Annotated in this window: 217 protein-coding genes, 8 tRNA genes, 3 rRNA genes, 1 other RNA gene and 8 pseudogenes (2 of these 237 only partly in view); 156 read left to right on the top strand and 81 right to left on the bottom strand. The window is 30.4% G+C overall.

Going from position 1 to position 230,686, the window contains the following annotated elements; genetic code table 11:
• The 3 genes from EL235_RS07615 to EL235_RS07605 form a co-directional block, all read right to left on the bottom strand.
• Positions 1 to 1,315 carry the 5' portion of a ShlB/FhaC/HecB family hemolysin secretion/activation protein gene (locus EL235_RS07615; protein WP_126341167.1) on the bottom strand. It extends 596 nt beyond the left edge of the window, so the window shows 1,315 of its 1,911 coding nt (coding positions 1-1,315); the start codon lies at positions 1,313 to 1,315; its stop codon lies off the left edge, out of view.
• A 146-nt stretch (positions 1,316 to 1,461) separates the two neighbouring features.
• A complete protein-coding gene (locus tag EL235_RS07610) occupies positions 1,462 to 6,015 on the bottom strand; it encodes a two-partner secretion domain-containing protein (RefSeq protein WP_126341166.1) in 4,554 nt (1,517 codons plus the stop codon).
• 31 nt (positions 6,016 to 6,046) lie between these two features.
• Positions 6,047 to 8,371, bottom strand: a complete 2,325-nt coding sequence (locus EL235_RS07605) for a hypothetical protein (protein WP_126340750.1) — start codon at positions 8,369 to 8,371, stop codon at positions 6,047 to 6,049.
• A gap of 543 nt (positions 8,372 to 8,914) precedes the next feature.
• Here EL235_RS07605 and EL235_RS07600 point away from each other — a divergent pair.
• Together EL235_RS07600 and EL235_RS07595 are read left to right on the top strand one after the other, a co-directional pair.
• Positions 8,915 to 10,543: a multidrug ABC transporter permease/ATP-binding protein gene (locus EL235_RS07600; protein ID WP_039627230.1), complete on the top strand. Its 1,629-nt coding sequence runs from the start codon at positions 8,915 to 8,917 to the stop codon at positions 10,541 to 10,543.
• A 9-nt stretch (positions 10,544 to 10,552) separates the two neighbouring features.
• Positions 10,553 to 11,026: a GlcG/HbpS family heme-binding protein gene (locus tag EL235_RS07595; RefSeq protein WP_126341165.1), complete on the top strand. Its 474-nt coding sequence runs from the start codon at positions 10,553 to 10,555 to the stop codon at positions 11,024 to 11,026.
• A 24-nt stretch (positions 11,027 to 11,050) separates the two neighbouring features.
• Here the strand turns inward: EL235_RS07595 and cgb are convergent, their stop codons facing one another.
• Positions 11,051 to 11,479 (bottom strand): single-domain globin Cgb, encoded by a 429-nt coding sequence (gene cgb, locus EL235_RS07590; protein WP_039619438.1) that lies wholly within the window; start codon positions 11,477 to 11,479, stop codon positions 11,051 to 11,053.
• Between the two features lie 190 nt (positions 11,480 to 11,669).
• On the opposite strand from cgb, the gene EL235_RS07585 reads away from it, so the two are divergent.
• The 4 genes from EL235_RS07585 (at position 11,670) to EL235_RS07570 (ending at position 16,562) form a co-directional block, all read left to right on the top strand.
• Positions 11,670 to 12,674, top strand: coding sequence for a Fe(3+) ABC transporter substrate-binding protein (locus EL235_RS07585; protein WP_039627228.1), 1,005 nt, complete (start codon positions 11,670 to 11,672; stop codon positions 12,672 to 12,674).
• 17 nt (positions 12,675 to 12,691) lie between these two features.
• A complete protein-coding gene (locus tag EL235_RS07580; protein WP_126341164.1) occupies positions 12,692 to 14,275 on the top strand; it encodes an ABC transporter permease in 1,584 nt (527 codons plus the stop codon).
• Positions 14,275 to 15,255 carry an ABC transporter ATP-binding protein gene (locus EL235_RS07575; RefSeq protein ID WP_052243314.1) on the top strand — a complete coding sequence of 327 codons (981 nt, stop codon included), beginning with the start codon at positions 14,275 to 14,277 and terminating at the stop codon, positions 15,253 to 15,255. Before EL235_RS07580 ends, EL235_RS07575 begins: the two co-directional genes overlap by 1 nt.
• Positions 15,256 to 15,338: 83 nt before the next feature.
• Positions 15,339 to 16,562, top strand: coding sequence for an HD domain-containing protein (locus EL235_RS07570; protein WP_126341163.1), 1,224 nt, complete (start codon positions 15,339 to 15,341; stop codon positions 16,560 to 16,562).
• A 3-nt stretch (positions 16,563 to 16,565) separates the two neighbouring features.
• Here EL235_RS07570 and ffs read toward each other — a convergent pair.
• An RNA gene (gene ffs / locus EL235_RS07565) (signal recognition particle sRNA small type) lies at positions 16,566 to 16,663 on the bottom strand.
• A gap of 52 nt (positions 16,664 to 16,715) precedes the next feature.
• Here ffs and EL235_RS07560 point away from each other — a divergent pair.
• Positions 16,716 to 17,180, top strand: coding sequence for a hypothetical protein (locus EL235_RS07560; RefSeq protein WP_052243313.1), 465 nt, complete (start codon positions 16,716 to 16,718; stop codon positions 17,178 to 17,180).
• On the opposite strand, the gene EL235_RS07555 is transcribed toward EL235_RS07560, so the two are convergent.
• From EL235_RS07555 to EL235_RS07540, 4 genes are read right to left on the bottom strand one after another with little or no spacing between them, the layout of a single operon-like run.
• Entirely contained in the window at positions 17,177 to 18,802 is a 1,626-nt protein-coding gene (locus EL235_RS07555) for a flagellar hook protein FlgE (RefSeq protein ID WP_039627225.1), read from the bottom strand. The two genes, EL235_RS07560 and EL235_RS07555, sit on opposite strands and share 4 nt — an antisense overlap.
• Positions 18,803 to 18,806: 4 nt before the next feature.
• Positions 18,807 to 19,820, bottom strand: coding sequence for a flagellar hook capping FlgD N-terminal domain-containing protein (locus tag EL235_RS08155; RefSeq protein ID WP_164717501.1), 1,014 nt, complete (start codon positions 19,818 to 19,820; stop codon positions 18,807 to 18,809).
• A gap of 50 nt (positions 19,821 to 19,870) precedes the next feature.
• A complete protein-coding gene (fliK, locus tag EL235_RS07545; RefSeq protein WP_126341162.1) occupies positions 19,871 to 21,577 on the bottom strand; it encodes a flagellar hook-length control protein FliK in 1,707 nt (568 codons plus the stop codon).
• 3 nt (positions 21,578 to 21,580) lie between these two features.
• Positions 21,581 to 21,919, bottom strand: a complete 339-nt coding sequence (locus tag EL235_RS07540; protein ID WP_039619431.1) for a hypothetical protein — start codon at positions 21,917 to 21,919, stop codon at positions 21,581 to 21,583.
• Between the two features lie 127 nt (positions 21,920 to 22,046).
• Here EL235_RS07540 and typA point away from each other — a divergent pair, with 127 nt between their 5' ends.
• The gene (gene typA / locus EL235_RS07535) at positions 22,047 to 23,855 is read left to right on the top strand and encodes a translational GTPase TypA (protein WP_039627222.1); all 1,809 of its coding nucleotides are present in this window, start codon (positions 22,047 to 22,049) and stop codon (positions 23,853 to 23,855) included.
• Positions 23,855 to 24,487: a poly(A) polymerase gene (locus tag EL235_RS07530; RefSeq protein ID WP_126341161.1), complete on the top strand. Its 633-nt coding sequence runs from the start codon at positions 23,855 to 23,857 to the stop codon at positions 24,485 to 24,487. Before typA ends, EL235_RS07530 begins: the two co-directional genes overlap by 1 nt.
• A gap of 11 nt (positions 24,488 to 24,498) precedes the next feature.
• Here the strand turns inward: EL235_RS07530 and EL235_RS07525 are convergent, their stop codons facing one another.
• Positions 24,499 to 25,239, bottom strand: a complete 741-nt coding sequence (locus EL235_RS07525) for a carbonic anhydrase family protein (RefSeq protein ID WP_126341160.1) — start codon at positions 25,237 to 25,239, stop codon at positions 24,499 to 24,501.
• A 258-nt stretch (positions 25,240 to 25,497) separates the two neighbouring features.
• On the opposite strand from EL235_RS07525, the gene EL235_RS07900 reads away from it, so the two are divergent.
• Positions 25,498 to 25,644, top strand: coding sequence for a hypothetical protein (locus EL235_RS07900; protein ID WP_164717500.1), 147 nt, complete (start codon positions 25,498 to 25,500; stop codon positions 25,642 to 25,644).
• Positions 25,645 to 25,737: 93 nt separating this feature from the next.
• Here the strand turns inward: EL235_RS07900 and EL235_RS07520 are convergent, their stop codons facing one another.
• The 9 genes from EL235_RS07520 to EL235_RS07480 all read right to left on the bottom strand — a co-directional run bounded on the left by EL235_RS07520 (position 25,738) and on the right by EL235_RS07480 (position 32,039).
• Positions 25,738 to 26,370, bottom strand: a complete 633-nt coding sequence (locus tag EL235_RS07520) for a protein-L-isoaspartate(D-aspartate) O-methyltransferase (RefSeq protein WP_039627559.1) — start codon at positions 26,368 to 26,370, stop codon at positions 25,738 to 25,740.
• An 86-nt stretch (positions 26,371 to 26,456) separates the two neighbouring features.
• The gene (dsbI, locus tag EL235_RS07515) at positions 26,457 to 27,974 is read right to left on the bottom strand and encodes a disulfide bond formation protein DsbI (RefSeq protein ID WP_126341159.1); all 1,518 of its coding nucleotides are present in this window, start codon (positions 27,972 to 27,974) and stop codon (positions 26,457 to 26,459) included.
• 9 nt (positions 27,975 to 27,983) lie between these two features.
• Positions 27,984 to 28,151, bottom strand: coding sequence for a disulfide bond formation protein Dba (dba, locus tag EL235_RS07510; RefSeq protein WP_039627218.1), 168 nt, complete (start codon positions 28,149 to 28,151; stop codon positions 27,984 to 27,986).
• Between the two features lie 125 nt (positions 28,152 to 28,276).
• On the bottom strand, positions 28,277 to 29,299 hold the full coding sequence (locus EL235_RS07505; RefSeq protein ID WP_039627217.1) for an aerobic ribonucleoside-diphosphate reductase Ia, B2 protein subunit NrdB: 1,023 nt from the start codon (positions 29,297 to 29,299) through the stop codon (positions 28,277 to 28,279).
• A complete protein-coding gene (locus tag EL235_RS07500; RefSeq protein ID WP_039627216.1) occupies positions 29,296 to 29,712 on the bottom strand; it encodes an RDD family protein in 417 nt (138 codons plus the stop codon). Before EL235_RS07500 ends, EL235_RS07505 begins: the two co-directional genes overlap by 4 nt.
• On the bottom strand, positions 29,712 to 30,320 hold the full coding sequence (pyrE, locus tag EL235_RS07495; RefSeq protein ID WP_039627215.1) for an orotate phosphoribosyltransferase: 609 nt from the start codon (positions 30,318 to 30,320) through the stop codon (positions 29,712 to 29,714). Before pyrE ends, EL235_RS07500 begins: the two co-directional genes overlap by 1 nt.
• Positions 30,321 to 30,322: 2 nt before the next feature.
• On the bottom strand, positions 30,323 to 30,880 hold the full coding sequence (gene frr / locus EL235_RS07490) for a ribosome recycling factor (protein ID WP_039627214.1): 558 nt from the start codon (positions 30,878 to 30,880) through the stop codon (positions 30,323 to 30,325).
• Between the two features lie 11 nt (positions 30,881 to 30,891).
• The gene (gene secG / locus EL235_RS07485; RefSeq protein ID WP_039627213.1) at positions 30,892 to 31,236 is read right to left on the bottom strand and encodes a preprotein translocase subunit SecG; all 345 of its coding nucleotides are present in this window, start codon (positions 31,234 to 31,236) and stop codon (positions 30,892 to 30,894) included.
• Positions 31,237 to 31,337: 101 nt separating this feature from the next.
• On the bottom strand, positions 31,338 to 32,039 hold the full coding sequence (locus tag EL235_RS07480) for a Bax inhibitor-1/YccA family protein (RefSeq protein ID WP_066006381.1): 702 nt from the start codon (positions 32,037 to 32,039) through the stop codon (positions 31,338 to 31,340).
• Between the two features lie 146 nt (positions 32,040 to 32,185).
• Between EL235_RS07480 and EL235_RS07475 the strand changes: the two genes are divergently transcribed.
• Together EL235_RS07475 and EL235_RS07470 are read left to right on the top strand one after the other, a co-directional pair.
• The gene (locus EL235_RS07475) at positions 32,186 to 32,827 is read left to right on the top strand and encodes a carbonic anhydrase beta (protein WP_039627211.1); all 642 of its coding nucleotides are present in this window, start codon (positions 32,186 to 32,188) and stop codon (positions 32,825 to 32,827) included.
• Positions 32,820 to 34,691 carry a mechanosensitive ion channel family protein gene (locus EL235_RS07470; protein ID WP_039627210.1) on the top strand — a complete coding sequence of 624 codons (1,872 nt, stop codon included), beginning with the start codon at positions 32,820 to 32,822 and terminating at the stop codon, positions 34,689 to 34,691. Before EL235_RS07475 ends, EL235_RS07470 begins: the two co-directional genes overlap by 8 nt.
• Here the strand turns inward: EL235_RS07470 and EL235_RS07465 are convergent.
• Complete coding sequence (locus tag EL235_RS07465; protein WP_039627209.1) at positions 34,688 to 35,002, bottom strand: hypothetical protein; 315 nt, start codon at positions 35,000 to 35,002, stop codon at positions 34,688 to 34,690. The two genes, EL235_RS07470 and EL235_RS07465, sit on opposite strands and share 4 nt — an antisense overlap.
• A 40-nt stretch (positions 35,003 to 35,042) precedes the next feature.
• Positions 35,043 to 35,405, bottom strand: a complete 363-nt coding sequence (locus tag EL235_RS07460) for a hypothetical protein (RefSeq protein WP_039627208.1) — start codon at positions 35,403 to 35,405, stop codon at positions 35,043 to 35,045.
• Between the two features lie 98 nt (positions 35,406 to 35,503).
• Between EL235_RS07460 and EL235_RS07455 the strand changes: the two genes are divergently transcribed.
• The 3 genes and pseudogenes from EL235_RS07455 to EL235_RS08150 form a co-directional block, all read left to right on the top strand.
• Complete coding sequence (locus EL235_RS07455; RefSeq protein ID WP_126341158.1) at positions 35,504 to 40,789, top strand: alpha-2-macroglobulin family protein; 5,286 nt, start codon at positions 35,504 to 35,506, stop codon at positions 40,787 to 40,789.
• Positions 40,786 to 42,990, top strand: coding sequence for a penicillin-binding protein 1C (gene pbpC / locus EL235_RS07450; protein WP_126341157.1), 2,205 nt, complete (start codon positions 40,786 to 40,788; stop codon positions 42,988 to 42,990). Before EL235_RS07455 ends, pbpC begins: the two co-directional genes overlap by 4 nt.
• A 1,890-nt stretch (positions 42,991 to 44,880) precedes the next feature.
• Positions 44,881 to 45,261 (top strand): annotated as a pseudogene (locus EL235_RS08150) (methyl-accepting chemotaxis protein); the annotation flags it as partial.
• Positions 45,262 to 45,285: 24 nt separating this feature from the next.
• Here EL235_RS08150 and EL235_RS07440 read toward each other — a convergent pair.
• Entirely contained in the window at positions 45,286 to 46,269 is a 984-nt protein-coding gene (locus EL235_RS07440; protein WP_039627202.1) for an MnmA/TRMU family protein, read from the bottom strand.
• Between the two features lie 65 nt (positions 46,270 to 46,334).
• Complete coding sequence (gene dnaG, locus EL235_RS07435; RefSeq protein WP_126341156.1) at positions 46,335 to 48,122, bottom strand: DNA primase; 1,788 nt, start codon at positions 48,120 to 48,122, stop codon at positions 46,335 to 46,337.
• A gap of 74 nt (positions 48,123 to 48,196) precedes the next feature.
• Between dnaG and EL235_RS07430 the strand changes: the two genes are divergently transcribed.
• Genes EL235_RS07430 through EL235_RS07405 form a run of 6 tightly spaced genes read left to right on the top strand, consistent with a single transcriptional unit; the run spans position 48,197 to position 53,099 of the window.
• Entirely contained in the window at positions 48,197 to 49,159 is a 963-nt protein-coding gene (locus EL235_RS07430; protein WP_039627198.1) for a hypothetical protein, read from the top strand.
• Entirely contained in the window at positions 49,156 to 49,596 is a 441-nt protein-coding gene (gene rnhA, locus EL235_RS07425; protein WP_039627196.1) for a ribonuclease HI, read from the top strand. The genes EL235_RS07430 and rnhA overlap by 4 nt, the downstream gene beginning before the upstream one ends.
• Positions 49,589 to 50,257 (top strand): ribonuclease III, encoded by a 669-nt coding sequence (gene rnc / locus EL235_RS07420; protein WP_039619409.1) that lies wholly within the window; start codon positions 49,589 to 49,591, stop codon positions 50,255 to 50,257. The genes rnhA and rnc overlap by 8 nt, the downstream gene beginning before the upstream one ends.
• Entirely contained in the window at positions 50,254 to 51,342 is a 1,089-nt protein-coding gene (aroC, locus tag EL235_RS07415; protein WP_126341155.1) for a chorismate synthase, read from the top strand. Before rnc ends, aroC begins: the two co-directional genes overlap by 4 nt.
• Positions 51,343 to 51,395: 53 nt before the next feature.
• Entirely contained in the window at positions 51,396 to 52,439 is a 1,044-nt protein-coding gene (locus EL235_RS07410; RefSeq protein WP_126341154.1) for a Cj0069 family protein, read from the top strand.
• Between the two features lie 33 nt (positions 52,440 to 52,472).
• Positions 52,473 to 53,099: a trimeric intracellular cation channel family protein gene (locus EL235_RS07405; RefSeq protein WP_039627190.1), complete on the top strand. Its 627-nt coding sequence runs from the start codon at positions 52,473 to 52,475 to the stop codon at positions 53,097 to 53,099.
• A gap of 455 nt (positions 53,100 to 53,554) precedes the next feature.
• Here EL235_RS07405 and EL235_RS07395 read toward each other — a convergent pair.
• From EL235_RS07395 to folE, 10 genes are all read right to left on the bottom strand, one after another.
• Positions 53,555 to 53,629, bottom strand: a tRNA-Glu gene (locus EL235_RS07395).
• Between the two features lie 64 nt (positions 53,630 to 53,693).
• Positions 53,694 to 54,863: a Na+/H+ antiporter NhaA gene (gene nhaA / locus EL235_RS07390; RefSeq protein WP_414973605.1), complete on the bottom strand. Its 1,170-nt coding sequence runs from the start codon at positions 54,861 to 54,863 to the stop codon at positions 53,694 to 53,696.
• Positions 54,838 to 56,007, bottom strand: a complete 1,170-nt coding sequence (gene nhaA, locus EL235_RS07385; protein WP_039627188.1) for a Na+/H+ antiporter NhaA — start codon at positions 56,005 to 56,007, stop codon at positions 54,838 to 54,840. The genes nhaA (EL235_RS07390) and nhaA (EL235_RS07385) overlap by 26 nt, the downstream gene beginning before the upstream one ends.
• Before the next feature lie 84 nt (positions 56,008 to 56,091).
• On the bottom strand, positions 56,092 to 57,063 hold the full coding sequence (locus EL235_RS07380; protein WP_039627186.1) for a Fe-S cluster assembly scaffold protein IscU: 972 nt from the start codon (positions 57,061 to 57,063) through the stop codon (positions 56,092 to 56,094).
• 10 nt (positions 57,064 to 57,073) lie between these two features.
• On the bottom strand, positions 57,074 to 58,252 hold the full coding sequence (locus EL235_RS07375; protein ID WP_126341153.1) for a NifS family cysteine desulfurase: 1,179 nt from the start codon (positions 58,250 to 58,252) through the stop codon (positions 57,074 to 57,076).
• Between the two features lie 127 nt (positions 58,253 to 58,379).
• Complete coding sequence (locus EL235_RS07370) at positions 58,380 to 59,525, bottom strand: Cj0814-related protein (protein WP_126341203.1); 1,146 nt, start codon at positions 59,523 to 59,525, stop codon at positions 58,380 to 58,382.
• 77 nt (positions 59,526 to 59,602) lie between these two features.
• Complete coding sequence (locus EL235_RS07365) at positions 59,603 to 59,782, bottom strand: putative motility protein (protein ID WP_039619394.1); 180 nt, start codon at positions 59,780 to 59,782, stop codon at positions 59,603 to 59,605.
• 54 nt (positions 59,783 to 59,836) lie between these two features.
• On the bottom strand, positions 59,837 to 60,325 hold the full coding sequence (locus EL235_RS07360) for a hypothetical protein (protein WP_126341152.1): 489 nt from the start codon (positions 60,323 to 60,325) through the stop codon (positions 59,837 to 59,839).
• Between the two features lie 53 nt (positions 60,326 to 60,378).
• Positions 60,379 to 61,689: a flagellar protein export ATPase FliI gene (fliI, locus tag EL235_RS07355; protein ID WP_126341151.1), complete on the bottom strand. Its 1,311-nt coding sequence runs from the start codon at positions 61,687 to 61,689 to the stop codon at positions 60,379 to 60,381.
• Entirely contained in the window at positions 61,689 to 62,261 is a 573-nt protein-coding gene (gene folE / locus EL235_RS07350) for a GTP cyclohydrolase I FolE (protein ID WP_126341150.1), read from the bottom strand. The genes fliI and folE overlap by 1 nt, the downstream gene beginning before the upstream one ends.
• Before the next feature lie 109 nt (positions 62,262 to 62,370).
• Here folE and tig point away from each other — a divergent pair, with 109 nt between their 5' ends.
• The 43 genes and pseudogenes from tig (at position 62,371) to EL235_RS07135 (ending at position 106,959) form a co-directional block, all read left to right on the top strand.
• A complete protein-coding gene (tig, locus tag EL235_RS07345; protein ID WP_126341149.1) occupies positions 62,371 to 63,690 on the top strand; it encodes a trigger factor in 1,320 nt (439 codons plus the stop codon).
• Entirely contained in the window at positions 63,690 to 64,280 is a 591-nt protein-coding gene (clpP, locus tag EL235_RS07340) for an ATP-dependent Clp endopeptidase proteolytic subunit ClpP (RefSeq protein ID WP_126341148.1), read from the top strand. The genes tig and clpP overlap by 1 nt, the downstream gene beginning before the upstream one ends.
• Before the next feature lie 14 nt (positions 64,281 to 64,294).
• Positions 64,295 to 65,335, top strand: coding sequence for a GGDEF domain-containing protein (locus EL235_RS07335; protein ID WP_126341147.1), 1,041 nt, complete (start codon positions 64,295 to 64,297; stop codon positions 65,333 to 65,335).
• The gene (gene def / locus EL235_RS07330; RefSeq protein ID WP_126341146.1) at positions 65,332 to 65,856 is read left to right on the top strand and encodes a peptide deformylase; all 525 of its coding nucleotides are present in this window, start codon (positions 65,332 to 65,334) and stop codon (positions 65,854 to 65,856) included. The genes EL235_RS07335 and def overlap by 4 nt, the downstream gene beginning before the upstream one ends.
• The gene (locus EL235_RS07325) at positions 65,853 to 67,361 is read left to right on the top strand and encodes a YifB family Mg chelatase-like AAA ATPase (protein WP_126341145.1); all 1,509 of its coding nucleotides are present in this window, start codon (positions 65,853 to 65,855) and stop codon (positions 67,359 to 67,361) included. The genes def and EL235_RS07325 overlap by 4 nt, the downstream gene beginning before the upstream one ends.
• Positions 67,362 to 67,369: 8 nt before the next feature.
• Entirely contained in the window at positions 67,370 to 68,059 is a 690-nt protein-coding gene (locus EL235_RS07320; protein WP_039627173.1) for an NYN domain-containing protein, read from the top strand.
• A gap of 2 nt (positions 68,060 to 68,061) precedes the next feature.
• The gene (locus EL235_RS07315; protein WP_126341144.1) at positions 68,062 to 69,402 is read left to right on the top strand and encodes a DNA recombination protein RmuC; all 1,341 of its coding nucleotides are present in this window, start codon (positions 68,062 to 68,064) and stop codon (positions 69,400 to 69,402) included.
• Positions 69,386 to 70,732 (top strand): NAD(P)H-hydrate dehydratase, encoded by a 1,347-nt coding sequence (locus EL235_RS07310; RefSeq protein ID WP_126341143.1) that lies wholly within the window; start codon positions 69,386 to 69,388, stop codon positions 70,730 to 70,732. The genes EL235_RS07315 and EL235_RS07310 overlap by 17 nt, the downstream gene beginning before the upstream one ends.
• Complete coding sequence (purN, locus tag EL235_RS07305) at positions 70,723 to 71,295, top strand: phosphoribosylglycinamide formyltransferase (RefSeq protein WP_039627168.1); 573 nt, start codon at positions 70,723 to 70,725, stop codon at positions 71,293 to 71,295. Before EL235_RS07310 ends, purN begins: the two co-directional genes overlap by 10 nt.
• Positions 71,296 to 71,336: 41 nt before the next feature.
• Positions 71,337 to 72,059, top strand: a complete 723-nt coding sequence (locus EL235_RS07300) for a TerC family protein (protein WP_126341142.1) — start codon at positions 71,337 to 71,339, stop codon at positions 72,057 to 72,059.
• 85 nt (positions 72,060 to 72,144) lie between these two features.
• Positions 72,145 to 72,222 (top strand) — tRNA-Pro (locus tag EL235_RS07295).
• Between the two features lie 12 nt (positions 72,223 to 72,234).
• Positions 72,235 to 72,311: transfer RNA gene (locus tag EL235_RS07290), tRNA-His, on the top strand.
• A 3-nt stretch (positions 72,312 to 72,314) separates the two neighbouring features.
• Positions 72,315 to 72,391 (top strand) — tRNA-Arg (locus EL235_RS07285).
• Positions 72,392 to 72,418: 27 nt separating this feature from the next.
• A tRNA-Arg gene (locus EL235_RS07280) sits at positions 72,419 to 72,495 on the top strand.
• A gap of 5 nt (positions 72,496 to 72,500) precedes the next feature.
• Positions 72,501 to 72,585 (top strand) — tRNA-Leu (locus tag EL235_RS07275).
• Positions 72,586 to 72,679: 94 nt separating this feature from the next.
• Entirely contained in the window at positions 72,680 to 73,546 is an 867-nt protein-coding gene (locus EL235_RS07270; RefSeq protein WP_114640699.1) for a hypothetical protein, read from the top strand.
• Positions 73,547 to 73,967: 421 nt separating this feature from the next.
• Positions 73,968 to 75,481: ribosomal RNA gene (locus EL235_RS07265) — 16S ribosomal RNA — on the top strand.
• 95 nt (positions 75,482 to 75,576) lie between these two features.
• Positions 75,577 to 75,652 (top strand) — tRNA-Ala (locus EL235_RS07260).
• An 8-nt stretch (positions 75,653 to 75,660) separates the two neighbouring features.
• Positions 75,661 to 75,737, top strand: a tRNA-Ile gene (locus tag EL235_RS07255).
• Positions 75,738 to 76,190: 453 nt separating this feature from the next.
• A 23S ribosomal RNA gene (locus EL235_RS07250) occupies positions 76,191 to 79,098 on the top strand.
• A 248-nt stretch (positions 79,099 to 79,346) separates the two neighbouring features.
• Positions 79,347 to 79,463 (top strand): 5S ribosomal RNA (gene rrf / locus EL235_RS07245).
• Together the 16S, 23S and 5S rRNA genes with 2 tRNA genes alongside form the textbook arrangement of a ribosomal RNA operon.
• 1,164 nt (positions 79,464 to 80,627) lie before the next feature.
• Positions 80,628 to 84,380: pseudogene (locus EL235_RS07240) on the top strand (type IIG restriction enzyme/methyltransferase).
• A complete protein-coding gene (locus tag EL235_RS07235) occupies positions 84,380 to 86,332 on the top strand; it encodes a hypothetical protein (protein ID WP_126341141.1) in 1,953 nt (650 codons plus the stop codon). Before EL235_RS07240 ends, EL235_RS07235 begins: the two are co-directional and overlap by 1 nt.
• 38 nt (positions 86,333 to 86,370) lie before the next feature.
• Complete coding sequence (locus tag EL235_RS07230) at positions 86,371 to 87,906, top strand: ABC transporter substrate-binding protein (RefSeq protein WP_126341140.1); 1,536 nt, start codon at positions 86,371 to 86,373, stop codon at positions 87,904 to 87,906.
• An 11-nt stretch (positions 87,907 to 87,917) separates the two neighbouring features.
• Positions 87,918 to 88,856 carry an ABC transporter permease gene (locus EL235_RS07225; protein ID WP_039619694.1) on the top strand — a complete coding sequence of 313 codons (939 nt, stop codon included), beginning with the start codon at positions 87,918 to 87,920 and terminating at the stop codon, positions 88,854 to 88,856.
• The gene (locus EL235_RS07220) at positions 88,849 to 89,625 is read left to right on the top strand and encodes an ABC transporter permease (protein ID WP_039642390.1); all 777 of its coding nucleotides are present in this window, start codon (positions 88,849 to 88,851) and stop codon (positions 89,623 to 89,625) included. The genes EL235_RS07225 and EL235_RS07220 overlap by 8 nt, the downstream gene beginning before the upstream one ends.
• The gene (locus tag EL235_RS07215) at positions 89,622 to 90,395 is read left to right on the top strand and encodes an ATP-binding cassette domain-containing protein (protein WP_126341139.1); all 774 of its coding nucleotides are present in this window, start codon (positions 89,622 to 89,624) and stop codon (positions 90,393 to 90,395) included. Before EL235_RS07220 ends, EL235_RS07215 begins: the two co-directional genes overlap by 4 nt.
• On the top strand, positions 90,379 to 91,050 hold the full coding sequence (locus EL235_RS07210; protein WP_126341138.1) for an ATP-binding cassette domain-containing protein: 672 nt from the start codon (positions 90,379 to 90,381) through the stop codon (positions 91,048 to 91,050). Before EL235_RS07215 ends, EL235_RS07210 begins: the two co-directional genes overlap by 17 nt.
• Before the next feature lie 116 nt (positions 91,051 to 91,166).
• A complete protein-coding gene (locus tag EL235_RS07205) occupies positions 91,167 to 91,586 on the top strand; it encodes an NAD(P)H-quinone oxidoreductase subunit 3 (protein WP_039627152.1) in 420 nt (139 codons plus the stop codon).
• The gene (locus EL235_RS07200; protein ID WP_039619352.1) at positions 91,565 to 92,062 is read left to right on the top strand and encodes a NuoB/complex I 20 kDa subunit family protein; all 498 of its coding nucleotides are present in this window, start codon (positions 91,565 to 91,567) and stop codon (positions 92,060 to 92,062) included. The genes EL235_RS07205 and EL235_RS07200 overlap by 22 nt, the downstream gene beginning before the upstream one ends.
• A complete protein-coding gene (locus EL235_RS07195; protein ID WP_126341137.1) occupies positions 92,062 to 92,853 on the top strand; it encodes an NADH-quinone oxidoreductase subunit C in 792 nt (263 codons plus the stop codon). Before EL235_RS07200 ends, EL235_RS07195 begins: the two co-directional genes overlap by 1 nt.
• A 1-nt stretch (position 92,854) precedes the next feature.
• Positions 92,855 to 94,081 (top strand): NADH dehydrogenase (quinone) subunit D, encoded by a 1,227-nt coding sequence (gene nuoD / locus EL235_RS07190; protein WP_126341136.1) that lies wholly within the window; start codon positions 92,855 to 92,857, stop codon positions 94,079 to 94,081.
• Positions 94,078 to 94,305 carry an NADH-ubiquinone oxidoreductase subunit E family protein gene (locus EL235_RS07185; protein ID WP_039642382.1) on the top strand — a complete coding sequence of 76 codons (228 nt, stop codon included), beginning with the start codon at positions 94,078 to 94,080 and terminating at the stop codon, positions 94,303 to 94,305. Before nuoD ends, EL235_RS07185 begins: the two co-directional genes overlap by 4 nt.
• Complete coding sequence (locus EL235_RS07180) at positions 94,302 to 95,018, top strand: hypothetical protein (RefSeq protein WP_126341135.1); 717 nt, start codon at positions 94,302 to 94,304, stop codon at positions 95,016 to 95,018. Before EL235_RS07185 ends, EL235_RS07180 begins: the two co-directional genes overlap by 4 nt.
• Positions 95,015 to 97,468: an NADH-quinone oxidoreductase subunit G gene (locus EL235_RS07175; RefSeq protein ID WP_126341134.1), complete on the top strand. Its 2,454-nt coding sequence runs from the start codon at positions 95,015 to 95,017 to the stop codon at positions 97,466 to 97,468. The genes EL235_RS07180 and EL235_RS07175 overlap by 4 nt, the downstream gene beginning before the upstream one ends.
• Positions 97,465 to 98,463 (top strand): NADH-quinone oxidoreductase subunit NuoH, encoded by a 999-nt coding sequence (nuoH, locus tag EL235_RS07170; protein WP_039619340.1) that lies wholly within the window; start codon positions 97,465 to 97,467, stop codon positions 98,461 to 98,463. Before EL235_RS07175 ends, nuoH begins: the two co-directional genes overlap by 4 nt.
• Before the next feature lie 8 nt (positions 98,464 to 98,471).
• Entirely contained in the window at positions 98,472 to 99,104 is a 633-nt protein-coding gene (gene nuoI, locus EL235_RS07165; protein ID WP_039627143.1) for an NADH-quinone oxidoreductase subunit NuoI, read from the top strand.
• Complete coding sequence (locus EL235_RS07160) at positions 99,097 to 99,603, top strand: NADH-quinone oxidoreductase subunit J (protein ID WP_039627142.1); 507 nt, start codon at positions 99,097 to 99,099, stop codon at positions 99,601 to 99,603. Before nuoI ends, EL235_RS07160 begins: the two co-directional genes overlap by 8 nt.
• Positions 99,603 to 99,899 (top strand): NADH-quinone oxidoreductase subunit NuoK, encoded by a 297-nt coding sequence (gene nuoK, locus EL235_RS07155; protein WP_039627552.1) that lies wholly within the window; start codon positions 99,603 to 99,605, stop codon positions 99,897 to 99,899. Before EL235_RS07160 ends, nuoK begins: the two co-directional genes overlap by 1 nt.
• A 1-nt stretch (position 99,900) precedes the next feature.
• On the top strand, positions 99,901 to 101,703 hold the full coding sequence (gene nuoL, locus EL235_RS07150) for an NADH-quinone oxidoreductase subunit L (protein WP_126341133.1): 1,803 nt from the start codon (positions 99,901 to 99,903) through the stop codon (positions 101,701 to 101,703).
• 1 nt (position 101,704) lies between these two features.
• Positions 101,705 to 103,174, top strand: coding sequence for a complex I subunit 4 family protein (locus tag EL235_RS07145; RefSeq protein ID WP_126341132.1), 1,470 nt, complete (start codon positions 101,705 to 101,707; stop codon positions 103,172 to 103,174).
• Positions 103,174 to 104,571, top strand: coding sequence for an NADH-quinone oxidoreductase subunit N (locus tag EL235_RS07140; protein WP_126341131.1), 1,398 nt, complete (start codon positions 103,174 to 103,176; stop codon positions 104,569 to 104,571). The genes EL235_RS07145 and EL235_RS07140 overlap by 1 nt, the downstream gene beginning before the upstream one ends.
• A 24-nt stretch (positions 104,572 to 104,595) precedes the next feature.
• Entirely contained in the window at positions 104,596 to 106,959 is a 2,364-nt protein-coding gene (locus EL235_RS07135; protein WP_126341130.1) for a tetratricopeptide repeat protein, read from the top strand.
• Here the strand turns inward: EL235_RS07135 and miaA are convergent.
• Complete coding sequence (miaA, locus tag EL235_RS07130; RefSeq protein ID WP_126341129.1) at positions 106,950 to 107,825, bottom strand: tRNA (adenosine(37)-N6)-dimethylallyltransferase MiaA; 876 nt, start codon at positions 107,823 to 107,825, stop codon at positions 106,950 to 106,952. The genes EL235_RS07135 and miaA overlap by 10 nt on opposite strands.
• Before the next feature lie 69 nt (positions 107,826 to 107,894).
• On the opposite strand from miaA, the gene mqnP reads away from it, so the two are divergent.
• From mqnP to purF, 22 genes and pseudogenes are all read left to right on the top strand, one after another.
• Entirely contained in the window at positions 107,895 to 108,770 is an 876-nt protein-coding gene (gene mqnP / locus EL235_RS07125; protein ID WP_039627137.1) for a menaquinone biosynthesis prenyltransferase MqnP, read from the top strand.
• Positions 108,761 to 109,264, top strand: coding sequence for a hypothetical protein (locus tag EL235_RS07120; protein ID WP_039627136.1), 504 nt, complete (start codon positions 108,761 to 108,763; stop codon positions 109,262 to 109,264). Before mqnP ends, EL235_RS07120 begins: the two co-directional genes overlap by 10 nt.
• Positions 109,257 to 109,778, top strand: coding sequence for a DUF6115 domain-containing protein (locus EL235_RS07115; protein WP_114640681.1), 522 nt, complete (start codon positions 109,257 to 109,259; stop codon positions 109,776 to 109,778). Before EL235_RS07120 ends, EL235_RS07115 begins: the two co-directional genes overlap by 8 nt.
• Positions 109,779 to 109,787: 9 nt before the next feature.
• On the top strand, positions 109,788 to 110,756 hold the full coding sequence (gene moaA / locus EL235_RS07110; RefSeq protein ID WP_039627132.1) for a GTP 3',8-cyclase MoaA: 969 nt from the start codon (positions 109,788 to 109,790) through the stop codon (positions 110,754 to 110,756).
• Positions 110,756 to 111,505 (top strand): 7-carboxy-7-deazaguanine synthase QueE, encoded by a 750-nt coding sequence (locus tag EL235_RS07105; RefSeq protein ID WP_126341128.1) that lies wholly within the window; start codon positions 110,756 to 110,758, stop codon positions 111,503 to 111,505. Before moaA ends, EL235_RS07105 begins: the two co-directional genes overlap by 1 nt.
• A complete protein-coding gene (locus EL235_RS07100) occupies positions 111,502 to 112,086 on the top strand; it encodes a 6-pyruvoyl trahydropterin synthase family protein (RefSeq protein WP_114640679.1) in 585 nt (194 codons plus the stop codon). Before EL235_RS07105 ends, EL235_RS07100 begins: the two co-directional genes overlap by 4 nt.
• The gene (locus EL235_RS07095) at positions 112,086 to 112,283 is read left to right on the top strand and encodes a hypothetical protein (protein WP_039627127.1); all 198 of its coding nucleotides are present in this window, start codon (positions 112,086 to 112,088) and stop codon (positions 112,281 to 112,283) included. The genes EL235_RS07100 and EL235_RS07095 overlap by 1 nt, the downstream gene beginning before the upstream one ends.
• A 2-nt stretch (positions 112,284 to 112,285) precedes the next feature.
• The gene (locus tag EL235_RS07090; protein WP_039627125.1) at positions 112,286 to 112,696 is read left to right on the top strand and encodes a hypothetical protein; all 411 of its coding nucleotides are present in this window, start codon (positions 112,286 to 112,288) and stop codon (positions 112,694 to 112,696) included.
• The gene (locus EL235_RS07085) at positions 112,696 to 113,358 is read left to right on the top strand and encodes a 16S rRNA (uracil(1498)-N(3))-methyltransferase (protein WP_114640678.1); all 663 of its coding nucleotides are present in this window, start codon (positions 112,696 to 112,698) and stop codon (positions 113,356 to 113,358) included. Before EL235_RS07090 ends, EL235_RS07085 begins: the two co-directional genes overlap by 1 nt.
• 77 nt (positions 113,359 to 113,435) lie before the next feature.
• Positions 113,436 to 113,636, top strand: a complete 201-nt coding sequence (gene rpmE / locus EL235_RS07080; RefSeq protein ID WP_012662118.1) for a 50S ribosomal protein L31 — start codon at positions 113,436 to 113,438, stop codon at positions 113,634 to 113,636.
• Positions 113,636 to 114,454 (top strand): 16S rRNA (cytidine(1402)-2'-O)-methyltransferase, encoded by an 819-nt coding sequence (gene rsmI / locus EL235_RS07075; protein ID WP_039627123.1) that lies wholly within the window; start codon positions 113,636 to 113,638, stop codon positions 114,452 to 114,454. The genes rpmE and rsmI overlap by 1 nt, the downstream gene beginning before the upstream one ends.
• 19 nt (positions 114,455 to 114,473) lie before the next feature.
• Positions 114,474 to 115,154, top strand: coding sequence for a 23S rRNA (guanosine(2251)-2'-O)-methyltransferase RlmB (rlmB, locus tag EL235_RS07070; protein WP_039627121.1), 681 nt, complete (start codon positions 114,474 to 114,476; stop codon positions 115,152 to 115,154).
• A complete protein-coding gene (locus tag EL235_RS07065) occupies positions 115,147 to 116,025 on the top strand; it encodes a hypothetical protein (RefSeq protein WP_126341127.1) in 879 nt (292 codons plus the stop codon). Before rlmB ends, EL235_RS07065 begins: the two co-directional genes overlap by 8 nt.
• Positions 116,019 to 116,825, top strand: coding sequence for a hypothetical protein (locus EL235_RS07060; RefSeq protein WP_114640674.1), 807 nt, complete (start codon positions 116,019 to 116,021; stop codon positions 116,823 to 116,825). Before EL235_RS07065 ends, EL235_RS07060 begins: the two co-directional genes overlap by 7 nt.
• Positions 116,826 to 116,836: 11 nt before the next feature.
• Positions 116,837 to 118,039 (top strand): LL-diaminopimelate aminotransferase, encoded by a 1,203-nt coding sequence (locus tag EL235_RS07055; protein WP_114640673.1) that lies wholly within the window; start codon positions 116,837 to 116,839, stop codon positions 118,037 to 118,039.
• A gap of 1 nt (position 118,040) precedes the next feature.
• On the top strand, positions 118,041 to 119,294 hold the full coding sequence (locus EL235_RS07050) for a homoserine dehydrogenase (protein ID WP_126341126.1): 1,254 nt from the start codon (positions 118,041 to 118,043) through the stop codon (positions 119,292 to 119,294).
• The gene (locus tag EL235_RS07045; protein ID WP_039627115.1) at positions 119,294 to 119,632 is read left to right on the top strand and encodes a YraN family protein; all 339 of its coding nucleotides are present in this window, start codon (positions 119,294 to 119,296) and stop codon (positions 119,630 to 119,632) included. Before EL235_RS07050 ends, EL235_RS07045 begins: the two co-directional genes overlap by 1 nt.
• A gap of 50 nt (positions 119,633 to 119,682) precedes the next feature.
• Positions 119,683 to 119,997, top strand: a complete 315-nt coding sequence (gene trxA, locus EL235_RS07040) for a thioredoxin (protein WP_039619298.1) — start codon at positions 119,683 to 119,685, stop codon at positions 119,995 to 119,997.
• A 119-nt stretch (positions 119,998 to 120,116) separates the two neighbouring features.
• Positions 120,117 to 121,055: a thioredoxin-disulfide reductase gene (gene trxB, locus EL235_RS07035; RefSeq protein WP_126341125.1), complete on the top strand. Its 939-nt coding sequence runs from the start codon at positions 120,117 to 120,119 to the stop codon at positions 121,053 to 121,055.
• A gap of 215 nt (positions 121,056 to 121,270) precedes the next feature.
• Positions 121,271 to 121,388 (top strand): annotated as a pseudogene (locus EL235_RS08170) (PepSY-like domain-containing protein); the annotation flags it as partial.
• 71 nt (positions 121,389 to 121,459) lie between these two features.
• Positions 121,460 to 122,188 (top strand): 4-hydroxy-tetrahydrodipicolinate reductase, encoded by a 729-nt coding sequence (dapB, locus tag EL235_RS07030; protein ID WP_114640671.1) that lies wholly within the window; start codon positions 121,460 to 121,462, stop codon positions 122,186 to 122,188.
• Entirely contained in the window at positions 122,189 to 123,529 is a 1,341-nt protein-coding gene (gene purF / locus EL235_RS07025; protein WP_114640670.1) for an amidophosphoribosyltransferase, read from the top strand.
• 3 nt (positions 123,530 to 123,532) lie between these two features.
• Here the strand turns inward: purF and EL235_RS07020 are convergent, their stop codons facing one another.
• Genes EL235_RS07020 through ilvE form a run of 4 tightly spaced genes read right to left on the bottom strand, consistent with a single transcriptional unit; the run spans position 123,533 to position 126,614 of the window.
• On the bottom strand, positions 123,533 to 124,063 hold the full coding sequence (locus EL235_RS07020; protein WP_114640669.1) for a DUF2393 family protein: 531 nt from the start codon (positions 124,061 to 124,063) through the stop codon (positions 123,533 to 123,535).
• Entirely contained in the window at positions 124,063 to 124,599 is a 537-nt protein-coding gene (locus EL235_RS07015; RefSeq protein ID WP_114640668.1) for a DUF2393 family protein, read from the bottom strand. Before EL235_RS07015 ends, EL235_RS07020 begins: the two co-directional genes overlap by 1 nt.
• 17 nt (positions 124,600 to 124,616) lie before the next feature.
• A complete protein-coding gene (locus EL235_RS07010; RefSeq protein WP_039619283.1) occupies positions 124,617 to 125,687 on the bottom strand; it encodes a prohibitin family protein in 1,071 nt (356 codons plus the stop codon).
• A gap of 12 nt (positions 125,688 to 125,699) precedes the next feature.
• A complete protein-coding gene (gene ilvE / locus EL235_RS07005; RefSeq protein ID WP_012662102.1) occupies positions 125,700 to 126,614 on the bottom strand; it encodes a branched-chain-amino-acid transaminase in 915 nt (304 codons plus the stop codon).
• Between the two features lie 97 nt (positions 126,615 to 126,711).
• On the opposite strand from ilvE, the gene EL235_RS07000 reads away from it, so the two are divergent.
• The 10 genes from EL235_RS07000 (at position 126,712) to EL235_RS06955 (ending at position 136,504) form a co-directional block, all read left to right on the top strand.
• Complete coding sequence (locus EL235_RS07000) at positions 126,712 to 126,918, top strand: tautomerase family protein (RefSeq protein WP_039619281.1); 207 nt, start codon at positions 126,712 to 126,714, stop codon at positions 126,916 to 126,918.
• Entirely contained in the window at positions 126,915 to 127,376 is a 462-nt protein-coding gene (gene bcp, locus EL235_RS06995) for a thioredoxin-dependent thiol peroxidase (RefSeq protein WP_039627106.1), read from the top strand. The genes EL235_RS07000 and bcp overlap by 4 nt, the downstream gene beginning before the upstream one ends.
• Positions 127,370 to 128,443, top strand: coding sequence for an epoxyqueuosine reductase QueH (locus EL235_RS06990; protein WP_126341124.1), 1,074 nt, complete (start codon positions 127,370 to 127,372; stop codon positions 128,441 to 128,443). Before bcp ends, EL235_RS06990 begins: the two co-directional genes overlap by 7 nt.
• 68 nt (positions 128,444 to 128,511) lie before the next feature.
• Entirely contained in the window at positions 128,512 to 128,952 is a 441-nt protein-coding gene (gene fabZ, locus EL235_RS06985) for a 3-hydroxyacyl-ACP dehydratase FabZ (RefSeq protein ID WP_039619275.1), read from the top strand.
• On the top strand, positions 128,952 to 129,743 hold the full coding sequence (gene lpxA / locus EL235_RS06980; protein ID WP_126341202.1) for an acyl-ACP--UDP-N-acetylglucosamine O-acyltransferase: 792 nt from the start codon (positions 128,952 to 128,954) through the stop codon (positions 129,741 to 129,743). Before fabZ ends, lpxA begins: the two co-directional genes overlap by 1 nt.
• Positions 129,736 to 130,965 (top strand): ATP-dependent Clp protease ATP-binding subunit ClpX, encoded by a 1,230-nt coding sequence (gene clpX / locus EL235_RS06975; protein WP_114640665.1) that lies wholly within the window; start codon positions 129,736 to 129,738, stop codon positions 130,963 to 130,965. The genes lpxA and clpX overlap by 8 nt, the downstream gene beginning before the upstream one ends.
• Before the next feature lie 2 nt (positions 130,966 to 130,967).
• Positions 130,968 to 132,005, top strand: a complete 1,038-nt coding sequence (locus EL235_RS06970; protein ID WP_039627100.1) for a rod shape-determining protein — start codon at positions 130,968 to 130,970, stop codon at positions 132,003 to 132,005.
• On the top strand, positions 131,995 to 132,735 hold the full coding sequence (gene mreC, locus EL235_RS06965) for a rod shape-determining protein MreC (protein ID WP_126341123.1): 741 nt from the start codon (positions 131,995 to 131,997) through the stop codon (positions 132,733 to 132,735). The genes EL235_RS06970 and mreC overlap by 11 nt, the downstream gene beginning before the upstream one ends.
• A gap of 86 nt (positions 132,736 to 132,821) precedes the next feature.
• Positions 132,822 to 136,085, top strand: a complete 3,264-nt coding sequence (gene carB, locus EL235_RS06960) for a carbamoyl-phosphate synthase large subunit (RefSeq protein WP_126341122.1) — start codon at positions 132,822 to 132,824, stop codon at positions 136,083 to 136,085.
• A complete protein-coding gene (locus EL235_RS06955) occupies positions 136,082 to 136,504 on the top strand; it encodes a Sua5 YciO YrdC YwlC family protein (RefSeq protein ID WP_126341121.1) in 423 nt (140 codons plus the stop codon). The genes carB and EL235_RS06955 overlap by 4 nt, the downstream gene beginning before the upstream one ends.
• Here the strand turns inward: EL235_RS06955 and EL235_RS06950 are convergent, their stop codons facing one another.
• Positions 136,505 to 137,539, bottom strand: coding sequence for an isoaspartyl peptidase/L-asparaginase family protein (locus EL235_RS06950; protein ID WP_039627090.1), 1,035 nt, complete (start codon positions 137,537 to 137,539; stop codon positions 136,505 to 136,507). It abuts the gene before it with no gap.
• 165 nt (positions 137,540 to 137,704) lie between these two features.
• Here EL235_RS06950 and EL235_RS08145 point away from each other — a divergent pair.
• From EL235_RS08145 to bioD, 5 genes and pseudogenes are all read left to right on the top strand, one after another.
• Positions 137,705 to 138,502, top strand: a pseudogene (locus EL235_RS08145) (cache domain-containing protein); the annotation flags it as partial.
• An 819-nt stretch (positions 138,503 to 139,321) separates the two neighbouring features.
• Positions 139,322 to 139,720: pseudogene (locus EL235_RS08140) on the top strand (methyl-accepting chemotaxis protein); the annotation flags it as partial.
• 62 nt (positions 139,721 to 139,782) lie between these two features.
• The gene (locus tag EL235_RS06940; protein WP_126341119.1) at positions 139,783 to 140,130 is read left to right on the top strand and encodes a DMT family transporter; all 348 of its coding nucleotides are present in this window, start codon (positions 139,783 to 139,785) and stop codon (positions 140,128 to 140,130) included.
• The gene (locus EL235_RS06935; protein WP_039619256.1) at positions 140,130 to 140,444 is read left to right on the top strand and encodes a DMT family transporter; all 315 of its coding nucleotides are present in this window, start codon (positions 140,130 to 140,132) and stop codon (positions 140,442 to 140,444) included. The genes EL235_RS06940 and EL235_RS06935 overlap by 1 nt, the downstream gene beginning before the upstream one ends.
• Before the next feature lie 7 nt (positions 140,445 to 140,451).
• Positions 140,452 to 141,024, top strand: coding sequence for a dethiobiotin synthase (gene bioD, locus EL235_RS06930; RefSeq protein ID WP_126341118.1), 573 nt, complete (start codon positions 140,452 to 140,454; stop codon positions 141,022 to 141,024).
• On the opposite strand, the gene EL235_RS06925 is transcribed toward bioD, so the two are convergent.
• Positions 140,998 to 142,266 (bottom strand): adenosylmethionine--8-amino-7-oxononanoate transaminase, encoded by a 1,269-nt coding sequence (locus EL235_RS06925; protein WP_126341117.1) that lies wholly within the window; start codon positions 142,264 to 142,266, stop codon positions 140,998 to 141,000. The two genes, bioD and EL235_RS06925, sit on opposite strands and share 27 nt — an antisense overlap.
• Before the next feature lie 127 nt (positions 142,267 to 142,393).
• Here EL235_RS06925 and EL235_RS06920 point away from each other — a divergent pair, with 127 nt between their 5' ends.
• From EL235_RS06920 to EL235_RS06905, 4 genes are read left to right on the top strand one after another with little or no spacing between them, the layout of a single operon-like run.
• Complete coding sequence (locus EL235_RS06920) at positions 142,394 to 143,125, top strand: TPR repeat protein, Sel1 subfamily (protein ID WP_043020206.1); 732 nt, start codon at positions 142,394 to 142,396, stop codon at positions 143,123 to 143,125.
• A gap of 8 nt (positions 143,126 to 143,133) precedes the next feature.
• The gene (locus tag EL235_RS06915; protein WP_126341116.1) at positions 143,134 to 144,258 is read left to right on the top strand and encodes an aminotransferase class I/II-fold pyridoxal phosphate-dependent enzyme; all 1,125 of its coding nucleotides are present in this window, start codon (positions 143,134 to 143,136) and stop codon (positions 144,256 to 144,258) included.
• Complete coding sequence (locus tag EL235_RS06910; RefSeq protein WP_126341115.1) at positions 144,255 to 144,881, top strand: pimeloyl-ACP methyl esterase BioG family protein; 627 nt, start codon at positions 144,255 to 144,257, stop codon at positions 144,879 to 144,881. Before EL235_RS06915 ends, EL235_RS06910 begins: the two co-directional genes overlap by 4 nt.
• On the top strand, positions 144,866 to 145,564 hold the full coding sequence (locus EL235_RS06905) for a methyltransferase domain-containing protein (RefSeq protein ID WP_126341114.1): 699 nt from the start codon (positions 144,866 to 144,868) through the stop codon (positions 145,562 to 145,564). The genes EL235_RS06910 and EL235_RS06905 overlap by 16 nt, the downstream gene beginning before the upstream one ends.
• Here EL235_RS06905 and blaOXA read toward each other — a convergent pair.
• From blaOXA to surE, 4 genes are read right to left on the bottom strand one after another with little or no spacing between them, the layout of a single operon-like run.
• A complete protein-coding gene (gene blaOXA / locus EL235_RS06900) occupies positions 145,538 to 146,305 on the bottom strand; it encodes an OXA-493 family class D beta-lactamase (RefSeq protein WP_126341113.1) in 768 nt (255 codons plus the stop codon). The genes EL235_RS06905 and blaOXA overlap by 27 nt on opposite strands.
• Positions 146,302 to 146,751, bottom strand: a complete 450-nt coding sequence (locus tag EL235_RS06895; protein WP_126341112.1) for a GNAT family N-acetyltransferase — start codon at positions 146,749 to 146,751, stop codon at positions 146,302 to 146,304. Before EL235_RS06895 ends, blaOXA begins: the two co-directional genes overlap by 4 nt.
• Positions 146,735 to 147,388 carry a ThiF family adenylyltransferase gene (locus tag EL235_RS06890; RefSeq protein WP_126341111.1) on the bottom strand — a complete coding sequence of 218 codons (654 nt, stop codon included), beginning with the start codon at positions 147,386 to 147,388 and terminating at the stop codon, positions 146,735 to 146,737. The genes EL235_RS06895 and EL235_RS06890 overlap by 17 nt, the downstream gene beginning before the upstream one ends.
• Positions 147,381 to 148,154 (bottom strand): 5'/3'-nucleotidase SurE, encoded by a 774-nt coding sequence (gene surE, locus EL235_RS06885; protein WP_039627068.1) that lies wholly within the window; start codon positions 148,152 to 148,154, stop codon positions 147,381 to 147,383. The genes EL235_RS06890 and surE overlap by 8 nt, the downstream gene beginning before the upstream one ends.
• Positions 148,155 to 148,274: 120 nt before the next feature.
• On the opposite strand from surE, the gene pepE reads away from it, so the two are divergent.
• Together pepE and dcuC are read left to right on the top strand one after the other, a co-directional pair.
• Positions 148,275 to 148,979 carry a dipeptidase PepE gene (gene pepE, locus EL235_RS06880; RefSeq protein WP_126341110.1) on the top strand — a complete coding sequence of 235 codons (705 nt, stop codon included), beginning with the start codon at positions 148,275 to 148,277 and terminating at the stop codon, positions 148,977 to 148,979.
• Between the two features lie 9 nt (positions 148,980 to 148,988).
• Entirely contained in the window at positions 148,989 to 150,281 is a 1,293-nt protein-coding gene (gene dcuC, locus EL235_RS06875; RefSeq protein ID WP_126341109.1) for a C4-dicarboxylate transporter DcuC, read from the top strand.
• Between the two features lie 24 nt (positions 150,282 to 150,305).
• On the opposite strand, the gene pepT is transcribed toward dcuC, so the two are convergent.
• Complete coding sequence (gene pepT / locus EL235_RS06870; protein ID WP_126341108.1) at positions 150,306 to 151,532, bottom strand: peptidase T; 1,227 nt, start codon at positions 151,530 to 151,532, stop codon at positions 150,306 to 150,308.
• A 162-nt stretch (positions 151,533 to 151,694) separates the two neighbouring features.
• Here pepT and EL235_RS06865 point away from each other — a divergent pair, with 162 nt between their 5' ends.
• From EL235_RS06865 to EL235_RS06810, 12 genes are all read left to right on the top strand, one after another.
• Positions 151,695 to 152,495, top strand: coding sequence for a cytolethal distending toxin subunit A/C (locus tag EL235_RS06865; protein ID WP_126341107.1), 801 nt, complete (start codon positions 151,695 to 151,697; stop codon positions 152,493 to 152,495).
• Positions 152,496 to 152,503: 8 nt separating this feature from the next.
• Positions 152,504 to 153,310, top strand: a complete 807-nt coding sequence (locus tag EL235_RS06860; RefSeq protein WP_126341106.1) for a cytolethal distending toxin subunit B family protein — start codon at positions 152,504 to 152,506, stop codon at positions 153,308 to 153,310.
• Between the two features lie 9 nt (positions 153,311 to 153,319).
• Positions 153,320 to 153,895: a cytolethal distending toxin, subunit CdtC gene (locus tag EL235_RS06855; protein ID WP_039627056.1), complete on the top strand. Its 576-nt coding sequence runs from the start codon at positions 153,320 to 153,322 to the stop codon at positions 153,893 to 153,895.
• A 98-nt stretch (positions 153,896 to 153,993) separates the two neighbouring features.
• Positions 153,994 to 154,746, top strand: a complete 753-nt coding sequence (gene peb3 / locus EL235_RS06850; protein ID WP_039627054.1) for an AcfC family glycoprotein adhesin PEB3 — start codon at positions 153,994 to 153,996, stop codon at positions 154,744 to 154,746.
• A gap of 92 nt (positions 154,747 to 154,838) precedes the next feature.
• Complete coding sequence (gene lpxB / locus EL235_RS06845) at positions 154,839 to 155,936, top strand: lipid-A-disaccharide synthase (RefSeq protein WP_114640645.1); 1,098 nt, start codon at positions 154,839 to 154,841, stop codon at positions 155,934 to 155,936.
• A gap of 9 nt (positions 155,937 to 155,945) precedes the next feature.
• Positions 155,946 to 156,431 (top strand): transcription elongation factor GreA, encoded by a 486-nt coding sequence (gene greA, locus EL235_RS06840; protein WP_039619215.1) that lies wholly within the window; start codon positions 155,946 to 155,948, stop codon positions 156,429 to 156,431.
• A 3-nt stretch (positions 156,432 to 156,434) separates the two neighbouring features.
• A complete protein-coding gene (locus EL235_RS06835) occupies positions 156,435 to 157,163 on the top strand; it encodes a UDP-2,3-diacylglucosamine diphosphatase (protein ID WP_126341105.1) in 729 nt (242 codons plus the stop codon).
• A complete protein-coding gene (locus EL235_RS06830) occupies positions 157,163 to 158,116 on the top strand; it encodes a chemotaxis protein (protein WP_039627049.1) in 954 nt (317 codons plus the stop codon). The genes EL235_RS06835 and EL235_RS06830 overlap by 1 nt, the downstream gene beginning before the upstream one ends.
• A gap of 2 nt (positions 158,117 to 158,118) precedes the next feature.
• Positions 158,119 to 160,425, top strand: coding sequence for a hybrid sensor histidine kinase/response regulator (locus EL235_RS06825; protein WP_126341104.1), 2,307 nt, complete (start codon positions 158,119 to 158,121; stop codon positions 160,423 to 160,425).
• A 4-nt stretch (positions 160,426 to 160,429) separates the two neighbouring features.
• Positions 160,430 to 160,948 carry a chemotaxis protein CheW gene (locus tag EL235_RS06820; RefSeq protein WP_039627046.1) on the top strand — a complete coding sequence of 173 codons (519 nt, stop codon included), beginning with the start codon at positions 160,430 to 160,432 and terminating at the stop codon, positions 160,946 to 160,948.
• Positions 160,948 to 161,571: a phosphoserine phosphatase SerB gene (serB, locus tag EL235_RS06815; protein ID WP_126341103.1), complete on the top strand. Its 624-nt coding sequence runs from the start codon at positions 160,948 to 160,950 to the stop codon at positions 161,569 to 161,571. Before EL235_RS06820 ends, serB begins: the two co-directional genes overlap by 1 nt.
• A complete protein-coding gene (locus EL235_RS06810; RefSeq protein ID WP_126341102.1) occupies positions 161,571 to 162,542 on the top strand; it encodes a transaldolase in 972 nt (323 codons plus the stop codon). Before serB ends, EL235_RS06810 begins: the two co-directional genes overlap by 1 nt.
• A gap of 22 nt (positions 162,543 to 162,564) precedes the next feature.
• On the opposite strand, the gene EL235_RS06805 is transcribed toward EL235_RS06810, so the two are convergent.
• The gene (locus EL235_RS06805) at positions 162,565 to 163,047 is read right to left on the bottom strand and encodes a glycine-rich domain-containing protein (RefSeq protein WP_039627043.1); all 483 of its coding nucleotides are present in this window, start codon (positions 163,045 to 163,047) and stop codon (positions 162,565 to 162,567) included.
• A 116-nt stretch (positions 163,048 to 163,163) separates the two neighbouring features.
• Here EL235_RS06805 and EL235_RS06800 point away from each other — a divergent pair, with 116 nt between their 5' ends.
• The 18 genes from EL235_RS06800 (at position 163,164) to uvrA (ending at position 182,597) form a co-directional block, all read left to right on the top strand.
• On the top strand, positions 163,164 to 163,391 hold the full coding sequence (locus EL235_RS06800; RefSeq protein ID WP_039627042.1) for a helix-turn-helix domain-containing protein: 228 nt from the start codon (positions 163,164 to 163,166) through the stop codon (positions 163,389 to 163,391).
• Positions 163,392 to 163,455: 64 nt separating this feature from the next.
• Complete coding sequence (locus EL235_RS06795; RefSeq protein WP_039627041.1) at positions 163,456 to 163,992, top strand: 50S ribosomal protein L25/general stress protein Ctc; 537 nt, start codon at positions 163,456 to 163,458, stop codon at positions 163,990 to 163,992.
• Position 163,993: 1 nt separating this feature from the next.
• Positions 163,994 to 164,533, top strand: coding sequence for an aminoacyl-tRNA hydrolase (gene pth / locus EL235_RS06790; RefSeq protein WP_039627040.1), 540 nt, complete (start codon positions 163,994 to 163,996; stop codon positions 164,531 to 164,533).
• A gap of 3 nt (positions 164,534 to 164,536) precedes the next feature.
• Positions 164,537 to 165,598, top strand: coding sequence for an LptF/LptG family permease (locus EL235_RS06785; protein WP_126341101.1), 1,062 nt, complete (start codon positions 164,537 to 164,539; stop codon positions 165,596 to 165,598).
• Between the two features lie 17 nt (positions 165,599 to 165,615).
• Positions 165,616 to 166,821 (top strand): diaminopimelate decarboxylase, encoded by a 1,206-nt coding sequence (lysA, locus tag EL235_RS06780; protein WP_126341100.1) that lies wholly within the window; start codon positions 165,616 to 165,618, stop codon positions 166,819 to 166,821.
• 1 nt (position 166,822) lies between these two features.
• A complete protein-coding gene (locus EL235_RS06775; protein WP_126341099.1) occupies positions 166,823 to 167,584 on the top strand; it encodes an HAD-IIA family hydrolase in 762 nt (253 codons plus the stop codon).
• Complete coding sequence (pheA, locus tag EL235_RS06770) at positions 167,581 to 168,654, top strand: prephenate dehydratase (RefSeq protein ID WP_126341098.1); 1,074 nt, start codon at positions 167,581 to 167,583, stop codon at positions 168,652 to 168,654. The genes EL235_RS06775 and pheA overlap by 4 nt, the downstream gene beginning before the upstream one ends.
• A complete protein-coding gene (hisC, locus tag EL235_RS06765) occupies positions 168,644 to 169,735 on the top strand; it encodes a histidinol-phosphate transaminase (RefSeq protein ID WP_126341097.1) in 1,092 nt (363 codons plus the stop codon). The genes pheA and hisC overlap by 11 nt, the downstream gene beginning before the upstream one ends.
• Before the next feature lie 14 nt (positions 169,736 to 169,749).
• The gene (gene fliF / locus EL235_RS06760) at positions 169,750 to 171,435 is read left to right on the top strand and encodes a flagellar basal-body MS-ring/collar protein FliF (RefSeq protein ID WP_039627029.1); all 1,686 of its coding nucleotides are present in this window, start codon (positions 169,750 to 169,752) and stop codon (positions 171,433 to 171,435) included.
• Positions 171,435 to 172,463: a flagellar motor switch protein FliG gene (gene fliG, locus EL235_RS06755; RefSeq protein ID WP_039619192.1), complete on the top strand. Its 1,029-nt coding sequence runs from the start codon at positions 171,435 to 171,437 to the stop codon at positions 172,461 to 172,463. The genes fliF and fliG overlap by 1 nt, the downstream gene beginning before the upstream one ends.
• 4 nt (positions 172,464 to 172,467) lie before the next feature.
• A complete protein-coding gene (gene fliH / locus EL235_RS06750; RefSeq protein ID WP_039627027.1) occupies positions 172,468 to 173,286 on the top strand; it encodes a flagellar assembly protein FliH in 819 nt (272 codons plus the stop codon).
• Positions 173,283 to 175,112: a 1-deoxy-D-xylulose-5-phosphate synthase gene (gene dxs / locus EL235_RS06745; protein ID WP_126341096.1), complete on the top strand. Its 1,830-nt coding sequence runs from the start codon at positions 173,283 to 173,285 to the stop codon at positions 175,110 to 175,112. The genes fliH and dxs overlap by 4 nt, the downstream gene beginning before the upstream one ends.
• A gap of 80 nt (positions 175,113 to 175,192) precedes the next feature.
• Positions 175,193 to 175,606: a peroxide-responsive transcriptional repressor PerR gene (perR, locus tag EL235_RS06740; RefSeq protein WP_039619189.1), complete on the top strand. Its 414-nt coding sequence runs from the start codon at positions 175,193 to 175,195 to the stop codon at positions 175,604 to 175,606.
• A gap of 1 nt (position 175,607) precedes the next feature.
• Positions 175,608 to 176,792, top strand: a complete 1,185-nt coding sequence (locus tag EL235_RS06735) for a CYTH domain-containing protein (RefSeq protein ID WP_126341095.1) — start codon at positions 175,608 to 175,610, stop codon at positions 176,790 to 176,792.
• A 7-nt stretch (positions 176,793 to 176,799) separates the two neighbouring features.
• The gene (gene ubiE / locus EL235_RS06730; RefSeq protein ID WP_039627021.1) at positions 176,800 to 177,501 is read left to right on the top strand and encodes a bifunctional demethylmenaquinone methyltransferase/2-methoxy-6-polyprenyl-1,4-benzoquinol methylase UbiE; all 702 of its coding nucleotides are present in this window, start codon (positions 176,800 to 176,802) and stop codon (positions 177,499 to 177,501) included.
• Complete coding sequence (xseA, locus tag EL235_RS06725) at positions 177,498 to 178,661, top strand: exodeoxyribonuclease VII large subunit (RefSeq protein ID WP_126341094.1); 1,164 nt, start codon at positions 177,498 to 177,500, stop codon at positions 178,659 to 178,661. The genes ubiE and xseA overlap by 4 nt, the downstream gene beginning before the upstream one ends.
• A 12-nt stretch (positions 178,662 to 178,673) precedes the next feature.
• Positions 178,674 to 179,750 carry a phosphoserine transaminase gene (serC, locus tag EL235_RS06720; protein ID WP_114640634.1) on the top strand — a complete coding sequence of 359 codons (1,077 nt, stop codon included), beginning with the start codon at positions 178,674 to 178,676 and terminating at the stop codon, positions 179,748 to 179,750.
• Between the two features lie 21 nt (positions 179,751 to 179,771).
• The gene (gene uvrA, locus EL235_RS06715; protein ID WP_126341093.1) at positions 179,772 to 182,597 is read left to right on the top strand and encodes an excinuclease ABC subunit UvrA; all 2,826 of its coding nucleotides are present in this window, start codon (positions 179,772 to 179,774) and stop codon (positions 182,595 to 182,597) included.
• Between the two features lie 478 nt (positions 182,598 to 183,075).
• On the opposite strand, the gene EL235_RS06710 is transcribed toward uvrA, so the two are convergent.
• The 3 genes from EL235_RS06710 to trpB form a co-directional block, all read right to left on the bottom strand.
• Positions 183,076 to 184,665: a disulfide bond formation protein B gene (locus EL235_RS06710; protein WP_039627012.1), complete on the bottom strand. Its 1,590-nt coding sequence runs from the start codon at positions 184,663 to 184,665 to the stop codon at positions 183,076 to 183,078.
• A gap of 11 nt (positions 184,666 to 184,676) precedes the next feature.
• Positions 184,677 to 184,844 (bottom strand): hypothetical protein, encoded by a 168-nt coding sequence (locus tag EL235_RS07895; RefSeq protein WP_158100222.1) that lies wholly within the window; start codon positions 184,842 to 184,844, stop codon positions 184,677 to 184,679.
• 91 nt (positions 184,845 to 184,935) lie between these two features.
• Entirely contained in the window at positions 184,936 to 186,111 is a 1,176-nt protein-coding gene (gene trpB, locus EL235_RS06705; RefSeq protein ID WP_126341092.1) for a tryptophan synthase subunit beta, read from the bottom strand.
• Positions 186,112 to 186,386: 275 nt separating this feature from the next.
• On the opposite strand from trpB, the gene EL235_RS06700 reads away from it, so the two are divergent.
• Positions 186,387 to 186,830, top strand: a complete 444-nt coding sequence (locus EL235_RS06700; protein WP_126341091.1) for a YqaA family protein — start codon at positions 186,387 to 186,389, stop codon at positions 186,828 to 186,830.
• Here EL235_RS06700 and EL235_RS06695 read toward each other — a convergent pair.
• Both EL235_RS06695 and EL235_RS06690 read right to left on the bottom strand, forming a co-directional pair.
• The gene (locus EL235_RS06695) at positions 186,786 to 187,790 is read right to left on the bottom strand and encodes a nucleoside hydrolase (RefSeq protein ID WP_164717510.1); all 1,005 of its coding nucleotides are present in this window, start codon (positions 187,788 to 187,790) and stop codon (positions 186,786 to 186,788) included. The genes EL235_RS06700 and EL235_RS06695 overlap by 45 nt on opposite strands.
• Positions 187,790 to 189,145: an MFS transporter gene (locus tag EL235_RS06690; RefSeq protein ID WP_114640785.1), complete on the bottom strand. Its 1,356-nt coding sequence runs from the start codon at positions 189,143 to 189,145 to the stop codon at positions 187,790 to 187,792. The genes EL235_RS06695 and EL235_RS06690 overlap by 1 nt, the downstream gene beginning before the upstream one ends.
• Before the next feature lie 129 nt (positions 189,146 to 189,274).
• Here EL235_RS06690 and polA point away from each other — a divergent pair, with 129 nt between their 5' ends.
• From polA to motB, 3 genes are read left to right on the top strand one after another with little or no spacing between them, the layout of a single operon-like run.
• Entirely contained in the window at positions 189,275 to 191,914 is a 2,640-nt protein-coding gene (gene polA / locus EL235_RS06685; RefSeq protein WP_126341089.1) for a DNA polymerase I, read from the top strand.
• A gap of 12 nt (positions 191,915 to 191,926) precedes the next feature.
• A complete protein-coding gene (gene motA / locus EL235_RS06680) occupies positions 191,927 to 192,700 on the top strand; it encodes a flagellar motor stator protein MotA (protein ID WP_039619177.1) in 774 nt (257 codons plus the stop codon).
• A 9-nt stretch (positions 192,701 to 192,709) separates the two neighbouring features.
• Positions 192,710 to 193,444 carry a flagellar motor protein MotB gene (motB, locus tag EL235_RS06675; protein ID WP_114640628.1) on the top strand — a complete coding sequence of 245 codons (735 nt, stop codon included), beginning with the start codon at positions 192,710 to 192,712 and terminating at the stop codon, positions 193,442 to 193,444.
• Between the two features lie 17 nt (positions 193,445 to 193,461).
• Here motB and EL235_RS06670 read toward each other — a convergent pair whose 3' ends face one another.
• The 6 genes from EL235_RS06670 to EL235_RS06645 form a co-directional block, all read right to left on the bottom strand.
• Positions 193,462 to 194,445 carry a beta-ketoacyl-ACP synthase III gene (locus EL235_RS06670; protein ID WP_126341088.1) on the bottom strand — a complete coding sequence of 328 codons (984 nt, stop codon included), beginning with the start codon at positions 194,443 to 194,445 and terminating at the stop codon, positions 193,462 to 193,464.
• Positions 194,432 to 195,421, bottom strand: coding sequence for a phosphate acyltransferase PlsX (gene plsX, locus EL235_RS06665; protein ID WP_039626998.1), 990 nt, complete (start codon positions 195,419 to 195,421; stop codon positions 194,432 to 194,434). Before plsX ends, EL235_RS06670 begins: the two co-directional genes overlap by 14 nt.
• 5 nt (positions 195,422 to 195,426) lie before the next feature.
• The gene (rpmF, locus tag EL235_RS06660; RefSeq protein WP_012662034.1) at positions 195,427 to 195,573 is read right to left on the bottom strand and encodes a 50S ribosomal protein L32; all 147 of its coding nucleotides are present in this window, start codon (positions 195,571 to 195,573) and stop codon (positions 195,427 to 195,429) included.
• 14 nt (positions 195,574 to 195,587) lie between these two features.
• Positions 195,588 to 195,941, bottom strand: coding sequence for a DUF177 domain-containing protein (locus tag EL235_RS06655; protein ID WP_039626997.1), 354 nt, complete (start codon positions 195,939 to 195,941; stop codon positions 195,588 to 195,590).
• A complete protein-coding gene (ndk, locus tag EL235_RS06650; protein ID WP_039626994.1) occupies positions 195,941 to 196,354 on the bottom strand; it encodes a nucleoside-diphosphate kinase in 414 nt (137 codons plus the stop codon). The genes EL235_RS06655 and ndk overlap by 1 nt, the downstream gene beginning before the upstream one ends.
• A gap of 141 nt (positions 196,355 to 196,495) precedes the next feature.
• The gene (locus tag EL235_RS06645) at positions 196,496 to 196,780 is read right to left on the bottom strand and encodes a ferredoxin, 4Fe-4S (RefSeq protein ID WP_039619165.1); all 285 of its coding nucleotides are present in this window, start codon (positions 196,778 to 196,780) and stop codon (positions 196,496 to 196,498) included.
• 186 nt (positions 196,781 to 196,966) lie between these two features.
• On the opposite strand from EL235_RS06645, the gene EL235_RS06640 reads away from it, so the two are divergent.
• The 4 genes and pseudogenes from EL235_RS06640 (at position 196,967) to flhB (ending at position 200,899) form a co-directional block, all read left to right on the top strand.
• Complete coding sequence (locus tag EL235_RS06640; protein ID WP_039626992.1) at positions 196,967 to 197,563, top strand: peroxiredoxin; 597 nt, start codon at positions 196,967 to 196,969, stop codon at positions 197,561 to 197,563.
• 199 nt (positions 197,564 to 197,762) lie between these two features.
• A pseudogene (locus EL235_RS08135) lies at positions 197,763 to 198,479 on the top strand (cache domain-containing protein); the annotation flags it as partial.
• Positions 198,480 to 198,506: 27 nt separating this feature from the next.
• Positions 198,507 to 199,745, top strand: a complete 1,239-nt coding sequence (locus tag EL235_RS08130; protein WP_410689846.1) for a methyl-accepting chemotaxis protein — start codon at positions 198,507 to 198,509, stop codon at positions 199,743 to 199,745.
• A gap of 77 nt (positions 199,746 to 199,822) precedes the next feature.
• The gene (gene flhB, locus EL235_RS06630) at positions 199,823 to 200,899 is read left to right on the top strand and encodes a flagellar biosynthesis protein FlhB (protein WP_039626991.1); all 1,077 of its coding nucleotides are present in this window, start codon (positions 199,823 to 199,825) and stop codon (positions 200,897 to 200,899) included.
• On the opposite strand, the gene EL235_RS06625 is transcribed toward flhB, so the two are convergent.
• Positions 200,891 to 201,670 (bottom strand): sulfite exporter TauE/SafE family protein, encoded by a 780-nt coding sequence (locus EL235_RS06625; RefSeq protein WP_126341086.1) that lies wholly within the window; start codon positions 201,668 to 201,670, stop codon positions 200,891 to 200,893. The two genes, flhB and EL235_RS06625, sit on opposite strands and share 9 nt — an antisense overlap.
• 129 nt (positions 201,671 to 201,799) lie before the next feature.
• Here EL235_RS06625 and pseA point away from each other — a divergent pair, with 129 nt between their 5' ends.
• The 3 genes from pseA to EL235_RS06610 are packed head-to-tail and all read left to right on the top strand — an operon-like array spanning position 201,800 to position 204,285.
• Complete coding sequence (pseA, locus tag EL235_RS06620; RefSeq protein WP_126341085.1) at positions 201,800 to 202,933, top strand: pseudaminic acid biosynthesis protein PseA; 1,134 nt, start codon at positions 201,800 to 201,802, stop codon at positions 202,931 to 202,933.
• A complete protein-coding gene (gene hisH, locus EL235_RS06615) occupies positions 202,923 to 203,546 on the top strand; it encodes an imidazole glycerol phosphate synthase subunit HisH (RefSeq protein ID WP_232017388.1) in 624 nt (207 codons plus the stop codon). The genes pseA and hisH overlap by 11 nt, the downstream gene beginning before the upstream one ends.
• 1 nt (position 203,547) lies before the next feature.
• A complete protein-coding gene (locus tag EL235_RS06610) occupies positions 203,548 to 204,285 on the top strand; it encodes a HisA/HisF-related TIM barrel protein (RefSeq protein ID WP_126341084.1) in 738 nt (245 codons plus the stop codon).
• On the opposite strand, the gene pseH is transcribed toward EL235_RS06610, so the two are convergent.
• From pseH to EL235_RS06530, 16 genes and pseudogenes are all read right to left on the bottom strand, one after another.
• Positions 204,253 to 204,717 (bottom strand): UDP-4-amino-4,6-dideoxy-N-acetyl-beta-L-altrosamine N-acetyltransferase, encoded by a 465-nt coding sequence (gene pseH, locus EL235_RS06605; protein ID WP_114640622.1) that lies wholly within the window; start codon positions 204,715 to 204,717, stop codon positions 204,253 to 204,255. The genes EL235_RS06610 and pseH overlap by 33 nt on opposite strands.
• The gene (gene pseG, locus EL235_RS06600; protein ID WP_126341083.1) at positions 204,714 to 205,538 is read right to left on the bottom strand and encodes a UDP-2,4-diacetamido-2,4,6-trideoxy-beta-L-altropyranose hydrolase; all 825 of its coding nucleotides are present in this window, start codon (positions 205,536 to 205,538) and stop codon (positions 204,714 to 204,716) included. Before pseG ends, pseH begins: the two co-directional genes overlap by 4 nt.
• Positions 205,516 to 206,235, bottom strand: coding sequence for a WbqC family protein (locus EL235_RS06595; RefSeq protein WP_197719675.1), 720 nt, complete (start codon positions 206,233 to 206,235; stop codon positions 205,516 to 205,518). Before EL235_RS06595 ends, pseG begins: the two co-directional genes overlap by 23 nt.
• Positions 206,236 to 206,306: 71 nt before the next feature.
• Complete coding sequence (locus EL235_RS06590; RefSeq protein ID WP_126341082.1) at positions 206,307 to 206,981, bottom strand: class I SAM-dependent methyltransferase; 675 nt, start codon at positions 206,979 to 206,981, stop codon at positions 206,307 to 206,309.
• Positions 206,982 to 207,230: 249 nt separating this feature from the next.
• On the bottom strand, positions 207,231 to 207,671 hold the full coding sequence (locus tag EL235_RS07965) for a hypothetical protein (protein WP_232017387.1): 441 nt from the start codon (positions 207,669 to 207,671) through the stop codon (positions 207,231 to 207,233).
• On the bottom strand, positions 207,662 to 208,363 hold the full coding sequence (pseF, locus tag EL235_RS06580; protein ID WP_126341081.1) for a pseudaminic acid cytidylyltransferase: 702 nt from the start codon (positions 208,361 to 208,363) through the stop codon (positions 207,662 to 207,664). The genes EL235_RS07965 and pseF overlap by 10 nt, the downstream gene beginning before the upstream one ends.
• Before the next feature lie 4 nt (positions 208,364 to 208,367).
• Complete coding sequence (locus tag EL235_RS06575; RefSeq protein WP_232017386.1) at positions 208,368 to 209,117, bottom strand: SDR family oxidoreductase; 750 nt, start codon at positions 209,115 to 209,117, stop codon at positions 208,368 to 208,370.
• The gene (locus tag EL235_RS06570) at positions 209,114 to 209,350 is read right to left on the bottom strand and encodes an acyl carrier protein (RefSeq protein ID WP_126341080.1); all 237 of its coding nucleotides are present in this window, start codon (positions 209,348 to 209,350) and stop codon (positions 209,114 to 209,116) included. The genes EL235_RS06575 and EL235_RS06570 overlap by 4 nt, the downstream gene beginning before the upstream one ends.
• Before the next feature lie 11 nt (positions 209,351 to 209,361).
• Positions 209,362 to 210,342 carry a 3-oxoacyl-[acyl-carrier-protein] synthase III C-terminal domain-containing protein gene (locus EL235_RS06565; protein ID WP_126341079.1) on the bottom strand — a complete coding sequence of 327 codons (981 nt, stop codon included), beginning with the start codon at positions 210,340 to 210,342 and terminating at the stop codon, positions 209,362 to 209,364.
• Positions 210,343 to 210,398: 56 nt separating this feature from the next.
• On the bottom strand, positions 210,399 to 211,214 hold the full coding sequence (locus tag EL235_RS06560; protein WP_126341078.1) for an AAC(3) family N-acetyltransferase: 816 nt from the start codon (positions 211,212 to 211,214) through the stop codon (positions 210,399 to 210,401).
• Positions 211,211 to 211,438, bottom strand: a complete 228-nt coding sequence (locus EL235_RS06555) for an acyl carrier protein (RefSeq protein ID WP_126341077.1) — start codon at positions 211,436 to 211,438, stop codon at positions 211,211 to 211,213. Before EL235_RS06555 ends, EL235_RS06560 begins: the two co-directional genes overlap by 4 nt.
• The gene (locus tag EL235_RS06550) at positions 211,428 to 212,357 is read right to left on the bottom strand and encodes a ketoacyl-ACP synthase III (protein WP_126341076.1); all 930 of its coding nucleotides are present in this window, start codon (positions 212,355 to 212,357) and stop codon (positions 211,428 to 211,430) included. Before EL235_RS06550 ends, EL235_RS06555 begins: the two co-directional genes overlap by 11 nt.
• A 10-nt stretch (positions 212,358 to 212,367) precedes the next feature.
• Positions 212,368 to 212,952, bottom strand: a complete 585-nt coding sequence (locus tag EL235_RS06545) for a hypothetical protein (protein ID WP_126341075.1) — start codon at positions 212,950 to 212,952, stop codon at positions 212,368 to 212,370.
• 13 nt (positions 212,953 to 212,965) lie between these two features.
• On the bottom strand, positions 212,966 to 214,273 hold the full coding sequence (locus tag EL235_RS06540; protein WP_197719674.1) for a YeiH family protein: 1,308 nt from the start codon (positions 214,271 to 214,273) through the stop codon (positions 212,966 to 212,968).
• Complete coding sequence (locus EL235_RS06535; protein ID WP_126341073.1) at positions 214,260 to 215,756, bottom strand: amino acid adenylation domain-containing protein; 1,497 nt, start codon at positions 215,754 to 215,756, stop codon at positions 214,260 to 214,262. The genes EL235_RS06540 and EL235_RS06535 overlap by 14 nt, the downstream gene beginning before the upstream one ends.
• 1 nt (position 215,757) lies before the next feature.
• Positions 215,758 to 216,555 (bottom strand): annotated as a pseudogene (locus EL235_RS06530) (AAC(3) family N-acetyltransferase).
• Between the two features lie 71 nt (positions 216,556 to 216,626).
• Between EL235_RS06530 and EL235_RS06525 the strand changes: the two are divergent.
• A complete protein-coding gene (locus EL235_RS06525) occupies positions 216,627 to 217,832 on the top strand; it encodes a DUF2920 family protein (RefSeq protein ID WP_126341072.1) in 1,206 nt (401 codons plus the stop codon).
• Between the two features lie 9 nt (positions 217,833 to 217,841).
• Positions 217,842 to 218,591 (top strand): hypothetical protein, encoded by a 750-nt coding sequence (locus EL235_RS06520; protein ID WP_114640607.1) that lies wholly within the window; start codon positions 217,842 to 217,844, stop codon positions 218,589 to 218,591.
• Here the strand turns inward: EL235_RS06520 and EL235_RS06515 are convergent.
• The 5 genes and pseudogenes from EL235_RS06515 to dcd form a co-directional block, all read right to left on the bottom strand.
• Positions 218,588 to 218,824: an acyl carrier protein gene (locus EL235_RS06515; protein ID WP_114640606.1), complete on the bottom strand. Its 237-nt coding sequence runs from the start codon at positions 218,822 to 218,824 to the stop codon at positions 218,588 to 218,590. The genes EL235_RS06520 and EL235_RS06515 overlap by 4 nt on opposite strands.
• Positions 218,825 to 218,854: 30 nt before the next feature.
• Positions 218,855 to 220,113 (bottom strand): annotated as a pseudogene (locus EL235_RS06510) (DUF4910 domain-containing protein).
• Between the two features lie 4 nt (positions 220,114 to 220,117).
• Entirely contained in the window at positions 220,118 to 221,248 is a 1,131-nt protein-coding gene (pseC, locus tag EL235_RS06505) for a UDP-4-amino-4,6-dideoxy-N-acetyl-beta-L-altrosamine transaminase (protein WP_114640605.1), read from the bottom strand.
• Positions 221,245 to 222,252, bottom strand: coding sequence for a UDP-N-acetylglucosamine 4,6-dehydratase (inverting) (pseB, locus tag EL235_RS06500; protein WP_126341071.1), 1,008 nt, complete (start codon positions 222,250 to 222,252; stop codon positions 221,245 to 221,247). The genes pseC and pseB overlap by 4 nt, the downstream gene beginning before the upstream one ends.
• Positions 222,253 to 222,301: 49 nt before the next feature.
• Complete coding sequence (dcd, locus tag EL235_RS06495) at positions 222,302 to 222,862, bottom strand: dCTP deaminase (protein ID WP_012661997.1); 561 nt, start codon at positions 222,860 to 222,862, stop codon at positions 222,302 to 222,304.
• A gap of 130 nt (positions 222,863 to 222,992) precedes the next feature.
• Between dcd and accB the strand changes: the two genes are divergently transcribed.
• A complete protein-coding gene (gene accB, locus EL235_RS06490; protein ID WP_039626958.1) occupies positions 222,993 to 223,442 on the top strand; it encodes an acetyl-CoA carboxylase biotin carboxyl carrier protein in 450 nt (149 codons plus the stop codon).
• 1 nt (position 223,443) lies between these two features.
• Positions 223,444 to 224,775, top strand: a complete 1,332-nt coding sequence (locus EL235_RS06485; RefSeq protein ID WP_039619123.1) for an acetyl-CoA carboxylase biotin carboxylase subunit — start codon at positions 223,444 to 223,446, stop codon at positions 224,773 to 224,775.
• A 17-nt stretch (positions 224,776 to 224,792) separates the two neighbouring features.
• Here EL235_RS06485 and EL235_RS06480 read toward each other — a convergent pair whose 3' ends face one another.
• Positions 224,793 to 225,620 carry a peptidylprolyl isomerase gene (locus tag EL235_RS06480; RefSeq protein ID WP_114640602.1) on the bottom strand — a complete coding sequence of 276 codons (828 nt, stop codon included), beginning with the start codon at positions 225,618 to 225,620 and terminating at the stop codon, positions 224,793 to 224,795.
• 64 nt (positions 225,621 to 225,684) lie between these two features.
• Between EL235_RS06480 and gltX the strand changes: the two genes are divergently transcribed.
• From gltX to gdhA, 4 genes are all read left to right on the top strand, one after another.
• A complete protein-coding gene (gene gltX / locus EL235_RS06475; protein WP_039626953.1) occupies positions 225,685 to 227,076 on the top strand; it encodes a glutamate--tRNA ligase in 1,392 nt (463 codons plus the stop codon).
• A complete protein-coding gene (locus tag EL235_RS06470; RefSeq protein ID WP_114640601.1) occupies positions 227,076 to 228,311 on the top strand; it encodes a malic enzyme-like NAD(P)-binding protein in 1,236 nt (411 codons plus the stop codon). Before gltX ends, EL235_RS06470 begins: the two co-directional genes overlap by 1 nt.
• Positions 228,312 to 228,558: 247 nt before the next feature.
• On the top strand, positions 228,559 to 229,224 hold the full coding sequence (locus EL235_RS06465) for a 6-amino-6-deoxyfutalosine synthase (RefSeq protein ID WP_039626949.1): 666 nt from the start codon (positions 228,559 to 228,561) through the stop codon (positions 229,222 to 229,224).
• 12 nt (positions 229,225 to 229,236) lie between these two features.
• Positions 229,237 to 230,604 carry an NADP-specific glutamate dehydrogenase gene (gene gdhA, locus EL235_RS06460; protein WP_080750165.1) on the top strand — a complete coding sequence of 456 codons (1,368 nt, stop codon included), beginning with the start codon at positions 229,237 to 229,239 and terminating at the stop codon, positions 230,602 to 230,604.
• Positions 230,605 to 230,626: 22 nt separating this feature from the next.
• On the opposite strand, the gene EL235_RS06455 is transcribed toward gdhA, so the two are convergent.
• Positions 230,627 to 230,686, bottom strand: the 3' end of a protein-coding gene (locus tag EL235_RS06455; protein WP_126341070.1) for a hypothetical protein. Its footprint extends 468 nt past the window's final position; only the last 60 of its 528 coding nucleotides appear in the window; its start codon lies off the right edge, out of view — the gene reads right to left on this strand; its stop codon occupies positions 230,627 to 230,629.

Genomic DNA, 230,686 nt, shown 5'->3' with positions numbered 1-230,686 from the left:
CACTACCTACATTAGAATGTTTATCTATACTATAATCATCAAATATATTTGAAAAAGGTTCATCTTTTAATATCTTATGATAAATACTAGAAGTAAAATATAAAGAGGAATTTGTATTAATCCATACAGGATAAGAAAAATCAACACCAATATTTCTAGAAGTACCACTAAAGCCAACTTCTTTATAATCTCCACCTAAAGAATAAGATCCTTGAGATATGCTTGGAGTAATTTTTAAATTTCCTAAAAAGAAAGTATAACTTGCTCCATAGTTGATTTGTCTTTCATCACTAGATTGTAAGTAAAAATTATAATAATCTCCCATATTAAATATAGAATTAAATCCCATACTAATACCAGCTCTATATTCCCCTGCACTTTTAATACCATAATTATCAGTATATAATAATACATTAGCCTTAGTATCAGGCACTACTTCTATAACTACATCAGTTTCTCCTACATTCTCTCCTGCTTGTAAACCTGCTAGGGTTTGTACTCCATACATTTCATTGACTTTATACACACTATCTTCTATGAGTTTAGTAGAGATGATTTTACCTTTGATTCTTTCATTAAGCTTATTTTCTATAAAATGATCTTTTATAGTAGTTTTATTCTTTATTATATACTTACCTAGTGTTCCTAAGGCTATGTTTATTTGCACACTATCTTCAAATTCTTGTTGGGGTACATAAGCTGTTGCTGCAGGATAGCCATTAACTTGGAAATAATAAGCAATGATATTAGATATATCTTGTAAATCTTGCAAGCTAAATTTTCTAGTGCTAAACTCACTAATAAGTAATTGTAAATCCTCTTCTTTAATACCTAGTTTTTTAAAGCTAGTGTTTTCATTAGTGATAACAAATTTATATTTGGTTATTACTTTTTTAGTGGTAGTGTTAGTTTGATTGCTTGAGTTAGTAGAGTTAGTGTTAGAACTATTATTAGTTTGATTATTTATATTGTTTGTATTATTGCTAGTTGAGTTGGAATTATTAGTTTCATCATTTACACTAGTATTTGCTTTATCATTGTTTGTATTAGTGCTTTGATTATTAGCTTCATCTTCTTGATTTAGTTTTTCTTTTAAAGCTTTCTTTTTTTCTTCAAAGTCTTTTTTAGCTTCTTGGCTTTTTATATAATCATCTTTGGTTTTTAGATTTTCTTTGATAGCTTTGTTTTGAGGGAGGTTTCTATCAGGGGATAATTCTATAACCTTTTCTATATCATTTTTAGCTATGATAATGCTTCCATTATTAGCATAGACTAAAGAGCTAAGTGCTACAACGCAAAGAGAGAGTTTTTTCATAATGGTTTTTCCTTAATTTTTTTATTTTTATTTATTTTTTTCTTAATTTGGCTTTTATATTTGTATTGATTAATCACAATATTGTTTAATGCAAGTATTTATTCATACTATTATTATTGCTAGGATAGTTATATCCTAGCAAAGTTTTATAATCCTCCAACCACACAAGGATTCATAGTTCTATAATTATCGCTTACTATACAGGTTTTACCTTTTTGATTCATAGAAGCTTCTTCTATTTCTTCTTGTTCTTCCTCATCATCTAAACTATCATTACCTATAGAGTTAAAAGTAGAACTTTGTTCAAAGCTTAAAGAAAAATCTGGTTTATTATCTATTGGTGGCTCAATTGGATCAATAGGTTTTTCTGGCTTATCTATTTCACCACTACCATTGTTATTATCTTTGATAGAAGCTAATATAGGATAAGGTATATTTAAAGCTTGCAAATCTCCTTCAACAATAAAATGTCCGTTAGATTTTTCACTTGCTCGTGTTTTTAAATCTTCAAAGCTATTAATTAATTCTTCTATAGTTTTGGTTTCACCTTGTGCTTGAGCTATTAAAGCAAATAATCTATTGCTAATATTTTTAAAAGCTTGATCATTTTTATTTGCTAAACCTTTATTGATTAATTCTACATATTTATTATAAGCTGAGGCTAATTTATTGATTTTTTCATAGTAGTTTTTCTCACTAAATTTCTTATTAGCCTCGTTGATTGAATTTACCTTGTTGTTCAAAGTAGTTTGGATAAAGTGATTTACTTGGTCTTTATTAGCATTAGTTTGATTATAAACTTTAACAACTTTATTTGTGACTTTACTGTTAGTATCTTTAGTATCTTTGTTTGCAAATTTATCATCACTAGCTTCACTTAAGCCATTATCTTGATAAGCTAGTAAAAAGTCTAAGCTTTGAATCATAGAATGAGCTATATCAAGTCTTTCTTTATCATCTGGATATTTATCTTTACTTAAAAGATAATTAGCTAAAAACTCTGCTTTAGAAGTAGGATTGTCTTTATCAATCTTGCTATAAGCTTTTAATAACTCATCTAAGATATTTATATTCACTATATAGAATTTATCTTTTAAATCATTTAAGATAGTATTTAAAGTACTATCATCTAAGATATCTTCTTTATCTAGGGTTGCTTGTTCGTTTTTGATGGTTTCTATGTTAGGGATTAAAGGTTTTGGTTGTTTGGCATTAAAATCTGGTATGTCAGGGGAAGTGATATTTGGATTATCAACTTTAAAATCACTTGTAAAAACTAAACATTTCCTACCAGCACCGCAATCTATTTCCTTTAGGCCATTTAAAGCTGCCAAAGTCGCTGTTTTAAAATCTATATAACCTTGATTATTATCATCATAAGGATGGAGTTGGATTTCATTGCCCCAATATTTTTGATCAGCTGTTGCATTAGTTAAGTCTTTTTTGTGATGATAAATGTGAATCTTAGAAATATCTGGGTTTGTATTATCACTCACACTAATTCGACCTGCAAATTTACCAGCATAGTTTTCATTAAGCTTACTTTCTGATTTAATAATAGAGTTAGGAGTAAAATACATATAAATATTATTAAATTTAGGTTTATCATATTTACCATAATTAATATAACCGGCAAATCCACCCGCATGAGAACCACTATTACCACCATTTTCAATGTCACTTCCATGATATTGAGCATTATTAATAGCGTGAATATTTTTTACATCGTATATAGATATATTCTCAAAAATTCCACCCCTAATATACCCAGCAAACCCACCTGCATATACTTGTTTTGCAAACCATTCATCTTCATTTTCTGGAGTATATGAGCTTTCAATATTTTGAATATGATTTAAAGATATCTTGTTAAATTTTCCACCATTAATATACCCAGCAAACCCACCAGAATAAACCATCCCCTGTGTATATTTATTATTTGCTGTAATGTTTTCTATGTTATTTAGTGTTATAAATGAAAAATCAGAATTGCCGCTATATATTCTTCCAGCAAATCCACCTGCAAATAGTTTAGAACTAATATTTTTTACATCATTTATAGATATATTTTCAAATTTTCCTCCATCCTTTGTAGCTATCTCTCCTGCAAACCCACCACCTGCTTCTTGCCCTGATATGATACTATTAATATCTTCTATTTTAATATTTTTATATATAGCTTTAGGCTTACCACTTAGATGTGATTGTTCAATTTTTCCTGCAAATCCACCAGCATACGCACCATTAATTTCTATTATGTCTTTTATAGAAATTTTATTAAATTCCCCGCTACTTATCCATCCAGCAAACCCACCTGCATATCTATAAAAATCATTAGAATTATTATTAATTTGTGCTCCAATATTCCCTATAGTATTAATTGAAATATTATCAAAATTACCACCACCAATCCATCCAGCAAACCCACCAGAGATTGATGAATATGGTGAATAAAAAAAACTTCCCAAAATTTCATCTATATTAACTATTGAAATATCATTGAATTTACCACCCTTAATATACCCAGCAAACCCTCCAGACATACCTCTGTCTTCCCCGATACCATCATGTTTTATTGAGTTTATATTACCTATAGCTATATTTTTAAAATAAGGATCAACGATATTAGAATTCCATGTTGCTCCTACAATCCCAGCAAACCCTCCACTATAAGAATCTTCTCCTTTGGCGTATATTTCTCCAATTTTACTTATTTTGATATTGTTAAATGAACCTACATTAATAGCCCCAACAAATCCTCCACTGTAAACACTTCTTTCTGAAATACTATTGATTTCTCTTATATCGTTTACAGATATAGCATTATAATTGCCTCCGTCAATCCATCCTGCAAACCCACCTGCAAACCCATCGGTTCTATTAGTATGATTAAATATATTTTCTATTTTTTCGAGTTTATTTATGCTAATATTTTCATAAGAACCATTGCTAGTTCTTCCAGCAAATCCACCAACTGAAGTTTCGAGTCTATATATTTTAGGTGTTTTAAGTTGATTTGCCTTGAGAGTTTTGATATTTTGCAATAATATACCATTGTATATTCCATTTGTAGCATTTCCAGTAAATCCGCCTACACCTATACCATAAGCTGGGCGTTTATTGCCAAAGTTGGTTTTGTAGTTTAATTCAAAATTTCCAGAATTTTTTATATGTATATTTTCGAATAGACCATGTGTGGTTCCAGCAAACCCACCTACACCGTAATTTAACATAGCTCTAGAATCATAATAATTTCCTTCTTCTGGAATTTTAGAATTATCTGTTAAATTTGCCCTTACTGTAATGTTTTGTATATTATCTAAATATATATTTCTAAACATCCCATTAGCATCTCCAGCAAACCCACCTGTACCATAATAAGTCATGTATCCAGAATCTAAAGTTATATCTACATTATTGTTTATATATTTGATGTTTTTAATAGAAATCCCATCTACAGATCCATCTATATACCCAATAAACCCACCTACATAATCATTACTTGCATTTATTCCACCATTTTTATAATCTACATTTATATTTGCAAAATCAGCACCATCTGCTTTACCAAATAATCCTATATAATTTTTAGAATTATTATCTGATAATTTAGTCGTATCTATATTGATATTCTTAAGTGTAAACCCTTGTCCATCGAATGTTTTAGCAAAAGCGCTATTGTCTTTAAACCCTACTATCATATTAGTAAATTCATTAGCTTGTTTTTTACCATCACCATTTAAGTCTATCCAGTAGTTAGCATAGTTTTGACCACTACTTGCTTTAAAATCTATATCATTAGTAAGTTTAAAAGTATCTCCTACTACATTGTTTCTAAAATCATCTTTTTCATTCCACCCTTTAGCAAAGTGCCACCAGTCTAAGTCAGAACCTATGCTAATATATTGATTATATGTTTTATCCATTACACCTTTAGTGGCAAATATAATATCATTATATTTTCTTGTAGGATTATAATAATAACCAGTAGCACTTAAATAAGCAATCCCTTTTTTTGCATCCGTAGTTAGGTTTTTAGAATTTATAGTAGAAATATCTACATAAACTTCGTTACCTTTTAAATCTATACTATCTGCTGTGATTTGATTGAGTTTTATTTTATTATTTTTTTTATCCCAACTAGTATCAGCACTTAACATTACTTTATTCCCTTGCAAAGTAACGTTTTTAGCACTAATATTACCCATATTTACTACATTACCTGCTTTATGTGATTTAAATATAGGGGAAAAAGAAGCACCTTGTGCTTTAAATTCCTCAAAATGTTGTGCTTGTAAAGAAGTAGTCGAAGCCACAAAGCGATTAGCATTGATAGTTCCCGTTTTAGTAATGATTACCCCATTAGGATTAATTAAAAAGACATTATTACCACCTGCATTTAATACACCTTCTATGGTAGATTTATCTGTACCATGAGCAATGTTTAGGTAGTTTTGTTGGCCTTCAAATTTACTATTTCCAAAGTTTACCTTTTCACCATTTGCTATATTAAAACCACCACCCCATTGTATGATAGAGTTTTGTTTATTACCTGCAATGTTCATCTCTTTACCATTAATACTTATACTCCCACTAGTGCCATGAGTAAATTTACCTCCACTAGGTAAAGCCATTAGTGGAGAAAATAACATTGATACCGTTACACCTGAGAGTATGATATGATTTGCTAACTTTTTCATAATTAATCCTTTTTAGTTTTATCTTTGTTGTTTAATTTAAATTCACTACTATGCTTTTTCCGTCTTTACTTACACTTAGAGTGTATTTAGCCTTTTGAACTTTTGCTTTGATGTTTTTATGTAAGCTTTGATTGTTTTTAGTGATAGTTTCTAATAAGCTTTGTAAGTCTTTTTGATTTAGTTGTTTATTGTTTGCATCTACAAAGCCTTTTTCACTTTGCATTAAAATAAAACTTTTATTTTTTATATTATTGTTTGTATATACATTAATAGAACTATCTTTAGAAAGATTAATAGCTTCTTTAGCACTTAAATAAGTTTTAGTATCATCTTTTAAGATAAAGCTATAATGATCAAAGTTATTAATAGTATTTGCTTTTATACTTGTATTTAATACTAAATGATTATTAGTATTATTTTTATGCTCTAGAGCTTTTGATACAAAGCTAGTGTTTTCTTTAGTTTGTAAAAAGCTACCTGCTAATACATCTATATTGGTATTATTAAAAATATTAGTATTACCACTTAGATATAAGGTATTATTATAGCTTTTATCATTTTCACTATATACACCAGAAGCTGCTATGATGATAGTAGAATTATCTTTATACTCATCTATATTTAAATTAGCTATATGAGTATAATTATCATGAGTATTTTTAGCTATACCTGCACTAATTACTATTTCCCCTTCTCTTTTATCAGAAGCTGTTCCTAGGGCTAGATTATCAAAGATAAAAGTATTATTAGCACTTTCAGTATTAGCATTAATAACATAAACATTAGAACTAGCTGCACTTGAATAATCTTTAATATTTAAAGTATTATCTAAAGCACTTTCATTAGCTCTTAAAATGATTTTAGAACCTTTATCTATATTAGAAGCATTAGATAAAGATTGCACCATATTATATTTTATAGTGTTTTTTTCTAAATTATCTGCTTCTATAATAGCAGTGAGATTTCTACCTGATTTTACATTATCTAAAACTATACTATTAGCATTAGCACTACTTGCATAATAATCTTTATCATTTAAACTAACCTTGCTTACTCCATATAAGTATAAAGGCATAGCAATGTTTGAGTTTTTAATATTAATGCTATTGTTATTTGCTTTAGAACTTAGAGTTTGTGCTGCTATGATTTGAATTTTATCTTGATGGTTTTCAACAGTAATGCCTTGGGTTAAATCCCCATTGATATGAATACTATTTCTATTAGCTCCTTTAGTAGCTACCCCACCATAAAGATTAAACTCATTTTTACCTGTAAAATTAGAATTAATCTCAAATGGTTTTTTTAGATTAATGCTAATACTATTATCATTAGCTATACCATTATTAGTAATACCTGCATAAAAGTCTAAAAGAGCTTTTACTTCTACATTAGTATTTAATGCTAATAAGGTTTGTAAGTCTTTTATATCTATAGTGTTTTTATAAGCATTACCTTGTATGATTTTACCCCCATAGATTTCCCCTACTAAGATAGCATTATAAGCTAATGGGGTATTTTTAGTATCTACTCTTAAATCTAGTTTTAAATCATTGATTAATACACTATTATTACTTACTTCATAGCTTTGATTATTATTAACATCCACAAAAGCTCCTCCTAAGTGAGTAGCAGCTGATGTTGAATAAGCTCCACTTGGACCATGTACTAATAAAGAAGCTCCATCTATGATAACTTTATTATTTTTAGCATTAGCATTATAAGTAATGGCTCCTGTTACATGAGTCATTCTCTCATCAAAGATATTATTCCCTAAAGCACTTTGTCTATAAGGGGTAGTATGAAAGTCTATCTTTACGCCTTTATTTAATACAACTGTATTATTATTAGCATTAGCATCCACACCAAAAGCACCTAAGATATAAGGAGCACCATTTAAAGGTAAGGTGTAGGTGTTTTCAACACCCATATTGACATAGGCATCTTTTAAGAAATTTAAAGTATTATTACTTACTTCACCTTTTCTAGCTATGGCTGGAGTGATTAAAAAATTATATTTATTATCCAAACCAGTAGCTTTAGGATTAATCACTTCTTTATCAGTAGGTTTTAGATAATATACTGAAGATAATTCTCCTGCTTTTAATACTAAGGTATTATTATTAGCTTTTGCATTAAAGGTATAAGCAGAAACTAAAAAAGGTATATAGCTAGTTTGATTAATGGTGGTATTGTCTGAATTAGAACTATGAAAACCATTTACTACAAAAATATCTTCTTTAATACTTGGAGTAAGTATGTCTTGTTTAAAGTATAAATCATTCATTTTTACATGAGCTTTATCTTTAGGATTATCATAGATTAAAGTGATATTTGAAAGGTTTTTATTAGTAGCCATTTGACCATAGAAGTTTTTACCACTTAAGAATTTATAAGTATCAAGATTATAATCATAAACATCATTGTTCTCATAATGGTGTTTTTTAATTATATAAGCATTAGAAGTTTTATCATAATTTGCCTGGGTAGCAGCTTCTAAAGAACTTAGTGAAAAAATGGTAAGTAAAGAAAGTTTTAAAAGATTGGAGTTTTTATAGCGTTTTAAAGAGTGTGAGTTAAAACGAAAATTATCGTATCCCCCCCCCCGTGAGGCGTTTTTTAGCTGTGTTTATATACATTGAAAAAGTCCTTTCAAAAAATGATTAATGTGTTTGATTGATTATTGTTTTTTAGTAATGAAATGTTTTTTTTAATTACATTACTAATGTACTAATAATAATTTGGAAATGTTAATACTATATTTATAAATTTAAGCTTAAAGATATTTAAGATAAAAATTGTTTGAAATTTATAAGTATCTTAAAATATAGAAATTGTAAACGAGAAAGCAATTTTAAAAAATTGTTATAATTTTATAATTTATTTTTTAAAAGGTATTATTGTGAATTTTTTATGGATTTTATTTCGAGAAAATAAACTTAAAATTATTCTTTTTTTACTTTTTAGTGTTTTTACAAGTATATTAGGTGTGTTGACTTTAGTTTTTATTAATGAGTTTTTATTGAAAACTAGTCTTGAAAATTCAAATATCATTGTGTATTTTGTACTTTTGTTGCTTGTGTTTTTTGCGAGTTCTTCTTTTGTAGAAATTGCTCTAAGCTCGTTTGGGCAAAGTTTTATTTTTAAAATGCAAAGAAGAGTTGTAAAGCAAATTTTAGATACAAGTGTTTTGAATATTTTAAACACTACTAAAGCAAAGATTTTAGCTTCTTTAAATAATGATGTGCGTAGTATTTCTTTTGGGCTTTTAAGGCTTCCTGAATTTATACAATCAAGTGTTTTGATTGTATGTGTAAGTGCTTATATATCTTATCTTTCTTTGGAAATTTTCTTTTTGTGTTTAGCATGGATAGTGTGTGTTTTTTTGGTGGATAATTTTTTGATGAGTAAGGTGTATTTTTATTTTAAAAATGCTAGAGAAAATGATGATGCTTTGCAAAAAAACTATCAAAATATTTTACAAGGACATAAAGAATTAACCCTAAATCCTTTGAGAGCAAAGCATTATTATGAAAATGAGTTTGAAAAAAATGCCCTAAAAAAGAAAAAAAGCTCTACTATGGGAAATATCTTGCATATTTTATCTAATAATTGGAGCAATAGCGCTATGCTAGCTTTAGTAGGAGTGGAGTTTTATATAGCTTTAAGCTATGAACTTGCTAGTTTGCAAAGTGCTACGACTATAGCTTTAAGTGTGCTTTTTTTAAGAGCACCACTTGGAGCCATGATAGGAAGTTTTCCTACGCTTATGATGGCAAAAATCGCTTTAGATAAAATTTCAAATTTAAATTTAGAAAATTATTCTCATGAGTTTAAACTCAGTCAAAATAACAAAACTTGGCAAAAACTTTCTTTTAAAGATGTATCTTTTGCATACAATGAAAAATTTGCACTAAAACCTGTAAATTTTGAACTTAAAAAAGGTGAATGTGTATTTTTAATAGGTAAAAATGGTAGTGGTAAATCTACTTTTTCTATGATTTTGGCTGGGCTTTTTACAGACTTTGAAGGGGATATTTTTTTAGATGATGAAAAAATAACTTCAGAAAATATTTATGAGTATAGAAGTTTAATTAGTGCGATTTTTAGTGATTTTCATTTGTTTGAGCATGTTTTAGAAGATGAGAAATTTAGCAAAAAGGATTTAGCATACTGGCTTGAAATTTTAGAGCTAAATGAAAAAGTAGAACTTGTGGGAAATGTTTTTAGCACTATAAAGCTTTCGGCTGGACAAAAAAAGCGTCTTGCTATGCTTAATGCTTTGCTTGAAAAAAGGGATATTTTGATCTTAGATGAGTGGGCAGCTGATCAAGATCCTATGTTTAGAAGGTTTTTTTATACCAAGCTTTTGCCGCTTTTAAAGCAAAAAGGTATTACTATATTTGCTATAACTCATGATGATGTGTATTTTGATATGGCCGATAGAATTTTACTCGCACAAAATGGTCAAATACAAGAGTTAAAAGGCGATATAAAAGAACTAGCAAAAAATGCAGTAGAAAAATTTTAAAGGAAAAAAATGAAAAAATTACTCATTTTATGTGTATTTTTAGGAGTAAGTCTAATGGCAAAATCTTTTGAGCTTGTAAAAGAGCCTGTGCTAACTACGCAAATGGTTGAAGGGATTTTGGATCTTGCAAAAAATGAAGCAAGAAAAAATGGCTTTCATGTAAGTATTACTATAGTGGATAAATCTGGTCAAATTTTAGCAGTTTTAAGAGATGATAAAGCGGGTGTGCATACGCTTAATGCTAGTTATAAAAAAGCTTACACGGCTACTTCACAAAAAAGAGAAACAGCGGTCATTTTTAAAGGTGTAAAAGAGGGTAAAATACCTGAAGATATTCGTTATTTGGATGATAAATTTTCCATTATGCCTGGTGGGGTACCGATTTTTATAGATGGAGTTATTGTTGGTGGCATAGGTGTAGGTGGAGCACACTTAGATGAGGATGCAAAAATAGCTAAAGCAGGGATAGCATTTTTACAATAGGCTTTGAAAATTCAAAGCCTATTGTTACTTAGCTTTTGCATAAATTTCTTTTTCAATATCTATATAAAATTGTGCAATAGCTTTGTAAGCTTCTTCCCAAGCTTTTAGCGTAGTTTCATCTGCATTTAGTACTACTTTAATAGCCTTTAAAAGACAAGCGCCGACTATAGGGTAATGTTCTTCTTTGACATTTAATTTTGTATGAGTGATAGCTACTTTATCAACAAAGCTTCTCATATTTTCTAAATTTTCTACATTTTTTGCTGCCATTAAAATAGCCATTGCCAAAGCTTTTGGTTGTTCGCCTGAGGCTTGTTTTTCCATATTAAACATAGGTTTTACTTCAGGATATTCTTCGAACATGATTTTATAAAATTCTTTAGTTAAAACTTCACCATTTTTTTGTAAAACCGGCACGCAATCTTTGATGATTTGAATTTGCTCTTGTGTCATTTTTTCTCCTTTTAAAATGAAAACTTAAAAAAATTATATATAAAAAGGAGAAAAAATATCTTGATTTATGTTAATTTTGTATGATTTTATTTTAAAATGATTATGTATATCAATTTAAGTAAATATAAAGTGAATTATTAATATAATAATCCTTATCAATTTCAAAATTTAAATTAAGGAAATTTATAAAATGAAAGCAAAAGTAGTTTTACTATCTTTACTAGCTGCTATGAGTTTAAGTGCTCAAGAGCTTACGATTTATTCTCATCGTCATTATGATTCTGATAAAGGAATTTTCAAATTATTTCAAGAAAAAACAGGCATTAGTGTAAATGTGGTGCAAGCTAAAGCTAATGAGCTTGCTAAAAGATTAGAGGTTGAGGGTAAAAATTCAAAAGCTGATTTATTTATGACTGCTGATGCGGGAAATTTAGAACAAGTTCGTACAAATAATCTTTTTGTTTCAGTTAGTTCGCCTGAATTAGAAAAACTTTCTCCAAAAGAATTAAGAGGTAAAAACAACGAATGGTATGCTTTTACAACAAGAGCAAGAATCATCATTGCTTCTAAAGATAGAGTTAAAGATGGAGAGATTAAAACTTATGAGGATTTAACTGACCCTAAATTTAAAGGTAAAGTTTTAGTGAGAAGTTCAAATAATGTTTATAATATCTCTTTGTTAAGTGCTATGATTGATACTTTGGGTAAAGAAAAAGCAAAAGAATGGGCGCAAGGCATAGCAAATAATCTTGCACGCACTCCAAAAGGTGGGGACCGTGATCAAATTCGTGCAATTTATGCAAAAGAAGGCGATGTAGCTATATCAAATAGTTATTATCTAGGACATTTAGCAAATTCAAAAAATCCTAAAGATATTGAAGCTGCAAATTCAGTGAAAGTGATTTTTCCAAACCAAGATGGTAGAGGAACACATATCAATGTAAGCGGTATAGGTGTTTTAAAAACTTCTAAAAATAAAGAAGCTGCGGTGAAATTTATCGAGTTTATGCTTTCAAAAGAAGCACAAGAAATTTTAACAAACCAAAATTATGAATATCCGGTAAATAAAGAAGTAAAACCTGCTAAAATTTTACAATCATGGGGTGAGTTTAAAATCGAAAAGCCAAATTTTGAAGCTTACTGGGGTAATGCTAAAGAAGCTTTAATGATTTTTGATGAAGTTCAATGGAAATAATTAAGGAAAAATAAAATTTGAAATTTTTAAGCCTAAGGTGGTCTTTTGCCACCTTTTTTTTCTGTAGTTTAATCATACTGCCTATACTTGCTATCATCTTACATCTTCCTTTTATAGATATTAATACCTTAAAACATTTGAGTAAAAATGTCTTGCCACGATATATTTTTGGTAGTGCTTTTATATTATTTGGGACTTTAGTATTGTGTTTGATTATAGGTTTAGTTAGTGCTTATTTGATAGCTTTTTATAAATTTTTTGGCTCGAAATTTTTTGAATGGTTTTTGATTTTACCTTTGGCAATACCTTCTTATGTGATGGGTTTTGTTTGGATTGATTTGTTTGAATTTCAAGGTTTAATTCCCACGCTTTTAGGTGTTGATAGGCGTATAGATATCATGAATGCTTATGGTGTGATCGTGATTTTATCTTTTGCGCTTTATCCTTATGTGTATTTTTTTGCTAAAAATACCTTTGCTTATGGACTTGGAAATATCATTTTAAGTGCTAAAACACTTAAAGCTTCTAATTTAAAAACATTTTTTAAGGTGATTTTGCCATTTTGCCGTGTGGGTATAGTGGGTGCTTTGCTATTGGTAGCTATGGAAGTTTTGAGTGATTATGGCTTGGTGGCGTATTTTGGCGTAGATACTTTTAGTGCGGGAATTTTTAGAACATGGGGAAGTGGCGGTGATGAAGTCAGTGCTGTGGCTTTGAGTGTGGCTTTGCTTGTGTTTATCGCGCTTTTAATGCTTTTAGAAAAAATTCAAAGAGGTAAAAAAGGTTTTAATCAAAATGTATTTTTACCTACTCCAAAAGATGAGTTAAAAGGCATTAAGGCGTTTTTGGCCTTTTTATGGTGTTTTTTGGTGGCGTTTTTAGCCTTTGTCGTGCCTATTGTATGGCTTGTTTATTGGGCTGGGTTTGATTTTATGCAAAATTTAAGCAATGTCTTAACACCTGCATTTTATAGTCTTAGCGTGGCTTTGGCGAGTTCTTTTGCCATTGTAGGGGTGGCATTTTATTTGTGTTTTGTGGTGCGTTTAAATGATACAAAAGCTTCTAAAATCATCCTTTGGCTTACGACTTTGGGGTATTCTTTACCTGGAGCTGTGGTAGCTGTGGGAATTTTAGTGGTTTTGGGTGTGTTAAATTATATTTTTGATCTTTTATCTTTTGAATATGCCATAGGTGGTGGATTTTTAGTGTTGTTTTTTGGGTATTTTGTAAGATTTTTAGCTTCAGGGATTTTTGCAACTCAATCAGGCTATGAGCGAATTTCTAAAAATATAGACTATGCAAATTTAACCTTAAAATCAAAACCATTTAAAATTTTTGCTCAAATTCATTTTCCTTTGATGAAGCATTACTTAGCTTTGGCTGTGGTGATTATTTGTGTGGATATTTTAAAAGAATTGCCTATTTCGACTATACTTTCACCTTCAGGCTTTCAAACGCTTTCATCACTTGTGTTTGCTTATAGTGAAAATGAGTTAATTTATAATGTTTCTTTGCCATCTTTGATTATAGTGTTATTTGGGATTATCCCTACATTTTTAATGCATTATTTGCAAAATAAAAACAACCAAAAAGGACAATAATGGAAATCTTAAAAATTGACAATCTTTACAAATCTTTTGGAAAAACAGAAGTTTTAAAAGGAATTTCTTTGAGTTTAAGAGAAGGTGAGATTGTCAGCATTTTAGGAGAAAGTGGTTGTGGTAAGAGTTCTTTGCTTGGTTGTATAGCAGGTTTTTTTGAAATCAATGATGGTAGTATTTGTATAGGGGATAAACTAGTTGCTTCTAAGAATGTGTATTTAGCCCCACAAGAGCGTGATGTGGGGGTTTTGTTTCAAGATTATGCTTTGTTTCCGCATTTAAATGTAGAAGAAAATATATGTTTTGGTATAAGCTCTTTAAGTAAAAACGAGCAAAAACAAAGGCTTGATGAAGTTTTAGAAATTTTAAATTTAAACACACTTTTAAAGCGCTATCCAAATGAACTAAGCGGTGGGCAAGCCCAAAGAGTAGCGTTAGCAAGAACCATAGTTGCAAGACCAAAAATCATACTTTTTGATGAGCCTTTTTCAAATTTAAATCATACTTTAAGTGTTAAAATGCGCAAAGAAATCAAAAATATCTTAAAAGAGCACAAGCTTAGTGCTATTTTTGTCACGCATGATAAAGACGATGCTTTTTATTTATCAGATAATATCGCTTTGATTAAGGATGGGAAAATTTTAGACTATGGAAGCGCTAAAGAACTTTTTTATAAGCCTAAAAATATAGATAGTGCTTGCTTTTTAGGTGAGGCATTTTTTATAGATCCAAAGACAATTTTAGATGAGAAATTCAAAGCATATTTGCAAAGTAAAAATGGCATTTTACGCCCTAATGATATACAAATTTCAACTTCACAAACTCCTTTAAAAGCTAGCGTTTTAGAGTGCGTGTTTTATGGGGATTTTTATGAGCTAAATGTGAGTTTGGAAGGACATATTTTTAGTATTTATCATCACAAAGAGCTTAGTAAAAATGAGGCAATTTATCTCAAATTAAGCAATAAAGAAAGTTTTTAATCATTCTAATTCATTTTCAAATATATCTAAAATTTGCTAAAGATTACAAAATAAAGTAAAATCACAGCAAAAAAAGGAAATAAATGATTAGCGTAGAATTAATAGAACATATTTTTAAAGCAGCTTCTATATCAAGATGGAATGATTATCCTAGAATGACAAATTTAGTTGAGCTTGATAAACAAGCGCATAAATTCATCATTGCTTATTTCATTGCTAAAATAGAAAAAGATGTCAATATGCGTTTTATCATAGAAGCGGGTATTTTTGAGTTTTTAAGCAGGGTAGTAGTGACTGATATACGCCCTGATGTGTATCATGAGATAACACGTGCAAAAAACGAGCAAGTAAGTGCTTGGGTGTTAAGTAAAATCGCACCGATGATTCAAGATATTGAAAATGGTGAGTTTTTAAAACGCTATGAGCTTTTTTTACAAGGTAAAGATTATGCAAAAGAAAGGCTTATTTTAAAAGCTGCTTCGTATTTCGCGACAAAGTGGGAGTTTAATATAGTTTATCAAACTAGCTCGTTTTTAAGTGATATTGATGAGATTAAGGCTAAGGTTGAAGAAGAATTAGAAGACTATTATGAACTAATCGGAGCAAGAAAAATCGCTCTTAATCAAAAAATTTCTAAAATAATCGATCTAAGCGGACGTTTGCGTTTTCAAAAAAGATGGGCACAAACTCCAAGGATTCCAGAAACTGCGGTTTTAGGACATATGCTTGTGGTGGCTATTTTGTCTTATTTTTATTCTTTAGAAGTAAAAGCATGCGATGGTAGAATAGAAAGCAATTTTTATTGCGCTTTGTTTCATGATTTACCTGAAAGTTTAACTAGAGATATCATCTCTCCGGTAAAATATGGCATAGATGGTTTAAATGAGATTATCAATGAGTATGAAATGAAGCTTATTAATGAGAAAATTTTACCTTTTATACCACTATCTTTCAGGGAAGAATTTAGTTATATACTTGGTATTAGAGAAGGACAAAATGAAGAAAGTTCCTTTGTAAAAAATGAATTTGAAAATCGTATTTTTAATAATAAACCAAGTGTTTATAGCGGTAGTTTAGATGCGGTTAATGAGGATCGTTTTAAGGCTATTGATGGAAAGGCTTTGAAGTATTGTGATAAACTAGCAGCTTTTATAGAAGCAGCTTTGTCAATTAGCTATGGAGTAAAGTCTAAAGAGCTTGAAAATGGTTTTTTAGGAATGTATGAGTATTTTAAAACAAATCCGACTATTAATGGGGTAAATTTCTTTAGAATTTGTGAGGATATTAAAGGGTATTTTAAACTTTAAAACCTTCTCCCAGATGACTGCGGCACACACTAAGTCTAAGTGCTCTGCTGTGTTCCCACCCTGAAGCGGTGCTTAAAAATAGCATTGCACAGGTCTAAGAGAAGGCAATTGAAATAATATCTTAAAATATCTTAAAAAACATTGAGGTGAAGCATGTTGAGTATATTAGCAAACTTTTTATCTAAATTTAGAGAATTTTTTGTTCCTAGCCATTTGTCTTTGGAATTTAGAGCAAAATCTTTTGCTGCCATTATCGTGGCAAATAAAACCATAAAAGCTGAAATTTGGCAAGTTTTAGCTGATATTGCAAGTGAAGTTTATCCAGATGATAAAAGTAGGCAGGCTATTTTAGTACAAACTTCTAAAGAATATGTAGATAGAGTTTTGAAAAACGAGCTTAGCTTGGATGCTTTACTTAAAAATATCGCCTTGCTTTTAAAGAAAAATCCAAGATATGCAAAAAAGATTAATTTTCATAGGCTTGAGCGTTTAATGGATAAAAATGAGGAAGAAGCTTTAGTACAACTTAGAGTGTATGAATTTTTTGAGCAAGAGATAAAGTATATATTAGAAAACAATCAAAAAAACTTTAATCAACTAGAAAACGCTAATAACTAGCGTTTCATGTTGATTGCTTTTTGTATCATTTGATCAGCTGTTGTAATGCTTTTGCTACTTGAATCATAAGCTTTTTGTAAAGTGATCAAGTTAGTAAAAGCCACCGATAAATCCACATTTGATTGCTCTAGTTTTCCACCTTCAAAAGTAGCTGTACTAAATTTTCCATTAGCATCAAGTAAAAAGGTTGGGTTGCCACTATTACCAGTTTGTCCATAAAGATTTTCTCCTAGCTTTTCTAGACCTTGTTCATTCATAAAGTTAAACAATGCTAGTTTTGCCATAGCTATTTGATCACCGTTGGTAAAAGTGGCTATAATGGTACCATCTGTGTTGATAGAATAATTATTCAAAAACCCTTCGCCTTTACCATCTGTTTGTGTATGCACTGAAGGTTGTTTATTTTTTAAAGCATGAAGTCCATCATAACCTGAATTTGGTATATTTGGATCATAGTAAGAACCAAGATTTATATTAACCCTTGTGCCGTTATTATCTACTGAATTTAGGGTATTAGAAACTAAAGCTCCAGCTTCGTTAAAGGTGATTAAACCTTCAGTGGTTCCACCTATTTTATTGCCATCATTATCATATACTTGAGCAACGGCTTTGTATTCTAAGTCTGTTCCATTTTGTGGTAAAACTCTATCTAATTTAACTCTTACCCAACTAATAGAACCATCAGGATTGATTAATTTTGCAGAAAGTTCTGAGCTATCAGCCACCTCTTTTTCCACACTTAAATGAGATGATTCTAATTTAGCTGTTTCCAAATCTACTTTATCTAGTTTTTGATTATCAATACTAAAAGCTAAATTCTCATCTAGAGTGGCTTGCAATGTTTGACTGGCACCTTTTTCATCAGTAATTTTAAAATATATAGTATCGCCAGGTTTTAAGCCATAAATTTGCTCATCTTTTACACTACCTGAAATTTTTACACTACCATCTTCATTTTTGCTAAATTCAAATTTAGAAGCATCTACATCTACATTTACTGCTTCTGTTTTGGTGCTTGTATCTAAATTTCCGCTCCAGGTGATATTTTGAGTTGGTTGAGGCGGCAAATAAAGATTTTTAGGTACAGAAATAGGTCCTTGAGTATTAACTCCACCTATTTGAAAATTCTCTCCAGGTGTTCCACTCCAAGCTGTTGTAACTTTTTGACCAAGAATTTGACCAAACATATTAGAAACCCTATCGCTTAGCTGAATTTCTTTTAATGATGGATTCATAGTTCCAAGCACATAATTTCCATTTGAATCTACTAAAAAACCATTTGCATCAGGCTTAAAAGCACCATTTCTAGTATAATAAACTCCATTAGCATTGCTTACACCAAAGAACCCTTTTCCAGCAATTGCTACATCAAACTCATTATCGGTAGAAACTATTGGTCCTTGTTCGAAAATATCATTTGTAGCTCCTGCTACACTACCATAACCAGTTTGACCTTTATTGTATGATTGTGTTGTTATGGTGCTATAAAATACATCTTTAAAAGCTACATCAGAGTATTTAAATCCAACCGTATTTACATTGCTTATATTATGAGCTGTATTGTCTATACCATAACTTTGGGATTTTACCCCATTTACTCCATTGTAAAATGCCGTAAACATAATTTTATCCTGTAATCTCTTTAATATCTTCCCATTTAACCCAGCTACCGCCCATACCAACTAAGGCCTCACCTTCTTCAAATTTAACTCCGGTGATAGGATAAGCGCCATAGGTTGAATTAACTGTTTTTCCATCTTCTCCTATATAGCTTGCTTTTACATAGTATTTTCCAGATGGTACAGGGTTTCCGCTATCATCTGTTCTATCCCAAACAATTTGCTTCATGCCAGCGGTCATATCTTTAACTTTCATTGTTCTTACAGGATCGCCGGCTTCATTATAAATTGTAAATGTTACAGGTTCACTATCTGATTTGTAAGCTGAATCAATCTTAGCTGTTTTGATATCAACGCTTGGGGTATGTCCTATGATTTTAAATGTTTGATCTTCTCCAACTACTGCTTTAACAGTTTCTTCTTGACCTTTATCATCGACTAATTTTACATATATAGTTTCACCAGGTCCAGCTATTTCTTTATCCACTTTACCTGTAATATCTATTTTATCCTCGCCATTTTTCTTAAGCTCAAAATCTTCAGTATCAATATCAGTCTTTTTACCTTTTTGCGGTTCTTGCGGTAAATACATATTGATTTGAAACTGTATATCATCATCTGCTACTACAAGATAATTATCTTTAACTGTTGCAAGTTTTCCTACTGCTGCTAATGCACTCATACCAGTACTTGCCGCAATAGAGTTTTGTAATTTACTCATCGCATTTACAAGTTGAGTCATAGTTTTATTGGTGTTATCTTGCATCTCAAGTGCTGAAAGTTGTGCTGTTTGGGTAAGCATTTTTTCAGTATCCATAGGATCGGTTGGATCTTGATGTTGAAGTTCTATTAAAAGAAGCTTTAAAAATGCATCCTTGTCAAGTTCTGCTCCAGGATTATAAACCAATCCATCATCTCCACCATTTTCTCCGGCTCTAGTGTTTCCTTTAGTATTTGGCATATCTTTGGTGTTAAGTGCTGCTAAAGGACCTTGAAGAGTTTGTGTATTTATATTTGACATAAAAATCCTTTTTTATATATTTTTAAAGCTTAAAGCAAAAAATATTCCATTTAAAAATATTTTGCTAAAACCATTTCTAAGCTTGGTTTTTCTTGAATTTCTTTTTCAAAATTCACCTTATCTTCTTTATTGTTATTATTTTTTTGTTTTTGCGGATGATTTTGCTCTTTTCTTTCTTGGTTGTTAAAATTCATTTCTAAATTTGTAAAGCCCATATTTACAAGAGCATTTTTAAACTCAGCTTGATGTTGTATGAAAAGATTTAAAGTGTTTTGGTTAGAATTAAAGCTGATGTTTAGGTTAGATCCTCTTTGAACCAATGTTACTTCTACTTCCCCAAGATTATGTGGATTAAGAGTTATACTAAAGCGTGTTATAGGTGCTTTATAACTTTCTAATTTTTCTTTAAATTCTTGAGCAAAATCATTGAAAGTTTCTTTCATGGGAATATTTTGGTTTTTTACAAAATTATTAGAAACTCTATTCATTTCTTTCACATAAGAATTTAAATTTTCCTCGCTATGATCTTTTTCATCTTTTATAATTTCTTTAGTACTTTTAAAAATATCACTAAAATTATCTATATTTTGAGTGTTTTTTTCTATTTTTAATTGTTTTTCTTGAGAGGCTAATAAATTTTCTAAATTAACTTTTAAATCTTGATTTTGATTTGGTAAATTTTGTATGTTTTTTGTATTCGTGAATTCTGTTTTTAAATCTCTTGAATTTTCTAAAACAGAACTTATTTTTTTACTAAAGCCATCTTCGCTAGTGGTTAATTTTTCATTTTTTAATATTTCTTTAAAATCTATTTTTTCATTGTCTTTAATTTCTTTTTTTAAGTTTGTATTTTGAGTTATATTAATAAGCTCTATATCATTGGCTTTATTATTATGTTTAGTGGTTATGTTTTGTATGTTTTTCGTGTTTTTTGTTTCTTTTTCATTTTGAATTTGAATTTTTTCTACAAATTTCTCTTTAAAATCTATGTTTTGAATATTCTCTTTTGCTTGTACTTGTACTTTTGTATCTTTTTTTGGAAGTTCTATATTTTTTAAAGCAGAAGAAAGCAAAGAAATACCTTCATTTTCTTTGCTTTTTACATTTTTGCTTGTATTTGGTTCTTCTTTTAAAAGTTTAGTAATTTTTTGATTGATTAAATCTTGAAAAACATTAGTATTGTTTTGTTTTTGTTGTTCAATTAAGTCTTTATTATTTAAATTTGAAGTTTTAAAAAAACCTTTTTTTTCAAGATTTGGAAAGGTTTCTTTTAAATCTTTAATTTGCTCAAATTTTATATTTTTGATATTTAACCCCAGCTCTTTTGCAACATTAAAAAGTTCATTAATATTTTTTATATTTTTTAATCTATGTAAGTTTTTTTCAAGAGCTAAAATAACAGTATTATCTTGCACGAGTTTGTTTAATTTTATATCCTTACTATCACTTTGTAAAACTTCTAATAAAGAAAGAATTTGCATAAAATTTGCACCTTCAAAAAGCTTTATAGCATCTTTTTCATCTAGCGAAAGTTTATTATTGGTGTCTTTTAAGTCTTTATCTTTGCTTGAGTTTTCTTTTTGTGGTACTTTAAAATCTTTTGATATGCTTTTATCTTTTTCATTTATTGCTTGTAATAAGGAATTTAAAAATTCCTCTCCATCGCTTTGTGAATTAGTACTTTCTTTGCTAGGATTTTCATTTTGTGGAGCGATGTTTAATAAATTTAAAGCATCGCTTGTTTGGATATTTGACATTAATTAACCTACTAAAAAATTATTTTTTGCTAAATTTGGAAATAAATTTTGCAATTGTGCTGCACAATCAAGTTTTAAATTTTCATGAGAAAGATTAAAGTTTTTAAATATTACTAACAATTCTTCTATATTTTTAGCGTTTAAAACAGCATTTTCATTATGAGCATCATCTAAAATTTCACTTACTTTACTTGAAAGCTTTGCATAGTTTAATTCTTTTTCTTCGTTTGAATTTACAACTTCTAAATAATTTAAAAGTTCCATAAAATGCTTACTATTTAAAACTGAAGTTCCTTGTTTTTCTAAGTTAGCGTTAAAGATTTGAGTATTTAGGTTTGACATATTTTTCTCCTTAAAAATAATTCTTATCCAAGACAAAAGCAACAAGTGTTCCAATTTTCTAATCTTAATTTTTAAGCATTTTTTTTATATAATATTAGATTTTAATTTTAAGACTTTGGAGAAAAACTTGGATAATATTAGAAATATAGCCGTTATAGCTCACGTTGATCATGGTAAAACAACGATGGTAGATGAGCTTTTAAAGCAATCAGGAACTTTTAGTGAGCGTGAGCAAATAGCAGAGCGTGTGATGGATAGTAATGATATAGAAAAAGAAAGAGGTATTACTATACTTTCTAAAAATACTGCTATTAACTATAAAGGCACTAAAATAAACATCATAGACACTCCAGGCCATGCTGATTTTGGTGGTGAAGTTGAGCGTGTATTAAAAATGGTTGATGGGGTTTTGCTTTTAGTTGATGCGCAAGAAGGGGTTATGCCTCAAACTAAATTTGTGGTAAAAAAGGCTTTATCTTTAGGGCTTAAACCTATTGTTGTTATTAATAAAATCGACAAACCAGCTGCTGATCCTGAAAGAGTGATCAATGAAATTTTTGATCTTTTCGTGGCTTTAGAGGCAAATGATGAACAACTTGATTTTGCTGTAGTTTATGCGGCTGCTAAAAATGGTTATGCAAAACTCGCACTTGAAGATGAAAGCACTAATATGGAGCCATTGTTTAAGACTATACTTGAGCGCGTACCTGCTCCAAGCGGTAGTGATGAAAATCCTTTACAGCTTCAAGTTTTTACTCTAGGTTATGATAATTTCGTTGGTAAAATAGGAATTGCAAGAATTTTTAATGGTAGAGTAAAGAAAAATCAAAATGTAATGCTTGCTAAGGCAGATGGTTCTAAAATTAATGGAAGAATTTCAAAACTTATTGGTTTTATGGGTCTAGAAAAAATGGACATTGAAGAAGCAGGAACTGGCGATATTGTAGCAATTGCAGGTTTTGAAGCTTTAGATGTAGGAGATAGTGTTGTAGATCCAAATAATCCTATGCCACTTGATCCTTTACATATAGAGGAGCCAACTTTAAGTATAGTGTTTTCAGTAAATGATGGTCCTTTAGCGGGTACTGAAGGCAAACATGTAACTTCAAATAAAATTGCAGAACGCTTAGAAGCGGAAATGAAAACTAATATTGCTATGAAATATGAAAGTACAGGTGAGGGTAAATTTAAAGTAAGCGGAAGAGGCGAGCTGCAAATAACTATCTTAGCGGAAAATATGCGTAGAGAAGGCTTTGAGTTTTGCATGGGAAGACCTGAAGTTATTGTTAAGATAGAAGATGGTGTTAAAACAGAGCCGTTTGAGCATTTAGTGATTGATGTGCCTGATGATTTTACCGGAGTAGTGATTGAAAAACTAGGCAAAAGAAAAGCCGAAATGAAAACTATGACACCAACTGGAGATGGTCAAACTAGACTTGAGTTTGAAATTCCTGCACGTGGGCTTATAGGATTTAGATCACAATTTTTAACAGATACTAAAGGCGAGGGTGTGATGAACCATAGCTTTTTAGAGTTTCGTCCATTTAGTGGAGCAGTTGAAAAAAGAAATAATGGTGCGTTGATTTCTATGGAGAATGGTGTTGCACTAGGGTATTCTTTATTTAACCTACAAGATAGAGGGGTATTGTTTATCGATCCTCAAACAAAAGTATATACAGGTATGATTATAGGTGAACATTCACGCCCAAATGATTTAGATGTTAATCCTATTAAAGGTAAAAATTTAACTAATGTTAGGGCAAGCGGAAGTGATGATGCGATTAAGCTTGTGCCACCTAGAAAATTAAGCCTTGAAAGAGCATTAGAGTGGATAGAAGAAGATGAGCTTGTAGAGGTTACTCCGCAAAATATTAGAGTTAGAAAAAGATATCTCGATCCTACTCAAAGAAAAAGAATGGAAAAGGCTAAGTCTTAATGGATTTTGAAGCCATAAGGCAAGCTTTAAATAAAAGACTCAAAGCTTTACAAATTTTAGCATTTGCTGAAGCTTTGGTTATATTTTTTCTTGCTTTTCAATTTAGCAAAGATATAATTATGGCTTTGTTTTTTGCTGTTTTAGCAGGAGTTTTGTTTTTTAGAATTTTAGGAAGAAAGCTTATGTGGGGATGCAATGAGCTTGTATTTAAAATGTGTGAGGAATTTTTAAAACAAAACAATGCTAAATTTGATAAACAAGGCTTTAATCAAAAAGATTTTGAAAAAATTGCTTTTGATTTTTCTTTAAAAACTTATCATTCTCAAAATTCTTTTATTTTTGACGATTTTACCCTTTATGATGTGAAATTTAAAGATGACTTTGGGAATTTCTTTTGCGGAATTTTGCTTTATAGTAAGAAGTTAAAAGAAGATATTAATTCAAGTGAAAGTATTTTTGAAAAGGTAAAGGATAAAGAATTTTCTACACAAAGAGTTTTGAAAAAAGATGATTATTTGCTTATAGCAAGTTTGAAAAATCCTTTTTTTGCTGATTTAAAAATATCTTGCGAGTTAAATTTTAAACTTTTTAGAGTTAATTTAGAAAAAATTCAAGCTTTTATAAATGATTAAGCTTAGTTTGCTTAATCATTTTGTTCTAAATTATTAATTTCTTGTATTTTTAAATTCTCATTTTTTCCCATTAAATTTTGTATGGTTTGGATTTGCTCTTTAGAAGCATAGCTTATGTCTTTTAAAACTATCCAAGTGATTTTTTGATCACAAGGCTTGTTGAGTTTATTTTTAAAGATATAAAAGGATTGAGTATTATTTGGTAATAATTCATTGGCGTTTAAACCTTGCACATAAAGTTTATCACCTTCTTTTTTAGGAAAAGCACGAATAATTTTTTTAATAAAAGGATTTTCTTTGCCTTCTTGTAAAAATAACGCAACCACTACTATATCACCTTTTTGACTTACATGACTAAAATGAATTTCTAAAGGATAAGATTTTTTATCAATAGAAATTTTTGATGGAGCGTGAAAGTGAAAATGAGATAAATTATATGCTGTATTATCTAGCACAATATGACTTCCATTGCTTGCAAAATGCATTTTTATGGTATAACCATCATTTATTAGACCAAAAGAATCATTGGTGTAGTTAAATTCAAAAGAGTGATTTTTATTAATAATTTTTTTGGTGTTTATATTGATAAAATTTTGGTTTAAACCACTTTCGCAATAAACCCAATTTTTATCCAAATTTTTCCATTTATCTTTGTCTAAAAAATTTCCATGCGAGGCATTTTGTGGCATTTGTTCATAGGCAAAAAGCATGCTAGTGGCAAATAAGCTAAAAAGTAATGTTTTCAATTTCATAATATTCCTTTTTTAGTATAATTATAAAAAAATGTACCATATAAGAAGCTTATGTTTAAAAATAATTACATTAAAATTAAATATTATGAAGAAATTACAGATGATATCAAGGATAAATTGATTGATATATCAGAGGATAGTGTGAAAAATTCTCATGATTTTTTATCTAATTTTGATAGAGAAAAGATTAAAAATGATCTTTTAAATTCTTAAGTATTTTTTAGTTTAAATTATTTGATTTGCTATGATAAAGACTAAATGATTGGATTTTTAGTATTTGTGGATGATAAAATTGAAATGTTGTTTTTAAGATCAAAATATTTTAATCAAGCTATATGGAGTGCTTTAATATCTAAAACCATAAGTGATTATCATTTGAAATATGTTGAATTAAATAAAAGATAATTATAAGGTGTATAAATTTTATCAGAAAAATAGTTTTATACAAGAGGGTGAATATAAAGATGAATATGGTTTTATTGTTTTAAAAATGAAATTTTAGCTTTCTTTGCCATCTTTGATAGGCACAAAAAAGCATTCATCTAAAACTTCTTTACTAATTTCTCCGTCTTTTTTGGTAAATTTAGTAATAAATTGTTGATTTCCTATGAGTAAAGGAGCTACTAAAATTCCATTATTTTCAAGTTGATCGAATAATACATTTGGAATGTGCTCTGCAAAAGCTGAGAATAAAATTCTATCATAAGGTGCATAATTTTTCCAACCATTTTGCCCATCATCAAATTTTACATGAATATTAGCATAGTTTAGTTTTTTAAATTTTTCTATAGCACTAATTGCAAGTTTTTCAATGCGTTCTATGGTGAAAACTCTTCTAATGAGCTTGCTCAAAATTGCAGCTTGATACCCGCTACCACAGCCTATTTCTAAAACACTGTCGGCATTTTTAAATTCAAGGGCCATGGTCATTTTTGCTACAGTTAAGGGCGAGCTTATCCATTGATTTCCCATTAAAGGAAGTGCATCAAGTCTATAAGCATGCATTTTTAAAGGTGAAAAAATTTCTCTTGGAGTAGAACAAAAAGCTTCGAACAACTCTTCATTAATAAAAGTATTTTTGCGAATTTCTTCTGCCATAGTTTGACACTGTTTTTGTTCAAATATATGAATCAATAAGCACTCCTTAATAAAAGTGTTATTTTATCTTAAAAATTATTTATCTAGCTTAAAGTTCTTAAGGCGTAAACGCCTTAAGATTAATCAAGTGTATAAAGGATATTTGAGCCATCTTGATAAGATAAGATGTGTGTTTTGCCATCTTTGAAGAATAAACTTCTTGCATTGGTGATATTTTCTGGATAAGAAATAGTTTTTACAATTTCTTCTTTATCTAAATCAATTACAGCAATAACATTATGTTTTTTGCTTAATGCATAAATTTTACCATCTTTAAATGCCATTGAAGTTACATAAAGATCACCTAAAGTTTTTCCATCTTTTAAGTCAGCTTTAGGAGTAAATTCAGCTGAAAGAACTCTATCTGCTAAAGAAATTTTAGAGATTACAAAAGTTTTAGCATCTTTATTGTTTGGAACGGTAGCAAGATACATATATTTTCCATCTGTTGTTGTGCTTAAAACATGGTGGAATTTAGCTCTAACCGTATCAATTCTACCACGACCAAGATCTTTACCTTGTCCTTCGAAATTATTTGCACCTCTTACAAAATCAGCATATTGTAAAACTTCATTTGCGTTTGGATTTTGCGCAAATCTTAAGAAAGATTTATTAGAACCCATTAAGATATATTTGTCATTTAAATAAGGAATAATCCCCACGATAGGGTTAATTGTAGCTGAAAAATATGGATCTAATAGAAAATCTGCTTTGGTGCTAAAATTATCATCTAAGAAAAATACTTCCCATTTAGAACTTGCAACATATTCACCATTAATATAATCAAGTGTATTTATAGCTTTAGGAAGATCAATTTTTATTTCCCTTGCGATTTTCAGACTATCATCAATATTTGCAAATGGCGCATTGCTAATATTATTGTCAAATTGAATGCCTAATTTTTCACTTGCAGGCGCAAAAGCAAAATCAGGTTCTTTAACATCACGCTTTCCTAAGAAAGAAACACTTTTCCAGCTTTTGCTCCAGCCTGAATCATCCCAAATAATATATTTTGGATTCAAGCTAAAACGAACAGGATCACCTTGTCCACTATATGGAATAGGACCGGTACTTACGAAAGCTTGGAATACATTTGAAGCCACGATAAATGCAACAATAACCATAGCAGCTAGATTAAATTTGGTTAATTTTCTAAAGCTAGCACCTTCCATCTCTTTTTCAAAAGAACCAAATTTTGGAGCAAAAGCAAAAATAACACCAAGCAGTAAAACTACAGCCCAAAATACCACTTCAGCCCAAAAATAAGTATGCAAACCAAAAATAGGCAAACCAAAACCTTGATCAAGATCACGATGTGCATGACCACTTATATGGTTGAATGATTGCCATAAGCCAAAAGCAGTTGCAATCAAAAGGAAAGCTAAAAATTTACCTTTTATACCATAACGCACGATAAATAAAGCCGCTACACCGATATAAATCATAGATTCTCTTTGACCCCAGCAAGAAGTACAAGGGCTATCACCTAGCATATAACCAAAAATTAAGTTTGCAGTTCCAACAGGCATTAGGATAACTAAAAAACCTGCTAAACACATTAAAAAGTAAAAGAATTTAGTTTTGTTAATATCACACATATTACCACCTTATAGATTCATTAGGCCTAAAATTGCGCCTGATTTGCGACCTAGATAGTCAAATACCATAATAGCCCATGAAATTATAAGTATAGAAAAAGCGAGTTTTTCTTTTTCTGGTTTGATTATCATGAGAACTATGGCGATAAAAATTAACAAAAGTTCTAAAAACTCCATAATTACTCCTTGTAAATAAAATAAAAGTGTGAATTATATGATTTTGGATTTAATAAAATAAAAATATTAAAAAAATATAAAATATATAATTTTGAATGATGTAGAACATTAATGGTTTTGATGATTTAAAAATCATCAAAACTTAAGCTTCCTTTAGAGTAGTTTGTAACCTTGCTTTCAAAAAAGTTACTTTTTTGATCATTAAATTTAGAAAAATCATCTACCCATTTAATAGGATGTTTTGCATTATAGATTTTATCAAGGTTAATAGCAGTAAGTCTTTGATCAACAAGATAGTGAATATATTCTTCTATAATATCATCTGTAAAACCCATGATTTGATTTTGAGTGATATATTTACCCCATTTAATTTCAAGCTCACCTGCTTTTTTAAACATATCATAGATTTTACTTACATTGGTATCATTAAATAAATCAGGTCTTTCCTTGCGCACAGAATTGATCATATTTTGAAATAAAAGTAAGTGAGTAATTTCATCTCTTTGTATAAAACGAATCATTTGAGCTGAACCCAGCATTTTTCCTGCGCGCGCTAAAGCATAAATAGCAGTAAAGCCACTGTAAAAATACACTCCTTCCAAAATTTGATTTGCCACCATTGCAAGTAAAAGCTTATTATCATCTACTTCACCGGCTAGTTCTTCATAAATGCTTGAAATGAAATCATTTTTTTCTCTTAAAGTTTCATCATGCTTTTCCATTTCATAGATTAAATCTGTATTTTCACATATTGCTTCAACCATTACCGCATAAGATTTTGAATGATTTGCTTCTTCATAGGCTTGTCTTGCCAAAACTGCATTGATTTCAGGTGCTGTAATATATGGATTGATATTATCAGCAAGGTTGTTAGTCTGAAAGCTATCCATTGAGATAAGTTGTGACCAAACTAGATCATACATTCTTTTTTCTGCTATGGTTAAATTGCAGCGATAATCTAATGCATCTTTGGTTGTATCTACCTCTTTTGGAAACCATGTATTTGCTTCCATTAAATCCCAAAGTTTTAAAGCCCATGTGTATTTTGCTTTGGTGAAATTTAAAATCCCATGAGGATTACCATTGAATACTTTTCTATCATTTAAAGTTTCATTTGATTTTGGATTATAAATTCTTTTTCTATTCATTTGTCTACCTTTGTTACAATAACACTTTTGCTTAAAATATCATGCAAAGCCAAAGTATCTTTTCTTAAAAAACTTACCAAAAACCCAATTAATAAGCCAAAACTTACGATAAAAATTATATAACGCAAGAGTATTCTAAAAAAATTAAGTTTTTGGCCATTTTTAAGATCGATTAAATATAAATCATAAGCTTTAAGTCCAGGACTTTGAGCTTTTTTTACTAAAAATAAGGCTTGTAAAAGCCCAAAAATCAAAGGACATAAAAAAATTATAAATTGATTATTTAAAAAAGCTTCTTTAGAGCCAAGTGTAAAATAAAATAAATATAAAATAGGCACGTAAAGCAAAAATAGATCAATTAAAAAAGCCTTAAATCTTAAAAAGCGAGTAGCTATTTTTGCTTTAGTTTTCATTAGTTTCCACGACTACCAGGTTTGATAGCTTTGGTGCCCTTTTTACAAAGTGGACAAGCATTTGCTTCATAAATGTCAAATTCAAAATTTCCTAGTGCAAAAAGTGGTAAATTTTCAGGCAATTTTGCATTTTCTTTTCTTGGATTGTTTAAATTTTTTACTGTGCAAAAGCCACGATTTGCCAAAGCTGCAAAGCCTACCACTTCCCCACCTAAACTTTCGATGATTTTCGCACTCTCAAGTGCAGAACCACCTGTTGTAATAATATCTTCACAAACGATAAATTTTTCGCCTTTTTTTACTTCAAAACCGCGTCTAAGGCTCATTACTCCTTCTACACGTTCAGTGAAAATAAAGCGTTTGTTACAAGCTCTAGCAAGCTCATAACCTGCTAAAATTCCACCCAAAGCAGGAGAGCAAATGCTATTAAATTCAATATTAAAACTAGCAATAACTTTTGCAAGCTCCTCGCAAAGCTCACCTGCTAGTTTTGGATTTTCTAAAACTTTAGCACTTTGAAGATAAAACTCAGAGTGTTTTCCTGAGCTAAGTAAGAAATGTCCTTGTAAATATGCCCCACAATCTTTATAAATTTGTTCTAAGTTCATTATTAAACCTTTAAAAGTTCCGCTTCTTTATTTTTAACTAATTCATCTACCTTTGCTGTGTAGCTATCGGTTTGCTTTTGAACTTCATCATAAGCTTTTTTGGCTTCATCTTCTGAAATTGCTTTATCTTTTTCTAGCTTTTTAACCGCATCATTTGCATCTTTTCTAATGTTTCTAATGGCTACTTTAGCCTTTTCTCCCATAGCTTTGGCATTTTTAGCATTTTCTTCTCTTTGTTCTCTTGTCATAGGAGGGAAAAATAATTTCACACTTTCACCATCATTGTTTGGATTTACCCCTATGTTTGCTGCGGCAATAGCACTTTCTATGGCTTTTAGCATAGATTTCTCCCAAGGAGTGATACTAATGGTTGAAGCATCGGTTGCTAAAACTGTTGCCACTTGATTAAGTGGAGTTGCACTACCATAATAATCTACATGAACATGATCAAGTATGTTGATATTTACTTTGCCAGTTCTTATGGTGGTAAAATCTTTTTTTAAAACTTCTAGGCTTTTATCTGATTGTTGTTTTTGCTTAGTATAAATTTCATTTAGCATGGTTTGTCCTTTTATTTGCTAGTATTGTTTTCGCTAACTGGGGCACTTGGTGCAACTGGAATATTAGTCGTGTTTGTTTCAGGCGCTTTTGGCAAAATTTGTTCTGCTTTTTCAGCAAGCGAGTTAGAATTAGCATTATTATACATATAGCTAAGAGCAATTGTATTAGCAATAAGTAAAACACCCATTACAAAAGTAAATTTAGCTAAAAATCCTGCAGGACCCTTTGCTCCAAATAAACTTTCATTGCTTCCACTATAAGCTCCAAGTCCTATACTGGAACTTTTTTGTAATAAAACCGCAATACAAATAATCACAACAATTGCAAATTGTAAAATAATTAAAAGTGTAGTCATGAATTTTCCTTATTGAAAATAAAATGAGTATTTTAACTTAAAAATTTTGATAAAAACTTGAAAGAGGTAAAGAAATTTGCGAGAAATTTTCTCGCAAATTTTTATCTACTATTGAAGCTTCTTAAAATATTAAGAAGAGAAATAAAAAGATTGATAAAATCAAGATAAAGTGCAACTGCACCTTCGATTGGTGTTTCATAGTTTCCTCTAATGATGTTTTGAGTATCATAAAGAATATAAAAAGAGAATAAAATTGCACCAATACCAGAAATAGCTAAACTTAAAAGCGAGCTTTGGAAAAAGATGTTAATTAAAGAAGCTACCACGATAACAATTAAAGCTACAAAAAGCATTTTCCCCATCATAGTAAAGTCTTTTTTTGTATTCATAGCAAATACACTTAAAGCACCGAAAGCTACTGTTGTTAAAGCAAAAGCTTGAGCGATGATACTAGCTCCAGCAGGGAGTGCTAAAACTGAATATAAAAGTGGTGTTAAAGTAAGTCCTGAAACAAAAGTAAAAGCAAAAAGTAAAATTAAATTAAGCGGAGCTTCTCTTTTTTTCCATTGTAATGCAAACAATAAACCAATTTCTACGATAAATAAAATCCAAAAAGTTGCTTGAGATTGTGCAAATAGATGTGCTAAAGCAAAAATTCCTATATAAGCACCCGCTGTTGCAGCTAATAATGAAGCAGCAAAAAGCTGATAGGTTTGTTTTATAAAAATGCTTAAATCACTTCTAGCATAACCTTCAAATTCTTGAGTTTTAGAGTTAGAATAATCTCTATCATAAAGACTCATTAAAATCCTCCAATAATTTTTAAAATTAGAATTTACAAAAAAAAGATAAATAAAAGATTAAAATTGTATAAAAATATAATGAAAAATAAATTTATATAAAAAATAATTTAGTATAATTTTGCAATCAAAACCAAAAAAGGACTTTTTTGAAAGATTTGATCGAGGGTGCTTTAAAATTTATGCAAGAAGATTTTAAAGAACATGCAGAACTTTTTGAGAGTTTGAAAAATAAACAAAATCCCCATACGCTTTTTATAGGTTGTGCTGATTCAAGAGTGATACCAAATTTAATTACCAATACAGGTCCAGGAGAACTTTTTGTTATAAGAAATATAGGTAATATTGTTCCACCTTATAGAATAGGAGATGATTTTTTAGCAACTACTTCGGCTATTGAGTACGCTTTTAATTCTTTGCATATTAAAAATATTATAGTATGCGGACATAGTAATTGCGGGGGGTGTGCAGCTTTGTATGCCAATGAAAATGATTTAAAAAATATGCCAAATGTTAGAAAATGGCTTACCTTGCTTGAACCTATCAAAAATAAAGTTTTAAAAGTTGCAAAAGATGATTTAGCTATGAGATCTTGGATGACTGAGAAGATGAATTTGGTTAATTCTTTGCAAAATTTATTAACTTATCCAGGTATAGAGGATGCTTTAAATAAAAAGGAAATTGAACTTCATGCTTGGTATTATATCATAGAAACAGGTGAAATTTATGAGTATGATTTTAGTTTTGAAAATTTTGTTTTAATACAAGAGAGGATAAAAAAATATGAATAAAATTTTTAAGTTTATTTTAGTGTTTTTGTGTGTTAATATCTTATATGCACAAGAAAAAAATATTTTGGAAGATAAGAATAGTATTTTTGCTTTGGTGCAAGATTATATAGAACTTAATTTGCTTTTGGAAAGTTTCAAAAACAGTGATACAAATAGTACTGAATTTCAAGATAATATAAAAGAAATAGAAAAGCAAAAAACAACAATATTAACAACATTGCCTTTAAAGATGGTTTCTCAAAAAATTGACGATAAGGAAGCTAAAGAATTTTTAAAAACAAAAAATGTTTTACAAAATAGTATTAAAGAGGCTCAAAACAAAAAAAAATATTATGAGTATGTAGATAATAAGATTAAATTTTTAAATTTAACATCTGCAGAATATTTTTATCTTTGTATATTTGAACTAGAAAAAGTTTTTGCAGAAGGAGCACAAAGTCAAGAGATAAAAAATATTATCGATAAAAGCATTGATGCACTTAAGGAAGATTTTGTATTTGATTTTACTTTAGATAAGGAAAAAATTAATAATATTGAACACTTGAGAGCTTTGGAAATAAGCGAAAATAATTTAAGAAATACTATTAAATCTTACAATGAAATCTTAGTATATCTGAGAAATAATGCAAATTTATTAGAAACAAATTTTTTATTTACCGGTTTAGGTTTGCAAAATGCTATTAATTATATCAATGAGCAAACTTCTATTAGTAGTATTAATATTGGAAAAATAGTTATTTCTATTATTGTGGTTGCTTTATTTTATTCTTTAAAATTCTATCTTGCGAGAATTTTATATTTTATTCTAATACGCTTACTTGGGAAAAAATCGGCTAATATAGAAATAAAAACCCATTTTTTAGAGAAACTTCAAGGACCAATCGGATGGTTTTTATTTGTATATGCTTTAGGCATATGTTTTACTATTCTTTACTATCCAGCTCCGGTAGATATAAGAATTAGCAATGTTTTATCTATAATTTATGTCATTTTAACTGCTTGGCTTGTAATTAATATTTTTGATAGTTATGGTATGGTTGTTGTAGCAAAGCTTGCAGAAAAAAGTGGCAAGCGCGAAGTAGTAAATTTAATTATTAAAATTTTATATTTTATAATTATAGTAATAGCTGTTTTGTTTGTTTTGGCGCATTTAGGATTTAATATTTCGGCATTAATTGCATCTTTAGGTATAGGTGGTTTAGCTGTAGCTTTGGCAGCTAAAGATATCATTGCAAATTTCTTTGCTTCAGTGCTTTTGCTTTTTGATAATAGTTTTAACCAAGGAGACTGGGTAGAAATTTCAGGTATAGAGGGAACTATAGTAGAAATTGGACTTAGAAAAACTACTATTAGAACTTTTGATAATTCTTTGGTTTTTTTACCAAATTCAACTATTATGGGAACAAATATTAAAAATTGGAGCAAGAGAAAAGTTGGTCGTCATGTAAAATTATTTGTTGGTGTAACTTATGATGCAAAACCTGAGCAACTCGAACAATGTGTGGAAGATATAAGATATTTATTGGCCACTAGTCCTTTAATAGCACAAGTTGATGATAGTGCGCTAAATCATGGTGGAACACGCGCTAAATATAGACAAAATCTAGTTTCAGTAAATGACTTAGAAGGGTACAAAAATAGTACTTATGTAGCCGTGAGTGGTTTTGGCGCAAGTTCTATTGATATAGAGGTGTATTTTTACACCAAAGCAGTGGATGCTGCAGGTTTTAGGGCAGCTAGACAAAGTATTTTACTTGAACTCATGAAAATTGTTGAGAGAAACAAACTTAGTTTTGCTTTTCCTTCGCAAAGTCTTTATATAGAAAAAATTAATAAAGAAGACAAAGAAGAGTTATTGTCTTAATAAGCTCTTCTTTGATCATCACATTCTATTATTATCTTATCTGCAATAATAATACTCCCATTTTTACTTCCTTTTATTTTTACAAGAGAACCTTTTTTTAAATCTTGAACATTAGCTTGTTTTTTATTGCTTCCAAAAATTCCACAACTATAAATATCAATATGTGTTTGGGGTAATATAGTGATGACTAAGTTATTATCAAAATTTGTTTGGATGCTTATTGTGTGTGCGGTAGTATTTTTTAAAATACCTTGGACTTTATAAGCAAATGTAAAAGTGCTAATACATGCTAGTATAAGAAAAAAACGCATTAAAATAACTCCTTTTTAGGAGTTATTTTACTTAAAAATTTTAATAAGCTCTTTTTTTGCATTCGATTTTGATTTCTTTGGCGGTTATATTTTGAACTTGGTTTGGTGTTTGTGGATTTGGCGTAGTTTGGGCATAGCCATGGAAAACTTCAGCTTCTATAAAAGTTCCTACTTTTAAATCTTTAAAAGTGCCGTATTTATCCATACCAAAAATACCACAATCATCCATATCAATTTCTGTATTTGGTAGAATTTTGATATTCATTTTTTCTCCATAGGTAGTATCGATTAAAATAGTTTTAGCATTGTCATTTACATCTGCTATTACACCATAAATTCCACCTGCATAAGCAAGACTTGAAAGGCTTAAAGCTGTTAATAATGTAGCGATTTTCTTTTTCATTTTATCTCCTTTATTTTTATGCAAGAATTATATAATTTTTTGAGTGAAGCAAGAGTGAATTTAGATATAATTTAAGAAATTCACAAAATGAGGTACATATGAGAGGGTTTTTACATTGTTTTTTTGCTTTTTTACTTGCAAGTTTATTATTTGCTTGTTCTAAAAATGAAGATAAGAGTTCTGCTATAAGAGCTTATGGTTTTGATGAAAATACACAAAGCATTTTTGTGGAGTTTAATACTAATATTATTAATCAAGATATAGGTATTATAAAAGAAAGAGAGATTGTTATTAACAATCAAAATACAAAGGTAAAATACGAGTTTGAAACGCCTACAAGGTTAAATATTTTTGCAAATTTAAAAGCAAATCAAAAGTATGATATTTCTGTGGACTTAAATGATATTTTAGCTAATGAAAAAATACAATTAAAGGTACAAACTCCTTTTGAAAAATTAGACATTAAAGGATATTTTCAAAGTATTTCAAATGATAAAAGTGTGTTAATTTTAAATATTCAAAGTTTTTACACTCTTAATAAAGATGAATTATTAAAAGCTATAAAAATTACCACCCAAGATCAAGAAATTCAAATAGATAAAATTATCATTCAAAGTGATATGGCAAGCGTATATTCTAAACCGCTTAGCATTAAAAACACAAATACAAATGTAAAAGTAGTTTTAGATAAAGAAATTTTGGGTTTAGAAAAAAATGTAGATTTGGAGTATATTTTACTTGCAAAGAGTGAATTTGTTTTTCAAAATTCGAATGTGGTTAATAAAAACATAGAATTGCTTTTTTCTCAAAATATTTCACAAGATCAAAATTTAAAAGAGTTGATTTTTATTAGTCCTGAGGTAGATTTTAAGGCATTAGCATTTGGAAATAAAATCAAACTTATGGGAAATTTTTCTCCAAATAAAACCTATGAAATTCAACTCGCTCAGGGGATTAAAAGCGCTGATGATGTTAGCACAAAAGAAAACTTTAAAACTCAAGTGAGTTTTAAAGATTATGAACCTGCAATAAGTTTTACAAATCAAGGGGTATTTTTATCAAGCAAAGCAAGTAAAAAAATAGCTTTTAAGAGTATGAATATTAAAAAGGTTCGTTTGGAAGTTTATCAAGTATTTTCAAATAACTTAAGTGAATATTTAAGATATAAAAACCTTCAAGGTGCTAAAAATTTAAGTGATTATGATAGTGATATTTTTTCAGAGAGCGATTACACTAGTGAAATAGTGTTAAAAAAAGACTTTGATATAAAAAACACCAAAAATCAATGGCAAGAAAATGAAATAGTATTAGATGGTTTAAAAAATTTAAGCGGTGTATTTATAGTGAAGCTTTATTTTAAAGAAGAAGATGTTGATTATGTTTTTGATGAGGGAATGGAGAGTTGGAAAAAATATAGATTTTTTAATCAAAAAGCAAAAGTAAGTAAGAACTTAATTTTTTCAGATATAGCTTTGATTGCTCAAAATTTAAATAAAAAGCTCTTTGTGGATGTGAGAGATTTTACTACACAAAAGGCTTTAGATGGGGTTAAGGTTGATGTGATTAGCAAAAGTAATCAAGTTTTAGCTTCTAAAATGAGTGATGATAATGGTTTGGCTGTTTTTGATAATATTGATGAATCAAAAGCTTTGTTTATCATTGCTTCAAAAGATAAACAAGCTTCTATTTTGCGCTTAAGTTCACCTTTATTATATGATGGCTTTGATGTTGATGGCTTTGATTTGACTTCTCAAAATAAAGTATTTATTTACACAGAAAGAGGGGTTTATAGACCAGGTGATGATATCCATTTAACTATGGTTGCAAGAAATGATAAAGGAATTGTCAATCATCCTGTATTTTTAAGTTTTTTTGACCCACGCAATAAAAAGCTTTTGGATAAAATTAAACTTGAACCTTTGGGTAATGGAACTTTTTATAAAAAGATTTCACTTAACCAACAAGCTTTAAGTGGAGTGTATTTAGCTAGGGTTGAATTTGCAAATGCTATTTTTGATAAAGAAATTTTAGTGCAAAATATAGTGCCAAATCGTATAAAAGTATCCATGCAAGCTCCAAAAAGTATAAAAGAAAATGAAAAATTAGATTTTAATATTAGTTCAAAATATCTTTTTGGAACACCAGCAAGTAATTTACAATATCAAGTTGATTTGTTTGTGAGCAAAAAAGAATATAAAAATTCAAAATATCCAGAATATATTTTTTCAAATCCTAGTGTTTTAATACAAAAATATCAAGATAATTTAAAAGGTATTTTAAATGAAAATGGCTTTGTAAAGCAAGAATTTATTTTAAAAGATTTTTTAAAAAATACTCCATATAATTTAGAAGCTAGCATAAGGGCTAGAGTTTTTGAAAAAGGTTCAAGGTCGGTTGAAGCACTTGTAAATTCACAAGTAATATTGCATGAGTATTTTGTAGGTATTAAGCGTTTGAAAAATCATTATTTAAGCTCGGGTTCTATTGTCAATTTTGAAGCCATTGTGAGCGATTTAGATAAGAATTTAGTAGCAAATAGGGAAATTAAATACACCATTTATGCAAATGATTATTCTTGGTGGTGGGATTATGATAATTATGATGATTTTTTAAAATCACTCAAAAAGGATAAAAACACACAAATTGTTACTCAAGGAACTATTTTAAGTAAAGATAGACCGGTTAAAATAGAGTTTGATCCAAAAGAATACCATGGTGAAATGTTTATAGAACTTGAAGATGTACAAAGTAAAACAAGCACGGGAGAGTTTTTTTATATTAGTAGTTTTGGTGCGCCAAGTAATGCTGATATAGTGAGTTCTTTAAAGATTAAAAGTGATAAAAAAGAATATAAACCAAATGAAACAGCTTTTATAGAATTTGAAAGTGTTAAAGGTGCAAAAGCCATCGTTACTTTAAATGATAATGCAAAGGTTTTAAAACGCTTTGTGATAGATACGCATGAAGATATTACAAAGGTTGAAATTCCTATTCTTAAAGAATATATGCCAAATGTTTATGTGAGCGTGATTTTACTTCAAGATTATGATCAATATACCAACGATAGAGCCTTAAGACTTTTTGGCGTGGTGCCTTTAAATGTAGTAGATGAGCAAAGTAAAATCGAGCTTGATTTAAAAGTACCGGATAAAATCATGCCAAAACAAGATTTTGAAGTAGAAATTCAAAGTAAAAACAAGCAAAGTTATACTTATACTGTAGCTATTGTAGATGAGGGCTTGCTTGATGTGAATGCTTTTAAAACCCCAGATATTTGGGGGTATTTTTACCAAAAAACACGCTTTAACATGAGTATATATGATACCTATGATAAAATTATTGCTAAAAATATTTCTAATGCTTCTAAGGTATTAACTACAGGTGGTGATGTTTTCTTAGAAAGTAGAGCAAATAAAAGCAAAAATGATGAAAGAGCAAGACGCTTTAAACCGGTTGTATTGTTTCAAGAACCAGTACAAAGTGATGAAAATGGTTATGCAAAATTAAAATTTAATATGCCATCATACTTAGGTTCGGTTAGAGTTATGGTAGTGGCAAATAATTTAGCAGGTTTTGGCAGTGTTTCTAAAGATATCCAAGTTAGCGCACCTGCTGTAATGCTTGAAACTTTGCCAAGGGCCTTAAGACTTGATGATGAGTTTAAGCTTTTGGTGCAAGTATTTAAAGTAGATGATGATGTAAAAAATGCAAAACTTAAACTAAAAACAAAAAATTCACTCATAAATTTTGAAAACGATGAAATTTTAATTAATTTTGACAATGAAAAAACAAAAGATATTTATGTTAATGCAAAAGTAAATTCAAACAAGCTTGGAGTAGAAGAAATAGAGTTAAGTTTAAATGCAAAAGATTACACCTATACTCAAAATACGCAAATTGATATAAAAGCGCTAAATACCGTTACTTATGAGGGTAAATCTTTTAAAATTCCTGCAAATACTTCTATGGAGTTTAAAATCACACAAGATTATATTAATCCAGTAGCGTTTTTAAGTGTAAGCTCTAAGCCTATTTTAAATATAAATCATAGATTAAAATACTTGCAAAATTATCCTTATGGATGTATAGAGCAAAGTACTTCAGCGGTTTTACCACAACTTTTTTTACAAAAACTTGATCAGGGGGCAAATGAGCAAAAAAATATTAACAATATCAATGCATTGCTAAGTAAATACGCAAATTTTCAAACTACTAATGGTGGTTTTGCTTATTGGCAAGGACTTAAAGATTCTGATGCTTGGGGAAGTAATTACGCGGGTATGTTTATGATTTTAGCTAAAGAAAGAGGCTATTATGTGAGCGATGGAATGTTTAAAGCATGGCTTGATTATCAAAAACACTATGTTTTAAAAGCTCAAACAAATAAAGAAATTAAAATAAATTCTTTATATCTTTTAGCCTTAGCCAAAGAGCCAAATTTAAGCATAATGAATGCTATTTATGAAGATAGTGCTTATTTGCAAAGCTTAAACAATGTAAGTCTTTGGCAACTTAGCGCAGCTTATAAATTAGCAGGTTTTGATGAGGTGGCTTTGAATATAGCTAAAAATTTAAGTACAAAGCCTGATGAAAAAGTTAATTACACTCATACTTATGGATCTTTTTTAAGAGATGAGGCTATTATTGCAAATGCGTATAAAATAATCTATGGTAAAGATAATGATGAATTATTAGATGATATTAAAAAAACTTTAGAAAGCCAAGCTTGGCTTAGCACTCAAAGCACAGGTTATGCTTTATATGCTTTAGCAAATAGCTTTAGTGATGAAAGCTCTAAAACTATCAATGCAAGTCTAAAAATTAATGGTGAGAGCAAAAAGCTCAATACAAGTTTTTCTAAATTTGAGTTTAATCAAGGCAGTGCTTTGATAGAAGCTAAAGAAGATACCTATGTGCATTTTGGAGTAGAGGGTATTAAAAAAGGTATTGCCGAGCCTTTTGCACAGCGTATGTATATAGAAAGAAGTTTTTATGATGAAAATGGAAATGAAATAGATGAAAGCACTATAAAGAGCTCCCAAATTTTTTATATGAAATTAAAAATATCAAATAAAAATTATCCAGGTACTTCTAATATAGCTTTAACTCAAATTTTACCAAGTGGATGGGAGATAGTGCATGATCTTTTAAATGATGAAGCTCCTGATTTTGTGAAAAATTCTTATTATGATTTTGTAGATATAAGAGATGATAAGATTATGTATTTCTTTCCTTTATACTCTGATGAATCAAGAGAATTTTTTGTGAAATTAAGCGCTGTTACTCCGGGTGTTTATACTTTGAGTGGAGCTTATGCTGAGGCAATGTATGATAATGCTTATAAAGCTTTAAGTGAAAGTAAAAGAGTCAAAGTAGTGCAGTGAAAATCAAAATAAGCCTTGCAGTATGCTTTTTAAGCCTATGTTTTTACATAGGCTTGATTTATTTTAGTTTTGATAGCAAGGATTTATTTAAAGGCACTTATGGCAAGGTTTTGCTTGATAAAAATAAAGAATTCCTTAGTGTATTTTTAGATGCTAATGAACAATGGCATTTAGAGAGTGAGTTTATACCGCAAAAATTAAAAACTGCAGTTACTTTATATGAAGACAAAAACTTTTATTCTCATCATGGAGTGGATTTTTTAGCGATTATAAGGGCTTTTAAAAATAATCTTTTTTCAAGTAAAAGAAGTGGTGCAAGCACAATTTCTATGCAAACAATCAAACTTCTAGAGCAAAACAAACGCACATATTTTAATAAATTTAATGAAATCATCAAAGCCTTTGCTTTAGAAAGCACTTATGAAAAAGATGAAATTCTAAAGCTTTACTTAAACAATGCTCCTTATGGAGGAAATTTAGTAGGTGTTGCAAGTGCTGGTTTGTTTTATTTTGAAAAAGATTTAAAAGATCTTACTTGGAGTGAAGCAGCTTTGCTTGCTGTACTTCCTAATAATCCAGGTTTAATTAATCTTGAAAAAAACAAAGATAGACTTCTAAAAAAGCGTAATGCCTTGCTTGATAGGCTTTTTGAAAATGGGTATTTTTCTAAAGATATTTTAACTCTTGCAAAGGCTGAAAAACTTCCTAGCTTTAAAGCAAGGAAAAACTTAGCTCCACATTTAGCGCGTAGGCTTTTAGCGGATAAAGAAAAAATCATTTCTAGTATAGATAAAAAAATTCAAATCAAATTTGAAGAAAAAGCTAAAGAGTATTCTTATAAACTACAGCAAAAAGGTATAAAAAATTTAGCTATATTGTTGGCAGATACCAGAACAAATAAAGTTTTAGCTTATGTCGGCTCTAATGATTTTTATGATTTTGTAACTTTTGGTCAAGTTGATGGAGTTATAGCAAAGCGTAGTGTGGGTTCAACTTTAAAACCTTTACTTTTTGCTTTTGCTATAGATGAGGGACTTATGGTGCCTGAGTCTTTAATGCTTGATGTGCCTACATATTTTTCTAATTTTGCTCCACAAAATGCAAATAAAAAGTATCATGGTTTTGTTAGCGCAAAAGAATCTTTGCAAAAATCGCTCAATATTCCCTTTGTGAGTTTACTCTCAGAATATGGCTATGAGAAGTTTTTTTATAAACTCAAAGATATTTTAAATTATAAAGATGAAGATTTTAAAAAATACGGACTTTCTTTGATTTTAGGTACAAAAGAATTTAGCTTAGAAGATATGGTAAAAATTTATTTAGGGCTTGGAAATTATGGAAATTTTAAAGAGCTTTTATATGAAGAAAATGCATTTATTAAAGAAGATAAAAAACTTATAAGTGATGGGGCGAGTTTTTTAACATTGCAAACATTAAAGGACCTAGATAGAGTAGGGATAAAACAGTATGATTTTAATACTATTATTTCTTGGAAAACAGGTACAAGTTATGGTAGAAAAGACGCCTGGGCTATAGGAACTTCTCCAAAATATACCCTAGGGGTATGGGTTGGAAATTTTAATGGTGAAGCAAATGCAAATTTATATGGTGTGAGTATTGCAGGAGAATTGTTTTTTGAATTATTGAGCTTGCTTGATGGGCTTAACTTGGAATTTAAACAACCCAATGATTTAATTTCTATCAAAATAGAAAATCAAACAGGATATAGATATGATTATGAATTTGGTTTTAAAGAGGTGCTTTATCCACAAAGTGCAAATATCTTAAGAAAATCTCCATTTTTAAAAGAAGTTTTTGTGTATGAAAATAAAGAAGTAAATTCTCTAGATGAAAATTTTATTTATGCTAAGAAAAAAACTATTTTAAATTTGCCTTCTAACGCTCAAGCGTTTTTTGCTAAAGAAAAGCAATATTTACAAAGTTCTAGTCAAAATTTAAAAATTATATATCCATTAAATAACCTTAATATTATTTTACCAAAAGACTTAAAAGCTAAGCAAAAATTGCTGATAAAACTTATAAATCCTAAAAAAGAAAAGCTTTTTTGGTATTTAAATCAAGAATTTATTTTTGAAGGTAAAGATGAGGTTTTATTTTTAGACTTAAAAAAAGGTAAATATACTCTTAATATTATTAGTGAGAATGGTGAAAATGATTTTATAAAATTTAATATATTTTAAATATAAATAATAAAAATTATTAGTTAAAAATTCATTCCCCCCCCCTATTTTATAGATATTTGAGCGAAAACAAAAAACTTTATACTATTTGTTTATAAAAATAAATAAAAATAAAACAAAATTTATAATTTTTTAATAAAAAATTTATATAATAATGAAAAATATTTATTAATATAAGGGGTCAAAATGTGGCGTAAGATGAAACTTAGCACAAAAATTATTGTCATTATGGTATTTGCTGTTGTTGTTTCTTTAAGCGGATTGTCTTTACTTATTGTCAAAAAATCTCAAGAAACATTACAAGATCAAACTAGCAAAATATTGCTTACTTCAGTATTTCGTTATACTAATCTAGCAGAATCTGCTATTAAATCTTTTTTTGTTTCTGCAATTGGAACGCAAAAAATTTTTAATACTTTGCTTGAAGAGGGTTCTATATCAGAAAAAAGAATAGAAAATATTCTTGGTGAAACCATTGATGCAAATAATGTTATAGCGTATGGATATTATTATTTAAAAGATGGTAGCCAATATAGAGCTTTAGGAGTTGATGATAAATATTTTACTGACAAGAGTGAATTTATGGTATTGATGAGAGATAATGAGACGCAAAAACCAGGAGGTGTTGCAACAGAGCAAGCAACAAGTGAATTATCATCATTAAGAGGCATAAATTATATTATGCAAGGAAATAAATTATATTTTGGAGACCCAAGATGGTTTAATATTAATGGTAATAAAATTTTTGGCTCAAATATAGCCATACCTTTAATGGATAAAAAAGGTAAAATTTTAGGTGTTTTAGGTATGATTTTTGATATGCAGGTTTTAGCTAATGATTTTAATGATCCTTCTAGAACATTATATGAAGGGGATAGAAGAATATTAATTGCAAACAATGGTATCGTAGCTACACATCCTAATGCTGATTTTGTTACAAAAAATTTATTAAGTGTAAATAAAAACGCTACTAATATAATCGAAGCCTCAAAGACAGTTCAAACCAAAGAAATTGATTACACTGCTGATGATGGTCAAAAATATCATGGAGCAATAAGATCTTTTGAGGTGTGGCCAGGTACAAATATAATATGGTCAATGTTGTCTATTGCACCAGAAAAAGCTGTCTATACTCCTATTGCAGATTTAAGAAATACAATAGTATTTAGTGGTTTAGTGGCTGTAATATTAATTGTTTTAGTCTTAGGTTATAGTATGAAAAGTATAGTATCATCTAGAGTTGAAAGATTGCAAAATCATTTGACAAAATTCTTTAGATATTTAAATCATGAGGTATCTACTGTCGAGGTTTTAACTCCACGATATAATGATGAAATTGGAAAAATGGCCTCAATGGTTAATGAAAATGTTCAGTATATCCATACATGCCTAGAAAAAGATGATATAACTGTTCAAAATATTTTAGAAGTTTCATGTGATATAGAAAAAGGGCATTTTACTCAAAGGATCGAAGCAAATCCAGTTAATCCAAAACTTATAGAATTAAAAGAAGTATTGAATAAAATGCTTGATGATATGCAAAAGAAAATCGGTAAAGATTTAAACGATATAGAAAGAGTTTTTGCAAGTTTTCAAAGTCTTGATTTTTCAGATAAACTTGATAATGCAGAGGGTGAGATAGAAAAATCACTTAATGCAGTAGGTGCGGAAATTAGAAAAATGCTTCAAACTTCACTAAATCAAGGCGAAGTATTGCAACAAAAAGCCGATTCTCTAAAAGAAAGTGTTAATCAGCTTAACGATGGAGCTCAAAAGCAAGCTGATTCTTTACAAGAAAGCGCAGCTGCTGTTGAAGAAATGAGTGCATCTATGAATGCAGTAGCAGCAAGAACAGAAGAAGTTATTAAACAAAGCAGTGATATTAAAGATGTAACCGATGTAATTAGAGATATTGCTGATCAAATTAATCTACTTGCATTAAATGCTGCTATTGAAGCTGCGCGTGCAGGTGAACATGGTAGAGGTTTTGCTGTTGTTGCTGATGAAGTTAGAAATCTAGCAGAAAGAACTCAAAAGTCTTTAGGTGAGATTGAAGCAAATACTAATATCTTGGTTCAATCTATTAATGAAATGGGTGAGAGTATTAAAGAACAAGCTTTAGGAATTTCACAAATTAATCAATCTGTTTCAGTAATAGATGGTTTAACTAAAGAAAATTCACAAATTGCACACGCGACTAATTCTGTTGCAAATGAAGTTGATTTGATGTCTGCTGAGATAGTAGCCGATGTTAGAAAAAAGAAATTTTAAAAATACTACCCTTTAAAGGGTAGTTTAATTTATAAAATATTCTTGAATTTTGTTTTTATTTTCAAAAGCTATACTTTGGAAAATTTTATCTTTAAAACCTATTTTGTATTTTGTATTATTTTGAGTTTTAGCATAAGTTAGTGCTATGCTTAGAGCAAGTTCAAGATCTTGTGGATTGATATTTTCATCCACCAAAGAATAGGCACCTATTAAATCAAAAAGCTTTAATTCTTCATATTTTTGAGTTTTTAATTCTTTTAAAAATTGATTTTCTAGTTCATTTCTACCTACTATCATTTTAGAGCCATTTGGAAGTCTTAAGTGGCGTCCATATTTTAAAAGTTGTGCATCGTTAACTTCTATATTTTTATCAAATTTAATAAAATCTTTGATTTTATTTGAAAAGCTTTCAAGTGTGAGTAAACACCCGCCACCTGGACTTTCAAAATCTTCAAATCCAAATTTGGCAGCTAGTTCAAGTTGTCTTTTTCTACTTCTTCCACTTATGTTTTCTAACTTTTCTCTATCAACCCAACCCTCGCGCTCAGGTTTGGTTAAAGGTAAATTTTTAGCACACATTGGACGCAAGATCAGATCCTCTTCATCAAAGGCTAGTTTTTTAACCTTGGCCATAGCATCATTTCTTTGGCTCATTGGGCGTTGACCAACTACTTCCCCTGTGATGATAAAGCTTGCATTTTCATCTTTTAACATAGAAAGAGCGGTTTTAAACATAAAAGCATGACAATCTATACAAGGGTTAAAATGCTTTCCGTATCCATATTGAGGATTAAATAAAACTTCTTGCAAATACGCATTTCTTACATCTATCATCTCAAAACTAGCTCCTGCCATAGCAGCGCGTTTTGCCATGAGTTCGCTTTTATCACATGTGCCACCAAAGCCTATGTTTATATTTAAAGCTTTTACTTCTATGCCTTGAGAGCTTATGAGTTTTATAGCAAGCATAGAATCAAGCCCGCCACTAAAAAGTGCTAATGCTTTCATTTTTTCCTTTCGAAATTTTTGGCATATTGTAATGAATATTTTTTAATTTTTGTGCAAGTTTTTATTTAAAAAACTTCTTCTTTAAAGTTATAATGAATTGCTTTTTTATCTTTTATATTTTTTTGTAGTCTATTTAAAAATAATTCCAAACTTTCCTCATCATCTAAAAAATGTACGCTTTTTAAAACTTCTATCAAGTGATTAAAAAAAACTTCATCGTTTTGATAGCTTTTTTTAATTTTTTCTAAATTTTGATTGAGTAGGTTGTAAATTTGCTTTTTAAAGGCTTGTTTTAAATTTAAACTTTTTAGTTTATTAAAATATGCAAGGTTGATCTTACAAATAGCATATAAAAATTCTTCTAAATTGCTTAAGTTTTTGATATTTTCAAATTCATAAAGCTCTCTTATGCTAGGATCTTCAAAGTTTTTTTGCTCTAAAATAGCTTTAGCAATATCTTGGTGTAAAAAATATTCTTTTGTGCTTAAAAGTTTAAAAAGCCCTATAGTTTCATTATTTTCATATAAAAATTTCAAAAGCTCTAATTCGCTTATATTATTGATTTTACTTTGTTTTATAGGATTGGTAAAGTTTATGTTTTTTCTTGTATTTTTAGAAAGTTTTATATCATTAATATTTACACCCAAAAGATTTGCTACTAAAGTAGTATAAGAATTCGCTATTAAAGGCTCAAGATTAAAAGTGTATTTTTGCACCTCTTCTAAAGCTTTTTGTTTGCTAAGTACTGAGTTTAAATCACAACCTGCAATCAAACTTCTTATATAAAATTCTCCAAGTTCTATACCTTTTTCTAAAATATTAAAAAGTAATTTTTCTTGATGAGTTGCTATGAGTTCGGCTGGATCTTTTCCGCCTTCTATTAAGACCACTTTTCCATCAATTTTTGCTAAACTTAGCAAATGTGCCGAACGCACAGCAGCATTAAGCCCTGCATTATCATTGTCAAAACACAAAACCACTCTTGCTTCAAATCGTTTGATTAAGGGTATATGGTGCTCTCCTAGGGCAGTTCCTAAAACCGCTACAGCATTTTTAAATCCTGCTTTATGAAAGGCTATAGCATCCATATAACCCTCACAAATTATCATTTCTTTTTGTTTATAAATGGTATCTTTTGCTAAATTAAGTGCGTAAAAAACGCGTGATTTGTCAAAAAGTTTGCTTTGGGGAGAATTAACATATTTTGCCATATTTGTTTCATCTAAAGTTCTACCACCAAAGCCTATGAGTAAATTTTTATGATCATAAATGCTAAAAGTAATGCGGTTAATAAAACTTGCATAGGCACCATTTTCATTTTGTTTTATCGCACCTACCTCTAAAGCCTCTTCTTGGGTGATTTGCTCATTTTGTAAAAGTCTTAGTGTTTCATTAGAACTTGGCGCAAAACCTAGTTCAAAAGTTCTAATATCTTCATCATTTAAACCTCTTTTATAAAGATAAGCTAGGGCTTCTTTGTTTTTGGCTAAATTTTGTTTATAAAAGGCATTAAGGGTAGGTAAGATATGAATGATGGATTTTTTATTGTCTTGTTTTTGTGAGGTGTAAGTAAGCGAAAAATTACTCCACGAAGCAACTTTTTCCACCGCTTCAACAAAGTTTAATTTCTCATAATCCATTACAAATTTAAAAACATTACCCCCAGCCTTGCATGCAAAACAATGATAAAATCCTTTAATAGAATTAATATGCATACTAGGATTTTTATCATCATGAAAAGGACAAACGCAAACATAGCTTGAGCCTTGTTTTTTCACTTCAACATAATGAGCTATGATATCAACAATATCTGTTTTTTGTAAAAGTTGTTCTATACTTGCTTGTTCTATCATCTTTAAACCTTAAAGAAAATTATATAAGCATTTAGCTATAATTGTTATAAATTTGAAAATTAAGTTGCAAGGTTATGGATTTTTTCTTTGTGGAATATCGCGATCCTTTGTTTGGTCTTATTGTTTTAACTGCTTTGGTTTTTATCATTGCTAGTTCGCATTATATATGGCGTATTTTTGCAAGCAAAGATCAAAAAAGCAAACTTGATCGTTTTGTAAAAAAATTTGAAATCAACTCCACACATCAACAAATTTTAAAAAACGCTAATTTGAGCATTGAAAATTTAAATTTTTTAGCTCAAATTTTTACCAAAAGTGGAGAATTTGAAAAAGCCGTGGGAATTTATCTCATAGCTTTGAAAAAAGCAAACGAGGCAAGCCAAAAAGAGTTTATCTTTTTTTCATTGGCACAGGTTTATTTAAAAGCAGGATTTTTAGAGCGTAGCGTAGAAGCTTTATTGAATGCTTTAAAAATAAAAGCACGCAATAAAGAAAGCTTAAAACTTTTAAAAATTGTTTATTTAAAACTTAAAGATTACGATAAGGTTTTAGATGTTTTAGAATGTTTGTTTGAGCTAGGAGAAAATATATATGCAGAAAAAGCTTTGATAAAGGCTTTGAAAATTCAAACAAGCTCCAAAGAACAAGAACAAAAATTAAAAGAAATTTTAGCTTTAAGCAAGGATAATGAGTATATTTTAAGACTTTGTTTTTTGCATTATAAAGATAAACTTACTCAAATGCCTAAATTTGAAAATGTTATTGATTTGCTTAATGAATGCAAATATCCGCTTAATCTTGAAAATGAAAAATATCATGAGTTTTTTTATGCAAAAAATTTAAGCCCAAAGTCTATTCCTATCAAAAATCACAAACTAAAAATTTTAAAAATTTTAAACGATAATGAGTTAAGTGCAAATCTTAGCTTTACTTATGTGTGTAATAATTGTAAAAATCAAAGTCCTTTGTTTTTTTATCATTGTCCATTTTGTTATGAATTTGGAAAATGTGAGATTTATTATGAGGTAAAAGCTTGAAAAATATTGAAATTTATACCGATGGTTCTTGTTTAAATAACCCTGGTTTTGGAGGGTGGGCTTATGTTTTAACTTATAAAAATCACCAAAAAGAACAAAGTGGGGCGTGTGAGAATACAACAAATAACCGTATGGAGTTAATGGCTATCATACAAGCTTTAAAAGCTTTAAAAGAGCCATGTGAGGTAAAATTATACACAGATTCAAATTTAATGGTGCAAAGTATTAATGAGTGGCTTGGGGGTTGGATAAAAAAAGATTTTAAAGGCAAAAAAAATATCGATCTTTGGAAAGAATATTTAAATGTGGCTAAAAATCATAAAGTAACTGCTTTTTGGATTAAAGCACACAATGGCCATGAATTAAATGAGCGTTGTGATGAATTGGCAAGAAATGCAGCCTTAAAGCTCCAGGAAGAAAGGTTAATAAATGCTTAAAAAACTCCAAGAAAGATTAAATTATCATTTTAAAAATGAGCAATTGCTTATTGAAGCCTTGACGCATAAAAGTTATAAAAAGCCTTATAATAATGAAAGATTAGAGTTTTTGGGTGATGCTGTAATGGATTTAGTAGTAGGGGAGTTTTTGTTTTTTAAATTTCAAAAAGACTCAGAAGGAAACCTTTCTAAACTTAGAGCAGCTTTGGTGAATGAAAAATCTTTTGCAACTTTAGCACAAAAACTTGATCTTGGAGCATGTATTTTTATGTCTATTGCAGAAGAAAATAATGATGGACGCAATAAGCCTTCCATACTTTCTGATGCTTTTGAGGCACTAATGGGAGCTTTGTATTTAGAAATAGGTTTTGAAAAAACCAAAAATATAGCATTAAATTTACTTAATGAAGTTTATCCGCATATTGACACACAAAGTTTATTTAAAGACTATAAAACAAGATTACAAGAAATCACGCAAGCAAATATGGCAGGCACACCTGAGTATATTGTCGTAAAGGCTTTTGGACCTGATCATAAAAAGCAATTTGAAATTGCAGTGAAAATTCAAGGCATAGAAGTAGCAAGATCTACAGCAGGTAGTAAAAAAGAAGCCCAGCAACAATGTGCCAAAATCGCACTTGAAAAATTAGGAAAACTATGAATAGTTTTGGAGTAAGATTAAAATTTACAAGCTTTGGCGAATCTCATGGTCAAGCTATAGGTTGTGTGATAGATGGTATGCCAGCAGGAGTAAAGTTTGACTTTGATTTTTTGCAAGAAATGTTAGATAAAAGAAAACCAGGTCAAAATAAATTTAGCACCCCTAGAAAAGAAGAAGATAAAGCTCAAGTTTTAAGTGGAGTTTTTGAGGGCTATACAACAGGAACTCCTATAAGTCTTTTGGTATATAATGAAAACACACGTTCAAAAGACTATGAGAAAGATGTGTTTCGTCCAGCCCATGCTGATTTTACTTATTATCACAAATATGGCATTAGAGATTATAGAGGTGGTGGAAGAGCTAGTGCTAGAGAAAGTGTAGCAAGAGTAGCAGCAGGAGCTGTGGCACAAATGCTTTTAAAAGAATTTGACATAGAGATAATGAGTGGAGTTTTTGGAGTAGGAAGTATTGATAGCAAACTTGGTAACGATGAGTTTGATTTTGACTATGCTAAAAATAGCGAAGTTTATGCTTTAGATAAAAATTTAGAGCAAAACTTTAAAGATGAAATTTTAAAAGCCAAAAAGGCTAAAAATAGTATAGGTGTAAGAGTTTTTACTAGAGTAAAAAATCCTATTATAGGTTTAGGTGAGCCTTTATATGATAAGCTTGATTCTAAACTTGCTCATGCAATTATGGGAGTAAATGCAGTTAAGGCTATAGAAATAGGAAGCGGCATTCAAAGTAGCTATATGTATGGAAGTCAAAATAATGATGAGTTAAAAGATGGGGTGTTTTTAAGTAATCATAGTGGTGGGATATTAGGCGGAATTTCTAATGGAAATTTTATTGATATAAAAACATATTTTAAACCAACCCCTTCTATATTTTTACCTCAGCAAACACAAAACACTCAAGGAGAAAATATCATACATGAGTTAAAAGGAAGGCATGATCCTTGTGTGGGTATAAGAGGTAGTGTTGTTGTAAATGCTATGGTGGCTATATGCATAGCCGATGCTTTACTTTTAAATGCAAGTTCAAATTTGCAAAATTTACAACATATTTATGGAAAAAATAAATAAAAATTTAATACTATTTTGATATGATGATAAAATATCTTTAAAAAGGGAGAAATATGAAAAAAAATATTGTGTTTTTTGAAGTTAGAGGTGGTAGCGATAAAGGTGAGGATGGTCATAGAAAAGATACTATGCCTATGGTTAATGCTTTAAAAGAACAAGGTTGGAATGCTGAGGTTATCTTTTTTGAAGTAGAGAAAAAAGATGAAATTTATGAATATGTAAAAAACAATGCCGATGCTTATGTTTCTAGAATTAATCCGGGAAATTTAAAAGAAGAAAATGAGTATTTTGATATGCTTAGAAAACTTTGTGCAAATGGTGTTATAGGTATGCCTCATCCTGATGCGATGATAGGATATGGTGCTAAAGATGCACTTACTAAGCTTAATAAAACAGCTTTAGTACCTGAAGATACTTATGCGTATTATGATATCAAAACTTTCAAAGAAAGCTTCCCAAAAACTTTAGCAAAAGGCGAGAGGGTTTTAAAACAAAATCGTGGCTCAACAGGTGAGGGAATTTGGCGTGTGAGATTGATAGATGAACTACTAGAAGGAGCTGTGAGTGTGCCATTAAATGCAAAAATCAAATGTACAGAAGCAAAAGATAATCACACAGAAGAGAGAGAGCTTGGTGAGTTTATGGACTTTTGCGAACAATACATTATAGGTGATAATGGCATGCTTGTAGATATGACTTTCTTACCGCGTATTAAAGAAGGTGAAATTAGAATTTTAATGCTTTATCATACTCCAATTTATGTAGTGCATAAAAAACCTGCAGAAGGCGCTGATGCTTTTTCTGCAACACTTTTTTCAGGTGCAAAATATAGATATGATGAACCAAAAGATTGGCAAGAATTGGTAGATTGGTTTTTAGCAACCTTACCTGAAATTCGTTCAAAACTTGGAAATTATGATATCCCTTTGATTTGGACTGCAGATTTTATCTTAGATACAGATGAAAATGGTAAAGATAAATATGTTTTAGGTGAGATCAATTGCTCTTGTGTAGGATTTACTTCTCCTGCTGAATTTGTTGAGCCTATTGCTAAGAAAGTAGCTCAAAATATCATTAATATTGTAAGTAAAAACTAACCCTTGTTTTAAACAAGGGTTTTTTAACTCATTATGCTTTTAACTATACTTTATATTATTGGAATTACTGTTGATGCTATGACAGGTGCCATTGCTGCAGGACGTCATAAGATGGATCTTTTTGGGGTGATATTTATAGCTTTAGTAACAGCTATTGGCGGAGGTTCGATTAGAGATATTTTACTTGATCATCATCCGCTAACTTGGATTAAAACTCCTGAATATGTGATTTTAATTTGTGTTGCAGCCATGATAACAACAAAAATTGCTAAATATGTCATAAAACTCGAAAAGCTTTTTTTGATTTTAGATGCTATAGGTTTGGTTGTTTTTAGTGTTTTAGGTGCGCAAATTGCAATAGAAATGGGTTATGGTTTTATAGTAGCTGTAAGTTCAGCTGTGATTACTGGTGTATTTGGTGGTATATTAAGAGATATATTATGTGCTAGGATACCGCTTGTATTTCAAAAAGAAATTTATGCTGGTGTGGCTATATTAACAGGGGCTTTATATTATATATTGTATATTTTGGGCGTAGATGAGTTATGGGTAATTCTTGCTTCATTAATTGTAGGAACCATAGCAAGACTTTTGGCGATATATTATGGTTTAAGTTTGCCTATATTTTCTTTTAAAGATGGAGAAAACAAAGAAAGTTAAAATTCTATTTTATAAACCCTTAAAGGATAAGCTTCATTATCTATAATATTTTCAATAAATTTTCCACCATATTTTTCATAAAATCCTACAAGCTCTGTTAATAGGTAAAAATTTATTTATACCTTTTGTTTCCTCTGTAATTTTCTTCAACATATAAAGCACATAAATTTGGCTCTAAATCTTTCCTATTGTGAAAATCATTTTATAATCCCAGCTCCAGCTATAATAGTGTTTTTATCTAAAACTAAATACCACTAAGGAATAGTTTGGTTATTAAAACTACTTTCTATACTTTCAAAATAAATTTTTTCACCTATACCCCATTTTTTGGAAAACCATTTAGAAGCTTTTATTGATAGATTTTTTTATCTGATATATTTACTATATACACAAGTGAAATTTCCTTATAGAAGATTAAGATTTTATAATATTTTTGTAATTAGAAGTTAAAAGAGTGGTGACCCATACGAGACTCGAACTCGTGTTACCGCCGTGAAAGGGCGATGTCCTAACCGCTAGACGAATGGGCCATAAATTCATTCTTTTAAATTAAAGAAATAAAATTATACTTTATTTACTTTAAAATTAACTTAATTATTTGATAAATCGTAAATAAAAATATCCGAAAATACCAGAAGCTAACGAAGCTAATAATATTGAAAGATTATCAACAAAATTAAATATATCACTTACTTCATAAGCAAGTGCATCAATAAAAAAACTCATTGTAAAGCCAATGCCAGTTAAAATACAAACTCCATAAAGTTGTTTAAAATTTGCATCTTTTGGTAATTTCGCAAGTTTAAGTTTAATTGCCATATAGGCAAAGCCAAATACACCTAGTTGTTTACCAACAAATAAACCTAAGAAAATCCCTACGCTTACACCACTAAATAGCATATGTGTTTCAATTTTTGAAAGATCAACCCCTGCGTTTGCAAAAGCAAAAAGTGGTAGTATTACAAAAGCTATCCAAAATTTTAAACCATGCTCAATTTCTTCTAATAAGGTATGATTGTTTTTTGTATATACAGGTATAAATAAAGCTGTGATGATACCTGCTAAAGTTGCATGTACTCCACTTTTTAACACACTAAGCCAAAGTAATGCGCCGAGTATATAATAAAATGATTTTCTTTCATTGTCCAAGCGATTAAGTAAAAATAAACCCACAATGCAGCAAAAGGCAACAAAAAAGGCTAAAGTTGAAAGTTCCCCTGTATAAAAAATAGCAATAATTAAAATAGCTCCTACATCATCAAAAATTGCCAAAGATACTAAAAATATTTTTAAAGAACTTGGTATGCGTTGTTTTAGCATTGCAAGTATAACTAGAGCAAATGCAGTATCGGTTGCAGTAGGTATAGCCCAACCTTTTAAAACATAAGCATCGTTAAAATTGATAGCACAAAATATCAAAGCAGGCACAACTATACCACCTATAGCGGCCATTAAGGGTAGGGTAATATTGCTAAGAGTTTTAAATTCCCCTTGAACAAATTCTTTTTTTAATTCAAGTCCTATGGCAAAGAAAAAGATTGCAATAAGGCCATCATTAATCCATAATAAAGAAGGCTTAAAAAGTTCCCATGTCCCAACTTTTAAACCCATTTCCACACTAAGAAATTCCATATAGTGATCTCCATATGGACTGTTTTTTAGTATAAGTGCAAGGATTGTTGCTAATAAAAGCAACAATCCTCCTAAAATTTCAAGTGATATATAGTTTTGAAAATTTTTAATTTTCATATTTTTTTGAACCATAAATAATTTTTAGATATAAATATCCAATTATAGCACTTAACAAAGAAGCAACCAATATGGCAAGTTTATCTGAATATGCGAAAATATCACTATTTTGATAAGCTAAGCCATCAATAAAAAAGCTCATAGTAAAGCCTATACCTGTGAGTATGCAAACTCCATAAAGTTGCTTAAAATTTACATTTTGTGGAAGTTTTGCTAAACCTAATTTAATGCTAATATAGGAAAATAAAAATACGCCTATTTGCTTACCTAAAAATAAACCTAAAATTATGCCTAAACTAACAGATGAAAACATAAAACTTGGATCCATATCTTTTAAATCAACTCCTGCGTTTGCAAAAGCAAAAATAGGCAAGATAAAATAACTTACCCAAGGAGCTAAATCGTGCTCAATCTCTTTTAAAAATGATTTTCCACTTTTTGTTTGAAGTGGTATAAATAAAGCAGTAATCACACCTGCCAAAGTTGCATGCACCCCACTTTTTAACATGCTAATCCAAAATACTATAGCTATAATAATATAAAAAGATTTTTTAGTTACATGGAAATGGTTTAGCAAATAAAGCGCTAAAATGCATACTAAAGCTGCAATCATAGCAAAAACTGAAAGCTCGCTTGTATAGAACAAGGCAATTACAATAATTGCGCCTAAATCATCAAAAATAGCTAAAGAAAGTAGGAATAATTTTAACGAAGTGGGTACTTTTTTGCCTAATAGCATTAAAATTCCCACCGCAAAAGCTACATCAGTAGCAGTTGGTATAGCCCATCCCTGCAAAGCAAATGGATCTTTATAATTAAAAAATGCAAAAATTAAAGCAGGTACTATCATACCACCAAGTGCAGCAAATACAGGTAAGGACATAGCTTTTATATTGTTGAGTTGTCCTCTTGTCACCTCGTATTTTAACTCAAGCCCTATAGCAAAGAAAAAAACAGCAATAAGACCATCGTTAATCCACAAAAGTAAAGGTTTAAAAATTTCTAAACTTCCTGCTTGAAATCCAAAAGGAATATTTAAAAAATTGGTATATTGATCCGTTAAAGAACTATTTTGTAAAATGAGTGCAAGTATGGTAAAAAATATAAGCAAAACACCAGGAAAAGTTTCGCTTTTAACAAAGGTTTGAATTCTTTGCATATAAATAGCCTTTTTAATTTTTTATTAATACGTTATTTTAACATAAAAAGGCTTTAAATTTAAAAGTTTAAGCAGAAAAACTGCTTAAACAGGTATAACGCGTATATTTGGACTAAGTTCTTCTTGTAGAATATTTTCTATAGCATACAAAGTCGCACCGCTTCCACTTGAACAACCACTACATGCTCCAAGATAGCGTATATACACATCTATATTTTTATTTTCATTTTTCTGTATATCAATTACTTCTAAATCACCGCCATCTCCGTGTAGCATAGGACGCACATCACTATCTAAAACAGCTTCCACTGCTTTTAATTGTTTAACCATAGTCATATCATCAAAAGCAATATCGGATTTACTTTGATCTTTTAATCTTTCTCTTTCCATTTCAGCTCTAGTTTCAGCTAAAATATCTACAAGATAATAATCTTTTTTCTCATGTCCACCCGGTTTTATACAAGATTTACAAAAAGCACCTGCTTTGGTAAATTGCGTGATTTCTTCTACTGTGTGTAAATCATTTAGTCTAATTACTTCTTTGATAGTTCCAAGGCTTACTCTGGCACATTCACAAACTATGATTTGATCTTCAAAATCCTCAGGATTAACTCCTTTGTAATGCGCTGCAGCTTGTTTGATAACATCATAAGCCATAACTGAGCAGTGCATTTTTTGCGGTGGAACTGCAGGAGTTTCAGGATTATCTCTCATAGCAAATTCAACATCTAAATTTGTAATTTTTACAGCCTCATCTACGGTTTTACCTATACAAAGATCAACCATAGTATCACTGCTTGCTATTGCAGTGCCACAACCAAAGCTTTTAAATTTCGCATCAATGATTTTATCAGTTTTTTCATCTACTAGCCAATAAAGCCTAACCGCATCACCACAGCTTTCAGCTCCAAAATCTGCAACAATAAGTTTTGCATTTGCTTTTTGTGCATCTTCTTGTGTGAATTCACCCATATGTTGAGGGTTATTCATTCTATCTTGTACTTTTTGAGAATACTCATCCCAAATTGATCCGCCAATTAAATTATTCTTTGCCATTTTTTATCCTTTAAATATTTTCAGGCTTATATGCATAAGTACTTGAGATTGCTCTAAGTCTTTGCGTTGCTTTTTTTATTTGCTCTGCTGCATAATCAATTTCATCCTCTGTGTTAAATCTTGATAAAGAAAGTCTTAGAGCAGTATGAGCTAAATCATTTTCAGCACCAATTGCTTCCATGATAGGATTGCTCTCAAGTGCTTCGCTAGCACAGGCCGAACCAGTGCTTGCTGCTATGCCATTTTTATTTAAATCCCAAAGCATAGCTTCGCCTTCTACACCTTTAATACTTGCTAAGATGGTATTAGGAACCCTTCTTGATCTATCTCCAACTACACTTGTATCAGGCATAGCTAAAATTAAATCTTCTAATTTATCTCTTAATCTTCTAATGTGTGAGTTTTCAAAATCAAGCATAGTATTTGCAATTCTTAAAGCTTCTGCCATTGCTATAATATATGGTACATTTAAAGTTCCACTTCTTCTACCACCCATATGTTCACCACCATGTAAAAGCGGAGTTAATTCTATATCCTTTTTAATATAAAGTCCACCTATACCTTTTGGACCATGGAATTTATGTGCAGAAAATGAAGCAAAATCAACCTCGGTTTTTGCAAAATTAACCTTGATTTTTCCAACAGCTTGAGTTGCATCAGTATGAAATAATGCTCCATATTCATGAGCAATCTGAGCCATTTCTTCTATAGGAAAAATCATGCCAGTTTCATTATTTGCCCACATAATGCTTACTAGGGCAGTTTTATCTGAAATAGCTTCTTTTAAATCTTTTACACTAGAAACACCCTCATGATCAACACCAAGTTCTATAACTTTTACTCCTAAAGATTTTAAAAACATAGCACTAGCTGCTACCGCAGGATGTTCCACGCTAGAAATAATTACTTCATTCCTGTCGCTATTTAAAATTTTATCAAAATATACACCTTTTAATACCCAGTTGATACTCTCTGTGGCACAGGAAGTGATAATGATATCATCTAAATCATTTGCCCCAAGTCCTATATAAAGTTTATCCATTGCTTCTTTAAGTGCAGGATGAGTTGCACTGCCCCATTGATGAAGGCTATTTGGATTACCATAATGTTCTTTTAAAAAAGGTTTCATAAGCTCATAAGCTTCTGGCGCAAGTTGTGTTGTTGCATTATTATCTAAATATACTTTCAAATTATACTCCTTTAATTAGGATAATTTTTATCTTTTTTGTTAATATACACTAAAATATTAAATTTAATATTAAATCAAGTAAGTTTTTAACTTGTGCAAAAATTTTTGTTATTATTTTAGCACAAGTTTAAGCCATAGCATTTAAATAAGAGTGTAAAATTTTATTAATACCTGCTTGTCTTTTGCGATTTTCAAAAAATTGAGTATCTAAAAGTTCTTTTTGAGTGTTGATTTCTTCAAGGTTGATATTAGAATCATTTTGATTAAATTCTTTTTTTAAAGCTTCAAATTCTTTGCTAATTTGCTCGCTATAAAGACTATAAATAGAACTTGAATTAGCAAATTCTTGCATATTGATGCTATGTTGGTAGTTGATGTATTGTTGGAAGAAAACTGAAAGCTTATCTTCTGAAGTGTTATTTTTATCTACTCCATTAATATGTAAGTATAGATCAAAACTCATTTTTTCTTTATTACTTTCGCTTAGATAATCTTGCATGCTTATTTGACCTCTCATGAGTTTTTGAAAATTTACATTAGAAGACATATCTAGCTCAATAGGAGATAAAAAGAAATTAGCTTTTTGATGATTTTGTTCTTTTAAATCATGATAAATGTAATTAAGCAATAATCCACTTTTAGAAACTTCGCCTTGACGGTTTAGATAAGGCTTGATGATAGGGTTACTGGCTGTATTTTCAATGCTTGCATTAAACGCAAAGTCACCTATTTTATTATCAAGCATTAAAGTATTTAAATTTTTATTTGTCTCTTTTGCGTTTTGTAAACTTTTGACATTTTCATAAACTTTTAAAATTTTTCCTTCATAAGTATAGCTATAACCTTGATTTAACTCTGAAATTTGCACTTTGCTTAAAAAATCATTATCATTTTTTTGAAATTCATGATTGATGATTTTTAATGTATTATGATAAGTATTTAAAAGTCTTGGTAAGTCTATTTTGTTATAGTTTAAATTCTCATCAAGCTTTATTAGTTGTTTTGAAATTTCTCTTATACTTTTTATATTAATATCATAATCAAGAGGCAAAGCAGCTGTTTTATTAAGATCTTTTTCAAAAAAACCTTGCTCATTGATTCTAAAACCAAATTCACTTGCATAAGTTACTTTATAATCTAAATTAGAACCTTTTATATCAAGTAAATCACTTTTAACATTGGTATTTTCTTTTTTTTCTTCTGCGTGTCCAGTTTTTGCAAAAGGATAATTTGCAAAATTCTGATACGGATTAACATTAGAATTTACAAACATAACTCTTCTCTTCAAAAATATTGCTTAGCTTTAAAAAAGCAAAAGCTATGCCAAAATTTTTGAATCGAAGAGAAAAATTAAGCGTAAATGTCAAGCAATCCTGAACTAGTGCTAGGAGTAGTAGTTGGAGCAGGGTTTGCATTTACGCCTTCAAGTACTTGCATTACTGCATTTTCATTGGCTTCTATGGTTTTTTTCATCATAGTAGTTGCAATGTTAAGCATTAAACTTGCTTGGTTGTTAGTAACTTCGCCCATAACATACTCCTTTTGTTTGGATTAGTAATATTATCGGCAAAGTTTGGTTAATATTTAAGCTATATTATAAATTTTTGATAAGTAGTGATTGTGAGTATTTTCTTTTGCTTCAAGCATATCGATATAGTTTTTAAACTCATCCATATCTTTAAAAAGACTTTTCATTGTAGTGCTAATTTCACTAGAAAAATTTTGAAGATTACTTTGTGTTTTTAAATATCTTTCTATTTGATAAATTCTAGCGATTTCTCTTTCATATTCATCCTGAGTCATTCTTTTTGCACTAAATTCTGCATTCAAACTTTTTTTATCATTGATAATAAAAGATTTTTTTTGATTGTTGATTTTAAACTCAACGATAAATTCTTCTTTTGAATTAATAATCTTTAAGTATTTTAACTTAGCTTTATCTTCTAGTAAAACAAAGCTTACACACTCTAAAAACATATGTGTAAAGATTTCTCTTTCAAAAATATTTTGACAAATATCAGTATATTTTAAACCTAAGCTTTGTTGATGATCTAAAAATGCTACATTTGACATGATCCATCCTTTTTTCATGACTTTTTATCATAAAAAAGCAAAAATCATTCCAATTATTGCATATCAATCATCTTTAGCATATTAATCGTATCTTCAAATTCAAAACTTTCCTCAGGATTTTGACTAAGAAATTGTTGCATAAAGTCTTTTTTAGCAATAGCTTGATCAAGTTCTTTATCGGTACCTTTTTGATATGCACCAATACGCAATAGCACTTCATTTTCTTTAAGTAAGGAATTTAAACGTTTAAATTTTCTAGCAGCTAGTTTATGTTCATTGCTAATAATATCCCCCATAACCCTTGAGGCTGAATTTTGTATATTTATAGGTGGATAAATTCCAAAGTCAGTGAGTTCACGACTAAGTACTATATGCCCATCTAGGATAGATCTACTTTGATCTGCTATTGGGTCACTCATATCATCTCCATCAACTAACACAGTAAAAAAAGCCGTTATAGTTCCTTTGCCTTCTTCTTTTCCTGCACGCTCCATAAGCTGAGGTAAAAGACTTAAAACGCTTGGTGGATAGCCTTTTGTTGTAGGTGGTTCACCTAAGGCTAGACCTATTTCTCTTTGAGCCATAGCAAAACGTGTTACACTATCCATGATAAATAACACATCTTTGCCTTGTTCTTTAAAATACTCAGCCACGCTCATAGCACAAAATGCTCCGTATTTTCTCATCAAAGCACTATCATCACTTGTTGCAACGATAATCACAGTATCATCAAGTTTACCGCCAAGATTTTTTTGTATAAATTCAGGAATTTCCCTACCACGCTCACCGATTAAAGCTATGACTTTAATGGGAGCTTTGGAATTTTTTACTATCATACCCATAAGGGTTGATTTTCCTACCCCACTTCCTGCAAAAATCCCAAGCTTTTGTCCTACCCCGCAAGTTAAAAGCGCATCTATTGTTTTAACACCTACTGGAAAAACTTCCTCTATCAAACCTCGCTTCATTGCATCAATAGGTGCACGCATAATAGGCATAAATTTACTTGCCTCAATAGGCCCTTTACCATCTTTTGGTCGCATAAAAGGATCAACTACTCTTCCTAAAAGTTTATCACTAACTCCTATTTGCATACCCGCATCATTAATAAAAGCACGATCGCCTATTTTAAAACCTTCCACAAAACCAAAAGGACTCAAATAGCTTAAATTCTCATCTACTTCTACTACCATAGCCATAGCTTCTTTGCTCTCATCTTCACTAGAAACTATTTTAATAATATCACCTATGCTAGTTTTTAAACCATTTATTTCTATACTAGTACTTGAAATTTTAGTAATTTGTCCAAAAACACTAGCAAGATTTTGTGAAGCAATTTTGCTGCGAAGTTTTTCTAAACCCATTAAAATCTAACCTGTTTAGCTGAGTTAATTAAGGTAAAAAATTCTTTTCTTGTTTTTTCACTTTTTAAAAAGCTACCTCTTAATGCTGAAGTGCTAGTGGTAGAATTTGCCTTTTGTACTCCACGCATTTCAACACACATATGTCTTGCTTCAATAACCACCCCAACGCCTTTTGCACCTACATGCTCCATCAAAGCCTCTGCGATTTGCTCTGTGAGTTGTTCTTGAATCTGCAGGCGTCTTGCAAAAACTTCTACAAGGCGTGGAATTTTACTAAGACCTACGACTTTTTTATCTGGTATATACGCAACATGCACGCGCCCAAAAAAAGGCAAAAGATGATGTTCACAAAGACTGTAAAATTCTATATCTCTTACTAAAACCATTTCATTGTTTGAACTTTCAAATAAGGCATCATTTAGTATTTGTTTTGGATCTTGTTTGTAACCGCTACTTAAAAACTCAAAAGCCTTAAAAACTCTAGTAGGAGTTTTTAAAAGCCCTTCTCTTTGTGGATTTTCCCCGATAATTTCTAACATATTTTTTACTGATTGTTCAAAATTTTCTTGCATTTTTTCTCCATCAAAAATTAAAATTTTAACATATTTTTATTTTTATATAAAGTGATAAGGAAAATTTTGGTATATTATCAAAAAATTTTATTTAAAAAGGGAAAATATTATGGAAGTTACAGCAAAACTAATTGATTTTGCAAATGCAAATGCTACTGTGAAAATTGCTCAAGGAGCTATTAAAGCAGAAGTTGAAAAATTAGCTAAAAAAGCGTCTAAAACTATGAAAATGGATGGTTTTAGAGCAGGAAAAGTTCCTGTTGCTGCTATACTTAAAAGATATGAAAAAGAGCTTACAAGAGATGCTGAGCAAGATCTTTTAAGAAATGCTGTAGATGGTGCTTTAAAAGAAGTTAAAAAAGAGGCTAAAGATTTAGTGGGTGAGCCGTATTTTGAAAAATTTGATAGAAAAGATGGTACCATTGAAGCTCAAATGATATTATCTTTTAGACCAGAAGTAAAATTAGATGGATATGAAGAACTAATTCCAACTTATAATACACCAAAAGTAACCCAAAAAGAAATTGATGCAAAAAAAGAAGAATTATTAAAAAGATTTGCCACTCCTGAAGCGATTAAAGAGGCAAGAGCTTTAAAAGAAGGCGATTTTGCTAAATTTGATTTTGAAGGTTTTGTTGATGGTAAAGCTTTTGATGGTGGAAAAGCACAAAATTATGTTTTAGAAATTGGTTCAAAGCAATTCATACCAGGATTTGAAGAAGGTATGGTTGGTTTAAAAGCAGGTGAGGAAAAAGATATTAATGTAACTTTTCCAAAAGAATATGGTGCAGCACATTTAGCAGGAAAAGATGCGGTATTTAAAGTAAAAATTCATGAAATTCAAGAACTTAAATTACCTGAGTTAAATGAAGAGCTTTTAAAAAGCTTGTTGCCTGAAGAAAAAGAACCAAGTGTTGAAAAATTAGATGCAAAATTAAAAGAACAACTAAAAAATGAAAAAATCTTTAAACTTATTAATGATGAGCTTAAAAATCAATTTGCAGAAGCTTTGGTAGCTAAGTTTGATTTTGTTTTACCAAGAAATATAGTAGAACAAGAAACAGATATGCAATTTAGAAGCTCTTTGAGAACTTTAAGCGAAGAAGAATTAAAAGAATTTAAAGATGAGGCTAAATATAAAGAAAAAAGAGAAAGTTTCAAAGAAGATGCGCAAAAAAGCGTAAAATTAACTTTCATTATAGATGAGCTAGCAAAACTTAGAAATGTTACAGTAAGCGATCAAGAATTAATCCAAGCGATTTATTTTGAAGCTTATAGATATGGTTTTAACCCGCAAGAACATTTAGACAATTACAAAAAGCAAGGTGCATTGCCTGCTATTAAAATGTCTTTAATCGAAGAAAAACTTTTTGCTGATATTTTCAAAAAAAATGACAAAAAGAAAACTGAAAAAGAAAGTGAAAAATAATGAGCTCATACATACCTTATGTGGTTGAAAAAACAAGCAGAGGCGAAAGAAGTTATGATATTTATTCAAGGCTTTTAAAAGATAGAATTATCATGCTAAGTGGCGAGATCAATGATGATCTTGCTGCTTCTATTGTAGCTCAGCTTTTATTTTTAGAGGCTGAAGATCCTCAAAAAGATATTTATCTTTACATTAACTCACCAGGTGGGGTTGTAACCAGTGGATTTAGTATTTATGATACGATGAATTATATTAAAGCTGATGTAAGCACTATTTGTATTGGTCAAGCTGCTTCAATGGGTGCATTTTTGCTTAGTTGTGGTACTCCAGGGAAAAGATTTGCTTTGCCAAATTCAAGAATTATGATCCATCAACCACTAGGTGGAGCAAGAGGACAAGCAACTGATATAGAAATTCAAGCAAAAGAAATTCTAAGATTAAAAGCGATTTTAAATAATATTTTGGCTAAAAACACCAAACAAAAACTCTCTAAAATAGAAAAAGACACTGATAGAGACTTTTTTATGAGTGCGCTAGAGGCTAAAGAATATGGCTTAATCGATAAGGTTTTGGAAAAAAGTTTTAAATAAGGAAAAACATAGCAATGTTAGATGATGATTTGTTTGCTGATTTAAATTTAAGTAGTGATCCAACTCCAGCCAAAGAAGCTCCAAAAATTCAAAAAATTAGTGGAGGTGAATTTGAAAAATTTGCAAAGTCTATTTTGACTGAGCTTGTAAAAGACAATGTACCTCCAACGCCAACTAATTACGGAGTTTATTTTCAAAAAATGCTTGAAGAACGTCCGGTAGCTTTTAAGAAAAAAGTTAGTGAGATTATGGAATTTGAGCAAAATGATGATGGTATCAAACGTGCAAATATAGAGCAAGAAATCAAAAAAAGTTTTAGTTCTACTTCGGCATTATTGCAATACATTGCTATGATTTATAGGCATCTTGAAACAGTTAAAGATATGCTAAGAAGACGTAATTCAGAGCTTGCAATTAGCACAGGTAATTTAGCGGTATCTAATGTAATTCATGCGCTCGAAGCAGATCTTTCAAGATTTTCTAGTATTTTAGATAAATACTCAGATGAGATTAAAGAAAATTTTGATGAGGTCAGACAAACTTATAAACATATAGAAGAACAAAGTGATTTTGACTCTAAATTTGGAGTTTATAATAAAAAATACTTTTTAGAAAATTTGGAAAAAAGCATTGAAAGTAATGCAAAATATAATTACCATACTTCCTTGATATTTTTTAGAGTAAAAGAAGAAATTCTTGAACAAACTTATACTCAAAAAGAAAAAAATGCTTTTTTAAAAGGTGTGTGTAGAATTTTTAGTAAAAATGTTTCTTCAAGCGATATAGTAGCTCATTGCGGAAACAATATTTTTGCTATGATGATTTCTCATACAAATTTAGAAAAAGCGCAAGAAATATGCAATAAAATTTTAGAATCTTTAGAAAATTCAAATTTTTTCCTAGCAGATAAAGAAATAGAAGTAGATGTTGAAGTGGCTATAAGTGCTGTTAATCAAGATAGCAAAGGTGAAGAGTTAATAGAAAAATGCATTGAAGCTTTAAAAGATTCAGGAAAAAATTTAGAACCCTTTATAATAGTGGAAAAAGAAAAATGATAAGAAAGATAATTACCTATCCTAATCCAAGATTATTTTTAGAGTCAAAAAAAGTAGAAAATTTTGATAAAGATTTACATATACTTTTAGATGATATGTATGAAACAATGATAGCTAATAAGGGCGTAGGCTTAGCTGCTATTCAAGTTGATGTGCCAATTAGAGCTTTGCTTGTAGATATTGGTGATGAAGAAGGTGAGCAAAAAGAAGATAAACAAACTCTTTTAGAAATTATTAATCCTATTATAACACCTTTAGATGATGAAAAAATTTCTTGTAACGAGGGTTGTTTAAGCATACCAGGTTTTTATGAAGATGTAATGCGTTATAAAAATATACAACTTGATTATCAAGATAGATTTGGCAAGCCACAAACTTTACAAGCGCATGATTTTTTAGCAGTGGCTATTCAACATGAAGTTGATCATCTTGATGGGCATTTATTTATAGAAAAACTTTCTTTTTTAAAACGCCAAAAATTTGACAAAGACTTTAAGAAAAAATCCAAAAAGAACAAATGAAAAAACTAAAATGTGCAAGTTTTTCTACAGAGCTTGATATTATCGATGTAGAATCAACTTTCACAAGAGGTTTGCCAGGTTTTAGTATAGTAGGCCTTGCGAATTCTACTATCAAAGAAAGCACAGAAAGAGTTAAAGCGACTTTACTAAGTCAAAATTTTAATTTCCCAGCACAAAAAATCACTATCAATCTTAGTCCATCAGATATCCCTAAAAATGGCTCTCATTTTGATTTGGCTATTGCGATTTTGATTTTATTTCAAAAAGAAAATTTAGATGACTTTTTTGTTTTTGGAGAACTTGGTTTAGATGGAAGTATAAAAAGTACTGCTAGTTTATTTTCTATCTTACTTTTTTTAAGTGCAAAAGTACAAAATGCCAAAGTAGTAGTACCAAAAACCATAGCGCAAAAAGCTTCGATGATACCTAATTTAACAATTTATGCTTTGGAAAATTTAGCTCAAGCTATGGACTTTTTTAAAGAAAAAAATTATGAGAATTATCATATAAATAATGCTCACCCTTTATTCGAAAATGCCATAGAAATTAATAACCAAAAATATATAAAAAATACCATTTACCCTTATGATTTTAAAGAAGTTAAGGGTCAGGAAAATGCTAAATTTGCTTGTATAATAGCAGCTTTGGGTATGCATAATATTTTATTTGAAGGTAGTCCAGGTAGTGGTAAAAGTATGTGCGCTAAAAGACTTCCTTTTATCATGCCACCGCAAAGTTTGAAAGAAATTTTAGCTCAAAATGCTTATAAGTCATTAAATTCTTTAGACGATGATTTCAGTGCTAGTAGGGTTTTTAGAAGTCCTCATCATACAAGTACTAGGGCTAGTATTTTTGGCGGAGGAACCAAAAATGCCAAGATAGGAGAAATAGCACTTGCAAATGGAGGAGTTTTGTTTTTTGATGAGTTTCCTCATTTTTCAAAACAAATCATAGAAAGTTTAAGAGAGCCGCTAGAGGATTTTAAAATTCTTATTTCAAGAGTTAATACCAAAGTGATTTATGAGACTAAATTTTTATTTGCTTGTGCGCAAAATCCTTGCCCTTGTGGAAATTTATTTTCTAAAAGTCTTGTATGTCGTTGTCAAGAGATGGAAATTAAAAAATATAAAAATAAAATTTCATCTCCTATTTTAGATAGGATTGATCTTTATGTAGCTATGGATGAGATTTCACATGAAGATAAAACAAGCTTAAGCTCTGAACAGATGAGTGAAATGGTTTTTAAAGGATTTTTATTTCAAAAGCAAAGAAAGCAAGAAGAATTTAATGCTAAATTAAATGATGAACAACTGAAGCAATTTTGTGTTTTAGATTCTACTGCGAACGAAATTTTACAAAAGGCTATAAATTCGTATAATCTTTCTCAAAGAGGGGTGAATAAAACCATAAAAGTAGCAAGAACCATTGCAGATTTAGAACAAAGTGAGTTGATCTTAAAAACTCATATTTTAAAAGCATTAAGTTTTAGAATGAGAACTACATAGGAGTAAAAATGGATAACAAAAGTGTGGCGATCTTTATTGATGCAGAAAATATTCCTTCAAAATATGCAAAATCAATTTTTGACATCGCTTCTGATTATGGAGAAATTGTTATAAAACGAATTTATGGAGATTGGACACAAAAAAATATACAAAATTGGAAAGAACAAATCGCACAATATTCTATCATCGCTATGCAACAATTTAATTTTATAGCTAATAAAAACTCAAGTGATATGTACTTAATCACTGAGATTATGAGTTTTTTTTATGAAAAAGATATTGATATTTTTGTCATTGTTTCAAGCGATAGTGATTATACTAGTTTAATCCAAAGGCTTAAAGAAGGCAAAAAGCAAGTTATAGGTATGGGTTTAAAACAAGCTGTAAAATCTTATGTGAATTCTTTTAGTGAATTTTTTTATTTAGATCAAGATGAATCTAAAGAAAAAGTATTAAGTACCAAAGAGTATATCAAAGATTTAATCAATATCACAGAAGCCTTGATAGAAGAAAAAGGTCGTGCTGAATATGCTCAAATTCGCACTAATATGAATAGAAAACACGCAAATTTTATCCCTCAAAATTTTGGTTTTAAAAATTTTAGAGCTTTAGTAAAAGAGTTTTTACCACAAATGAAACAATTTAAAGAAGGTAATGAAAAAAATATTTATTTTCTTATTGAAAAAACAAAGGCTTAATAATGGAAAATATCTTGATAGCCTTTTTAGTTGTTGTAATTTTAGCTTTTATATGGTATGTGTTTAAAAGCCAAAAAGAAAAAGCAAAATTGGAGTTTTTAAACCAAAGCAATATAGCCTTACAAAATCAACTTGCTAATTTAGAGCTTGAAAAAACTACACTTATGGAAAAAAATTCCAAACTTTTAGATGAAAAAATATTATATTTATCTAAAAATGAGGCATTAGAAGCAAAATTAGCTCAAAAAGAACAAACTCAGCAAGAACTTTTAAATATACATTTAAAAGAGCGTGCGAATTTAAAAGAAGAATACACTCAAACCTTAATAAAACTAGAAGAAAAATATAAGCAAGGTTTAGCAGAATTAAAACAAGAATTAGAACAAAATTTACAAAAACAAAATGCTAATATTTTAAGCCAAAACAAACTTATGCTCAATGAAGATACAAAAAAAATCTTAGAAGAAATTTTCTTGCCTGTGAAAAAAAGTGTTAAAGAATACAGTGAAAAACTTAGCCAAAATGAAGTTAGCATTAAAACACAAATCGATCATATGTTTAAATTTAGTCAAAATATAACAGAAAACGCAGATAAGCTAGCTAAAATTTTAAAGGGTGATAAAAAAATTCGTGGTAATTTTGCAGAATTGCAACTAAAATCAGTTTTAGAAAATAGTGGCTTAGTAGAGGGTGTGCAGTATAAATTGCAAGAGAGATTTCAAGATGAGGGTAAAACCTATATTCCTGATGCGGTTGTGTTTTTAGATAAACAAAAAAGTATAATCATAGATGCAAAATTTTCTTTGCCAAGTGATTTTGCTTTTGAAGATGTTAATAAAAACACCTGTCTTGGTTTAGCTTATAATCTAAAATCAAGAATTGATGAGTTAGCCAAAAAGCCTTATATGCAGTATGATAAACACACTTATGAGTTTGTTTTGCTTTTTATACCTTATCAAAATATCTTAGATTTGATTTTAAATGTAGATCTTGAAATTTATCAATATGCTTATAAAAAAAAGGTTTATTTAACTACACCAAATACTCTTTTTATGGCGTTAAATACTATAAATATTTCATGGAAAAATATACAAAGTAATGAAAATATCCTAAAAGCTTTTGATGAGCTTGGTAAATTTCATGATAAATTTGCAGGTGTTTTAGATGATTTTGAAAAAATCAAAGAAAACATCAAAAGATTAAACACAAATGTAGATAATATGCAAACAAAGCTTACTCATGGAAGTGGAAATATCGCTTCAAGAGTGATAAAGCTTAAAGAGCTAGGCGCTAAAACCCAAAAGCTTATAAAATGTGAGATGAGCGATGAAAGCAGTATTTAAAGATAATGTTTCTTATGAAAAAGAGCTTGTTGAAAAAGGCTTGGATGAGTTTTTAATGATGGAAAATGCAGGTATAGAGCTTGCAAATTTGATTAAGAAAAAAAGTAAAAACATAAAAAATGCGAAAATTTTATTCTTACTTGGTACTGGTGGAAATGGAGCTGATGGACTTGTGGCTATAAGGCATTTAAAAAAAGCTTTTGCTTATGTTATGCCATATAAAAAAAGTACAATGTTTATCAAGCAAGAGCAAATTTTAAAAAATATAGGTTTTAATTTTTTAAAAAAAGAACCTAAATTTAAAGATTTTGACATCATAGTTGATTGTGTTTTTGGAAGTGGTTTAAATAAAGCTTTAGATGAAAATTTACAAAGAATTTTTAAAAAAATTGCTAAAAGTAAGGCTTTAAAAATAGCTTGTGATATTCCTAGCGGGCTTGGACAAGAGTTATGTTTTAAGGCTGATTACACTCTTTGCATGGGGGTAATTAAAGAAATTTTATTAGAAGATTTTGCAAAAGAATTTGTAGGTAAAATTAAAATTGCGAATTTGGGTTTAAAACCTTATATGCAAAATACTTCGAGCTTTTTACTAGAAAAAAAAGATTTAAAACTCATTACAAAAAAGGCTAACTCAAATAAAGGTGATTTTGGCCATGTTTATATTTTTGCAAATAAAAGCGCGGGTACTTTAGCTGGACTTGGTGCTTTAGAGTTTGGAGCAGGGCTTATATCTTTAGTAGCTAAAGAAAGCTTTTCGCCTTTGATTATGCTAAAAGATGATATTGAAGATAAAATAAATGCAGCTGCTATAGGCATGGGACTTGATGATTTAAGTATTTTAAAAGATGAAAGATTAAAAAACATTCCTTTAGTTTTAGATGCAAATTGTTTTCAAAGTGAAAATTTACTTTCATATCTTAATAGAGAAGATGTTGTTTTAACCCCTCATCCTAAAGAGTTTTCTATGCTTTTAAAACTTTGTTTTAATGAGGATATAAGCGTAGAAAAAATTCAAAACAAACGCTTTTTTTATGCAAGAAAATTTAGTTTTAAATTCCAATGTGTTTTGGTATTAAAAGGGGCTAATCCCATCATCGCTCAAAAGGAAAAACTTTTTGTAATAAATTGTGGCAATGAAGCTTTAGCAAAAGGTGGAAGTGGGGATGTGCTAAGTGGTATGATAGCAGCTTTACTTGGAGCTAAATTTAATGCTTTAGAAGCTGCTAAAAATGCAGTATTAGCCCATGCTTTGGTGGCTAAAAATTATAAGAAAAATAAAATCAGCTTTGACGCTTTAAAATTAATAAAGGGGTTAAAATGCTTATAAAATTAGCAGTTTTATTTAGTGGTAATGGAAGTAATTTAGAAAATATTTTAGAAAAATTACATAAAAAAACTTTTGGTAAAAATACCTTTGAAGTGGTTTTGTGTGTGTGCAATAAAAAAGAAGCTTATGGTACACAAAGAGCTTTAAAATATGGTCTTGATACCAAAATCATAGAGCATGAAAAATTTACTTCAAGAGAAGAATTTGATGCAGAATTAGTAAAAATTATAAAAGAAAGTCAAGCAGATTTGACTATCTTGGCAGGATTTATGCGAATTTTAAGTCCTGTTTTCACTCAAAATATAAAAGCTATTAATCTTCATCCTTCTTTGCTTCCTTTATTCAAAGGTGCTCATGCTATCAAAGAAAGCTATGAAAGTGATATGAAAGTAGCAGGCATTAGTGTGCATTGGGTTAATGAAGAGCTTGATGGTGGTAAAATCATTGCTCAAAAAGCCTTTGAAAAAGCCAAATTAAACTTTGAAGAATTTGAAGCAAAAATTCACGAGCTTGAATATACACTTTTACCTGAAACTATTGTAAAAATTTTTGAAAATGATTAATTTTTCATCAGTATAATTACGCTTTTGTTTAAGGAAAGTAAATGTTTGAATGGATTTTTAGTGTAGATGCTTGGGTGGTATTGCTTACTCTTACAGCTTTGGAGATTGTACTAGGGATTGATAATATCATTTTTCTAGCGATTTTAGTTTCTAAATTACCGCCAGAGCATAGAGACAAGGGTAGGGTTTTAGGTCTTGCTTTTGCGATGATTACTAGAATTTTATTATTATTGTCTTTATTTTGGGTGATGAAGCTTGTTACGCCTTTGTTTAGTATATTAGGCAATGAAATTTCAGGCAGGGATTTGGTGCTTTTGCTTGGAGGATTATTTTTAATAGTTAAGTCTATTAAAGAAATTAAAGAAAGTATAACGCACCAAGAGGAAAGTCAAAGCAATATAAAAATTAGCAACAAACTTTGGGTTGTAGTAGCTGAAATAGCTGTTATAGACATAGTATTTTCTCTTGATAGTGTTATTACTGCTGTGGGTATTGCTCAAGATATAGAGATTATGATTATTGCTGTTATTGTTGCAGTTTTAGTTATGCTTTTTGCTTCTAAACCAATTGCAGATTTTGTAGAAAAATATCCAAGTATTAAAATCTTAGCTTTGGCATTTTTAGTAATGATAGGCTTTGTTTTAGTATGTGAAAGTTTTGATATTCATATAGATAAAGCATATATTTATACAGCTATGGCTTTTTCTTTGATAGTTGAAATTTTAAACATCATTTCACAAAAAAAACAAGCAAACAATTCTTAAAATATTTAGCATTTTTTATGCTAAATATTTTTTATCTTGACTTTTAATATTTTTTTATGTAAAATAACGCTTTATTTTTGTACATCGGGGTGTAGCGCAGTCTGGTTAGCGCACTTGGTTTGGGACCAAGGGGCCGAAGGTTCGAATCCTTTCACCCCGACCATTTTTATAAATGGTGAGTGTAGCTCAGTCGGTTAGAGCATCAGATTGTGGTCCTGAGGGTCGTGGGTTCGATTCCCATCACTCACCCCATCAGCGCTCGTAGCTCAACTGGATAGAGCGACAGACTTCGGATCTGTAGGTTATGGGTTCGATTCCTATCGAGCGCACCATAAGCCTATTGTTACTTTTATTTTTATGCGCTCATAGCTCAGCTGGATAGAGCAACGGCCTTCTAAGCCGTAGGTCAGAGGTTCGAATCCTCTTGAGCGTACCACTTTTGCGGATGTGGTGAAATTGGCAGACACGCCAGACTTAGGATCTGGTGCAGCAATGCGTGAAGGTTCAAGTCCTTTCATCCGCACCACTAATTTAAAATTCTTTTAAGTATTTAATTTCGCGATTCATCTTAATCGTATTTATAACAATAAGTTAAATTTATAATATTATAAGAAGATGTCATGATAAATACATATCAAGTTAAAATTATCGAAAATTTTTGCAAGGATAAATTTAAAAAAGATACAAGAACAAAAGATTTTTTTCATACCTTTTTGGCTCAAAATTTAGAAATTTATACCAATATAGAAGATCAAAAGCATGCTAAAGATACAATATTAATATATAAAATTTTTGATATATGTATTATATGTATAAAAGATGGAGTCTCGGTAAGTCAAGAGTATTGTCAATTTAAAAAAGGTGTGATAGATCATATAGTTGCATATACTGATGAAAATATGAATGATGGTAAAATATCGCAACTATTAAGAGGTAGTTCTACATTAAAAATAGATAAATCAAATTGTTATGATAATCCAGATATTAAAGTTGTGTTTTCAGAAAAAGGCTTTTTATTTCAGGCTAAATTTAATAATTGTGAAAGTAAATTTAACGATACAATGATTATGTTTGCGCTTTCTTTGGTTTATCGTGAAAAAATGGAGCATTATTTGAATTTAACTTCAAGCATTATAGATAAAGAAAATTATCATGATGTTATTGATATTAAAAAAGATTTTTATGTTTTTAATCTAAAGTATTTTTTTAGTAATCCAGTGCACTATAACTATCAACAAAAACATGCAATATGGAAAATTATATTTCAATATTATAATATTTTAGAGCAACATCAAGAACTTAAAATCCAGATAGAAAATCTTGTTGATATTTTATATATTGAACAAAATCAAGAAGAAGATAAAAAGGAAAAAATAAAAGAGAATAAAAGAAAAAAAATCGAAATGATTTTTTTAATTATCGGTGGTTTTGTTACTTTAGCTTCGTTAGTTAGTGCATACAAAGATGCTATGGAACTATTTGGTTAAAACCATATATTATTTTGGCAAAACAAGTGTTTTAACTTTATAGTTAAATATGTTTTATGCAAAAATTTAAAAGCCTTACTAAAAATTTTTTGGAGTTTTTTATCCTCTTACATCTCCTATTCTGTATTCCTTCCATTATTTCCTTTAAACAAATTCCCCACATGTCTAATCTATTTAATAAAACTTTAAGCTTTTATTGATATAATTTCATTTCCTTTTAAAATAAAAGGGTTTTAAAAAGCTAAGATTTTTTGTCTTAATTTTTTAGTGTTTGTTCTTTAAATTATTAATATTGTTAATCAAATCTTATAGTCAATCTTTGAAATCTAAATAAGTGATCGATTGAGCCAGAAAGATTTATTTTTAAATCTTAACAATCAACTTTTTCTTTGAAGAAAAAGATTAAACTTATCCAATTATTTTTATGGAGAGTTTGATCCTGGCTCAGAGTGAACGCTGGCGGCGTGCCTAATACATGCAAGTCGAACGATGAAGCTTTTAGCTTGCTAGAAGTGGATTAGTGGCGCACGGGTGAGTAAGGTATAGTTAATCTGCCCTACACAAGAGGACAACAGTTGGAAACGACTGCTAATACTCTATACTCCTGCTTAACACAAGTTGAGTAGGGAAAGTTTTTTCGGTGTAGGATGAGACTATATAGTATCAGCTAGTTGGTGAGGTAATGGCTCACCAAGGCTATGACGCTTAACTGGTCTGAGAGGATGATCAGTCACACTGGAACTGAGACACGGTCCAGACTCCTACGGGAGGCAGCAGTAGGGAATATTGCGCAATGGGGGAAACCCTGACGCAGCAACGCCGCGTGGAGGATGACACTTTTCGGAGCGTAAACTCCTTTTCTTAGGGAAGAATTCTGACGGTACCTAAGGAATAAGCACCGGCTAACTCCGTGCCAGCAGCCGCGGTAATACGGAGGGTGCAAGCGTTACTCGGAATCACTGGGCGTAAAGGGCGCGTAGGCGGATTATCAAGTCTCTTGTGAAATCCAACGGCTTAACCGTTGAACTGCTTGGGAAACTGGTAGTCTAGAGTGAGGGAGAGGCAGATGGAATTGGTGGTGTAGGGGTAAAATCCGTAGATATCACCAAGAATACCCATTGCGAAGGCGATCTGCTGGAACTTAACTGACGCTAAGGCGCGAAAGCGTGGGGAGCAAACAGGATTAGATACCCTGGTAGTCCACGCCCTAAACGATGTACACTAGTTGTTGGGGTGCTAGTCATCTCAGTAATGCAGCTAACGCATTAAGTGTACCGCCTGGGGAGTACGGTCGCAAGATTAAAACTCAAAGGAATAGACGGGGACCCGCACAAGCGGTGGAGCATGTGGTTTAATTCGAAGATACGCGAAGAACCTTACCTGGGCTTGATATCCTAAGAACCTTATAGAGATATGAGGGTGCTAGCTTGCTAGAACTTAGAGACAGGTGCTGCACGGCTGTCGTCAGCTCGTGTCGTGAGATGTTGGGTTAAGTCCCGCAACGAGCGCAACCCACGTATTTAGTTGCTAACAGTTAGGCTGAGCACTCTAAATAGACTGCCTTCGTAAGGAGGAGGAAGGTGTGGACGACGTCAAGTCATCATGGCCCTTATGCCCAGGGCGACACACGTGCTACAATGGCATATACAATGAGACGCAATACCGCGAGGTGGAGCAAATCTATAAAATATGTCCCAGTTCGGATTGTTCTCTGCAACTCGAGAGCATGAAGCCGGAATCGCTAGTAATCGTAGATCAGCCATGCTACGGTGAATACGTTCCCGGGTCTTGTACTCACCGCCCGTCACACCATGGGAGTTGATTTCACTCGAAGCCGGAATACTAAACTAGTTACCGTCCACAGTGGAATCAGCGACTGGGGTGAAGTCGTAACAAGGTAACCGTAGGAGAACCTGCGGTTGGATCACCTCCTTTCTAGAGTACAAACTGATAAGTCTCACAACTATCAGTTCATATATAGGCTCAATCATCCTTGTTTAGATTTCAAAGATTGATGAAAAGCTAATTTTGGGGAATTAGCTCAGCTGGGAGAGCGCCTGCTTTGCACGCAGGAGGTCAGCGGTTCGATCCCGCTATTCTCCACCATTTATTAAGGGCCTATAGCTCAGCTGGTTAGAGTGCACCCCTGATAAGGGTGAGGTCACAAGTTCAAGTCTTGTTAGGCCCACCATAAAAAAGATTTGTTTATCAATCATAAATTAAAGTTTTAAAACTTAAAGCAAGTATATAGTTAATAATATAGCAATAAGCAGAGTAAAATACTTTATTATTTATATTTTTAAATTATTTAAACTCTTTATATATACTTCCTTTAGGTTTTAAGACCTAAGCTAAATAAATAATAGAATATTTATATATTAGATTAGTTATTTAATGTTATTTGAATTATCATTGTTAAGAGTCACAAGCAAGTTTTAATAAAAACAATTTTACAGGACTTGTTAAAGGATAAAACCTAACTATCTTTTCTTTAGCTTTAGTTAAAGACAAGTTTTAAACTCACAGCTTAGTTAGACTAATTTGTTTAGTTTTATTAAGTGTTTAAAAGCTTTCCGTCTTAAGATAGTAAAGTCTTATCATAAAAACTTTAACAAGGAAGTGATGCGTTTTAGAATGAATTAAAAGGTAAGCTATTAAGAGCGAATGGTGGATGCCTTGGCTGGTAAAGGCGATGAAGGACGTACTAGACTGCGATAAGCTACGGGGAGCTGTCAAGAAGCTTTGATCCGTAGATTTCCGAATGGGGCAACCCAGTATATAGAGATATATACTACCATAATGGAGCGAACGTAGGGAATTGAAACATCTTAGTACCTACAGGAAAAGAAATCAATAGAGATTGCGTTAGTAGCGGCGAGCGAAAGCGCAAGAGGGCAAACCCAGTGCTTGCACTGGGGGTTGTAGGACTGCAATGTGCAATAGGTAAGGTTAGTAGAACACTCTGGAAAGTGTAGCCATAGAGGGTGATAGTCCCGTATACGAAAACCAAACCTTAGCTAGCAGTATCCTGAGTAGGGCGGGACACGAGGAATCCTGTCTGAAGCTGGGTCGACCACGATCCAACCCTAAATACTACTACCAGACCGATAGTGCACAAGTACCGTGAGGGAAAGGTGAAAAGAACTGAGGTGATCAGAGTGAAATAGAACCTGAAACCATTTGCTTACAATCATTCAGAGCACTATGTAGCAATACAGTGTGATGGACTGCCTTTTGCATAATGAGCCTGCGAGTTGTGGTGTCTGGCAAGGTTAAGCACACGCGAAGCCGTAGCGAAAGCGAGTCTGAATAGGGCGCTTAAGTCAGATGCTGCAGACCCGAAACGAAGTGATCTATCCATGAGCAAGTTGAAGCTAGTGTAAGAACTAGTGGAGGACTGAACCGATAGGCGTTGAAAAGCCCCCGGATGACTTGTGGATAGGGGTGAAAGGCCAATCAAACTTCGTGATAGCTGGTTCTCTCCGAAATATATTTAGGTATAGCGTTGTGTCGTAGTATAAGGGGGTAGAGCACTGAATGGGCTAGGGCATACACCAATGTACCAAACCCTATCAAACTCCGAATACCTTATATGTAATCACAGCAGTCAGGCGGCGAGTGATAAAATCCGTCGTCAAGAGGGAAACAACCCAGACTACCAGCTAAGGTCCCTAAATCTTACTTAAGTGGAAAACGATGTGAAGTTACTTAAACAACCAGGAGGTTGGCTTAGAAGCAGCCATCCTTTAAAGAAAGCGTAATAGCTCACTGGTCTAGTGATTTTGCGCGGAAAATATAACGGGGCTAAAGTAAGTACCGAAGCTGTAGACTTGATTTTATCAAGTGGTAGGAGAGCGTTCTATTTGCGCCGAAGGTATACCGGTAAGGAGTGCTGGAGCGAATAGAAGTGAGCATGCAGGCATGAGTAGCGATAATTAATGTGAGAATCATTAACGCCGTAAACCCAAGGTTTCCTACGCGATGCTCGTCATCGTAGGGTTAGTCGGGTCCTAAGTCGAGTCCGAAAGGGGTAGACGATGGCAAATTGGTTAATATTCCAATACCAACATTAGTGTGCGATGGAAGGACGCTTAGGGCTAAGCAAGCTAGCGGATGGAAGTGCTAGTCTAAGGTCGTAGGAGGTTATATAGGCAAATCCGTATAACAATACTCCGAGAACTGAAAGGCTCTTCAAAGTCTTCGGACAGCGAGGAGAATTGCTGATGCCGTCGAGCCAAGAAAAGTTTCTAAGTTTAGCTAATGTTGCCCGTACCGTAAACCGACACAGGTGGGTGGGATGAGTATTCTAAGGCGCGTGGAAGAACTCTCTTTAAGGAACTCTGCAAAATAGCACCGTATCTTCGGTATAAGGTGTGGTTCGCTTCGTATTAGGATTTACTCCGAAAGCGAAGAAACTTACAACAAAGAGTCCCTCCCGACTGTTTACCAAAAACACAGCACTCTGCTAACTCGTAAGAGGATGTATAGGGTGTGACGCCTGCCCGGTGCTCGAAGGTTAATTGATGGGGTTAGCATTAGCGAAGCTCTTGATCGAAGCCCGAGTAAACGGCGGCCGTAACTATAACGGTCCTAAGGTAGCGAAATTCCTTGTCGGTTAAATACCGACCTGCATGAATGGCGTAACGAGATGGGAGCTGTCTCAAAGAGGGATCCAGTGAAATTGTAGTGGAGGTGAAAATTCCTCCTACCCGCGGCAAGACGGAAAGACCCCGTGGACCTTTACTACAGCTTGACACTGCTATTTGGATAAGAATGTGCAGGATAGGTGGGAGGCTTTGAGTATATGACGCCAGTTGTATATGAGCCGTTGTTGAGATACCACTCTTTCTTATTTGGGTAGCTAACCAGCTTGAGTTATCCTCAAGTGGGACAATGTCTGGTGGGTAGTTTGACTGGGGCGGTCGCCTCCCAAATAATAACGGAGGCTTACAAAGGTTGGCTCAGAACGGTTGGAAATCGTTCGTAGAGTATAAAGGTATAAGCCAGCTTAACTGCAAGACATACAAGTCAAGCAGAGACGAAAGTCGGTCTTAGTGATCCGGTGGTTCTGTGTGGAAGGGCCATCGCTCAAAGGATAAAAGGTACCCCGGGGATAACAGGCTGATCTCCCCCAAGAGCTCACATCGACGGGGAGGTTTGGCACCTCGATGTCGGCTCATCGCATCCTGGGGCTGGAGCAGGTCCCAAGGGTATGGCTGTTCGCCATTTAAAGCGGTACGCGAGCTGGGTTCAGAACGTCGTGAGACAGTTCGGTCCCTATCTGCCGTGGGCGTAAGAAGATTGAAGAGATTTGACCCTAGTACGAGAGGACCGGGTTGAACAAACCACTGGTGTAGCTGTTGTTCTGCCAAGAGCATCGCAGCGTAGCTAAGTTTGGAACGGATAAACGCTGAAAGCATCTAAGCGTGAAGCCAACTCTAAGATGAATCTTCTCTAAGCTCTCTAGAAGACTACTAGTTTGATAGGCTGGGTGTGTAATGGATGAAAGTCCTTTAGCTGACCAGTACTAATAGAGCGTTTGGCTTATCTTATTTAAGCATCACTTCCTTGTTAAGGTTTTTAATAAAGCTTTAAATGTTTTTATATGAAAACTACATTTAGCTTATAAAATCTTACAAGTAAAGTTTATATTGGAACTTGCTCTTAACATTGTTTTTTAAGTATTTTTTATAAAAGCTTATCAAAAATGAAAGATAAGTAAAAGAAGAAAAAAAGCAAAAAATATAAAGGTAAAGTTTTATTTTAAACTAAATCTTCCGAAGAATATTTAAATAACAATGTCCGTGATTATACAGATGTGGAGACGCCTTGCTCCATCCCGAACCAAGAAGCTAAGCACATCGTGGGTGATGATACTACGCCTTACTGGCAGGGGGAAAGTAGCTCATTGCGGACTTGTTAATTCTTTTATTATTCTTACTTATTACTTAGTTAAATCCTTAATTGATTTATTATTTGTTTTTTCTTTAGAGATAGTTTTTATTTCTTTTATTTCTTTTATTTCTTTTATTTCTTTTATTTCTTTTATGGTGCGATCATGAATTATTTAGTGGTTTAGTTTTTACTGCTTGTGGTGGATTAGCTTGGTTAGCTTGTGAAAATTTCTAATTAGTTTGTGTTGATTAGGTAGGATGTTTATTGTTATTTTTTATTATTTTATAAAATTTAGTTTTATATGCTATTTGATTGTTTATTGGCTTAATCCTTAAATTGGTTTATTCTTTTACTTATTATTGATTTTTATTTTTAAATTTTTATTGTTTTTTTAATCTATTCTATTTTATGGTTTTTAGGTTTATTATTTTATTTTTTGTGATTTTTATTTAATTGTATTTCTTTGATTTTTTAATTTATTTTTATTCTTTATTTTTTTAATTTATTGCTATGATTTTTTTATTCTTATTTTTATTCTTTATGGTTGTTATTCTTGTTTTTAGTTGTTTGTGTTTTTAGTGATTTAGCTTTTGGTTTTATATTGTTTGGGGATTTAGTCGTTTTAGCTTTAAAATGTTTATAGCGAGTTTGATAAATTTGGTTTTTTAGTTTTTATTGCTTATGTTTTTGGTTTTTTATTAATCTGATAAATTGGGTTTTTATGTGTTTCTTGGTTGTTTGGTTAGCTTGATTGTTTTAGTTATTTTTTATGGCTTAGATTTGTGTTGTTAGTTATTGAATTGTTTTAATGGCTTATTTGATGGGTTGGGGTTGGTTGTTATTTTATTGTTAGTTATTACTTAGATTGTTATTTGTTTAGGTTGGAAAGATTGATATTTGAATTAAATAGTGCTGTGGTTTTATAAAATTATAGATTAGTTAATATTATATTATTTGTATTATAGTTAAGTAAAATTATTAGTGTTGTACTTTAAAATAAATATGCTCAGTAAAGATTAATTGTTTTTGGTTGGTGGGTTTTTTAGTTTTTGTTAATTGTTATATCTAGATATAGTATATAATGACATGTGAAAATAGTATGGATGATAATGATTAAATCAACTTCTTTTCAATCCTTTAAAGTAAATTTTAGTAAAATACAAAATATTCTTTATAAAGGTTAAAAATGCACTTTACTTTGCTAAATGAAAAAGATTTTTTCAACCCTTACTACCGCAAAAAGCAAATCACACAAAATGAATTTGACACTTTTTGCAAGGCTTTAACGCAGTATATAGAAAGGCTTGAAAGCTCACAAAGCGAAAACGAAGACTATCTTGTAGCCAACGCACTTAGTCCATTTTTAACCACGCTAAATTTCAAAACCCACATCAAAACCAAACAAAAAGGCAAAAGCGAGATTGATTTAGCCATCGCTAAAGATGAGCTTAGCAAAGACTTAGAAGTTCTCATCGAAGCTAAAAAGCCCAACTCAAAAGAATTCATCACCCACACAAAGCCAAATTCCAAATCCTTGCATGAGGCTATTTTGTATTACTTTAGAAATAGAGAACATAGCTTTAGCTTGAAATTTATCATCATCACAGATTTTTATAAATTTTACATTTTCAAAGCTAGTGAGTTTGAAGAGTTTTTTTATAAAAATACAAGTTTTAAAAAGCTTTTTGAAGAATTTCAAAGCCCAAATTCACTTTTTAAAGGCAACACCGATGAATTTTACAAAGAAGCAAGCAAACTCATAGAAAATTCTAAAGAAAGCTTAAAAGGCTTTTTCATTGATTTAGCCTTTTTAAAAGACAAGCAAAAGTCAAATTTCAAAAACCTAGCAAGCATTTTTAAAACCTTCCACAAAGACTTTTTACTAAATGAATTTAGCCCAAATGACGCAAACTCACTAAACAACGCATTCTATAAAGAGCTTTTATACATCTTGGGTTTAAGCGAGAGCAAACAGCTTTCTAAATTCATCATTACACAAAGTGAGCAAAGCAAACAAACCCAAGGCACACTTTATCATCTCATAGCGAGCAAACTTCCAAAGCATGACTTTGAAGAGGTGCTAAAATTCATCATACTTTGGCTAAATCGTATTTTATTTTTAAAGCTTATTGAGTCAAATTTGGTTAGATTTAACGATGATAAAACCCTTAAATTTCTAAACTATGAAAAAATTCCAAATTTCACCACCCTTTCACACCTTTTCTTTGATATCTTAGCTAAAGAAAAGCACACAAGAGCGCAGAGTAAATTTAGCTATTTGCCTTATTTAAATTCATCACTTTTTGAAAAACAAGCCGTCGAAAAACCACACTAGAAATCGCCACTTTAGAAAATGACGCTTTGCTAGAGTACTACCCACACACGCAGTTAAAAGATGACAAAGGAAAAAGTAAAAAAGACAAAGTAGGTTTGCTTGAGTATTTGTTTGAGTTTTTAGACAGCTTTGATTTTGGAGCAGATGAGCAAAGCGAAGAACTCATCAAGTAAAAAGAACTCATCAACTCAAGCGTTTTAGGAAATGTCTTTGAAAAGCTAAATGGCTACAAAGAAGGTAGTTTTTACACCCCAAGCTTTATCACTTCATACATGTGTAAAGCAAGTATAGAAAAAGTCGTGCTTGATAAGTCTAACCATGCTTTTAAGCTAAATGCCACCAAGCTAAGCGAGCTAAGAACTCAGCTACGCCAAGAAAAATCCCTCAAGAACAAAAACTAGCCTTGCTAAATTCCATACGCATTTGCGATCCTGCGGTGGGAAGTGGGCATTTTTTAGTTTCAGCTTTAAATGCCATGCTTATGGTGCATTATGAGCTTGGTTTGTTTGAAGAGGACTTTTACCTAAGCGTGCAAAATGATGAAATTTTAGTGCAAAATCACAAAGGCCAATTTTTAGAGTATAAACGCCCTGATTTTGACAAAGACAAAACCCACCTTTGTCAAAAAGAACTTTTTGAGCGTAAAAAAGACATCATAGAAAACAACCTTTTTGGAGTAGATATCAACCCAAACTCATGTGAGATCACTAAACTAAGGCTTTGGATAGAGCTTTTAAAACACAGCTTTTATGAAAGCTTTGATGATACAAACTATCATGATCTTAAAACCCTACCAAACATCGATATCAACATAAAATGTGGGAATTCTCTTATAAGTTATTTTGAAATTCACAAAAGCCTTTCTCACTACCCCAACATCAAAGAACGCATGGATAAATACAAACGCATAGTCAAAGACTACAAAGAAGGCTTTTACACCGACAAAACTCTCATCGCAAAAGAGATCAAAAACCTCAAAGAGTCTTTTAAAAATTTCTGCTTAAAAGACAAATTTGCCAAAGAGATCAAGCAACTTACCAACGGTGCTAATGAATACTCTAAAAAATACGGCGATTTTTTAGCACAAGATGAAAAAGATGAGAATTTTAGAGCATTTTTCTCTAAAAATATGTTTGAATTTGACTTTGATGAAAGTGCTGCCAAGAAAGAATTTAAAAAGCTTAAAAAGCTTTATGAGAGTATATTTGACTTAGAAAGTGCAAATCCTTTTGAATGGCGTTTTGAATTTAGCGAAGTGCTTGATGAGAGCGGGAGTTTTCAAGGGTTTGATCTTATCATAGGTAACCCACCTTACATCAGACAAGAAGACATCAAAGAACTAAAGCCAAATTTAGCCAAAAACTATAAGGTATATAAAGGCACAAGCGACATTTATACCTACTTTTATGAGCTTGGGTTTAATGTGCTAAAGCAAAATGGTGTTTTGTCTTTCATCACTTCAAACAAATACACAAGAGCAGGTTATGGAGAAGCTTTAAGAGAGTTTTTACTCAAAAATACCACACTTTTAGAATACATTGATCTAAATGGTATAAAAGTCTTTGAAGGTGCTACGGTAGATACTTCCATACTAAGCTTTGAAAAAGCAAAAACTAAAGATAGTAGCTTTAAGCACCTAGCCCCAAGCACCGAGCTTTTAAAAGAAAACGACTTTAATATAGAAAGCATTTTAAATTTTAACAAAATCGCACAAAATTCTTTAAGCAAAGAAAGCTTTACTTTTAACGATGAAAGCACAAATGCGCTAAAAGCAAAGATAGAAAAGCACGGACTCCACTTAAGGACTGGCATGGGCTTAATATATATCGTGGAATTTTAACAAGGCTTAATGAAGCCTTTATTATCACTACTGAAAAAAGAGATGAAATTTTAGCTAAATGCAAAGATGAAGCCGAAAAAGAACGCACCGCCAAACTCATACGCAAAATGCTACGCGGTAGAGATATAAAAAGATATAGCTATGAGTGGGCGGGACTTTGGGTGATCAACGCTCACAATGGCTATAAAAGCAAAAGCGGAGAAAAGGTAGAAGCGATAAATATAGATGAATACCCTAGCTTAAAACAGCATTTAAAGCCGTATTATAAAACTTTAGAAAAAAGAACTGACAAAGGAAAAACACCTTATAACCTTAGAAATTGTGCTTATTTAGAGGAATTTGAAAAAGAAAAGATAGGCTGGCAAAGAGTAACCCAAGAACCGAGTTTTATTTTAGAAAACGAGTGTGTTTTATTGGATTCTATGGCTTTTATGGTAGGAAATTCTAAAAATGAACTTAAATATCTTTTGGGATTTTTAAATTCTAGTTTGATATTTTATTATTTTAAAAATATCGGGCATTTATATTCAGATAAAGGTTTTTTATTATCAAATCAATATGTAGAAAAATTTCCTATACCAAAAATAAATTCTAAAAATGAAAAACTAGCAAACGAGCTTATAAGCTTAGTCGATGAGATTTTAAATTTAAAAGAACAAGACAAAAACGCAAACACCCAAGAACAAGAAAACAAAATAAATTCCCTAGTCTATAAACTCTACAACCTAACCGAAGAAGAAATATCAATAATTGAAGGAAAGTGATGGCTATACAAATAAATAACTTTATAATGTATCTGAAGAATGGAAACTACACAAATGATTTTGAAATGTTTTTAAATTATCTAGCAGATGATGAAAATAATACAGCAGTAATAAAAGATAAAGATAAAATTATTGTAAATGAAGAAATTGTCATTATATTTAATGAGCAATTAAAAAATAAGTATTTTAATTTTTCGAATATTGTTTTTAACAAAACAGTGACATTTCAAAGTAATGATGAAGATGGTTTAGAACTTAATCTTGAAAATACATATTTTGAAAAATTAAATATATTGCATTGTACATTAGATAGTATTGTATTTGATGGTGAGATAAATCATATAAAAGAATTAAATATTAGTGAATGTAAATTTAAAGGAGTGACTATAAATTCAGATATACAAGGAGATGTAAAATTTCAAAAATGTATTTTTAAAGACTTTAATAAATATAATTCCGGTAAAAATATAAAATTTGGAGCAAATTTCGTATTTGACTTCTGTGAAACTGAAGATATAGTAAATTTAATGAATTTTGATTTTGAAAATAGAGTTAGTTTTGAAATGTCTAAATTTAAAGATAATATATATTTTAACAACTCTTATTTCAAAGATTATGTTGATTTTCATGAATGTAAATTCGATAAAGTTGCTTGTTTTTATGGGGTAACTTTTGATAAAGCTCCGAATTTTAGTGCTTGTTATTTTAAAGAACAAAAGGCTATAAATTTAACAAATGTCAATATAGATAATTTAGATTTTGAATCAGTTGAAAAATATATAGAATATAATTACAAAGATGAGACTTATAAAAACGAAATTGAAAATATACGCAGTGAAGAAAAAGAAAAAATAAATCAGATTAATAATAAACATCAATTAAGATATGCTAAAAATTTAAAAGATTCTTTCAGAGTTATAAAAGATGTTTTGATAAGCCAAAATAATATTTTAGAAGCTCAGGAATGGCATAAACTAGAACTTTATGCAAAAGAAAAAGAAACTATAATAAAAGCTATAAGCATAAATGATAATATAGATTCTAAAAATACTACTGCAAAATTTTTAAAAGAAGAATTATATAATTTTACTGAATGGATTAATTTTACATTGTTATTTGTATATAGAAACACTAGCAATCATCACACAAGTTTTTTAAAAATACTTAATTTCACAGTTGTAATGATTGCACTGTACGCTTCGCTTCTTTTTTGGCTACAAAGCGACAGTGCTGTTAAATCGGTTTTTGGTTTTATAGTTGCATTAGCTTTTGCAACGGTTGTAATTATAGCTTTTTTGTTATTTATTGCTCGCAAAAATATATTTAAATTATGCACATTTCGAATTTTTTTAATTGTGAGTATAGGATATGGTGTATTTTTATTACTATGTTTTCAAAATCCAGAGCCTATTATTATATGTTGTTATATTTTATTGGTTTCTTTTGTTAGTTTGATGTTTTTTTATGGAAAATACCCGCGTTTTTTTATTGTAGCTTTTGCATATATTGTTTTTTTTGCTGTTTTAATTGAAACACCACAATTTATCAACCCTTTTATAGGTGTTTTTTCATCAGAAAAACTTCATGAAAGTAAAATTGAAAAAGCCATTCAAGATTTAAATTCTAGTTCTATTATAAATCTTGCAAAAATTTCTCATAAGGATTTTAACCTATCTGGGCATTATCAAGATGTTTCTTTTGTAGAACTAGATGTGGCTAAAAAGTTAATCATAGAAAGCAAAGATAATATCTTAGATTTAAAAGAACAAAATTTAACCATAGCAACAGAATTTTTAGGTAAAAAATATACCGAAATTTCTAAAGCTATAAAGCAAGATGAAATCACATCAAATGTTATAAAATCTACTAGTGTTTTATATAGTATTATACTTTTACTTTGCATATTCTCACTCCAAAAAACCGCACGAAAAAACTCCATAGTGCCAAGTTAATGTTATAATTTGAAATTATTTAAAAAGAAAGGTAAATTATGTTGCGATTTTTTATAATGCTTTTTTGTGCTTTAAATCTTTTTGCCGCTACACCAAAAGATACTATCATCATCGCAGTGGAGAATGAACCAGAGCGTATTAATCCGCTTTTTAGTGAAGATCATGATGTGGCGATTGCACTTGTGTTTTCAGGACTTACACGCTTTGATGAGAATATGAATCTAGCGCCTGATCTTGCTAGCTCTTGGAAAGTTAGCAAAGATGGACTTGTTTATGAATTTACTTTAAGAGATGATGTGTCGTGGCATGATGGGGCTAAATTTAGTGCCAAGGATGTGGAATTTAGTATAAATGCTTTAAAAGATGAGAAGCTAAACTCGCCTTCAAAAGTAAATTTTGACGCAGTTAAAGAAGTAAAAATCATCGATGATTATCACTTGTCTATCACACTTTCAAAGCCTTTTCCTGCATTTTTAGACGCTTTGAGTGTAGGGATTTTACCAAAACATTTACTTGAAAAAGAAAATTTAAATACCACTAAATTTAATCAAATGCCTATAGGAACAGGATCTTATAAGCTAAAGCAATGGAAACAAGGTCAATACATGATCTTAGAAGCAAATGAAAATTATCATTTAGCTAAGGTAAAAACACCAAAACTCATACTAAAACACATTAAAGATCCAAGCATTAGCGCAATTGAACTTAAAAATGGTTCTATTGATGTAGCTTTGGTTGATTTTGCTTTAGCTTCAAATTTTGAAAATGATAAAAACTTTAAAATGCTTATAGAACCTTCGGCTGATTACCGTGCTTTGATGTTTAATCTTAATCATGAGTTTTTAAAAGATCAAAATGTGCGTTTAGCGCTAAATTATGCTATTGATAAACAAGCTATTATAAATTCACTTTTGCATTCTTTTGGAAAGGTAGCAAATCATCCTTTAGAAAAATCATGGGCAAATCCTAAAGAATTTGCAAGCTATGCTTATGATGTAAAAAAAGCAAATGAGCTTTTAGCAAAAGCGGGCTTTGCGAAAAATAAAAATGGCATTTTAGAAAAAAATGGCAAAGAATTTAGCTTTGAAATGTATGCTATGAGTGAAGATCCACTAAGAGTGGCTTTGGTAAATATCTTACAAAGTGAGTTTTTAAAGCTTGGCATAAAAGCAAAAGCGGTAGCTAAGCCAAGTGGAAGTTTTGATTATACGAAAATTGATAGCTTTTTAGTGGGTTGGGGTAGTCCTTATGATCCTGATTTTCACACCTTTAGAGTTTTTGCAAGCTCTCAAGATAGTGCTTTAAACTCAAGTGGATGGAATTTTGGCCATTATCAAAATGCTAAAGTTGATGAGGCTTTAACAAAGGCTAGAAATTCGCTTGATGTAAACGAAAGAAAAAAACACTATAAAGAATTTATCGATGCATTGCATAAAGATCCTGCGTTTTTATTTATAGCTTATATTGATTATCCTTTAGTTTTTGCTAAAAATATCCAAGGTATAAAACCTCACATTTTAGGTCACCATGGGGTAGGTTTTACTTGGAATGCTTATGAGTGGAGCAAAAATTAGTGTTAAAACTCATTTTTAAACGCCTTTTATGGGCGTTTTTTTTGATGATTTTTGCAAGTTTTTTATGCTTTGTGATGATTTATCATGCTAAAGGAAGTGTGGTTTTTGCTAGTGTGCCTCAAGGAACTAGTATTAAAATAAAAGAAGAAATCGAGCGTAATTTAAATTTAGACAAGCCCTTATTAGAGCAGTATGAAAATTGGCTTTTTAATGCCTTAAAAGGCGACTTTTCCTACTCTTTAATCAGCGGAGAAAAAGTTAGTGAAATTTTAAAAGAAAAACTTCCTTATACCATCATACTGGGGAGTTTAGCTTTTTTTATACTTTTTGTATTATCTTTGGTTTTAGCACTTTTTTGTGTTCTTTATAAAGATAGCTTTTTAGATAAATTTATCACTTTTTTAACGATGAGTTTTTTTGCATTGCCTGCTTTTTCTTTATCATTAATGCTTATTTTAGTTTTTGCTGTATTTTTTAAGCTTTTTCCAAGTTCGGCTATTGCTGATATTGGTTTTGAAGATGATGTGTTTAATCGTTTGTGGCATTTGTTTTTACCAGTATGTGCTTTAGTGCTTTCGCATTTAGCTGTTTTTGTGCGTTTTATAAGGACAAGTTTGATTGATAGTTTAAATCAAAGCTTTATAGAAAGTGCTTTTGCAAGAGGGCTTAGCAAAACAAGAATTTATTTGCACTTTGTGTTAAAAGATGCTTTTGGTTCTATACTTGCGTACTTTGGTGCTTCTTTTGTGAGTTTTTTAATGGGAACTTATATAGTAGAAAGTGTGTTTTCTTATGAGGGTGTGGGAAATTTGGTGATTAAAAGCATATTGTTTAAAGACTATCCTGTGGTGCTAGCTGTGGTGATTTTTAGCATTTTAGTAGTGGTGCTTGTAAATTTGATCGTAGAAATAATTTGTAAGATGATTAATCCAAGGTTTGCTAATGCGTAAGTTTTGCGTGATGATGATTTTGCTAAGTTTTATTTTAGCACTTTTTGCACCTTTAATAAGTTCTTATGATCCTAATTTAGTGGATTTAAGTAAGGCTAAAATAGCCCCAAATTTAAGTCATATTTTTGGCACAGATTTACTTGGTAGGGATGTTTTTACGCGTATTTTATATGCCTTGCGTGTTTCTTTATTTGTAGGGGTAATGGCGGCATTTTTTAGTGTGCTTTTTGCTTGTGTTTATGTGTTTTTAACAAGATTTTTTGCCTATGCTTTTTTCGCTAGGGTGATTGATATGCTTTTAGCACTACCTTCTTTGCTTGTGATTATGTTTTTTCAAAGCTTTTTGGCAGGATCTTTGTGGAGTATGATTTTTATCATCGCTTTGGGGCATTTTGCTTTTGTGGCAAAGGTGCTTGATGCCCAACTGAATAAATTTCAAAAACTTGAGTTTTATCAAAATGCTATCATTTTAGGTTCTAGCAAGATGAAAGCTTTATTTAGCGAACTTTTGCCTGCTTGTTGGAATTTGCTTTTTGTGCTTTTTGTTTTAAATATCGCTCATGCTATTACAAGTGAAGCCACTTTGAGTTTTTTTGGTTTGGGTGTAGAGCTTTGGACTCCAAGTTTAGGAAATATGCTCAATGAAGCAAGTAAGGCTGTGTTTTTAGGGTTTTGGTGGATGATAGTTTTTCCAGTAGCCTTTATACTTATGCTTATTTTGCCTTTGCTTGCTTTGGGCAATGATTTACAAGAAGAGATTAAAGCATGATAGAAATTTCAAATCTTAACCTTAGTTTTAAAGATAAAATCTTACTAAAGGATGTAAATCTTAATTTAGAAGATGGCAAAGCTTTAGCTATCATGGGTAAAAGTGGAGCAGGAAAAAGCTTGCTTTTAAAAAGTATGATTAAGCTTTTTGATAAACACTATAAACTCAATGCACAAAAATTTCAGATAGATCAAAAAGATATTTTAAATTTAGAAGAAAAAGAACTAAATGCCTTAAGAACTAAGGTAAATTTACTTTTTCAAGATGTTTATGGGAGTTTTTATCCTCTTGTTGATATAGGGGGTTATTTTAATATAGTTTTAAAAACTCATACTAATTTAAGCACAAAAGAGATTAAAGAAAAAGCCTTTTATTATTTTGAATGTTTAGGGCTTAAAAATCATGATCTTTTGTGGCATTCTTTTATATATCAGTTAAGTGGTGGTATGGCAAGACGCATTCAAATGGCTCTAGCTTTGTTAAGCGGTGCTAAGTATTTATTGTGTGATGAGATTACAAGTTCTCTTGATAGAGCTAATGAAGAAAAAATCATCACTATTTTAAAAGAGTTAAAAGCGCAATTTAAAAATCTCATTTTCATCACGCATGATATAAATTTAGCTAAAGAACTTTGTGATGAGGTAGTTATCATAGAAGATAAAACTTTGCTTTATCAAATGCCTATGAAAGAATTTTTAAACAATCCAAAAGGTATTTTTGCTAAAGAATTGTTAAATTATTTTGAGAATGAAAATGTTTTTAGAAGTTAAAAATTTAAGCAAATCTTATAAATTTAAAAAACACTGGTATTTAAAAGAAGAAGAAATTTTTGTTTTTAAAGATGTGAGTTTTTCTTTAAAACAAAATGAGAATTTGTTGCTTTGTGGGGAAAGTGGTAGTGGCAAAAGCACTTTGGCTAAAATTCTTTGTATGCTTGAATGTGCAAATACCGGAGAAGTTTTGTTTGAAAATGAAAATATATTAAATTTAGATTTTAATACTCAAAGAAAATTGCGCCAAAAAATACAATATATTTTCCAAGATCAAAAGCTAGCTTTAAATCCTTATAAAAGTACTAAAAAACTTTTACTTGATGTATATGAAAATTTTAAACTTAAGCCCGATTTTGAAGAGCTTTTTAAGCTTTTTGATGCTTTTGAACTTGAAAAAGATATTTTAAATTTAAAACCCTCTAAGCTAAGTGGTGGTCAAAGTCAAAGATTAGGTTTGATTAGAGCTTTGCTTTTAAGGCCAAAATTGCTTATTTTAGATGAAATCACAGCAGCACTTGATGTGGTAACTGCTTATAAAATTTTAAACTACTTGCACGCTTTTCAAAAAACGCATGATATTACTTATATATTTATTTCTCATCAAGAAAAAATCTTACAAGATATATGCCATAAAAAAGTGTTTTTGCAATAAAGATAAAAATTGTTTCATTTTGAAATATCATAAAATTTATTTTTTTGATAATAAGTTTTTATATAGCTAAGTTAAAGTAAAATAAATTTTAATTATGCTTGAATAAAAGGTTTATTATGACGCACGCAACTATAGAGCATCAATACTTTGGCATCTTTGCAATGCTTGTCATTGCAAGTGTTATATTTTTTACTTTGGTGTATATTTCTTCTAAAATAGGCTCCAAGCTCGCCTCTTGCAATAGAAAAAAACTCGGACTTGGAATTTATGAATGCGGGCCTATGGCTTCTAAGCAAGCAAATAAAATCAATTCTCAATTTTTTGTTTTTGCTTTGATTTTTATTTTGCTTGACATTGAAGTGGTGTTTTTATTTCCTTGGGCGGTGATTTTTAAAGATTTAACCGCAGAGCTTTCAAAATACGGCTTATCTTTATTTGCCTTGGTAGAAGTGTTTGTTTTTATTTTATTGCTTGCAATAGGTTTTTTATACGCTTATAAAAAAGGAGCATTCGCATGGCAGAGTATCAAAAAATGAGCAATGCGCCAGTTGTTTTAACTACGGTTGATAAGTTAGTGCAATGGGGTAGGAGTAATTCTTTATGGGCGCTATCTTATGGGCTTGCTTGTTGTGCTATTGAAATGATGGCAGCAGGTGGTGCAAGATATGATTTTGATAGATTTGGAACTATTTTTAGAGCAAGTCCAAGACAATCTGAGGTAATGATTATAGCGGGTACTTTAAGCAAAAAACACGCTGAATTTACAAGAAGACTTTATGATCAAATGCCTGATCCTAAATGGGTTATTTCTATGGGTTCTTGTGCAAATACTGGTGGTATGTTTAATACCTATTCTACTGTTCAAGGGGTAGATAGAATCATTCCTGTTGATATTTATGTGCCAGGCTGTGCCCCACGCCCTGAAACTTTTCAATTTGCTTTGATGATTTTGCAAAAAAGAATTCGTAAAGAAAAAGCAAGTAGAAAAATAGCTCCAAAAAGGCTTATATGATGAGAAAATATAGCGATAAGAAAAATGCTCAGCTAAAAAATTATTATGAAGATAGATTTTACCATGCACCTGCAACTAAAAAACTAAGCACAGAGAGTAGTGTTTTTGAGAGTTATCATCAAATCTTAAGCCAAGAATTTGAGTTAAAAAATTCTTTTATAGAGCTTGATTTTTGGGTGATTGAGATAAACAAAGATGATAATGTTGCTATTCTTAGCAAGCTTAAAAAATTAGGTTATAGTTGTTTTACTGATGCAAGTGCGATTGATTTTGTCGCTCAAAAACAAGGTTTTGAAGTATATTATCAGCTTTTAAATATGGAGAAAAATTTAAGAGTGAGAGTAAAGACTTTCGTTGGTTTAAAAGAAAAACTTCAAAGTGTTATGAGTGTTTTTAAGGGTGCTAATTGGTGTGAGAGAGAAATATATGATATGTTTGGAATTTTCATCATCAATCATCCGAATTTAAAAAGACTTTTAATGCCTGATGATTGGTATGGACATCCTTTTTTAAAAAGCTATCCTTTGCATGGTGATGAATTTGCTAAATGGTATGAGATAGATAAAATTTTTGGAAAAGAATACCGCGAGGTTGTAGGCGAGGAAAATAGAGATCCAGGTTTTGTAGATGAAAAAGACACGCTAAACTTTAGCAGAATTTATCATGAGGTTGGTAAAGGCGAAGCTTTAAGAGAAGATAAATACCTACAAGAATATCAAGAAGAAGGTGGCGTGCCTTTTGTGAAAAAAGCCAAAAGAACGCAAGTAAAAATTTTAGATAAGAGAAGATAAAATGCAAATTTCTACTAAATTAAAACCTTATTATGAAAATATAAGCTTTGAGCGTGAAGATGGTACTATGATAGTAAATCTTGGTCCCCAACATCCAAGTGCTCATGGAAATTTACGCCTTATTTTAGAACTTGATGGAGAAGAAATCACCAAGGCTGCTCCTTGTATAGGTTATATGCATCGTGGTATGGAAAAAATGGCTGAAAATATGATCTATCAAGAGTTTATCCCAACTACTGATAGAATGGATTATATCGCAGCTAGTGCAAATAATTATGCCTATGTAGCTGCTGTAGAAAAACTTTGTGGTTTGGAAATTCCACGCAGAGCAAGTGTGATAAGGATGATTTTGCTTGAGTTAAACCGCATTGCTTCGCATTTGTTATGGCTTGCTACACATGCTCTTGATATTGGTGCGATGACAGTATTTTTATACTGTTTTAGAGAGCGTGAATATGTGCTTGATCTAATAGAAAAATATTGTGGGGCAAGACTTACACATTCATCTATGAGAATAGGCGGGGTAATGCTTGATTTACCTGAAGGTTTTTTAGATGAACTTTTAGCATTTTGCAATAAATTTCCAAATGATATAAAAGATTATGAAGCCTTGCTTGATGATAATAGAATTTGGCGCGCAAGAACTGAAAATGTAGGAGTGGTAAGCAAAGAACAAGCGCTAAGTTGGGGTTGTAGCGGGGTTATGCTAAGAGGAAGCGGGATTGCTTATGATGTTAGAAAAGAAGAGCCTTATTTGCTTTATGATGAGGTAGATTTTGGCGTGCCTGTGGCTAAAATGGGTGATTCTTATGCAAGATATAAAGTTTATATGCAAGAATTTAGAGAAAGTTTGAAAATTTTAATTCAATGTGCTAAGCTTTATCAAGATACTCCACCTGAAATTTTATGCAATCATCCTGAGTATGTAAGCGCTTCAAAAGAGCAAATCATGACGCAAAATTATTCACTTATGCAACATTTTGTCCTAGTAACCCAAGGCTTAAAGCCACCAAAAGGAGAAGCGTATGTGCCAACTGAAAGTCCAAAAGGCGAACTTGGGTTTTTTATTCACTCAGATGGTAGCGGTAGGCCATATAGATTAAGAGCTAGAACCCCAAGTTTTTTTCATTGTGCATTTTTAGAAGAAATGCTTGTAGGGTCATATTTGGCTGATGCGGTGGCGATTTTAGGAAGTATTAATATAGTTTTAGGTGAGATAGACCGATGAGACGCGTGGATTTAAGAAAAAGTCAAGATTTGTTTAAGGATTTAGAGCAAATCATTCAAAATGCCTATATGGGTGAAGTTTTAGTGGTTTTGTTCGAAATAGGAGATTTTTCTAATGTAGAAAAAAGTTTTGCTTTCATAAAAGAGCAAAATTGTGAACTTTTAAATTCTTTAAAATTTAATCAAGTAGATTGGACTATAGTTTTTAAAAAGGTAGGACAATGAAATTAGCAAAATATCAAGAAGGCTTAAATGCTTTGTGTTTTGTGGATTTACTTTCTTTAAAAAATCCTTCACTTTGTGCTAAGCTTAACAAAAGTAAAAATTACAATATTTCCTGCATAGAAGATAAAATTTTAAAAGCAAGCTTTTATAAATGTGAGATTGCAAGTGTGCCTTTCGTGCTTGCATTACTTTGTAAGATGAGTTTAGAGGCTGAATTTAACGAGCTTGATGAGGGTTATTTAAGTGCTGAATCTTGCTTTGGCGAAGAAGAGGCTTTAGAGATTTTGGAGTTTTTAAAAGAAGCAAAGTGTATTATTTTTGATGAAAATTTATACCAACATAAAGACTTTGAAAATATTAAGTATTTTTTAGAAAAACTTTGTCATAAATTTAATCTTTTGCTAATTTGCTCTAATGAAAATGAAGAAAATTTGTCAATACAAAATTCTTTTAGTGAACTTTTAGAACTTGATAATTTTGATGGAACTATCATCATGCAAGCACCTTTAGAGGATAAAAATTTGCATTGTTCTTCATCTTTTGCTTTGATTGCTAAGGTTAAAGATGAGGATAAAATTAATTTAAAAATAAATACTCAAGAATTTACAACTATAGTAAAAATCAATCATGATTTAAAAGGCACGGTGGCTTTGTTTGATTATGAAAGCGCTGGTTTTGCTTTTTCAAAAGCTCAAGTTAAGGTTATAAAATGAAAGTTATCATTAATGGTATAGAATGTGAGGCAAATGAGGGTGAGTATATCTTAAATGTCGCAAGAAAAAATGATATTTTCATTCCTGCAATTTGTTATTTAAATGGTTGTTCTCCAACACTTGCATGTCGTATGTGTATGGTAGAGGCTGATGGTAAAAAGGTTTATTCTTGCAATACTAAAGTTAAAGAAGGTATGGTAGTAGAGAGTGATTTGCCAAATTTATGGGAAGAGCGCAACGCTATCATGCAAGCATATTGTATCAACCACCCTTTACAATGTGGGGTATGTGATAAATCTGGCGAATGTGAGCTTCAGAACTTTACACATAAAGCAAGAGTAAATGTGCAAAATTATTGGATTAAAGATACCCATAAAGAGCATAAAAAATGGGGCGAGATTAATTATGATCCAGCTTTATGTATAGTATGTGAAAGATGTATCACAGTTTGTAAAGATAAAATAGGAGAAAGCGCTTTAAAAACTACTCCAAGAGGAGCAAATGCACCCGATGCAAGTTTTAAAGAGAGTATGAGTAAAGACGCGCTAGCGATTTGGACTAAATTTCAAAAGAGTTTAATTGCACCAAGTAGCGGTGATATGCTTGATTGTTCTTTTTGTGGAGAATGTACAAGTGTATGTCCAACGGGAGCCTTGGTGGGTTCGGCTTTTCAATATACATCTAATGCTTGGGAGTTAAAGAAAATTCCAGCTAGTAATCCCCATTCAAGTGATTGTGAGTTGATGTATTATGATATTAAACAAACTAGTATTAATAATCAAAAAGAAAAAATTTATAGAGTGAGCAATGATTTTGCTTTTGCTACGCTAAATAAAGCTGCAAGATATGGTTTTAACACTCAAAATGAAGTTCAAGGTAAAGATGAAAAAGCTTTTGAAAAACTAGTAAATATGATAAAAAATGATGAAATAAAAAATATTTTATTTAATAGTTTTATTACCAATGAAGAAGCCTTAATCTTGCAAAATTTAAGTAAAAAATTTAACCTTAACCTTATAAATCATGAAGCTAAAAAATTCCAAGATTTCCTAGCTTGTTTTTATCAAAATACAAATGCAATGTATAATGCAAATACAGATGATATCACTCAAAGTGATTTTTTAATCATCGTAGGTTCGTTTTTACGCTATGATGCACCAACGCTAGGATATAAAGTTAATAATGCTTTAGTGATGAATAAAGGTGCAGGGCTATATTTTCACCCTATAAAAGATAAAGGTGTGGATAAATATTCTAAAAATTTCTTGCAGATTAATCATGATATTAAAGATAATGAAAATATTTTATTATTTATCTTGCAAAAATTCGCTAAAGAGTTTCCACAAGATTTTAAAAATACATTAGAAAATGCGTATTACCAAGGTACTAAAGAAATTGAAGAAACTATTAATGAAGAAGTTGTTGAAAAGATAGAAAAGCAAAATGAAAATGGTGACACTATTATAGAAGAAGTTAAAAAACTTGTGCCTAAAAAAATTAAAAAAAGCATAGAAGTGCAAAGATCAAATTATGCGAAAAATCTTGGTATAGATGAGGATATTTTAGAAGCTTTGCTCGCAAAAAAGCAAAAATTTACACTTATTATAGGAAGTGATTTTTACTATGATGAGCAAAGTGCAAAGCTAGCAAAACTTTGTGCTTTGGTACAAAAATATACCGATTTTAAAGTCTTTTTAAATCCAACTTGCACTAATACTTTAGGTGTGAGTTTGATTTGTGATTTAAGTCAAGATTTTCAAGCGGGAAAAACACTAGGTTATAATGAAAAAGGTGATTTTACTTTTTCTTATGATGGGCATTTTGATCTTGCAAGTTCTAGTTTAAATCAACAAGAAGGTAGCTTTGTAAATTATGACAAAAGATTAGTTCCTACAAATGCAGCTTTAGAATTTAAAGGTTATTTTTTAAATGATTTAGCAAATGCTTTAGGTTTTGATGAAGAATTTACAATCAACTATACTAAATTTTTACCACAAAATAAAGGCTTTAGGGCAATTGGTTTTGATGAGTTAGAAAATCATTATGATAATGGTGGAACAAACCATAGAGGCTATGAGCTTGATTTTTCTCATTTTGAGTTTGAAAAAAACTTAAGCGCTCAAGAAGTCAAAGAGCAAAATGAAGGAAATTTAACCTTATATCATGCAAATCGTATTCATCAGTTTTCAAAGCTTAGCAATAGAGCTTTTAATGAGGTTGGAGCTTTATTTTTATCAGTTGATTTAATGCAAAAATTTGACTTAAATCAAGATGATAGTGTTATTTTAAAAAATGAAAAAACTCAAATTGCTATAAGTGTAAAATGTGATGAATCTTTAGAAAATGGTGCGTATTTGGGGGATTATGATAGTAAGATCGATTATAAATCTTTATTTGATAATACTCGATATGCAAAAGTTTGGCTTGAAAAAGCAGGAGCTAAAATATGAGTGATATTACTTTTTTTATTATAGAAACAATTATCAAATGCGTGCTTGTTATAGCTATTTTTGCTACTTTAGCAGGCTTGGCAACTTATCTTGAAAGAAAGGCTTTGGCTTTATTTCATCGTCGTTTAGGACCTGATATGGTAGGTCCTTTTGGATTGCTTCAAGTAGTTGCTGATATGATTAAGCTTTTTACTAAAGAAGATATAGTGCCAACTTATGCTCAAAAAGTGGTGTTTTTAATCGCTCCATTAATCGCAGCAATTTGTGCTTTTGTGGCAATTGCAGCTATTCCTATTTTTCCTGAATTTACTTTATTTGGTAGAGTGATTCGCCCTATTATTGCTGATATTAATGTGGCCTTACTATTTGTCATAGGCATGGGCGGGGTTAGTTTTTATGCGATTTTTTTAGGAGGCTTGGCAAGTAATAATAAATGGTCATTGTTAGGTGGGGCAAGAGGACTTGTTTCTATCATTTCTTATGAGAGTGTTGCAGGGCTTTCTTTGGTATGTGTTGTAATGCTTGTTGGTTCTTTGTCTTTGGTAGATATTAATAATTATCAAAGTGAAGGCATACTTTCTTGGCTTATTTTTAAACAACCTTTAGCTTTTATTTTATTTGTAATAGCTATTTTTATAGAAACTAATAGAACTCCACTTTGTTTAAGCGAAAATGAAACTGAACTTGTTTCAGGTTATGGCACTGAATATAGTGGGCTTAGATGGGGTATGTTTTTTATCGGAGAATATACAGCTATGATCACCGGAGCGATTATGATATCGCTTTTGTTTTTAGGTGGATTTAATGATTTTTGGATTATACCAGGGGCTATCATGATGCTTTTGAAAGTGTCTTTTGTGTTCTTTTGGTATTTTTGGGCTAGAGGGGCTTTTCCGCAACTGCGTCCTGATCAAGTAATGAGAATGTGTTATTTGATTTTAATTCCTTTAGCGGTTTTAAATTTATTAATTAGTGCTTTAGTGCTTGTGATATAGGAAAAACAATGAAAAAAGGTTATTTTAAAGTAGATTTTGAGCGTAAAAATCCTCAAAATACTTATGAAAAATTCATACAAGTAGTCAAGCGTTCTTTGAATACAGAACTTTTTGTAGGTTTATTTGTTGTATTAAGAGAAATGTTTAAAAAGAACAATAGCGCAACGATTAAATATCCTATGGAAAAAGTTGCTTTGGATAATCGCTACCGTGCGGTACATCGCTTAATGCGTTTTATTGAAAGTGAAAATGAATGTTGTATTGGTTGTGGTTTGTGCGAAAAAATTTGTATTAGTAATTGCATAAGAATGGAAACAAGTTTGAGCGAAGATGGACGCAAAAAGGTTGAAAATTATAGTATTAATTTAGGACGTTGTATTTATTGTGGCTTTTGTGCTGATGTTTGTCCTGAACTTGCTATTGTGCATGGCAAAGAATATGAAAATGCAGCAGAGCAAAGATCGTATTTTGGTCAAAAGCAAGACTTTTTAACCCCTATTGATGAGCTTAAAAATCAAGTGGTATTTGAAGGAAGTGGTAGTTTAAGAAAAGATGCTGATAATTTAGTAAAGAAAACTCCAAATTATTATGAGATAGATTTGCAAAGACAGCAAGATGCCTCAAAGGAAGAAAATGTTTGAAACGATAGCTTTTTGTTTATTAAGTGTTTTGGTGTTGGGATTTTTTTTAATTAGTGTTTTAAGTACTAGCGTGCTTTATGCTATTAGTTCTTTGGCTGCAGCTATGGTTTTTTTAAGTGGATTTTATTTTTTACTTAATGCTGAATTTATTGGGGCAATTCAAATTATTGTTTATAGTGGGGCTATTTTAGGTCTTTATAGTTTTGCTATGATGTTTTTTGATGCTTCGATAAAAGTAAAAGAAAGTTTAAAAGGTAAAAGAATATTTATCTTTGCTGTGATTTTTAGCGCGATTTTACTAATTAGTATTATTATGGGTTATAACTTTAGTTTAAATGAAGCTAATGAGATTTATAGTCTTGACTCAACTCAGCAAATAGGTTTTGCCTTGTTTACAAAATACATGCTCGCGTTTGAATTTATGGCAATTTTGCTCTTAATAGCATTAATTTGCGCTATAGCACTTACTCAAAAAAATATAAAAAAGGATGAGCAATGATGTTAGAAAAATACTACATTGTGGCTATTTTGATGTTTATCATTGGTCTAATAGGCATTATAAAACGCCAAAATTTAATTATGCTTTTTATTTCAAGTGAAATTTTATTAAACGCTGCTAATTTGGCTTTGGTTACAGTTGGAGCTTCCCATAAAGACATAGAAGGACAAATTTTTGCTTTGTTTGTAATGGGAGTTGCAGCTTGTGAAGTAGCTGTTGGAATAGCGCTTTGTGTTTTGTGGTATAGAAAAACAGGAACACTAGAGCTTAGCTCTTTAGCTGAAAAAGGAGAATAAAATGCAAAATTTAGCTTTAATTGCGCTTTTTTCTCCTTTGGTTTCGGCTATTATTTTAGGTATTTTTGCTTTTAGTGCTAAGAAAATTATTTTAGGTTATTTGGCTTCTTTATTTATAGCTTTTTCAGCATTTGCTTCAATTGTTTTATTAAACAATGGAGTGCATTTTAATTTTGAACTTGGCACTTGGATCTCTTTAGTAGATGTTAGTTTTGGTTTTAAAATAGACTCTATTACTTTAATTATGATGAATGTAGTAAGTATAGTTGCTACTTTTGTGCATTTATATAGTATATTTTATATGGAGCATGATGAAGGGTTTAATCGCTATTTTAGTTATTTAGGGCTTTTTGTTTTTTCTATGATGTTTTTGATTATGAGTGATAATTTCTTAGGGCTTTTCATAGGTTGGGAAGGTGTTGGACTTTGCTCATGGCTTTTGATAGGTTTTTGGTATCATAATGAAAAATACACCTTTGCTGCTAATGAAGCATTTATTATGAATAGAATTGCAGATTTAGCTTTGCTTTTAGGAATTTTCTTAATTTATATAGAATTTAATTCTTTGAAATATGATGAATTTTTTGCACTTTTATCTTTAGGTTGCGCTAATAATGCTATTTTGATATTAATAGCAATTTTGCTTTTTATAGGTGCTATGGGTAAATCAGCACAATTTCCTTTCCACACTTGGCTTGCTGATGCTATGGCAGGACCTACACCGGTTTCAGCACTAATCCATGCTGCGACTATGGTTACTGCAGGGGTTTATTTGGTAATTCGCGCAGGAGAACTTTATTTACAAGTTCCTGAAGTAGGATATTTTATCGCTATACTTGGAGCTTTTGTGGCGCTTTTTGCTGCTTCTATGGCTATGGTAGCTAAAGATTTAAAAAGAATTATTGCTTATTCAACGCTTTCTCAGCTTGGTTATATGTTTGTAGCAGCAGGTCTTGGGGCTTATGCAATAGCTTTGTTTCATTTAGCAACTCATGCTTTTTTTAAATCTTTATTATTCTTAGGTGCGGGCAATGTTATGCATGCGATGAATGATAAACTTGATATTAGCAAGATGGGCGGGCTTTATAAAAGTATGCGTTTTAGCGCTATTTTAATGCTTATAGGCTCTTTGGCTTTGGCAGGAATTTATCCTTTTGCAGGATTTTTCTCTAAAGATTTAATTTTAGGATTTTCTTTTATAAGTCATCACCATGGAATTTTTTTAGCGCTTTTAATAGCAGCTTTTATGACAGCTTTTTATAGTTTTAGACTTTTAATGCTTGTATTTTTTACTCCAAAAAGACATGAAGAACATCCTCACGAAGCTAGTAAGATAGCTTTGCTTGCGATGAGTCCTTTGGCTTTACTTGCTATTATTGCAGGATTTTTTGAGCATAGCTTTATGGAGTTTGTAAGTAAAAATTTAGCTTTTATTGACGGACAAAATTCTTTAGTTATGGCACTTGCAAGTGTTGCTGCGGTGCTTGGAATGCTTTTGGCTATTATAGCTTATTGGAAAAATTGGTTTAAACCATCACTTTCTAAAACAAGCATTTATAGGCTTTTGTTTAATGAATATTATATACCAAGATTTTATCATCAATTTATTGTTAGTAAATATGCTTTATTTTGTGAATTTTTAAGAAAAAGTGATAAAGAAATTTTAGATACTTTGGTAGATAGTGTTGCATTTTTCCTTAGAAGCTTTGCTAGAGTGCTTAGTGTGGGCAAGGATTATTCTTTGGTTTTAAGAATTGCAGTGTTAGCTTTTGTATGTTTATTTTGTTTAGCGTTGGCGGTGTAGAATGCTTAGTTTATTAATGTTATTTCCATTTTTTGCAGCTTTTATAGCTTTGTTTTTACAAAAAGAAGATTTTAAAACTTTTGCTATTTTAATTAGCTTTTTGATTTTAGTTTTAAATGTTTTTTTATTGTTTAATTATCATGATGACATAGCGTATGAGTTTAGCTTAAATTCTTTGATAGTTAATTTTCATATAGGTGTAGATGCTATAGCACTTTATTTGATGTTGCTTTGTTCTATTATGATTTTTTTATCTTTTATATGTTTAGATATTCAAGATAAAAGTGTTATTGTAAGTATATTTTTACTGCAATTTTGTATTATAGGGCTTTTTGCTTCACTAGATGCTTTATTGTTTTATGTATTTTGGGAGTTTTCTCTTATACCACTTATTTATTTAATAGGCAGGTATTCGGATAATTATAGAGCAGGGATTAAATTTTTTATTTATGCATTTTGTGGTTCTATGCTCATGCTTTTAGCAATTATTTATGTAGGATTTTTGTATTATCAAAGTTTTGGGTATTGGAGTTTTGATTTACTTGCTTGGTATAAGAGCGAATTTTTTATACCTGAAAACGCACAAAATTTAATCTTTATAGGATTTTTTATCGCTTTTGCTATTAAAAGTCCATTGTTTCCTTTTCATACTTGGGCACCAAAGGTTTATGCAAAAAGCCCAACACTAGTGTCTGTAATGCTTGTGAGTTTTAAAATGGCTCCTTTTGGATTTTTAAGATTTATCTTGCCTTTAACACCTGATACTTTAAATCATTATTATTCTTTACTTGCTATTTTATGTATAGTTGGAATTTTATATGCAGCTTTAATTGCTTTTAAAACTAAAGACTTGAAAGAGTTAATTGCTTATAGCTCAATTTCGCATTTGGGTGTGGTGATTTTGGGTATTGTGACTTTTACTTATAATGGAGTTAGTGGTTCTGTATTTTACATGTTTGCACATGGTATAGTAACAGGCGGTTTGTTTTTAGCTGCTTATATGCTTTATAAAAGATATCATACTTTCGATTTAGACTTTTATAAAAATTTAGCCAAAACAGCTCCGTTATTTAGCTTTTTCTTTGCGGTGTTGTTATTTTCATCTATTTCACTACCTTTGACTATTTCTTTTGTAGGTGAGTTTTTAATTTTACAAGGCATAGCAAGTGTGAATTTGTGGTATGCATTATTAGCAGGCGGTGTGATCATTTTAGGGGCTATTTATATGCTAAATATTTATAGAAATATGTTTTTTACCACTAATGCAGAAAAAATAGAAAAGCTAGTTTTGAAAAAAGGTGAAATTTTTGTTTTAAGTGTGTTGAGCGCATTGGTAATTTATTTAGGGATAGCTCCAAGTGCTATGCTTGATGAAATTGCTTTGAATGTAAATAGTATTCTTGAAGTTATGCAAACAAGAAATATTGCAATAGAAAATCAAAAAATCATAGATAATATAAGAGGTTTTTAATGAGTGGCTTTAGTTTAGAAAAATTAAATTTTGTATTATTATTTCCTGTGTTGTCATTGCTTTTTTGGGCTATTGCCTTACTTTTACTGGGTGCTTTTAAAAAACTTTCTAGAAATTTTTATATAGGAGTAAGTGTTATAGCTTTGCTTAGTACTTTATATTTTTTATTGTTTTATAATGGCCTTGTTTTAGATAATTCTCAAGCTTTTTTTGGTTTATTTGTAAGTGATAATTATGCAATTTTTACTCAAATAGTTATTTTGGTTTTTTCAATGCTTTATTTATTAATGGATAAAGATGAGCAAAAGCCAGAGTTTTTTTCTTTGTTTTTATTTATGATTGCTTCTTTGATGCTAATGGTGTCAAGTACTAATTTGATTGTAATTTTCCTAGCCTTAGAAGGTTCTTCTTTAGCTCTTTATACATTAATAGCTTTAAGAGGAACTCATAATGCTATTAGCTCTAGTATAAAGTATTTTACTTTAGCTGCGGTGGGAGCTGGGTTTTTTGTCTTTGCATGTGCTTTTGTATATTTAAAAACTAAGTCTTTAGATTTAGATAATTTGTTACATTCTGAATATATTTCAGATCCTATTTTGCTTTGTGCTGGAGTAATGTTTTTAGTTATTGTTGGAGTAAAGCTTTCTATTGCACCTTTTCACTTTTGGTTAAAGGATGTATATTATGGAGTACATACAAATTTTATAGCATTTATATCAATTGTTCCAAAAATAGCTATGATAATAGTAGTTTTAAGAATTTTTTCTGCTTTGGGTGGTGGGGTAAAATTTGAATATATAGTAGCATTGCTAGCGATTTTTTCTATGCTTGCTGTAAGCATAGTAGCTTTAATTCAAAAAGATGTAAAAAAAATGCTTGCATATAGTTCTATTACCCATTCTTCTTTTATATTAGCAGTTATTGTTTCTAGTATGAGTGTAAGTTCTCAAGGAGATGGGACTTCTTATTTGCTTTCAATTTTTGCTTTGTTTGTGTATTGGATTTCTTTTGCTTTTGCAAATTATGGAATTTTTTTAATATTGAGTTTATTTCAAAAAAGTTCATTTGAGAGTTTTTCGGGCTTGTTTGATCAAAGACCGGTATTGTCTATAATGTTAGCTATATTTATTTTATGTATAGCAGGTATTCCGCCTTTTGGTATTTTTTGGGGTAAAATTTTAATTTTAGCTTCTATTTTAAACTCAGGCTATTATGTGCTTGTATTTGCTATAGCTTTAAGCTCTATGATTATGCTTTATGCTTATTTAAAAATTTTAATTTATGTTTTTTTCAAAAAAGCTCAAATCATAGAAAGTGCAAACTTAGATGTAAAACAAAAGATTATTTTATGCTTGTGTTTGATTGGAAGTGTTTCTTGCGTGTTTTTGCTTTTGTAAAATAATATTGCTATAATCACGCTTATGATAAGGGTTTTATTTTTATTTTTATTAAGTATAACTTATACATTTTCTTTTGAAATTATTGTTAATAAAGGGGAGGAAAGTAAGCGCCCTTTTACGCTTTTGCATTTAAAAGACGATAAAGATTTTACTTGCAAAAGTGTTTTTGAATTTGAAAAAACCCATTTTGAGTGCAATGTTTTGGGTGTTAGCAATATGCAGTTTCAAAATAAGGAATTTGATGATTTTACGATTTATTTTGAAAAGCACCAAACTTTTTTGACAATCAAAATCTATCCTAAAATTTTAGCTAAAATGTTTAATTATTCTCAAGATATTTTCAATGCTAAAGAAATTCAAAGTCAAAGTGGAGATATTTCTAAGCATTTTGTATTTATTTTTACAGAAGATCTAAGATATTATAAGCCAAGCGATGGTCTTGACTTTAATATTTATTTTGAAGATGGACTAATGCCTTATATTGGAGCGCTAGATTTAAATTCTAATCCTATGGAAACCTCTAAAAGCGCAGATTTTAATACCTATTTTAATATTAAACAAGAATATGAGGCTAAAAAATATGATCAAGTGTTAAGAGATGCTGTTAATGCTATTAAGCGTTATCAGGGTAGTGTATTTATGAATGAATTTGAGCTTTATAAACTAAGAGCACAAAATAAACTTTATACCTACGAGCTTGATAAAGATCAGCAAATTTTAGAACAAATGTTAGATGATACTAAAAAATGGGTGAGAACTTATATTAATGACAAAGATTATACAGAAGTGATGTATATTATGATGAGAGTTTATATGGGTCTATCACAAAGATCTAATGTCGAATATATTATAGATACTTTAAATACCGAACATAAAGGTGATAAATACACTATAATGGCTTTACTTGATTATGCAGATTATTTATATCATTTAGGTAAAAAAAATACTGCAAATAATATTTATCAAGAAGTATATTATTCTACTCCGAATGCAGATTTAGCCAGTAGGGCGGCCTTGTTTTTATCAAAAAATTATCTAGAGGCACAAAATATAAAAGAAGCTAAAGAGTTAGCAAATAAAATTTTAGAATCAAATCCTGAATTTTTCATGAGTGATTTGGAAAATTCTTTATCTTTAGCTAAAGCTTTTGCAAATAATAGGGTTTATGATTTAAGTTCTAAAATTTATGAGTATATTTTTACACATTTAACCAAGGTGGATAAAGAATATGAAAGAGTGTTAAAAGATCTTGCTTTGTCTTTATTAAATGCAAATGAGCATACTAAGGCTCAAAAATATTTAGATCTTTACGCAGAAGATTTTCCTTTGGGTGAATATGTAAGCTTGATTAAAGAAGCACAAGATAAAAACTTTTTATATTTAAAAGATGCCAATGCAAGCTTTTTGCATCAAAGATATGAAGAGATTATGAAAAAATATGCTGGTGAAATTTCTAGCAAAGCATTATTTGATAACATAAAATTGTATTTTCAAGAAAAAAACTATGAAAAGGTTGTAAGTTATCAAAAAGATATTGAAAAATACTCTAATAAAGAAGTTAAAAATATTTTAGAACAAGCTGCTATTTTGGTTTTGGAACAAAAATTAAAAAATGATGAATGTATAGTTGCTGTGAAAATATATGATGATTTTAAAGCTTATAATGTAGGTAATAAAATACAAAGCAAAAAACAAATGCTTGAATGCTTTAAGCGTACAACACGTATAGAAGAAGCTAAAAAATACATAGTGGAAAATGAAAATGATGATATTATTTTTTACAAGCTTCAAAGCGCTGATTTAGCTCTTAAAGATAAACGCTATAACTTTGTTATAAAAACAATTAATGATATTTTAAATACAAGAACGATTATTAGTGATAATGAAAAATTTGAAGCAAATTACATTAAATTTTTTGCCGAGCTTAGATTGCAAGATTATAATGCTATGATAAGAACTTTACAAAAACTAGAACAATTTCCTATGAATTATCGTATGGTGGAATTATATTATGAGTTTTTGCGTTATTGTGAAAAAAATAATTTTTTAACAAGCATTTTAACTTATGCTCCAAAAGCGATTGGTTATCAAAATTTAAAGGGAGTAAATCTTTTTAGTCCTGATTTAGAATTTATCTATATCAAGGCTTTAAAACAAAGCAATCAAGCCCAACAAGCTTTAACTTTGTTTAAAGATTTACTTGCTAATCCTTTAAAAGATGATGAGCGCGCAAGAGCTTTTTATATGCAAAGTAATATTTATGAAGATTTAAAAGATGTGCAAAATCAAAAGCAAAGTTTGCAAAATTGTATAGATATTAATGCAACAAGCAATTGGCAAAATTTATGTAAAGATAAATTAAATGTCTTAAACACTCAGCCTTGATATTTTTTTAAAATATAAGCTTTTAAATTCTCATAAGCGTTTTGAAAATCTAAAATTTCTTTATTGAATTTTTTATTAAAAGTTCTTTGTCTTTTGGCAAGTTGTCTTGTGTGGATGATGATGAGCTCTTCAAGCTCATTTAAATTTATTTTTTTGTCTAAAAAATCTTTGCATTCTTTTAAACCTATGGAATTTAGTGCCTTTAAATGATGGTCATAATTATCAAATAGCATTTTAGCTTCATCTATTAATCCCTCATTTAGCATATTTTGTGTGCGTTTAATGATGCGTTTTTCTAAAAGTTCTTTTTGCCAAGAAATTTCAAAAATATCAAGTTTTTTAATCAAAGCTTCTTGTTTGGTTTCTTTTAAAACCTCACTTGGAATTTTATTAGTTTGTTCATAAATTCCAAGCCATTTTTTCAAACGATAAGTATCGTTTTTTTCTATTTTTGCTTGTGGATCAATTTTTATCATTAAATGATAAATTTCATCATTGTTTAGCGTGCTTTGACTCTCTTTAAAATTTTCACTCAAACCATCCATTAAAGCTTTTAAATAAAAACTAGTTCCGCCTGTGATGATAAGCATTTGATTGTTTTTTTGAGCAAAGGCTTTTGCTTTTTTGTATTCTTCAAAAAACAAAGCGATGTTAAAATGCTCATTGACATTTAATAAATTTATACCAAAATAGTCAAGCTCATCTAGGGTTTTTTGCTCTGTTTTGGCTGAAGCAATGTTGATTTGTTTATACACGCAAAGACTATCAAGGCTTAAAATACTTGCATTAAATTCATAAGCTAGTTTATTAGCAAGTTCTGTTTTGCCACTTGCAGTAGTTCCAATGAGTGCAAATTCAAAAAACATCGTAAAAATATCCTAAATTTAAAATTATTTTAGTAAAATCATAACAAAAATATATTATAAAGAGAAAAAATGCCTATATTAAAAGAAAAATTAAAAGATATTTTAGATTTGATTGTTTTTAAGCATTCTATTTTTGCTTTACCCTTTTTATTCACTTCAATGATTGTAGCTTCTGTTATTTTAAATGATAGCACTTGGTTTGGCTTTAAGGCTTTGTTTTTGGGTGTTATTTGCGCAGTGAGTGCAAGAAATTTTGCAATGGCGATTAATCGTTTGATGGATGAGGATATTGACAAAAACAACCCAAGATGTGCAAATAGACCTAATATCGATGGACGTATAGGTAAAGCTAGTATTTTGCTTTTTATTATTTTAAATGCTATTATTTTTGTTTTGGCAAGTTATTTTATTAATAAATTAGCCTTTGCTCTTTCTTTGCCGGTATTGTTTATTTTAGCTATTTATTCAGCTTTTAAAAGATTTTCATCCTTAGCGCATTTAGTATTAGGATTTTGCTTAGGACTTGCTCCTATTGCAGGTAGCATTGTAGTTTTGGGAAGTATTGAAATTTATAGTGTTATTTTGTGTTTGGGTGTTACTTTTTGGACAGCCGGTTTCGATTTGCTTTATGCTTTGCAAGATATGGAGTATGATAAAAAAACAGGCTTACACTCTATACCTGCTAAATTTGGACTTGAAGCGACCTTGTTTATCTCAGCATTTTGTCATGTTTTAGCAGTGCTTTTTTGGCTTTTATTTGTTTGGGTGGCTCCAACGGGAAATATTGCTTTTTTAGGCGTGATAATTAGTGCGATTATTTTATTTTTTGAACACCGCATTGTTAGAAAGAATTTTGCAAAAATTGATAAAGCATTTTTTACTTTAAATGGTTATTTAAGTATAGTGTTTTTTATATTTATTTGGGTTGATCTTTTATGGAGATAAAATTTTTTAAAAGCTCATTAGAACTTGAGTTTGAAGAGAGCAAAGAAAGATATGAAGAGTTTTTGCAAGAATATCTTTCAAGTAATAATTATGTCAATTTAAGTAAATGGAAAAAACTTGCCTCAAGAGTGGAATTTAGTGAAGGTGAACAAATTATTTTTGATTTACTTATGGATATAAAACAAGAATTGTATTTGATAAAAAATGATATCAATAAAACAAAACTATTTACAGATTTAAAACATAAAGCCTTTGTGGTGGGTGTAAATTTTGCACACATTCAGTTTAAAGATAAGTGTTTAACTCAAGGTGAGGAGTATTATGCAAGATTTGAGCTAAATGGTCAAAAAATTAGTATTTTTTTTAAAGCCTTAAATGAAAATGAGGCAAAAATTACACAAATAAAAGCAGAAGATGAGCTTGTATATGATAATTTTGTGGCAAATATGCAAAGAGCGATGATTAAGATTTTAAAGGAGCAAGAAAATGGGTAGTGATTTATTATTGTGGCTTGTGGTAGCTTTATTAATTTTTGCTATGTTTGCTTATATGATGATAAAAGAAAAAGAAAGTATTGCTAAGATTAATGAACTTGGTAAGATGATAGAAGATTTAAATAAGCAATATCATTATTTAAAAAAAGAAAGCTTAGGTGAGCAAGAGCAAGAAAAAGAAGAAATAGACACCGAAGTTATTAAAGAAGAGCTAAAAGAAGAGCTTTTGCAAGTATTAGAACAAAAAATTAATCAAAACATTATTCCTATTTTAAATGCTTTAAAAGAAGTGGAAGAAGTTATTGAAGAATTTCAAAGTGAGCAAAAAAATCGTTTGTTAAATTTAGAACAAAAAACCCAAAGTATTACAAAATTAAGCCCAAGTTATGATAATGAAGAGCAAAAGGTGATAGAGCTTTTTAATCAAAAAAAATCCATAGAGCAAATTGCTAAAGATTTGCGTATAGGTATGGGCAGGGTTGAACTTATCTTGAAATTTAATAAATTACTATAAAGGCTCTTTATGTTAGTGGATAGCTATGGAAGAGTGATAGATTATTTAAGAATTTCAGTAACACAAAGATGTAATTTTCGTTGCCTTTATTGTATGCCAAAAACTCCATTTGAATGGAGCGCTAAGGAAAATCTTTTATCATTTGAAGAACTTTTTATGTTTGTTAAAGTTTGTATTGATGAAGGAGTTAAAAAAATTCGCATTACAGGTGGTGAGCCTTTAGTAAGGAAAGATTTGCATAAATTTATTGCTATGATTAGTGAGTATAAGCAAGATATAGACTTAGCACTTACTACTAATGCTTCTTTATTAAAACAACAAGCAAAAGATTTAAAGCAAGCAGGTTTAAAAAGAATTAATATCTCGCTTGATACCTTAAAAGAAGAAATAGCTTTTAAATTAGCCCAAAAAAACATACTTAAAGATGTGTTAAGTGGTATCAATGAGGCTTTAGAATTAGGTTTTAATATTAAATTTAACACCGTAGCTCTTAAAGGGATTAATGATAGTGAATTTATCGATCTTTTAGAATTTGCTAAAGTACGCAAAAGCCAAATTCGCTTTATAGAATTTATGGAAAATTACCATGCTTATGGGGATTTAAAAGGTTTAAAATCAGCAGAAATTTTAAATATCATTGCTCAAAAATATTCTTTTAAACAAGGACAAAAAAGCCCAAATGCACCTGCGACTATTTATAAACTTGAAGATGGATATGAGTTTGGTATTATTGATCCACATAGCCATGATTTTTGTGATAGTTGTAACCGTATAAGACTTTCAGCTGAAGGACTTTTGATACCTTGTTTGTATTATGATGAAGCTTTAAGCATTAAAAAAGCTATACGCAATAAAGATATAGCGGGTGCTTGCGAAGTTTTAAAAACCGTGATAAAAAATAAATCAGAAAAAAACAGATGGGCAGAAAATGAAGCTAATCAAAGTTCTACAAGAGCCTTTTATCAAACAGGTGGATAATGGAAGTTGTTGAGACTTTTTTAAGCTTGCAAGGTGAGGGAAAATATAGTGGAAATTTAGCTATATTTGTAAGGTTTGCTGGGTGTAATTTTAACTGCATAGGCTTTGGAGTAAAAAAAGAAAAAGATTCTAAAATGCTTTTGGGCTGCGACACCATAAGAGCTGTTTTTACAAAAGAATTTAAAACTTGTTATAAAACATATACTTCAGCAAAGCTTTTTGATGAGGTTTTAAAACTAGCCAATTCACGCAAAGTTATAGTTGTTATTACGGGTGGAGAGCCTTTGTTAAATTATCAAAATAAAGATTTTTTGTATTTTGTTAATTTGCTTTTGGAAAATGATTTTAAGGTGCATTTTGAAACAAATGCAAGTATTGAAATTGACTTTAAAAAATATCCTTTGTATAAAAAATGTTATTTTGCTTTGGGTGTAAAGCTTAGCAATAGTGGTGTAAAAAAAGAAAAAAGGATTAATGAAAAAGCTTTGAAAGCTTTTAAACGCTATGCTAAAGATAGTTTTTATAAATTTGTTTTAGATAAGGATTTTTTACAAGAAAGTAAAGCTTTAGGTGAAATCAATGAAATTTTACAAATTTGTGAAAATGAGGTTTTTTGCATGCCTATGGGATCAAGTGAAGAAGAAATTTCTAAAAATGCCTTAAGTGTTGCTGAATTTTGTATAAAAAATGGATATAATTACTCTGATAGATTGCATATTAGAATTTGGGGAGATAAAGAAGGCGTATGATTATTAGAAAAATGTTTGAATTTGAAAATGCTCATATTGTTAGATTTTGTAGCTCCAAACGATGCAAAACAAGCATACATGGCCACTCTTATAAGGTAGAAATTTTACTTGAGAGCAAATACCTTGATAATGCTGGAATGGTGTATGATTTTGGTTTGTTAAAAGATGAGATAAAGCAAATTATTGATAGTTTTGATCATGCTATTACGCTTTTTAAAGATGATGATAAAGTTTATTTAGAAGATATGAAAAAACACTCGCAAAGATGGGTGAGTTTGCCTGTGAATGTAAGTGCGGAAAATTTTGTACGCATATTTTTTATTTTGATAGATACCTTGCTTTTAAAGACTAAGATGATTAATGGCGAGCAAGGTGTAAGTTTAAAAAGTATCATTGTGCATGAAACAAGAACAGGTTATGCGCAAGGTTTTAGAGAAGATGCCTATAGTGAGTTTTTGCCAAAAATAAATTTGACAGATATTGAATTTTCACAAGCTATAAGCAATGAATGGAAAGATAAAGATTTTTTTAAAAAACTTCAAGATGCAAATTTTGTTTTTGTCAATCAAAAGGAGGTATGATGAAAAAGATTTTGCTGGTTGTGTCATTATTGCTTTTTATGGCTTGCTCAAATCAAGAAAATAATAATACAAAAAAAGAAGTGCAAACCGAACAAGTTCAAATTGAGCAAAGTGACTCTAATGTTATTATAGACGATGAAACGCTTCCTATACCTGTAGATGATGATATCAAAGATGAAAATAGCACACAAGGATAGTGATGGACCAAAGTTATGAGTTTTTTTTAGCATTACATGTATATAGTCTATATACAAATGGCTTTTTAATGTTGTTTTATTTGTATCTAACACAAAGTAGTTTTTCACAAGAGTTTATTTTTATAAAAAGAATTCGCTTATTTTTACCAATTTATTACTTGTTTTTAGCGATAACACTTTTTACTGGAAGTTTGCTTTGGGCCTTAAAGCATTTTGAACTAAATTTCTATATATTTTCTATGTGGTTTTGTTGGATTTTGATTTTTGCTTTGGCTATTTATCAATTTGTTTTATTTAAAAAAGCAAGATTGTTTAAGCGTTATGCTAAATTTAGATTTTTAAGCTTTTTTATTTTATGTTTTGGGATATTTTTGCTTTTTGTGCCTTATTTACTTCAAAGGTTTTATTTTTAATGCAATTTTTGTATCATCCACAAAGCGGTATTTTAAATTTAGAGTTGGAAAATGAAGCTTTTTTACACTTAAAGGCTCGAAGAATTAAAGTAGGTGATAAAATCATATTAAAAAATCTAAAAGATTTTTTTGCTTATACTTATGAATGCATAGAGTTTTCTAGACGCTCTTGCGTATTAAATTTACTTGATAAAAAAGAAGAACAACAAGAATTAAAAAAGTATTTACATTTAGCTTTGGCAGTGATTGATCCAAAAACTATAGAAAAAACCTTGCCTTTTTTAAATGAACTTGGAGTAGCAAAGCTTTCTTTTGTGTATATGGAATATTCACAAAAAAATTTTAAATTAGATTTCAAAAGAATGGAAAAGATTCTTATAGAATCATCCCAGCAATGTGGTCGTGCTTCTTTAATGGAGCTTGAAAGCTTTGATAATTTTAAAAAATTTCAGCAAACTTATGAGAACATTGTTTTGATAGATTTTGAAGGTGAAGATTTATTGAGCTTTGAACCTAGTAAGTATGTGTTTTTAGTAGGTGCTGAAGGTGGATTTTCTCAAAAAGAAAGAGAGGAGAATATAAAAAAAGCAAAATTACAAGTTGATTTCATACTCAAAGCGCAAACAGCTTTGGTGGGGGTTGCTTCAAAATTTATAATTTAAAAACATGCTTAAATTTAGCTATTTTTTATATAAAAATCTATATAATTACGCCTTAATGTTTTGAAAAAGGATAAACAATGAAAAAAGAAATTCACCCAGAATATGTAGAATGCAAAGTTAGCTGCGCTTGTGGAAATTCTTTTACTACTAAGTCAAATAAACCAGAAATTAAAGTTGATATTTGCTCAAGTTGCCATCCATTTTTTACAGGTAGTGAAAAAATCGTAGATGCAGCAGGTCGTGTAGAGAAATTTAAGAAAAAATACGCAATGCAATAATGTTATATTTTATTCCTACGCCTATAGGAAATTTAAACGATATTTCTTTTCATTCTTTAGAAATTTTACAAAAATGCAAACTCTTTTTATGCGAAGATACGAGAGTTTGCAAATCCTTAGTTCATCTCCTTAATGAAAAATTTAATTTAGAAATAAAACCTGATAAATATTTATCTTTGCATACTCATAATGAAAAAGATTTTTTAGCAAAAATAGATGGTGATTTTTTTGAACAAGATATTGCATATTTGAGTGATGCAGGTATGCCAGGTATTAGCGATCCGGGGCAATTTTTAATCGAATATGTCATTAAAAACAATATTGACTATGAAGTCTTAACAGGATCAAATGCTGCTTTACTTGCATTAGTTTCAAGTGCGTTTTGTAAAAAAGAATTTATTTTTATGGGTTTTCTGGCTAATAAAAATCCTCAAAGACAAAAAGATATTGAAAGCTTGCTACTTAATCCTTATCCTAGTATAGTTTATGAAGCGCCTACTAGAATACTTAATTTAGTAGAAGAAATTAGTAAAATAGATCCTTTAAGAGAAATTTTTATCATAAAAGAAGCAACAAAGAAATTTGAAGCTAAATTTAGAGCAAGTGCTTTGGAAGCTTTAAAGAAATTAAAAACAATGGACTTGCGTGGCGAATGGTGCGTGGTGGTAAGTGCTAAAGCAAAGCAATTTCATCAAAATACCTTGTGTGAACAAGATATTTATGATCTTGATTTACCTTTAAAAGTAAAAGCAAAGCTTCTTTCGAAAATCAACGCAAAATCTCCAAAAGAAAATTATCAAAAACTGCTTTTAAGTTGAATTTGGTTATTATTTAAAAATGATAGTTTATGGTAAGCAAGTGTTTTTTTATATCTTAGAAAGACACAAAGAAAAAATTAAAGAAATTTATTTAGCAAAAGAATGTGAAAAGTCTGATTTTTCAAAAATAGCAAAGGCTTCAAAAAAAATTAAGAAACTTGATTTTAAAGCCGCTCAAAGCTTGGCAAGAGGTGGAAACCATCAAGGTTTTTTAATGGAAATTGATGAGTTTGAATTTAGCTCTTTTGAGAGTTTAAAAGAAAAAGACTTTATAGTTATTTTATATAATATTAGTGATGTTGGAAATATAGGTGCTATCGTGCGTAGTGCTTATGCTTTGGGTGTTGATGGGATTATTTTGGTAGCTAAAAGCGTGGCTATGGATGGAGTTATTCGTGCAAGTAGCGGCGCAGCTTTAGATATGAAAATAGTCTTAAATGATGATATTTTAAGCATGATAAATGAGTTAAAACAAAAAGGTTTTTATATCTATGCTAGCGCAAGTGGAGGTAGTGATATACATACTATTAAAACCAAAGATAAAAAAGTTTTGATTATGGGAAGTGAAGGTTTTGGCATAGCACCAAAGGTGCTTAAAAAATGCGATGAATGCGTAGGTATAAAAATGCACAATAATTTTGATAGCTTAAATGTTAGTGCAGCATTTGCAATACTTTGCGATAGGATGAAAAATGGATAGTTGGAAAAAATTAGAAGATTTAAATTTGTTAGAAGTTCAAAAAAGAACTCAAATAGAAGTAGCTTGTCTTGAATATATTATTAAAAAAGATTTTAAGTCTTTATCTCGCTTTAATGTAAATGGTTATATTAAAATTTTACAAAGAGAATATGAGTTTGATTTTTCTAATTTTTTAGAAGAATATCATGCTTACTTGGAAGAAAATGGCATTGAGAAAAAAAATCATGTGCATATTTCACCTAGAATGAACTCATACACTAAAGAAGGTTCGAGTATATGGTATATTGTGATTATAGTGGTAGTGCTTTTAATAGTGGTTCTAGCTTGGGGTGTTTCAAGATTTTTCCAAAGTTCTACATTGGATGAAAATACTACCAATGTACTAAATCAAGAGCAAATTGTTTTAGAAGAAAAAGTTGATGAAAACGAAACCCAGGTTCTTAATTTTTTTGCTGATGAAATCATAGAAAGCAACGAGACAAATACAAGTACTATTTTAGAGCCAATAGATGAGAACAATAATACCATAGAAGAAACATTGGAAGATAATACCAGCTTAAATATGCCTGAGGAAAATATGATTTTACTTAATGAAAGTATCGTAAAGCCAAGCGCAGAACTTTGGTTTGGTATGGTAGATTTAAAAACTTTCAAGAAAAGTTCTTTAACTATTAAAAATGATTATGTTCTATCTTTAGATAAAGATATGTTAATTACAACAGGTCACGCTGCTTTTAGTTTAAATGATGAGAATAATAATACTTTAGAATTTAAAAACGGTGTGTCTAAATTTTTAATGATTAAAGATGGTAAAATCAAACAAATTACAAAAGCTGAGTTTATAAAAGAAAATAGAGGAAAATTATGGTAAGAATTTTCCTATTTTCTATTCTTTTTACTCTTAACGCCTTTGCATTGAGTGCCTTGGAAGTTGCTAGGCATATTGTTAATGATAATTCTAAAGATGCAAAATTGGAGCTTTTATTTGCAAGAAATGATTATAAAGATGAACGCGGAAATGTAGATATTTATACTATTTCTCAAATTTTAAAAACCAATTCTTTGGCAAATTTTATACTAAGTGAGCCAAAAACTTTAACTTTTAGTTTTAAAGCTCAGGCTGATTCTGTTTTATTTTTTAAAACGATTAATGATACTTTAAACGAGCTAGGCTATGTGTATTTTATACCAATTGAGTTAATTTTAAGAGAAAATTATATTACCTATAAATTGGCCGTAGATTCTCAATATATGCTTGATCCAGGAGTTTTTTATAAGGCTTTGTTGGGAAGTTCTGTTTTTATTAAAGATATTTCTAAAATTTCAGAGTTAAATTATGAATATGAGCTAGATTTTTCAAAAGCAAAACCTAAAGTTAATACTCAAATTCCACTAAATACTATTACTCAATTAAATAAACCTTTAAGAGAATATATTATTGATTTGCAAGGTGCAAAAAGTATGGAGCTTAGTGCACACAATTTTGACTCTTGGTTTTGTAAAATTCAGTTTTTAGATAAAAATTTAAATTTTATTCAAGGTGTAGAAAATACACACAAGCAAAATGAAGTAAATGTAAATATACCATTGGGTGCAAAATATGCTATTATAGGGGATATGTTTAGCCTTGATAATATAAAAAGGGGTTTAAAAATTTACTTAAGACGCTAAAAGGATGGACAATGTTTGAAGAAATTCATTTTAATACCATAGAAAGACTTCCAAATTATGTTTTTGCTGAAGTTAATGCGATTAAAATGGCAGCAAGAAGAGCAGGGGAAGATATAATAGATTTTTCTATGGGAAATCCTGATGGTAAAACCCCTCAGCATATTATAGACAAGCTTTGTGAAAGTGCAAATAAAGATAAAACTTCAGGTTATTCTGCTTCGAGTGGAATTTATAAACTAAGACTTGCAATTTGTAATTGGTATAAAAGAAAATATGATGTTGATCTAGATCCTGAAAGCGAAGTAGTTGCAACGATGGGTTCTAAAGAGGGCTTTGTAAATTTAGCAAGAGCCATAATTAACCCAGGAGATGTAGCTATTGTACCTACACCTGCTTATCCTATACATACTCAAGCTTTTATCATAGCAGGTGGTAATGTAGCAACTATGAATTTTGATTTTAATGAAAATTATGAATTAAATGAAAATATTTTTTTTGAAAATTTACAAAAAACACTACATGAAAGCATTCCGCGTCCAAAATATGTAGTGGTAAATTTTCCGCATAATCCTACAACAGTTACAGTAGAAAAAAGTTTTTATGAGAGATTGGTTGCTATGGCAAAAAAAGAAAGATTTTATATTATTTCTGATATTGCTTATGCAGATTTGACTTTTGGTTCTTATAAAACTCCTTCGATTTTTGAAGTTGAAGGTGCTAAAGATGTGGCAGTAGAGACCTATACACTTTCAAAATCTTACAACATGGCAGGTTGGCGCGTAGGTTTTGTGGTGGGTAATAAACGTTTAATTGCGGCTTTGAAAAAGATTAAATCTTGGTTTGATTATGGTATGTATACTCCTATACAAGTTGCTGCCACCATAGCTTTAGATGGAGATCAAACTTGTGTTGAAGAGATTAAAGCAACTTATGCAAGAAGATTAGAAGTTTTACTTGATTCGTTTTTTCAAGCAGGGTGGGAACTAAAAAAACCTAATGCAAGTATGTTTGTTTGGGCAAAACTCCCTCAAAGTAAGGCTCATCTTGGTAGTATGGAATTTTCTAAACAGCTTTTGCAAAAAGCAAATGTAGCGGTGAGCCCTGGAGTTGGCTTTGGTGAAGCGGGCAATGAGTATGTTAGAATAGCTTTAATAGAAAATGAAAATCGCATTCGTCAAGCAGCAAGAAATATAAAAAAATATTTAAGAGAATAAAATGAAAATAGCAATTTTAGGTTATGGCACAGTGGGAAGTGCTGTTGTAGAAACTTTATTAAAAAATCAAGATTTAATCAAAGCAAGATGCGATGAAGAAATTATTCCAGTGATTGCTTTAGCAAGAAATCTAAAACCAAATGCATTAATTCCTGTGGTTAATGATATTGATAAGGTTTTAGAGCGTGAAGATATTGATGTGTTTGTGGAGTTAATGGGTGGTATTGATTTACCCTTTGAGTTAATTTCAAAGATTTTAAAAAGAAAAAAATCAGTAGTAACTGCCAATAAAGCTTTGCTTGCTTACCATCGTTATGAGCTTGAAAAATTAGCACAAGATACAGCTTTTGGTTATGAAGCAAGTGTGGCAGGTGGAATTCCAATTATTAAAATTTTAAAAGAGGGCCTGAGTGCTAATAATATTGTTTCTATTAAAGGCATTTTAAATGGTACAAGCAATTATATTTTAAGTAAAATGACCGAAGATAATGCTAAATTTCAAGAAGTATTAAAAAAGGCTCAAGATTTAGGATATGCCGAAGCTGATCCAACCTTTGATATAGAAGGTTTTGATGCTGCACATAAGCTTTTAATTTTAGCAAATATTGCCTATGGATTAAGAGTAAAACCTGAGGATATCTTGATTGAGGGTATTAGCAGGGTAAGTGATGAGGATATTTACTTCGCAAAGGAATTTGAGTATACCATAAAGCATTTGGGTATTGCTAAAATAAAAGATGAAAAAATAGAACTAAGAGTTCATCCTGCTATGCTTAGTAAAGATAAAATACTAGCAAAAGTTGATGGGGTGATGAATGCCATCAGTGTAGATGGGGATATTTTGGGTGAAAGTTTATATTATGGCCCAGGAGCAGGTGGCAAGGCAACTGCAAGTGCTGTTATAGCTGATTTAATCGATATAGCAAGAAAAGAAAAAAATAGTGCTATTTTTGGGTATTTAAATGATACTTCTTATAAACTTTTAAATAAAGATGAAATTTATACAAGATATTATTTAAGATTAAAAGTATTAGATAAAATAGGGGTATTATCAAAAATCACACAATTAATGAGCGAACATCAAATTTCAATCGATACTTTTTTACAAAAACCTAAAAAAGAAAAGCAAGATTGTAGCACTTTATTTTTTATCACGCATCAAACTTATGAAAAAAATATACAAATTTTAATTCAAAAACTTAAAGAACAAGAATTTGTAAAAGATGATGTTTTTATGATGAGAATAGAAGATTAATGGCTTTATTGCAGTATCTTTTTGGTAAAAAAGGAGAGGATTTAGCGTGCGAGTATTTAAAAACTCAAGGTTTTGAAGTTTTAAAAAGGAATTTTCATTCTAAATTTGGAGAAATCGATATCATTGCTAAAAAAGATAAAATTTTACATTTTGTTGAGGTTAAAAGTACGCAAGGAGATTATGAAGTAGCATATAGATTAGATAATAAAAAATACAATAAAATCATCAAAGCTATAGAGTATTACTTTATGAAACACAAAAGTGATGAGAATTACCAAATAGATTTACTTTGTGTATATAAAGATGATATAAAGCTTTTAGAGAATATTGGTTATTAAGAGAATATTTATTCTAATTTAATAAAATGTGAAAAAATAAAGGAGAAAAAATGGGAAAATATATAGATTTAACTACGGAAAATTTTGCACAAGCAAAAGAAGGTGTAGCTTTAGTAGATTTTTGGGCTCCATGGTGTGGACCTTGTAGAATGCTAGCTCCAGTAATTGATGAACTTGCAAATGATTTTGACGGTAAGGCTAAAATTTGTAAGGTAAACACAGATGAGCAAGGTGATTTGGCTGCGCAATTTGGTGTAAGATCTATCCCAACTATCATTTTCTTTAAAGATGGTGAGGTGGTTGATCAACTAGTTGGTGCTCAATCAAAACAAGCTTTAGCAGACAAATTAAACTCGCTTTTATAATTTTAAGCCACTTTTTTGTGGCTTTTCTTCATATTTTTTACTATTTGATAATTTTTATTATTTATAATTAAAGAAAAAATTTGTATAATACCTATAAATAAAACTACAAGGAAAATATTATGTTGGATTTAGCTATTATAGGTGGTGGACCTGCGGGTTTAAGTGCAGGTTTATATGCTACTAGAGGTGGATTAAAAAATGTTGTGATGTTTGAAAAAGGCATGCCTGGCGGACAGATTACTTCAAGCTCAGAAATTGAAAATTATCCTGGAGTTGCTCAAGTTTTAGATGGAATTTCTTTTATGGCTCCTTGGAATGAGCAATGTATGCGTTTTGGTTTAAAACACGAAATGGTAGGCGTGGAGCAAATTAGCAAAAATACTGATGGAAGTTTTAATATAAAATTAGAAGGTGGAAAAAGCGAGCAAGCAAAAGCTGTGATTGTGTGTACGGGTTCTACTCCACGTCGTGCGGGTTTTAAAGGCGAGGATGAATTTTTTGGAAAAGGTGTGAGTACTTGTGCAACTTGTGATGGTTTTTTTTATAAAAATAAAGAAGTTGCTGTTTTAGGTGGGGGAGATACTGCTTTAGAAGAGGCGTTATATCTAGCTAATATTTGTTCAAAAGTATATTTAGTCCACAGAAGAAATGAGTTTAGAGCAGCACCTTCAACAGTTGAAAAAGTAAAAAATAATGAAAAAATAGAATTAATCACAAATGCGGTAGTTGATGAGGTTTGCGGTGATAATATGGGTGTTAATAAGGTAAAAATAGCATTTAATGATGGTTCTAAAAGAGAGCTTGATGTGCCTGGAATATTTACCTTTGTTGGACTAAATGTAAGAAATGAAATTTTAAAACAAGATAATGGTGAATTTTTATGTGCTATGGAAGAAGGTGGTCAAGTGAGTGTTGATCTTAAAATGCAAACTAATATAGCAGGATTATTTGCGGCAGGTGATTTAAGAAAAGATGCACCAAAACAAGTAATATGTGCAGCAGGTGATGGAGCGGTTGCGGCGCTTAGTGCTTTAGCTTATATTGAAAGTTTGCATTAATCTTCACATAAATTTCACAAAAATTAATTTAGATTCTCCTATAAAAATCAAGGAGAATCTAAAATGAAAAAAAATACTAATTCTAAGTATAGCTTTAGCGCTAATGGCTAGCGCAAATATTGCACAACAAAATATACCTAACAATAATCCTTATATCCAAAATTACTATGGGCTTTCTAAACCTATTATGGAAAAATTTAAAGTTCTTTTTTGAAGCTTTTATTGTAGATGTGTACTGGGAGGAATTTGGATATGAAATTAAACTAAACAATAATATAGAAATGTTTTTTAATAGAAACGGAAATTTTTTAAGGTCAAAAATATGATGATTAATTAAAAGCGTTATTTGCTTTTAAATAAATAAACGCTACAATTTTCCAAATTCTAAAAAGGTAGACTTTAAAATGATTAATGTTGGAATTCATGGAAGCAATGGACGTATGGGTGTTCAAATAAGACTTTGTTTAGAAGATGATGAACAGGCAAAGGCTAGTGCGTTTTTTGATCAAGGATCAAATTATGAAGATTTTTTTAATAAATGTGATGTAATTATTGATTTTTCTACCCCAAAGGGTTGTGAGGATTTGCTTTTATACGCAAGAAGTAATCCTAAACCTTTGGTAATAGGTACTACAGGTTTAGACGCTAAGCAAAATGAGTTAATGCAAAGTGCGAGCATTACCATGCCTATTCTTTATGCTACCAACATGTCTTTAGGTGTTGCGATTTTAAAAAAACTTTCTTATTTAGCAAGCGAAGTTTTGAGAGATTTTGATATAGAAATACTTGAAATGCACCATAATAAGAAAAAAGATGCCCCAAGTGGTACCGCAATGACTTTAGCGCAAAATGTTGCTAAGGCTAGAAATTTAGACTTAGAAAATGTTAGGGTAAGCGGTAGAGATGGGATTATTGGACAAAGAAGCAAAGATGAGATAGCGGTAATGAGTTTAAGAGGTGGTGATATAGTGGGTTCACATAGGGTTGGTTTTTATAATGAAGGTGAATTTATAGAGTTAAATCATACAGCCACTTCAAGAGCTACTTTTGCAAAAGGTGCAATAAAATGCGCAAAATGGCTAGTTTCGCAAGAAAATGGCTTATATGATATAGATGATTGTTTAGGAATTTAAATGTGTGCAGTAGTTGGAGTAATTAATTCAAAAAATGCAAGCACGGTAGCTTATTATGCTTTATTTGCTATGCAACACCGTGGACAAGAAGCAAGTGGGATTAGTGTAAGCGATGGTTTAAATATCAAAACTCATAAAGCTAAAGGTGAAGTAGGGCAAATTTTTAATACTCAAATTTTAGCAGGATTAAAAGGCGAGATAGCTATAGGGCATAATCGTTATTCTACTGCAGGAAATTCTTCTTTGCATGATGCGCAACCTGTTGCGGCTACTTGTTCTTTGGGCGATATTTCTTTAGTGCATAATGGAAATTTAATTAATAAAGAAGAAGTTAGAAAAGAATTGATTGATAATGGCGCTATTTTTCACTCAAATATGGACACAGAAAATGTAGTGCATTTGATAGCAAAAAGCAAAAAAGAAACTTTAAAAGATAGATTTATAGAAAGCTTGACTCAAAGCAAGGGAGCATATTGTTTTATGCTCGCTAGTAAAAATCAACTTTTTGTAGTAAGAGATCCTTATGGGGTTAGACCTTTGTCTTTGGGCAGATTAAAAGATGGTGGATATATTGTAGCGAGTGAAACTTGTGCTTTTGATTTGATAGAGGCTGAATTTATTCGCGATGTAAAACCAGGTGAGATGCTAGTTTTTACTCAAGGTAGCGATGAGTTTGAAAGTATTCAAGTCTTTGATGAGACAGATCCAAGAATTTGTGCATTTGAATATATTTATTTTGCTAGACCTGATAGTATTATAGAAGGTAAAAGTGTATATGAAGTGCGTAAAAAAATGGGTGAAGCCTTGGCTAAAAAATTTAAAGAAAAAGTGGATTTTGTAGTGCCCGTTCCAGATAGTGGTGTGAGTGCTGCTATAGGTTTTGCGCAATATTTAAAGATCCCACTTGAAATGGCAATAGTGAGAAATCATTATGTAGGCAGAACCTTTATAGAGCCAACTCAAGAAATGAGAAATTTGAAAGTAAAATTAAAACTCAATCCTATGAAAAAAGTTTTAGAGGGTAAAGATATAGTGGTGATTGATGATAGCGTGGTAAGAGGAACAACTTCTAAAAAAATTATCGCACTTTTAAAACAAGCAGGTGCAAGAAAAATCCATTTAGCTATAGCATGCCCAGAAATTAAATTTCCTGATATTTATGGTATAGACACTCCAACTTTTGAAGAGCTAATCTCAGCTAACAAAAGCGTTGAAGATGTTAGAGAATACACAGGTGCAGATAGTTTGACTTTTTTGGATATTAATGAGCTAGTTTCAAGTATAGGCGATGAAAGAAAATATTCTTTGATTAGTTTTGATGGGGATTATTTTATTAAATAACCCTTATTTGCATTTTAACTGTTTAAATATTTTATAGCTTTGAAAATGGGGTGGCAACGCTACCTCAAATGAAAAGTCTTTATAAGTATGTCCTGGCAGATTTTTTGCAATACTTATATTATATGAGGCATCTCTTTGTTGTTGGCTTGCTCTTTTGATGCTATCAAAATTTTGTTGGTTAAATATTTCACCACTTACTTCATGTTTTTTGTTATCATCGATTATTCTAAGTTCTAAAAAGCACTCTGAAAGCTTGAAATTAGTATCATTGGTTACTCTACCTTTTACAATAATACTCTCTGTTGCTAAGCGTCTATAGGTTGAAAAATTACTTAAACTTGCTTTTTTGGTATATTGATCTATGGTCAGCAGTAATGAAATAGTTAAAATTAAAGCAAGTATGAAACTTACTATGCAAAAAATAATCATATATTTTTTATTTTGGATTTTTAAGTAAAGTAAAACCCAAGTTAAACCTGTAGAAACTAGCATAATGAAAATGATTAGAATATGAAAAAAAGTAAAATATCCCATTAAAAACACTTTGAATAAATTTTAATGTCAAAATTTTGACCTTCTTTAAAATCGGAAAATTTGGTTTTAAAATTAATGGTTTGGTTAGGATTTATTGTTTTTTCTATAATGGTAGATTTGCTTCTTAGAGGTTTTATAGTGTGTATTAAATTTTTAAAAGTGCTATTGTCATCACTTTTTTTAAAGACTTCTACTTTTAATTTACAATACTTAAAACTTTTTTTGGAAGTATTTGTTAAGCTATAATCAACGCTGAGCGAGTTATCGTATACAAAAAATTGAGCATTATCTAAACTGGCTATTCTTGATCTGACTTTGGTATCAATTAAAAAATATCCTAAATATGCTATGCTAGCTGAGCATAAAATTCCTAAAAAAATAACCGTAAAAGCAAAAGTAGGTTTATTTCTAATAATTAAAGCAACAAATAAAGTGATAATGAAAAAAAATATAACCAAGGCCATTAGTAAAAAATCAATCAAGTGCAAATGAGTGGTATAAAAAATCATTTGTTCTCTGATATGCTGGGCATTCATTATCACTTCTTTAGTTTTTAATTTGCTACTGAGCTTGTTCTTTTACTATCTTTGCTATCAACCCAAATATTTGGTACAGCTCCACCAGGTGTTAAGAAAATTTTAGCGTCTTTATTAACCTTAAGTGCTTCATTAAACTGCTTTTGAGTTTCGATTTGTTTTAAATCAAGCAAAGGATTGTTTAAACTCTTTGCTATTTCTCTATTTGAGTATGCTTGCGCATCAGCTTCTATTTTAACTGCACTTGCTCTACCTTTAGCACTAATGATGGTTGCGTTTGCCTCCCCTTCAGCTAAAGCTGCTTTTTTAAGTGCTTCTTGATTGGCTCTTTCTACTTCGTATTTGGTTCTTTCAGCTTCTTGTTTAGCAATTTGCACCCTTTCAATTTGTTCTTTTACTTTTATAGGCAAGATAATCTCTCTAAGTTGAACTGCTTGAAGCTCAGCAGGTTCGTTTGGTTGGCTTTCTATAGTTTTTCTAATGCCTTGATCAATTTGTACTGCTATAGTATTACGATTTGTTGGAAGCTCTTCTGCGGTATATTGACCTACAACATTTCTTACCACATCTCTTACCACTGGATCAATGATTTTATTTTCCCAATTAAGCCCCCAAGTAGCTATGGTTTGAGGAACCTGCAAAGGATTTAATCTATATTGAACGGTTACATCAATAGATACAGGCAAACCTCTTGAATCAAGTACAGAGATACTATTTTTATTTACAACACCTGAACCTATTTGTAAATTTTCATTTACGCCTTCAATGGAAGCGTAATTAATTTGTCTTACTCTAGTGTCCACTATAGTAATTTTTTGTAATACTGGCATAAAAAAATGAAGTCCTGGTTCAAGTGGAGTAGGGCTGTATTTACCCGTGGTAGATTTGATCCCCATTTCTCCTGAATTAACTATTGCAAAAGGTTTGAAAAGCGCAAAAACTAAAATAATCGCAATCGCACTATAAATTAATGGAGAAAATTTTCCAAAACCTTTGAAATTAAATTCTGGGGCTTTGAAATTTAAATTTTGCTTATTGTTGTTTTGATTGTTTTTTTTATTAAAATAATCATTCAAATCAGCTGGCATTTAGTTCCTTTATTAAATATAAGTTAACATAGAAGCGTATTTTTCATTGCGTCCATAAACTATATCAAAATACGCATTTTGAAGCTTTGTTGTTAGCTCACCTCTTTTTCCATTTCCTATAATTCTTGCATCAATATTATTTATCGGAGTTATTTCTGCTGCAGTTCCTGTGAAAAATGCCTCATCAGCCACATAAACTTCATCTCTTGAAATCCTTTGGCGCACTACGCTTATGCCCAAATCATGTGCAATTTTTAAAACAGTATCTTGAGTGATACTTTTTAATGAAAAATCATTTGGTGGTGTGATTAATTTTCCATCTTTAACCATAAAAAAACACTCTCCTGTTCCTTCTGCTACAAAACCCTCTTCATCAAGCATTAAAGCTTCTTCATATCCTGCTTCTATAGCTTCATATTTAGCCATTTGAGAATTCAAGTAATTTGCACTTGCTTTGGCTTTACCTAGGCTAGATTTTACGCTATTTCTAGCAAAAGAAGAAATTTTAACCTTAATACCTTTTTCCAAGCCTTCTTCGCCCAAATAAGCACCCCATTCCCAAGCAGCAATAGCTACCCTAACAGGAGCTTTAGCATGATAAACTCCCATAGTTCCATCACCCAAAAAGATCAATGGACGCAAATAAGTGTTATTTTGAAAATCATTTGCTCTTAAAAGTTCAACTTGTGCATTTTCAAGTTCTTCTTGAGAAAAAGGTGAGTTGATTAAAGTGATTTTTGCAGACTCTAAAAGTCTTTTAGTGTGTTCTTTTAATCTAAAAATTGCTAAACCATTTTGTGTTTTATAAGCTCTTGTTCCTTCAAAAACTGCATTTGCATAATGTAATGAATGTGTTAAAACATGAATTTTCGCATCATCAAAATCAATGATTTTTCCATCCATCCAAATTTTTTTTGCCCTAATCATGAGTAAGCCTTTATTGAAAATAAAACTAATTTTATCAAAAATATACTAATAATTGCTAGAATATAGTAAAATTCTTTATTTAAAGCAAGGAAAAACAATGCCTATTATTAATATCAAACTTGCTAAACCAGAATTTAGCAAAGCACAAAAAGAAGAGTTGATAGCAGATATTACAGAGCTTTTGCATACAAAATATAATAAGCCAAAGCAAAATATAGTCATAATGCTAGAAGATATTGAACCATATAATATTGCTTTTGGTGGTGAAAGTGTAGAAAAATTAAGATTGAAAGGTAAAAAATGAAAGAATTACAAATTGGTGATAAAGCTCCGGTTTTTGAACTTTTAAATCAAGATGGAGTTAAAATTTCTCTAAGTGATTTTTTGGGTAAAAAAATTGTTTTGTATTTTTATCCAAAAGATAATACCCCAGGTTGTACTACACAAGCTTGCGAATTTAGTCAAAATTATGAAGATTTTTTAGGACAAAATGCTGTGATTATAGGTATTAGCCCAGATAGTGTGAAATCACATGAAAATTTTATAAAAAAATATGATTTAAAACACACTTTATTAAGTGATAGTGAAAAAGAAATTTGCAAACTTTATGGTGCTTGGGGTTTAAAGAAAAATTATGGAAAAGAGTATGAAGGGCTTATAAGATCTACTTTTGTAATTAATGAGGAAGGAAAAATAACAAAAATTTATAAAAATGTAAAAGCAAAAGATCATGCTTTTAAGGTATTAAAAGAATTATGTTAGTTCATATTTGTTGTAGTGTGGATAGTCATTATTTTATACAAGAATTAAGCAAAGCCTATCCTGATGAGAAAATCATCGGGTATTTTTATGACCCAAATATTCATCCATATAGTGAGCATGAACTTAGATTTTTAGATGTTAAACGCAGTTGTGATAAACTAGGTATTAAACTTTATAAGGGTGAATATGAGTATGAAAAATGGCTTGAGAGTGTAAAGGGTTATGAAGATGAACCTGAAAAAGGTGCAAGATGTCAAATTTGTTTTGATTTTAGAATGCACAAAAGTGTTGAATTTGCTCAAAAAATAGGAGAAAAAAAACTTACAACAACTCTTTTAACATCTCCTAAAAAAGATTTAGAGCAACTAAAATTGGCATTACAAAAAGAATGTGATAAATTTGGCATAGAGTTTTTAGCGCCTGATTTTAGAAAAAATGGAGGTACGCAAAGACAATTTGCCCTAGCAAAGCAAGATATGCTTTATCATCAAAATTATTGTGGATGCATTTATGCACTTTCTAAACAAAAAAGCCAAAAAGCCTTTATAGATGAGCTGATGAGTCCTATTAATAAACAAATATTGCCTTCAAGTATAGAGGAAAAAATCAAATTTTATAACCAAGTAAAAAGTTTAGAAAAAAAAGGCATTAAATTTGAAATTCAAAGAGAGAAATTTTTAAATTATCGTTTGTTAAGAGCTTTGATAAAACAAAACAAGCAAGCTATAAAAACTCATGTTTTATTTTACTCACATTTTAAAAATTCTTACACTAAATTTAGTATTTTAGATGAGGGTTTAAAGCATTATAAAAGTGCAAAGGATGAGATTAATTTATGGAGTTTTGATTATTTCAATAGCTTATGTAAAATGCGATTTAAAAATTACGAAGATTTTTTACAAAATCCTTTAAAAATAGAGCAAGAAATCAAAATAAGACAAAAACATTTTGGTACTTATGATCTTTCACCGGTGATTATTGTTGAAAATATTATTAAAGGTGCTTATGAATTTATGGCAAAAAGTGAAATTTATTTTGATAGCAAAGAAAAGATTGTGAAGTTATAAAACTTAATTAATTTATTAATATTTTTTTTGTAAAATCTGAATTTTGAATATATTTTAAGGCTAAATTTATGATAGATGTAATGCAAATTCAAAAAATTTTACCACATAGGTATCCATTTTTACTTGTAGATAAAATCGTAGAATTAAAAAACAAAGAAGTTGTTAGAGGTTATAAAAATATTAGTATAAGCGATCATGTTTTTATGGGGCATTTTCCAGATCATCCAATTTATCCAGGTGTGTTAATTTTAGAAGGTATGGCGCAAACTGGAGGGGTTTTAGCATTTGAAAGTATGGATGATAAAGTAGACCCAAGCACTAAGGTGGTATATTTTACGGGTATTGATAATGCTAAATTTAGAAATCCAGTGCGTCCTGGTGATAGACTTGATTATGAAATGAGTGTAGTGAAAAATCGTGGAAATATGTGGATTTTTCAAGGAAAAGCTTTTGTAGATGGACAATTAGTCGCAGAAGCTGAACTTAAAGCTATGATAGTAGATAAATGATGAGTAAAATTCATCCAAGTGCAGTTATAGAAGATGGAGCTATTATAGCTGATGATGTTGTAGTAGAAGCTTATGCTTATGTTGGTAAAAATGCTAACATAGGCGCAAATACTATCATCAAACAAGGTGCAAGAATTTTACCTAATGTAACCATAGGCGAGAACTCAAAAGTGTTTTCTTATGCCATAGTAGGAGATGTCCCGCAAGATATATCTTATAAAGATGAGATAAACTCAGGTGTTATTATAGGAAAGAACGCGGTTATTAGAGAATTTGTTACTATTAACTCAGGTACAGCTAAAGGCGATGGCTTTACAAGGATAGGTGATAATGCTTTTATCATGGCTTATTCTCATATTGCGCATGATTGTACTTTAGGAGATCATATCATCTTAGCAAATAATGCTACTTTAGCAGGTCATGTAGAACTTGGAGATTATACCGTAGTAGGTGGGCTTACTCCAATACATCAATTTGTAAAAGTAGGCGAGGGGTGTATGATAGCAGGTGCTAGCGCACTTTCTCAAGATGTGGTGCCATTTTGCTTGGCTGAGGGAAATCGTGCAAGCATTAGAAGTTTAAATTTAGTAGGCATTAGAAGACGTTTTGATAAAGAAGAAGTGGATGTTTTAAGCAAGGCTTTTAAATTTTTATTCAGACAAGGAAATCTAAAAGATAATGCTTTAAATTTATTAAAAAGTACTTCTAGTGAAAATGTTAAAAAAATGTGTAATTTTATCTTAGAAACAAAAAGAGGAATTCCTATATATAAGGAAAAAAACCATGGTTAAAAGATGTAGTTTTTGCAATGAAATAGAAACAAGTGAAAGAAGAATTTTAGTAAATGATTATAATAATGCCTTTATATGTGAGTATTGTGCTGAAAGTGCTTGCAATATTTTCTTTGGAGAGGAAAAAGAGCTAAAAAATAAAGAAGTTGATAAAGAAAATTTTAAAGACATAACCCCTAAAGAATTAAAAGCATATTTAGATAAATATGTTATCGGACAAGATAGAGCTAAAAAAATCTTTAGTGTAGGAGTGTATAATCACTACAAAAGGCTTTTTAGATCTGACTTAGAAGATGATGATACAGAATTGGCAAAATCAAATATTTTATTAGTAGGTCCAACAGGAAGTGGAAAAACTTTACTAGCGCAGACTTTAGCAAGATTTTTAGATGTGCCTATTGCAATTTGCGATGCGACTTCTTTAACTGAAGCAGGTTATGTGGGAGAAGATGTTGAAAATATCCTAACACGCCTTTTGCAAGCTGCTGATGGAGATGTACAAAGAGCGCAAAAAGGGATTATATTTATCGATGAGATCGATAAAATCGCAAGAATGGGTGAAAATCGTTCCATTACAAGAGATGTAAGCGGTGAAGGTGTACAACAAGCTTTACTTAAAATCATCGAAGGATCTTTAGTAAATATCCCACCAAAAGGTGGTAGAAAACATCCAAATCAAGATTTTATACAAATAGATACAACTAATATTTTATTTGTGTGTGGTGGGGCTTTTGATGGTATTAGTGATATTATTAAAAGAAAACTAGGCGATAATGTCATGGGTTTTTTTACTGATGATAAAAAAGACGAAAAAGAAGCCTTGCTTCAAAGATTAGAGCCTGATGATTTAGTGCATTTTGGGCTTATCCCTGAACTTATAGGAAGATTGCATGTACTTGCTTCTTTAGAAGAGCTTGATGAAGAAAGTATGGTGCGTATTTTAACTGAGCCAAAAAATGCCATTATTAAACAATATCAAAAACTTTTTGCTATTGATAATGTGGAATTAAAATTTGAAGATGAAGCACTAAGAGAGATTGCTAAGCTTTCGCTAGAGCGTAAAACAGGAGCTAGAGGTTTAAGAAGTATTATTGAAGAAATGATGGTAGATTTGATGTTTGATTTGCCAGAGTATAATGGATATAGTATAGTAATTACCAAAGAGGTAATTAAAGAAGGTGTAAAACCTTTATTTATAAAAAATAAAAAAGTTAAAGGCTGAAAATGATTTTAGATCAAATAATTGGATTTTTTTCAAGTGATATGGGGATTGATTTAGGTACTGCAAATACTTTAGTTTTGGTAAAAGATAAAGGTATAGTGATTGATGAACCTTCGGTTGTTGCAGTAGAGCGTGAAAGATATGGTAGGGTTAAAATTTTAGCTGTTGGAAAAGAAGCTAAGGAAATGGTAGGAAAAACCCCGGGTAATATCGAAGCAATCCGTCCTATGAAAGATGGTGTGATTGCTGATTTTGATATGACTGAAAAAATGATCCGTTATTTTATAGAAAAAACTCATAGAAGAAAATCTTTTTTAAGACCTAGAATTATCATTTCAGTACCTTATGGTTTAACTCAAGTTGAAAGAAAAGCGGTTAGAGAAAGTGCTTTAAGTGCAGGCGCTAGAGAGGTGTTTTTGATAGAAGAGCCTATGGCAGCAGCTATCGGTGCAAATTTACCAATTAGGGAACCTCAAGGGAGCTTGGTAGTTGATATTGGTGGTGGTACAACTGAAATTGGTGTTACTTCTTTAGGTGGACTTGTGATTTCAAAATCTATCCGCACAGCTGGCGATAAGCTTGATACTAGTATAGTAAATTATGTAAAAGAAAAATATAATCTTGTTATAGGCGAAAGAACAGGTGAGGAGATTAAAATCTCTATTGGTTCAGCAGTTCAACTTCCAAAAGAACTTTCTATGGTGGTTAAAGGGCGTGATCAAGTAACAGGGTTATTAAACAGAATTGAACTAACAAGTGAAGATGTAAGAGAGGCTATGCGTGAGCATTTAAAAGAAATCGCCGATGCTTTAAAAATCGTTCTTGAAATGATGCCACCTGATCTTGCAGCAGATATTGTTGAAAATGGTGTTGTTTTAACAGGAGGTGGAGCTTTAATACGTGGGCTTGATAAGTATTTATCTGAAATTGTAAAACTTCCAGTGTATGTAGCTGATGAGCCACTTTTAGCAGTTGCAAAAGGTACAGGTAAAGCTTTAGAAGAAATTTCATTATTACACCAGCTAACGAATGAAGAGTAAAATTCTTAGCGTTTTAATATTATCTTTTTTAGTATTTATTTCGTTTTATTATGGAGATGTAATAAAACGGAATGTTTTAGACTTAAATATTGCTATTGTTAATCAATTTTCTCAAAGTATTGATCTTTTAAAAAATAAATTCAACGAACATTTTAATCAAGCTGAAGAAATTAGAACTTTGAGAGAAAGAAATGCTGAGCTTGAAAAAAATAATATCTACATGAAAAACTTTGCTAATGAGCTAAATAACATTTTAAGTGATAAAAATTCAAGTTTTTATTATCCTAATGTGAGTTTAGTTAAAGCAACTTCTTATGCGCAAATTAGTGATTATCATAAGGTTTGGCTTGATGTTGATTATAAAGGAAAAATCAAAGGTTTAATTTATAATGGTTATACAGCAGGCGTAGTCATAGAGAAAAATGGTAGAGCTTTGGGTCTTTTGCAAGGTGATGAGGAATGTATTTTTTCTGTTTACATAGGTAAAGAACAAGCGCCAGGCATAGCTCATGGAAGAAATGATTATGTTTTAGTTAAATATATCCCTAAATGGCTTGAACTTAAAATGGGTGATAAGGTTTATACAAGTGGCTTAGATGAGATTTTCTTTTCAGGAATTCCAGTGGGAGAAATTTTTAAAATAGAAGAAGAGGGTGCTTATCAAAATGCTTATGTCAAACCTTATACTAAAATGAAAGCACCAAGTTATTTTTACATGGTAGAAAACTAATTTTTACTTATTTATTTTAAAAATTTCAACTTCTAAAAAACTTATATTTGTTATAATTTGGCTAAAAATTCAGCTTAGGAAAATATATGCCAAAAAGAACAGATATCAAAAATATATTATTAATAGGCAGTGGGCCTATCGTTATAGGTCAAGCTTGTGAGTTTGATTACTCAGGGACTCAAGCGGCAAAAACCTTAAAAGAGCTAGGTTATAGAGTAGTTTTGATCAATTCTAATCCAGCTACAATTATGACAGATCCTGAATTTGCTGATGCAACTTACATAGAACCAATTACCAAAGAAAGTATTCTAAGTATTATAAAAAAAGAAAAAATCGATGCGATTTTACCTACTATGGGTGGTCAAGTTGCTTTAAATGTTGCTATGGAAGTTTATGAAAGTGGTGAGCTTGCAGATGTAAAATTTTTAGGTGCAAATCCTGAAGCGATAAAAAAAGGTGAAGATAGGCAAGTTTTTAAAGAATGTATGAAAAAAATTGGCATGGATCTACCAAGGTCTATGTATGCGTATAATTACGAAGAGGCTTTAAAAGCTGTTGATGAGATTGGTTTTCCTTTGATGATTAGAGCTTCTTTTACCTTAGGTGGTGCAGGAAGTGGCGTGGTGTATAATATGGATGAGTTTGCAGAGCTTGCAAATACTGCTTTAGCATTAAGTCCTATCCATGAAATTTTAATTGAAGAAAGCTTACTTGGTTGGAAAGAATACGAAATGGAAGTCATTAGAGATAAAAATGATAATTGTATTATCGTTTGTTCTATTGAAAATGTTGATCCTATGGGGGTTCATACGGGTGATTCCATTACTATAGCCCCTGCTTTAACGCTTACTGATAAAGAATACCAAGCAATGCGTAATGCCTCTTTTGCGATTTTAAGAGAAATCGGAGTAGATACAGGTGGATCAAATGTGCAATTTGCTATCAATCCAACTAATGGTAGAATGATAGTTATTGAAATGAATCCTAGAGTTTCAAGATCTTCAGCCTTAGCTAGTAAAGCAACGGGTTATCCTATAGCTAAGGTAGCTACACTTTTAGCGGTTGGATTTAGTTTAGATGAGATTAAAAATGATATTACAGGAACTCCTGCTTCATTTGAACCGGTAATTGATTATATCGTAACTAAAATTCCTCGTTTTACTTTTGAAAAATTTCCAAATGCAAGTACAGAGCTAGGTACTGCTATGAAAAGTGTGGGCGAGGTTATGGCTATAGGGAGAACTTTTAAAGAAAGCATTCAAAAAGCACTTTGCTCGCTTGAGAGAAATTTAAGTGGCTTTGATGCTATAGAATGTGATAAAAATGAGCTTTTGGCAAAAATTCGTCAAGCTAATGAAAAACGCTTGCTTTATATAGCACAAGCTTTTAGAGAAGGTTTTAGCACGCAAGAGCTTTTTGAGCTTTGCAAAATAGATCCTTGGTTTTTAAACCAAATCAAAGAAATAGTGGAATTTGAAAACCAAATAGATATGGATATCTTAAGTAACAAGCAACTATTAAGAAAAGCTAAAACCTTAGGTTTTTCAGATAAGAAAATCGCTAGCTTGATTAATCAAAAAGATAATCTTGAGTTAAGTCAAAATGATATTTATTATACAAGAATTAAGCACAAAATCATCGCTCAATATAGCGAAGTAGATACTTGTGCAGGCGAATTTGAAGCACTAACCCCGTATTTATACTCAAGTATCAATGCAAATGAAGCTACGCAAGTAAAAGAAAATAAAGATAAAAAAGATAAAAAAGTAATGATTATAGGTGGTGGACCAAACCGCATAGGACAAGGTATTGAGTTTGATTATGCTTGTGTGCATGCTTCTTTTGCTCTAAAAGATATGGGTGTAAAAACTATAATGTATAATTGTAATCCAGAAACGGTTTCAACAGATTATGATACAAGTGATATTTTATACTTTGAGCCGATTGATTTTGAGCATTTAAGAGCGGTTATTGATAGAGAAAGACCAGATGGAGTGATAGTGCATTTTGGTGGTCAAACTCCGCTTAAATTCGCAAAACGCCTTAGCGCTTTTGGGGCAAAGATCATAGGAACAAGCGCAAGGGTGATAGATTTAGCTGAAGATCGAAAGAAATTTGCTAAATTTATTGAAGATTTAGGCATAAATCAACCTAAAAATGGCACAGCCATAAGTGTAGAAGAAGCAATCATAAAAGCAAATGAGATAGGTTATCCTGTACTTGTTAGACCAAGCTATGTTTTAGGTGGTCGTGCAATGCGTGTGGTGCATAATGAAAGTGAGCTTAGACTTTATATGCAAGAAGCGGTAGATGTGAGTGATAAATCTCCGGTATTAATCGATCAATTCTTAGACAACGCAACTGAGCTTGATATAGATGCGATAAGTGATGGAAAAGAAGTTTATGTAGCAGGTATTATGGAGCATATTGAAGAAGCAGGAATTCACTCAGGAGATAGTGCTTGTTCTTTACCTGCTGTAAATATTGATGAAGTTATGCTTGAAATGATTGAGCAAAAAACAAAAGATATTGCTTTAAATTTAGGTGTAGTAGGGCTTTTAAATATACAATTTGCTATTCATGATAATAAACTTTATATGATAGAAGTCAATCCAAGAGCTAGTAGAACTGTGCCTTTTGTGAGTAAAGCTACAGGAATTCCTTTAGCTAAGGTTGCAACACGCGTGATGTGGCAAGGAAATTTAAGAGAAAGCTTGAAATTTTATGATACCTTTAAAGTGGTAGAGGAAAAAAATGGAATTTTAAGAGCTAAAAAACCAAAACACATTAGCGTAAAATCAGTAGTATTTCCTTTTGCTAAACTTAGTGGAAGTGACCTTGAGCTTGGACCTGAAATGCGCTCAACAGGCGAAGTTATGGGGGTAAGTAAAGACTTTGAAAACTCTTATGCAAAAAGCCAACTTGCTTCTTCAAATTTCTTACCAGAAAGTGGCAATGTATTTTTATCACTAAGAGAGCAAGATAAAAAATACGCGGTAGATTTAGCTAGTGAATACATTAAGTTAGGATTTAAAATCATTGCTACAAGTGGTACTTATAAAATTTTACAAGAAGCAGGTTTGGAATGCGAGTTTGTGCATAAAATTTCTGAAGGACGCCCAAATGTAGAGGATAAATTAAAAAATTCTCAAATTCAACTGGCTATTAATACAAGTGATGAGCATAGCTTTAAAGGCGATACTAAAAAAATTAGAGCAAATATTTTACGCTTTAAAACTCCGTATTTTACAAACTTAAGAGCAGCGTATGCAGGTGCTAAAGCGATTAAAGCTATACAAAATAAATCATGCCTTGAAGTAAAGAGCTTACAAGAATACTTAAAAGCATGATTTATCTTGCTCAAACTGATACAACAGCAGGGCTTTTAAGCAAGGACTTAAAAGCCCTTAATACTTTAAAAAAAAGGCCTTTAAGTCAAGATTGTTTGATTACCACAGCTAAATTTAGCGAGCTTAAAAAACTTACAAGAGTACCAAATCATTTTAAAAATACTATTAGAAAATCCAAAAAAACTACTTTTTTATATCCTAATTCTAAAGCAATACGCGTTGTGAAAGATTGTGCTCATGAGAATTTTTTAAAAGAGTTTGATTGGCTTTATTCTACTTCTGCAAATCTTCATGGAAAAAAATTTGATCTAAATTGGGCTATACAAAATGCAGATAAAATAGTAGACAAAAAATTTTTCGAAAGTGGATCCTCGAAGATTTTTAAACTCCGAGGTGTTAGAAAAACTAAATTACGCTAGTTATTTCTCAAGTGGCCAAAATATTTTTGGCTCTTCTCCTATTCTTGCTTCTCCATGGTACATTCCTAGTTTATCTTTAGTCCAAGCATAGCCAACTTTACCATTTTTATCTATAGAGATAATTCCACCTGTTCCACCAAGTTCTGCAACTTGCTTAATAGTTTCTTCTGCGGCTTTTTGAATAGGAAGTTTTTTGTATTCATATAAAGATGCTACTTCATGTGCTGCAGCCACTCTTATATAAATATCGCCTGTTCCAGTACAAGATACTGCTACTGAGTCATTATTTGCATAGTTTCCTGCTCCTATAATAGGAGAATCTCCAATACGACCTGTCATTTTATTTGTAGTACCACCTGTACTTGTACCTGCTGCTAAATTTCCATTTTTATCTAAAGCTATCGCACCTACTGTACCTAAATATGGCTCAGTACTCACACCAAGATGAGCTTTTGCTTTATCGCTATCTAGCAATACTTCCTTGCTTTTTTTGGCTTCTTGAAGTTGTTTGTATCTATGTTCAGTAAAGAAATATTTTTGTCCCACTATTTCTAGTCCATGATTTTTAGCTAGTTTGTCAGCACCCTCGCCAGCTATTAAAGTATGAGGTGTTTTTTCCATAACAAGTTTTGCTGCTTCTATAGGATTTTTTATTGTCCTTGCCATAGCAATTGCACCCGCTTTTAAATTTTTTCCATCCATTAAAGATGCATCAAGTTCATTATAGCCATCAGAGGTAAAAACAGCACCTTTTCCAGCATTAAATTCAGGACTATCTTCCATTACTTTAATAGCAGCTATTACTGCATCAACTGAACTTCCACCTTTTTCAAGTATGCTTTGACCTGCTTTTAAAGACTCTTTCATTACTTTTTCTCTTTTGGCAAATTCTTCTTTAGTAAGTCCTAAGCCACTTGTCCCACCATGAATTACAATAACTGGTTCAAAACTTTTTGCTAGTATGCTTGTGTTTGACAAAAGAGTTAAACTTGCTAATACAAGCAAAGCTTTTTTACTGCCTGCTAAGAATTTCATAATTTCTCCTTTTTTTAAATTATTTATTATATTAAACAATAATTAAATAAAAATTAATTTATATTAGTAAATGTGCAAATTTAAAACAAATTTTTATTTTTTAAATTAATTTATTAATAAATGCTAAGAAATTTTTAATATTTATATTACAATGTTTTTATATTTATGACAAAAATTGGAGGTTTGTTAATGTTTAAAACTATTATTGCAAGAAGAATATCTATGCTTACGGCCTTAATTTTATTTATAGGCTTTGGAATTTTTGTAGGGATAAATTATCATTCTTCTAAAAGAGATATTTTACAAAGTATTACTCATGGCAAGCAAGAAAGTGTTAAAAACGGAAAAAGTTTTGCTGAGCTTTATTTTAATTCAAGAAAAGAAAGTATTGAGAGAATATCTAAAAGTATTGTAGCTAGTAAAAATACAGATAAAGAGTATGTGGCTCAATTTTTAGAATACATTTTTTCTTTACATTCTTTTACAGCTATTTATGTAGGATATGAAAAAGATGGTAGCTTGATTGATGTTGATATTAATTCTAAAGGTAAGCATTTTATTTTAAATCAAGAAAAAGATGGTTTTGATGCTAGAGTAAGATCTTGGTATAAACTCACAAAGGATACTAGAAGAATTAATATTTCAGATCCTTTTGAAGATGTAGTAACCAAAAAAATGGTTGTATCTATAACAGCCCCTATAGAAATAGATGGCAAATTCATAGGTGTTTTAGCAGGTGAAATTTTTCTTGATGATATGCGAAAAGCTTTTGAGGAGTTAAAAATAACTCCAAGCAACAGTGTGTTTTTAATTAATAGTAATGGAAACTTAATTGCTCATTCTTCTGGGTATATTGATTTAAACAAAGAGACTGAAATAGCAAATGCGATAAAAATGTTTATTAGTGTTGCAAGTTTAACCCCAAATGAGCCGACAAATTTGATCGAGTATACTTTAAAAGGTGATCAGCGTGTAGCAGTATGTATAAATACCGCAAATGAAATGATGTTGTGTTCTGCGAATTCTTTAAAAGATTACGATGAGGTTTTTGATAAGCTCTTGATAACTCAAATTATCTTTGGAGTAATATTTGTATTGATAATTATAGCTATATTGGGCGGTATGATAGATTATTTTCTTAAAAAAATTATAGTGATCAAAAATACTTTAGAAAGTTTTTTTGATAGCTTAAACTATAAAAAGAAAATGGATTTAATAAAAATAGATCTTAAAGGAAATGATGAATTTGCAATTATTGCTCGTGAGATTAGCGAAAGTATTGTAAGCATTCAAAATAATTTACATAAAGACCAAGAAGCAGTTTCTGAGAGTGTGCAAAAAGTTAAAGAAATTGAACTTGGAAATTTATCAGTGAGATTAGATAAAAATCCTATTAATCCTCAACTTATAGAATTGAAAAATATTTTAAATGGTATGCTAAAAGTTTTAGAAGAAAAAATAGGTTCTAATATCAATGAACTTGATAGAGTGCTTGAAAGTTATAAGGCATTAGATTTTTCTACTCAGGTTCAAAATGCAAAAGGTAATGTAGAAATTACAACAAATGTTTTAGGTGATGAAATTAAAAAAATGCTTATTTCATCCTCTACTTTTGCAAAAGAACTAACTTTGCAAAGTGTAAAACTAGAAGAATCTATGCAAAAATTAGTAGATGGGACACACTCTCAATCTCAATCACTTGAAAAATCAATACACGCGGTAGATCAGATCAATATTTCTATGCAAAATGTGGGAGATAAAACAAAAGAAGTGGTAACACAAGCTGAAAATATCAAAGAAATTGTGAATGTAATCAAAGATATAGCAGATCAAACCAATTTACTAGCTTTAAATGCAGCTATTGAAGCAGCTCGTGCGGGTGAGCATGGACGTGGATTTGCAGTGGTAGCTGATGAGGTGCGTCATCTAGCTGAAAAAACAGAAAAAAGCTTAGGAGAGATAGAAGCTAATGTTAATATTTTAGTTCAAAGTGTTAATGATGTTTCTATATCAATGCAAGAGCAAACTCAAAGTATTACCCAGATTAATGATGCTATAGTTAATTTAGAAGATGTTACAAAGGAAAATGTGGAAATCGCTAATTTTACAAATGAAGCTACCAAAGCCGTAGGAAACATCTCTCAATCTATATTAAAAGAGGTAGAAAGTAAGAAAATTTAACTTTATAGAGCTTATTGTTTTGTAAATTTAGTTATAATTTGCGCTTTTGAAAAAGGTAAATTATGATAGAAAGAACAAAAATAAGCTCTAATTTTGGTTGGTTTATGGTTATTTTAGGTGGTTTGGTTGAGTGTTTTTGGGTGAGCGGTTTAAAATACTCAACTGAAATTTGGCATTATGCTTTAACAGCTATTGGTGTAAGCATATCTTTTACATGTTTTTTAAAAGCTTGCGAAAGACTTGAAGTAAGCATTGCTTATAGTGTTTTTGTAGGTATTGGTACGGTTGGAGTGGTGCTTAATGAGATGTTTATCTTTAATGAACCAACTTCCATTGCTAAGCTTGCTTTAATAGCCATTTTGCTTTTAAGTATCATAGGCCTTAAAATCATTAGCAAGGAAGCTAAATAATGGAATGGTTTTTTTTATTTTTAGCGACTGCTTTTGAAATTTTTGGTGTGATTATCATGAAACAACTTGTAAGCACTAAAAATAAGCTTTATCTTTTAGCTTTAATAGTGTGTTTTGGTTTTTCGTTTGGGTTTTTAAGTCTTAGTATGCAAAGCATTGCTATGAGCGTGGCTTATTCTATATGGACAGGAGCTGGAACCGCAGGTGGGGTTATCATCGGAGTGCTTTTTTATAAAGAAAGTAAAAGCTTTTTAAAGCTTTTTTTAATTGCCCTTATTATTGCTTGCACTGTGGGTTTAAAAATACTTTCATAGGCTTAAAATGAAAATATACATTAGTGGTATAGACACAGATGTTGGTAAAACTTATCTAAGTGCTAGACTTTGTAAGGAATTGGGTTTTGATTATTTTAAGCTTATCCAAGCAGGCACGCCAAAAGATAGTGAGGTAGTAGCTGAGTTTAGTCCAAAAACTAAGATTTTCAAAGAAGGCGTGTTTTTAAAAACCCCTGCTTCCCCGCATAAAGGCAGGATTTTAGAAAATTTAAGCTATAAAGCTTTTGATATACAAATTCCACAAAGTGACAAACTCATCATCGAACTAGCTGGTGGGCTTTTTTCGCCACTTGATGATGAAAAAACAATGATTGATTATATGAGTGCGTTTAAGTACCCTACGATTTTAGTGGCAAAAGACTATCTAGGAAGTATCAATCACACGCTTTTAAGTATAGAAGCACTAAAACAAAGAGATATTAAAATCCTTGCTTTAATCTTAAAAACCCAAGATAATTTTAGCAAGGATTTTATAAGCAAATACGCTAAAATTCCTATCATAGAATTTGATGATAAAGTGTGTGAAAAGCTTTTAAAAATCCTTGAAAATTTCTCTTAAAGACTGCACTACATAAGTAATCTCATCTTCATTTATAACATATGGTGGCATGAAGTAAATTGTATTTCCAAGTGGTCTTAAAAGTAAGCCTTTTTCTAAGGCTCTTTGAAAGACTTCAAGTCCTGCTCTTTGGTATTTGCTTTTTTGTATATCAAATGCGCTTACCATACCTAAATTTCTAAAATTTCCTAAAAAGTCAAATTCTTTTAAACTTTCCCATTGTGTTTTTATAAAAGCACTTTTGATTTTATTTTTTGTGATGATATTTTCTTTTTCAAAAATATCCAAAGTCGCATTAGCCGCTGCGCAAGCTAGGGCATTACCCGTGTAGGAGTGAGAGTGCAAAAAGGCCTTTTGGCTCTCATAACTATCATAAAATTTCTCATAAATTTCATCTTTAGTAAGCACCACTGAAAGTGGTAAATACCCACCTGTGATAGCTTTAGAAAGACATATATAATCAATGCTTTGTGAGCAATAATCAAGTGCAAACATTTCCCCTGTGCGTCCAAAACCTGTGGCTATTTCATCAAATATCACTTGCACGTCATAACTTTTAGCGAGTTTAACCGCTTCATTTAAATACCCAAGCTCATACATGTGCATATTGCCCGCACATTGAAGTAAAGGCTCAAGTATAAAAGCACAAATTTCATGATGATGATTTTTTAAAATGCTTTCTAAAATTTCAAGTTCTTTTGTATAGTCTTTGCTTGTTGGCACAGGTGTTGTGATACTTTTTAAAAGTAAAGGCTCATAGGTTTTTTTATAAAGTGCTACATCGCCAACGCTTAATGCACCTAAGGTTTCTCCATGGTAAGAATTGCTAAGCGATAAGAATTTATCCTTTTTAGAGCCATTGTTTAAGTGGTATTGAAAACTCATTTTTAAAGCCACTTCTATGGCCGAACTACCATTGTCTGCAAAAAAGCATTTATCAAAAGGCAAAAGCTCACAAAGTCTTTGTGAAAGCTTTATGATAGGCTCATGTGAAAAGCCTGCAAGCAAGACATGTTCTAAATTTTGAAGTTGATCTTTGATTTTTTCATTGATATATTCATTACAATGGCCAAAGATATTTACCCACCAAGAGCTAATGCAGTCTATGTAGGATTTTTCATCAAAATCATACAAATATACTCCCTTAGCTTTTTTTATAGGTATTAAAGGTAAAAACTCATGATCGCTCATTTGCGTGCAAGGGTGCCAAATGTATTTTAAGTCTAGTTCTTTTAAATTCATTTTTACTTCTTTGATTTTTATTACTAATGATACTACAATTTTTAATCAATTTCATGTTTTCAAAATAAAAATGATATTTAGAAAATATTTATATAATTAGCTTTTATCTTAAATTTAGAGGTAAAGTATGAAAAAAGTTTTGATTATCTTAACGATTTTATTTTCAAATTTTGCATACTCACAAGAGGATATACTCGAAAAAGGAATTAAAGCCTATGAGAGTGGTGATTATATAAATGCTATGAAGTATTACAAGCAAGCCTGTGATTTAAATAATGGTTTTGGTTGTTATAATCTTGGTTTTATGTATGATGAAATGCTTTTAAAAAAAGACAATTTTAAAGCAGTGGAGTTTTATAAAAAAGCCTGTGATTTAAATGTTGGCAAGGGGTGTGTTAATCTTGGTTTTATGTATAAAAATGGAGAAAGTATTAGAAAAGATAATTTCAAAGCGGTAGAATTGTATCAAAAATCATGTAATTTAAATGAAGGCTCGGGTTGTTCTAATCTTGGTTTTATGTATCAAAATGGACAAGGTGTAAAAAAGGATAATTTTAAGGCAGTAGAATTGTATCAAAAGGCATGTGACTTAAATTTCGGCTTAGGCTGTACCAATCTTGGCGCTATGTATGTAGGTGGAAAAGGTGTAAGAATAGATAATTTTAAAGCAGTCAAATTATATCAAAAAGCTTGCGATTTAAATGATGGATTAGGCTGTATTCGCCTTGGATTTATGTATGGGTTTGGAAATGGTGTTAAAAAAGATATTTCCAAAGCTTTAGAGTATTTTGGCAAAGCTTGTGACTTAAAAAATGAAGATGGGTGTATGCTTTATGCAAATTTTAAAGAACAATTTTAGGTTCAAATATGCAAATTGCACAAATTTTAGATGAGTTAAAACAACAAGATAATTTTAGAATTCTACGCTCATTAAAACATGAGGGAAAATATGTCATTTACAATGGGCAAAAATTGCTAAATTTAGCGAGTAATGATTATCTAAATTTAAGCAATGAAAAAGCATTAAAGCAAGATTTTTTAACACATTTAAAAGAATTTGAATTTTCTAGTTCAAGTTCAAGAAGCTTGAGTGGAAATTATGCGATTTTTGATGAATTTGAAAGCTTTTTAGAAGCTAAATTAGGCAAAAAAATCTTACATTTTAACAATGGCTATGCCTTAAATGTAAGCTGTTTGCAAGCTTTAGCAAGTATTAAAAATACTTTATTTTTAGCAGATAAACAAGTGCATGCAAGTATCATCGATGGTTTACGGCTTGGCGGGGCTAAATTTATAAGATTTAAGCACAATGATATAAAACATTTGCAAAGTTTAGTGCAAAAGCATTATAAAGAATTTGAAAATATCATCATCATAAGTGAAGCTTTGTTTAGTATGGATGGGGATTTTGCGCCTATAAAAGAATTCATAAATTTAAAAAAAGAGTTTAAAAATATCAAAATTTACATCGATGAAGCTCATAGCATAGGGTGTTTTAGTGATGATGGTTTGGGTTATGTGAAATTTTTGGGCTTAGAAAAGGAAGTGGATTTTTTAGTTTTTACCTTTGGTAAGGCCATAGCTTCTATGGGAGCTTGCATGATAAGTGATGAAAAAGATTTTTTTATCAACAAAGCAAGGGCCTTTATATACTCAACTGCTATTGCACCTATTAATGTAGTTTGGACTTTGCATGTTTTTAAGCATTTGCATGAATTTAGCGCTCAAAGAAAAAAGCTTTTAGAATTAAGCACTTGGTTTAAAAATGCTTTGGCAAGTAAAGGTGCGGTTTTAGGCGAGGCTTATGTGATATCTTTTATTTTAGGGCAAAATGCGCTAGCTAGTGAAATTTCTCAAAAGCTTTTAGAAAATGGTATTTTTGCACCTGCTATTAAAGAGCCAACCGTAGCTAAAAATACAGCTAGAATTCGCTTTTCTTTGCATGCTGGGCTAGTGAAAAAAGATTTAGAAAAGGTTTTGGAGGTACTTTGAAAACTCATTTCTTACATGAAAATGCAAATTCATCTGAGTTGATTTTATTTTTTTCAGGGTTTTGCTCACATTTTAGCCATTTTACGCATTTAAAAAGTGATGTAAATGTTTTAATGGTGTATGATTATACGAGTTTTGGTTGGGAATTTGATCTTAATAAATTTGAAAAAATCACTCTTGTTGGCTTTTCTATGGGAGTTTGTGTAGCGAGTAAACTTTTAAAAGATATAAAATTTGATAAAAAAATAGCCATAAATGGCACAAATTTACCCATAAATGATGAATTTGGGATTAAAAAAGCCATTTTTAAACTTACGATGAAAAGGTTTGCTTTAGAGGATTTTAAAGCAAATTTGCTTGAAAAAAGAATGAGCTTGAGCGATGGATTTTATTTTGAAAAAAACGAGCATTTAAAAGCAGAACTTTTAAGCTTGTATGAGTTTTGTACTAAAAACTTAAATGAAAATTTCACTTGGGATAAAGCCATAATTAGCAAAGAGGATAAAATCTTTCCACCAAAGCATGCTTTTAATTTTTTCAAAGAAAAGGCAATGTTTATTGATGAGCCACATTTTGCATTTTTTAAATACCACACTTGGGAAGAGCTTTGCAAACTTTCATAAGAGCAAAAGACACTTATAGCGCAAATACACCTGTGCAAAAAGACATGGCTAAAGAACTTTGCAAAATGCTTAGTGAGAGTGATTTTAGAGATTTTGAAGCGGTGTTTGAGTTTGGCTGTGGGGTAGGGGATTTTAGTAAGGCTTTGCAAGAGTGTATTAAATTTAAGCATTATTTTTTAAATGATATTTATCCTTTTGAAAGTCCTTGCAAGTTTGATGAATTTGGCGTTTTTGATATGAATGAACTTAAAAATCATCATTTTTATACGAAAAAATTTGATCTTATAGCTTCAAATGCTTGTATGCAGTGGCTCAAGATAGATGAGCTTTTAGAAAATCTTGCAAATATGTTAAATAAAAATGGGATTTTGCTTTTTTCTACTTTTGGAAAAAAAAATTTCACTCAAATAAAGCAAAGCACCAATTTATCACTTGAATATTTAACTTTAGAGCAAATGGCACAAAAGCTTTCTAAAAATTTTAAGATCATAAAGGCAAAAGAAGAGTTAAAAGAGCTAAAATTTGATGATACTTTAGGGCTTTTTAGGCATTTGAAATTAAGCGGGGTAAATGCTTTGAGTGAAAAATTTTTCATAAGCAAGGCATTTTTAAAAAACTATGAAAAAGAATTTCAAAATACCTTGACTTATCATCCTTTATTTTTTATGTGTCAAGTTTATTAAATTTGATAGATATTTTTTTGCTAATTCTTCTCTTAGATAAAGCTTGTTAAAATCACTTATATCCATACATAAAGCAAAAGCATAAATTTGATGAGTTTTTTTATCTTTTATAAAACCTACGATTTGTCCGTATTTTTCTTTACCCCAGCCTGTTTTTGCAAAAAGCTCATAATGGCTATTTTCACTAAGTTTTATTATATTTATAATTTCTTTTTGTATATTTTTAGGATAATCTAGTGCTAAATTTGCAAGTTTAAAAAGTAAAGTAGATTGTTCTTTAGGACTAATTTGCAAAGAATCATCAAGCCAAAATTCATCGATTGTACTTATTTTTTGGTTGCCATAGTTGAGTTTATTTAGGTTTTTTTGCATTTTTTCCAAGCTTATTTTTCTAGCTAGTTCTTTATAAGCAGGAACTTGGGATCTATGCATAGCTAGGGCTAAGTTTGCATCGTTTTTCCAAGAGGGTAAAAATACTTTTTCGCCTTTGTAATGATAAAAAATCTCATTAGTATTTTTCACAACGCTTTCATTCAGTGCGATTAGGGCATTGAAAATTTTAAAAGTAGAGGCAGGTAAAATGCGTTTGTTTGCTTTTGTAAAATCATTACTATAATAATCCTTGCCATCATAAGCTATAAAAACTCCACTTTCATTGTAATCTTTAAAAAGATTTTCTAAATTTTCATTTGCCAAAACAAAAGAACAAAAAAGGCTAAAAAGCAAAAGTATTTTTTTCAATTTATTTCCTTTTTCATTAAAAAATTTTTTAATTCTTGTTGATCTCTTATAGCAATGTTTTCTTTGATGATTTTAAATCCTGCTCTTAAAAAGAAATTTTTAGCGCTAAGACTAGCAAAAGTATAAATTTCACTATAAGGGTAGTTTTTAAGAGCAAATTCTAATAAAGCTTTGCCATAACCTTGATGAGCATAGTTTCCATGAGTAAAGCAAAGATCGAGAGTTTTTTCTTCTAAATTTATACTTATAAAAGATATGATTTGACTTTTTTCTTCATAAACAAAGCCTAGTTGATTTTGAAATTTTTCTTCCCAAGCTTTTTGGTCTATATTAATCCATGCATGAATTTGTTCTTTTGTGTAATCATTTTTACAAAGAGTGGAAACGCTTTGCTTAAAAAGCTTGATACAAGAAGTTAAGTCTTTTATATCAAGATTTCTTATCAAGCACTTTCCTTAAAGCCAAAGAAGCTAAAGCAAGTCCAAAAGAGGCTGTCACACCCATAAATGAGCCAAGATCTTTACAATGAGCTTCTTCATCTGAAAATACCACATCAAAATCCCCTTTAAATCCTGATTTTCTAAGCTCATAACGGAATTTTTTAGCTAAAGCATCGCCGTGTGTTTTAAATATGCTTGTCGTTTTAATACGCGTTGGATCAAGCTTTCTAGCTCCACCGGTTGATGAGATAAAAATTTGCTTTTTCAAATCAACCAAATTAGCCAAAGCAACCTTAGCAGGTATATCATCAATCGCATCAATGATTAAATCAAACTCGCTTAGATCAAAACTTTTTAAAAACTCATCATCGATTTTACTAACTACACCTTTGGCATTGTAAATGCGTTCAAAAACCTTAGCTTTTTCTACGCCTATATTTTCGCTATGAAGTTGGCGGTTTTGATTAGTAGTTTCAAATTTATCCGCATCAATTAATGTTAGATTGCTAAAGCCACTTCTAAAAAGCGCATCAACGCAAATTCCACCAACTCCACCAAGTCCGCAAACTAAAACTTTGGTATTTTGAAATTTAATAAAATTTTCTTCATTAACAAGCCATTTTATGCGCGTGTATCTATCCATTTTTCATCCATTTTTTGAGATTTTTCATTTGTTTATAAGCTGTTAGATCAAGCATTATAGGGGTTATTGTGGCATAGCCTTGTTTTAAAAGTGCTATGTCTGAGTCTTTTTCATTTTCATGATCAAGATTAGCAGCAGCTAGCCAGTAGTATTCTACGCCTCTTGGATTTGTATTTGAATGTGCTTCATAACTATAAATTCTTTTACCTGCTTTGCAAATTTTTAAGCCTTGAAAGGCTGTTTTGCTAGAAGGAAAGTTGATATTTAAAAATTCTTTTTTATCTAAAGGAAAGCCCTTTTCAAAGATATTTTTGACTATTTTTTTAGTAAGTTTTAAAGCAAGTTTATAATCAAGCTCTTTTTGATTATCTTTGTAAAATTGTGATAAAGCAATGGCAGGAATTCCATGAAGCACAGCTTCCATAGCACCTGCGCAAGTTCCTGAGTAGGTTATATCCTCGCCTACATTAGCACCTTTGTTAATCCCACTTATGACAAGATCAGGCAAACGCTTTTTATATAAAGCATGCAAAGCAAGATAAACACAATCTGCAGGCGTGCCATCATCAAGTTTATAAAATCTTTTGCCAACCTTGTGAAATCTTAAAGGTTTGGTTAGTGTTATGGAGTGCGAGCATGCTGATTTTTCACTAGCAGGAGCTACTATGGTAATTTTAGCTTTAAAATGCTTTCTTAGCATTTTAATAAGCTTTTTTAAGCCTTCGCTTTCATAGCCATCATCGTTTGTTATTAAAATTTCTTTCATATTTTTTCCTTTTTTTAAATTTTAACACAAGTAATACAATATTTTTTATTGCTAAATTGTTTTTTCATTTTTTAAATATTAAAATTATAGTTTTGATTAATTTTTTTAAAGGAAAGAATGATGTCAAAACTTTTACTTTTTAGCGCTTCTGGTTATAAAGATAGTGCGTATTTAAGTCATACTAGAGAATTTATAGATGATTTTTTAAAAGAAAATTCTATGGTAGATGAAGAAATTCTTTTTATACCTTATGCAGGAGTTAGAAGAACTTATGATGCTTATGAAGCTAGGGTAAAAGAAGGTTTGAAAAAAGATAATATCAAATCATTACACCATTTTGAAAATTTAAAAGAAGCGATTTTAAATGCAAAGGTTTTTTTAGTAGGCGGTGGCAATAGCTTTATGCTTTTGCATAAATTATATGAAAATGATTTACTTGAAGTTTTAAAAGAGCGTATTGAAAAAGGGGCTTGTTATATAGGTTGGAGTGCAGGCTCAAACATAGCAGGGCTTAGCATAAAAACAACTAATGATATGCCTATTGTTATGCCAAAAAGTTTTGATAGTTTAGGGGTTTTTCCTTATCAAATCAACCCGCATTTTATTAGCGGGAAAATTCCTGGCCATAATGGAGAAAGTAGAGAAGAGCGCTTGGAGGAATTTTTGATAACTAATCCAAAAGACATTGTTTATGCTATACCGGAGGGTTCTGCATTAAAAATACAAGATGATAACTTAAAAATTATAGGTCATCATGATGTGTTAAAGCTAAGTTGTCCTTTTAATGTGGAATATTTAAAAGTCAATCAAACAACTAAAATCTAAAGGAGAAAAATGCAAACTTTTTATCTTTTAGCTGCGATTTTTGGTATTGTAGCTGTGGTTTATTTGCTTATTAAAAAAGTAGAAACAAAAACAGCTTTAATTAGTGTTGGTTTTATTTTGTGCTTGATTTCACTTAAGCCTATTGAAGCTTTGAGTGCTTTTACGCATGCTATGGTGCAACCTGCCTTGATTAAGGCAATTTGTGCGAGTATGGGCTTTGCTTTTGTGATGAAAGTGACTAAGTGTGATAAGCATTTGGTTAAATTACTTACAACACCTTTGAAAAATGTAGGATTTTTCTTAATCCCACTTGCTTTTATGGTGACTTTTTTTATTGCTATTGCCATACCTTCAGCAGCAGGATGTGCAGCTGCAGTTGGTGCGACTTTGATACCGCTTTTAATGGCTTCGGGTATAAAGCCTGCCATGGCAGCAGCAACAGTGCTTTGTGGAACTATAGGAGGAATTTTAAGTCCAGGTGTATCACATACTGCTTTGATTTCTGAAATTTCAGGGAAAAATATACAAGAAATTGTTTTAACTCAAACTCCAAATGCATTAACAGCAGGGGTGATAGTGATGATTTCTTTGATGATTATGGCGGTGGTTTTTAAAGATTATCAAAAAGGACAAGTTTTTGAAGTGGCAAATCAAAACAAGACTGAAGATAATATTGAAAAAGTAAATGTATTTTATGCACTTATGCCTTTAGTGCCTTTAATTGTGCTAATTATAGGTGCAAGTCCTTTAAATGATTATGAGTTTTTAACATGGACAAAACAAGTTGGAGTTGCCGAAGCTATGCTTTTAGGGGCGATTATAGCTTTAGTAGTAACTATGAGTAAGCCTGATAGTATTTTTAAAGAGTTTTTCAATGGTATGGGAAAATCTTATGCAGAGATTATAGGGATTATCATAGCTGCTAGTGTTTTTGTTGCGGGTTTAAAAGCATGCGGGGTGATTGATATCATCATAGAATGGCTTAAAAATGAACAACATTATGTGCGTTTTGGTGGAACTTTTATACCATTTTTAATGGCTATGGTTACAGGTAGTGGTGATGCTGCTGCTATGGCATTTAACAAGGCTGTAACTATTCATGCTCAAGATCTTGGTTTTGATCAAGTTAAACTTGGTACTGCAGTGGCAATGTCAGCAGTGCTTGGAAGATACCTTTCGCCTATTTTGGGAGCTTGTATTATCGTTTCAGCTATAGCAGGGGTTAGTCCTTTAGAAATTGTTAAAAGAACTGCTTTAGGATGTGTTATTTCAGTAGTTGTAATTGCTTTTGTGCTATTATAAATTTAAGCCTTTTAAGGCTTAAATTTATTTTGCAGCTAGGATGATGATTTCTTGTATAACTTTGCTTGCTGCTTTTAAAGATTTAATAGGTAAATACTCATAAATAGAATGAAAATTATGCGCTCCGGTAAAGATATTTGGACAAGGCAAGCCTTTTTCTGAAAGCACCGCTCCATCATATCCTCCACGCATAGGAATGATTTTAGTTTTGATATTTAAATTTTCATAAGCTTGTAAAGCAAGTTTAATAGGCAAAGAATCAGTTGTTTTTAGACTATTAAAGACATTTTTATAACGATCATTGAGCTTAATATTAATTCTTTCTTCTCCGTATAGCTTTTTAAAACTATCACTTAAATCTTGCAAAAATTGCATTCTTTGTTTGTATTTTTCATCATCAAATTCTCTAACATCTATTTTTAAAATAGTTTTAGCACTATTTCCTTTAAGTTCTTTAACCCAAAAATATCCTTCTTTATTTTCTGTATATTCAGGTGCTTCGCCATTTGGAAGCATAGAGATAAATTTATGTGCTAAAAGTAAAGAATTTACTAATTTTCCTTTGGCACTCATAGGATGAGCAGACTTTCCTGTAAATTCTACTTCACAATCTCCTGCATTCCAATTTTCATAAATAAACTCTCCTATCTCGCAACAATCTAAACAATACCCAAAATCAGCATTAATCTCCTTTATATTAAAAGCTTTTGCTCCTCTTAAACCCTGCTCTTCATCAGGTAAAAAGCAAGCATAAATATCACCATGTTTAATATCAGGATTTTTTACAAAAAACTCAAGCATATCCATAATAGCTGCAATGGCTGCTTTATCATCAGCTCCAAGTAAACTTGTGCCATCAGTGTGAATGATATCGTCTCCTATGTAGTTTTTAAGTTCTTTAAATTCGCTTTCTTTTAGATAAAGATCTAAGTTTTTATTTAAGCATATATCTCCACCTTGATATTTAGTAATTTGTGCTTTGGTATCATTAGTTTGCTCCATACTTGTGTCTAAATGTGCGAAAAAGGCTATTTTTGGGGCATTTGGAGTATTGGCTGGTAAAAGGGCTGTGGTAATAGTATTTTCTCTTCTTTTTATATCTTTTAAACCTAACTCTTGTAATTCTTTTTCGAGTAATTTTGCAAGTTCCATTTGATTAGGGCTTGATGGCATAATGCCTTTAGCGCCATTTTCTCTACTTGTAGTGGTGTTAATCTTGGTGTAGTTTATAAATCTTTGAACAATATCCATAATTTTTCCTTTTGTATTAAAAATTAATAAATTATAACAATTCATTTTTTAAATATTTTATAAAATTAATAATATTTTATTAAATGATATTTTTTATCAAAATTATTTAAAAATTATGTTAATATATTTATATTTTAAGATTTAAAAATTAAGGATGGAAGTATGCAAAAAATTAATTTTATAATGATGTTTAGCATATTTATGCTGTTTTTTACGGCATGTTCTTCTAAGGGGCAACTTAATCCTTTAGGGCGTTCTTTTGGTGCTATAAATGATAGTGATCCTTTAAAAATAGGTAAAAATCCAATACCACCTGTAAAACAAAAAAATCCAACTTTGGTTGATGGTTCTGATTTGGTTCCTCAGGTTCCATTGCAACCACCTTTGATTAAAACAAATACTTTTAAAGGTGATAATGCTTTAAAAGGTCCCTTGCCAAGACTAAAAAGCGAAAAACAATTTAATGATGTAGCCGTTTTTGAAAACAGAGGTTTTCCGAGTGATTTTGTAACCATTATGAATCCAAATGGAGCAGCTTTAACTGTATGGGCTTTGGCACCTGGAAATTGGATTTGGGGTTATAGTTTATATAATAGCAAACCATTTGGCGATGCTAGAGTTTGGCAGTTGATAGAATTTCCTAATGATATGGTTGTGATTAAGAATGTTAAAACAAATACTTGTTTAAATGCGTATGGAAATGGAATAGTGCATTATCCTTGTGATCAAAGTAATCATGCACAATTTTGGAAATTATTTCCTATGAGTAATGGAGCTTATCAAATACAAAATTTTGCCACACAAAAATGTATACAAACGCCGATTTCTAATGTAATGAAAGATTTTAGTTTTAGTTTTTTTAATATTTATTTGACAAATTGTTTAAAATCTGGAGAAAGAAATTTGGATAGACAATGGTATATAACGGTACCTACTTTTACAGCTAAAAGACCTTATAGATAGGAGTTAATATGAAGAAAATATTATTTTTAGTTTTTATTGTCAAATTAGCTTTTGGAGCTTTAGAAAATTATAATGCTGGAACTTGGAATTTACAAGGTTCTTCAGCTGCTACTGAAAGCAAATGGAATATAAGCATTAGACAGTTAATAAGCGGTGATAATCCTTTGGATATTTTAGCTGTTCAAGAAGCAGGGGTTTTACCGACTACTGCAGTTATGACTCCAAGACAAGTTCAGCCTGTGGGAGTGGGAATTCCCATACACGAGTATGAATGGAATTTAGGGACTTTATCTCGGCCAAATAATGTTTTTATATATTATTCAAGAGTGGATGTTGGTGCAAATCGTGTAAATATGGCAATAGTTAGCAGAATTAGAGCTGATGAGGTTATAGTATTGCCACCACCAACTGTTGTATCTCGTCCTATAATAGGAATTCGTATAGGGAATGATGTATTTTTTAGTGTACATGCTTTAGCAAGAACTGGTAACGATGCTGGTGCTATAGTAAATGCAGTTGATATGCATTTTAGAAATATGCCACAAATTAACTGGATGATTATGGGTGATTTCAATAGAACTCCTAGCGATTTAGTTTCTATATTAGATACTGGAGTAAGATCGCGTATAAATATAGTATCACCTCCATCTTTTACGCAAACAAGTGCACAAAGAGTTATAGATTATGCCGTTACTGGAAATTCAGATACAACAAGACTTTACAATCCTCCTGCAATACTTGCAGTTTTAGCTTTAGCTGGTCTTCGAACTTTTTTAGCATCTGATCATTTTCCGGTAAATTTTAGAAGATTTTAGGAGATTATTGTGAAAAAATTATTAATTACATTTTTTGCGTTATTAAATATTTCATATGCTATAGATCCTTCTCAAGGAGATTTGCCTGACTTTACCCCTATGTTTGCTATAAGATCTTTAGAAACTGGAATTTCTTTAAGCCCTTTTAGAGAGACTTCTTCTAAATTAGAAGATCAAAATTGGATTTTAAAAGAAATAATTTTAAGTGATGATTTAAAAAAGAAGGATGAGTTGGCAGAAGATTTACCTTTTGGGTATGTTCAGTTTATACACCCAAGTGATGATGATCTTTGTTTGGCTATTTTAGAAAGTGGTTTTTTTGGTACTAAATCTTGCTCAAGTGACCTAAATGACGCTAAATTAGAAACTGTTTTTTCTATAATGCCAACTACAACTCCTGCTGTTCAAATTAGATCTTTGGTTGAAGGTGGTAGAGAGTGTATGGTAACATTTTTCAATCCAAATGTTCCCATAGAAAATCGTTTTGGCATACAACCTTGTACTTTAGATCCAGCATTATTTGTAGATTTAAATGAGCTAATGTTTTTTACTCCAGCAATAGTAGAAGCAACTCCGCTTTATTAACTTGTTTACTAATTAGACAAGTTAATTTTTGTATTTGTTGTAGCGGATTAATTTTTAAATCGTATAATTTCACTCTTAATTTAATTTTAGGAGAAATAATGAAAAAAATTCTTAGCTTATTTGGTGCTTGTGCAATTTTTGTTAGTTTAGCAAATGCAGATATTAATCTTTATGGACCAGGTGGCCCGCATACTGCTTTAAAAGATGCAGCATCTAAATATAGCGAAAAAACAGGAGTGAAAATTAATGTAAATTTTGGACCACAAGCTACTTGGTTTGAAAAAGCTAAAAAAGACGCGGATATTTTATTTGGTGCTTCAGATCAATCTGCATTAGCAATAGCTAGTGATTTTGAAAAAGATTTTGATGTAAATAAAATCAAACCTTTATATTTTAGAGAAGCAATTATTTTAACTCAAAAAGGAAATCCTTTAAAGATTAAAGGTTTAAAAGATTTAGCTGATAAAAAAGTAAGAATTGTTGTGCCAGAGGGTGCTGGAAAAAGCAATACTTCAGGAACGGGTGTTTGGGAAGATATGATAGGAAGAACTAAAAATATCCAGACTATTGCTAATTTTAGATCAAATATTGTTGCATTTACTCCAAATAGTGGTAGTGCTAGAAAACTTTTTGCTGAAAATAAAGCCGATGCTTGGATAACTTGGATTGATTGGTCAAAAAGCAATCCAGATATAGGAACAGCAGTAGCTATTGAAAAAGATTTAGTAGTATATAGAACCTTAAATGTAGTTGCCAAAGAAAATTCAAGTAAAGAAGTACAAGATTTTATAAATTATCTAAGCAGTGATGAAGTAAAAGAAATTTTTGCAAAATATGGTTGGAGAAAATAATTCTATAAACATGCTAAGTTAAGCATGTTTATTTTCTTATACTTTAATATTCAAAATTAAATTTAAACAATATAAAATCTTTTGGAAAATATATGAAAACCTTTTTAATTTGTGCCTTAGAGCCTTCAGCAAATTTGCATTTAAAAGAAGTTTTAAAAGCTTATAAAAATAAGTATAAAGAATTTGATTTAGTGGGAATTTATGATGAGAATTTATGTGAAGAATTTAGTCTAAATTCCAAGCCACTTTATAGCTCACATGAGTTTAGCGCTATGGGTTTTATAGAAGTTCTGCCTCTCATTTTAAAAGCTAAAAGAGCTATAAAAAAGCTAGTAAATTTAAGTCTTACTCAAAAGATTGATGCGATTTTATGTATAGATTCTCCTGCTTTTAACATACCTTTTGCAAAGGCTTTAAAAAAAGCAAATTCCAAAGTAAAAAGAATTTATTATATTTTACCTCAAGTTTGGGCATGGAAAAAAGGTCGCATACCTATCATAGAAAGCCATTTTGATGTGCTAGCTTCTATCTTGCCTTTTGATAGTGAGTTTTTTGGTAAAAGTACTTATGTAGGTCATCCGCTTTTAGATGAGATAAAAGAGTTTAAAAACCAAGAAGATATAAAAAATATACTTTCAAAAAGTGATGATGAAAAAGCAATCGCTTTCTTACCAGGCTCAAGAAAAAGTGAAATAAAGCGTTTAATGCCTATTTTTAGAGAATTAAGCACTAAATTTAAAGGTAAAAAAATCCTTTGTATACCTGAGTTTAATTTAAAAAGACTAGAAATTTACGGGGATGTGAGTAATTTTGAAATTCAAACTAATACCCCAAAAGTGCTAAAAAATGCTGATTTTGCTTTTATTTGTAGTGGTACAGCTACGCTTGAAGCAGCTTTAGTTGGCACGCCTTTTGTGCTTGCTTATAAGGCTAAAGCTATCGATGTATTTATCGCAAGATGTTTTGTAAAGCTAAAGCACATAGGTCTTGCAAATATTTTTTTAGATTTTGCTGGAAAAAGCGAGCTTAATCCTGAATTTTTACAAGAGCAAGTGAGTGTGGAAAATTTATATCAAGCTTATCTTAAATACGATTATAAGGCATTTTTTGATAAAGTAGATTTTTTAAAAGAATATTTACAATTTGCAAGTGCAAAAAATTTAGCTAAAATACTTTATGAAATCAAATAAGGATAAATCATGCAAAAAGAACCTATGAGTAAATATGGCTATGAGAAATTAGAAAAAGAATTAGAACATTTAAAAAAAGTTGAACGCCCAAAAGTAGTAGAAGAAATAGACATAGCAAGAAGTCATGGAGACTTAAAAGAAAATGCAGAATATCACGCAGCTAGAGAAAAACAAGCTTTTATAGAAGGTAAAATAGCTGAACTTGGGGATTTGATCTCAAGAGCACAAATCATCGATCCATCTTCTTATGAGCATGATAGTGTGAAATTTGGCTCAACTGTTGTGGTAGAAGATTTAGAAAGTGAGAAGCAAAGCACTTATACTTTGGTAGGAGTAAATGAGGGAAATTTAGAAAAAGGTTATATTTCCATTAGCTCACCTATTGCTAAAGCAATGCTTGGTAAAAAAGAAGGCGATGATTTTAAAGTGCGTTTGCCAAAAGGCGAGAGTGAATTTGAAATCATTTCTATAGAATACAAAGCTTTGGAATTTTAGTTTTTGCAAAAAATAACTATAAAAGAAAATGCTATTTTTATTGCTGATGCACATGAAAATGAAAATAGGCGTGGTTTTTGGGAGTTTCTTCAAGCCTTAAAAGATGAAAAAATTCAAACTCCACAGCTTTTTTTAATGGGCGATATTTTTGATCTTTTAATTTATGAAGTAAAAGCTACTCATGATTTTGCAAAAGCTTATGTAGACTTGCTTGAAGAGCTTGCTGATAAGATTGAAGTCATTTATTTAGAAGGTAATCATGATTTTAATTTGACTAAATTTTTTAAAAAAGTGAAGGTTTTTAGTATAAAACAACAGCCCTTGCTTTGCGAATTTCAAGATAAAACCTTAGTAAAATTAGCCCATGGGGATATTTTTTTAAAACCTTTTTTGCAGTTTTGCTTAAAAAGTTTGAGAAATCATTATTTGCTGCTTTTTTTAAATTTTTTAAATATTATTAGTAAAGAAAAAATAACCCAAAAAATTCTAAAAAATCAAAATAAAAAACAACTTATTAGAAAAATTCCTCATTTTTCCACCTTGGTAAAAGAGCGTTTAAAGTACTATAATATAGGCTTTGTAATAGAAGGCCATTATCATCAAGATGTATTTTTAAAAAATAAAGATATAAAATATTTAAATTTGGCTACTTTTGCATACAAGGAAAGTTTTTTTATAGTAAAATATGAGTCAGAAATCAGATTTCACAAAATAGAACTTAAGGAGGCATAATGTTTGATGAGAATGTCGTTAAAACAGGTTCAAATGAAATGGAACTTGTTGATTTTCGCATCTTTAAGCAAGGCCAGGATAAAGTCTATGAGGGAATTTATGGCGTAAATGTTTCTAAAGTTAGAGAAATTATTAAAATTCCTTTTTTGACTGAAATTCCAGGGGTTCCTGAATATGTTGAGGGTATCTTTGATCTTCGCGGGGTTGTAATTCCTGTAATCAACCTAGCAAAATGGATGCAAATTCAAGAGCCAGAAATGACAAATATAAAACCTAGGGTTATCATTACTGAATTTAGTAATGTATTGATTGGTTTTATAGTGCATGAAGCAAAAAGAATTCGTCGAATTAATTGGAAAAATATAGAGCCAGCTACTTTTGCAACGAGCGCAGGTAGTTTGGATAAGAGTAAAATTACTGGTGTGACAAAAATTGAAGGTGATGAGGTTTTGCTTATCTTAGACTTAGAAAGCATAGTGCAAGAGCTTGGAATTTATACTCCACAAACTGATATTGAAGATGATAAAATCCAAAAAATTGAAGGTATGGCTTTAGCGCTTGATGATAGTTCTACAGCAAGAAAACTTGTTAAAGATTTACTTAACAAGATAGGCTTAAAAGTCGTGGAAGCTAAAGATGGTGTTGAAGGTTTGCAAAAGCTAGAAGAGCTTCATAATACTTATGGGGCAGATTTATATAAACATTTGAAAATTATTGTTAGTGATGTTGAAATGCCTCAAATGGATGGTTTCCACTTTGCAGCTAAAGTAAGAGAAGATGAGAGATTTAAAAATATTCCTATTGTGTTTAACTCCTCTTTATCAAACGAGTTTATGAGTGACAAAGGTGTTAAAGAAGCGGGTGGAGAAGGATATTTGGTTAAATTTAACGCAAGCGATTTCTTTGCTGAAATTTCTCGTGTTATTAAAAAACATGAAAAAGGTGAGGAGTAAAAATGGAAGATATTCAAGAAATACTTGAGGATTTTTTAGTTGAAGCCTTTGAATTAGTCGAGCAAATTGACCATGATTTGGTTGAATTAGAAGCAAATCCTGAAGACTTAGAACTACTAAATAGAATTTTCCGTGTCGCACATACTGTTAAAGGTTCATCAAGTTTTTTAAATTTTGATGTTCTAACAAAACTTACTCATCATATGGAAGATGTTTTAAACAAAGCAAGACATAATGAGCTTAAGATTACTCCTGAAGTAATGGATGTAGTTTTAGAGTCTATTGATATGATGAAAACCTTGTTAAATTCTATTAGGGATAATGGAAATGATACAGCAATAGGACTTGATATAGCTCCAATTTGCGCAAGATTAACTGCTATTTCAGAAGGTGAAAGCTTAGAGTCTGTTGCACCGGCTAAAGCTGAAGAGCCTGAAGAAGAATCAAAAGAAGAATCAAAAGCTGAAGAGCCTGAAGTTGATGTTAATAAGCTTAGTGATGATGAGGTTGAAGCTGAAATTGAAAGACTTTTAAAAGTAAGAAAAGCTGAAGATCAAGCAAGACGTGCCGAAAAGAAAAAAACACAAGAAACTAATCCAGCTCCGAGTAAACAAGCTGCTCAAGCGCAAAATACAACTGCAGAGAAAAAAGTTCCTGCAGCAGGTGGTGGAAGTAGTGGTGCGAATATGGATCAAACCATTAGGGTTGAGGTTAAAAGACTTGATCATTTGATGAATTTAATTGGTGAGTTGGTGCTAGGCAAAAACCGCTTATTAAAAATTTATGATGATGTTGAGGAAAGATATGATGGAGAAAAATTCTTAGAAGAATTAAATCAAGTTGTATCTCAACTTAGTATTGTTACCACAGATATTCAATTAGCAGTTATGAAAACAAGAATGCAACCTATTGCAAAAGTATTCAATAAATTCCCAAGAGTTGTTCGAGATTTAGGTCGTGAGCTTGGCAAGCAAATGGAACTTGAAATTTCAGGGGAAGAAACTGAACTAGATAAGTCTATTGTTGAAGAAATTGGTGATCCTATTATGCATATGATTAGAAACTCGTGTGATCATGGTATAGAAGATCCAGCAACACGTGTGGCTAATGGTAAACCAGAAAAAGGAACAGTTAATCTTAAAGCATATAATGAAGGAAATCATATTGTAGTAGAGATTGCTGATGATGGTAAAGGTTTGGATGCTGATGTGTTAAAAGCAAAAGCTATGGAGAAAAATCTAATCACAGAACGTGAAGCTGACCAAATGAGTGATAAAGAAGCGTTTGCATTGATTTTCAAACCAGGTTTTTCAACTGCGAAAAAAATTACCAATGTTTCAGGACGTGGTGTTGGAATGGATGTTGTTAAAACCAATATTGAAAAATTGAACGGTGTGATTGAAATTGACAGTGAGCTTGGGAAAGGCACTGTGATGAAGCTTAAAATCCCACTTACTTTGGCAATTATTCAATCATTACTTGTAGGTACGCAAGAAGAATTTTATGCTATTCCGCTTGCAAGTGTTCTTGAAACAGTTAGAGTGCCAATTGATGATATTTACACTATTGAAGGTAAAAATGTATTACGCTTAAGAGATGAAGTTTTATCTTTGGTAAGACTTTCAGATGTATTTGGTGTAAAACAAGTGCTTGAAAATACCGATCAAACTTATGTGGTTGTTATTGGTGTAGCAGAAAGCAAACTTGGTATTATAGTAGATACTTTAGTAGGTCAAGAAGAGATTGTTATTAAATCTATGGGTGAATATTTACAAAACATTCAAGGTATAGCAGGAGCAACTATTCGTGGTGATGGTAGAGTTACATTGATCATTGACGTTGCTGCTATGATGGATATAGCTAAAGAAATCAAAGTGGATATCAAAGCACAAATTGAATCACAATCTAAAAAAAGTACAAAAGAGAAGCCAAGTGATTATACAGTGCTTATAGTAGATGATTCTAAAATGGATAGGAATATAATGCAAAAATCATTAGAACCACTAGGTGTGAGTATTGTAGAAGCAACTAATGGCGTAGAAGCTTTAAATACAATCAAATCAGGTGAACATGATATTGATGCAGTATTAATTGATATTGAAATGCCAAGAATGGATGGTTATACCTTAGCAGGTGAAATTAGAAAATATTCTAAATATAAAAACCTTCCACTTGTTGCAGTTACTTCAAGAACTAGTAAATCAGACCGCTTAAGAGGTGTGGAAGTAGGAATGACTGAGTATATTACTAAGCCTTACTCTCCAGAGTACTTAGAAAATGTAGTTAGAAAAAATTTAAAACTAGGATAAGAAGATGAATGATAAATTAAGCCAGGTTTTGCAAAAACAACAAGCACAAATTGCAGAACCTGATGTAGATAAAGAAGAGGATATTATTCAGCTTGTTGGTTTTGTTGTGGGAGATGAGGAATATGCTATTCCAATTCTTAATATCCAAGAAATTATTAAGCCTATAGAATATACTAGGGTTCCAAGTGTGCCTGATTATGTTTTAGGTGTGTTTAATATGAGGGGTAATGTTATGCCTTTGATTGATCTTGCAAAAAGATTCAATCAAGGTAGCTCTAAGATGACTCCTCAAACTAGATATATTGTTTTAAAAGGTATAGCAAATGGTAATCAAGCTCCTGCAGGCAATGCGGGTTTTGTGATAGATAGACTAACAGAAGCTATCAAAATTCATAGAAGCAGAATTGATCCGCCGCCTGAAACTTTACTAAAAGAAAAAGGTATGATTTTTGGTATAGGTAAAAGAGAGGAAAATATCTTGACTATATTAAAAGCTGAAGCATTATTAAAGCGTGAATTTTAATGATAAAGCTTTGTGCCTTTGATTTTGACTCTACGCTAATGGATGGAGAAACCATTGATATTTTAGCGCAAGAGTATAATGTTGGTGATGCTGTAAAAGCAATCACCAACAAAGCAATGAATGGTGAACTTGATTTTTTCGAAAGTTTAAGTGCTAGAGTAGCTTTGCTTAAAGGTATGCCTATTGAGCAAGTGAAAAAATGTTGTGAAAATTTACCTTTAATGAGTGGCGCTAAAGAATTGTGTGAATATTTAAAAAGCAAAAATGTAAAAATAATTGTTTTTAGCGGTGGATTTCATGAAGGAATTGACTTAATACAAGATAAACTTCATTTTGATTTTGGTTTTGCTAACTTTTTACATAGTAAAAATGGTGTTTTAACAGGAAAAGTTGGTGGAGAAATTATGTTTAATAACTCAAAAGGCATTATACTACAAAGACTTAAGAAATTTTTAAATTTAAAAACAGAAGAAATTATGTGTGTAGGCGATGGAGCTAATGATATTTCTATGTTTAAAGAATGTGGATTAAAAATAGCTTTTTGTGCCAAAGAAATTTTAAGATCTCATGCAGATATTTGTATAGATAAAAAAGATTTAAAAGAAATAATAAAGGTAATATAATGAAAAAATTTTCACTATGGTGTGATTTTATAGAAAATGAATTTTTAGATCATGAATTTTTAGATTTAATTTACTCAAAAACAATTAACGGTGCTACTTCAAATCCTGCTATTTTTAAAAATGCGATTTTAAACTCAGCTATTTATAAAGAAAAAATCAAAAAATCAAATCTTAAAGATAAAAAAGCTTTGTATGAGTATCTTGCGGTAGAAGATATAATTAAGGCTGCAGATAAATTAGCTATTAATTACTATGAAAATAATGATGGTTTTATTAGCATTGAAATTGACCCAAGATTAAAAGATAATACTAGTTTGTCTTTGGCTGAAGCAAAAAGGTTGTACACGCAGATTGCAAAAGAAAATGTGATGATGAAAATTCCTGCTACAGAAGCTTCTTATGAAGTAATGCAAGAATTGATGAAAAATGGCATTAGTGTCAATGCGACTTTGATTTTTGATTTTGAGCAAACTAAAAAATGCTTTGAAGCTTTAAATTTAGGTTTAAAAGAATTTAGAAAAAACAATATTGTGGGCAAAAAAGAACCGCAAGCTGTTATTAGTATTTTTGTAAGTCGTTTTGATAAATTATTAAATAATCAAGTTTTAGATAAAAATTATATAGGAATTCTCACTGCAACTAAGGCTTATAATTATATCATTAAACAAAATGAAGCAAATATTAGAGCTTTATTTGCAAGCACGGGTGTTAAAGATGATAATTTAGAGAAAGATTATTATATTAAAGAATTACTCTATGATAAAGCTGTTAATACTGCACCACTGGATGCTATCAAAGCTTTTAAGGGTAAGCAAGTTGTATTTAAAGAGCCTTTAAAAGATGAGTGTATAGAGAAAAAATTGAATGCAAATATTTCAAAAGATGCTTTAAGTAAAGCTTGTAAAGATTTACTTGATGATGGTTTAGAGCAATTTTGTATAGCTTATGAAGATATTTTAAAATCCTTATAATGTGGCTTAATCTCAAATGAGATTAAGCACTAATACTTGCTAAAGTTGGTCTTTTTAGTGAAAAAACATTAGATGGAGATCTTCTACCGCAATTTGGACATCTAGCTATTGTTTTCCATAAATTTTCTTTTATATATTCTGAAGGTTTCCCAAATCTTTTTTCATATAAAACGCATGTTTCCTCCCAAGATTTATTAAGATTTTTGAAATCCTCCTCGCCTCTCATTCCAAAATAAGGAAAATGATGCAAGAAATAGCCAAAAAGATTTTCACAATCTTGAGCATATTTTAATGTATCTAAAATATGATAATGCCAAAATTTATCAACATCAGCTGGTGGTACTATTGAGGCATCTTTATTTTCTTGACACAAAAGAAGAAATTTCCTATATTCAGTTTCAATAAATTTAGTGTATTCTAAACTCCACCCTAACCCTTCATTTTTGTCAATTATTTTTACTATAATTGGTTCTAAATCCAATTCTTTTAATAGTATTGTAGACATATTATTCCTTTTATTTTTAATTATAGTTTAATAACACTTAGTGTTATAAACGATTGTAAAAAAATTATATAAAAACTAGACTTATAAATAAATAAAGTGTTATAAGGCTTGGTTATATGAAGCAAGATATATCTGATAAACATAGAGAAATAGGTAAAAGAGTTGCAAAAATAAGAAAAGAAAAAGGAATTTCTCAACTAGAATTATCATTATTATTAGGACATAAAAGCGTTTCTATAGTTGCAAGCGCAGAAAGGCATTATAGAGGTGCTCACTTTAACTTAAATCATTTATTTCAAATGGCTGAGATTTTTGAAATAGATATCTGTGATTTTTTTAAATGAATTTATACTTTACTAAGCCATAAATTGATATCATTAAATTTCTATTTTAGAAAAAAGGGAAAAAATGTTAGAAGGTATCGTTAGAGAGAGTATCGGTAGAAAAGCTGCTAAAGCTTTAAAAAGAGATGGTTATCTAATCGCAAACATCTACGGAAAAGGATTAGAAAATATCAATGCTGCTTTTAAAGTAAATGAATTTATTAAAGAAGTACGCAAAAAAACTACTTTAGCTTTTGATGTAAAAGTTGGAGATAAAGTATTAAATGTTGTGGTAGTTGATTATCAAAAAGATCCTGTAACTGCAGAATTAAAACACGTAGATTTAAAAGTAGCACAAAAAGGTGTTATTTCTAAATATATGGTTCCTGTAAAAATCGTAGGAACAGCTATGGGTCTTAAAAACAAAGGTGTTTTAATTCAATCAAAAAGAAGATTGAAAGTAAAATGTGCAGCTGAAAACTTACCAAATTATTTTGAATTAGATGTAACTAAACTTGATGTTGGTGATGCACTTTTAATCCGTGATGTAGTTGTACCTGAGGGTGTAACTATGGTTGATGCTGATAGAGTAGCTGTAGTTGGCGTAGAAAAAGCAAGATAAAATGACCTTGGTCGTAGGACTTGGTAATATAGGAGAACAATACGCCAAAACCCGTCACAATGTAGGGTTTATGCTAATTGACTTAATTTTGAAAGATTTGCAAACGACAAAGCTTTTAAATGCTAAATTTAAAGGAGAGCTTTTTAAAAGCTCTCCTACTCTTTTTTTAAAACCTTCCACTTATATGAATTTATCCGGAGAAAGTGTAAAAGCTGTTAGTGAATATTATAAATGCGATAGAATTATTGTAATTCATGATGATATAGATTTAAATTTGGGTGCATTGAAATTTAAAATGGGTGGATCAAGTGGTGGGCATAATGGACTTAAAAGTATAGATAATCTTTGTGGCAATGCTTATGAGAGAGTGCGCATAGGAGTAGGAAAAGGACAAGATGTAATTTCTCATGTTTTGGGGAAATTTAAACAAGAAGAGCAAGAAAGTCTAACTAAGGTTTTAGAACATAGTAAAAAAGCCTTACTTGAGCTTTTAAATTCTGATATAGAAAAAATCGCTTCAAAATATTCTTTAAAAAGTTAAACGATGAGTATATTTTTTCGCTATATTTCATCTTTGTATTTAAAATCATTTTTTATTTTATTTTTTTCTTTGACTTTTTTCTTTGTAGCGATCGATTTTTTACTCAATTTCAATAGATTGCCAAAAAGTGCAAATTTGGAGCTTTTGTATATATTTTTTTTAACATGCTCAGCAGCTTCTTATATACTACCTTTAGCTATAGTCATTGCTTTGGTTTTATGTATTTTTAATATGATACGCTCGAATGAATTTGTTAGCTTATATGCTTTGGGTTTAAGTAAAAATCAAGTGATTTTTTACCCTTTTTTATGGGCTATGTTTTTTTGTTGTGTTTATGTAGGACTTAATTTTAGCTCTTTTGCTTATGCAGATGAATATAAAAGCAATATTCTTAAGCGTGGTGTTGTAGATAGAGAGGGCGGGGAAGTTTTGATTAAATATAATGATAATTTTATTTATATACAAAAAACAAGTTCTCAAACTCTATATAATGTAAAAATTTTTGATGTAAAAAATTTAGACATTCAAAGCACAATCCATGCAAAAACTGCTAAATTTAATGGAGATTCTTGGGATTTAAATGATGCTAAAGCTACTAATGTGCCGCAAAATTTGATTGTTTCAAAAGAAGGTTTAAGCATAGAGGAATTTAAAAATATTAAAGGTTTAGAAGATTTTTCTCCAAAAATTTTAGAAAGAATTTCTTTAGTAGAGAGCAATCCTTCTTATTCTATTTTAGACGCACTAGAAAGCATGATAATTTTTGCAAAACAAAATATTTCAACCAATACACTTAGAACAAGTTTATATTCTTTAATTCTTACGCCATTTTTTGCACCATTTTTGATGCTTATTGTGTATTATTATTTTCCTTTAACTGCAAGATTTTTTAATCTTGCGCTTTTAGCTTTTGTATTTTTTGTGTGCATACTTTTGGTTTGGGGCTTGTTGTTTTTATTAACAAGATTGAGTGAAAATGAAATTTTACTTCCAGAGCTTGGTATAATGCTACCAGTATTTATTTTAATAAGTATAGGAAGTTTTTATTATTTTAAACACAAATAACTACAAGTGAGGTTTTTATGGATTATTTAAAACTAGCAAAAGAATATAACACACCATTTTATATTTATGATTTTGATAAAATTAAAGAGCGTTTTATAATGTTAAAAGATGCTTTTAAAGCAAGAAAATCACAAATTTTTTATGCAGTTAAAGCAAATTCTAATTTAAGTGTTTTAAAACTTTTAGCTTCTTTGGATAGTGGGTTTGATTGTGTTAGTGCGGGCGAGATTTATAGAGCTTTAAAAGCAGGAGCTAAAAATTATAAAATTATTTTTAGCGGGGTAGGTAAAAGTGCTGATGAGTTAAAATATGCTTTAGAGCAAAACATACTTTATATAAATTTAGAAAGTTATGAAGAAATGCTTCTTTTAGAACAAATTGCTAAAGAAAATCAAAAAATAGCTCGCATAAGCATAAGAGTAAATCCAAATGTAGATGCCAAAACACATCCTTATATTTCTACAGGTTTGCATGAAAATAAATTTGGTGTAGATATAGAAAGTGCTAAAAAAATGTATCTTTATGCTAAAAACTCACAATTTTTAGAGCCAGTTGGTGTGCATTTTCATATAGGCTCGCAAATCCTTGATATAAGTAGCATTCATGAGGCTTCTGTGATTGTTGCAAAATTAGTAAAAGAACTTTTGGCTTTGAAAATTAATATTAAATTCTTTGATATAGGTGGTGGCTTAGGGGTTTGTTATAAAGATGAACAAGAGCCAAATTTATATGATTATGCTCAAGGAATTTTAGCAAGTTTACAAGGTCTTGATGTGTGTATAGGTATGGAACCTGGTAGATTTTTAGTGGCAAATGCAGGTGAGTTTGTTACTAAAGTTTTATACGAAAAATTTAATGATAAAAAGCGTTTTGTGATTGTTGATGGGGCGATGAATGATTTGTTACGTCCAAGTTTATATAGTGCTTATCATAAAACCAAGCTTTTGAGCGAAAATAAAGAAGAAAGCCTTTGTGATATTGTTGGTGGGGTTTGTGAAAGTGGAGATTTTTTAGCTAAAGATAGAAAACTAGCTAAAACACAAGCAGGAGATTTAATCATAGTTAAAAGCGCAGGTGCATATGGTTTTAGCATGAGTAGTAATTATAATACTCGTAATAGAGTATGTGAGCTAGCTTGTGAAAACGGTACAGTAAGAATGATTAGAAAAAGAGAAAGTTATGAGGATCAAATTGCTTTAGAACTTGATTTTTTAAAGGATTGAAATGTTGTTTTTAGATGTGCAAGGAACTTTGATTTCAGATTATGATAAAAGTCCTATAAATGGTGCTTTAGAACTCATTAAATCTTTAAATAAAGAAAAAATTCCTTATGTGATTATCACTAATAATACCAAAAAATTAGATTTTTTAAATTATTTGCAAAATTTGGGTTTTGAAATTAATGAAAAAGTTTATATCGATCCTTTTTGTGTTTTAAAAGATCATTTAAAACCTTGTAAAATAGCAGCTTTTGGAGCAAAAGAATTTTTAGATTCACTTCAAGAGTTAGGCTATGAGCTTGATTATAAAAACCCAAAAGCATTTTTAGTAGCAAGTTATGATGATTTTAAATTTCAAGATTTTGCTAGTATGATAGAGTATCTTAAAAATGGCGTGCAAGCTATAGCAATGCATGAAAGTAGTATTTATAAGAAAAATTCAAGGCTTTATCCGGGTGTTGGAAGTATCATGTCTATGCTTAAAAATGCATGTGAGTTTGATTATAAGGTGATAGGAAAACCTAGCAAGGCTTTTTATAAAAGTGCTTTAAACTTATTAAAACAGCAAGATTGTAATGCAAGTTTTGAAAATACTTTAATCATTAGTGATGATTTTAAAGGTGATTTACTTGGTGCTTATGAGCTTGGTATGCAAACAGCCTTAGTTTTAAGTGGCAAAATTTCTAACACTCAAGGTCTTGATACAACTAAACTTAATTTTGTATATGATAGTATTAAGGATTACTACATATCGAGGTTTAAATGAAAGAGATAGAAAAATTACGCAATAAAATCGATACTATTGATGATAAAATTTTGGCTTTACTTAATGAAAGAATGCTTCATGTTAAAGATATAGGAGTTATTAAACAAAATTTAGGTGGGAGTATTTATAGACCTGAGCGTGAAAGAGCTATTATAAATAGACTTAAAAATTATAATCATGGTTTATTAGATCAAAATGCAATCGAAGCAATTTATCAAGAAATTTTTGCTGTATCAAGAAATTTAGAAATGCCTCAAAGCATAGCTTATTTAGGACCTGAGGGAAGCTATACACATCAAGTAGCAAGAACGCGTTTTGGTGCTATGAGTCGTTATACTCCACTTGCAAATATAGAAGATGTTTTTAAAGAATTAGCTCACAAAGAAGCAAAATATGGAGTAGTGCCTATAGAAAATAATACAGCAGGTGCAGTGGGTGTGACGCTTGATTGTCTTGGAAAATATGAAGATGTAAAGATTTTTGCTGAAATTTATATGGATATTCATCATTCTTTTGTAAGTATGAGTGAAAATTTAAAAGATATTAAACGTATATATTCTCATCCACAAGGTTATAATCAATGTAGAAATTTTTTAGAAAGTCATGATTTAAGTGAAGTAGAATTTGTAGCAAGCAAATCCACAGCTCATGCGGCTTACTTAGCTTCGCAAGATGTTACTTCAGCTGCGATTTGCTCTAAAATTGCAGCAAAACTTTATAATATACCTATATTATTTGAAACGATTGAGGATAATTTGGCAAATCGTACTAGGTTTTTGATTTTAAGTGATATAAAAATACCTCAAATGCCTCATTGTAAAACTTCTATCTTAGCACTTGCTGCACACAAACCAGGTGGACTTAGTGATTTATTATATGAGTTTAAAAAAGAAGGAATAAATTTAACAAAACTTGAATCACGTCCTATAAAAACAAGAGAATTTGTACATAGTTTTTATATAGATTTTGAAGGGCATATTGATGATGAAAATGTCCAAAGAGTATTAAAAAAAGCTGAGCATATAAAATGGCTTGGATCGTATTTATCAGGAGAAAGTAATGAAATTTAATCCTTTTTTAGAAGCTATTAAAACTTATGAAAGTGGTAAGGATATGGATTTAATTGCTAAAGAATATGGTTTAAAAGAAGTTATTAAACTAGCAAGCAATGAAAATCCTTATGGCACAAGTAAAAAAGCTAAAGAAGCCATCATAAATAATGCACACTTGGCTCATTTGTATCCTGATGATACTATGAGTGAATTAAAACAAGCTTTAGCACAAAAATATGATATTTTAAAAGAAAATCTCATCATAGGTAGTGGGAGTGATCAAATCATAGAATACATAGTACATGCAAAACTTGATCATTCTAAGGCTTATTTGCAATGTGGGGTTAGCTTTGCTATGTATGAAATTTATGCAAAACAACTAGGGGTTAAGGTTTATAAAACTCCAAGTTTAACTCATGATTTAAATGAGTTATACGAATTATACCAAAAGCATAAAAATGAAATCAAAGTAATCTTTTTATGCTTACCCAATAATCCTTTAGGTGAGTGTTTGGATACGAGTGCGGTTTTTGAGTTTTTAGAAAAAATTGATGAGGATTGTTTGGTAGCCATTGATGGAGCTTATAATGAATTTGCTTCATTTAAAGATAGCAAAAAACATATCAATCCTAAGGAATTAATCCACAAATTTCAAAATGCAATATATCTGGGAACCTTTTCTAAGCTTTATGGTTTGGGTGGTATGAGAGTGGGTTATGGTATAGCTTGCAAGGAAATTATTAATGCATTTTATAAATTAAGAGCACCTTTTAATGTGACTAATTTGAGTTTAAAAGCTGCCGTTGCTGCGTTAGATGATGGTGAGTTTGTGCAAAAAACTTTGGAAAATAATTTTTCACAAATGAAACTTTATGAAGATTTTGCTAAAAATTATAAAATTCGATACATTCCAAGCTATACAAATTTTATTACTTATTTTTTTGATGAAAAAAATAGCACAGATTTATCTGAAAAACTGCTTAAAAACGGTATAATAATAAGAAATTTACAAAGTTATGGTTTAAATGCTGTGCGTATAAGTATAGGTACAGAGTATGAAAATTCAAGGTTTTTTGAAGAGTTTTCTAAAAATTTTTAGTTTGTAGGAAATAAATGGATTATAAAACTATACTGCACCAAGTAGGTCAGCTTTATCAAAATTTAAGTTTAAGACAGCGTATTATCATTGCTGCTTCTATTGTTGTTGTAGTTGGATTTTTAGTGTTTTTAACCCTTTTTAGAAGTGGTTCTACAGTAGCTAGTGAGGCTGGATATTCAGTATTATTTGAAAATGCTAATACTAGTGATTCAGCGATGATAGTAACTCAACTTGAAAAAAGTGGAGTTCCTTATATTTTGCGTAATGAGGGAACTATTTTAGTTCCTAATGAGCAAGTATATAAACAGCGTTTAGCTATCGCTTCGGCAGGATTATTACCAAAAGATAATAAAGTGGGTTTTGAGCTTTTTGATAAACAAGAATTTGGAGCTACAGAAGCTGAACAAAAGGTAAAATATCAAAGAGCATTAGAAGGTGAGCTTGCTAGAACGATTGAAAGTTTAGAGCCTATTCATAGTGCTACAGTGCATATTGCTTTTGCTAAAGATACGCTTTTTACACAGCAACAAGTCCCACCAACTGCTTCAGTAGCTTTGACGATAAAAGAAGGTTTAAAGCTTAATAAAAAGCAAATTATGGGGATTAAAAACTTAATTGCCTCTTCAGTGACAAAACTTACTCCTGAAAATGTAAAAATCATGGATCAAAAAGGTATTCCTTTAGATGATGAGGGTGCTTTTGAGAGTGATTTAATTGCTGCTCAAATTAAATATAAAAGAGATCAAGAATATGAATTAGAGCAAAAAATTGTTGCTTCTATTGCTCCGTTTGCGGGTGGTTATGATAGAGTAGTGGCAAAGGTTAGTATTGATTATGATTTTTCTAAAGAAGAATCACAAAGTGAAGTATATGATCCAAACACAGTCGTGCGTAGTGAGCAAACTTTAGAAGAACATAGAGAAGGCTATAAAGATAAAGAAATTCAAGGTGTACCAGGTGCTGTTTCTAATATTGGCCCTGTAGAAGGTTTAGATGATAAAGGTGCACGCGAGGTTTATACTAAAAACCAAACCACAACTAATAATGAAATTTCTAAAAAAATCACCAATACCACTAAGCAATTTGCAACCGTTAAAAGAATTTCTGCAGCTGTTGTAGTAGATGGAAAATATAAAGTAATTACTGATGATCAAGGAAATATCACAAACGAATACATTCCTTTGAACGATAAAGAAATTCAAGCTATTGAAAATCTCACTAAAGGTGCTATAGGTTTTAATCTTGCTAGAGGTGATGCGGTTGAAGTAAATAATTTAGAATTTCATAGAACAGCCAAAGTTGAAAATAAGGTTCAAACTTTCTATTCAAGATTTGTTGAGCCATTTATCCCACCTGTTAAGTATGTATTTGCAGCAATTTTGCTTTTTGTATTTTATAAAAAAGTTATTGTACCATTTTCGCAAAAAATGCTTGCAGATATCAAGCTTGAAGAAGAGATGGAAGGCAAAGATGGACAAGTTATTGATGATGCTGAAGATGCTATTGAAAAATTCAATGCTGCACGTAAGAAAGTTGAAGAACAACTTGGCTTTGGGGATAATTTTGATGAAGATGCGCTTCAATATGATGTTTTACTTGAAAAATTAAGAGCAGTGGCTAATGAAAAAGGTGAAGAAGTGGCATTGTTGTTGCAAAAACTTGTTGAAAATGAAGCTGAATTTGGTGAGAAGGATATCTGATGATAAAGCTTAGTGAAGAACAAAAAATGGTCTATGACGACCTTTCTATGCCAGAAAAGGTCGCAATTTTTTTAATCCAACTCGGAGAAGATGTAACGACAGTTTTATTTTCTCATATGGATATTAATGTCATCACTGAAATTTCTCGCTATATCGCATTAGCAAAAAATGTTGATAAACCAGTTGCTACTGCAGTGCTTGAGGAATTTTATACTTTATTGCAATCAAACCAATATTTAAAAAGTGGTGGTTTGGAATATGCAAAAGAAATTTTATTTAGAACTTTTGGTCCTGAAATTGCCAATAAAATTTTGGAAAAACTTACCAAAAGTATGGAAAATAACCAAAATTTTGCTTATCTTTCTCAAATCAAACCACAACAGCTTGCCGACTTTATCATTAAAGAACACCCTCAAACTATAGCTTTAATTTTAGCTCATATGGATACTACTCAAGCGGCTGAAACTTTGGAATATTTTAGCGATGAATTAAGAGCTGAGGTTGTAATAAGAATGGCAAATCTTGGAGATATTTCACCTTCAATCATCAAAAGAGTATCTGCAGTGCTTGAAAGTAAGCTTGAAAGTCTTACTTCTTATAAAGTTGAAGTGGGTGGTCCAAGAGCAGTTGCTGAAGTGCTTAATCGCTTGGGTCAAAAAGCTTCTAAAACAACACTTTCTTATATTGAGCAAAGTGATGAAAAGCTTGCTACAACTATTAAAGATTTAATGTTTACCTTTGATGATATTTCTCAGCTTAGTACTAATGCGATTAGAGAAGTTTTAAAAGCTGCTGATAAGCGTGATTTGATGATAGGTTTAAAAGGTGCAAGCGAGGATTTAAAACAAAAATTTATGTCCAATATGTCTACGCGTGCTGCTGAAGCTTTTGTAGAAGAAATGGGCTTTTTGGGTGCTGTGCGTGTAAAAGATGTTGAAGAGGCTCAAAGAAAAGTTGTAGAAGTGGTGCAAAAACTTGCAGAACAAGGTCTTATCCAAGTGGGTGAGGCTGATGAGATGATAGAGTAAGATTATGGCTAAATTAACTAATGTAATTTCACCTGAAAATATTTCTGCTCATGTAGTTGAGGGTTATCATTTTAAAGTTATGAGTGAAATGTCTTCTAATGAGGAACAAAAACAAGAAGAAATTCAAACTATAAATCAAGTCTCTCCTGTCCAAAATACTACTCAGCAAGCAGTAGAAAATCAAACAGTAGAAACCACTCCACAAGCCCATCAACCACAAATTCAACCTGATTTCGTGGAAGATTTACTTAAAAAAACTGATGAAATGTCAGGAAATATCATTAAATTACAAATGCAAATAGAAAGCCAAGAAGCTGAATTTAACAATCGTTTAAATACAGAATTAGAACATGCAAAAGAAAAATTTACTAAAGAAGGTTATGAGCAAGCTCAAAAGAATTTTGAAAGTGAATTAGAAGCTTTAAAAGAAAAATACTTAAAAAGTGTAGAAAAGCTTGAAAATACAGTACAAAATTTAAATGAGTTTTTATCTAAAAATGAAAAAGAATTAGCCGATACTGCTGTAATTATCGCAAAAGAAGTGATAGCAAAAGAGCTTGAAGAAAATTCCTCACTTATAGCCTTAAATTTGGCAAAAGAACTTATGAGTGAGCTTAAAAATGCTACTAAAATAGAATTAAAACTTAGCCCTGAAGATTTTGAATATGTAAAATCACATTTAGAACAAGAGCAAAGTAATATCAAATTTAGCCTTGATGATGCGATTAATAAGGGGAGTATTTTAATATTAAGTGATGCAGGCAATATAGAATCAAACCTTAACAATCGTTTGCAAAAAATCAAAAATATGGTTAATGAATGATAGACTTAAATAACTTAAATATTAAAAATATGCAAATTAAAGAGCTAGAAAATTTAGCTAATAATTTGCGTGAAGTTATCATAGATACAGTGAGTAAAAATGGTGGACATTTAAGCTCTAATTTAGGCGTTGTGGAACTTAGTGTAGGAATGCATTATGTTTTTGATGTAAAAAAAGATCCTTTTATTTTTGATGTTTCACACCAATCTTATCCACATAAGCTTTTAAGTGGTAAAATAAATAATTTTCATACTCTAAGACAGTTTAATGGTTTAAGTGGTTATACCAAGCCCGATGAGGGAGATTATTTTGTAGCAGGACATTCAAGCACTTCTATATCTTTAGCAGTTGGAGCTTGTAAAGCTATAAGATTAAAAAAAGAAGACCGTTTGCCTGTTGTATTAATAGGCGATGGAGCGCTAAGTGCAGGTATGGCTTATGAAGCTTTAAATGAGCTTGGCGATAGAGAATACCCTTGTGTGATCATTTTAAATGATAATGAAATGAGTATATCAAGGCCAATTGGGGCTATTTCAAAATACCTTTCTCAAGCAATGGCAACGCAGTTTTATCAAAAATTTAAAAAACGCATAGAAAATCTTTTAGAGTATTTTCCTCAAGGTGCTTCTTATATGGCGAAGCGTTTTGAAGAGGGTTTAAGACTTATTACACCTGGACTTTTGTTTGAAGAACTAGGGCTTGAATATATCGGACCTATTGATGGACATAATTTAAATGAAGTTATTAATGCATTAAATCAAGCTAAAGCTATGAATAAACCTTGCGTTGTGCATGCGCAAACTATCAAAGGCAAAGGTTATGCATTAGCTGAGGGTAAAAATGCTAAATGGCATGGGGTAGGTGCTTTTGATAGAAGTAGTGGGGAGAGTTTAAAAGCAAATGTAAGCAAAAAAAGTGCTACAGAAATTTTTTCAAATACACTTTTAAATTTAGCTCAAAAACATGAAAACATAGTGGGGGTAACTGCTGCTATGCCAAGTGGAACTGGAATAGATAAGCTAATGGAAAAACATCCTGAGCGCTTTTGGGATGTTGCAATTGCAGAACAACATGCAGTTACTTCTATGGCGGCTATGGCTAAAGAAGGTTTTAAACCTTTTATAGCAATTTATAGTACTTTTATGCAAAGGGCATATGATCAAGTAATTCATGATTGTGCTATTATGAATTTAAACGTAGTTATAGCTATGGATAGAGCAGGAATTGTAGGAGAAGATGGAGAGACACATCAGGGTGTTTTTGATGTTAGTTTTTTAAGTGCTATTCCAAACGTTACTCTAGCAGCTCCAAGAGATGAGGCTATGATGGAAAAAATCATGGAATATGCTTATTTTCATCAAGGCGTTTTTGCTTTTCGCTATCCTAGGGGTAATTTTTTATTAGATGATGATTTTAAACCATGCGAAATAAAACTTGCAAAAGCTCAAATTTTATCTAAAACACAAAGTGATAAAGTGTTTTTAGGTTTTGGTCAAGGTGTAGCTAAGGCAAAATTAGTTTTAGATAAACTTGGTTTAGATTATGCGAGCTTAATAGATTTGATTTTTGTAAAACCTTTAGATGAAGAGCTTTTAAAAGAATTAGCAAAAGATACAAAAACTTGGTTTGTTTTTTCAGATAGTGCTAAGATAGGCGGGGTGGGAAGTTTAATTGCAAATTTTTTACAAAAAGAAAAACTTTGTCATATAAAACTAGTAAGTTTTGAATTTGAAGATCAATTCATAACTCACGGTAAAACAAATGAAGTGGAGAAATTTTTAGAGCTTGATGTTGATTCTTTATGTAAAAAAATCAAAAGTTATTAAAGGATAAAAAATATCTTTTAATATAATTATTTTTTTATAATAAAAGCGTTATACTATTAAAAAATATTGGAGAATTTATTATGGAACTTATTCAAATGCTTAAAAATTGTGATTTAAAAGCTACTCCACAAAGACTTTGTATTTTGAAAATTTTAAAACGCCATGAACATCCTAATATTGAATCTTTATATGAAAGTATTAAGGAAGAGTATCCTTCTATTTCATTGGCTACGGTATATAAAAATTTAAACACCTTAAAAGAGCAAGGTTTGGTGGTAGAAATTAACACTCCAAATCAAAAAACTTGTTATGATATTTATGAATATCCGCATATTCATGTAATTTGTAGTAAGTGTAATCATATAGAAGATGTGTGTTATGAAGATAGCGGGCTTAATAAATACCAAGAAGAACTCGAGAAAAAAATCGGTAATATTATTGATTATCTTGGTGTTTTTGCCCATGTAAATGGTTGTAAAGCTTGTAAAAAATAAAATGGTTTGTGAAGTCCAAAGACGCTTTTTACTCAAAAATGATGACTTTATAAAAATTTTAAAAGAAGAAAAAATCACTTATTCTAAGGATAAAATACGCGTTTTTTTTACGCGTATAAGTCTTTTTTGTGATATTAAATATAAAAAAATCAATCAAAGTTATCATCAATTTTCACTTTATAAACTACACGATATTATAGATAAAAAAACTTATAAACTCTCTAAAAAAGAATTTAAATGCCAAAGTAAAAATGCTATAGGAGGTATCATTAAAAAAACTAGAATTAGTTTTGAGATTAATGGCATTTGGTTTTTTCTTTATAAATTTAAAAATAATTTGCAAGATTTAATTATTTTAAAAGTTATTTTTCCCACCTTTGAACAAGCAAAACGTTTTAATTTACCCCATTTTTTACAAAGCTATAAAGAAATCACAGATGATGAAAATTTTTATAGTAAAAATTTAGCATTATATGGGGATTTTTCAAAGACCTTTGATAGTGTAAAATGTATTAAAATTTTAGACAAGCAAGAAGATATTAGTTTATATTTTCCAAGTCAAATTCAAAGTTTTGAAGCGTGTAAAATTTTACTTTTTATGCTTTTAAAAAAACTAAAAAACGATAGATTAAATTTTTTGCAAAAATTAACTATTGAAAGTTTAGGGCAATTTTTTATAAGCCTTAGGCAAATTTGTATCTTCTTTGAGTTTTTTAGTACTCTTTTTGAAAAAAGTATTCAAAATAAACTTCAAAATTATATTTTAAATTTGGAAAAACAAGTATGCAGTGATAAAAATTGCAAATTTGAATTAGAAAAGTATATTTTTATTTTAAGTGATGAAAAAATTAACAATGTTTTTCTTGATATGGATTTTATTTTAAAGAATGATTGTGATTTTTATCAAGGAGAAAAAAATCAAATTTTAAAGTCTCAAGTAGCTTTTAAACTAAGAAAAGAATTAGTTTTTTTAAAGAAAAAAATTGTAAAATCTCAAAGAAATCTTGAAGAAGAAATAGAAAGAATAAAATTTTTATTAAGCTATTTTGCAACTATGTTTGAAGAAAAAAGTATTAAAAAGTTGAAAAATTATTTTGAATATAATCATTTAGAGCAAATTTCTTATAATGAAAATATAATAAAACAAATTGAAAAAAGTATTAAAAAATTGAAAATATATAGTTAGGAAGCGCATGCAAAAACAAGAAAAAATAGTCAAAATGTTTGATGATATAGCACCAACTTATGATAAGGCTAATAGAATTTTAAGTTTTGGAAGTGATGTGAGTTGGAGAAAAAAAGCTTGTTTGGATGTTTTTAAATTTTCTAATAATGAACTTGATATTATCGACGTAGCTTGTGGTACGGGCGATATGATTATAGAATGGCAAAATCAAGCCTTAAGGGCAAATAAAAATATCATTAGCATAAAAGGGGTTGATCCAAGTGCGGGTATGCTTGAAGTGGCTAAGAAAAAAGTCCCTGAAGCAACTTTTGTACAAGCAAAAGCACAAGAGCTTCCACTTGAAAGTGAAAGTGCAGATATCATAAGTATAAGTTATGGTATACGTAATGTAGTAGATAGGAAAGAAGCTATAAAAGAATTTGCAAGAGTATTGAAAAAGGATGGAATTTTACTTGTGCTTGAATTTACTAAAAGAGAACAAGGTGGATTTATAGCTGCTTGTAGAGATTTTTACTTAAAAAATATTTTGCCAAAAGTGGGTGGATTTATCAGTAAAAATTATAGCGCTTATGAGTATTTACCAAATTCTATAGAAGATTTTTTAAGCAAAGAAGAATTTATTAAAGAATTGAATGAGTATTTTGAAATGTTAGAGTATAAAAGCTTTAGTTTTGGTGTTTGCTCTATGTTTATTGCAAGAAAAAAATGAAAGTTTCAGAACTCAATTTAAAAGCTAAAAGTTTATTGGAATTTCATCTTGATGATATAGAGCTTAGTGGGGAGATTTCTAAAATTACCATTCATAGTTCAGGGCATTGGTATTTTGATTTAAAAGATGAAAAATCAAGCATAGCTTGTGTGATGTTTAAGGGTTTTAATCAATTTGTCCAAGCTAAACCTAAAGTTGGTGATATGCTTGATCTTAGAGGTTATGTGAGTTTGTATGAAGCAAGTGGTAGGTATCAATTTATCGCTAAAAGTATGCAAAAAACAAGCCTAGGGGATTTAGAAGCTAAATTTTTAGCCTTAAAAGAAAAGCTTGAAAAAGAAGGTTTGTTTGATACAAATGCTAAAAAAAGTATTGTTAAATTTCCTAAAAAAATAGGCATAATCACTTCTTTTACTTCAGCAGCTTTGCAAGATATGCTAAAGCTAATTTCACAAAAGGAATACAATCTTTGTAAAATAACTATTTTTAATGCTCTCACTCAAGGACAAAGCGCTCCAAATTCTTTGATAAATGCTTTAAAAAAAGCCAATGAATATAATTTAGATGCGATTATTTTAGCAAGAGGTGGCGGGAGTAGAGAAGATTTGTTTTGCTTTAATGATGAAGAGCTTGCAAGATGTATTTTTTCTTTAAAAACACCTGTTGTTTCTGCTATTGGACATGAGATTGATTATGTTATTAGTGATTTTGTAGCAGATTTAAGAGCGCCAACTCCAAGTGCGGCTATTGATATGATTTTTCCAAATAAACTAAGCTTAGAACAAGGACTTGATGAGCTTGCTATGCGTTTTAAAAACCAAATGCTAAATCATCTTAAGTTCTATCAGAATAAAATTGATCATTTACAAAATTTAGCCAAAGCGAAATCTTTAGAAAATGCTTTTTTTCTTAGAAAACAAAAGCTTGATTTTTTACAAAGTCAACTAAAGAGTGTTTTAAATTTAAAATTATTAAACTATGAAAACAAACTTAATAATTTTGAAGAGCTTTTAACTCAACATAAAAATTTCTTTGATAAAAGTAAAAATTTGATAAATTTACAAAAAGATGGCAAAAATATCTCTCTTGAAAAACTAAAAAAAGGAGATATTATAAAACTTTGCTCAATAAATGAGAGTAAAGAAGCCCAAATACTATAAAAAGGAGACAAAATGAGAGTGATGAATTTTAGTGCAGGTCCTTCAAATCTGCCTGATGAGGTTTTAAAAGAAGCACAGGAGCATTTGTTTGATTATCATGGTAAAGGCTTTTCTATTATGGAAGTTTCTCATCGTGGAAAGGTTTTTGAAGAAGTGCATTTTGAAGCTATTAAAATGGCAAAAGAACTTTATGGTGTAAATGATGATTATGAAGTGCTTTTAATGCAAGGTGGAGCTAGTTTGCAATTTGCTATGATACCTATGAATTTATATATGGGTGGAGTTTGTGAATTTGCTAATACGGGAGTTTGGACTAAAAAGGCTATTAAAGAGGCTGAAATTTTAGGAGTAAATACAAAAATAGTAGCAAGTAGCCAAGAAAGTGAGTTTGATCATATCCCGCAATTTGAATTTAGCGATAATGCAGATTATGCTTATATATGCTCTAATAATACCATTTATGGAACCCAGTATAAAAGCTATCCAAAGACTAAAAGTCCTTTGATAATTGATGCTTCTAGTGATTTTTTCTCTAAAAAGATAGATTTTTCTAATGTTGCTATGCTTTTTGGTGGAGTACAAAAAAATGCAGGAATTTCAGGACTTGCTTGTGCATTTGTGCGTAAAGATATGATAGAGCGTAGTAAAAACAAAAATATACCTAGTATGTTAAAATACAGTGTTTATGCTGAAAATAATTCTTTATTCAATACACCTGCAACTTTTGCTATATATATGTTTAATCTTGAAATGAAATGGCTTTTAAATCAAGGTGGTTTAGATAAAATCAATGAGCAAAACATACAAAAGGCTAAAATTTTATACGATATGATTGATGAGAGTAATGGCTTTTATAAAGGTCATGCTAAAAAAGAGGATAGATCGCTAATGAATGTTAGTTTTAACATAAATCATGATAGAAACTTAGAACCAGTTTTTGTAAAAGAAGCTGAAGAAAATGGTATGATAGGTCTTAAAGGGCATAAAATTTTAGGCGGAATTCGCGCTAGTATTTATAATTCTATCAGCATTGAAAAGGTTCAAAAGTTAAGTGAATTTATGAAAGCTTTTGCTAAAAAACATGCTTGATTAGATAAAAAGAGGATTTTTATGAATAATGACAAAATAAGTATCATTGGTGCTAAGGAAAATAATCTTAAAAATATCAACCTAGAAATTCCTAAAAATAAACTCATAGTTTTTACAGGACTTAGTGGAAGCGGTAAATCCACTTTAGCCTTTGGCACGCTTTATGCAGAAGGACAACGTCGCTATATTGAAAGTTTAAGTGCTTATGCAAGGCAGTTTTTAGATAAAGTGGGTAAGCCAAATGTTGATAAAATAGAAGGTTTAACCCCTGCTATTGCTATTGATCAAAAAACAACTTCTAAAAATCCTCGATCAACTGTTGGAACTATTACTGAAATTTATGATTATCTAAGACTTTTATATGCAAGGATTGGTTCACAACATTGTCATCAATGTGGGCAAAAAATCTCATCTATGAGTGCAGCAGATATCGTAGGTGAAATCTTAAAGCTTCCAAAAGGAGCTAAAATCATCATTTATGCACCGTTGATTAAAGAAAAAAAAGGAACTTTTGCAGATCTTTTGGAAAATTTAGTTGCAAAAGGTTATGTTAGAGCGCAAATTGATGGGGTTTTAACGCGTCTTGATGAGGATATTGAGCTTGCTAAAACCAAAAAACATACAATAAAACTTGTAATAGATAGACTTGAGGTGCAAGATGATATGTTAGCAAGACTTGCAAGCGATATAGAAAAAGGCCTTAGTGAGAGCTTTGGTGAAGTGGAAATTGAAGTTTTAAATAATGAAGAATTAAATATAGCAAAACATTTTCATTATAGCGAGCATAATGCTTGTTTTGATTGTAAAATTTCTTTTCCTTTGCTTGAGCCTTTGAGTTTTTCTTTTAATTCTCCAAAAGGTGCTTGTCCAAGTTGTGATGGTCTTGGTATAAGATATACGCTAGATATGAAAAAGCTTATCAATGAAGAATTAAGCTTAGAAGCAGGAGCTATAAAGCTTTTATATGGGTTTAATAAAAGTTATTATTATAAGTTTTTAATGGCTTTTTGTGAGCAAAATGATATCAGGGTAAAAATTCCATATAATGAGCTAAGTGAAGAAGAAAAGCGTCTAGTGCTTTATGGTAATGCTAAGGAAATTAACTTTTTATGGAAAAGACATCGCTTAAATCGCAAATTTGAAGGTGCGGTTAAATATGCCTATGAAATGCTAAAAGATGAAAAAGATTTAAGCGAGTATATGAGCGAAAAAACTTGCAAAGATTGCAATGGTCATCGTTTAAGGGCAGAAAGTTTAGCTGTAAAAGTAGCTGAAAAAAATTTGGGTGAAATTTTAGATATGAGTATAGAAAATACCACTGCATTTTTTTCAAAAGAAGCTAATTTTGCGTATTTAAGTGAGCAAGAAAGATTGATAGCTAAGCCTATTTTTAAAGAAATTAATGAAAGATTATTTTTTCTTTATGATGTAGGACTTGGGTATTTATCCTTAGGACGTGATGCAAGAACCATTAGTGGGGGTGAGGCTCAAAGAATTCGTATAGCATCTCAAATTGGTAGTGGTTTAAGTGGGGTAATGTATGTTTTAGATGAGCCTAGCATTGGTTTGCATGAGCGAGATACGGCAAAACTCATTAAAACTTTAAGAAATCTTCAGCAAAAGGGTAATACTTTAATTGTAGTTGAGCATGATAAAATGACCATAGAAGAGGCAGATTTTATCGTAGATATTGGTCCAAATGCTGGTAAATTTGGCGGTGAGGTTGTATTTAGTGGGACTTATCAAGAATTGTTAAAAAGCAAAAGCCAAACTGCTCTTTATATGAGCGGTAAAAAGCAAATTTCTCATCAAAAAAATAGAGAACAAAAAGATTTTATTAGTTTAAAAGATGTGAGTATTAATAATATTCAAAATTTAAGTGTAGATTTTCCATTGCGCAATCTTGTAGCAATTACAGGTGTTTCAGGAAGTGGCAAAAGCTCACTAATCTTGCAAACTTTACTTCCGTTTGCAAAAGAAGAGCTTAACCGTGCTAAAAAAGTTAAAAAACTAAGTGGTGCTAAGATAGAAGGTTTGGAAAAACTTGATAAGGTGATTTATCTTGATCAAAGCCCTATAGGAAGGACTCCGCGTTCAAATCCTGCTACTTACACAGGTGCTATGGATGAAATTCGTAATCTTTTTGCAGCCACTAAAGAAGCTAAAATGCGAGGTTATAAAGCAGGGCGTTTTTCTTTTAATGTTAAAGGTGGAAGATGTGAAAAGTGCAGTGGTGATGGCGAGATTAAAATAGAAATGCACTTTTTGCCTGATGTGATGGTAACTTGTGATGTTTGCAATGGTAAAAGATATAATGATGCAACTTTAGAGATTAAATATAAAGGTAAAAGCATAGCTGATGTTTTAAATATGAGTATTATTGAAGCAAGTGAGTTTTTTACTTCTGTACCAAAGATAAAGCAAAAGCTTGATACTTTAGTAAAAGTTGGGCTTGATTATCTTACCTTAGGACAAAATGCAACTACTTTAAGTGGCGGGGAGGCTCAGCGTATTAAGCTAGCTAAAGAATTAAGCAGAAGCGATACAGGAAAAACTCTTTATATTTTAGATGAACCTACAACAGGACTTCATTTTGAAGATGTTAATAAGCTTATTTTAGTTTTGCAACATTTAGTTGATCTTGGAAATAGTGTGTTTGTGATAGAGCATAATTTAGATGTGATTAAAAATGCTGATTATGTTATCGATATGGGGCCAGAAGGTGGAGTTAAAGGAGGTAAGGTTATTGCTAAAGGTAGTGTGAAAGATCTTTCTAAAAATTATAAAAAGACTGGATCTTATACAGGGTATTATTTAAATTTAGAACTTAATGATAGTAAAAAATAAATTTGATCGAAAAAGAAAATAATGCAAAATAAATTTTTTGTGTAGAAATTATTGATTTTATATAGATCTATTGATTTGTTTTGAAGTTTTATTTTCATGAGAAAGTTATTAGGAATTATAAAAATAAATTAGCTAATAAGAAAAATTTTAAGAAATTTAAAGTTATAAAAAATATAAAAGCTAAGTTATATAATATATAGATAAAGACATAATAGCTAATTTTGTAAAATTATTAATATTCAATTAAGAAGAATATTAAAAGTATAATTAATGATAAGTTAAGTATATTTTATTGAGAAAGATTATAAATTATATGAATGATTATATTGTAAAGTGATGAAATTTGAGCTTTGTTGTTTTGTAAAAGGAATGCTATTAAAAACTATATTTGATGTTAAAGGTGATAATTTTAAGAGAAATTAATGAAAATCAAGGAGATGTATTAAAAATTCCTGCCTTGTAAAAAAGGCAGGAAAAATTATAAAGGATTTTTATAAGTTTTTATAACATCCTTTTGGTTGTTAGTACGATCTAAAATATAGATGGTATTATTTTTTATAGCCATGGATTTTGGATTATCAAGTCCTTGGATTTCATAAGCATCGATTATTTTTGCATTTTTATAATCAATTACAAGTAAGGTGCTGTAATTTAAACTTAATGCTAACATTTTATCCCCGATAATATCTGCACCTACTATATAATAGTCATTAATATTTCTACCATCTTTGAGTTTTAAATTTTCGTCGACTTCAAGTACTTTTTCTCCACTTAATAAATAGTCTTTAGTGCTTGCATAAGATAAAATAATTTTTTTACTAAATTTGTTTGGAACTGTGATTAAGTATAAAAATTTACCATCATTAGCATAAGAGTGTATATAGTTTTGCTTTGCTCTTATAGTTAGAATATATTTTCTTGAAGGCTCAAACCAATTTTCATTTTTTTTGGTAAAAAATGCAGGCGCTATGTTTTTTGTTGTTTCTTTAAAAGTTTGCCATTCTAGCATTTCATCAATAGAGGCATCTGTTTTTTCTGTTCCTGTGAAAGTTTTATTTGCTGCTCCAATGACAAACTTATTTCCTATAAAAGTAGCATCGACAATGTATCTCATATCATTTCCATTTGTTTTATCAAATAAAACAAAACCATTAGATTGTTTAAAATCTTTAGTGTACGATACAGCCATTTCATTAGTTACGAGAGCAAATTCATCGTTATTTTTATTATAAGCTATAGCATTGATGTGTTTGAATTTTTCTAGTTCTGGTATTTGTATTTCATAAGTATCTAACATCTTTATACTTTTTGAAATTTCAAAAGCTCCACTAGAGATATTTTTTTCAAAATTTAATCTTTTTGGCTCTACTAAATCTTTAATAAAAACATCTTCTGGAGCATTTTTGCCTAAAAGATTAAATTTACTAAGTCTTCCCCAAACTTCTGTAGTCCAAGTTTTACTCATGATATTCATATCAAAAGTTAAACGATCGGGATTTGATTTTCCTGTATAAGGAGGTAAGCCGTTGATTATTAAAGCTTGAAAAGCATTAGAACAAACTACTATGAAAGATATAATAATAACAAATTTCGAATAAGTGCTTAAAGGTTTAACTTTAATTTCTTTATTAGCAAGATCATCCATCATAGAACTATTTTTTCTTATAAATAATAAAGCAAGTCCCATTACTATAACAACACACCAATATACAACAACAGCCCAGGTATAAGTATGAGCTCCTACTAATTTATCTCCTAAACCTATACCAATATCTCTTTGCCACCAACTAGCTGTATGACGAATTCCCATATAGATTCCATATCCTGCAAATAAAAATACACAAACAATATATTTTATTTGAGGACCATATCGCAATATAAGCATTCCAAGAACACCAATTACGATCATACCAATACGTTCAAACCAACAAAGTGTACAAGGAGATTCATTGTGAAAATATCCTAAATACATATTTGCAAATCCTACTGGTATTGCTAGAATAAGCAAAACAGCAGAAGTCATAAAAAAGTAAAAATATTGATCATTTTTGCTTAAATAAGTATTCATAATTACTCTCCTTACCAATTACCACTTGGGATAATAGAGTCAAAGCTAGCTACTAAATACATAAAATAATTTAATAAAGCACCGCAAAGGAAAATTCCAAAAATTAATTTTTCTTTTTCTGGTTTAATAAGTATTAACAAGATAGAAATTGCTAATAAAACTAATATGCTAAATTCCATATTAACTCCTTTTTTATTTATATTTGATAAAATTTTATTAAAAAAATGTTAAAAATTATCTTAATAAAAAGGAGTTATTGGAATTTAAAAATTAACCATAAATTTTACCCTTTTTATATTCATAAATACTTTGCATATCTTTATCGCCTCTTCCTGAAAGATTTACAATTATCACACTTTTTTTCTTTAAAGTCGGACAAAGTTTTTCTAAATAAGCTAATGCATGTGAGCTTTCAATAGCGGGTATAATACCTTCTTCTTTGCACAATAATTTTAAAGCATTAATACACTCATCATCACTAATAGCATGATAACTTGCTCTTTTACTTTCTTGTAAATATGCATGCAAAGGACCTATACCAGGGTAATCAAGCCCAGCAGAAATACTAAAAGTATGAGCAATGTTTCCTTTATCATCTTGTAAAACCTTAGTTTTCATACCATGGATAATACCCTCTTTACCTTTAGTAAGCGTGGCTGCATGATAAGGTGTATCTTTACCTAAACCTGCTGCTTCAACGCCTATGAGTTTAACTTTTTCATCTTTTAAAAATGCATGAAAAATTCCAGCAGCATTGCTACCACCTCCAGCTGCTGCTATGATGTAATCAACTTTTTTATTTAATTTTCTAAGTTGTATTTTGCATTCTTTACCTATAATACTTTGAAAATGTGTAACAATTTGCGGATAAGGATAAGGCCCCACTGCACTTCCTACTACATAAAATACTTCTTTGGTATTTTTAACCCAAAAATTTAAAGCCTCATCTACTGCATCACTTAAAGTTTTACTTCCACTTTCTACCGCATGAACTTTTGCTCCTAAAAGCTCCATTTTATAGACATTTAAGGCTTGTCTTTTTACATCAATAGCTCCCATAAATATCTCACACTCAAGTCCTAAAAGCGCTGCTGCAGTAGCGGTTGCAAGCCCGTGTTGTCCTGCTCCAGTTTCTGCAATAATTTTTTTCTTATTCATTTTCTTTGCCATTAAGGCTTGGGCTATAGCATTGTTGATCTTATGAGCTCCTGTGTGAGTTAAGTCTTCTCTTTTTAAGTAAATTTCATGATTATAAAGCTTGCTTAAATTTTTAGCATAGTATAAAGGCGTAGGTCTTCCCACATAATTAGCTAAGAGTTCTTTTAATTCTGTGTTAAAATCTTTATCTTTTTTGACTTTTAAAAAAGCTTTTTCTACTTCATCTAATGCTATTTTTACTTCATTTGGCACAAATTGCCCACCAAATTTTCCATAATATTTTTTCATAGTATTTCCTTAAAATGATTAATAATATAAAATCAAAAATGATTAACTAAAACTAAAAATGTAAAATAAAAAATGATTGAAAATGTAGTAGTAGGCTTAACGCCAAGAAAAAGAAGCTTTGTTAAATGAGTATTCTAAATTTAGTTTAGAAAATTTTTTCCTTTCCATAGTTTTTCCTTTTAAAAAATTGCCAAATGACTTCACATTCTAAGATAATTATTATTAAAAATTCTTTAAAATGATAGTTTGGAAAATAAATACTAAGAAAATTTGTAATGTTTGATTTTTTATATAATGACATAAGCTATATAGGGCTTTTTATGGTATGTTTTCTCTCTAGCACGCTTTTGCCTATTGCAAGTGAGGCTTTTGTGCTTGCTTTTGTGAAATTAGATTTTAATGCTTGTATGGTTTTATTTGTAGCAAGTTTGGGAAATACTTTAGGTAGTTTGAGTACTTATGCGTTAGCTTATTTTGGAGAGAGTCAAATTTTAGAAAAATATTTTAAAGGCTCTTTATGTAAATTAGAAAAAATCAATGCAAACTTTAAAAAATTTGGTTCTTTGTATGCTTTTTTTACTTTTTTGCCCATAGTGGGAGATCTTTTTGCATTAGGGCTTGGATTTGCTAAGTATTCTTTTTTAAAAGCAAGTATTTTTATAGCCTTGGGTAAATTAAGTCGTTATGCTTTTGTAATTTTCATAGCAAATTCCATTTAAAAGTCTTGATTTTAAAAGATTTAAAAGTCTAGCATTATCAATATCTTTTAAAACTTTTATAGTGTTTTTTAATTCATGATTTTTCATAGGCATTTTTGCATCTTTAAAACACCTTATCGTGCTTCCTCTAGCAAAAGTACTATCACAAATGACATCTACTAAATACTCATCAAAATTTGCTAAATTAGGATCAAGCATATAAGCAATAGTTAATGCATCATGTATCCATGTACCATTTGTGCCTCTTGTTTTGCTTGCATAATCAATCCAAACTCTTAAAGTCTGTACTAAAAAATCACAAAGAGGATTTTGATTTTCTAAAGCATTTAAATCTTCATGTGTGAGCATAGTTTGCATTGTTGCATTATAAGGAACAAGTGTGATTTTAGCTCTTGAGTTTAAAACTATACGAGCAGCTTCAGGATCAAATCCAAAATTTGTATCTTTGATATGATAAGGCATATCAAAACTTCCACCCATGATAAAAATTTCTTTCACATTTTTATCAAAGTCTTTAAAAAGCTTCATAGCTATGGCTATATTTGTTAAAGGTCCTATAGCACAAATTGAAATTTCACCTGGATTTTGCATAATAAGCTCACCCATTTTCATACAAGCATTTGGACTTATATTTTCTAAGATTTTTATAGGTTTTATATGATCCCAAAGATGAGTAAGCTTAAACTCTTCTATGCTTTTATCTAGTCTTTGTCTCCAAAAATAACTATCTTCACATAAAGCTTCATGAGCACCTAAATACAAAGGTATGTCTAGATTAAGCTTATTTAATAAATCTTTAGCAACACTATAAGCGGTTAAAGCTTGTACATTACCACTTAAAGTGCTAATCATTTCAAGTTTGATTTCTTTGGAGGTTAAAATAAGTCCAAGGGCTAAACCATCATCCGTATTAGCCCCTGCTATTCCATTGCCTATATCAGTATCCAAAATAAGGCGTATCATATCGCATCTTCTATTAAATTTAAATCCCTGCCTCTAGTTTCTGGTGCAAAGAAAGTTGTGATAAAACCAATTCCTGCAGTGATAACAAAATATAAAGCTATTGGCCACCAAGCGCCATAATAAGCAAGCAAAGCTGAAGCTATCATAGGAGCAGTTCCCCCTGAAAGTATAGATCCAAATTCTTTTGCTAGCGCCATTTTAGTATAGCGATTTTTTGCTCCAAAAAGTTCTACACCCCACGCAGCTTGCACGCCAAAAATTCCCAAAGATGCTAAAGACATACCTATGATGATAGTTAAAATCACGATAATTTCATTTTTACTATCAAGTAACATAAAAGCAGGGAAGGCATAAAGCATTAAAAGTAAGCAAAAGGTTCTATAAGTAATACGTCTTCCAAATTTATCACTCAAATATCCTGCTAAAGGTATAACTAAAAATCCCACCAAAGAAGCGATAACAACAGCAGTTGTGGCTACTGATTTATCAAGAAGTAAAATTTTAGTTACATAGCCTACTATAAAACCTTGTGCAAGATAAGATGGTCCATTTTCTCCTATTCTTATACCCACCATAGTCCAAAATGCACGACTTTTTTGCCAAAAAGTTCTTTCATCTTTTTTCATATGTGCTTCATTTTCATGACGAATTTTTAGCATTAATTCTTTTTGTTTTTCAAAAACAGGAGTTTCTTTTACATTTAAACGCATATAAACAGCAAAAAGTGCTATAAAAATACTTCCTATAAAAGGAATTCTCCATCCCCATTCTTTAAAACTAGCATCATCCATACTTGTAACTAAAAGCCATACAAAAGCTGCAAGCAAGGTTCCACTATTTGATCCAAGAGCGATGATAGAAGAGATTAAACCTCTATGTTTGCTAGGAGCGTATTCTCCAAGCATGACAGTTCCACCAGAAAGCTCAGCACCTGCTCCAAAGCCTTGCATAAAACGTAAGATAACCAAACATATAGGAGCCCAAATTCCAATTACTGCATAACTTGGTATAAAACCAATTAAAGTAGTTGAAATACCCATTAATGCAATAGTACTCATCAATACATTTTTTCTTCCGTATTTATCTCCTAAATATCCAAAAAATAAAGCTCCAATAGGTCTAGCGATAAAACCTATACCATAAGTAACAAAGCTAAGTAATAACGCTATAACAGGAGTTTGCTCAGGAAAGAAAACTTCTGAAAAAACAGTAGCTGCAGCTAAGCCATAAAGTGCAAAATCTGCATATTCCATAGCAGTTCCTAGCCAGCAAGAAAACACAGCTTTTTTAAAAGCTTTTTTTCCTTCAGGTGTTTGAAAATTTTCATCCGCGATTGATTTTGTTTGCAAGATTAAACCTTTGTTTTGATTTTTCAAAACGATAATTTTATCTAAAATGTCTAAAATATAAATTTAAACTTTTTACCGATTTTTAAATAATTTTGGGCGATAATTATTATTATTTTTTAATATAGGAAAAAAATGAAAACTTTAACCATAATTGATACTTTTGGCTTTTTCTTTAGACTTTTTTATGCTTTAAAGGGTTTGAAAAATTCAAAAGGCGAGCCTAGTAATATGATTAGTGGTTTTGCTAATTTTATTTATAGTTTGAAAAATGAACATCCTAGTGATATGATTATTTTTGCTCTTGATAGTAAAGGAAAAACTTTTAGAAGCGAAATCGATCCAAATTATAAAATCAACCGCACTCCACCTCCACCTGATTTATTAGCTCAAATTCCAATTTGCATTCAAATGATAGAAAAAATGGGTTTTTCAAGTTTTTCTTGTGAAGGATATGAAGCTGATGATATCATCGCATCTTTAGTTAAAGAGTGTGAAAATAAGGATATTTTTATAAGAATTATCACTCAAGATAAAGATTTATATCAACTTATAAAAGATGATAAAGTTAGTATTTATAGTCCTATTTCAAAAAATGATTACAATGAAGCAGGATGTTTGGAAAAATATGGGGTAAAACCTAGCCAAATAAGAGATTTTTTAGCTCTGTGTGGAGATAGTTCAGATAATATCCCAGGAGTAAAAGGAATTGGTGCTAAGGGTGCCAAAAATTTACTTGATGAATTTGAAAGCATTGAGGGAATTTATGAAAACTTAACACTAGTGCGTAACGAAAGAAGTCGCAATTTATTACTTGAAGACAAAGAAAATGCCTTTTTGAGTAAAAAGCTTGCTTCTTTGTATGAGAATTTAGATGTAAAAGATATGCTTTTAAATTGTGAGTATCCAAAAGATGAACCTTTGCTTAAGATTATGGATATTTTAGAGCATTATGAATTAAATGCTTTGTTAAAAAAACTACGCACTAATCCTACCAATAAAGATAAAAATTTAGGATTTAATGCAAGATTAATTTTAGACGAGAAAGAATTATTTGAAATTTTAGAAAAAATTGATGATCAAAGCATTGTTGCTTTTGACACTGAAACTACGGGCTTAGATGCTAAAGAAGCAAAAATAGTAGGGTTTAGTTTTTGTTTTCATGAAAGTGAAGCCTTTTATGTGCCACTTGCGCATGATTATTTAGGGGTTTGCGAGCAAATTTCTATGCAAGTGGCTAAAAAGGGTATAGAAAAAATCTATCAAAGCACGGTTATAGGACATAATCTTAAATATGATTTTGAGATTATAAAAAATAATTTTAATTTAATTCCTCCAAAAAACTATGCTGATACTATGATACTTGCATGGCTTAAAGAACCAAGTTTGCGTGTAAATATGGATGATTTAGCAAAAAGATTATTTGATTATGAGACTTTACATTTTGAAGACTTAGTAAAAAAAGGAGAAAGCTTTGCAGGGGTGGATGTAGAAAAAGCTTGTAAATATGCTGCTGAAGATGCTTATATCACTTTAAGATTTTACTTGTATTTTTTAAAAAATTTAGAAAAACCTTTGCTTGAGCTTGCACAAAAAAGTGAGTTTGAATTTATCAAAGTGCTTATTATGATGGAAAATAATGGCATTAAACTTGACATTCAAAAGCTTGAAAGCTTAATGCAAAGCTTTAATCAAGATATCAAAATACTAAGTGAAAAAATATATGATTTAGCGGGTGAAAAATTTAATATCAACTCTCCTAAACAAGTAGGGGATATTTTATTTGAAAAACTAAAACTACCAAGTGGTAAAAAAAGTAAAACAGGTTATTCTACCGATGAAAAGGTTTTAAATGCTATTTTAGATGAACATCTGATTGTGAAAGAAATTTTAGCTTATAGAGAGCTTGCAAAATTAGTTTCTACTTATTGTGAACCTTTGTTAAAATTAGCTAAAAAAGATGAAAACTCAAGAATTTATTCTAGCTTTTTACAAACTGGTACAGCCACTGGACGCCTTTCATCAAAAGATCCAAATTTGCAAAATATCCCTGCGCATGGTCAATATGCTAAAGATTATAAATCCTGTTTTGTAGCAAAAGAAGGATTTAGTTTTATCTCACTTGATTATTCACAAATTGAGCTTAGAATGCTAGCGCATTTTAGTGAAGATGAGAAATTACTAGAAGCGTTTTCAAACAATGAGGATATTCATGCAAAAACTGCTATTATGATTTTTAATCGTAGTGATTATGAGACAAGGAGTATTGCTAAAAGTATAAATTTTGGTCTTATTTATGGCATGGGTTATAAGACTTTGAGTCAAAATTTAAAAATAGAAGCAAAATTAGCCAAAGAATATATTGAAAAATATTTTGAGAATTTTACTAGCATTAAAACTTATTTTGAAAAGGTAAAAAATGAAGCTAAGCAAAATGGTTTTATAAAGACTTTACTAGGCCGTAAGCGTTATTTTGACTTTGAAAATGCAAAGCCTATGCAAGTTGCAATGTATGAAAGAGAGAGTATTAACTCTACACTTCAAGGCTCTGCTGCCGATATAATAAAACTTGCAATGATAGAAATTGCAAAAGATTTAGATGAAAATAAACGCTTGATTTTACAAATTCATGATGAGCTTATTTTTGAAGTAAAAGATGAACTTTGTCAGGATTTTGCAAAAAACGCTAGTGATATTATGGAAAATATTGTAAAATTAAAAGTTAAATTAAAAACTTCATCAAGTATTGCCAAAAATTGGGGCGCATTAAAATAAGGAGAATAATTAATGGATCTTTCAACCATACTTGGGATGGTATTAGCTGTTGTTAGTATTTCTGTAGGGGATATATTGGAGGGTGGTAACCCTTTGCATGTTTTACACTTAAGTTCGTTTTTGATCGTGGTTCCAACCGCAGCTTTTTGTGCAATGACAGCAACGCATAAAAAATTTGTTAAGGCAGCTTATAAGGAGTTGAAACTCGCATTTAAAGGTGCAGGAGTAAATTTAAGTCAAAGGATAGCTGAACTTGTAGAATATTCTATCATAGCAAGAAGAGATGGACTTTTGGCTTTAGAATCAAAAACTAATGAAATAGATAATGAGTTTTTAAAAGAAACCATGATGATGATGGTTGATGGTAAGAGCGTAGAAGAGATTAAAGAAAGCATGGAAATTCAAATAGAAGAAATGGAAGAATATTACAAAGAAACCGCTGAATATTGGATTCGCTTTGGTGAGACTTGTCCTACTATGGGACTTGTTGGTGCGGTTATGGGGCTTATGCTTGCGTTACAACTTTTAGATGATCCTCAAGCTATGGCAGCGGGTATTGCAGGTGCGTTTACTGCAACGGTTACTGGAATTTTTGGTGCTTATGCTTTATTTGGTCCTTGGGGACATAAAATTAAAGCTAATGCACATGAATTAATCAAAGAAAGAATAGTCATCTCTCATGCTATTGTAAGTATTGCAGAGGGAGCAAATCCTAGAGATTTAGAGGCTAAATTGTTTAATTATCTTGGACAAGGCGAGCCTAGAATTTCTCAGTTTGATAAGTAAGAGATAAAAATGGGAAAAAAACATAAATGTCCAGAATGTCCAGCAGGTGAAAAATGGGCTGTGCCTTATGCAGATTTTTTAAGTTTGCTTTTGGCACTTTTTATCGCTCTTTGGGCGATTTCAGAAAGTAATCCTGCTAAAACTGAAGCCTTAAAAACTGAATTTGTTAAAATTTTTGAATTTACTGCTTCTAGTCCTCTAGAAAAAGAAAGTGAAGTACATAATAAATACAGCGCACCATCTAATGCAAATGTTGAAGAGCTTGAAAAGCTTAAAAAATTAAGTATTACTCAGCAAGAAAATATAGAAAAACTAAAAGCGGCCTTAGATCAAAGAGAAAATAACATAGTTTTAAATCTACCTGCAAGAGTTGAGTTTGCCAGAGGTAGTACCGAGATTAATTCAGCAGATGTGCAAGATTTTTTAAAGCGTATTAGTGAAGTTTTAAAAAGAATGCCAAAGCAAGCTCAAATAGAACTTAGAGGTTATACTGATGCAAGCGATAAAGATCCTAAAAGGAATTTTGATTTAGCAAGCAAAAGGGCTCAAGTTATAGCTGATTATTTGATCGCTAAAGGGATTAATCCAGCTCAACTTATAGTGGTTAGTTTTGGAGATAACTATCCTTTAGGTGCAAACAAAGAAGATGAGATAAATAATAGGGTTGAATTTTATATCCGTGTAGATTCTTCAGATAATCAAACTAGAAAGTCTGTATTGGATCAAATTGGAACTTTTAAATAACAAATAAGTAAAAAAACTTATTTGTTATTTTCTCCACCAAAACGAAGTAGCGCTGAACCCCAGGTAAAACCACCACCAAAAGCATCAAGCAATATTAACGAACCTTGTTTTAAACGACCTTGTTCATAAGCATCATTCATTGCCATAGGGATTGAAGCGGCTGATGTATTGCCATATTTTTGAACAGTAATAACACATTGTTCGTCTTTGAAATTTAATTTTTCTTGAACGGCTTTGATAATTCTTAAATTAGCTTGATGAGGTATAAAAAGATCAATTTCTTCGCTTTTTATATCATTTTTTGTAAGAATTTCAACAACATCATTACTTAGAGTATTTACTGCGATTTTAAATACTTCATTTCCCTTCATTTGCATGGAAAGTGGAGAGCAGATACTGCTTTTTTGAGCTCTTTGAGTCATTAATAAATCTCCAAATTCTCCATCACTTGCAGTATGAGTATCTATGATAGGGAAATTATCATCTAATGACACAACCCCAGCACCAGCTCCATCACCAAATAAAACACAAATGCTTCTATCAGTATAATCCATGATAGAACTAATTTTTTCAGCCCCTATGATTAATACATTTTTTTTAGCACCACTTTCAACCATAGATTTTGCAAGCTCTAAAAGATAAATAAACCCTGAGCATGCAGCAGAAATATCAAAAGCGGTGACATTTTTTAAGCCTAAATTATGAGCAATTTTACATGCAGTTGATGGCATAGTAAAATAATCAGGGCTTAAAGTAGCTACGATGATCGCATCTATATCTTGAGGATTTAAATTAGCTCTTTGTATGGCTTTAATAGCTGCTTTAGTACCAAGATCGCTTGTATTTTCATCATCATTTGCTATATGTCTTTGTTCTATACCAGTTCTTCTTAATATCCATTCATTACTAGTTTGAACCATTTTTTCTAAGTCAAAATTACTCAGAGTTTTTGTAGGGATATAAGAAGCTATACTTTTTAAGGAAGCTTTAGTTGATTTCATAATTAGAAAGTTCTTTTTCTATAGTTTGATTTATATTTGATTGTGTGAAATTTAATGCTTGAAAAATAGCATTTTTTATAGCTTTTGGACCACTTTTACCATGACTTATAATAACACATTCTTTTACGCCCAAAAGTGGAGCTCCGCCATATTCTTCATAGTCAATATGAGTTTTTAGTTCATTAAAAGCTGGTTTTGCTAAAAGATAACCTAGTTTTGCTAAAAAAGATTTTTGAATTTCTTGTTTTAGAAGCTTTGTAATAACACTTGCTACACCTTCACCTGTTTTAAGTAAAATATTTCCATTAAATCCATCGCATACTAATACATCTATAGTACCATTAAAGATATCCCTACCTTCGGCATTTCCGACAAAATTTGGAAGTTGCTTTAAGAGTTGATGAGTTTCTTTGGTAAGCTCATTTCCCTTACATTCTTCTTCACCATTTGATAGTAAAGCAACTCTAGGTTTAGCAATTTTTAAAATCTCTTTAGCATAGGCTTCGCCCATAATAGCAAATTGAAATAAATGCTCACTTTTACAATCAACATTTGCTCCAACATCTAGTACAAGTGTTCTTGAATGGATATTTGGCATTAAGGTAGCTATTGCAGGTCTAGCAATATTGGCTAATCTTCCAAGTTTTAATGTGGCTAAACTCATGGTAGCACCACTATGTCCAGCAGAAACGATAGCTTGCGCTTTTTGATTTCTTACTAGCTCTATAGCCTTGTAGATAGTGCTATCTTTTCTTTTTAATGCATCTGTGGAATTTTCTTCCATAGCAAATACATCAAAAGCCTCTTCATATTCTATATATGAGTTTAATTCTTGAGGGATTAAGGTTTTAAGCTTTTGAGGATCTCCTACCAAGATAGCTTTAAATTCACGCTCTTTTAAAGCCTGAATTACGCCTTCTATAATAGGTTTTTCCCCAAAATCACCTCCCATTGCATCAATAGCAATGCTTGTCATCGTTATTAATATTCCTTAGTTACTGGATTTACACGGTGAGGCATTTTATAGCTACCATCCTTGTCTTTTATAGGCATAGGTAGGGTAACTTTATAATGAGTTCTGCGTTTTGCTGCGCGAGTTTTACTCACTCTTCTCTTAGGTACTGCCATTTTTTACTCCTTTATTAATTTAAACATTTATTACAATAAAAATAATCACTTAAATAAGATTGTAACTCGCTTGTAGCAAGTTCTATTAAATCTATATGAGAGTCAAAAAACTCCATAGTATCACTTAAAGTGTTATTTTCATCTTTAAAAATTCCATCACTTGCAAAAAGCTCTACATTTTGATCAATTTCAAGCTCCATTTCATCGCCACATCGATCACAATTTCTATAAGCAAATCCTTTAAAACTAGCTTTTACTTTTGCTAATTTTGGGTTAACTTTTGTAATAGTTCCTTCAAAAACTATATTATCAAGATCTAGTTTAAAAGGATAAGCTACAGAGCTAAGTTTTGCAAAGGCAATTTTCATTATAAAATTTCAGTTTTTGAAAAGAAAAATTCTATTTCAATTTTTGCATTTTCCAAGCTATCGCTTCCATGAACCGCATTTGCATCAATACTATCTGCAAAATCTGCTCTAATAGTACCAGGAGCTGCTTCTTTTGGATTTGTAGCACCCATTAATTCTCTGTTTTTTAATACAGCATTTTCGCCTTCTAAAACAGAAACCACAACTGGACCACTGATCATAAATTCAACTAAGTCTTTGAAAAAAGGTCTGTCTTTGTGTATAGCGTAAAATTCTTGAGCTTCTTTTTCTGAAAGCTGTATTTTTTTTGTTGCTGCTATTCTTAGACCATTGCTTTCAAAGCGTGTTAAAATTTGACCAATAACACCTTTTTTAACTGCATCAGGTTTAATAATAGAAAGTGTTTTTTCCAAAATCGTCCCCTTAATTTAAATAAGTTTTGTATTTATAAAAGAGTTAATTATACCAAAAAATGCTTTAAAATTATATAAAATTCTAGAGTTTATAGAAGAGTTTGTAAGTAACTTGAAATCAAGATACTTACATTAAATTTGTTAAGCAAATACCGGAGTTGAACCGTCTCTTAAGTCACTTCCGATGTTATCACGGCTTGGTTGTCCACTAACTACATCACTCCATACAATACAGCCATCAGTTGGACAAGCACTTGCACAGGCTGGCTGATCATTGTGTCCTACACATTCAACGCACTTATCAGCATAAACATAATATCTATCTTCACCTTCAGGATTGTTTGCATCATCTACGATTGCGCTTACTGGGCATTCATCTATACAAGAACCACATGCTATACAAATATCAGTAATTTTAACTGCCATTTTTTACTCCTTAATATTAAATATTGAATATAAGATTATCAAAATTGTCTTAATTTTATTCTTAAAATCTTTTAATTTTGATAATAAAATTAAATTATGGATAATTTTACACAATTAATAAATTTTTAAATTTACAAATGATATTATTTTGTTACAAATAAAATTTATTAATTAGGAGATAAAATTATGGTAGTAACTAAAAAAGCTATTGACTTTACAGCACCTGCTGTATTAGGTAATAATGAAATAGTTGGAGATTTTAATCTTTATAAAAATATAGGACCAAAAGGTGCTGTAGTATTTTTCTATCCAAAAGATTTTACATTTGTTTGTCCGTCTGAAATTATTGCTTTTGATAAAAGATATCAAGATTTTAAAGATAGAGGTATTGAAGTAATCGGTATATCTTGCGACAATGAATTTTCTCACTTTGCATGGAAAAATATGCCTGTAAATCAAGGTGGTATAGGTCAAGTTAAATTTCCTTTAGTAGCTGATTTAACAAAACAAATTGCTAGAAATTTTGATGTTTTATTTGAAGAAGCAGTTGCTTTAAGAGGTTCTTTCTTACTTGATGCTGATGGAACAATTCGCCATGCAGTAGTTAATGACTTACCACTTGGAAGAAATATTGATGAAATGATTAGAATGGTTGATACTATGTTATTTACTAATGAACATGGTGAAGTTTGCCCAGCAGGTTGGAATAAAGGTGATGAAGGTATGAAAGCTGATCCTAAAGGCGTAGCTGATTATCTAAGTAAAAATGAAGGTAAATTATAGCAATACAAGACCAAAAGTATTTTACTTTTGGTTTTTTTCTTAAAAGTTATACTTAATCCATTAACTCTCTAAAAATACATAAATTAAATATTATTTTAGAATTATTTGTTTTGGTTTAAACTGATATAAATTAATATTAAAAATAGTATATGATAATTTTTTAATAAAATTTTATTATACTGAATGTTAAGGAGAATTAATGAAAAAAAATATGAAAAGTTTAGCAAATAAATTAACATTTTTTGTTTTTTTGGCAATCATAGCTATTTTATTTGTGGCAAATATCTTTAATTATATTGAAGTAAAGCGCGATGTGCAAAAACTCATTAATGATATACAAATTAAAACAATGCAAGATGTTTTAAAAAGCTTTGATGATTATACTGCCTCAAGAAGTGATGCCGTAAAAGCTGTTGCAGCTGAAATTAAAAAAAATCCCAACGCAAGTTTAGAAGAAATTTACACTATGGTTAAAGTTGCAAAAGAAGCTAGTCGTTTTGATGTTTTGTATGTAGGACTTGCAAAAAATGGTGCAATGATTAGATCAAATGGAAATCATCAAATGCCATCTGATGGTTATGACCCAAGAACCAGAACTTGGTATACAAGTGTTGCTTCTGGAGAAGATAAAGTTGTTATATCAAAGCCTTATATGGCTCCAAGTTTAAAAGCTCCATCCTTAGCTTTTTCATATCCTATTATTATAGATGGTAAATTTATGGGTGCAGTTGGTGGAAATTATGATTTAAATACTTTTTCAGATAATGTATTAGCAATGGGAAAATCTCAAAGTGGTTATACTGTGGTTTTGGATGATGAAGGCACTATATTATTTCACGAATCTTCAAAAGATTTACTAACAAAAACTAATTTAAGTCAAAATATAGTAAAAACTTATCTTGCAACTCCAGATGGAAAAGACGGCAAGCTTTCTAGTGAACCTATGTTAATTGATGACGATAACGCACCTCGTAAAGCAGTAATTTGTCAAGAATCTTCAATAGGGTATAATGTATGTGTAATAGCAGATGAAAAAATTTATAATGAGCCTGTAAATAAAGCTTTGGTAAACCAAATTATTATTGGAATTATAAGTTTGATAATTGCACTTATAATTGTAAGATTTATGATTAGTTATAATCTCTCCCCACTTCAAGCCATTCAAACTGGTCTTAACTCTTTCTTTGATTTTATCAATCATAAAACAAAAGACTCAGCTATGATTAATGTTAAAACTAATGATGAGTTTGGTGCTATGGCTAAAGCCATCAATGAAAACATCACTAAAACTAAAAATGCATTAGAACAAGATGCTAAAGCGGTAGAACAATCAGTTGAGACAGTAAGAGAAGTTGAAAGTGGTAATCTAACAGCAAGAATAACAGCAATTCCTGCTAATCCTCAACTCCTTGAACTTAAAAATTATCTCAATGAAATGCTTAGTGTTTTAGAACAAAAAGTAGGTTCTAATATGAATGAAATTAATCGTGTATTTGATAGCTATAAAGCATTAGACTTTACTACTGAAGTTAAAAACGCTAAAGGTGGAGTTGAAGTAACAACTAATGTATTAGGTCAAGAAATAGTAGCTATGCTAAGACAATCATCTGAATTTGCTTCCTTATTAGCAGATGAGAGTGGAAAATTACAAAGCGCTGTTAAAGACTTAACAGATTCATCATCTAGCCAAGCTTCTTCTTTAGAAGAAACAGCAGCAGCATTAGAAGAGATTACTTCTTCTATGCAAAATGTATCTCATAAAACTAGTGAAGTAATTGCTCAAAGTGAAGAGATTAAAAATGTTACTTCTATTATAGGAGATATTGCTGATCAAATTAATCTACTTGCATTAAATGCTGCTATTGAAGCTGCGCGTGCAGGTGAACATGGTAGAGGTTTTGCTGTTGTTGCTGATGAAGTTAGAAATCTAGCAGAAAGAACTCAAAAGTCTTTAGGTGAGATTGAAGCAAATACTAATATCTTGGTTCAATCTATTAATGAAATGGGTGAGAGTATTAAAGAACAAACTACAGGTATTACTCAAATTAATGATGCTGTAGCTCAAATTGATCATGTAACCCAAGAGAACTTAAAAATAGCAAAAGATAGTGCTACTATATCTGATAATGTAAATAAAATAGCTAATGATATCTTAGAAGATGCTAGGAAGAAGAAGTTTTAAGAGATAAATCCAAGTATTTAATTTGTTGATACTTGGATTAAATGCTATAATTTTACTTTAATTTTTAAAGGTTTTTTATGGCAGCTGATGATCAAGAAAAAACAGAAGAACCCACGTCCAAGAAAATAGAAGATGCGCGTAAAGAGGGTAATGTCCCAAAAAGTCAAGATGCATCTGCAGTAGCTGTTCTTGTAGTAGCTGTTCTTGTAGTGTTATTTATGTTGCCTTTTATAGGTGAGAGAATTAGTGGTTTATATAGGTTTTATCAAAGTTTTATAGGTATTGAACTTGATTTGAAAATTTTACAAAAAATTATTATTAAAACTATGATAGAAATGTTTATTATGGTTTTACCTATTACCTTGGTTATTATGATAGCAGGCGTGCTTGGAAATTTGATGCAATTTGGATTTATCTTTACTACTAAACCGATTACTCCAAATTTTAATAAGATAAATCCTCTTAGTGGCCTTAAGAATCTTTTTTCACTTAAAAAAATTATTGAAGCTTTGAAAATTACTCTTAAAGTTGGAGTTGTTTTTGGTATAGCTTTTATTTTTTTGTTGCAATTTATGAAAGAACTTCCTAGAGTAGAGCTTTACACGATTTATCCACAACTTTTATGGCTTAGAGATAAAGCTATTATTCTTGCAGCTATTGTGATTATAGCTTTTTTGATTATTGGGCTTTTGGATGTACTTTTAGTGAGATATCAATATTTTAAAAATTTACGTATGAGTAAGCAAGAAATTAAAGATGAATACAAACAAAGCGAAGGAGATCCTTTGGTAAAAGGAAGAATTCGCCGTTTGCAAATGGAAGCAGCAAGACGTAGAATGGTGCAAGATGTTGCTAGTGCTGATGTAGTAATTACTAATCCTACTCACTACGCGGTTGCTTTGCGTTATGATAGTTCTAAAGAAGCTGCGCCAAAAGTTTTAGCTAAAGGGGTAGATTTTTTAGCTTTGCGTATAAAAGATATGGCATATGAATACAATGTGATGATTTATGAAAATCCTCCTTTGGCTAGAGAGCTTTACAAATCTTGTGAGGTAAATGATCTTATCCCACCAGAGCTTTTTAAAGCAGTTGCAGAAGTTTTAAGTTTTGTCTATACTTCTAATAGACAAAAATTTGCTGATAGATTAAAATAAATTTAGCTTTTTAATCAAACTTATAATAGTCATGGCTATAGAAAGAGTGTAGATGCTTAAAAGTGCTATGCGATGGGATTTAAGGTTGATTTTTTCCATGATTTTAATTCCAAGATAAACACCTAGCATAGAGCAAAGTCCTACTAAGCTTCCATTTTGTAAGACTTCTTTATCAATGATGTCATTATATACAAAAGAACTAATTCCTGAAATGGAAGCAAAAATCACAAAAAACAAACTAAGTGGCACTACTTTTTTGGTATCATAGCCCAAAAAATAAGCCAAAATAGGAGTAATTAAAAGCCCACCTCCAATACCTAAAGATATAGCAAAAATTCCTGTAAATATACCACAAATTAGTAAAATGGAATTTTTTAAGGCTTTAGAATGATTGATATTTCCAATAGTACTTTTTTGGTCAAAAGCAAATTTTAAAAAGAAAATAATACTTACACATAAAAAAATACTTGTTAAGGTTATATCCGAAAAATACGAGAGTAAAAGCCCGCTAAACATCGCACCTAAAAAGCCTCCAAAACCTATGATAAGTCCATCTTTTAAGATTAAATTTTTATTTTTATAATTTAAATAAGAGCCAAAAATAGAAGCAAAAATCATTTGAACAACAGAAATTGCAACAGCATGATGAGAGCTAAGTCCTAAAGTAAGCATAAAAGGAACGATAATCATACCACCACCTATGCCAAAAATTCCCGAAGCCATACCTGAAAAAATTCCTATAATCATATAAGGAAGTAAAGTTAAATCCATAATCTATAAACCTTTAAATAAAAATATTGTAACAAAATAAAATTTATTTAGCTTTAGAAAATATAATCATAGTCGATTTAAAAAATAACTAAGTAATATATATATAAAAAAAAAAAAGGGGGGGGGTGAGTGGTTTTTTGTAAAAAATGCGTTATGCCAGATACTAAGCCTGATTTGCATTTTAATGATGATGGAATTTGTGATGCGTGTTGCTCACAAGAAGCTAAAAACCATAAGATAAACTGGCAAGAGCGTGAAAAAGAATTTCTAGAACTTGTGAAAAAATATAAAAAACATCCTGTGTATGATTGTGTCATAGGGGTAAGTGGTGGTAAGGATTCTACTTTTCAAGTTTTAAAATGTCTTGAGTTTGGACTTAATCCTTTGTGTGTTTGTTTTGAACCAAGTATCCCTACTAAAATAGGTAAAAAGAATTTAAAAAATTTAAACAATCTTGGTGTTGATTTAATTCATATTAAAAGAAATCCTTTGGTGTATAAAAAATTATCCCGTGAAGCTCTTATAAGAACGGGCGATAATGAATGGCAAAACCATTTGGGAATTTTTACTTGTGTTCCAAAAATAGCTGTTGCTTTTGATATACCTTTGATTATTTGGGGAGAAAGTCCGCAGATTGAATATGGTGGACCAGCTAGTTCTAAAGAAAAAAACATTTTAGGCAGAGAATGGCTTGAAGAATTTGGCGGGCTTTTAGGTAATAGAATTTCTGATATGATTGGAGTTGATGGTATCAGAGAGAAGGATTTATTTTTTTATACTTACCCAAGTGATGAAGAACTTCAAAGAGTAGGAGTTACGGGGTTATTTTTGGGATATTATTTTAAATGGGATTATAAGTATAATTTAAAATTAGCTCAAGAAAATGGCTTTAAAACCAGTACAAAACCAGTTGAAACTACTTATGAGAATTTTGAAAATCTAGATTGCTATTCAAATCATGTGCATGATTACTTAAAATACTGCAAATATGGTTTTGGAAGAGCTACGGATAATGCGTGTTTGGATATAAGACTTGGTTATATTAGCCGTGAAGAGGGTGTGAGACTTGTAAATAAATACGATGGAAAGCCACCCAAAAAGGCTATTAAGAAGTATTTGGAGTTTAGCGGTTTTAGTGAAAAAGAATTTGAAAAAATTGTAGATTCTTATACAAATAAAAAAATTTTCAAACGTGATGAAAATGGTAAATTCTTAAGAGACAGCGATGGATCATTGATAAAAAAAGATGAGTTTGTTTTGTGAAATGATTTGTATTGTTGATTATCATCTTGGAAATTTTAAATCTGTTTTGAAGGCTTTTGAAAAAATTAATCAAGAAGTGATTATAAGTTCTAAAAAAGAAGATATAAAAAATGCTTCTAAATTAGTTTTACCAGGTGTTGGATCTTTTAAACAAGGTATGGAAAATTTAAAAAAACTTACACTAGATAATCTTTTAAAAGAATGTGTTTTAAAAGATAAAAAACCCATTTTGGGAATTTGTCTTGGTATGCAACTTTTTGCCAGTAAGGGATATGAGGGCGGAGAGTGCGAAGGGCTTGATTTTATAAAAGCAAAGGTTTTGAAATTTGATTTAAGTAAAGAAAAATTATTGCACAGTGGTTGGGATGATTTGCAATTTAGTGATAAAAAAAGCATACTTTTTGATGGAATTTTAGAAAAAAGTGATTTTTATTTTGTGCATTCTTATTATGTAGAGTGTTTAGAGAGAGTAGAAACTTCTTTTTTTGAGTATGAAAAACATTTTTGTGCAAGTTTTGAAAAAGATAATATTTTTGCCGTGCAATTTCATCCTGAAAAAAGCCAAAATGTAGGTTTGAAACTTTTGGAAAATTTTGCAAATTTAAAGGTCTAGTATGCTTAAAACAAGAATTATACCTTGTGTGTTATTAAAAGATCATCAGCTTGTAAAAAGTATCAATTTTTCTTCTTTTAGGACTATAGGGCATGTGGTAAGTACAGCTAGGATTTATAATGCTAGAAATGTTGATGAGCTTATTGTTTTGGATATCAATAAAAATGGCGTTATAGATTTTGAAAGCTTAGAAGATATAGCTAATGAGTGTTTTATGCCTTTGACTATTGGAGGTGGGATTAGAACTTTAAAAGATATTAGAAAAGTATTAGATATAGGTGCTGATAAAATTAGCATTAATTCTATGGCTTTACAAAATCCAAATTTTATAAAAGAAGCTGCTGACACTTTTGGAAGTTCTTGTATAGTGTGTTCGATTGATGTAAAAAAAGACAAAAATAAATTTAAAATTTTTAATAATGAAATTTTAAATATTGATCCGCTAGAACTTGCATTAAAATATGAATCTTTAGGAGCAGGGGAAATACTTTTAACAAGTGTTGATAAAGAAGGAAGTTCTTTGGGGTATGACTGGGAATTACTAGAGTATTTCAAAGGTAAATTAAAAATTCCACTCATTATTAATGGAGGACTTTCTAAACCTCAAGATGGGGTAAAAGCTATACAACTTGGTGCAAATGCATTAGTCGGTGCTTATATATTTCATTTTAGTCAATATACTCCAAATGATGTTAAAAATGAGCTTTTAAAAAATAATATCCCTGTGAGGATTGTTTAAATTTACAAAATAAAAATTATTATCTTCTTTAATAACTTCAAAGCCATGTTTTAAATATAACTTCAAAGCTTTTATATTTTCTTTAAAAACACAAGCGTTTAAAGTTTGAACTTTTAAAACATTAAAAGTATAGTTTTTAATTTCTTGCATTAAAAGATTACCTACGCCTTTTTTTATACCATAAAGCCCAAATTCACATGAATGGTTGGTTATATTAATAAAATCAATTACACCTATGATATTTTTATCATCATAAACTAAAAAATATTTTTTAGTTGTATCTGTTTTTAGACTAGATAAAAAACTTAAGTGTTCTTTTAAAGTGATATTTTGCGTTTTCATAAATTTAGCAATATTTTCATCATTACGCCATTTTAAAACAAGCTCGATTTCCTCTTGGTTTAAGTGGATAAAATCTTTTAAAACTATCATATAAAACTCTCCACTTCATAGCCTTTTTTAACAAGCCATGTTGCAAGTTTTTCTTGATTTTTAGTATAAGCTATGGCTTTAAAATTTGCTTTTAAAATCAAAGCTTCGTTCACTAATGAACTTGCGCTAATGATGAGTTTTTTGCTCTCATTCATTAATCTTGCCAAATTTGGATAATCTATATGAACTTGGATGTTAGAATTTTTTTGGCTTAGCTTTTGAAGTGATTTTAAATGAAGATTTGCTTTTGTTGTTGCTATGATGATAGCTTTATTTTTATCAAGTTTGTTTGCTATGTCAAAAGAAAGATTTTTATTATCACTTCCACCTATGCAAATGAAATAATCATAAATCTTTTCTCGTTGTATTTTACTTTCCTGATAAAATTCATCGCGTATTAGAGCATAAGAAAAGCCACATCTTAACTCACAATATTTTGGCACTAAATTTTCATAATCACTTTCTTTAGCATAGGCATTGACATTTAGTAAAATATCGCAAAAATGTTCTTTTATCTCATCATCAAAACTTAGAATTTTAATTCCTGTTTCTAGTTTGATGAGTTTTTCATCATCCGCAGTGATCTCATAATGATCGATGATTAAAAGATCAAATTTTTCCTTTTTGATGAGATTGATGAGTTCATATATGCTAGCACTTGTTAGTTCATATACAGGATAAGGAATTTCATCTATTAAAGAGCCTTTTAGTGGTAAACAAGCAAAAGATACATCCTCATATTGTTTTGCTAATATTAAATCTCTTTTTATATGCCCATGTCCTATTTGACTTGAACTATCACTTCTGATCAAGACTTTCATTTTCTTTTATGACTTCTTTGAATTTTTCTTCTGGATTTTTTTCGTTAAATAAAAAGTCTAAAATTCCCAAATAAGCTATAAAATTTGCACCTAATTGTGTGTAGGTTGGATGGATAAAATCAAAATATTCAATTTTTATATTTACATTTTTAAAAATTTCTTTTGCTGTCTCTTTTTCGAGATAGTTTTTCGAACCTTCCGGAGAAAGATAATAATCAGCTTTTAGTGTTTGGCAAATTTCAAGTAGTAGTTTTTCTTTTTTTTTATTTTTTAAGTTTAAAGAAGAAGCCTGTAAAATAGGGGTTTTGATGTTTAAATGTTCACAGTATATTTTGATTAATTCCATATTAAATTGCACTAAATGTGTGTGTTTAAATAGATTTTTTTCTAAAATGTCATAGTATTTATTAAAATTGATGCTCTTAGAGTATGCGTGGTGGATTGTTTTTAGAAATTTAAATTTCCATTTATCATCTTTTTCAAATAAAATATTTTGAAGCGATGTTTTTTGTGGTGCTTTTTGTAAGTTTAGTCCTAGTAAAAAGGTTTTATCTTGTAATTTGATTTTATTTCTATTTTGCCATGATCTGCGTTCAAATTGAACATTGTCTAAAAAGACAAAAGTATCAACACTTTTTATCATGTATATATAACCTATCCAAGGATTGAAAGTAGGTTGCATTATAGCTATTTGCATCTGTTATCCTTTGAGTGGTATGTATGTATATACCCCCCCCCTCGCTTTATTTTGAATTTTCATCATTACACTCATTTGATTTTTCCATAAATTACAATATCACTATCATTAACTAGTCTTTCATCTTCTCCCATAATATTGGTATTTTCATAAGTAAGTACTTTAAAATCATGTAAATTTAAATATTCTTTTAAAATTTCAACAAGTTCGTATTCTTGGTATAGAGTATTGATACATCCAAGCTCTCCTGTGGTGTTATCATTTGTGATTTTAAAACAATTATGAGCTATTTTTTCTCCATAGCCATATCTATAATCTTTTATACTTCTTGTTCGTAAAAAAAACAATGCATTTTCTTTATACATAGAATTTTCTTTGGAAATTTTTAATAATTTTAAAAAATCTTCTTTCAAAAGATAGTTAATCACATTAGGAATCATAAAAATATCTGCATTAATATTTGGATTTTTTAAAGGAAATTCTAAGATATCATCATGAAAAAACTGATAGTTTTTACATTGAATTATTTCTTTGAAGTTGTAATTAGCGTTGTTGATATTTTCTTGATTTAAATCAACTCCAATACACTCATAATCATAGTTTGCGAATAAAGAAAGATTATTGCCGTTAGAACAAGCAAATTCTAAAACTTTTTGATTGTTTTGTTGGTGTAATCTTTGTTTGAAAAAAAATTTAATTACCGCTAAATCTGGAAATTTTAAACCTTTCAAGTCTCTTAAATACATTTTCACTCCTTAGTGATTTTTCCATAGATAATTATATCGCTATCTTTGATATAAACTTTATTTTTTATATTGATATTTTCACTTGTGATAACTTCAAAATCATATAAATTTAAATATTCTTTTAAAATTTCAACAAGTTCATGTTCTTGATAAGCTGTGCAAAGACAATTTTTTTCACCACTAAATTCATCGCCACTTAAGATGAAGCTACCATTTTCTAACTTTTCTCCAAGTCCATAACGATGATCTTTAACGCTTCTTGCTCTTAAGAAAAAGTGAGCATACCCCCCCCCCGCTTACTCGATATAGGTTATTTTGTTTTGCATTGTGCAGTAAATTTTTAAATTCATCTTTCGTAATATAATTAATTACATTAGGTATTAAAAATACATCTGCGTTTATATTTTGATAATTTTTGGCAAAATTAAGCATATTTTCATTAAAAAAACTTGCTTTTTTATAATGCATAATTTCTTTAAAATTATAAATAGCATTTTCATGATTTTGTTTGCTAAGTTCTACGCCAATACACTCATAATCATAGTTTGCGAATAAAGAAAGATTATTGCCATTATGAGAGGCAAATTCTAAAACTTTTGCATTTTTTAAAGTATCAAGCTTGTTTTTAAAAAACCATCTAACAAGTTCCATGTCAGGATACTTAAAACCTTTGATTTTATTTATAAACATTTATTACCTTTGTGAAATTGATATAGTATTTTAGCAAATTCTAAGTCTTCAAAGGTATCAATATCACAGATTTTATTCCTTGGAAGCAAAAAAGCTTTAGAATGAGGTTTAAACATAAAATCTTCTTCTAGCCATGCTTCTTTTTTACCAAAGTAAAATGCACCACCATCATGATAAGCTTTGGTAAGATCTTGTGAGCGTTTGTTATAGTTTGATTCATCAAACATATAAACTTTATTTTGTTCATTAAGGTAAAAACCTCTTTGTATGGGGTATTCAAATTCACAAGCTGAAAATAAAAATTTGCACTCATCTTGACTAAATTGTTCAAAAGCTTTTTGCAAGATAAACTCATCTATAAGTGGAGCTGTTGCGTATAAACAACATATATTTTCATAAAATTTGCCATGTTTTTCTAGTGTTATGATAGCATCTTGGATTACAGCGGTTGAGCTTGCATAATCATCACTTAATTCTTTTTTGCGTACGAAAGGAGCTTTTGCGCCATATTTTAAAGCTACTTTGATGATTTCTTCATCATCACTTGAGATAATCACATCATCAAAAATGCCTGAATTTAAAGCACTTTCTATACTATAAGCAATCAAAGGTTTTCCTAGAAAATTAATGATATTTTTTCTAGGAATGCGTTTAGAACCACCACGCGCTGGGATAATACAAAGATTTTTCATAGTATTAAGTAATGTTGTTGTCTAAAATAATATTTTGCCCATTGATATGCTTTGCATTTTCACTTAATAAAAAACAAGTTAGATTGGATACATCTTCCACGCTACCCATATGTTTTAAATTTGAATAAAGCCTATTTATGGATTGAGAATGTATTATATGATCTATCATGGGTGTTTTAATTAAACCTGGTAGTATCGAATTGATTCTATACCTTGGATATATTTCTTGTGACAAAGCTTTAACTGTTGCGTCTATTGCAGCTTTACTTGCACCATATAAACTCAACCCCTTTAGTGGCTCTCGACTAGCTTTTGAACTAATCCATATAAAACTACTATTCTCTTTTGTTTTTGATCTATTATCTAATAATCCTTTTAAAACTTGTAGGTTTCCAAAATAATTAATGTTAAAAATCTGATAACCAATTTCTATATAGTTTGGCATTTTTATACTCAGTGTTTTGCTGATACCAGCTGATAATACTGCTCCATTAAACCCATTATATTTTTTAGATAATTCCAAAACCCAACTATCAAGTTTTTTATACTTTGAAAGATCTTTAGGTAAAATAATAAATTTTTCCGGAGATGATGATTTTTCTTTTTGAGCTGCAAGCTTATCTCTGTTTTTTCCTATAGCAATTACTTGAGCTCCAAGTTTGTTTAGCTTTAGAGCTATGTCAGCTCCTATTCCGCTACTTGCACCTGTGATAAGAAATTTTTTATCACAAAAAATATTATCTTTAAAAATCATTTTTTATCCCATTTCTCCATGGGAACAAGTGCTATTAGATCTGCTATATTTTTACAAGTTTTTAATTCAGTGCCGTGAATGCAAATATCGAATTCTTGATCATATAAAACACTTAGAGAAAGTATTGCTAAACTATCATATTCCTCTATACTCTCTAACATAGTGTTTTCATCTAAAGAATATTCAATTTGTAAAAGCTCCTCAATTTTTTTTATAAAGTCTTTTTTTTTCATGGATAACCTTTTTATAAAATTTGTGTTTTTTTTACTATAAAATCATTATTTAAAGTTAGAATTGCATTTGCCCAACTAAGTCCGGCGCCAAATCCACCTAAAGCTATTGTTATTTTGTTGTTTATTTTGTTAAAATTTCCAAGTGTATCACACATTGTCACAGGTATTGAAGAGGCGTTAATATTTCCGTATTTTTCAATAGTATTGTTTGGTGTTTTTAAAGGGTTAAGTTTTAATTTTTTAATAATTGCTTCAATCATACTTTTATTTGCCTGATGAAAAAAAACATAGTCCAATTCTTCTTTTTTTATTTTTGCATAATTTAGAAGATTAATAAAACCTTCCGGTTCTTTTTGGATAGCAAAATTAAAAATTTTTAATCCATTCATATATACTTGTTTGTCTTTTAAGTTAAAATTAAACATTTCCGGTTCATTAAAACTCTCGATATTAGGTTTTGCGAAAGCACCATAAGGGACTATTAAGCTGTTGTATCCTTTTCCATCTGTTTGTAAATCAAAATAAGAAATATGTTCTTGGTTGGTATATTCCAATAGAGTTGCACTAGCTGCATCACCTCTTATTTTTATTTGGTTTTTAAAATCTTTTTCTAATTTACTGCTTGTGCTTGCACATACTAATAGAATTTTTTTACAATATCCATTTTCAATCATACAATGAGATATATATAAACCATATATATATCCAGCACAAGCTTGGTTAATATCAAAGGCTAGGGTGGTATTGGGAAAGTTAAACTTTCCATGTAAATAGCAGGCAGTTGACGGTATAAAAAAATCAGGTGTTTGTGTTACCACTATAATAGCATCTATTGAATTTCTATCTACTTTTGTTTCTTGTAATAAAATCTCTATAGATTTTTGAGATAAATCAGATGCTGTTTCATTTGTAGCAACATGTCTATATTTTAAACCGATATAATCTTTTATTTTGTTTATTTTTTTTATGTTATTATCAAAAAGCTCTTGCAATTCTAAATCAACAGAAATTTTTGTTTTTGGGACAACGCTAGATACTGATGATAACTTTACATGATTAAATTGCGCTTGAATTGTGTATCCTTTTGTAATAAAATTTTATCATCTGTTTTTAGTAAATTATAAATTATATCATAAAAAGGTTGTATTTCTATAGAAACAATATCACCTTTGCTGAATTTTTGTTCTTTATAATAGGGTGTATTTTTGATAAAAGACAAAGTATAGTCTCTATCGTTTAAAAGATTTTGTTTTAAATCTCGGACAAAATATTTAATGCTTTTTTTTGTTTTAATACCTTTTTCATTAATAATATAACCCGAAAATTCTTTAAAATATCTATGTCTTATTTTTGCTTTTTCTTCTATATAATGAATATATGTAATCCCTAAGTTTTTGTTGCCAAAAAGAATAATTTTTCCATTGTTTTTTGTAAGTATATCAAAAACACTATTTTCTCCAAAGCAACTTGTAGTATCTTTTAAAAATAATTCTTCTTTAGCTCCTTTTACTGCAAAAGAAAAAATTGGATCATTGGTGCGTTTTACGCCTATTTGCTGTCTAAAGAATTCATTTAATATTCCAACCTTTGTTTTTGATTGTAATTTATCATAATCTTTATTATTACAAAAGCTATAAGTAAATGTAGGCATAATTAGCGTGCCTTCTTTACCTATCGCTTGAAAAAAGCAATCTATAAAAATCTGTAGTATCTTTTTTGGAGTTATGAGAGGAATCCCAAAATTGTAAATTTCGGAATGCATATACAATATGTCCCCGTTTTGTATGTCTAAGTGTTTTAAGCAATTAACTAAATCTAAATCGGTATATATTTGATTATTGTTTTTAAATAAACCTATATTCATTTGTTAATATAGTGCGCGATATTTTCTATAGAAGTTAATTTTTCAGCATCTTCCATGGAAATTTCAATATTATATTTTTCTTGTAAGTTTAAGAAAAGGTTTGCCATATCTAAAGAATCAACTCCTTGATCTTTTAAAGGTTTATCAAATTCTAGCGTATTGACATCAACTAAAACTCCAACATCTTTTAATATTTCTAAAATATCTTGAGTGTTAATTTGCATTATTTTTCCTTTGTAGTATAGCACTAGCCCAAGAAAGTCCCGTGCCAAATCCTGAAATTAATATATTATTATAGCACTTTTCTTTTTGAAATTCATTTTCTAATAAAATTGGTATTGAAGAAGATACGGTGTTGCCATATAAATTTGCTTTAAAAGGTATTTTTTCCTTGCCTATTTTCAATCGTTGTCTAATGGTATCAATTATATATTTACTGCCTTGATGCAAGATAAAACGATCAATATTATCAATACTTATTTTTTCTTCTTCTAAGAAATCAAGTATATGTTTTGGTATAGTGGTAGCACTAAATTCAAAGACTCCACGTCCATTCATAGATAATATATCTTTTTCACAAAGAATGTTTGTATATTTACTACCATCAGTTCCAAATTTAAACGCCACAGGAGTATATATAAAATTTTCACCAATATAAGTAACACTTGCTCCATCACCAAACAATAAAGAAGTATTTTTGTCATTATCATCTATAATTTTTCTATAAGGATCACAGGTAAATAATAAGCCATGTTTTAGATTATTATTTTGCATGAAAGAAAGTATGATGGAAAGTCCATATACATAACCACTACATCCAAGTCCCACATCAAAACAAGCACAATTTGCGGAGAGGTTTAATTCTTTATGTAAAATTGCTGAAGTATGTGGAATTTTTACATCGGGGTTTTGTGAGATTAAAATCAAGCAATCAATGTTAGATAAATCAACTTTGTGTTTTATTTTTTCAAATGCCTTTAAACATAGAGTAGATGTTTTTTCTTTATTTGAGCTTTTACTAAGACTTTGAAAACCTATTTTTTCTGTAATAAATTCATCGTTTATTTGAAATTGTTCTTTTTTTTTGAAATTAGAAATTTTATTGGAGCAAATATATACTCCTATATCACAAATTCCTAGCATTGATATATCCTTATTTTAAACTAAAATAAATAAATCCTAAAAATTTATTGTCGAAGTAAATTTCACTTTTTACAATTAAAAAATTAAAGTTGCTTTTAAAAACAATTTTAATAGGATAAAATTTTTCTAAAGGAATGTTTTGAAGTTGTAATTTTGTAAAATACCATTTTCCTTTAATTTTAGGGAATATTTTAGTTAGCAAATGTTTGTTTAAAGCAACGATTTCTTCCATATAGGTAAAGTTACTAGCGTTATTTGAAATAATACTTTTTTCATCATGGTTGATAATAACATCTTTTGTGATGTTTTCTTCTGGATAAGGTTTAGAAAGTGTTGGTTTAGAAAGTGGATTATCGATTCCATAAAGGTAATGTATCATGGAATCTTTTGCTATAAAATGACAAATAAATCTCAGATCTTTTAAATCATCGGGTTTGGTATCGGTTAAAATTAAATTATTGTAAGCAATATTATGAAAAGAAACTTCAAAATTTGAAACAATGCCATCTTTACATGAAGATAATATTGCGTTGTAAATATCTGGACCTTGTATATAATTACGATTTTCTTTGAAATTAAATTTTAATTCTTTCAATGTATAATTCCTTTTATTGTCTTAAAAAATTTTTCCAAAAATCAACAAAAATATAATTGGATAGTATAAAACCCAAAGGAAGGTTAATCATAACACCCAAGCTAAAAGCCATTAGAGGTTTGTATCCTAGTAATAAAATTTGTTTAATATTTGCACTTAAACCTATACATAAAAAAGTCCAAATAAAAATCCAATTTCTAAAATTTTTTATACTCGATAAAACTTCATTTTGATAAATTTTACCATGATCTTGTAAAGAAATTATCAAAAATGTAGTAAAAATAGACATAAATATAAAACCTGCTATAAAAATAGGAAATCTTTGCCATATTAGTTTTATATCGGTTTTTTCATTATTTTTCTTTTCCCAAAAAGTTATAGAAAGAAAAGCCACTAAAACAGCCCAAATACCAATAAACATATCACGACCTAGTACTTTTATTAGAGTAAAAGCTGTTATAGCTCTTTCATCTCCTATGGCCGATGCAGCAGCTATTCCCGCTGCATCGGCAAATTCTGATGTACCTATCCATGCTCCAGCAACTCCAGGATCTAAATTTAAAATTTTGCACAAAAATGGTAAAAATAGTATCATTAATATCGCCCAAAATACTACTATGCTAATTGTTATTGAAATATGTTCTTGTTTAGCTTTTGCAGCATTTCCTATAACTATGGCAGCACTTACTCCGCATATAGATCCTCCCCCACCTAATGTTGCTCCAAATCTAGGATCAAGTTTAAAAAATTTAGTAGCGATAAAAAATATAGAGAAAAAAGTGATAATTGTGATTATACAAGCTTGTATAATTGCTATAGAACCTGCTTGTATGATTAAAGTTAAAGGTAAGGTAGCCCCCATGAGTATAATGCCTATTTTGACATAAAATTCTGTAGTCAAGGTGTCTTTAAACCATTTGGGAGTATGGAAGATATTTCCTATTAAAAGCCCTATAATTAAGGCTATTAGTGGTGTTTCTAATTGCCAAGTTTTAGCAAATTCGTGAGTGCTAATAAAGTTAGTTAAAATAGAAAGTATAAAAATAATACTGAAGTTTGTGAGGTATTTTTTAATATCATATTTCATAAAAACAAAAGCAAAAGTAAAACATAAAGCAAAAAATATATAAAATAATATAATATTAAAAATGCTAAAATAGGATATTTTTTCAAAGATATTATCAAAATTCCAAGATACAAATTTAATATCTATAAACTTATAAATAAAATTTAAGTCATACATCCACAATATAGATATTATAACTATAATAAAAGAACTTATAAAAATTGCTTGAATATCTTCTTTTTTAAACCATTCCACCCAAAACCTTCCTATCAATCTTCCCATTTGCATTTAAAGCAAATTGTTCTATTTTAACAAATTTTTTAGGTATCATATAGGTAGGAAGTTTGTCTTTTAAAAAGTTTTTAAAATCTAATTCTTCCTTGCTTTCATAAAAACAAATAATTTCTTCTTCAAAAATACAAGCACAATTTCTTACATTCTCATGAGAATTGATAATACTTTCTATCTCTCCAAGCTCTATGCGATGACCCATATATTTGATTTGATGATCTATCCTTCCATAGCATAAAAGTTCGCTAAATTCATTATAAGCTACCACATCACCTGTTTTATAAAGCAAGTCTAGGTGATTATCATGCAAAGGATTTTGCACAAAAGCTTGCTTTGTTTTTTCTTTATCGTTGTAATACCCTAAAGAAAGACAAGTTCCTCTTACATAAAGCTCTCCTTTAACTCCTACTTGACTTGGAGTAATTAAATTTAAATTCTCATCAAAGACTAAAAGCTGAGTGTTTTTACAAGCTTTTCCTATAGGCAAAAGCTCATCATCGCTAAATTGTCTATTAACTATGTAAAAAGAGCATACATCGGTAATTTCAGTAGGTCCATAAAGATTAGCAAATAAAGTATTAGGAAGATGTTTGCGCCAAATGTTGAGTTGTTTATTTGGCATGATTTCACCACAAAAAAGAATTTTGTTTAAATTTTTTAATTTGGCACTATCTACTGCATTAGTATTGGCAAAATAAATCAACACCGAAGGTACCCAAAAAATTGTTGTTATTTTTTCTTGCTCTAGATATTCTAAAATTTTATTTGGAAAAGCAAAAAGATGATTTGGTAGTATATGAAGTGTAGCTCCCATTTTAATAGAGCTAAATATATCTAATATGCTATTATCAAAGTAAAATGGCGCTTGATTAGCAAGTATATCCTCATGATCTAGTTTAAAAGTTTCACATACCCAAAAAGTATAATCAATCACACTTTTATGGCTTATGCTTACTCCTTTTGGAGTTCCTGTGCTTCCACTTGTAAAAAAGACATAAAGTAAGTTTGTATCTATGTGATTGTTTAAAGCTTTTTCTAAAGCATTTTCATTTATATCAAAACTTTCAAAATCTTCTGTGAAGATAGTGTCAAGATTAAAATCTAAATTTAATTTTTTAGAAGTAATTAAAAGCTTTGGTTTTAAAACTTCTATGACTTTTTCTACACGCTCTTTAGGACTTTTTTCATCTAAAAGTGTATAAAAATTTCCACTTTTTGCTGCACCAAAAAAAGAAAGCAAACAATCAATCCCTTTAGGAAGTATGATTAGTATAGGTTCTTGTGCACTTTTAGTAGGAAGTTTAGAAAGAATTTCACTTGCTATTTTTTTGCTTAAATTATCAAATTCTTGATAGCTTATACTTTTACCATTAAATTCAACAAAAGCATTTTTACTTCCAAATTTAGCAACACTTTCTTGTAAAAAATCATTGATATGAGTTGTCATTTTATTCCTTTAGCAAACAATAAGGGTTATCCTTTAAAGCTTTTAATATTTTTTCTAAATAGTTTTTCATGTTGATATTTATTATATGAGCATTGGAAAAATTTAAAATATTAAAATTGTCATCATTTTTTAAAATAGCTACTTGTTTATCAACATCTAAATCTGAATTTTCATCCAATTTTCTAACATAGTATTTAATATTTTTTTTGGAGTATTTTACCATCTTCATCAATAATTTTACCACTAAAATTTTTAAAATATCTATATGGAACATGAGCTTTTTCTTCTATAAAATGACTAAAAGTATAACCGGCTATTTTAGATCCAAATAAAATTAGTTTGCCATTTTGTTTTGTTAAAACATCATACACACAATTTTCTCCAAAACAACTCGCAGTATCTTTTAAAAACAATTCTTCTTTAGCCCCTTTAATAGCAAAGGAAAATATAGGATCATTGGTGCGTTTTACCCCCCCCCTTTTTTTTTCACCATTTACGAAAATATTCTGTTAAAACCCCAACAGTACTTTTGGAATTTAATTTATCATAAATTTCATTTTTACAAAAACTATAAGTAAAGGTAGGCATTATGAGTGTGCCCTCTTTGCCTATAACTTCAAAAAAAGCAATCTAATATGGTTTGTAAAAATTCATTTCTAGGAAGTAAAGGTATGCCAAATTTCACTAACTCGCTATGTATGCATAATGTATCACCTTTTTGGATACCGAGTTTATAAAAAGATTCAATTAAATCTTTATTGGAATATTTTTCGTTATTGCATTCTAGTATATATTTCATATATCTTGTATTTTTCTTTAATTAGATTTTAATTGGTTATAATAGCATAAATTGATATAAGAAAGAAAGATATGCTTATAAACCAAACTTATTTTATAGATTCTTGTGATGATGTAGAACTTAATATAAAAAGAGAAAGCAAACTTGAATATAGAATTACTTATGATGATAGTAAGCAAATGAAAGCTGTTGTTTTTATTATAGGTGGGTATGGTACAAATACAAGTATGGCTGTTATGGATTTTGATAGACAGTATATTGCTCAAAAATATGATGTAGTAGTTGTAAATGTTATATATTGGTGTTTTAGCATTAGAAGGAGCAATGATGCTAATTATAGTGCTAAGCTATCGATTTCAAAAGAAGACTTAAGATATTTTGAAAGAACTTTGGAAAATCTAGGATTGAGTGTTTTTGGCTTGAATGAAAATACTGCTGGGGATTTTATCCAAAAATTAGATTCTCATGTTCAATATTTAAAAGATGTAGGAAGAAGGCAACAAGATTACAAAGCAACTATTGCAGCAACATTAATACCTCCTAATAATGAATATCAAAATTATGGTATTATGGCTGCTATTGATCATATCAATGCGTTAAAAGATATTATGATTAAATTTCCGCAGTTTCAAAATTTACCTAAAATTTATGGGGGCGGGTCATACGGAGGATATCTATCGCTACTAATTTCAAAAATTGCTCCTTGGCATGTTGATGCAGTACTAGATAATTCTGGCGAAGCCTTGCTTTTATTGCAATATATAATAGGAAAAGAATTAAATCAAACAGAATTTATAATTTATGAGAAAAATGTTCAATTTTGTTGTTTTTTAAAAACATATTGGAATGCAGATTCTAACTCTCCTTATTGTTTTAAAAAAGAAAACTATATGATAAGAGCCTTGCTTAATCCTACGCATTTAGCTTTGCAAGCTCAAAAAGATAATAATATAAAATATATAAGTTATCATAGTTCTGCTGACTCAATGACTCCTGTAAAAGATAAAATACAATTGATGCAAATATATAAAAATTTAGGCTATGATGTAGATTTTAAATTAATAGAAGATAATGTTGATGGAAGATTTATTAAGCATTCAGAACATGGTGGCGGTATCACTATAAAAGGATTGTTTAAAAAAGAGGTGCCTAGATTATTAGAAACTTTTAAAGGAAAAAAATTTGATCTAAAACAAGATAATATAAGTTATCCTTGTGAAAATAAGGTTTTTATTTTTAAAGATCATGGCAGTAAATTTGATCTAGAGATCATTTAAAGGAAAAATATGAATAATTTTTTTGATACTTTACACGATAAAGAATTTATTTTTGCACCAAAATGTTATATGACTTGCAATGGCGGATGTTGCCATAATATTTATGCAAAATATTTTAAATTCAATAAATCAAATAGTGTTATTTTGCCTATGATTGAAGCTGAGTATTTGTCTTTAACAAGAGCAGGGAATAATAACTTAAATGACCATAGTGTAGCAATATATGAATTGAAAAATAAAAAGAAAATTACTATTTATTTCATAAAATGCTCTTTAAATGGAATTTGCAATCCACATAATCTAAGACCATTGATTTGTAAATTATATCCTTATTATCCACAGGTTGATTTTGATGGTAATTTCTTGGGTGTAAAACCTTGTGCATTGTTTGATATTTTTTATAAGCATAAAAAAAACAATTTTTGCACTATTACACATACGGCTGAAAAAGAATTTATAAAAACTTTTGATGAAAATACAAAAATACTTCAAAAAGAACCTATTATGATATTTATTTTCAAAGCTTTAGAGTATATTGAAGAGGCGTTACAAAAATATACTTACGAATACTATGGAAAAGAAATGTATTTAGATGAGATGAGTGAAGATGAAAAATATGATTTTTTCGCTATGCAAGAACTAAATTCTATGACTTTAAAGGCATATAAAAATGATGAATTTATAAATAAAATACAAAATCTATATGATATTTTAGAGCAAAAACATCAAGATAGATTTTGCAAATATTTTACAGATTAATCCATAGCTTGTTCAAGCATTTGCTGGATGCTTTGAAAATCTTTAAAGTTGTCCGGCGTTATAAATTTAGCGTCTAAAGATTGGTTAAAAAATTTTTCTATTTCTATTATAAGTTTCATCATATCTACACTATCAATAATATCCTCATCAACTAAATTTTTTGCATTTTCATCTATATCATGTCTCCCTATATTTTCAAATATAGTTTTAACCATTTGTATTGAAATTTTCATTAGTCATTCCTTTCTTTATTTGTACTAAGACTAAAGAATTAATCCATGAAATTTTAATTTTTCTATTAAATCCTTTAGCTCATAAGCTTGTATATTAAGCTTTGAAGCTATATCTAAAACATCATTTTTGCCATCACAATATGCTAAAAAACTAAGTATATTTTCAACTCTTCCTTCTCTTTTGCAATGGTCTATATATAAGTCTCTTTTGCCTAAATTGGGTTCGCAAAATACTGTATTTTGATAAATTTCATTCACTTCTAAATTCATGATAATTTCTTGCATAGCTTTTAAGCTACCTTGCAATCCTTCTTTACTGATGAAATTTAAATCATCTTTACTAGTGTGGTATTCTTTATAATCACCAAATCTAGTCCTACACACACAAACTACAGGTAAATTTACTAAAGGAGAGCAGTATTGTCTTTCATCACTCCCTCTATCTAAAAAGCTGAATTCTTTAAAATTTGCTTTATCTTTTAAAGTATGCAAAGCTACTTTATCTGCTAGGGTATTTTCACTTGGAGTGTGAATGAGTGAGTAAGCATTATCATCGCCTATACAAGAAAGAGCAAAACCTGCTTTGGTATGTTTTTGTAAATGCTTTAAATGTTTGCTAAGATAAACTATACTCCCTATGGTTTCAGGAATAAAAACAAAACGATAATTGTATTTTCTCTTTTTGAGTTCTAAAAGCCATTTAGCTAAAAACACAGCTATCACAGGGCCACTTAGTTCGTTATTTGCCATAGATGGATGACAAAGATAAGTGGAGATTAAAATTTCATCTTTTGTTTCTTGCGTGCTAGGTATGAGTAAATCAGCATAGTTTAAAACTCCATTTTCATGGTGTTTTGCATCAATGAAAACTTTATATTTTCCTTTTTTTAGTTTAACTCTATCTTCATGTTTTATACAAAACCCCCAGCGCCTTTTATAATAGCTTGTCGCATAAGGTATGGCATCAGGCATTTCTTTTATAGAGTAAAGATGTTCTTGTAAGCTTGCTAGATCAAGCTCTGTGTCTATGCCTGTGCTATAGTTTAATACATGGAGATTATTTTGCTTAAAATCACAAATTTTTTCTCCATCTGGAGTGATGATATAAGCATCATTTATCTCCCATTCAGCAGGTACTTCCCAGTCAAACACTTTACTTCCGCTTGCTATAGAGTGAATTTTTAATATACCCCCCCCATAGCTTCATCAAGTATTTTTAAGCTTTGTCTAAAACCCTTGCCTGTGATACTTCTGCATATAGGAAAAAGCTCACAAGCTAGCTCATACATACTTTTACTCACAACAAGCCTTTTTAGTTTCTTCTAAAATTTTAAATAAACTATCTTTAACAAATCGTGCTTCTTTTAAGCTCATTTCTTGATGAGCAGGTATGCTAAGTTCTGCTTTGTAAAAATTATCCGCATTTTCTAAAAATAAATTTCCATATAAGTTTTTATAATAACTAAACTCATAAGTAGGCTTATAATGCACTTGTGCACCTATGCCTAAATTTAATAATTTTTCAAAAATAATCTCTTTTTGGCAATAAAACTCAGGGAAAAGTAAAATAGGATATAAATGTCTTGAGCTTTTTTTATAATCTTTGATTTTTATAGTGCTAAAATAAGGGTTTTTTTCAAATTCTTTATCATAAAAACTTGTGATGATTTCTCTTTTTTCTAGCATATTATCAAGTTTTTTAAGTTGATTTATACCTAAAGCACAAGCTACATCGCTCAAACGATAATTATAACCTAGCTCAATCATATCACTATCCCAAAGTCTTTTTTTGACTATGCCATGACTTCTTAAGAGCTTGATTTTTGAGATTAATTCCTCATCGTTACTAACAACTGCACCACCCTCAAAGGTTGTGATAGGTTTAACCGGATGAAAGGAAAATATGCTTAAATCTGCCATAGAGCCTACTTTTTGATCTTTATAAATAGCACCTAGAGCATGACTTGCATCATCAATTAGTGGGATGTTGTATTGTTTGCCTAAGGCTAAGATTTCATCCATTTCTACACTATTTCCCGCAAAATCAACCACACAAATTGCTCCTATATTGGAGCTATCTTGGCTTAATCTTAAAGCAAGTTTTTTCTCATCAATATTTCCATCACTTTTTACATCTATAAACTCAACCCTAGCACCTGCCATTAAAGCAGTATTTGCAGTGGCTGCAAAGGTGATGGGGGTTGTTAAAACTATTTTATTTGCAACATTTAAAGATAAATACGCAAGGTGTAAAGCAGAAGTAGCTGAATTTAGCACACAAGCATATTTTACACCTACATATTCACAAAGGGCTTGCTCAAATTCTTCAACCTTTTTTCCACCGGTTAAAAAATCATCCTTTAAAGCCTCACAAACTACTTGTATGTCTTGTTCGTCGATATTTTGATGAGAATAAGTTATCATTTTTCAAGCTCTGTATGATTTATTATATTTAAAAGCTCTTCTTGGCTAATCCATGATGGATTATTATCAGAACTATAAGAAAAGCCATTAGAAACTTTTTTACCTTTTTGTCCTTTTGCATTTATGCTAAAATCAATTTCCATATTGGTAAATTTAATACTTGGGCTAATGGCATAATAGTCTTTAAATTCATAAGTTAAATGACTATCATCACTTGAAATCATAATTTCATGTAGTTTTTCGCCTGCTCTTATACCTATGATTTTATGGGCTAAATTAGGAGCCATAGTTTTGGCTAAATCAACAATTTTCATAGAAGGAATTTTTGGCACAAAAGTTTCTCCTCCATGCATATATGTAAAATTATTCAGCACGAAATTAACCCCATCTTCTAAAGATATCCAAAATCTTGTCATTCTCTCATCTGTGATAGGAAGTTCTTTAGCACCTTCATTGATTAGCTTTTTAAAAAATGGTATAACAGAGCCTCTTGAGCCTACTACATTACCATATCTTGTAACGCTAAATTTGGTATGCGAATTTCCTGCGATATTATTTGCTGCTACAAAAAGCTTATCGCTTGCAAGCTTTGTGGCTCCGTATAAATTAATAGGATTGCATGCCTTATCGGTTGAAAGTGCGATACATTTTTCTACATTATTTTCCAAACATGCATCGATTACATTTTGTGCTCCATGGATATTGGTTTTTATACACTCCATTGGATTGTATTCTGCAATTGGTACATGTTTCATAGCAGCTGCATGAATGACAAAATCAACATCTTTCATTGCTATATTTAGTCTTTCTTTATCTCTTACATCACCTATGAAATAACGCATGCAAGTATCATTAAATTCTCTTGCCATTTCAAATTGTTTGAGTTCATCACGTGAATAGATAATGATTTTTTTGGGTTTGTATTTTTGAAGTAAAGTTTTAGTATAGGTTTTTCCAAAACTTCCTGTACCACCGGTAATTAAAATACTTTTTCCATTAAACATACTTATTTTCCTATTACTTGACTATTTTTTATATCGGTTGAAAATAAAATTATTTTAAAATTCTTGGTAAAGTTATACCTGTTTGGGCTTGGTATTTGCCTTTTTTATCAGCATATGTTACATCACAAGGCTCATCTCCTTGTAAAAATAAAACTTGAGCTATACCTTCATTAGCATAAATTTTAGCAGGTAGTGGGGTTGTGTTTGAAATTTCTATAGTGATATGTCCTTCAAAGCCTGGCTCAAAAGGGGTTACATTTACTATGATGCCACATCTTGCATAAGTGCTTTTGCCAAGACAAATAGCCAAAACATCATTTGGCATTTTAAAATACTCAACCGTTCTTGCAAGCGCGAAAGAATTTGCAGGTACTATACATACATCACCTACAAAATCTACTACATTTTCTTCTACAAAATTTTTAGGATCTACAACAGTGGAATTTACATTAGTAAAAATCTTAAATTCTCTTCCAACTCTTATATCATACCCATAGCTTGAAAGCCCATAACTAACTATACCTTTACCTATATTTGCTTCGCAAAATGGCTCTATCATATTGTGTTCTAATGCCATTTTTTTGATCCAATTATCTGCTTTTAAGCCCATTTTTGTCCTTTATAATTAAAGTGAATTTTTAAATTATATCTTAAAATAAAAGTAAAAAATAAATAATTGAAGTTATTTTTAGTATTTTTATATATAATTATAAATTAAGTCTTATAAATAAGGAGAATATATGACAAAAGAAGAAATCAAAGAACTAATGCAACTTTTTGCAGAAGCAAATATAAGCAAGATTAAAATAAAAGAACAAGATGGATTTGAAATAGAACTTGAAAGAGATATGTGTTGTGAATTACCAGCTCCAGCTCCTGTAGCTCCAGCTCCACAACCAATTAATGTAAATGTAGTTAATGAAACCAAAGCAAGTTCAAACTCTTCTAATAAACCAACTATCAATAGTCCTATGGTAGGTACTTTTTACCAAGCTCCAAGCCCAGGTGCAGCACCTTTTGCTAAAGCGGGACAAACTATTAAAAAAGGAAGCACTATAGCAATTATTGAGGCAATGAAAATCATGAATGAAATCGAAGCTGAATATGATTGTAGGATAGTAGAAGTATTAGTTGCAGATGGTCAGCCTGTAGAATTTGGTATGCCTTTATTTGTGGTGGAGAAATTATAAAATGGAAATTAAAAAAGTTTTAATAGCAAATCGTGGAGAAATTGCATTAAGAGCTTTAAGAACTGTAAAAGAAATGGGAAAAAAAGCAATTTGTGTGTATTCTACTGCAGATAAAGATGCTTTGTATTTAAAATATGCTGATGCGAGTATTTGTATAGGAAATGCTAGAAGTTCAGAAAGTTATTTAAATATCCCAGCTATTATTAGTGCGGCTGAAATTAGTGAAGCGGATGCGATTTTTCCAGGATATGGATTTTTAAGTGAAAATCAAAATTTTGTTGAAATTTGTGCAAAACATAATATCAAATTCATTGGCCCTTCAGTAGCTGCTATGGCGCTAATGAGTGATAAAAGCAAGGCAAAACAAGTAATGCAAAGAGCAGGTGTGCCTGTAATCCCAGGAAGCGATGGAGCTTTAGGTGGGGTTGAAGCAGCAAAAAAACTTGCTAAAGAAATAGGCTATCCCGTGATTTTAAAAGCAGCAGCAGGCGGCGGCGGCCGTGGTATGCGTGTAGTTGAAGATGAAAAAGATTTAGAAAAAGCTTATTGGTCAGCAGAAAGTGAAGCTATGAGTGCTTTTGGTGATGGTACTATGTATATGGAAAAATACATTCAAAATCCACGCCATATAGAAGTGCAAATCATAGGTGATAGTTTTGGTAATGTGATCCATTTGGGTGAGAGAGATTGCTCTATGCAAAGACGCCATCAAAAACTTATAGAAGAATCTCCCGCAATTTTACTAGATGAAAAAACTAGAGCAAGACTTCATGAAACTGCAGTTAAAGCTGCTAAGGCTATTGATTATGAGGGTGCAGGAACTTTTGAGTTTTTAGTGGATAAAAATTTAGATTTTTATTTTATAGAGATGAATACGCGCTTGCAGGTTGAGCATTGTGTGAGTGAAATGGTAAGTGGGGTGGATATTATTGAGCTTATGATCAAAGTAGCAGAAGGGTATCCTTTGCCAAAACAAGAAGAAATCAAACTTAAAGGTCATTCTATAGAATGTAGAATCACTGCAGAAGATTCTAAGACTTTCTTGCCTTGCCCAGGTAAAATCACAAAATACGTAGCCCCAGCAGGACGCAATGTAAGAATGGAAAGCCATTGCTATCAAGATTATAGCGTACCTCCTTATTATGATTCTATGATTGGAAAATTAGTTGTGTGGGGAGAAGATAGAAACACAGCTATAGCTAAAATGAAAATAGCCTTGCAAGAGCTTATTGTAGGTGGAATAAAAACAACTAAAGATTTTCATTTAGCAATGATGGATAATGCAGATTTTATCAATAATAATTATGATACAAATTATCTTTCAAGACATTAATTTAAGATAGGTTTAACCTATCTTAATTCTTCTATATGAGCGTTTGCTCTTATTTTATCAAGATGATTTTTTAAGGCTTGTTCTCTTTGGGTTAGAGTATAGACATTGCTAACTTGATCTTTGATTAAGTCAAATTCTATAGGGTTTTTACCATATTTTTCTTTTACAAAATATACTATATAAGCATTTTCGCCATTTAATACGGGAGTAAATTCTCCTATTTTTGTATTATTTAACAAAGCAAGTAATCTTGGATCTATACTAGCTGCATTTAAACTAATGGCTTTTGACTTGATTTGAGAATTTTTATACATAGGATTTTGTGCAAGTTGCTGTAAAAGTTCAGGATTGGTAGAATTATAAACAACTAAGTCTATATTTGAAAAAGTGCTAAATTTATCAAGATTACTTTCATAAAAATGCTTTAACGCTTGATCATCAATGTTGATTTTCGCATTTTGCATTATGCTCCTATAAAGTTTTTCTCTTTCAAGATCTTTTCTAACTTTATTTTTAAAAACTTCAAAACTTAAACCGTCTTTTTCTATCTTTGCTTGCAAACCATTAATGTCGGTTTTATTGCCTTTTGCTATTTGTGCCAATTTTTCATTAAGTTCAAAAGTGCTTACATAAATTCCTAGTTTTTTAGCTTCGCTTTGTTGAACTTTATCATCTACTAAAAACGCTATAGCTTTTTGCTTATCATTGGTTTTTAATTCTTTCATGGTTTGTTCTATATCATAAAGAGTGATAGGTTGATTTTCTACTACCATTGCTACACCACCAAGGGTTTGAGCATATAAAATATTTGCAGTAAAACAACAAGATATTAAAAATTTTCTCATATAAAACCTTTATTTAAGTGTAAATATAGCATTATAACAATAAAAATTTAAAAAAGGTAAAAATATGCAAGAAATCACAACACGTTTTGCTCCTTCTCCAACAGGATATTTACACATAGGGGGTCTTAGAACGGCTTTATATAATTATCTTTATGCAAGAAAAAATAAGGGTAAATTTTTATTGCGTATTGAAGATACGGATTTAAAAAGAAATTCACAAGAAGCTACACAAGCTATTATAGAAGCATTTAAATGGTGCGGGCTTGATTATGATGGGACGATTGAGTATCAATCTCAAAGATTTGATATTTATAAAAAATACATTCAAAAATTACTAGATGAGGGTAAGGCTTATTATTGCTATATGAGTAAAGAAGAGCTTGATGAGTTAAGAGCTAAACAAGAAGCAGCTAAAGAGCGCCCAAAATATGATGGTAGATATAGAGATTTTAAAGGAACTCCGCCAAGTGGTATTGAGCCTGTAGTGCGTATAAAAGCACCACAAAGTGGAGAGATTAAATTTATAGATGGTATCAAAGGCGAGGTTAGTTTTAAGGCTGAAGATATTTTAGATGATTTTGTAATTGCAAGAAGCGATGGTAGTCCAATTTACAATTTAACCGTTGTAATTGATGATGCATTAATGGGTGTGAGTGATGTTATAAGAGGGGATGATCATTTATCAAATACCCCAAAACAAATCGTTCTTTATGAGGCACTAGGCTTTAAAATTCCTAAATTTTATCATGTGGCTATGATACATGGTGAAGATGGTAAAAAACTTTCTAAGCGTCATGGGGCAACTGATGTGATGGAATATAAAAATATGGGAATTTTACCTCAAGCCCTGCTTAATTTCTTAGTGCGTCTTGGTTGGAGTCATGGCGATGATGAAATTTTTTCTTTAGAAAGTATGCAAGAGCTTTTTGATCCAAATCATATTAATAAAAGTGCTTCTTGTTATAATTTTAAAAAGCTAGAATGGCTTAATGCTCATTATATTAAAACCTTGCCTTTTGAAGAAATCAATAGACAATTAAAAGATTTATGTTTTGATTTAAGTCAGTATGAAAAAGCGGGATTTTTACTAGATATGTTAAGAGAGAGAGCTAAAACTTTGCATGATATCATTAGCGGGGCTAAAGTGTTACTAAATGACCCAAAAGAATATGATCAAAAGGCTGTAGATAAATTTCTTAATGTAACAAATTTAACTTATTTGGAAAAATACGCTATGGTTTTAAATGAGCAAAAAAATGCTTGTGAATTTGAAGAATTAACTAATCAATTCTTAGAAGAAAACAATCTTAAGTTAAAAGATCTAGCTCAAGCCATACGCATTGCACTTACTGGAAGCTCGGTAAGTCCTAGTATATTTGAAGTATTAGAATTTTTAGGAGTGCAAAAAGCTAAGCTTAGAATAGAAAATTTACTAACTTACATGAAAGGGAAATAATGAATTTAAAAGAAGAGGCTTTAGAATATCATTTAGGTGGCAAAGTAGATATTATCGCTAGAAAGCCTATGGATAGTGCACATGATTTATCTTTAGCTTATTCTCCTGGGGTTGCTGAACCTTGTGTTGAGATAGCAAAAGATGAAACTTTAGCTTATAAATACACTAACAAAGCTAATTTAGTTGCCATAGTAAGTGATGGTAGTGCTGTTTTGGGACTTGGTAATATAGGAGCAAGTGCAAGCAAGCCCGTGATGGAAGGAAAGGCTTGTTTGTTTAAAAAATTTGCTAATGTTAATGCTTATGATTTAGAAATTAATGCTCATAGTGTAGATGAGATTGTTACCTTTTGTAAAGCTATAGCACCTACTTTTGGAGGGATTAATTTAGAAGATATTTCAGCGCCAAAATGCTTTGAAATAGAAGCTGCCTTGCAAGATCTTGGAATTCCTGTAATGCATGATGATCAACATGGTACAGCGATCATTTCTACAGCAGGATTAATGAATGCTATGGAAATTAGTGGTAAAAAATTTGAAGATATTAAAGTAGTAGTAAGTGGTGCAGGTGCAGCGGGTATTGCAAGTGCTAGAATGTATAGAAATTTAGGGGTTAAAAATATCGTTTTAGTAGATAGCAAAGGTGTGATTAATACCCAAAGAGATGATTTAAATAAATATAAACTAGAATTTGTAAGCGATACCAAAGATAGTACTTTAAGAGAGGCTTTGAAAGGTGCTGATGTGTTTTTGGGTTTGAGTGCACCTAAGATTTTAGATGATGAGATGATTTTAAGCATGGCTAAAGATCCTGTGATTTTTGCACTTGCTAATCCTGTGCCTGAAGTAATGCCTGAAGATGTTAAAAGAGTTAGAAATGATGCTATAGTTGGAACAGGTAGAAGTGATTATCCAAATCAAATTAACAATGTTTTAGGTTTTCCTTTTATTTTTAGAGGAGCTTTAGATGTAAAAGCAACTAAAATCACTGAAAATATGAAAGTAGCTGCTGCTAAAGCTTTGGCTGACTTAGCTAAACTTGAAGTAACCGATGAGGTAAAACAAGCTTATGGAGTAGAAGAGCTTGGCTTTGGTAGAGATTATGTGATACCAAAACCATTTGATAGTAGGGTAAAAGCTGTAGTTAGTGCTGCTGTGGCAAAAGCTGCGGTTGAAGATGGAGTGGCTTTGGTAAAAGAATTTGACTATCAAAAATATCTGGCAAGCTTACAATAGTTTTTATAGATTAAGTTTTATTTAAAATATTTTTTTGAATAAAACTTAATTTTTATTTTTAATCTTTCAATTTAACTTTTCTCTTATTTTACTTTTTACTTAATAATCTTGGATTACAAAATAATTTTTTACAATAAATGTTAAATTTTGATATAAATTTTAGTAATGATTATATTTTTAATTAAATTAATTTATATTTAAGATATTTTTTTATAGGATACTAATACTTAATCATAGAAAGGCTAAGATGGTTTTTGGAAAGATAGATTATCTTAATTTACTCCCTTTGCATATCTATCTTAAAAAAACAGCTTTTCCTAGCTATGTTAAGCAAACTACAGAATACAAAAAAGGGGTTCCTAGTAAGCTAAATCGCCACTTGTATTTTAGACGTATTGATGCGGCGATCATTTCAAGCATTGAAAGTCGTAGAAAAAAATACAAAACCTTAAATGTGGGAATTTGCGCGAGCAAAAAGGTAAAAAGCGTTTTAGTGAAAAAACATTCTCAAAGCAAAGAAGATGCAAGCTCTGCAACTTCTAATGCTCTTGCAAAAGTTTTAAAGCAAAAAGGGGAGGTTATCATCGGTGATAAGGCTTTAAAACTTTATTTGCAAAATCCAAAAGATTATATTGATTTGTGTGAATTATGGTATGAAAAAACAAAATTACCTTTTGTTTTTGCACGCTTTTCTTGTGTTAAAAATTTTTCTATTTATAAAAAAATGATGAAAAATTTCACAAAAAGTAAGATTTTCATCCCGCAATATATTTTGCTAGATTATTCTAAATCAAGAAATCTTTCTCAAAAGGAAATTAGTGCATACTTAAAGCTAATTTACTACAAAATAGGAACAAAGGAGCAAATGGCGCTAAAAAAATTTTTAGCTAAAACAAACAGCAAGATACTATAAAAAGGACAATTTATGAGTATGGCTAAACAATATATCAACGAAACTTTAGAAAAAATTCAAACAATTTCCCCAAGACAACCTATTTTTTTTCAAGCAGCAACTGAGGTGTTAAATTCTTTAGAACCCTTACTTGAATCTAACAAAACTTATCAAGATCATGCAATATTAGAGCGTATTGTAATGCCTGAAAAAACAACTATATTTAGAGTTGTATATATCAATGATGCAGGTAAAGCTCAAACGCATTTTGGTTATAGAGTGCAGTTTAACTCTAGTTTAGGTCCTTATAAAGGTGGGATTAGATTTCATCCTAGTGTGAATTTAGATGTTTTGAAATTTTTAGGTTTTGAGCAAATTTTCAAAAACTCTTTAACGGGTTTGATGATAGGCGGTGCTAAAGGTGGAGCAAATTTTGATCCTAAAGGTAAAAGTGAAGCAGAAATTATGCGTTTTTGTCAAGCTTTTATGGCCGAGCTTTCAAAAATCATAGGTGCAAGCACTGATGTACCAGCGGGTGATATAGGGGTTGGTGCTAGGGAAATTGGATATATGTTTGGAGCTTATAAGAAAATTAGCTCTAATTTTGATGGAACTTTAACGGGAAAGAAAATTCCATGGGGTGGAAGTTTAGCAAGAACAGAAGCAACAGGATATGGCTGCGTGTATTTTACTCAAGAAATGCTAGCAAAATACAACAATGCATTAGAAGGAAAAGAGTGTGCAGTTTCAGGTAGTGGAAATGTGGCAATTTATACCATAGAAAAATTACATCAACTTGGTGCAAAAGCAATCACAATAAGCGATAGCGATGGATTTGTTTATGATAAAGATGGAATAGATTTAGATTTATTGAAAGAAATTAAAGAAGTAAAAAGAGCTAGGGTGAGTGATTATGCAGCGCTTAAAAAAGGTGCTATTTTTACTCCAAAAAGCGCGTATAAACAAGGTTGTAATGGGGTGTGGAGCATACCTTGTGATATAGCTTTTCCAAGTGCTACGCAAAATGAGTTAAATTTAGAAGATATTAAAACCTTATATCACAATGGTTGTCGTATGGTAGCAGAGGGAGCTAATATGCCAAGCACACTTGAAGCGATTGATTTTATGTTAAATCAAAAAGACTTTTTATTTGCCCCCGCTAAGGCTGCAAATGCAGGCGGTGTAGCGACTTCTCAACTTGAAATGCAACAAAACGCAAGTATGTGTCAATGGAGTTTTGAGGAAGTTGATGCAAAATTGCATAAGATTATGAAAAATATTTTTGAAAATTCATACGAGTGTGCAAAAGCTTATAATCATGAAGGAAATTTAGTAGTAGGTTCAAACATAGCAGGCTTTAAAAAAGTAGCTGATGCGATGATTGATCATGGTTATATTTAAAAAGATGGCTTAAATGCCATCTTTAATGCATATAAAAAAAGCTTGTTATTTGATTAGCAATTTTTTCTTCTAAAGATTCTTT

This window comes from Campylobacter lari, assembly GCF_900638335.1.
GTDB classification, from domain to species: Bacteria; Campylobacterota; Campylobacteria; order Campylobacterales; family Campylobacteraceae; genus Campylobacter_D; species Campylobacter_D lari_E.
This window is presented reverse-complemented; position numbering and strand designations above follow the sequence as displayed.

Excerpts from the sequence above, each read along its gene's own strand:
- EL235_RS07610 (WP_126341166.1), bottom strand. The coding sequence starts at position 6,015 with ATGAAAAAGTTAGCAAATCATATCATACTCTCAGGTGTAACGGTATCA.
- EL235_RS07605 (WP_126340750.1), bottom strand. The coding sequence starts at position 8,371 with ATGGCTACTAATAAAAACCTTTCAAATATCACTTTAATCTATGATAAT.
- EL235_RS07595 (WP_126341165.1), top strand. The coding sequence starts at position 10,553 with ATGAAAAAATTACTCATTTTATGTGTATTTTTAGGAGTAAGTCTAATG.
- cgb (WP_039619438.1), bottom strand. The coding sequence starts at position 11,479 with ATGACACAAGAGCAAATTCAAATCATCAAAGATTGCGTGCCGGTTTTA.
- EL235_RS07585 (WP_039627228.1), top strand. The coding sequence starts at position 11,670 with ATGAAAGCAAAAGTAGTTTTACTATCTTTACTAGCTGCTATGAGTTTA.
- EL235_RS07575 (WP_052243314.1), top strand. The coding sequence starts at position 14,275 with ATGGAAATCTTAAAAATTGACAATCTTTACAAATCTTTTGGAAAAACA.
- EL235_RS07570 (WP_126341163.1), top strand. The coding sequence starts at position 15,339 with ATGATTAGCGTAGAATTAATAGAACATATTTTTAAAGCAGCTTCTATA.
- EL235_RS07560 (WP_052243313.1), top strand. The coding sequence starts at position 16,716 with ATGTTGAGTATATTAGCAAACTTTTTATCTAAATTTAGAGAATTTTTT.
- EL235_RS07555 (WP_039627225.1), bottom strand. The coding sequence starts at position 18,802 with ATGTTTACGGCATTTTACAATGGAGTAAATGGGGTAAAATCCCAAAGT.
- EL235_RS08155 (WP_164717501.1), bottom strand. The coding sequence starts at position 19,820 with ATGTCAAATATAAATACACAAACTCTTCAAGGTCCTTTAGCAGCACTT.
- fliK (WP_126341162.1), bottom strand. The coding sequence starts at position 21,577 with ATGTCAAATATCCAAACAAGCGATGCTTTAAATTTATTAAACATCGCT.
- EL235_RS07540 (WP_039619431.1), bottom strand. The coding sequence starts at position 21,919 with ATGTCAAACCTAAATACTCAAATCTTTAACGCTAACTTAGAAAAACAA.
- EL235_RS07530 (WP_126341161.1), top strand. The coding sequence starts at position 23,855 with ATGGATTTTGAAGCCATAAGGCAAGCTTTAAATAAAAGACTCAAAGCT.
- EL235_RS07525 (WP_126341160.1), bottom strand. The coding sequence starts at position 25,239 with ATGAAATTGAAAACATTACTTTTTAGCTTATTTGCCACTAGCATGCTT.
- EL235_RS07900 (WP_164717500.1), top strand. The coding sequence starts at position 25,498 with ATGATTGGATTTTTAGTATTTGTGGATGATAAAATTGAAATGTTGTTT.
- dsbI (WP_126341159.1), bottom strand. The coding sequence starts at position 27,974 with ATGTGTGATATTAACAAAACTAAATTCTTTTACTTTTTAATGTGTTTA.
- dba (WP_039627218.1), bottom strand. The coding sequence starts at position 28,151 with ATGGAGTTTTTAGAACTTTTGTTAATTTTTATCGCCATAGTTCTCATG.
- EL235_RS07505 (WP_039627217.1), bottom strand. The coding sequence starts at position 29,299 with ATGAATAGAAAAAGAATTTATAATCCAAAATCAAATGAAACTTTAAAT.
- EL235_RS07500 (WP_039627216.1), bottom strand. The coding sequence starts at position 29,712 with ATGAAAACTAAAGCAAAAATAGCTACTCGCTTTTTAAGATTTAAGGCT.
- pyrE (WP_039627215.1), bottom strand. The coding sequence starts at position 30,320 with ATGAACTTAGAACAAATTTATAAAGATTGTGGGGCATATTTACAAGGA.
- frr (WP_039627214.1), bottom strand. The coding sequence starts at position 30,880 with ATGCTAAATGAAATTTATACTAAGCAAAAACAACAATCAGATAAAAGC.
- secG (WP_039627213.1), bottom strand. The coding sequence starts at position 31,236 with ATGACTACACTTTTAATTATTTTACAATTTGCAATTGTTGTGATTATT.
- EL235_RS07480 (WP_066006381.1), bottom strand. The coding sequence starts at position 32,039 with ATGAGTCTTTATGATAGAGATTATTCTAACTCTAAAACTCAAGAATTT.
- EL235_RS07470 (WP_039627210.1), top strand. The coding sequence starts at position 32,820 with ATGAATAAAATTTTTAAGTTTATTTTAGTGTTTTTGTGTGTTAATATC.
- EL235_RS07465 (WP_039627209.1), bottom strand. The coding sequence starts at position 35,002 with ATGCGTTTTTTTCTTATACTAGCATGTATTAGCACTTTTACATTTGCT.
- EL235_RS07460 (WP_039627208.1), bottom strand. The coding sequence starts at position 35,405 with ATGAAAAAGAAAATCGCTACATTATTAACAGCTTTAAGCCTTTCAAGT.
- EL235_RS07455 (WP_126341158.1), top strand. The coding sequence starts at position 35,504 with ATGAGAGGGTTTTTACATTGTTTTTTTGCTTTTTTACTTGCAAGTTTA.
- EL235_RS07440 (WP_039627202.1), bottom strand. The coding sequence starts at position 46,269 with ATGAAAGCATTAGCACTTTTTAGTGGCGGGCTTGATTCTATGCTTGCT.
- dnaG (WP_126341156.1), bottom strand. The coding sequence starts at position 48,122 with ATGATAGAACAAGCAAGTATAGAACAACTTTTACAAAAAACAGATATT.
- EL235_RS07430 (WP_039627198.1), top strand. The coding sequence starts at position 48,197 with ATGGATTTTTTCTTTGTGGAATATCGCGATCCTTTGTTTGGTCTTATT.
- rnc (WP_039619409.1), top strand. The coding sequence starts at position 49,589 with ATGCTTAAAAAACTCCAAGAAAGATTAAATTATCATTTTAAAAATGAG.
- aroC (WP_126341155.1), top strand. The coding sequence starts at position 50,254 with ATGAATAGTTTTGGAGTAAGATTAAAATTTACAAGCTTTGGCGAATCT.
- EL235_RS07410 (WP_126341154.1), top strand. The coding sequence starts at position 51,396 with ATGAAAAAAAATATTGTGTTTTTTGAAGTTAGAGGTGGTAGCGATAAA.
- EL235_RS07405 (WP_039627190.1), top strand. The coding sequence starts at position 52,473 with ATGCTTTTAACTATACTTTATATTATTGGAATTACTGTTGATGCTATG.
- nhaA (WP_414973605.1), bottom strand. The coding sequence starts at position 54,863 with ATGGTTCAAAAAAATATGAAAATTAAAAATTTTCAAAACTATATATCA.
- nhaA (WP_039627188.1), bottom strand. The coding sequence starts at position 56,007 with ATGCAAAGAATTCAAACCTTTGTTAAAAGCGAAACTTTTCCTGGTGTT.
- EL235_RS07380 (WP_039627186.1), bottom strand. The coding sequence starts at position 57,063 with ATGGCAAAGAATAATTTAATTGGCGGATCAATTTGGGATGAGTATTCT.
- EL235_RS07370 (WP_126341203.1), bottom strand. The coding sequence starts at position 59,525 with ATGTTTGTAAATTCTAATGTTAATCCGTATCAGAATTTTGCAAATTAT.
- EL235_RS07365 (WP_039619394.1), bottom strand. The coding sequence starts at position 59,782 with ATGGGCGAAGTTACTAACAACCAAGCAAGTTTAATGCTTAACATTGCA.
- EL235_RS07360 (WP_126341152.1), bottom strand. The coding sequence starts at position 60,325 with ATGTCAAATGTAGCATTTTTAGATCATCAACAAAGCTTAGGTTTAAAA.
- fliI (WP_126341151.1), bottom strand. The coding sequence starts at position 61,689 with ATGGGTTTAGAAAAACTTCGCAGCAAAATTGCTTCACAAAATCTTGCT.
- folE (WP_126341150.1), bottom strand. The coding sequence starts at position 62,261 with ATGCAAGAAAATTTTGAACAATCAGTAAAAAATATGTTAGAAATTATC.
- tig (WP_126341149.1), top strand. The coding sequence starts at position 62,371 with ATGGAAGTTACAGCAAAACTAATTGATTTTGCAAATGCAAATGCTACT.
- clpP (WP_126341148.1), top strand. The coding sequence starts at position 63,690 with ATGAGCTCATACATACCTTATGTGGTTGAAAAAACAAGCAGAGGCGAA.
- EL235_RS07335 (WP_126341147.1), top strand. The coding sequence starts at position 64,295 with ATGTTAGATGATGATTTGTTTGCTGATTTAAATTTAAGTAGTGATCCA.
- def (WP_126341146.1), top strand. The coding sequence starts at position 65,332 with ATGATAAGAAAGATAATTACCTATCCTAATCCAAGATTATTTTTAGAG.
- EL235_RS07325 (WP_126341145.1), top strand. The coding sequence starts at position 65,853 with ATGAAAAAACTAAAATGTGCAAGTTTTTCTACAGAGCTTGATATTATC.
- EL235_RS07320 (WP_039627173.1), top strand. The coding sequence starts at position 67,370 with ATGGATAACAAAAGTGTGGCGATCTTTATTGATGCAGAAAATATTCCT.
- EL235_RS07315 (WP_126341144.1), top strand. The coding sequence starts at position 68,062 with ATGGAAAATATCTTGATAGCCTTTTTAGTTGTTGTAATTTTAGCTTTT.
- EL235_RS07310 (WP_126341143.1), top strand. The coding sequence starts at position 69,386 with ATGAAAGCAGTATTTAAAGATAATGTTTCTTATGAAAAAGAGCTTGTT.
- purN (WP_039627168.1), top strand. The coding sequence starts at position 70,723 with ATGCTTATAAAATTAGCAGTTTTATTTAGTGGTAATGGAAGTAATTTA.
- EL235_RS07300 (WP_126341142.1), top strand. The coding sequence starts at position 71,337 with ATGTTTGAATGGATTTTTAGTGTAGATGCTTGGGTGGTATTGCTTACT.
- EL235_RS07270 (WP_114640699.1), top strand. The coding sequence starts at position 72,680 with ATGATAAATACATATCAAGTTAAAATTATCGAAAATTTTTGCAAGGAT.
- EL235_RS07235 (WP_126341141.1), top strand. The coding sequence starts at position 84,380 with ATGGCTATACAAATAAATAACTTTATAATGTATCTGAAGAATGGAAAC.
- EL235_RS07230 (WP_126341140.1), top strand. The coding sequence starts at position 86,371 with ATGTTGCGATTTTTTATAATGCTTTTTTGTGCTTTAAATCTTTTTGCC.
- EL235_RS07220 (WP_039642390.1), top strand. The coding sequence starts at position 88,849 with ATGCGTAAGTTTTGCGTGATGATGATTTTGCTAAGTTTTATTTTAGCA.
- EL235_RS07215 (WP_126341139.1), top strand. The coding sequence starts at position 89,622 with ATGATAGAAATTTCAAATCTTAACCTTAGTTTTAAAGATAAAATCTTA.
- EL235_RS07210 (WP_126341138.1), top strand. The coding sequence starts at position 90,379 with ATGTTTTTAGAAGTTAAAAATTTAAGCAAATCTTATAAATTTAAAAAA.
- EL235_RS07205 (WP_039627152.1), top strand. The coding sequence starts at position 91,167 with ATGACGCACGCAACTATAGAGCATCAATACTTTGGCATCTTTGCAATG.
- EL235_RS07200 (WP_039619352.1), top strand. The coding sequence starts at position 91,565 with ATGGCAGAGTATCAAAAAATGAGCAATGCGCCAGTTGTTTTAACTACG.
- EL235_RS07195 (WP_126341137.1), top strand. The coding sequence starts at position 92,062 with ATGAGAAAATATAGCGATAAGAAAAATGCTCAGCTAAAAAATTATTAT.
- nuoD (WP_126341136.1), top strand. The coding sequence starts at position 92,855 with ATGCAAATTTCTACTAAATTAAAACCTTATTATGAAAATATAAGCTTT.
- EL235_RS07185 (WP_039642382.1), top strand. The coding sequence starts at position 94,078 with ATGAGACGCGTGGATTTAAGAAAAAGTCAAGATTTGTTTAAGGATTTA.
- EL235_RS07180 (WP_126341135.1), top strand. The coding sequence starts at position 94,302 with ATGAAATTAGCAAAATATCAAGAAGGCTTAAATGCTTTGTGTTTTGTG.
- EL235_RS07175 (WP_126341134.1), top strand. The coding sequence starts at position 95,015 with ATGAAAGTTATCATTAATGGTATAGAATGTGAGGCAAATGAGGGTGAG.
- nuoH (WP_039619340.1), top strand. The coding sequence starts at position 97,465 with ATGAGTGATATTACTTTTTTTATTATAGAAACAATTATCAAATGCGTG.
- nuoI (WP_039627143.1), top strand. The coding sequence starts at position 98,472 with ATGAAAAAAGGTTATTTTAAAGTAGATTTTGAGCGTAAAAATCCTCAA.
- EL235_RS07160 (WP_039627142.1), top strand. The coding sequence starts at position 99,097 with ATGTTTGAAACGATAGCTTTTTGTTTATTAAGTGTTTTGGTGTTGGGA.
- nuoK (WP_039627552.1), top strand. The coding sequence starts at position 99,603 with ATGTTAGAAAAATACTACATTGTGGCTATTTTGATGTTTATCATTGGT.
- nuoL (WP_126341133.1), top strand. The coding sequence starts at position 99,901 with ATGCAAAATTTAGCTTTAATTGCGCTTTTTTCTCCTTTGGTTTCGGCT.
- EL235_RS07145 (WP_126341132.1), top strand. The coding sequence starts at position 101,705 with ATGCTTAGTTTATTAATGTTATTTCCATTTTTTGCAGCTTTTATAGCT.
- EL235_RS07140 (WP_126341131.1), top strand. The coding sequence starts at position 103,174 with ATGAGTGGCTTTAGTTTAGAAAAATTAAATTTTGTATTATTATTTCCT.
- EL235_RS07135 (WP_126341130.1), top strand. The coding sequence starts at position 104,596 with ATGATAAGGGTTTTATTTTTATTTTTATTAAGTATAACTTATACATTT.
- miaA (WP_126341129.1), bottom strand. The coding sequence starts at position 107,825 with ATGTTTTTTGAATTTGCACTCATTGGAACTACTGCAAGTGGCAAAACA.
- mqnP (WP_039627137.1), top strand. The coding sequence starts at position 107,895 with ATGCCTATATTAAAAGAAAAATTAAAAGATATTTTAGATTTGATTGTT.
- EL235_RS07120 (WP_039627136.1), top strand. The coding sequence starts at position 108,761 with ATGGAGATAAAATTTTTTAAAAGCTCATTAGAACTTGAGTTTGAAGAG.
- EL235_RS07115 (WP_114640681.1), top strand. The coding sequence starts at position 109,257 with ATGGGTAGTGATTTATTATTGTGGCTTGTGGTAGCTTTATTAATTTTT.
- moaA (WP_039627132.1), top strand. The coding sequence starts at position 109,788 with ATGTTAGTGGATAGCTATGGAAGAGTGATAGATTATTTAAGAATTTCA.
- EL235_RS07105 (WP_126341128.1), top strand. The coding sequence starts at position 110,756 with ATGGAAGTTGTTGAGACTTTTTTAAGCTTGCAAGGTGAGGGAAAATAT.
- EL235_RS07100 (WP_114640679.1), top strand. The coding sequence starts at position 111,502 with ATGATTATTAGAAAAATGTTTGAATTTGAAAATGCTCATATTGTTAGA.
- EL235_RS07095 (WP_039627127.1), top strand. The coding sequence starts at position 112,086 with ATGAAAAAGATTTTGCTGGTTGTGTCATTATTGCTTTTTATGGCTTGC.
- EL235_RS07090 (WP_039627125.1), top strand. The coding sequence starts at position 112,286 with ATGGACCAAAGTTATGAGTTTTTTTTAGCATTACATGTATATAGTCTA.
- EL235_RS07085 (WP_114640678.1), top strand. The coding sequence starts at position 112,696 with ATGCAATTTTTGTATCATCCACAAAGCGGTATTTTAAATTTAGAGTTG.
- rpmE (WP_012662118.1), top strand. The coding sequence starts at position 113,436 with ATGAAAAAAGAAATTCACCCAGAATATGTAGAATGCAAAGTTAGCTGC.
- rsmI (WP_039627123.1), top strand. The coding sequence starts at position 113,636 with ATGTTATATTTTATTCCTACGCCTATAGGAAATTTAAACGATATTTCT.
- rlmB (WP_039627121.1), top strand. The coding sequence starts at position 114,474 with ATGATAGTTTATGGTAAGCAAGTGTTTTTTTATATCTTAGAAAGACAC.
- EL235_RS07065 (WP_126341127.1), top strand. The coding sequence starts at position 115,147 with ATGGATAGTTGGAAAAAATTAGAAGATTTAAATTTGTTAGAAGTTCAA.
- EL235_RS07060 (WP_114640674.1), top strand. The coding sequence starts at position 116,019 with ATGGTAAGAATTTTCCTATTTTCTATTCTTTTTACTCTTAACGCCTTT.
- EL235_RS07055 (WP_114640673.1), top strand. The coding sequence starts at position 116,837 with ATGTTTGAAGAAATTCATTTTAATACCATAGAAAGACTTCCAAATTAT.
- EL235_RS07050 (WP_126341126.1), top strand. The coding sequence starts at position 118,041 with ATGAAAATAGCAATTTTAGGTTATGGCACAGTGGGAAGTGCTGTTGTA.
- EL235_RS07045 (WP_039627115.1), top strand. The coding sequence starts at position 119,294 with ATGGCTTTATTGCAGTATCTTTTTGGTAAAAAAGGAGAGGATTTAGCG.
- trxA (WP_039619298.1), top strand. The coding sequence starts at position 119,683 with ATGGGAAAATATATAGATTTAACTACGGAAAATTTTGCACAAGCAAAA.
- trxB (WP_126341125.1), top strand. The coding sequence starts at position 120,117 with ATGTTGGATTTAGCTATTATAGGTGGTGGACCTGCGGGTTTAAGTGCA.
- dapB (WP_114640671.1), top strand. The coding sequence starts at position 121,460 with ATGATTAATGTTGGAATTCATGGAAGCAATGGACGTATGGGTGTTCAA.
- purF (WP_114640670.1), top strand. The coding sequence starts at position 122,189 with ATGTGTGCAGTAGTTGGAGTAATTAATTCAAAAAATGCAAGCACGGTA.
- EL235_RS07020 (WP_114640669.1), bottom strand. The coding sequence starts at position 124,063 with ATGGGATATTTTACTTTTTTTCATATTCTAATCATTTTCATTATGCTA.
- EL235_RS07015 (WP_114640668.1), bottom strand. The coding sequence starts at position 124,599 with ATGAATGCCCAGCATATCAGAGAACAAATGATTTTTTATACCACTCAT.
- EL235_RS07010 (WP_039619283.1), bottom strand. The coding sequence starts at position 125,687 with ATGCCAGCTGATTTGAATGATTATTTTAATAAAAAAAACAATCAAAAC.
- ilvE (WP_012662102.1), bottom strand. The coding sequence starts at position 126,614 with ATGATTAGGGCAAAAAAAATTTGGATGGATGGAAAAATCATTGATTTT.
- EL235_RS07000 (WP_039619281.1), top strand. The coding sequence starts at position 126,712 with ATGCCTATTATTAATATCAAACTTGCTAAACCAGAATTTAGCAAAGCA.
- bcp (WP_039627106.1), top strand. The coding sequence starts at position 126,915 with ATGAAAGAATTACAAATTGGTGATAAAGCTCCGGTTTTTGAACTTTTA.
- EL235_RS06990 (WP_126341124.1), top strand. The coding sequence starts at position 127,370 with ATGTTAGTTCATATTTGTTGTAGTGTGGATAGTCATTATTTTATACAA.
- fabZ (WP_039619275.1), top strand. The coding sequence starts at position 128,512 with ATGATAGATGTAATGCAAATTCAAAAAATTTTACCACATAGGTATCCA.
- lpxA (WP_126341202.1), top strand. The coding sequence starts at position 128,952 with ATGAGTAAAATTCATCCAAGTGCAGTTATAGAAGATGGAGCTATTATA.
- clpX (WP_114640665.1), top strand. The coding sequence starts at position 129,736 with ATGGTTAAAAGATGTAGTTTTTGCAATGAAATAGAAACAAGTGAAAGA.
- EL235_RS06970 (WP_039627100.1), top strand. The coding sequence starts at position 130,968 with ATGATTTTAGATCAAATAATTGGATTTTTTTCAAGTGATATGGGGATT.
- mreC (WP_126341123.1), top strand. The coding sequence starts at position 131,995 with ATGAAGAGTAAAATTCTTAGCGTTTTAATATTATCTTTTTTAGTATTT.
- carB (WP_126341122.1), top strand. The coding sequence starts at position 132,822 with ATGCCAAAAAGAACAGATATCAAAAATATATTATTAATAGGCAGTGGG.
- EL235_RS06955 (WP_126341121.1), top strand. The coding sequence starts at position 136,082 with ATGATTTATCTTGCTCAAACTGATACAACAGCAGGGCTTTTAAGCAAG.
- EL235_RS06950 (WP_039627090.1), bottom strand. The coding sequence starts at position 137,539 with ATGAAATTCTTAGCAGGCAGTAAAAAAGCTTTGCTTGTATTAGCAAGT.
- EL235_RS06940 (WP_126341119.1), top strand. The coding sequence starts at position 139,783 with ATGATAGAAAGAACAAAAATAAGCTCTAATTTTGGTTGGTTTATGGTT.
- EL235_RS06935 (WP_039619256.1), top strand. The coding sequence starts at position 140,130 with ATGGAATGGTTTTTTTTATTTTTAGCGACTGCTTTTGAAATTTTTGGT.
- bioD (WP_126341118.1), top strand. The coding sequence starts at position 140,452 with ATGAAAATATACATTAGTGGTATAGACACAGATGTTGGTAAAACTTAT.
- EL235_RS06925 (WP_126341117.1), bottom strand. The coding sequence starts at position 142,266 with ATGAATTTAAAAGAACTAGACTTAAAATACATTTGGCACCCTTGCACG.
- EL235_RS06920 (WP_043020206.1), top strand. The coding sequence starts at position 142,394 with ATGAAAAAAGTTTTGATTATCTTAACGATTTTATTTTCAAATTTTGCA.
- EL235_RS06915 (WP_126341116.1), top strand. The coding sequence starts at position 143,134 with ATGCAAATTGCACAAATTTTAGATGAGTTAAAACAACAAGATAATTTT.
- EL235_RS06890 (WP_126341111.1), bottom strand. The coding sequence starts at position 147,388 with ATGGATAGATACACGCGCATAAAATGGCTTGTTAATGAAGAAAATTTT.
- surE (WP_039627068.1), bottom strand. The coding sequence starts at position 148,154 with ATGAAAGAAATTTTAATAACAAACGATGATGGCTATGAAAGCGAAGGC.
- pepE (WP_126341110.1), top strand. The coding sequence starts at position 148,275 with ATGTCAAAACTTTTACTTTTTAGCGCTTCTGGTTATAAAGATAGTGCG.
- dcuC (WP_126341109.1), top strand. The coding sequence starts at position 148,989 with ATGCAAACTTTTTATCTTTTAGCTGCGATTTTTGGTATTGTAGCTGTG.
- pepT (WP_126341108.1), bottom strand. The coding sequence starts at position 151,532 with ATGGATATTGTTCAAAGATTTATAAACTACACCAAGATTAACACCACT.
- EL235_RS06865 (WP_126341107.1), top strand. The coding sequence starts at position 151,695 with ATGCAAAAAATTAATTTTATAATGATGTTTAGCATATTTATGCTGTTT.
- EL235_RS06860 (WP_126341106.1), top strand. The coding sequence starts at position 152,504 with ATGAAGAAAATATTATTTTTAGTTTTTATTGTCAAATTAGCTTTTGGA.
- peb3 (WP_039627054.1), top strand. The coding sequence starts at position 153,994 with ATGAAAAAAATTCTTAGCTTATTTGGTGCTTGTGCAATTTTTGTTAGT.
- lpxB (WP_114640645.1), top strand. The coding sequence starts at position 154,839 with ATGAAAACCTTTTTAATTTGTGCCTTAGAGCCTTCAGCAAATTTGCAT.
- greA (WP_039619215.1), top strand. The coding sequence starts at position 155,946 with ATGCAAAAAGAACCTATGAGTAAATATGGCTATGAGAAATTAGAAAAA.
- EL235_RS06830 (WP_039627049.1), top strand. The coding sequence starts at position 157,163 with ATGTTTGATGAGAATGTCGTTAAAACAGGTTCAAATGAAATGGAACTT.
- EL235_RS06825 (WP_126341104.1), top strand. The coding sequence starts at position 158,119 with ATGGAAGATATTCAAGAAATACTTGAGGATTTTTTAGTTGAAGCCTTT.
- EL235_RS06820 (WP_039627046.1), top strand. The coding sequence starts at position 160,430 with ATGAATGATAAATTAAGCCAGGTTTTGCAAAAACAACAAGCACAAATT.
- serB (WP_126341103.1), top strand. The coding sequence starts at position 160,948 with ATGATAAAGCTTTGTGCCTTTGATTTTGACTCTACGCTAATGGATGGA.
- EL235_RS06810 (WP_126341102.1), top strand. The coding sequence starts at position 161,571 with ATGAAAAAATTTTCACTATGGTGTGATTTTATAGAAAATGAATTTTTA.
- EL235_RS06805 (WP_039627043.1), bottom strand. The coding sequence starts at position 163,047 with ATGTCTACAATACTATTAAAAGAATTGGATTTAGAACCAATTATAGTA.
- EL235_RS06800 (WP_039627042.1), top strand. The coding sequence starts at position 163,164 with ATGAAGCAAGATATATCTGATAAACATAGAGAAATAGGTAAAAGAGTT.
- EL235_RS06795 (WP_039627041.1), top strand. The coding sequence starts at position 163,456 with ATGTTAGAAGGTATCGTTAGAGAGAGTATCGGTAGAAAAGCTGCTAAA.
- pth (WP_039627040.1), top strand. The coding sequence starts at position 163,994 with ATGACCTTGGTCGTAGGACTTGGTAATATAGGAGAACAATACGCCAAA.
- EL235_RS06785 (WP_126341101.1), top strand. The coding sequence starts at position 164,537 with ATGAGTATATTTTTTCGCTATATTTCATCTTTGTATTTAAAATCATTT.
- lysA (WP_126341100.1), top strand. The coding sequence starts at position 165,616 with ATGGATTATTTAAAACTAGCAAAAGAATATAACACACCATTTTATATT.
- EL235_RS06775 (WP_126341099.1), top strand. The coding sequence starts at position 166,823 with ATGTTGTTTTTAGATGTGCAAGGAACTTTGATTTCAGATTATGATAAA.
- pheA (WP_126341098.1), top strand. The coding sequence starts at position 167,581 with ATGAAAGAGATAGAAAAATTACGCAATAAAATCGATACTATTGATGAT.
- hisC (WP_126341097.1), top strand. The coding sequence starts at position 168,644 with ATGAAATTTAATCCTTTTTTAGAAGCTATTAAAACTTATGAAAGTGGT.
- fliF (WP_039627029.1), top strand. The coding sequence starts at position 169,750 with ATGGATTATAAAACTATACTGCACCAAGTAGGTCAGCTTTATCAAAAT.
- fliG (WP_039619192.1), top strand. The coding sequence starts at position 171,435 with ATGATAAAGCTTAGTGAAGAACAAAAAATGGTCTATGACGACCTTTCT.
- fliH (WP_039627027.1), top strand. The coding sequence starts at position 172,468 with ATGGCTAAATTAACTAATGTAATTTCACCTGAAAATATTTCTGCTCAT.
- dxs (WP_126341096.1), top strand. The coding sequence starts at position 173,283 with ATGATAGACTTAAATAACTTAAATATTAAAAATATGCAAATTAAAGAG.
- perR (WP_039619189.1), top strand. The coding sequence starts at position 175,193 with ATGGAACTTATTCAAATGCTTAAAAATTGTGATTTAAAAGCTACTCCA.
- EL235_RS06735 (WP_126341095.1), top strand. The coding sequence starts at position 175,608 with ATGGTTTGTGAAGTCCAAAGACGCTTTTTACTCAAAAATGATGACTTT.
- ubiE (WP_039627021.1), top strand. The coding sequence starts at position 176,800 with ATGCAAAAACAAGAAAAAATAGTCAAAATGTTTGATGATATAGCACCA.
- xseA (WP_126341094.1), top strand. The coding sequence starts at position 177,498 with ATGAAAGTTTCAGAACTCAATTTAAAAGCTAAAAGTTTATTGGAATTT.
- serC (WP_114640634.1), top strand. The coding sequence starts at position 178,674 with ATGAGAGTGATGAATTTTAGTGCAGGTCCTTCAAATCTGCCTGATGAG.
- uvrA (WP_126341093.1), top strand. The coding sequence starts at position 179,772 with ATGAATAATGACAAAATAAGTATCATTGGTGCTAAGGAAAATAATCTT.
- EL235_RS06710 (WP_039627012.1), bottom strand. The coding sequence starts at position 184,665 with ATGAATACTTATTTAAGCAAAAATGATCAATATTTTTACTTTTTTATG.
- EL235_RS07895 (WP_158100222.1), bottom strand. The coding sequence starts at position 184,844 with ATGGAATTTAGCATATTAGTTTTATTAGCAATTTCTATCTTGTTAATA.
- trpB (WP_126341092.1), bottom strand. The coding sequence starts at position 186,111 with ATGAAAAAATATTATGGAAAATTTGGTGGGCAATTTGTGCCAAATGAA.
- EL235_RS06700 (WP_126341091.1), top strand. The coding sequence starts at position 186,387 with ATGTTTGATTTTTTATATAATGACATAAGCTATATAGGGCTTTTTATG.
- polA (WP_126341089.1), top strand. The coding sequence starts at position 189,275 with ATGAAAACTTTAACCATAATTGATACTTTTGGCTTTTTCTTTAGACTT.
- motA (WP_039619177.1), top strand. The coding sequence starts at position 191,927 with ATGGATCTTTCAACCATACTTGGGATGGTATTAGCTGTTGTTAGTATT.
- motB (WP_114640628.1), top strand. The coding sequence starts at position 192,710 with ATGGGAAAAAAACATAAATGTCCAGAATGTCCAGCAGGTGAAAAATGG.
- EL235_RS06670 (WP_126341088.1), bottom strand. The coding sequence starts at position 194,445 with ATGAAATCAACTAAAGCTTCCTTAAAAAGTATAGCTTCTTATATCCCT.
- plsX (WP_039626998.1), bottom strand. The coding sequence starts at position 195,421 with ATGACAAGCATTGCTATTGATGCAATGGGAGGTGATTTTGGGGAAAAA.
- rpmF (WP_012662034.1), bottom strand. The coding sequence starts at position 195,573 with ATGGCAGTACCTAAGAGAAGAGTGAGTAAAACTCGCGCAGCAAAACGC.
- EL235_RS06655 (WP_039626997.1), bottom strand. The coding sequence starts at position 195,941 with ATGAAAATTGCCTTTGCAAAACTTAGCTCTGTAGCTTATCCTTTTAAA.
- EL235_RS06645 (WP_039619165.1), bottom strand. The coding sequence starts at position 196,780 with ATGGCAGTTAAAATTACTGATATTTGTATAGCATGTGGTTCTTGTATA.
- EL235_RS06640 (WP_039626992.1), top strand. The coding sequence starts at position 196,967 with ATGGTAGTAACTAAAAAAGCTATTGACTTTACAGCACCTGCTGTATTA.
- EL235_RS08130 (WP_410689846.1), top strand. The coding sequence starts at position 198,507 with ATGTTAATTGATGACGATAACGCACCTCGTAAAGCAGTAATTTGTCAA.
- flhB (WP_039626991.1), top strand. The coding sequence starts at position 199,823 with ATGGCAGCTGATGATCAAGAAAAAACAGAAGAACCCACGTCCAAGAAA.
- EL235_RS06625 (WP_126341086.1), bottom strand. The coding sequence starts at position 201,670 with ATGGATTTAACTTTACTTCCTTATATGATTATAGGAATTTTTTCAGGT.
- EL235_RS06610 (WP_126341084.1), top strand. The coding sequence starts at position 203,548 with ATGCTTAAAACAAGAATTATACCTTGTGTGTTATTAAAAGATCATCAG.
- pseH (WP_114640622.1), bottom strand. The coding sequence starts at position 204,717 with ATGATAGTTTTAAAAGATTTTATCCACTTAAACCAAGAGGAAATCGAG.
- pseG (WP_126341083.1), bottom strand. The coding sequence starts at position 205,538 with ATGAAAGTCTTGATCAGAAGTGATAGTTCAAGTCAAATAGGACATGGG.
- EL235_RS06595 (WP_197719675.1), bottom strand. The coding sequence starts at position 206,235 with ATGCAAATAGCTATAATGCAACCTACTTTCAATCCTTGGATAGGTTAT.
- EL235_RS06590 (WP_126341082.1), bottom strand. The coding sequence starts at position 206,981 with ATGTATTTAAGAGACTTGAAAGGTTTAAAATTTCCAGATTTAGCGGTA.
- EL235_RS07965 (WP_232017387.1), bottom strand. The coding sequence starts at position 207,671 with ATGTTTATAAATAAAATCAAAGGTTTTAAGTATCCTGACATGGAACTT.
- pseF (WP_126341081.1), bottom strand. The coding sequence starts at position 208,363 with ATGAAAAATCTTTGTATTATCCCAGCGCGTGGTGGTTCTAAACGCATT.
- EL235_RS06575 (WP_232017386.1), bottom strand. The coding sequence starts at position 209,117 with ATGATTTTTAAAGATAATATTTTTTGTGATAAAAAATTTCTTATCACA.
- EL235_RS06570 (WP_126341080.1), bottom strand. The coding sequence starts at position 209,350 with ATGAAAAAAAAAGACTTTATAAAAAAAATTGAGGAGCTTTTACAAATT.
- EL235_RS06560 (WP_126341078.1), bottom strand. The coding sequence starts at position 211,214 with ATGAATATAGGTTTATTTAAAAACAATAATCAAATATATACCGATTTA.
- EL235_RS06555 (WP_126341077.1), bottom strand. The coding sequence starts at position 211,438 with ATGCAAATTAACACTCAAGATATTTTAGAAATATTAAAAGATGTTGGA.
- EL235_RS06550 (WP_126341076.1), bottom strand. The coding sequence starts at position 212,357 with ATGCTAGGAATTTGTGATATAGGAGTATATATTTGCTCCAATAAAATT.
- EL235_RS06535 (WP_126341073.1), bottom strand. The coding sequence starts at position 215,756 with ATGACAACTCATATCAATGATTTTTTACAAGAAAGTGTTGCTAAATTT.
- EL235_RS06525 (WP_126341072.1), top strand. The coding sequence starts at position 216,627 with ATGCTTATAAACCAAACTTATTTTATAGATTCTTGTGATGATGTAGAA.
- EL235_RS06520 (WP_114640607.1), top strand. The coding sequence starts at position 217,842 with ATGAATAATTTTTTTGATACTTTACACGATAAAGAATTTATTTTTGCA.
- EL235_RS06515 (WP_114640606.1), bottom strand. The coding sequence starts at position 218,824 with ATGAAAATTTCAATACAAATGGTTAAAACTATATTTGAAAATATAGGG.
- pseC (WP_114640605.1), bottom strand. The coding sequence starts at position 221,248 with ATGATAACTTATTCTCATCAAAATATCGACGAACAAGACATACAAGTA.
- pseB (WP_126341071.1), bottom strand. The coding sequence starts at position 222,252 with ATGTTTAATGGAAAAAGTATTTTAATTACCGGTGGTACAGGAAGTTTT.
- dcd (WP_012661997.1), bottom strand. The coding sequence starts at position 222,862 with ATGGGCTTAAAAGCAGATAATTGGATCAAAAAAATGGCATTAGAACAC.
- accB (WP_039626958.1), top strand. The coding sequence starts at position 222,993 with ATGACAAAAGAAGAAATCAAAGAACTAATGCAACTTTTTGCAGAAGCA.
- EL235_RS06485 (WP_039619123.1), top strand. The coding sequence starts at position 223,444 with ATGGAAATTAAAAAAGTTTTAATAGCAAATCGTGGAGAAATTGCATTA.
- EL235_RS06480 (WP_114640602.1), bottom strand. The coding sequence starts at position 225,620 with ATGAGAAAATTTTTAATATCTTGTTGTTTTACTGCAAATATTTTATAT.
- gltX (WP_039626953.1), top strand. The coding sequence starts at position 225,685 with ATGCAAGAAATCACAACACGTTTTGCTCCTTCTCCAACAGGATATTTA.
- EL235_RS06470 (WP_114640601.1), top strand. The coding sequence starts at position 227,076 with ATGAATTTAAAAGAAGAGGCTTTAGAATATCATTTAGGTGGCAAAGTA.
- EL235_RS06465 (WP_039626949.1), top strand. The coding sequence starts at position 228,559 with ATGGTTTTTGGAAAGATAGATTATCTTAATTTACTCCCTTTGCATATC.
- gdhA (WP_080750165.1), top strand. The coding sequence starts at position 229,237 with ATGAGTATGGCTAAACAATATATCAACGAAACTTTAGAAAAAATTCAA.